General features: G+C 45.3%; 151 protein-coding genes, 1 tRNA gene and 2 pseudogenes. 82 read left to right on the top strand and 72 right to left on the bottom strand.

Going from position 1 to position 201,140, the window contains the following annotated elements; all coding sequences use genetic code 11:
* Positions 1 to 174: 174 nt before the first annotated feature.
* From B9A32_RS22135 to B9A32_RS21665, 11 genes and pseudogenes are all read right to left on the bottom strand, one after another.
* On the bottom strand, positions 175 to 663 hold the full coding sequence (locus tag B9A32_RS22135) for a hypothetical protein (RefSeq protein ID WP_232367106.1): 489 nt from the start codon (positions 661 to 663) through the stop codon (positions 175 to 177).
* A gap of 486 nt (positions 664 to 1,149) precedes the next feature.
* Positions 1,150 to 1,611, bottom strand: a pseudogene (locus tag B9A32_RS22515) (ArnT family glycosyltransferase); the annotation flags it as partial.
* 200 nt (positions 1,612 to 1,811) lie between these two features.
* Positions 1,812 to 2,558 carry a glycosyltransferase family 2 protein gene (locus B9A32_RS09425; protein WP_084068703.1) on the bottom strand — a complete coding sequence of 249 codons (747 nt, stop codon included), beginning with the start codon at positions 2,556 to 2,558 and terminating at the stop codon, positions 1,812 to 1,814.
* An 8-nt stretch (positions 2,559 to 2,566) separates the two neighbouring features.
* A complete protein-coding gene (locus B9A32_RS09420; protein ID WP_212637878.1) occupies positions 2,567 to 4,408 on the bottom strand; it encodes a tetratricopeptide repeat protein in 1,842 nt (613 codons plus the stop codon).
* 124 nt (positions 4,409 to 4,532) lie between these two features.
* Positions 4,533 to 5,309: an ABC transporter permease gene (locus B9A32_RS09415; protein WP_084068698.1), complete on the bottom strand. Its 777-nt coding sequence runs from the start codon at positions 5,307 to 5,309 to the stop codon at positions 4,533 to 4,535.
* A gap of 11 nt (positions 5,310 to 5,320) precedes the next feature.
* The gene (locus B9A32_RS09410) at positions 5,321 to 6,196 is read right to left on the bottom strand and encodes an ABC transporter ATP-binding protein (protein ID WP_084068696.1); all 876 of its coding nucleotides are present in this window, start codon (positions 6,194 to 6,196) and stop codon (positions 5,321 to 5,323) included.
* Between the two features lie 52 nt (positions 6,197 to 6,248).
* Positions 6,249 to 6,944: a tetratricopeptide repeat protein gene (locus B9A32_RS09405; protein ID WP_084068694.1), complete on the bottom strand. Its 696-nt coding sequence runs from the start codon at positions 6,942 to 6,944 to the stop codon at positions 6,249 to 6,251.
* A gap of 177 nt (positions 6,945 to 7,121) precedes the next feature.
* Entirely contained in the window at positions 7,122 to 7,523 is a 402-nt protein-coding gene (locus tag B9A32_RS22340; protein ID WP_084068692.1) for a type IV pilin protein, read from the bottom strand.
* Positions 7,524 to 8,684: 1,161 nt separating this feature from the next.
* A complete protein-coding gene (locus tag B9A32_RS22335; RefSeq protein ID WP_084068689.1) occupies positions 8,685 to 9,092 on the bottom strand; it encodes a type IV pilin protein in 408 nt (135 codons plus the stop codon).
* Positions 9,093 to 9,459: 367 nt separating this feature from the next.
* Entirely contained in the window at positions 9,460 to 9,702 is a 243-nt protein-coding gene (locus B9A32_RS09390) for a hypothetical protein (protein ID WP_084068687.1), read from the bottom strand.
* Positions 9,703 to 10,114: 412 nt separating this feature from the next.
* On the bottom strand, positions 10,115 to 10,285 hold the full coding sequence (locus tag B9A32_RS21665; protein ID WP_212637877.1) for a hypothetical protein: 171 nt from the start codon (positions 10,283 to 10,285) through the stop codon (positions 10,115 to 10,117).
* A 716-nt stretch (positions 10,286 to 11,001) separates the two neighbouring features.
* Here B9A32_RS21665 and B9A32_RS09380 point away from each other — a divergent pair.
* From B9A32_RS09380 to B9A32_RS09360, 5 genes are all read left to right on the top strand, one after another.
* Complete coding sequence (locus B9A32_RS09380) at positions 11,002 to 12,915, top strand: tetratricopeptide repeat protein (RefSeq protein ID WP_212637876.1); 1,914 nt, start codon at positions 11,002 to 11,004, stop codon at positions 12,913 to 12,915.
* Positions 12,916 to 13,137: 222 nt separating this feature from the next.
* Positions 13,138 to 14,658, top strand: a complete 1,521-nt coding sequence (locus B9A32_RS09375) for a glycosyltransferase family 39 protein (protein WP_332308503.1) — start codon at positions 13,138 to 13,140, stop codon at positions 14,656 to 14,658.
* 529 nt (positions 14,659 to 15,187) lie between these two features.
* Positions 15,188 to 16,516 (top strand): flippase, encoded by a 1,329-nt coding sequence (locus B9A32_RS09370; RefSeq protein ID WP_084068680.1) that lies wholly within the window; start codon positions 15,188 to 15,190, stop codon positions 16,514 to 16,516.
* Positions 16,507 to 17,868 carry a Coenzyme F420 hydrogenase/dehydrogenase, beta subunit C-terminal domain gene (locus B9A32_RS09365; protein ID WP_084068678.1) on the top strand — a complete coding sequence of 454 codons (1,362 nt, stop codon included), beginning with the start codon at positions 16,507 to 16,509 and terminating at the stop codon, positions 17,866 to 17,868. The genes B9A32_RS09370 and B9A32_RS09365 overlap by 10 nt, the downstream gene beginning before the upstream one ends.
* Positions 17,858 to 18,997: a polysaccharide pyruvyl transferase family protein gene (locus B9A32_RS09360; RefSeq protein WP_084068676.1), complete on the top strand. Its 1,140-nt coding sequence runs from the start codon at positions 17,858 to 17,860 to the stop codon at positions 18,995 to 18,997. Before B9A32_RS09365 ends, B9A32_RS09360 begins: the two co-directional genes overlap by 11 nt.
* 132 nt (positions 18,998 to 19,129) lie before the next feature.
* Here B9A32_RS09360 and B9A32_RS09355 read toward each other — a convergent pair whose 3' ends face one another.
* The 7 genes from B9A32_RS09355 to B9A32_RS09325 all read right to left on the bottom strand — a co-directional run bounded on the left by B9A32_RS09355 (position 19,130) and on the right by B9A32_RS09325 (position 39,046).
* Positions 19,130 to 20,227 (bottom strand): glycosyltransferase family 4 protein, encoded by a 1,098-nt coding sequence (locus B9A32_RS09355; RefSeq protein ID WP_084068674.1) that lies wholly within the window; start codon positions 20,225 to 20,227, stop codon positions 19,130 to 19,132.
* 112 nt (positions 20,228 to 20,339) lie between these two features.
* A complete protein-coding gene (locus B9A32_RS09350) occupies positions 20,340 to 21,389 on the bottom strand; it encodes a glycosyltransferase family 2 protein (RefSeq protein WP_232367105.1) in 1,050 nt (349 codons plus the stop codon).
* A complete protein-coding gene (locus B9A32_RS09345; protein ID WP_084068670.1) occupies positions 21,379 to 22,461 on the bottom strand; it encodes a glycosyltransferase in 1,083 nt (360 codons plus the stop codon). The genes B9A32_RS09350 and B9A32_RS09345 overlap by 11 nt, the downstream gene beginning before the upstream one ends.
* A gap of 68 nt (positions 22,462 to 22,529) precedes the next feature.
* Positions 22,530 to 23,447, bottom strand: coding sequence for a glycosyltransferase family 2 protein (locus B9A32_RS09340; protein WP_084068668.1), 918 nt, complete (start codon positions 23,445 to 23,447; stop codon positions 22,530 to 22,532).
* Between the two features lie 202 nt (positions 23,448 to 23,649).
* A complete protein-coding gene (gene recD2 / locus B9A32_RS22110) occupies positions 23,650 to 26,346 on the bottom strand; it encodes an SF1B family DNA helicase RecD2 (RefSeq protein WP_084068665.1) in 2,697 nt (898 codons plus the stop codon).
* The gene (locus B9A32_RS09330; protein WP_084068663.1) at positions 26,340 to 26,789 is read right to left on the bottom strand and encodes a ferritin-like domain-containing protein; all 450 of its coding nucleotides are present in this window, start codon (positions 26,787 to 26,789) and stop codon (positions 26,340 to 26,342) included. Before B9A32_RS09330 ends, recD2 begins: the two co-directional genes overlap by 7 nt.
* 551 nt (positions 26,790 to 27,340) lie before the next feature.
* The gene (locus B9A32_RS09325; RefSeq protein WP_084068660.1) at positions 27,341 to 39,046 is read right to left on the bottom strand and encodes a type I polyketide synthase; all 11,706 of its coding nucleotides are present in this window, start codon (positions 39,044 to 39,046) and stop codon (positions 27,341 to 27,343) included.
* Between the two features lie 423 nt (positions 39,047 to 39,469).
* Between B9A32_RS09325 and B9A32_RS09320 the strand changes: the two genes are divergently transcribed.
* Entirely contained in the window at positions 39,470 to 40,951 is a 1,482-nt protein-coding gene (locus B9A32_RS09320) for a sigma-54-dependent transcriptional regulator (protein ID WP_332308502.1), read from the top strand.
* On the opposite strand, the gene B9A32_RS22330 is transcribed toward B9A32_RS09320, so the two are convergent.
* Positions 40,933 to 41,064, bottom strand: coding sequence for a hypothetical protein (locus tag B9A32_RS22330; protein WP_269749009.1), 132 nt, complete (start codon positions 41,062 to 41,064; stop codon positions 40,933 to 40,935). The genes B9A32_RS09320 and B9A32_RS22330 overlap by 19 nt on opposite strands.
* Here B9A32_RS22330 and B9A32_RS09315 point away from each other — a divergent pair.
* Entirely contained in the window at positions 41,037 to 42,053 is a 1,017-nt protein-coding gene (locus tag B9A32_RS09315) for an acyltransferase (protein ID WP_332308501.1), read from the top strand. The genes B9A32_RS22330 and B9A32_RS09315 overlap by 28 nt on opposite strands.
* On the opposite strand, the gene ispH is transcribed toward B9A32_RS09315, so the two are convergent.
* The 3 genes from ispH to B9A32_RS09300 are packed head-to-tail and all read right to left on the bottom strand — an operon-like array spanning position 42,019 to position 45,367.
* Complete coding sequence (gene ispH / locus B9A32_RS09310; protein ID WP_084068654.1) at positions 42,019 to 43,728, bottom strand: 4-hydroxy-3-methylbut-2-enyl diphosphate reductase; 1,710 nt, start codon at positions 43,726 to 43,728, stop codon at positions 42,019 to 42,021. The two genes, B9A32_RS09315 and ispH, sit on opposite strands and share 35 nt — an antisense overlap.
* The gene (locus B9A32_RS09305) at positions 43,725 to 44,597 is read right to left on the bottom strand and encodes a ParB/RepB/Spo0J family partition protein (RefSeq protein ID WP_084068652.1); all 873 of its coding nucleotides are present in this window, start codon (positions 44,595 to 44,597) and stop codon (positions 43,725 to 43,727) included. Before B9A32_RS09305 ends, ispH begins: the two co-directional genes overlap by 4 nt.
* Positions 44,594 to 45,367, bottom strand: a complete 774-nt coding sequence (locus tag B9A32_RS09300) for a ParA family protein (protein ID WP_084068650.1) — start codon at positions 45,365 to 45,367, stop codon at positions 44,594 to 44,596. Before B9A32_RS09300 ends, B9A32_RS09305 begins: the two co-directional genes overlap by 4 nt.
* Before the next feature lie 212 nt (positions 45,368 to 45,579).
* Between B9A32_RS09300 and B9A32_RS09295 the strand changes: the two genes are divergently transcribed.
* From B9A32_RS09295 to gltA, 4 genes are all read left to right on the top strand, one after another.
* On the top strand, positions 45,580 to 47,541 hold the full coding sequence (locus B9A32_RS09295; RefSeq protein WP_084068648.1) for a phosphoenolpyruvate carboxykinase (GTP): 1,962 nt from the start codon (positions 45,580 to 45,582) through the stop codon (positions 47,539 to 47,541).
* A 292-nt stretch (positions 47,542 to 47,833) separates the two neighbouring features.
* Positions 47,834 to 48,331: a peptidylprolyl isomerase gene (locus B9A32_RS09290; RefSeq protein WP_084068645.1), complete on the top strand. Its 498-nt coding sequence runs from the start codon at positions 47,834 to 47,836 to the stop codon at positions 48,329 to 48,331.
* Positions 48,332 to 49,181: 850 nt separating this feature from the next.
* Positions 49,182 to 50,006 carry a sulfide/dihydroorotate dehydrogenase-like FAD/NAD-binding protein gene (locus B9A32_RS09285; RefSeq protein WP_084068644.1) on the top strand — a complete coding sequence of 275 codons (825 nt, stop codon included), beginning with the start codon at positions 49,182 to 49,184 and terminating at the stop codon, positions 50,004 to 50,006.
* Between the two features lie 179 nt (positions 50,007 to 50,185).
* The gene (gltA, locus tag B9A32_RS09280) at positions 50,186 to 51,598 is read left to right on the top strand and encodes an NADPH-dependent glutamate synthase (RefSeq protein WP_084068737.1); all 1,413 of its coding nucleotides are present in this window, start codon (positions 50,186 to 50,188) and stop codon (positions 51,596 to 51,598) included.
* 292 nt (positions 51,599 to 51,890) lie between these two features.
* Here the strand turns inward: gltA and B9A32_RS09275 are convergent, their stop codons facing one another.
* Entirely contained in the window at positions 51,891 to 52,082 is a 192-nt protein-coding gene (locus B9A32_RS09275; RefSeq protein WP_084068643.1) for a CooT family nickel-binding protein, read from the bottom strand.
* Positions 52,083 to 52,253: 171 nt separating this feature from the next.
* Positions 52,254 to 52,688, bottom strand: a complete 435-nt coding sequence (locus B9A32_RS09270) for a DUF3842 family protein (RefSeq protein WP_084068641.1) — start codon at positions 52,686 to 52,688, stop codon at positions 52,254 to 52,256.
* Positions 52,689 to 53,389: 701 nt separating this feature from the next.
* On the opposite strand from B9A32_RS09270, the gene B9A32_RS09265 reads away from it, so the two are divergent.
* Positions 53,390 to 54,220 (top strand): alpha/beta fold hydrolase, encoded by an 831-nt coding sequence (locus B9A32_RS09265; RefSeq protein ID WP_084068639.1) that lies wholly within the window; start codon positions 53,390 to 53,392, stop codon positions 54,218 to 54,220.
* Positions 54,221 to 54,391: 171 nt separating this feature from the next.
* On the top strand, positions 54,392 to 54,973 hold the full coding sequence (locus B9A32_RS22325; protein WP_084068637.1) for a TetR/AcrR family transcriptional regulator: 582 nt from the start codon (positions 54,392 to 54,394) through the stop codon (positions 54,971 to 54,973).
* A 61-nt stretch (positions 54,974 to 55,034) separates the two neighbouring features.
* Here B9A32_RS22325 and B9A32_RS09255 read toward each other — a convergent pair whose 3' ends face one another.
* Positions 55,035 to 55,448 (bottom strand): PaaI family thioesterase, encoded by a 414-nt coding sequence (locus B9A32_RS09255; RefSeq protein WP_084068634.1) that lies wholly within the window; start codon positions 55,446 to 55,448, stop codon positions 55,035 to 55,037.
* 1,044 nt (positions 55,449 to 56,492) lie between these two features.
* Here B9A32_RS09255 and B9A32_RS09250 point away from each other — a divergent pair.
* The 12 genes from B9A32_RS09250 to B9A32_RS09195 all read left to right on the top strand — a co-directional run bounded on the left by B9A32_RS09250 (position 56,493) and on the right by B9A32_RS09195 (position 74,701).
* On the top strand, positions 56,493 to 57,134 hold the full coding sequence (locus tag B9A32_RS09250; protein WP_084068632.1) for an acetate uptake transporter family protein: 642 nt from the start codon (positions 56,493 to 56,495) through the stop codon (positions 57,132 to 57,134).
* Between the two features lie 405 nt (positions 57,135 to 57,539).
* Positions 57,540 to 58,838 carry a CaiB/BaiF CoA transferase family protein gene (locus tag B9A32_RS09245; protein ID WP_332308500.1) on the top strand — a complete coding sequence of 433 codons (1,299 nt, stop codon included), beginning with the start codon at positions 57,540 to 57,542 and terminating at the stop codon, positions 58,836 to 58,838.
* A gap of 35 nt (positions 58,839 to 58,873) precedes the next feature.
* On the top strand, positions 58,874 to 60,061 hold the full coding sequence (locus B9A32_RS09240; protein WP_084068627.1) for a thiolase family protein: 1,188 nt from the start codon (positions 58,874 to 58,876) through the stop codon (positions 60,059 to 60,061).
* A 264-nt stretch (positions 60,062 to 60,325) separates the two neighbouring features.
* The gene (locus tag B9A32_RS09235; protein WP_084068625.1) at positions 60,326 to 62,350 is read left to right on the top strand and encodes a 3-hydroxyacyl-CoA dehydrogenase/enoyl-CoA hydratase family protein; all 2,025 of its coding nucleotides are present in this window, start codon (positions 60,326 to 60,328) and stop codon (positions 62,348 to 62,350) included.
* A 31-nt stretch (positions 62,351 to 62,381) separates the two neighbouring features.
* Positions 62,382 to 63,506 (top strand): 3-hydroxyacyl-CoA dehydrogenase family protein, encoded by a 1,125-nt coding sequence (locus tag B9A32_RS09230; protein WP_084068623.1) that lies wholly within the window; start codon positions 62,382 to 62,384, stop codon positions 63,504 to 63,506.
* 495 nt (positions 63,507 to 64,001) lie between these two features.
* Positions 64,002 to 65,816: an acyl-CoA dehydrogenase gene (locus B9A32_RS09225; RefSeq protein WP_084068621.1), complete on the top strand. Its 1,815-nt coding sequence runs from the start codon at positions 64,002 to 64,004 to the stop codon at positions 65,814 to 65,816.
* Between the two features lie 198 nt (positions 65,817 to 66,014).
* The gene (locus tag B9A32_RS09220) at positions 66,015 to 67,658 is read left to right on the top strand and encodes an AMP-binding protein (protein WP_084068619.1); all 1,644 of its coding nucleotides are present in this window, start codon (positions 66,015 to 66,017) and stop codon (positions 67,656 to 67,658) included.
* 82 nt (positions 67,659 to 67,740) lie between these two features.
* Complete coding sequence (locus B9A32_RS09215) at positions 67,741 to 68,370, top strand: TetR/AcrR family transcriptional regulator (RefSeq protein ID WP_084068617.1); 630 nt, start codon at positions 67,741 to 67,743, stop codon at positions 68,368 to 68,370.
* 345 nt (positions 68,371 to 68,715) lie between these two features.
* Entirely contained in the window at positions 68,716 to 70,308 is a 1,593-nt protein-coding gene (locus B9A32_RS09210; RefSeq protein ID WP_084068734.1) for a protein adenylyltransferase SelO, read from the top strand.
* Between the two features lie 157 nt (positions 70,309 to 70,465).
* Entirely contained in the window at positions 70,466 to 71,614 is a 1,149-nt protein-coding gene (locus B9A32_RS09205) for an amidohydrolase family protein (protein ID WP_084068615.1), read from the top strand.
* A 53-nt stretch (positions 71,615 to 71,667) separates the two neighbouring features.
* Positions 71,668 to 72,387: an ATP-grasp domain-containing protein gene (locus B9A32_RS09200; RefSeq protein ID WP_232367104.1), complete on the top strand. Its 720-nt coding sequence runs from the start codon at positions 71,668 to 71,670 to the stop codon at positions 72,385 to 72,387.
* Positions 72,388 to 72,517: 130 nt separating this feature from the next.
* Positions 72,518 to 74,701 (top strand): NAD(P)/FAD-dependent oxidoreductase, encoded by a 2,184-nt coding sequence (locus tag B9A32_RS09195; RefSeq protein ID WP_232367103.1) that lies wholly within the window; start codon positions 72,518 to 72,520, stop codon positions 74,699 to 74,701.
* Here B9A32_RS09195 and B9A32_RS09190 read toward each other — a convergent pair whose 3' ends face one another.
* Entirely contained in the window at positions 74,702 to 75,961 is a 1,260-nt protein-coding gene (locus B9A32_RS09190; RefSeq protein WP_084068610.1) for an oxidoreductase, read from the bottom strand. It abuts the gene before it with no gap.
* 529 nt (positions 75,962 to 76,490) lie between these two features.
* On the opposite strand from B9A32_RS09190, the gene B9A32_RS09185 reads away from it, so the two are divergent.
* On the top strand, positions 76,491 to 79,553 hold the full coding sequence (locus tag B9A32_RS09185; RefSeq protein WP_139795772.1) for an ABC transporter substrate binding protein: 3,063 nt from the start codon (positions 76,491 to 76,493) through the stop codon (positions 79,551 to 79,553).
* Here the strand turns inward: B9A32_RS09185 and B9A32_RS09180 are convergent.
* Positions 79,550 to 80,575 carry an acyl-CoA thioesterase gene (locus B9A32_RS09180; protein ID WP_084068606.1) on the bottom strand — a complete coding sequence of 342 codons (1,026 nt, stop codon included), beginning with the start codon at positions 80,573 to 80,575 and terminating at the stop codon, positions 79,550 to 79,552. The two genes, B9A32_RS09185 and B9A32_RS09180, sit on opposite strands and share 4 nt — an antisense overlap.
* 589 nt (positions 80,576 to 81,164) lie before the next feature.
* On the opposite strand from B9A32_RS09180, the gene B9A32_RS09175 reads away from it, so the two are divergent.
* The 3 genes from B9A32_RS09175 to B9A32_RS09165 all read left to right on the top strand — a co-directional run bounded on the left by B9A32_RS09175 (position 81,165) and on the right by B9A32_RS09165 (position 87,061).
* Entirely contained in the window at positions 81,165 to 84,086 is a 2,922-nt protein-coding gene (locus tag B9A32_RS09175; RefSeq protein WP_084068604.1) for a molybdopterin-dependent oxidoreductase, read from the top strand.
* A 491-nt stretch (positions 84,087 to 84,577) separates the two neighbouring features.
* Positions 84,578 to 86,863: a pyridine nucleotide-disulfide oxidoreductase/dicluster-binding protein gene (locus tag B9A32_RS09170; RefSeq protein WP_170923773.1), complete on the top strand. Its 2,286-nt coding sequence runs from the start codon at positions 84,578 to 84,580 to the stop codon at positions 86,861 to 86,863.
* Positions 86,864 to 86,866: 3 nt separating this feature from the next.
* A complete protein-coding gene (locus B9A32_RS09165; RefSeq protein ID WP_084068599.1) occupies positions 86,867 to 87,061 on the top strand; it encodes a DVU_1557 family redox protein in 195 nt (64 codons plus the stop codon).
* Positions 87,062 to 87,221: 160 nt separating this feature from the next.
* Here B9A32_RS09165 and B9A32_RS09160 read toward each other — a convergent pair whose 3' ends face one another.
* From B9A32_RS09160 to B9A32_RS09145, 4 genes are all read right to left on the bottom strand, one after another.
* Positions 87,222 to 88,136, bottom strand: a complete 915-nt coding sequence (locus tag B9A32_RS09160) for a DMT family transporter (protein WP_232367102.1) — start codon at positions 88,134 to 88,136, stop codon at positions 87,222 to 87,224.
* 113 nt (positions 88,137 to 88,249) lie between these two features.
* Positions 88,250 to 89,104: a response regulator transcription factor gene (locus B9A32_RS09155; RefSeq protein ID WP_084068596.1), complete on the bottom strand. Its 855-nt coding sequence runs from the start codon at positions 89,102 to 89,104 to the stop codon at positions 88,250 to 88,252.
* A complete protein-coding gene (locus B9A32_RS09150; protein ID WP_084068594.1) occupies positions 89,101 to 90,921 on the bottom strand; it encodes a sensor histidine kinase in 1,821 nt (606 codons plus the stop codon). The genes B9A32_RS09155 and B9A32_RS09150 overlap by 4 nt, the downstream gene beginning before the upstream one ends.
* Positions 90,922 to 90,980: 59 nt before the next feature.
* On the bottom strand, positions 90,981 to 92,348 hold the full coding sequence (locus B9A32_RS09145; protein ID WP_084068592.1) for a vWA domain-containing protein: 1,368 nt from the start codon (positions 92,346 to 92,348) through the stop codon (positions 90,981 to 90,983).
* A 419-nt stretch (positions 92,349 to 92,767) separates the two neighbouring features.
* Between B9A32_RS09145 and B9A32_RS09140 the strand changes: the two genes are divergently transcribed.
* A complete protein-coding gene (locus B9A32_RS09140; protein ID WP_232367101.1) occupies positions 92,768 to 94,036 on the top strand; it encodes a CaiB/BaiF CoA transferase family protein in 1,269 nt (422 codons plus the stop codon).
* A 9-nt stretch (positions 94,037 to 94,045) separates the two neighbouring features.
* Here the strand turns inward: B9A32_RS09140 and B9A32_RS09135 are convergent, their stop codons facing one another.
* The 3 genes from B9A32_RS09135 to B9A32_RS21660 form a co-directional block, all read right to left on the bottom strand.
* Positions 94,046 to 94,471: an acyl-CoA thioesterase gene (locus B9A32_RS09135; RefSeq protein ID WP_084068590.1), complete on the bottom strand. Its 426-nt coding sequence runs from the start codon at positions 94,469 to 94,471 to the stop codon at positions 94,046 to 94,048.
* Between the two features lie 81 nt (positions 94,472 to 94,552).
* A complete protein-coding gene (locus B9A32_RS09130) occupies positions 94,553 to 94,876 on the bottom strand; it encodes a hypothetical protein (protein WP_084068589.1) in 324 nt (107 codons plus the stop codon).
* Between the two features lie 99 nt (positions 94,877 to 94,975).
* Positions 94,976 to 95,164: a hypothetical protein gene (locus tag B9A32_RS21660; protein ID WP_212637880.1), complete on the bottom strand. Its 189-nt coding sequence runs from the start codon at positions 95,162 to 95,164 to the stop codon at positions 94,976 to 94,978.
* Here B9A32_RS21660 and B9A32_RS22510 point away from each other — a divergent pair.
* The 5 genes and pseudogenes from B9A32_RS22510 to B9A32_RS09105 all read left to right on the top strand — a co-directional run bounded on the left by B9A32_RS22510 (position 95,087) and on the right by B9A32_RS09105 (position 98,923).
* Positions 95,087 to 95,305, top strand: a complete 219-nt coding sequence (locus tag B9A32_RS22510) for a hypothetical protein (RefSeq protein ID WP_139795771.1) — start codon at positions 95,087 to 95,089, stop codon at positions 95,303 to 95,305. The genes B9A32_RS21660 and B9A32_RS22510 overlap by 78 nt on opposite strands.
* A gap of 340 nt (positions 95,306 to 95,645) precedes the next feature.
* Entirely contained in the window at positions 95,646 to 96,257 is a 612-nt protein-coding gene (locus B9A32_RS09120; protein WP_084068584.1) for an alpha/beta hydrolase, read from the top strand.
* A 250-nt stretch (positions 96,258 to 96,507) separates the two neighbouring features.
* Positions 96,508 to 96,720: pseudogene (locus tag B9A32_RS09115) on the top strand (TetR family transcriptional regulator C-terminal domain-containing protein); the annotation flags it as partial.
* A 42-nt stretch (positions 96,721 to 96,762) separates the two neighbouring features.
* Positions 96,763 to 97,890, top strand: coding sequence for an oxidoreductase (locus tag B9A32_RS09110; protein WP_084068579.1), 1,128 nt, complete (start codon positions 96,763 to 96,765; stop codon positions 97,888 to 97,890).
* Positions 97,877 to 98,923: an NADP-dependent oxidoreductase gene (locus B9A32_RS09105; RefSeq protein ID WP_084068577.1), complete on the top strand. Its 1,047-nt coding sequence runs from the start codon at positions 97,877 to 97,879 to the stop codon at positions 98,921 to 98,923. The genes B9A32_RS09110 and B9A32_RS09105 overlap by 14 nt, the downstream gene beginning before the upstream one ends.
* 135 nt (positions 98,924 to 99,058) lie before the next feature.
* Here B9A32_RS09105 and B9A32_RS09100 read toward each other — a convergent pair whose 3' ends face one another.
* Together B9A32_RS09100 and B9A32_RS21655 are read right to left on the bottom strand one after the other, a co-directional pair.
* Positions 99,059 to 99,271, bottom strand: a complete 213-nt coding sequence (locus B9A32_RS09100) for an acyl-CoA thioesterase (protein ID WP_084068575.1) — start codon at positions 99,269 to 99,271, stop codon at positions 99,059 to 99,061.
* A 386-nt stretch (positions 99,272 to 99,657) separates the two neighbouring features.
* Positions 99,658 to 99,825 (bottom strand): hypothetical protein, encoded by a 168-nt coding sequence (locus B9A32_RS21655; protein WP_212637873.1) that lies wholly within the window; start codon positions 99,823 to 99,825, stop codon positions 99,658 to 99,660.
* Between the two features lie 322 nt (positions 99,826 to 100,147).
* On the opposite strand from B9A32_RS21655, the gene B9A32_RS09090 reads away from it, so the two are divergent.
* The 3 genes from B9A32_RS09090 (at position 100,148) to B9A32_RS09080 (ending at position 103,190) form a co-directional block, all read left to right on the top strand.
* The gene (locus B9A32_RS09090; protein ID WP_084068571.1) at positions 100,148 to 101,200 is read left to right on the top strand and encodes a TRAP transporter substrate-binding protein; all 1,053 of its coding nucleotides are present in this window, start codon (positions 100,148 to 100,150) and stop codon (positions 101,198 to 101,200) included.
* A gap of 179 nt (positions 101,201 to 101,379) precedes the next feature.
* The gene (locus B9A32_RS09085) at positions 101,380 to 101,886 is read left to right on the top strand and encodes a TRAP transporter small permease subunit (RefSeq protein WP_084068569.1); all 507 of its coding nucleotides are present in this window, start codon (positions 101,380 to 101,382) and stop codon (positions 101,884 to 101,886) included.
* Complete coding sequence (locus tag B9A32_RS09080) at positions 101,883 to 103,190, top strand: TRAP transporter large permease (protein WP_084068568.1); 1,308 nt, start codon at positions 101,883 to 101,885, stop codon at positions 103,188 to 103,190. The genes B9A32_RS09085 and B9A32_RS09080 overlap by 4 nt, the downstream gene beginning before the upstream one ends.
* Before the next feature lie 150 nt (positions 103,191 to 103,340).
* Here B9A32_RS09080 and B9A32_RS09075 read toward each other — a convergent pair whose 3' ends face one another.
* Both B9A32_RS09075 and B9A32_RS09070 read right to left on the bottom strand, forming a co-directional pair.
* On the bottom strand, positions 103,341 to 104,423 hold the full coding sequence (locus B9A32_RS09075) for a flavin monoamine oxidase family protein (RefSeq protein ID WP_084068566.1): 1,083 nt from the start codon (positions 104,421 to 104,423) through the stop codon (positions 103,341 to 103,343).
* Positions 104,424 to 104,516: 93 nt separating this feature from the next.
* A complete protein-coding gene (locus tag B9A32_RS09070) occupies positions 104,517 to 108,680 on the bottom strand; it encodes a hypothetical protein (RefSeq protein WP_232367100.1) in 4,164 nt (1,387 codons plus the stop codon).
* Between the two features lie 732 nt (positions 108,681 to 109,412).
* Between B9A32_RS09070 and B9A32_RS09065 the strand changes: the two genes are divergently transcribed.
* A complete protein-coding gene (locus B9A32_RS09065) occupies positions 109,413 to 110,006 on the top strand; it encodes a hypothetical protein (RefSeq protein WP_084068563.1) in 594 nt (197 codons plus the stop codon).
* Positions 110,007 to 110,096: 90 nt separating this feature from the next.
* Here B9A32_RS09065 and B9A32_RS09060 read toward each other — a convergent pair whose 3' ends face one another.
* Positions 110,097 to 111,266 carry an MFS transporter gene (locus B9A32_RS09060; protein WP_084068561.1) on the bottom strand — a complete coding sequence of 390 codons (1,170 nt, stop codon included), beginning with the start codon at positions 111,264 to 111,266 and terminating at the stop codon, positions 110,097 to 110,099.
* 366 nt (positions 111,267 to 111,632) lie between these two features.
* On the opposite strand from B9A32_RS09060, the gene B9A32_RS09055 reads away from it, so the two are divergent.
* On the top strand, positions 111,633 to 112,796 hold the full coding sequence (locus B9A32_RS09055) for a MalY/PatB family protein (RefSeq protein ID WP_084068559.1): 1,164 nt from the start codon (positions 111,633 to 111,635) through the stop codon (positions 112,794 to 112,796).
* 1 nt (position 112,797) lies between these two features.
* The gene (gene recC, locus B9A32_RS09050) at positions 112,798 to 116,784 is read left to right on the top strand and encodes an exodeoxyribonuclease V subunit gamma (protein WP_084068557.1); all 3,987 of its coding nucleotides are present in this window, start codon (positions 112,798 to 112,800) and stop codon (positions 116,782 to 116,784) included.
* 241 nt (positions 116,785 to 117,025) lie between these two features.
* Here recC and B9A32_RS09045 read toward each other — a convergent pair whose 3' ends face one another.
* The 13 genes from B9A32_RS09045 to mfd all read right to left on the bottom strand — a co-directional run bounded on the left by B9A32_RS09045 (position 117,026) and on the right by mfd (position 135,553).
* On the bottom strand, positions 117,026 to 118,618 hold the full coding sequence (locus B9A32_RS09045; RefSeq protein ID WP_212637872.1) for an FAD-binding protein: 1,593 nt from the start codon (positions 118,616 to 118,618) through the stop codon (positions 117,026 to 117,028).
* Positions 118,619 to 118,660: 42 nt separating this feature from the next.
* Complete coding sequence (locus B9A32_RS09040; RefSeq protein WP_170923771.1) at positions 118,661 to 119,434, bottom strand: electron transfer flavoprotein subunit beta/FixA family protein; 774 nt, start codon at positions 119,432 to 119,434, stop codon at positions 118,661 to 118,663.
* 175 nt (positions 119,435 to 119,609) lie between these two features.
* Positions 119,610 to 120,749, bottom strand: a complete 1,140-nt coding sequence (locus B9A32_RS09035) for an acyl-CoA dehydrogenase family protein (protein ID WP_084068550.1) — start codon at positions 120,747 to 120,749, stop codon at positions 119,610 to 119,612.
* A 290-nt stretch (positions 120,750 to 121,039) separates the two neighbouring features.
* Complete coding sequence (gene ligA / locus B9A32_RS09030) at positions 121,040 to 123,073, bottom strand: NAD-dependent DNA ligase LigA (protein WP_084068548.1); 2,034 nt, start codon at positions 123,071 to 123,073, stop codon at positions 121,040 to 121,042.
* A 324-nt stretch (positions 123,074 to 123,397) separates the two neighbouring features.
* Positions 123,398 to 124,294 (bottom strand): nucleoside phosphorylase, encoded by an 897-nt coding sequence (locus B9A32_RS09025; protein WP_139795770.1) that lies wholly within the window; start codon positions 124,292 to 124,294, stop codon positions 123,398 to 123,400.
* Complete coding sequence (locus B9A32_RS09020) at positions 124,278 to 124,535, bottom strand: hypothetical protein (protein WP_084068543.1); 258 nt, start codon at positions 124,533 to 124,535, stop codon at positions 124,278 to 124,280. Before B9A32_RS09020 ends, B9A32_RS09025 begins: the two co-directional genes overlap by 17 nt.
* Before the next feature lie 118 nt (positions 124,536 to 124,653).
* Entirely contained in the window at positions 124,654 to 126,729 is a 2,076-nt protein-coding gene (gene glyS / locus B9A32_RS09015; RefSeq protein WP_084068541.1) for a glycine--tRNA ligase subunit beta, read from the bottom strand.
* A 2-nt stretch (positions 126,730 to 126,731) separates the two neighbouring features.
* Positions 126,732 to 127,613 (bottom strand): glycine--tRNA ligase subunit alpha, encoded by an 882-nt coding sequence (gene glyQ / locus B9A32_RS09010; RefSeq protein WP_084068539.1) that lies wholly within the window; start codon positions 127,611 to 127,613, stop codon positions 126,732 to 126,734.
* A gap of 13 nt (positions 127,614 to 127,626) precedes the next feature.
* Positions 127,627 to 128,667 carry a GHMP family kinase ATP-binding protein gene (locus B9A32_RS09005; RefSeq protein WP_084068536.1) on the bottom strand — a complete coding sequence of 347 codons (1,041 nt, stop codon included), beginning with the start codon at positions 128,665 to 128,667 and terminating at the stop codon, positions 127,627 to 127,629.
* 47 nt (positions 128,668 to 128,714) lie between these two features.
* Positions 128,715 to 129,485 (bottom strand): DNA repair protein RecO, encoded by a 771-nt coding sequence (gene recO / locus B9A32_RS09000; protein ID WP_084068534.1) that lies wholly within the window; start codon positions 129,483 to 129,485, stop codon positions 128,715 to 128,717.
* Entirely contained in the window at positions 129,486 to 130,853 is a 1,368-nt protein-coding gene (gene mgtE, locus B9A32_RS08995) for a magnesium transporter (protein ID WP_232367099.1), read from the bottom strand.
* An 86-nt stretch (positions 130,854 to 130,939) separates the two neighbouring features.
* Positions 130,940 to 131,905 carry a SurA N-terminal domain-containing protein gene (locus B9A32_RS08990; protein ID WP_170923770.1) on the bottom strand — a complete coding sequence of 322 codons (966 nt, stop codon included), beginning with the start codon at positions 131,903 to 131,905 and terminating at the stop codon, positions 130,940 to 130,942.
* A 156-nt stretch (positions 131,906 to 132,061) separates the two neighbouring features.
* Positions 132,062 to 135,553, bottom strand: a complete 3,492-nt coding sequence (gene mfd / locus B9A32_RS08985; protein ID WP_084068526.1) for a transcription-repair coupling factor — start codon at positions 135,551 to 135,553, stop codon at positions 132,062 to 132,064.
* A 53-nt stretch (positions 135,554 to 135,606) separates the two neighbouring features.
* Between mfd and B9A32_RS08980 the strand changes: the two genes are divergently transcribed.
* Positions 135,607 to 135,682, top strand: a tRNA-Thr gene (locus B9A32_RS08980).
* Positions 135,683 to 135,797: 115 nt separating this feature from the next.
* Here the strand turns inward: B9A32_RS08980 and B9A32_RS08975 are convergent.
* The 4 genes from B9A32_RS08975 to B9A32_RS08960 all read right to left on the bottom strand — a co-directional run bounded on the left by B9A32_RS08975 (position 135,798) and on the right by B9A32_RS08960 (position 140,592).
* Positions 135,798 to 137,291, bottom strand: coding sequence for an ABC transporter substrate-binding protein (locus tag B9A32_RS08975; RefSeq protein ID WP_170923769.1), 1,494 nt, complete (start codon positions 137,289 to 137,291; stop codon positions 135,798 to 135,800).
* A 799-nt stretch (positions 137,292 to 138,090) separates the two neighbouring features.
* Entirely contained in the window at positions 138,091 to 138,663 is a 573-nt protein-coding gene (locus B9A32_RS08970) for a DNA-3-methyladenine glycosylase I (protein ID WP_084068521.1), read from the bottom strand.
* A 96-nt stretch (positions 138,664 to 138,759) separates the two neighbouring features.
* Positions 138,760 to 139,572, bottom strand: a complete 813-nt coding sequence (locus B9A32_RS08965) for a DUF3786 domain-containing protein (RefSeq protein WP_084068518.1) — start codon at positions 139,570 to 139,572, stop codon at positions 138,760 to 138,762.
* 216 nt (positions 139,573 to 139,788) lie between these two features.
* Positions 139,789 to 140,592 (bottom strand): DUF3786 domain-containing protein, encoded by an 804-nt coding sequence (locus tag B9A32_RS08960; protein ID WP_170923768.1) that lies wholly within the window; start codon positions 140,590 to 140,592, stop codon positions 139,789 to 139,791.
* Positions 140,593 to 140,881: 289 nt separating this feature from the next.
* On the opposite strand from B9A32_RS08960, the gene B9A32_RS08955 reads away from it, so the two are divergent.
* Positions 140,882 to 141,487 (top strand): GatB/YqeY domain-containing protein, encoded by a 606-nt coding sequence (locus tag B9A32_RS08955; RefSeq protein WP_232367097.1) that lies wholly within the window; start codon positions 140,882 to 140,884, stop codon positions 141,485 to 141,487.
* Between the two features lie 481 nt (positions 141,488 to 141,968).
* On the opposite strand, the gene B9A32_RS08950 is transcribed toward B9A32_RS08955, so the two are convergent.
* Together B9A32_RS08950 and B9A32_RS08945 are read right to left on the bottom strand one after the other, a co-directional pair.
* Positions 141,969 to 142,637 (bottom strand): methyltransferase, encoded by a 669-nt coding sequence (locus B9A32_RS08950; RefSeq protein WP_084068513.1) that lies wholly within the window; start codon positions 142,635 to 142,637, stop codon positions 141,969 to 141,971.
* Positions 142,638 to 142,699: 62 nt separating this feature from the next.
* Positions 142,700 to 143,539 carry a DUF4405 domain-containing protein gene (locus tag B9A32_RS08945; RefSeq protein ID WP_084068718.1) on the bottom strand — a complete coding sequence of 280 codons (840 nt, stop codon included), beginning with the start codon at positions 143,537 to 143,539 and terminating at the stop codon, positions 142,700 to 142,702.
* Positions 143,540 to 143,919: 380 nt separating this feature from the next.
* Between B9A32_RS08945 and B9A32_RS08940 the strand changes: the two genes are divergently transcribed.
* Complete coding sequence (locus B9A32_RS08940; RefSeq protein ID WP_084068510.1) at positions 143,920 to 144,453, top strand: hypothetical protein; 534 nt, start codon at positions 143,920 to 143,922, stop codon at positions 144,451 to 144,453.
* Between the two features lie 212 nt (positions 144,454 to 144,665).
* On the opposite strand, the gene B9A32_RS08935 is transcribed toward B9A32_RS08940, so the two are convergent.
* Complete coding sequence (locus B9A32_RS08935) at positions 144,666 to 144,980, bottom strand: hypothetical protein (RefSeq protein ID WP_084068507.1); 315 nt, start codon at positions 144,978 to 144,980, stop codon at positions 144,666 to 144,668.
* A 341-nt stretch (positions 144,981 to 145,321) separates the two neighbouring features.
* On the opposite strand from B9A32_RS08935, the gene B9A32_RS08925 reads away from it, so the two are divergent.
* From B9A32_RS08925 to B9A32_RS08915, 3 genes are read left to right on the top strand one after another with little or no spacing between them, the layout of a single operon-like run.
* Positions 145,322 to 146,446: a thiamine ABC transporter substrate-binding protein gene (locus tag B9A32_RS08925; RefSeq protein WP_084068502.1), complete on the top strand. Its 1,125-nt coding sequence runs from the start codon at positions 145,322 to 145,324 to the stop codon at positions 146,444 to 146,446.
* Positions 146,446 to 148,083, top strand: coding sequence for an ABC transporter permease (locus B9A32_RS08920; protein ID WP_232367096.1), 1,638 nt, complete (start codon positions 146,446 to 146,448; stop codon positions 148,081 to 148,083). The genes B9A32_RS08925 and B9A32_RS08920 overlap by 1 nt, the downstream gene beginning before the upstream one ends.
* Entirely contained in the window at positions 148,070 to 149,311 is a 1,242-nt protein-coding gene (locus B9A32_RS08915; protein ID WP_084068497.1) for an ABC transporter ATP-binding protein, read from the top strand. The genes B9A32_RS08920 and B9A32_RS08915 overlap by 14 nt, the downstream gene beginning before the upstream one ends.
* A 446-nt stretch (positions 149,312 to 149,757) precedes the next feature.
* Here the strand turns inward: B9A32_RS08915 and B9A32_RS08905 are convergent, their stop codons facing one another.
* From B9A32_RS08905 to B9A32_RS08890, 4 genes are all read right to left on the bottom strand, one after another.
* Positions 149,758 to 150,363: a DUF4178 domain-containing protein gene (locus tag B9A32_RS08905; RefSeq protein ID WP_170923767.1), complete on the bottom strand. Its 606-nt coding sequence runs from the start codon at positions 150,361 to 150,363 to the stop codon at positions 149,758 to 149,760.
* Positions 150,332 to 151,036: a PspA/IM30 family protein gene (locus B9A32_RS08900; RefSeq protein WP_084068489.1), complete on the bottom strand. Its 705-nt coding sequence runs from the start codon at positions 151,034 to 151,036 to the stop codon at positions 150,332 to 150,334. Before B9A32_RS08900 ends, B9A32_RS08905 begins: the two co-directional genes overlap by 32 nt.
* Positions 151,037 to 151,362: 326 nt before the next feature.
* Positions 151,363 to 151,752 carry a YbjN domain-containing protein gene (locus tag B9A32_RS08895; RefSeq protein WP_084068486.1) on the bottom strand — a complete coding sequence of 130 codons (390 nt, stop codon included), beginning with the start codon at positions 151,750 to 151,752 and terminating at the stop codon, positions 151,363 to 151,365.
* Between the two features lie 115 nt (positions 151,753 to 151,867).
* Positions 151,868 to 152,896, bottom strand: coding sequence for a potassium channel family protein (locus tag B9A32_RS08890; RefSeq protein WP_084068483.1), 1,029 nt, complete (start codon positions 152,894 to 152,896; stop codon positions 151,868 to 151,870).
* A 131-nt stretch (positions 152,897 to 153,027) separates the two neighbouring features.
* On the opposite strand from B9A32_RS08890, the gene B9A32_RS08885 reads away from it, so the two are divergent.
* Positions 153,028 to 153,432 carry an iron-sulfur cluster assembly scaffold protein gene (locus tag B9A32_RS08885; RefSeq protein WP_084068480.1) on the top strand — a complete coding sequence of 135 codons (405 nt, stop codon included), beginning with the start codon at positions 153,028 to 153,030 and terminating at the stop codon, positions 153,430 to 153,432.
* Between the two features lie 21 nt (positions 153,433 to 153,453).
* On the opposite strand, the gene B9A32_RS08880 is transcribed toward B9A32_RS08885, so the two are convergent.
* The 5 genes from B9A32_RS08880 to B9A32_RS08860 form a co-directional block, all read right to left on the bottom strand.
* Positions 153,454 to 154,608: an energy-coupling factor ABC transporter ATP-binding protein gene (locus tag B9A32_RS08880; RefSeq protein WP_212637871.1), complete on the bottom strand. Its 1,155-nt coding sequence runs from the start codon at positions 154,606 to 154,608 to the stop codon at positions 153,454 to 153,456.
* A gap of 268 nt (positions 154,609 to 154,876) precedes the next feature.
* Positions 154,877 to 155,563: an ABC transporter permease gene (locus tag B9A32_RS08875; protein WP_084068479.1), complete on the bottom strand. Its 687-nt coding sequence runs from the start codon at positions 155,561 to 155,563 to the stop codon at positions 154,877 to 154,879.
* Positions 155,564 to 155,593: 30 nt separating this feature from the next.
* Complete coding sequence (locus B9A32_RS08870) at positions 155,594 to 156,589, bottom strand: ABC transporter substrate-binding protein (protein WP_332308499.1); 996 nt, start codon at positions 156,587 to 156,589, stop codon at positions 155,594 to 155,596.
* A gap of 222 nt (positions 156,590 to 156,811) precedes the next feature.
* Positions 156,812 to 157,339: a YfcE family phosphodiesterase gene (locus tag B9A32_RS08865; protein ID WP_084068474.1), complete on the bottom strand. Its 528-nt coding sequence runs from the start codon at positions 157,337 to 157,339 to the stop codon at positions 156,812 to 156,814.
* Positions 157,340 to 157,343: 4 nt separating this feature from the next.
* Positions 157,344 to 157,628, bottom strand: a complete 285-nt coding sequence (locus B9A32_RS08860) for a cytoplasmic protein (RefSeq protein WP_084068471.1) — start codon at positions 157,626 to 157,628, stop codon at positions 157,344 to 157,346.
* Positions 157,629 to 157,698: 70 nt separating this feature from the next.
* On the opposite strand from B9A32_RS08860, the gene B9A32_RS08855 reads away from it, so the two are divergent.
* Together B9A32_RS08855 and B9A32_RS08850 are read left to right on the top strand one after the other, a co-directional pair.
* Positions 157,699 to 158,622 (top strand): alpha/beta fold hydrolase, encoded by a 924-nt coding sequence (locus B9A32_RS08855; protein WP_084068464.1) that lies wholly within the window; start codon positions 157,699 to 157,701, stop codon positions 158,620 to 158,622.
* A 353-nt stretch (positions 158,623 to 158,975) separates the two neighbouring features.
* Positions 158,976 to 159,812, top strand: a complete 837-nt coding sequence (locus tag B9A32_RS08850) for a LysM peptidoglycan-binding domain-containing protein (protein WP_084068461.1) — start codon at positions 158,976 to 158,978, stop codon at positions 159,810 to 159,812.
* 17 nt (positions 159,813 to 159,829) lie between these two features.
* Here B9A32_RS08850 and trpCF read toward each other — a convergent pair whose 3' ends face one another.
* The 4 genes from trpCF to B9A32_RS08830 are packed head-to-tail and all read right to left on the bottom strand — an operon-like array spanning position 159,830 to position 164,415.
* Positions 159,830 to 161,287, bottom strand: a complete 1,458-nt coding sequence (gene trpCF, locus B9A32_RS08845; RefSeq protein ID WP_084068459.1) for a bifunctional indole-3-glycerol-phosphate synthase TrpC/phosphoribosylanthranilate isomerase TrpF — start codon at positions 161,285 to 161,287, stop codon at positions 159,830 to 159,832.
* A 1-nt stretch (position 161,288) separates the two neighbouring features.
* A complete protein-coding gene (gene trpD / locus B9A32_RS08840; RefSeq protein ID WP_084068456.1) occupies positions 161,289 to 162,308 on the bottom strand; it encodes an anthranilate phosphoribosyltransferase in 1,020 nt (339 codons plus the stop codon).
* Entirely contained in the window at positions 162,305 to 162,880 is a 576-nt protein-coding gene (locus B9A32_RS08835) for an anthranilate synthase component II (RefSeq protein WP_084068454.1), read from the bottom strand. The genes trpD and B9A32_RS08835 overlap by 4 nt, the downstream gene beginning before the upstream one ends.
* On the bottom strand, positions 162,874 to 164,415 hold the full coding sequence (locus B9A32_RS08830; protein WP_084068451.1) for an anthranilate synthase component I family protein: 1,542 nt from the start codon (positions 164,413 to 164,415) through the stop codon (positions 162,874 to 162,876). Before B9A32_RS08830 ends, B9A32_RS08835 begins: the two co-directional genes overlap by 7 nt.
* 778 nt (positions 164,416 to 165,193) lie before the next feature.
* Here B9A32_RS08830 and B9A32_RS08825 point away from each other — a divergent pair.
* The 32 genes from B9A32_RS08825 (at position 165,194) to B9A32_RS08665 (ending at position 200,884) form a co-directional block, all read left to right on the top strand.
* Entirely contained in the window at positions 165,194 to 167,107 is a 1,914-nt protein-coding gene (locus B9A32_RS08825; RefSeq protein WP_084068448.1) for a methyl-accepting chemotaxis protein, read from the top strand.
* A gap of 26 nt (positions 167,108 to 167,133) precedes the next feature.
* Complete coding sequence (locus B9A32_RS08820; protein WP_084068446.1) at positions 167,134 to 168,639, top strand: chemotaxis protein CheW; 1,506 nt, start codon at positions 167,134 to 167,136, stop codon at positions 168,637 to 168,639.
* A gap of 25 nt (positions 168,640 to 168,664) precedes the next feature.
* Positions 168,665 to 169,147, top strand: coding sequence for a chemotaxis protein CheD (locus B9A32_RS08815; protein WP_084068445.1), 483 nt, complete (start codon positions 168,665 to 168,667; stop codon positions 169,145 to 169,147).
* Positions 169,148 to 169,198: 51 nt separating this feature from the next.
* Positions 169,199 to 170,275: a chemotaxis-specific protein-glutamate methyltransferase CheB gene (cheB, locus tag B9A32_RS08810; RefSeq protein ID WP_084068442.1), complete on the top strand. Its 1,077-nt coding sequence runs from the start codon at positions 169,199 to 169,201 to the stop codon at positions 170,273 to 170,275.
* Positions 170,256 to 172,124, top strand: coding sequence for a HEAT repeat domain-containing protein (locus B9A32_RS08805; RefSeq protein ID WP_084068439.1), 1,869 nt, complete (start codon positions 170,256 to 170,258; stop codon positions 172,122 to 172,124). The genes cheB and B9A32_RS08805 overlap by 20 nt, the downstream gene beginning before the upstream one ends.
* Positions 172,125 to 172,128: 4 nt before the next feature.
* Positions 172,129 to 172,947 (top strand): CheR family methyltransferase, encoded by an 819-nt coding sequence (locus tag B9A32_RS08800; RefSeq protein ID WP_084068437.1) that lies wholly within the window; start codon positions 172,129 to 172,131, stop codon positions 172,945 to 172,947.
* A gap of 15 nt (positions 172,948 to 172,962) precedes the next feature.
* A complete protein-coding gene (locus tag B9A32_RS08795; protein WP_084068435.1) occupies positions 172,963 to 173,334 on the top strand; it encodes a response regulator in 372 nt (123 codons plus the stop codon).
* Positions 173,335 to 173,396: 62 nt separating this feature from the next.
* On the top strand, positions 173,397 to 175,412 hold the full coding sequence (locus tag B9A32_RS08790; protein ID WP_084068432.1) for a chemotaxis protein CheA: 2,016 nt from the start codon (positions 173,397 to 173,399) through the stop codon (positions 175,410 to 175,412).
* An 18-nt stretch (positions 175,413 to 175,430) separates the two neighbouring features.
* Complete coding sequence (locus B9A32_RS08785) at positions 175,431 to 175,796, top strand: response regulator (RefSeq protein ID WP_084068429.1); 366 nt, start codon at positions 175,431 to 175,433, stop codon at positions 175,794 to 175,796.
* 11 nt (positions 175,797 to 175,807) lie between these two features.
* Complete coding sequence (locus tag B9A32_RS08780) at positions 175,808 to 176,416, top strand: chemotaxis protein CheC (protein ID WP_084068426.1); 609 nt, start codon at positions 175,808 to 175,810, stop codon at positions 176,414 to 176,416.
* Between the two features lie 25 nt (positions 176,417 to 176,441).
* Entirely contained in the window at positions 176,442 to 179,369 is a 2,928-nt protein-coding gene (locus B9A32_RS08775) for a PAS domain S-box protein (RefSeq protein ID WP_084068424.1), read from the top strand.
* A 76-nt stretch (positions 179,370 to 179,445) separates the two neighbouring features.
* Positions 179,446 to 180,984 carry a B12-binding domain-containing radical SAM protein gene (locus tag B9A32_RS08770; protein WP_084068423.1) on the top strand — a complete coding sequence of 513 codons (1,539 nt, stop codon included), beginning with the start codon at positions 179,446 to 179,448 and terminating at the stop codon, positions 180,982 to 180,984.
* A gap of 41 nt (positions 180,985 to 181,025) precedes the next feature.
* Entirely contained in the window at positions 181,026 to 182,546 is a 1,521-nt protein-coding gene (locus tag B9A32_RS08765; protein ID WP_170923766.1) for an ATP-binding protein, read from the top strand.
* A gap of 383 nt (positions 182,547 to 182,929) precedes the next feature.
* Positions 182,930 to 183,565, top strand: a complete 636-nt coding sequence (locus B9A32_RS08760; RefSeq protein ID WP_084068421.1) for a hypothetical protein — start codon at positions 182,930 to 182,932, stop codon at positions 183,563 to 183,565.
* A gap of 87 nt (positions 183,566 to 183,652) precedes the next feature.
* Complete coding sequence (locus B9A32_RS08755) at positions 183,653 to 185,056, top strand: sigma-54-dependent transcriptional regulator (protein ID WP_084068420.1); 1,404 nt, start codon at positions 183,653 to 183,655, stop codon at positions 185,054 to 185,056.
* A gap of 2 nt (positions 185,057 to 185,058) precedes the next feature.
* On the top strand, positions 185,059 to 185,556 hold the full coding sequence (gene hsp20 / locus B9A32_RS08750; protein ID WP_084068419.1) for an archaeal heat shock protein Hsp20: 498 nt from the start codon (positions 185,059 to 185,061) through the stop codon (positions 185,554 to 185,556).
* Positions 185,557 to 185,578: 22 nt separating this feature from the next.
* Complete coding sequence (locus tag B9A32_RS08745; RefSeq protein WP_084068418.1) at positions 185,579 to 187,747, top strand: CDC48 family AAA ATPase; 2,169 nt, start codon at positions 185,579 to 185,581, stop codon at positions 187,745 to 187,747.
* A gap of 47 nt (positions 187,748 to 187,794) precedes the next feature.
* Complete coding sequence (locus B9A32_RS08740) at positions 187,795 to 188,604, top strand: GvpL/GvpF family gas vesicle protein (RefSeq protein WP_084068417.1); 810 nt, start codon at positions 187,795 to 187,797, stop codon at positions 188,602 to 188,604.
* Positions 188,601 to 189,374, top strand: a complete 774-nt coding sequence (locus B9A32_RS08735) for a GvpL/GvpF family gas vesicle protein (protein ID WP_139795768.1) — start codon at positions 188,601 to 188,603, stop codon at positions 189,372 to 189,374. Before B9A32_RS08740 ends, B9A32_RS08735 begins: the two co-directional genes overlap by 4 nt.
* A gap of 301 nt (positions 189,375 to 189,675) precedes the next feature.
* Positions 189,676 to 191,154, top strand: a complete 1,479-nt coding sequence (locus B9A32_RS08730; RefSeq protein WP_084068415.1) for a PAS domain-containing sensor histidine kinase — start codon at positions 189,676 to 189,678, stop codon at positions 191,152 to 191,154.
* 52 nt (positions 191,155 to 191,206) lie between these two features.
* Entirely contained in the window at positions 191,207 to 191,581 is a 375-nt protein-coding gene (locus B9A32_RS08725) for a response regulator (RefSeq protein ID WP_170923765.1), read from the top strand.
* A 250-nt stretch (positions 191,582 to 191,831) separates the two neighbouring features.
* Entirely contained in the window at positions 191,832 to 192,050 is a 219-nt protein-coding gene (gene gvpA / locus B9A32_RS08720; protein WP_084068413.1) for a gas vesicle structural protein GvpA, read from the top strand.
* A 184-nt stretch (positions 192,051 to 192,234) separates the two neighbouring features.
* On the top strand, positions 192,235 to 193,425 hold the full coding sequence (locus B9A32_RS08715) for a hypothetical protein (RefSeq protein WP_084068412.1): 1,191 nt from the start codon (positions 192,235 to 192,237) through the stop codon (positions 193,423 to 193,425).
* A gap of 45 nt (positions 193,426 to 193,470) precedes the next feature.
* Entirely contained in the window at positions 193,471 to 194,421 is a 951-nt protein-coding gene (gvpN, locus tag B9A32_RS08710) for a gas vesicle protein GvpN (protein WP_212637870.1), read from the top strand.
* A 55-nt stretch (positions 194,422 to 194,476) separates the two neighbouring features.
* On the top strand, positions 194,477 to 194,788 hold the full coding sequence (locus tag B9A32_RS08705) for a hypothetical protein (protein ID WP_084068411.1): 312 nt from the start codon (positions 194,477 to 194,479) through the stop codon (positions 194,786 to 194,788).
* A gap of 196 nt (positions 194,789 to 194,984) precedes the next feature.
* Complete coding sequence (locus tag B9A32_RS08700) at positions 194,985 to 195,743, top strand: GvpL/GvpF family gas vesicle protein (RefSeq protein ID WP_084068410.1); 759 nt, start codon at positions 194,985 to 194,987, stop codon at positions 195,741 to 195,743.
* A 69-nt stretch (positions 195,744 to 195,812) separates the two neighbouring features.
* Positions 195,813 to 196,142, top strand: a complete 330-nt coding sequence (locus B9A32_RS08695) for a gas vesicle protein GvpG (RefSeq protein WP_212637869.1) — start codon at positions 195,813 to 195,815, stop codon at positions 196,140 to 196,142.
* Entirely contained in the window at positions 196,139 to 198,055 is a 1,917-nt protein-coding gene (locus B9A32_RS08690) for an ArsA family ATPase (RefSeq protein ID WP_084068409.1), read from the top strand. The genes B9A32_RS08695 and B9A32_RS08690 overlap by 4 nt, the downstream gene beginning before the upstream one ends.
* Positions 198,056 to 198,080: 25 nt before the next feature.
* Positions 198,081 to 198,305, top strand: coding sequence for a gas vesicle protein (locus B9A32_RS08685; RefSeq protein WP_084068408.1), 225 nt, complete (start codon positions 198,081 to 198,083; stop codon positions 198,303 to 198,305).
* Positions 198,305 to 198,691 (top strand): gas vesicle protein K, encoded by a 387-nt coding sequence (locus tag B9A32_RS08680; RefSeq protein ID WP_212637868.1) that lies wholly within the window; start codon positions 198,305 to 198,307, stop codon positions 198,689 to 198,691. The genes B9A32_RS08685 and B9A32_RS08680 overlap by 1 nt, the downstream gene beginning before the upstream one ends.
* 194 nt (positions 198,692 to 198,885) lie before the next feature.
* Positions 198,886 to 199,203 carry a gas vesicle protein gene (locus B9A32_RS08675; protein WP_084068407.1) on the top strand — a complete coding sequence of 106 codons (318 nt, stop codon included), beginning with the start codon at positions 198,886 to 198,888 and terminating at the stop codon, positions 199,201 to 199,203.
* A 670-nt stretch (positions 199,204 to 199,873) separates the two neighbouring features.
* Positions 199,874 to 200,884 carry an ABC transporter substrate-binding protein gene (locus B9A32_RS08665; protein ID WP_084068405.1) on the top strand — a complete coding sequence of 337 codons (1,011 nt, stop codon included), beginning with the start codon at positions 199,874 to 199,876 and terminating at the stop codon, positions 200,882 to 200,884.
* Positions 200,885 to 201,140: the final 256 nt, after the last annotated feature.

The raw sequence follows: 201,140 nt of genomic DNA, 5'->3' as shown, positions 1-201,140 counted from the left end.
GGGCATCCAAAAAAGTCCGTCGGAGGTCATGAGAAGGTGTTGCGGTAAGCACGATTTTTTTTATGTTGAGGCGACAACTTGCTTGACATCTACCGTTATGACATTCAAAGTAAAATTTTTTGCCACTGATTGATATCAGTCTGTTGTCTGGCCTGACCATACAAACCCTTGTTTTTAGAAATTTTCATTGGTTTTCCGTTTTAATATTGCCGCCCAATAGGGCGAAGAGGGTGGCCATTTTATATGGGGTTGCCAACTGTAGGTTGTCTGATTTTCACCAATGTCCACAAGACCTTCCAAATTATAATTTTCATTTCTGTATGTTTCAAACCATTTAAAAATCAAATCATGGGAGTCAGGCCTGATAAGCCATGAAAGTTGATGACGTAAATATACTATATATTCCGGTGGATTGGATTCAATTTCATGGATCATCTGTTTTTGCATGTGCAATGCAAATTCATGGTTTTCCATTAAGGGATACATATAAACAAAACCCGTTGATGCAGGGCGATTTGAATAGAAGTAAATCTGGGGCTCAGACCCAATGACAGCTATTTTGTCATTTTCCCGGGTATGATCTTTAATGTATTGTGCAATTTTTAAGGACTCGGGAAATGGATTGATGGAATACATGGATCTACAGGCCTGTACCGGAGTCATTTCCAGCAAAAATTCTTTTTGATTATATATGGATATACATGAGCAAAAAAAAGCAATTACCATGGATATTGTTATTTTTTGTGTAATGTTTTTTTTGCCCCAACATTTTTTAACCAGAACGTCCATTGCAATGCCGGTGCATATGGAAGCCGCAGGAAGTAATAAAATAAAATAGTGGGGTCTGAAATAAAATCCCGGACAAATTGAAGCAAATGACAACATGGTAAATGAAATTATCAGGATTGAATTTTTTTTAGTTTTTACACTCCATATGGAAAATACCAGACCAATTGCTGAAAGAATCCAGAAAGTTGGTGCTGTCTGAACTATGGGGATGCCTCGATTTAGAAATCCTGTCCATGCGTGCTGGAGCGGTATTTGGCCGGAGTAGGCCATGGCATATTTAACTGTCCAGAACCAAAATGGCTTGAAAAGTCCAGACCCTGTATATATCAGACAGATAAACATGTATGGAAGTATTAAGCCCACGAGTAAATAAAGTCCCCATTTAAAAAATGGAGGTTTAAAAATATTATTATTTTGTTTTTCTTTAATACAAAACCAGATGATCCCCAATATGGCAAACATGATTCCATGTTGCTTCATTAATATTCCTGTGCCAAGGAATAAACCACTGAGAAATAAATATAAAATTGATTTGTATTCCATGCTTTTTAACAGGGTGTAAAGCCCGGCCATGGAAAATAGAATGACAAAATGTTCTGCATTGGCAATAATTCCCTGGACAGAAGCACCAAGGGACAGGATTGAAAATGTGGTTGCGGTAAAGAGCCCTCCCACTGGTGAGGATAGATGATGACCTAATAAAAATAATAAAATAACAGTCAGGATATTTATGAAAATCAAGGCAATGTGAATACTTTGTCGGGTTTCATTCATCAAAGCCATGAGCAATGCGTATGATGCATATACTCCCGGCAGTTTCATGTTGTACATGTGGTCATAGGGGAGTTTGCCGTCAAGAATTAATTGTCCGGCGTAGGCATATTCCCCTTCGTCTCGTTCGAGGGGTATGTCAATGAATCTGTGCCGTATAATGGCGCTTATGGTAATAATTACCAATAAGGTCAAAATGACTAATATCTTAACATGGGAAGCAAAAAAAAAATTATTGGTTGTCATTTTTTTCAAAAAAGAAATAATTTTGGAGAGATTATGTGCATTTTGGAAAGTCTGAATTGAATGGCGGTAAATATACATCCAAAACCATAACTGACACTTTTTTTAAAATTTATGGATGAGGCTTCAGGAAAATATTTTGTGGGGCAACTCACTTCCGCTATGGTATAATCAGACCACAGCACTTGTGCCAACATCTGATTGTCAAAGATAAAATCATCCGAATTTTGATTAAAAGGAATTTTTTCCAATAATTTTTTTGAAAAAGCTCTATATCCAGTATGGTACTCAGATAGCTTTGCTCCAGTGAAAAGGTTTTCCACCAGAGTCAGGAATCTATTAGCAATATATTTATAAACTGGCATGCCCCCTTTAAGTGCATATCCCCCCAGTATCCTTGAGCCCAGGACACAGTCATAGAGGCCATTGCCGATCATCGAAGACATCGCAGGAATGAGTTTTGGGGTATATTGGTAATCAGGATGAACCATGATTATAATATCTCCTTTATTTTCAAGGGCCAGTCTATAACATGATTTTTGATTGCCACCATACCCTATATTTTCTGCGTGGGTGTGAATGATGGCTTTTTTGAATTCCTTCGCAATTTTTACTGTTTCATCACTACTTTTATCATCTACGATGATCACCAGATCAACAATTTCCTGGGCCATCACTTCTTCATAGGTTTTACGTAACGTTTTTGCTGCATTGTACGCTGGCATGACAACAACGATTTTTTTCCCTTTGAACATTAAAACTCTTAATCTCCGTTAATTTTGTTGTTTTTCAGTAAACCCAGCGCTTTGTTGAGATTCTTTTCAATATCAGGATCTCCAGGAGTTATTCCCAAAGCTTTTTTAAAATGTGATACAGCCTTATTCAAATTTCCTTTTCTGGCAAATGCAACGCCAATATTATTATGTGCGTCTTTATAATCCGGGGTTATTTTTAGAGCCAAAAGGTAATGATTAATGGCTGAATCTAAGTCTCCAGTCTTAGCCAGTAGATTACCTATTTGATTGTGGGCTATTTCTTTATGGTCAAGATTGATATTCAGGACTTTGACATAATGAGACTTAGCTTTATCTAAGTCACCTGATTTCATAAGCAGATTCCCCAAATTAATATGTGCTTTTACATAATCAGGATTATAAAAAATTGCTTTTTCATAATAATCGATGGCGTTCTCTTTGTTTTCTGAATTTGAAAATACATTGCCCATATTTGTTAATATCTCTTCATTCTCAGGATCAATGGCCAAGGCTTTCAAATAAGATTTTAATGCATCATCAGTTCTTCCAAGTTTTGCAAAAGCAATTCCGATGTTACCCAGAGCCAATGAATAATCAGGTTTTATCAGCAACGCCTCTGAATAATGAAAAATGGCCTTTTTTATTTGACCATTCTTCATCATTGCATTGGCCAGGTTGTTGTGGGCAATATAATTATTGTTAGTAATATCGATTGTATGTTGGAATAGAGTTGCACTATCTTTCCAGTATCGAGACTGATGAAAAGTCAGAATGGATAGGGCCACTACTAAAATTGGAACCAGGAGACCGGATAAGGAAGACATTGTTTTTTTTGACAGTTTTTTTGTGTAAAACAAATGCTCAATGGCCCACACCACTAAAATATAGATACCTATCATGGGAGTATAGGTGTATCTGTCCGCCATGCCCTGGGCACCCACTTGGGCAATTCCAATGACCGGAAAGAGAATGCCCAGATACCAGAACCATCCGGTGAACATCCAGGGGCAACGCCTAAAAGTTAGGATTGAAAGCCCTGTCATGAGTATTAAAAAAAGAGAAGCAATTATAAGAAAGTGCAACTGAGGCATGCCGGGATGGGGATATAATATGCCAAAATCAAAGGGGTATAGCATTTTAAAAATATATCGAGTGTAGCTGATAATTGCATTGGCCACCCTGGTTTTAAGGGAATATAGCTCAAAAGAGCCCAGAGCTCCCCCTTTGTTTTGGGCATAAAAAGTAATGGCACAACTGGTGACAGAAATTAAGAAAAGGGGAATTTTCTCTAAGATTAAAATATGTAGAGGATGTTGTAATATTTTGCAATTGTGGGTTTTGACAGATGTTTTCTTCCAGCGGCCCAAGGGCCAGTGATCAAGCAGGAGTAAAACAAAAGGAAAAGTCACAGCCATTGGTTTTGCAAGCAGGGATAGAATAAAGCAAGCACAGACAGGCAGATACAGTTTTATACTGGTTTTTTTGACATAATATGTGTAGCTCCAGATCGCAAGCATCCAGAAAAAGGTGCTTAATACATCTTTTCGTTCAGAGATCCATGCCACCGATTCCACGTGCATGGGGTGAAGTGCAAAAAGAGCCATCACAATAAGGCTTTTCCAGTAAAAATCACTCATTCTTTGAAGAATAAGGAACAATAAAAATGAATTGAATAAATGAAAAATAAGGTTTGTCAGGTGGTGCCCAAAGGGATTCATGCCGAATATTTGTATATCAATCATATGGGAAAGCCAGGTTAAGGGGTGCCAGTTTTTGGCATAAACAGCGGTGAACGCCCACTGGAAATTTTTCAGTGTAATACCCTCTTTGATATGAAAATTATCAGTCACATAGATGTCATCATCAAAATTAATAAAATTATTGTGAAAAACAGGACTATATGTAATGCATGTTAAAATTATTATCAATAAGACGAATGCGTTTTTATTTGATATAAGTTTATTCATAATAAAATCAGACACCTCTGCGAGCTGAGAAAATCAGATTCGCTGCTGTAAAAAAAACAGCTGTCCAGCAAATCAAAACAAGAGCACCTTCAAGAAGTAATTGATGGGGGACTACTCGGCTGTAAAGTGCATCTCCACGGAAATTTAATGCTTCAAGATTGGGAAGAATATAATAAATGATGTTGAGGGTATTTTTAAGCAATATATCCTGTGAGTTAGAAGCAAAAATATACAGATCTTTGCTCCAATGACTTGTGAAATAAATACCGACCATAAATAAAGCCTGTAGGATTGGCGATGTAAAAGCAGCAAAAAATAAACTCATGGCCGCCAGCAAAATCCATTCACCAAATATGAAAAGCAGTGCCATTATATGCATTGCTGTTATCTGAACAGGAGCAACTTTAAATATCAAGACTGTAAAAAGAAAAAGAGAGCAAAAAATGCACATCAATACCATGACAATACCCAGAAGTTTGCCTGTTAAAAAAACAGGCCGTGTAACGGGTCTATACAAAATCAGATACACTGTGCGGCGTTGGTATTCTCGTTGAATTATATTGGCACCCAGATAGATTGTGGCAAAAAGACCCCAGGAACCAAACATCCAAAATGCGGCATTCTGCACGATTCGCTCCCGGCCCCCCACAGCCATTTCCCCCAACACCAGGGAAAAGCATAAAAACACAAGGGCTGATCCTGTTAAAATTTGTAAAGATTTATTTCTGATGGATTCACGCCAGACATTTACAGCAATAGCCCGGATTTGGAAAATAGTTTGCATGATAACTCCGTTTAGGACGCTTTTTTAACATCTGTAATTGAATAGAGCAGCATTTCCTCAATATTTTCCTGAATAGGTTTAAGTGATATCAAAGAAATTATATTTTTAGATGCGAGTTCAATGATTTTATTTTTTTTGTCAACAGGAAACGAGATCATCCATGTACCATCATGGCGAAGTTCAATCTCAGAGTTAGAAATGTTTTGTATTAACTTTTGATCATTTATTTTCGACACCACAGCTTCATAGAATTTTATTTTTCGGGACAATGCTGATATTTCCCCTTTCCAGGAGATTTGACCATTTTTGATTAGAACCAAACTGTCGCAAAGGCGCTCCACATCGGATAATATATGTGAACTGAAAAGTATGGTTCCCCCATTTTTTTTAAAATCCAGGAGGATTTGCTGAACACGAAGTCGCCAATAGGGATCGAGCCCACTCATCGGTTCGTCTAGAAGAAGGATGGCAGGAGAATGAATAAGAGCCTGGGCAAGTCCTGCTCTCTGAAGTTGTCCTTTGGAAAGTGTCTGCATTAATTGATTTTTAAGCGATCTTAATTCAACCAATTCTAAAATTTCCAAGGTTCTATAGGCTGCTTTTTTTGATTTTATTCCCGATAACTCTGCCATCATTTGGAGCCACTCTTTGAGGCGAAGATGGGGATAGGCATATTGATTTTCAGTAAGAAAGCCGGTCAATGATCTTGCTTTTTTCTGGTGTGCGGGAATGTTTCGAATCAGGACTTCACCTGATTGAGGTTTTATCAGCCCGGCTCCGAGTTTCAGGGTGGTTGTTTTTCCAGCGCCATTGGGGCCTACAAGCCCTGTGATGCGGCCTTTGGGCACAGAAAAATTTATACAGCTTACGATGGGTTTTATTTTCATGAAAAAGCCATGCCGAATGGAGAACGCAGACTTGCGCCATATTAGTTCAGAATTATTCACCTTTTATTACCTTTTGTAATTTTAACAGTATCTGGTGACGTTGTTCGGGGTCATGTATGTTTTTTAGTGCTTCTTTTAAAAAATTCACAGCAAGTTCCTTTTCTCCGGCTTCCAGTGCAAATGTTGATGCAAGACTGATAATAAAAGGGGGGGCTCCAGGAAGTAAAGATGCCTTGTGTATTGCCTTAGAGGCAGCGGCTTTATCATTTTTAAACTGCCATTGATAAAAACCTTTGAAAAACCATAAGCGCCATTCAGCAGGGTGATGGGCAATTCCTTTGTCTATTAGATAAATGCCATCTTCGACAGACCCAGTTTCAACTGGAAGAATAACTGCACCAAACAAGTAAGGATCAAGCCAAGATGGTGAAAGGTCGCTGATCAGGTCAATGAGATAGGCAAGGTAGGGGAATTGCTGGTCTGTGAGTGCGTGTTCACCAAAATAATAAGCAGTCCGTAACCATAAAAGATCTGCTAAGAAATTACAATCTGCGGGGGCAAATAGGCGAGCGAAAGAGGTATTCACAGGAATATAAGTAAGGTCCGACCCGATATCTCCATTTTCACACCAAGGGCAGTTAGGATTTTTTTCAAAAATTGTGAAACGAAGGTCAGCATAATGATTTTGAAGCAGTAGGGTAATACAAAATAAAGAAACGAATAAGAGGTTTTTGCTGAGGATAGTCATTTACTCTCCATAAAAAGTAATAAGATAAACACTATCTACCTTCCATAAAAATACAGTAAATCACTATTTATTAAAAAGCACATACTTAGTAAAAAAAGTAAAATTGTGTCATCGAAATGAGACTGGATTAATTGCTGATTGAATAATGAAATAAAAGATTGCTTAAGCATTGTTAATTTAACTGCATGCATTCGTTGTGTTGGTGAGAATGCCATTTTGATCTATTGCCCAAATATCATCGTTGCCATCGATAACACCCTTTGTATGCGCTGTAAACTCTGAGGAATTTACAGAAGTAATAAACATATACGTATATTTTGATGCACCGCTAAAAGTAAACCCAATTTTGTTTAAATCACTTCCGTAGGTATCATGTATAGCTCTGTATGCCTCTTCACAAGATCTTAATATGGATAAATTCTTTTTTGCTTCGATTTGTCTGGTTTTACAAATAAAGTTCATGAAATTAGGAACGGCAATGGATGCAAGAATGCCTATTATTGCTACGACTATCATAATTTCAATTAATGTAAATCCTTTATTCTTTTTTATTTTTAATGACTTAGATTCTGTTGACATTAGCTTTTTCTCCATATTGTTATCATTTCAATATTTATAGCAAAATTGGTAGACTATGGAAAACGCTAATTTATCAAATGACAACTGGTATAAAATTTTGTTTTTTCTTTAAGCTCAAAACACAATCTACATCTGTACTGAAGAAGCCTGTTAAAAGTTTGTAGAAGCTGCGCTCTGGATATTTCACAGTGGTGCACAGTGGAGATTGCTACCGACGTACAGAGATAGATAGTGTATATAAACTCTTCATCCGATGGGGGAAAAGAGCATTTGGACAGCCATACATCTTCATTGACAGATTCCGTTAATGCTATACGGTACACTATTGTTCGTGTATATACTTGTGAGGCAGGAATCTCCCAAGGCCACCTTGCCGAGCCAGATGAGCAGGCGTTGGGCTGCTCGAAAGGAGGTTTTACAACCAAAATACATGTCATAGTTGATGCGTTCGGTTATCCACTGAACTTTATTCTTAGAGCTGATATAATGCCGAGTTGAGAAAAAAACTTGTGGGTTGTCTGCTCCAACTCGTTGTTCAGTGCGCTGCGGCGCGCGATAACCTTAACTCGGCATTCAGTGTATCCCACAGACGCACTGTACATAAGCATATCCTTTGGTTGAAGGTGTAAGCACCACATATATACTAATTGAACAATTGAAAAGCCAGGGAAACACTCTTGTTATTCCGTCCAAATCCAACAGAAAGGTAGCTCGTAAATATGATGAGCGTATATAAAAAACATAATATTGTTTGAGTGTTATGTTGGCAAACTCAAACAATTTTGTTGAATCTTTTTTCTATCTGAAAATGGGAAAAAATATACGTGCTTTGTACATTTTGCTGCCGCTTTGATATGGCTACACTGAAATGACAACAGAACTTAGAATCTTTTTAGTGTTTGAAGTTAAAGTTCTAAATAACTGATGAACCTACACCTTGAGTCTAATTGTCGTTTGTAATAATAATTTTAGTATATCGGAGAACTTATGACTTTAAATAAAAATAAAAAGGAGCAACAGAGATTGCGACTCCCTTTTTTTGTTGAATTTGTGATTTCGCCTATATCTGTTTTTTTAAAGAGAATATTCCTTTTTTTTAGATTTTCATTAGGAATTTAATTTCATCCATAAAAAGTCAAAAAATAGGCGATAATTTGTTTGTTAACTGCAAGCATTCTGTGTGTTCGTAAGAGTACCGTCTTCAACTATTGTCCATAAATCGGTGATGCTAGAGCCTAAATTAGCAGCGGCTTTTTCTGTAGCAGTGGCATCAAATTCAGTACCGCTATTATCAATTGTTGCTGCGTAGCTATACCTAGTACTACCAGTAGTGCTAAAACCAATTGCACTCATTACTGTTCCATATGTGTCAAACTCTGCCCGATAAGCTTCCTGGTTTGTTCTTATTGTACCAAGATTTGCCTTTGCTTCACTTTGCTTCGCCTTGCACTGGTAGTTCATAAAATTGGGTATAGCAATAGCTGCAAGAATACCTATAATTGCCACAACGATCATCAACTCAATCAGGGTAAAACCTTTTTTGTTAAAAAAATTCATTTTTTTTGTCATGATGACTCCTTAAATTTAAAGATTAATGTTTGTTTCTATCTTGCTAATTGTATTTATGCATAAAGAATGCCAAGTTTTTCAAAACTCCATTGTTTTTTTAAAAAAGTAATATATATCTGATTTATTAAAAAATAATATATACACCTCTCGCAAAACCAAAATAAGTTGCCAAATAATTTCTTCTGTTTTTCTGTAATGATTGACAAAAAATGTCAGACTGTGGGGTGTGTTTTATTTTTTACAAAGACTCGTTTCCAGGCTAATGCTTGAAAAAAATGTTGCCATCATGGCTTGGTATCGGAACCGGTCGTTCCAGTCCGCCTCAAAAAGCCTGCGGTCACATTCGTGCTGGCAATTTTGGATAACCTTAACCAGGTAGCTTTTCCGAGGTGCTGTCATCAAGGTTGATATTAGCCACTGCCTGCTCGAATTTTCCGAACTCGCCTTCAATGACGGCCTTGTTTTCTGGACGATTTGGTGTTGCCCGTATCATTGTCATTTCGGGCTCAATGGCTTTTCTGAGCTGCTGATCGTTGTGGATAGGCTTGTTGTCATGAAGCAGGGCCTCCGGTTCTACGTCCCATGAGTCGGGCACTTTTTTCGCAGGCACGACGGACACCTTCTGCCGCAGTTACCACGACGGCGGTATGGCAGCAAGTAGCCGGACCCACAATACCATGCCAATTGTGCGCATTTTTCCTGGCTGGAGGTTAAATCAACCTTAATCTCCTTGCCGTCTGTGACAAGCGCCGTACCCGGTTGAAGCTTTGTGGTACTGCCTTTTTACCGGGGTGACCTGCTTTTGCGTTTACTGATCATTCCTGTGATCTCCAGGACATTGCGTATCTGGTTAGGTGAAACATTGACACGCCGGGGTTCTTGGGTTAAGAAATTTCTCAAACTCCCCTGCCATCGGGCATAGCCCTCAATGATCATACGGGCGATATCACTGATATTGGAATCAATAGACGGAATCGACCGTTTGGAGTTGGATATGTACGGTTGGACGGCATCCTTTTTTTTCAACCCTCCAATGTCGGGTAGGGTACTTCGGACAACGTGCAAAAGCATTTCAGGGAACCGATCCACCGGTCCAGGTGATTGAGAATAGTGCGTATGTACCCGGGGCTGTAGACCGTACGTCCACTTCCATATCGAACAAAGGCACCGGGGTTGTCCAGGCGATAGTTCAAAAGGGCCACCTGGAGGTGTCATTCCGCAATAGCACCGTCCGATGCGGAAACCTCTTCATGTCCATGAACTCGGTCTGCTGTATGCACTCCTTTTGAGAACTTGCGTTCAGTGTTTCAATCTTGCCGTTGACAGAGGCGTTTTTCGCCAGATAGAGTTGACTTCATACTCCTCCAGCAGAGCCTCGAACCGGGACAAGCCTTTCCATGAATGAAATGCTGAACCCCGGTCAGACATGGCTCCCTCGGGTTTGTCATAGCGGAAGGACGGCATTGTTCCAGTACGCTGTTTCGGACGGACAGCTTGATTTTGCCTTTACTTCAGTCTTCATTTCGGCTATTTCCTTTATAGTTTCTTGCAGGAAATGCCGAGATATCTGCTGTTTTGTGTCAGGCTTTTTCCTGTCTTTTTCTATGTAAACTTATAGAAGCCCAAGACAGGTAAGGATGTTCACGAATTAATCCGTATGTGGACTTTTAAATCATAAATTTGTTTTTTCGATACTATATTGGGCGAATAAATATATTGTCGCCAAGAGGTCAAGATGGCTAAAATCCACTTAAATAGGAGGATGGTATTTATATTGATATTGTTTTCAATCGGCTCGATTTATAGCAATACGTTTAATACTTCCTGGCACTTTGATGATTTCGGAAATATTGTTCAAAACCCAAAACTACACATATCAAACCTTGATCCTACTTCCCTCCTAAATTCCATGAAAGCCTCAATAAATGCTGGCTATTACAATGGGGATTCTTTTTATCGTCCTGTTGCTATGCTTTCCTTTGCGCTCAATTGGTACATCGGAAAAAGTAATGTTTGGGGATATCATTTTATAAACACGGTTATTCATATTATCTCCGCTTTATTTTTATATCTTGCCACTTTACAATTATTTAAAACAAATATTTTAAAGGGAAAATATTGGAATGACCAATTTTCCATTGCTATTTTTTCTACCCTATTATGGGCAATTCACCCCATCCAGTCCCAAGGGGTTACCTATATTGTACAGAGAATGGCTTCCATGGCCGCCATGTTTTATATTATTGCCCTTTATTGCTACTTAAAAGCCCGGCTGACATATTCAACAAAGAATCGCCTTTTGTTTTATTCTTTTTTTTTGTTGGGTGGAATTCTGGCCGTTGGATGTAAAGAAAATGCTGCACTTTTCCCATTGAGTGTTATTCTTATGGAAATTATTTTCTTTCATAAGTTAAATAAAATATCTTTGCAAAAAAAAATGTTTTTTATTTTGGGGGGTAGTCTAAGTATACTGTTTATAATGGGTGCCGCATTTTTGTTTTATAAGAATCCTTTTGGTTTTTTAAGTGGTTATGCTCATAGACCCTTCACCCTTTGGGAAAGATTGTTGACTGAATGTAGAATTTTTATTTTATATTTTAAACAGATATTTTATCCAGTGGCATCAAATTATTCTATTGTACATGATATTAAAATATCCAAATCTTTATTTTCTCCATGGACCACTTTATCGTCTCTTATTGCTGTTGGCTCCATCTTGATTGTGGGTGTGCTAAATATCAAAAAGCGGCCATTGCTCAGTTTTGCCATATTGTTTTATTTTTTAAATCACCTGGTGGAGTCCACTATTCTTCCCTTGGAATTGATTTTTGAACATAGAAATTATCTTCCTTCAATGTTTCTTTTTCTTCCTGTATCAGCGGGTTTACATACTCTGATAGATTTCTATGAAAATAAAAATCGGATTTTACTCTCTTTAATTGTAATTATTGCCGCCTGTTTTTTGTTCTTAACTGGATTTGCTACCTATATCAGAAATTTTGACTGGCAGACAGAAGAGACCTTGTGGAAGGCTGCCATCCAGACAGCACCAGGTAATCCCAGGTGTTATCAAAATCTGGCAAGTCTCTATTATCAAAGGAACGGGATGTATGATATCTCCATTGCGTTAAATGAAAAAGCCCTGACTCTGGACGATAAAAAACCCGAATATTCCAAAATGGTTTCCTATGATAACCTTCAATTTAATTATATGCAGAAAAAAGAATTTGAGAAAGCAGTTTTTTATGGACAAAAGGCTGTGGAGGCTTATCCTGACTCTAATAAGACAAGATATAACTATATTGTCAGCCTTCTTTCTACGAATCAATTAAAGGCTGCTGAAGAGCAATTGAATATTTTAATTTATGACAAAAAACGTTTGGATATTGTGTACCTTTACATGAAAGCACATCTTTTGTTAAAAATGGGCAGGTATCTTGAAGCTAAATCTTATATTTTGAAATCATTTAAGTTGTCACCATTGAATGCCAGATCACGAATGTACCTTGGATTTCATCACTTTTATCTACATGATTTTGATAAAACAAATCATTATCTTCGACTGGCCATTGCTGATATACAACCTGATGATCAGTTGTTTTTACATTTTGTACTTATTGAAAATGCCTTTAATGCAGGACGATTTGATATGGCGCATTTGTATTTAAGACGAATTTTATCTCACTTTACCCTATCGGTAATTTTTAATAAAATTAAAGAATTGGAAAAAGAACAATTCCCAATAATTAATTTTTCCTTTGATAGATTGAAGAACTCTATAATCTTTATGATAGATGAGACTGCTACAAAAATAGCAGGATAGCGGGGTTATGATTTGTCCTTTTGGGATATAAAAAAAAGAATTTGCTTTAAATTCCGGCTTGAAAATCTTTATTTGACAGGCTTGTGTCTGTTAATTTTTTCTCTTTGCATTTGTATTATCATACTTAGTCTTGTCCCCCCCATAAGCAGAGACGCCCTTGTGCATCATTTGGCAATTCCCAAACTTTATCTGGAGCATGGCGGCATTGTTCCGTTTCCCTGCATGTCTTATTCCTATTACCCCATGAACCTGGATCTATTATATATGGTATCATTGTACCTGGGTTCCGATATTGCACCTAAATTCATTCATTTTGCATTTGCTTTGATGACGGCAGTATTAATTTTCAGGTATTTGAAAAAACGGATGGATAGTATTTGGGGGCTTGGGGGCGTTTTCCTTTTTTTGTCTATTCCCATTATTATAAAACTTTCCATAACTGTTTACGTGGACTTAGGTCTTATGTTTTTTTCTACAGCTGCTTTGTTAGCCTTAGTTAAATGGATTGAAAGCAAATTTAAGCTTCAATTTTTACTTTTGGCAGGTGCCTGCTGTGGACTGGCCATGGGAACCAAATATAACGGATTGATTGTTTTTTTTCTTTTGACAATGTTTGTGACGTTTATTTTTTCTCGGTTTAATAGGCAGGTCTCTAAGGCTGGAATAAAATCCATTGCTGCTGGTTTGATTTTTGGTTTGGTGGCTCTTACTGTTTTTTCACCTTGGATGATTCGAAATTATATCTGGACTAAGAATCCTGTTTACCCTCTTTATAATAAATTTTTTAATGTTGAAATGAACCCGGCGTGCCCCATTCGTTTGAAAAATGTCGAATTAAAGGATGCTGAGAAAAAGAATATAAATATTGGTCGCTTTGCTTATCGAAAATTTATGTACAACGAAGAATGGTGGGAGACGGCATTATTGCCCATTAGAATTTTTTTTCAGGGAAAAGATAATGACTTTAAATTTTTTGATGGACGTCTTTCTGCTTTGTTGTTGATTCTTCCAGTATTTGCGTTTGTTGCATCTCATGGAAAAAATGATTTATACAGAGTTGAAAAATTTATTTTTCTGGCATTTTGCGGTCTTTTTATTTTATTTACAATGGTCAGCAGTGGGGTTAGGATAAGATATCTCTCTCCTGCTATTCCCTCTCTTGTTATTTTATCTTTGTATGGTCTTAAAAATTTAATGGATAATAAATGTTATAGCCGTCAATTGAGTTTTATCAAAAGAATGGGACCGTTCGTATTGGTGTTTGCAATGGCTCTGTATATGGTCTGGAATAATGGTGGATATCTGGTGGAACAGTTCAAATATGTTAAACCGTGTTCCTATATTTCCGGCATGGTTTCGAGGGATTCCTATATTAAAGATTTCAGGCATGAGTATGCAGCATTTCAATATATTAATGAGCACCTTCCTTTGGATTCAAAAGTGATGTTTTTTTATATTGGTAAGAGGGGGTATTTTTGTAATCGAGAGTATTTTCCTGATGAAGGTGGGAATATTGAATTTCTATATACTTTATTACGTTTCTTCACATCTCCGTTAAAAATTAAACAGGAGTTTCAAAAAAGAGGAATTACTCATTTGATGATTAATAATTTTTTATTTAAACAACGATTGTATACGGATTTTAAACAAGATAAAAAAAAATTATTTTTAGAATTTATTAACAATTTGAATGAAAACTTGTTTGATGCTAATGGCTTTTCTGTGTATAAAATAAAATTATAGTAAAATTTTTTTAAATAAATTTAAGATACTACTGGTTTTGCACTATAGTGCAGGTTACATGGCTTTATACTTCTTTTTAGGAGTTGATCATAAGCTGGGCCACTATACGTAAGATAGAATTTTATTAGGCTCAAGGTGCTGTAATTAAAGTCATTAATAGTTGCAAATAAAGTTTTATCACAAAATGGCCCGCGTTATGACCAAGCCCTTCTTTTTATAGCCATTGTTAATTGTAGTGACAATGGCTTAGTGTGCATTTGAAATTTCAAGTCATGTGATACCTGCGCTATAATTCCTCCTTTGTGCAGGATATATACATGGCAACCTGTTTGCAAATTTTAATATAGAGGTCAGTATGAAATGATTGTATCCTTTTTACATGAATGAAATATTCGAGAACTCGATATAAACATTAGCAATGTCAAATATATCAAAAAATTACAATTTCATGGTAGCTGTAAGAATTGAGATTAGCCAATGTGGGTAAGACGACATGGATCTCGAAAATATATTCTAAGGGTAATTCGTTATGAGATGTAAATTTTTCAATAAATTTAGATTATATATTAGAAATACTTCTTGGATTTTGGGTGGTTATTTTTTTCGATTGTTAACCGGTTTTTTTGTGTTAATTTTTATCGCCAGGTATTTAGGGCCAAAAAAATTTGGAATTTTGTCTTATGCTGGTTCTCTTACTGCTATTTTTGCTACTACTGCCCACATGGGGCTGAATGGTTTGGTTGTAAGAGAGTTAGTAAAAAAAATTGATGTTAGAAATGAAATTTTAGGAAGTGCTGTAGCGCTTAAATGCTGTGGGGCATTTTTTGGTTTTTTTTTGATTTGCATTGTGGCCATAAATACAGAAGATATTAATAGTCCTTCGTTTTGGGTTATAGTTATAATTGCATCATCTCTCTTATTTAAACCATCAGAAATTTTCGCCTTCTGGTTCGAAGCGCATGTTCAAGCAAAATACACTTCTATTGCAAGTGTAATTTCCCATTTTTTTACTGGAAGTTTAAATATTTTTTTGGTTGTTTTTGGAGCGAATTTATATTTTTTTGCCTTTGCCAATTTGTTTCAGGCATTCGTATTTGCATTATTATTATGGCTTTTTTATTGTAGATATAGTGATTTGCCTATTCAACGTTGGTTAGCATCTTTCAGAAAATCAAAAGAGTTATTAGGGCAAAGTTGGATTGTTTTTTTAGGGTCAATTTTTGCGAATGTGTATCTAAAAATTGATCAAGTGATGCTGAAATGGATGATTGGTGCTAAGGAAGTTGGTATTTATTCTGTTGCATCAACGCTTTCTGAAATTTGGTACTTTATGCCAGTAGCGATTATGGCATCTTTTTACCCAAGATTGATTAAATTGCATGAAAGCAAACCAGATGTTTTCAAAAAGCGATTTCAACAGCTTTTAAATTTGCTTTCTTTTTTGGCTTTAATAGTAATTCTATTGGTTACCTTGATGGCAAAACCTTTTGTTGATTTGTTTTATGGTGTTGCTTACCAGGCATCCAGTGCTATTTTGATTGTACATATATGGGCATCCATATTTGTTTTTATGCGAGCTGCTTTCAGTAAATGGATACTAATCGAAAATGTACTTATGTTTTCATTGATTACTCAGGGGTTTGGTGCAATTATAAACATTTGTTCGAATTTCCTGCTTATACCTAAGTATGGAGGATCGGGAGCTGCACTTGCAACACTTGCTTCTTATGCAATGGCGTCATATTTTTCATTGCTTTTTTATCAAAAGAGTCGCCCTATATTTTGGATGATGACACGTTCTTTGATTGCACCCGTTATATATTTTTACGCAATGATAAGGAGAGTAAAGTGGCATTAAATCCTAAAAAAAACAATGTGTCCAAAATCGTTTCAGATTATCTTTGCAATAGCTGTGGTGCTTGTTATGCTGTTTGTAAGCAAGGTGCAATAAAATATCATGAAACAATTGGTGGTTATTTATTCCCTAAAGTTGATGGGAAAAAATGTATCTTTTGTGGTCTTTGTTATGAGGTGTGTCCAGGTATTCATTTTAATAAATGTATGGTTTCTCAAATGTCTGATAATCCTTTTGTTGGAAAAATTTTATCTTGTTACGTTGGTAGAGCAAGCAATAAAGAGATCTTCAACAACTCACAGAGTGGTGGTATTGTAACAGCGTTTTTAATTTATTTGTTGAAGACCCGACAAATATCTGCCGCGATTGTCGCTACAATGCAGACAAACATTTCTCCTAGAGGACAGGTGACAATAGCTACAAGTGTAGAGGAGCTAATAAAATCTCAAAAATCCAAATATATACCTATTCCAATGCTGTCTGTCATTAATCAGGTAAAAAAATTTGAAAAACCTGTCGCATTTGTGGGGCTTCCCTGTCATATGCACGGATTAAACAATTTATTTGATTTTGACCCTGAACTTAAATCAAAAATTTTAATTAAAATTGGATTGGTTTGTGACCGAGTATTGACTAATGCAGCAGTGGACTTTTTAGGACAAAGTGCAACTAACCTGCCCATAAAGAATCTCATTTTTAGGGATAAACAATGCCCAAATTATCCTGGAAATCCAGTTATAATTGCAGAAAATGGAGATAAAATTATTTTGAATGCCTCTTTACGTATGGCAATAAAAAATTTCTTTACTCCGGTAAGATGTAGATTGTGTTTTGATAAACTTAATATTTTCTCTGATGTAACGTTGGGTGACCCACACGGATTGGAGGGTATCAATAGAAAGTTGGGTGAGTCCATGATTATGATTAGAACAAAAACTGGACATAATATTTTTGACGCTATTTTGGATGATGAGGCTATTGCTGTGAGGCAGATTGATTATCAGAATGCAATAACGGGACAACACATTAATGATAAAAAAATACAGTGGATAAGTTACATTGAGGCGTGGAAACAATTAGAAAGACAAAACCCTAACTTTTTTAAGTTATTAAAGATAAACTTTTCTCCCATTTTGAATAATAAAAAATATTTGCGAGATCTTTCTTATTCTTTAGCCTTAGATAATTTTAATTCACGTGAGGAACTTCTAAATTATGTGAGAATGGCTTTGAAACGAAAAAAAAAACTGTCTTTATTTTGTTTTCCATTACATTTAATAAAACGATTTGTTAAATTTTTTTTGACTGTTTTATGGTATCCCCAAAAAAATAGTGGGAGGGATAATGCTAATTGAAATTCGGGGAGTAAGTTTTAAAAACAAAGGATCAGAGCTAATGTTACGTTCTATTGTTACGAAGCTTAGGGAAAAGATACCGAATATAAACTTGCTAATGGTCAATCCTCTAACTGATTCTATATGTAGTAAAAGAGTTGATTTGGGATTTCATCGAAAACTATGTTTTCAAATTTATGGTTCTCAATGGGGCTTTGGGGGAGCTTTAATTCCTAAGGCGTTACGTCAAAAATATCATATGGTATTAGACTCAGAAGTCGATGTGGTTTTAGATGCATCTGGATTTGCCTATAGTGATCAGTGGGGGACGCGTGCTACTATTGCTGCATCAAAGGTTATAAGAAAATGGAAAGAGCAGAAAACTAAAGTTATTTTAATGCCCCAAGCATTTGGCCCATTTACTGGCAAGAAAATTCAAAGTGCCTTTAAAATTATAGTTGAAAATTCTGATTTGATATTTGCAAGAGATCAACATTCATACAAACATGTAACTCAACTGGTGGGAAAACGTGAACATATTAGAATTGCTCCTGACTTTACTAATTTAATAAATGGAGATTTATCCCATGATTTTGATATGGATTCTAATCGTTTTTGCATTATTCCTAATTATCGAATGATTGATAAAACTATAAATGAAGAACGGGATTTGTATATTCCGTTTTTAATAAATTGTGTCAAATACCTTTATGAAAAAGGAGCTAATCCCTTTATTCTTATTCACGAAGGGGATAAAGATCTTTGGATTGGGAAGGAAATTGAAAAAAGGATCGGACAAAAAATAAATATTATACATGAAAGCAATGCATTAAAAATAAAAGGAATTATTGGTGTCAGTGAGGGCGTTATCGGTTCTCGTTTTCATGGACTTGTCAGCGCACTTTCTCAAGGAATACCTGCTTTGGCTGCTGGTTGGAGTCATAAGTACGAAATGCTTTTTGAGGACTATGGTTTTCCAGATGGAATTCTTATGGTTAAATCCTCTTATCATGAAATACAACAGAAAATAGATATGCTTTTGTCCAATATTGAAAAACAGAAAATAAAAAAAAAACTTATAGACCAAGGCATTATTCAAAAACAGCTTTCATCTATAATGTGGGATACTATTTTCAATCAATTATTGTAACCCTGTGTGCCAATATAATTGAGGCAGAACCCCCTTGAAAACTTACTGTAGGATGAATTTCTCTATCGTTAAGATAGTTATCGCATGAACTAAAAAAATTTTATTATAAGGCTACAGGACCTAAAATAATATTCAATTTTTTTTCTGTGTTAATAAAGAAATTAAATTTTCTTGGTATTGGTGTTTGCTGAACCGCTCCAAAATTATTTTACGGGCATTATCTCCCATTTTTTGGCATTGTTTGGGATCGTTAACAAGATCAATAATTTTTTGGGAGTAGGCGGCAGTATCCTGTTTTTTTACGAGATATCCCGTTACTTCGTTCTTCACCAATTCGGGTACACCTCCTACCGCAGAGGCTATTACTGTGCGACCATAACTCATGGCTTCCGCAAGAACTCGTCCAAATGATTCATAATCCGAGGTTAGTATTAATATATCTATTTCTGTATAGAATTGATTAAGATCTGTAAGGTAGCCAGTAAAAGTGACGTCTTGATCAATTCTTAAAGACTTTGCCAGAGTGCGAAGTTCTGGAAGCATAGATCCGTTACCTGCAATTATTCCTTTGATATTGTTCCCTTTTATTTTTTTTAATTGGTGAAAAATGTATAAAAACCGTTCAGGCCTTTTTAATGCGATTAATTGGCCTGCAAAACCGATTACAACAGGTACATCATTCATAATTTTTTTAAAAGAGCCTTTAGGCTCGACTCCATTATATATTACATGACAAGATGGGGGATGTTGCTTCATAAACGCACTCATGGTAGAATATGAGTTAAAAATCACCTCAGATGCCATTAATTTAATAATAAAGCCGATCGTTTTGGTTAGGAATTTATTTTTAGGTTTTTTGACCTCTCGTATATGCCAAACACTTCGAATTCCAGCTATTTTTGCAGCAAAAGCTCCGCAAAGAGAGTTAACTGTGTTTAAATATACGATATTTATTTTATTCCTTTTCATCCATCTACTTAGCCAGAGGACATCAAAAGGAAAAAAGATGATAAATAATAATATTTCTTTTATACTTCCTTTCCCAATACCATGAATCGGCATATAAAATGTTGGAATATTTAATTTGCTCAATGCTTTTGAAAAAGCCCCTTTCGCAGGGCATAAAGATAAAATCAAATGCTTGGATTGGGCAAGACGTTCTGCTAAATCCAATAGACTTCGTTCGGCACCATAAAGATTTGGGGAGTGGCTTATAAGTAGAATTTTCATACAATACCTGTATGTCTTTGATTTTCTAAAAATACTAAATTTGATTGTAAGTATCAATAAGTTATTTAAACTTTTAAATTATTAGTGGTGTTCTTTTTTGAGGAGATAAATCTTAATCATTGTGATGCTGCACGTGAGTTCCAATGAGATTTGGAAAACCAAAGTTCAAAAGTGCATATAATTTATACGGTAAGACTTTGAAGTTCCTAAAAATTCGAGAAACAGATACTGTTTCGTCTTTGTTTATTTTAACTCGCCTTTTTAGTAATTTCTTTTTGTTTTTAAATAAATTATGAATAGTAAAAAAATAGATTTTAGTAAAGATGGATTTGTCGTTTTTGATTGCAGAAACCATCAAACCCTCAGAAAAAAGGCAAATAACATGTAATGGAAAAATAATTTGAAATAGAGGAAATGGATATCCCATGACCATCACATAACTTCTGTTTCTTTCGCTATAAGCCCTCCGCCATATAGAAGTCTCTAAACGCTTATCCACAACTTTCCCACCACCAATATTAGAGCCCACCCAATGATAAAACCCAGTTTCCTTGAGCGCTTTGACAGGATAACCGCGTAAATTGGCCATAAAACACAAATACACATCTTCCCCCAAGGTATGAAACCACTCAGGAAATCCTCCAAGTTCATGCCACATTTTACGGGGAATCCATAGACACCCCCCACTAACCATTCCAACATGCCGTCTTGCAGTATCATTATTGGGAACAGTGTTGAGGAATGGGTCAAACAAATTGCCAATATCAATGCGTTGACCTGTTGCCGCATTGTATTGTGCTGGGCCCAGGATTGCTGGTTCTTTTTGGGCTTCTTTGTGCAGCATTTTTAAAGCATCGGGAAAAAGTTCAGTATCATTATTAAGAAGTAAGACAAACTCACCCTTTGCCCTTTCCACCATACGATTATTGCTGATACAGAATCCAACATTGTCTTTGCTTTGAATTAATTGAATATCAGGGTAATTTTCCTGAATAAAAGTCACAGAATTATCCGTTGAAGCATCGTCATGGATGATAATTTCAAATGGAAATAGACAGTTTTGAGATAAAATCGATTTTAAACAAGCATCCAAATAACCGATTCCGTTGTAATTGGCAATGCATATTGAACACACAGGACTAAAGCACGTATTAGATTCCATTTGATATCTCATGATTATTCAAAAAAGTATTATCAGCATCCAGGTCAACCGAATTTTTACGAAGAAATTCATGATAAGAATTCAAAATTGTTTTTTTAAGCGCTTCATGATCTCCCATTTTAACAAAGATTATATTATTGTTGGTTTCTGAAAAAAATTCACGATTTGCATCGTTGTCCCCTAAAATTGTTTTTTTATTCATTGCTAAATAGGTAAATGCCTTACCAGGAATAACTCTTTTCGCTTTTGGAACTTCAGAGCTAAAATGCCCAGCCAGACACAAATCAGACATTGTTATCAAGTCAGCGATAATATTTTGGGGTAACCATTTAGACAGCCAAATGACATTTGAGGGCATTCTTTTATTAATTGCATACTTCAATTTATCCATTGGTCCAACAAAAGCAAAAACAATTTTTTGTTCATGAATTAAAGTGGCTGCGCAATTTAGAATCACTTCTACGCCTTGTACTGGATTCATTGCACCAAAAAAAAATACCAAAAACTTACCTTGAAAACATTGTAATTTTTTAATTTTTTTAGGATGATAAATATCTGTGTCAGCCTTTAAATATAAAATAATGATTTTAGACGCAGGAGCTGAAAGCTTATTTTTAAAATATTCACCATGGGTTTTAGTATCAACAAGGATATGGTCAGCCAGTGAAATCGTTTGTTTATCAAGCCACATTAGAAGATATGATAAGAGGCTTTGTTTGTTGACAACAGTTCTATCTTCAATCATGGTGTCATACAGTGATATAAAAAAATCAATAATAATTATTTTGTTTTTTATGAATGGGTGAATACATGGCAGCAGTATTTGGGGAAGACCTCCGATAAAGATAATATCGTAACTTTTACATAGGTAAAAAAAGGTCTTAAAATACACCAATAAAATTTTTCCAATGTTAATAGGGGTGATTTTTTGGCCTTTGTTGGCAGTAATGATAGTTGTTTCTAAGGAATATTTTTTGATTATTTCAATTTCTTGTTTGTTTCGTAAATATTCATGGTCTGAAAATGAAATAAACAAAACTTTTTTTCGTGAAATAATCTCTTCAAGCTCCATTAATGCTTCCTTGGTTTATATTTTTAACTCGCAAAAAATAGTTCAGATGTAGTTGAAATCGTAATTCATTAGTGCGTTGATGTACGGCCTTTCTCATGGAACTGTTTATTCTTGATCCTATCCTCAACCCTGAAATCCCCAGTACGCTCAAACCGCATCTGACAAATCTGCTCAGAAACAAGCCCCATCATAAAAACCACCACACTGGTGACCAGAAGTAAAGCGCTCATATTGGTAAACCGACCGGAAGTCAAATAGGTGATCATATAATGAAATATACCCAGAAGAAAAAGAGACCCACTAACCGGTAAGAAAATCCTCAAAGGAGAAAACAGCGTACAAATTTTAATGATAATCATAAAAAAACGCACCCCGTCTTTAAATAAATGAATACCACTTTTTCCTTTACGCCGTTGATTACTGGATATGGGAATATACTTTACGCTTCGCCCACTCCTTAAAACCGACAGGGTAAGAGTGGTGGGGTAAGAGTAAGTGTTTGGAAAAAGATATAAAAACCTTTTTGCCATGGCAGCATTAACAGCTCTGAACCCGGAGGTCAGATCCCTTACCTTGAAATTGGCAACATAAGAAGCAAACCGGTTATAAAAAAGATTGCCCAGATATCTGCCAAAGGAGGCCTGGCCGGAAAAGGTCCGCTGCCCCACAACCATATCATAGGTGTCCATTTCTGCCAGGAGTTTTCCAATATCCTCGGGCCGGTGTTGTCCATCCCCGTCCATGGTCACAAAAAAATCACCGGTGGCCATTCTCATGCCTGTCTTGATGGAAGCCCCATTACCAATATTGTATGGATGGGAAAGCACCGTTGCCCCGGCTTTTTTGGCAACTCCGGCAGTATTGTCAGACGAGGCATCATTAACCACAATGATTTCAAAATCAGGATATGTTGCTTTAATGTCTTTAACCACATCTCCAATGGATTCAGCCTCATTAAAAGCAGGGATGATGATGGATACCTTCATAAAACTCCCTTAAAAGTTAATTTCCTGAAGCTTTACCAGAATACATGAGTAAGTTCAACACAAACCATTATATAGGATGTTTGTCGCTATCTGGTTTTCGAGATCTAACTCTATAACATTCCGTTATTAAAGTTTTTTTGATGTAAAAGACCTTGGCTTTGTTGCTTTTTAAGACTCCAATACCGAAGTTTAAGGTTTATGCTCAATCAATATATAATTCCGCTTCTCCCTGCAAAAGAAAATCCAACGCCGTCTGCCGCTGATTCACATCCTGATTTCTCACAGCCATGGACATGGCCTTGCGCGTCCCCACAAAAACAGCCAGTTTTTTTGCCCGGGTAAGTCCTGTGTACAAGAGATTTCTGAACAGCATTTTATAATGCTGGGTGAGCACCGGAATAATCACCACCTCAAATTCACTGCCTTGGGACTTATGAATGGTAATGGCCCAGGCAAGGTCCAGTTCCATGATGTCATCCCGCTGGTAAAACACCTGGCGCCGGTCCGGATAAAAGGCAACGGTGAGGGTGGGTTCTGAGTTGTCAATGGCAACGATGGTACCGATATCACCGTTAAACACCCCAAGATCATAATTGTTCCTGCGGTGGATCACCCGATCCCCCACCCGAAAAATACGTTCCCCCACCTTGAGCTGGGGTTTGCCTTCCATAAAGGGGTTGGCAGCGTTCTGGATCACCCCGTTAAGATTGGCAGTGCCAAGGGTGCCCCGGGTCATGGGGGAGAGGATCTGTATTTCCCGGTCGGGGCCAAAGTATTTGGGAATCCATTCAAGATACAGTTTTTTCACCACATCCAGGGCCGCAAACCCATAGTGGAGGGAAGACCAGGGGTGAACTTTTTTTAATACAGCCGTAAGTTCCGCCACCCGGGTGTCTGCCTGGGTCAGGGCCGTAAGGTTCACATGCTGAAATTTGGCAGGAATGGTGATTTCTGTTTCATAGGGTCTCACGGTTTCATTGACGCGAAATTCATACAGCAAAGCATCTTTTTTGTTTTCTTTCTTATTTACAATGCCATTAGCATAGGTATCCTTGTTCCCGTTCCCGTTCCCGTTCCCGTTCCCGTTCCCGTTCCCGTTCCCACCATCCCCATCCCTACTCCCATCATCACATCCATCATCACATCCATCATTTTCCCTGGAAATCTTTAAGTGAGATTTAATATTTTCACAAGTCCCGGCAGCAGATACAGATTGTGAGCCTTCCAAGGCTCCATGACAAAGGCGTTTAACCCGCTCAATGAATCGAATTTGTTCCCCTGTGGCCTCGTCAGAATCCATGAAAAGACAATCCGATCCATCCTGCCACACCGACGGTTTTTTAAAGGGAGAGATCACCCAGGGCATTTCTCCCCGGTTGATCTGGTGGGCATACTGGATGATTTTCGAGCTCCTGGCCTGGCGAAATATCTGGGTGAGCCGAAAGCAGGGCACAGTGTCAGCAGAAATAATATCCCTTAATACATTGCCTGCCCCCACCGATGGCAGCTGGTCTGCATCCCCGATGAACAGCACCCGGCTATCCTGGGGTACGGCCTTTAAAAGAGAGGCTGTCAGGCTGATATCCAGCATGGAGCATTCATCCACAATGAGAAAATCAGTGTCCAGGGGTTGGGATTCATTTTTTTTAAATTCTCCCCCTTTCCATTCCAGAAGCCGGTGGATGGTTTTGGCCTCCTGGCCGATGACTTCACCCATGCGCTGGGCTGCCCGGCCGGTGGGGGCCGCCAGAAGTACCCTTAAGCCCATGGCCTGGGCAAGCTTCACAATGACCTGGGTGGTTGTGGTTTTACCGCAGCCGGGCCCCCCTGTTAAAATGGAAAATTTTTCACCCACCACCTGTGCCACTGCCAGGGCCTGCTCATCACTGAGATTGATCTCCCGACTTTTGCTGAACAGTTTAATCCAGCGCTGGACCCGCTCCCGGTCCACCTGGGGCGGTGGACCCATGCCTGCCAGTCGCTTGGCCACATAACGTTCGTCAAAATAGAGACTTCTCACATAATAACAGCGGATTGTGGAATTCTTTTCAGTGGGAAGTTCCCGAACCATGAGCTGCCTTTCTTTTACCATATGATCCAGCAGCGAGGATAATTGATCCTTAAGATCAAGCTCCAGCAACGCTGTGACCTTTTCATCAATCTGGGAATGGGTAAGATAACAATGGCCTTCGTTTCTGCCGGCTGCCACCACATGGCGAATACCGGCCATGATTCTCTGGGGACTTTGTCTGTCAAGACCGATGCTCAAGGCCACTTTATCTGCAGAAAAAAATCCAATGCCGTAAAAATCATTGGCCAGACGGTAGGGATCTTGGGTGACATTGGTAATGGCCTTGTCCCCATAGGTTTTGTAAATCCGCACGGCAAAAAGGGTACTGATACCATGGGTCTGCAAAAACATCATCACCTCCCGGATGGATTTGTGCCGGGTCCAGGCGTGGCGGATCATTTCAAGTTTTTTAAGGGCAATTCCCGGGACTTCGGTGAGGCGCTCCATATCGGTTTCAAATATGGTAAGCGTTTCTTTTTGGAAATGTTTAACAATTTTACGGGCGGTTTTGGGTCCCACGCCTTTGATGAGACCGGAGCCAAGATATTTTTCCAGGGCCGCCTGGGTGGCCGGTTTTTTTTCCGTGGCCACCACGGCCTGGAATTGACGTCCAAACTTAGGGTGCACGGTCCAGGCACCTTGAAAGCGCATGGTGGCACCGGCAAACACCCGGGTTTGATGGACCACCACCGTCTCCTGGCCCATGGCATTAAAAGGGGTGACCCTTAAAATGGACCACCCATTGTCTGGATTATGAAAGGTGACCCGGTCCACAATGCCTTCAAGGTGTTCCCGGATCACACCATTGTGAGAAAGGGGTGTTACCATGCCTCGGCATAGGCAGTTTCGGTGTAGGCGGATTCCATTTTAAATTTGTGACCTTTTTCCATGGTGGCAAGATCCTCAAATACCTTGCGGGCTTCTGCTGAATCGCAGTCTGCTGCCAGTTTGAGATACATGTTCATGGCTTCTTCTTCGTTTTTCATGGCAAGGGCAAAGGCATCTGCCAGGGTCATGCCTCCGGATACATCTGGTTTTTCCACGGTTTTGGATATGCCGTAGTCACTGGTGGCCTTGAAATTGGCTCCAATGGTTTTGTTTTCCAGAATATTTTTCAGTATGGTTTCGTGTTTTTTCTCTTCTTCGGCAAAGGCGGTGAACATCTCTTTAATAAAGCTTTCCGTGGCCTTTGCTGCCACATCCTTATAAAAGTTCTGGGCTTCTATTTCTTTTCCAATGGCGTAATTAATAATTTCTTCATAGGTGTTCATGGGACAGATATCCTCCTGACAAAAAAACAAGGTAATACATGTCTGGGATTTGCTGCACGGTTGTCAGTGCTGCGATGAATTGCCGTTTTTTCTATATGAAATACTCTGCAAATCAGAGGCGTATTTCACTGTTGTGGGTGGAACCGGGTTAGAATATGGTCTGCCCGTGGCAGTTTATTAGAAAATAAAACTGCCGGGCAACCTCAGCAGAGCCGCCCCCCGATGGGTAATAGGAACCGGACAATTGAGCTGTCTACAGTTCCGGTCCGGGCCCATTGCCCATCGGGGGGACGGCGGTATAATACCATTTTCAATATTCGTTGTGTCCGACAGGACATGCCCGTTATAAGAAACTTTCGACAAACCTGACGGGTTTTCATGCTTTGGTGTGGGCAGATCCAGGTCAAAATAAGGTCTGCCCATGGCCGTTATAAAAATCGGCAAGAAAACTTCTGGGGCTTTAGTCCAGTGATTGTTGACTTACTCAGTATAGCGGATTCATGCGGGTGAAACAACTTTATTTTCATATAAAACCATCATTGGAGGAGCTTTTACTTCTCTATAATTTTTTTGCTGATGGTGTGTTCCGGGGTCAGTTTGTGCAGCTTGACCATCTCAAAATCCCTGAGTTTCATCAAGAAATTGCCAGTTTCATCCACCAGATCCATGGCATAGGTGTCTGTTTCGTCATTGGATGCCGTGCGGGTGGTAAAGCACAGATAATTTGTGTTTTTTACCCCCCGGGCCATGAACTCAAGTGTGCCGATTTTGTACGGCAGCACCACACAGGAGTCAGTGAAAAACTCAAAGGCCCCGCCGGTCTGGAACATGCCGTCCAGGAGCACCACATCTGTTAAAAATTCCGGTTCACCTCCGTAATTGAAAAAAGGTGCATCACTGGTGTAGGACAAAAGACTTACCAGGGTTTTTCCGTCAAAGCTTAAAATGTCATGGATGGATCTAAACAGATCATCCATGAAAAGACGCTGGGGATGATAAATCTGGTTGGCAAGCTCCTTTGAGTTACCAACAGGGGTGAACTGAGGAATGGATCGTTTCTCCCCGGGCAGGGGCATATCCATAACCATGAACCTGGCTTTATAATGGAGTTTTGGATCTCCCATGGCCACCCCGGCGGGATTGATGAACTGCGAAGTGATGGTGCAGTTCCAGGCATGGGGATCATTGTCCACAGCCTCTGCTGACACCAGAATGGATTTGGGTCGATTCTGGAGCAGTTTGATGCCATAGGGAATGGAAAAATCACTTACACGGGTGAGGTGCCCCGGTTTTTCTCGGCTTGCCATGGCAGCTTCTGCCATGGTTTCCACCCCGGTGGCCCCCAAAAAGATGGGGGTGCCTTCCATGGCGTGGTCCAGGAGAAATCGATCCCTTTCAATGGAAAGATGTCGGGAAAATACAGTTTTAACTTCCTCTGTTTTTGTCTTTTTATCCAAAAACGGTGCCACAGTAAGAAGGCCATCCCGGTCAAAAGCTTCATCAAGCCCTGTGATCACCACTTCGGTGGTGACGGTGTCGGAAAGTTCGTCCATGAAAAAATCAATACCCTCTTCAAGGGGCAAAAATTTTAAACCCCGTTCGGTGAGCACCTTTTTAACGGTGTCCCGGGTGGCCATACCAGCCCCGCTCCAGGCGGTCCAGTCCATGATTTTACAGGTGATATTTTCCTGTTCCGTTTGAGCCTTAAACAATATTTTGGCCAGCATGTCGTTGGCTGCGGTGTAGTCTGCCTGGCCCTCGTTACCGAATTTTGCCGTCACCGAAGAAAATCCAATGTAGTATTGAACCTGTTTTCCTTCCAGGGCCGCCATGACGTTCCGGCATCCTTTCACCTTGGTGTTAAATACCCGGACAAAGGAGTCATAGGCCTTTTTTTCAAAGGGCATGCTCTCTTCAAGGCCTGCGGCATGGATAAATCCGTCCACGCGGTCAATGCCGGACAAGGCTTTTTCTACCGCGTCTCTATTTGCCACATCGCAGGCAAGATAGGTCACAGACACCCCCTGGGATCTTAAAACATCAAGATTTTCCCGGGAGGCCCGGATGGCCATGATACGGTCTGTTTCATTTTTCAATGCCACAGGTTTGGCCCCGGGCATGCTATCCCGGAGGCCTGCCATGATGGTGGCAGGGGTGGCACCCGGATCAAGGAATTTTGAATCCAGGGTGTCAATGGGGCTCCTTGCCAGGATGACAAGGTTGGTTTTACGGGTGGCAACCACCTGCTTAAGGATCTCAAAGGTGATGCCCCGGGCTCCACCGGTGACCACCACAGTGTCCCCCTCTTTGATGAGGTTTTCTTCCATGTCATTGGGGGCCTGTTCGTCCAGTTTTATAATGTGTTTTTCACCATCCCGATATCCTGTCTCCACCCGGGTATCTCCGGAGGTGATCTCCTGGAAAAACTGCCCGATGATTTCATCATGGGCCGTTGAAAAATCAGGGCAGGAAAAATCCACCATTTTCACCCGGGTATGGGGCATCTCCTTAACAAGACTTTTCATCATGCCCGATATTCCGGCAAAACAGGGCTCAATTCTTGATTTAAAGGTTTTATCATGGGGAAAGACCACTGATTCCAGGGAAAGGGCTGCAACAAATCGATCTTTTTTATTCAGCTCATTGAAAAGCGCCTTCATAAGATGAAAAAAGGCGTGTACATGGTCCACTCCGGAAAGACCGGCTCCGGCGATTTCAGGAAAACAAAGATCCAGAGGCGCCAGATGGAGAAATCCATGGATTTCTCCCCGGTTCTGAATAATTTGCGCCACGCCTTCCTTTATGGCGTTTTCTGATGACAGATCCATGGAAATGAATTCATCACAAAACCCACCGGAATTTTTATCCGCTCCCACTCCAATGATCCGGGTCTTTTTGCCCAGAAACGCTGCTGTTTTCTGGGCAAATCCTGCATTATCCAAGGTCATGACCACGGTTTTTCCGGCCATATCCATAGCTTCGGTGCCGGGGACGGGCACGGCCTTGATCACCGGCACCAGTCGCTTGATATCTGAAGTCTTCACCCCTTTGGCACCAAAGGTTCCGGTTGCAGGGTCGGTCCGGTCTGGGCCTGACGCACCTTTTGTGTCCCCTGAAGGACCACCGGAACCACCCGGGGTGGCACCGGAAGGACCGTCATCCCCTGAAGGAGGGGTGTCCGGTTCCTGGGGAGCCGCCTTGGTGTTAATGTAATCGGCCAGTTTGGCAATGGTATTAAGATCCCTTAACTTTAAATCTTCCGGCACAGGGAATCCAAAATGGCCGGCAGCCTTGGCAAAAATTTCCACCTGCTTTACGGTGTCAATGCCAAGATCTGCCTCCAGATCCAGGGTGTCTTCCAGCATGTCCGTGGTGTATCCGGTCTGCTCGGCAATGATCTCTTTTACCTTTTCCAGGGCACCTGCTGCCACAGAAGCGGTTGCTCCGCCGGTGGGAGCCGCTGCCGGAGCGACCGCTGCAGGGGAAGTTCCCCCAGCTGCACCCGGAGCATCTGTTCCTCCGGAGGGAGGCGTATCCGGTCCCTGGGGTGCGGCCTTGGTGTTGATATAATCTGCCAGTTTGGCAATGGTGTTAAGATCCCTTAGCTTTAAATCTTCCGGCACAGGGAATCCAAAATGCCCGGCAGCTTTGGCAAAAATTTCCACCTGCTTTACGGTGTCAATGCCAAGATCCGCCTCCAGATCCAGGGTGTCTTCCAGCATGTCTGTGGTGTATCCGGTCTGTTCGGCAATGATCTCTTTTACCTTTTCCAGGGCACCTGCTGCCACAGAAGCGTCTCCTCCGCCGGTGGGAGCCGCTGCCGGAGCAACCGCTGCAGGGGAAGTTCCCCCAGCTGCACCCGGAGCATTTGTTCCTCCGGAGGGAGGCGTATCCGGTCCCTGGGGAGCAGCCTTGGTGTTGATATAATCTGCCAGCTTGGCAATGGTGTTAAGATCCCTTAGCTTTAAATCTTCCGGCACAGGGAATCCAAAATGACCGGCAGCCTTGGCAAAAATCTCCACCTGTTTTACGGTGTCAATGCCAAGATCCGCCTCCAGATCCAGGGTGTCTTCCAGCATGTCTGTGGTGTATCCGGTCTGTTCGGCAATGATCTCTTTGATTTTATCCAAAGCCCCAGGCCCTGCACTTGGGGCCGGGGCCGGTGCTGCTTCAGATGGTGCGGCAGCACTCTCAGATGCCATGGAGGCTGTGGCTTTTTCCGGGATGGCAGCTGCAGGTGCCTTATCTTCACCGGAGATGTCGGATGCCGATGATGCAGCTTCTGGCATGGACATGGCTTTGGGCAGCCGGGGCTGTTCTCCGGGAGCTGACTGGGGCAGTGCCCCTCCGGGTCCCGGCACCACACAAAGGGTGTTGTCAATGACTTTGAGTTCCGGATTCACTGCACCGGACACCCTTTGGAGCCACCGGGTGTACTCTGGATTATTGTCAAAGGTATTTTCCTCAATGCGTTTAATGAGCAAAAAGGCAAAATGAGATCCAAATCCTGCAGCAAGGTGCAGGCCATATTCCGATTGAATGGCCTTTTTACTGCTGAAATTAAGGGCCTTGAAATGATCCGGAATGGAGGTCAAGTTGGCAATGGGCGGCGCCTTTCTTTTTTGAAGCGCTTTAACCATGACCACATCCTCAATGGCTGCCCCCAGTGTGTGACCGGTGAAACCCTTGGTGTTGGAGATGCAGATGTGGTTAAGATACTCCTCAAAGGCGGTTTTCAAGGCTGTCACCTCGGCATCGGCACTGCCCCCCCGGGCCGGGGTGTAGGTTTCATGGGACATGAATAACAGTTTTTTGGCATACTCGCTTTTTGTTATCCGGTGCTGTTGTTCCATGCGGTTGATAAACCGGGTCATCTCCCTTGCCATGTGGGGCACATCAATATTAAAGGTGTGGTAGGCGCTGTTGGCCATGTGGGTCCCCAGAATCTCTGCCTGCCCATTCATGCCCCTGGCTTTTACCCGGTCACTTTTTTCTATGACAAGACCCACGGCACCGGCACCCACGATGGTGCCGTTGCGGTCAGAATCAAAGGGTTTGGCAGCTTCAGACACCCGTTTTTTCACTGTGGCAGCTCCCAGAGCCAGAAAGCCCGAGCCCACCCATTGATTCTGGGCCTCGGAGGTGGCATTTTCACCGCCGATGACAATGACCCGTTTACACCGGCCCACCCGAATCCAGTCCTCTGCAACGCCGATGGCCTGGGTGGTGGACGCACAGGCGGAACTCAATAATGTGTTGGGTCCCTTGGCCCGGATGATCTGGGCCAGATGGGCAGATCCCAATGGACAGGCATTCATGAGAAAATTTCTGTCAAATTTATAAGTACCGAAATTTTCCCGTTTGCTTCCTTTTATTTTAAAGAACCAGTCGGTTATTTTTTCCTTTACCCCCATCTCCTTTACATTTTCCATGAGATAGAAGTAGATGTTTTCAAACTCCTCATAGGGTTTTAAATAGAACCGATCATAGAGGTATCGTTCCATCTCATTGAGCAAGGTTTCATTGCTGGGCCACAAAGAGGTGATGATCACACCGGTGTCATCCTGCATTTCCTGTGGCAGGGCAAAACCGTTGGGAATCATTTTCCCCTCCCCGGAGGAAGCTTCTTTGTACTGCATCACCAGGGGGATTCCGGCATCTTTTAATGCTTCAATACCTGCGGCCACGGCCAGGGCCATGGAAACGTCATATTGTGCTTTAATGCCGTACTCGTCGGTGAGGCTGAAGTATCCCAGTTGTCCGGCCAGCTGGATCACATCTTCGGTTCTTGTGATCTCCACAAACCTTGCATTGCCGTCGGGTTGTTTAAAGAGCCGGGTGATATTTTTATCGGTGATGCGCTTTTTATCTTCCATGCTCAAGGGTTCAATGAAGTTGGTGCCCTCCAGAATTCTGTCAAAGTTATCCTGAGCAAATACCCGCCTTGCCTTGCCCGGAAGTCCCACGGATACACCGGAAATAACAATGCTGTCGGTGTCAAAGTCGAACCGTTCCAGGGCATCCATGGCAGCTTCCCTTTTTTGCCGCCGGAATTCTTCATAAAGCAATTTTTCCGCCAGGGCATTGTTCCGGGATTTAAATGCAGAAAAATCATCATCCAGAGAAACCGGTACCGGAGCCGTTGCCGGAGTAGCCGTGGCCGGGGCGGATGTGGCCCCTTTGGGTAAAATCAGTTGTCTCTCATCCCGCTGCCGGGTGAAGATACTGCTGTAGGAGGCAAGGTATTTTTTACACGTCTCAAAGGAGGTGGCCTCTCCCTGGCGGCGGTCCACGGTGACCATGCTCTGGAAGTGTACAATGTTGATATTTTTTAAAAGATTGGCCAGGAGCCTGCCCGGACCGATTTCAATGTAATGGGTTCTGCCCGATTCATATACATATTCAATGGAACGGATGAATTCCACCGGAGAGGTGATCTGTTTGGCCAGAAGATCCTTTACCTCCCTTCTGTTTTCCGGATAGGGCCGGGCCGTTACATTGGAAATCACCCGACCGAAATTGGTCTCGTTAAAGGTGATGGTGGCCAGATAATCCCTGAGTTTTTCAGCGGCTTCCTGTAGCAGCGGTGTGTGAAATGCCGCAGAAAGATTCAGTTTTTTATAGATGATATTCTGTGAAGTGAGATATTCGCAAAAAGCATCAATGGCAGGATTTTTACCGGAAACCGCGGTCTGATTTTCTGAATTTTTATTGGTGATGTAAATGTCCTGGATACCGCTCTGGCGGATGAAGGTGCCGGTTTCCTTTTCGTTGCGGAACACCACCATGATGCCGCCGGGGTGTTTTTCTGCCGCCTCTTTCATCAGATCGGCCCGCTTGAGCAACAAACGCATGGCATCGTCAAAATTGAGCATGCCGCTGCAGAAAAGGGCGGTGTATTCCCCCACACTGTGACCAATGAAAAAATCAGGTTCAAATCCCCTGGCATGGAGTCGGTCAAACAGGGCCGCCGAAGACAAAAACACCGCCGGCTGGGTGTTTTCCGTGAGGTTCAGGCGATTATCCTCCCCAAACATCATTTCAAGCAGGGAATACCCCCGCTGCTCCACAAAGATCTCTTCACCCCGATCCATGGTATTGCGGATGTCAGGGTCACTGTCATAGAGTTCCTTCATCATGCCGGGGGCCTGGGCTCCCTGGCCTGAAAGCAGTGCCACCATTTTCTGATGCTTTCCATCGGTGGGAAAGGGGGCCGGGCCGGCCGCAGGTTTCATCCGGGTAGCAACGGGCGGCGGGGTGGCAGGCCTTGAAGGTGTTGTTGCCCCCGGGCCGCCGGATGCCGCAGCCGCAGGTACCGGGACCGGTGAAGACGGTGTCTCGATTTTAGATGTCTCTGCCACGGCCCGGGCTTTTTGTTGAAGCATGGAAGGCAGGGGGCTGATAATCACATGGCAGTGGTTGCCGCCAATGCCGTTGACATTAAAGGCAAACCGCATGGGTTCCCTGGGGGATACCGGAGTGATTTCTTCCACGGGGTTGAGCATGGTGCCGTTCTTAAGGGTGGTGTGTTCTTTATCCAGGAACCTGAACGGCAGCAGGGTTCTGTTTTTATTCATGAGTATCAGTTTGGCCATGGCAACAGCCGGGTTGGCAGCCTTAAAATAACCAAACTGGGTTTTCACATTGCCGCAGGACAGATCGTGGGTGAAACATTTTTCTGCCACCTGTTTTTCCACCATATCCCCCAATATATTGGAAAAAGCAAACAGATCCAGGTGTTTGAGCTCTTTTTTAAGGATTCCGCTTTCTTTGTAACATTCATTGATGGTGGAAACAAAGGTGTGCTCCGACGGTGCCAGCAAATGATCCGGGACACTGGATTTCACAGTGCAGTGATTGATCTCACCCAGGATTTCCATACCGGCTTCTTTGGCTTTTTTCCGGGTGGTGAGCACATGCACGGCGGCCCCCTCCCCCATGGAGTAGCCATCGGCCCTGTCATCAAAGAACCGGGCCGTTGTTCCCGACAGAAGTCCCAGGCGTTTAAAGGCCGTGAGCACCACGGGATAGAGATTGGCATCCACACCGCCTGCCAGGACAAAATCAAGATCTTTAAACGCCAGACTCCGGGTGGCATTGTTAATGGCCATCACCGCAGAGGCGCAGGAAGCGTCAATGACATAGTTGGCGCCGTTGAGGCCAAAATGGTTGGCAATGCGGCCGGAGATGATGTTGGACAAGAGTCCCGGGGTGGTGTCTTCGTTGTTTTCCGGAATCCTTTCTCTGATGGCATCCACCAGGGCCCGGGCAATGTTTTTGCCCTTTTCCGAGCCGGAATTTTCAATGATTTCGCCCAGAAGTTCTTTTCTCACCCGCAGAATATTTTTATTTTGCCGTTCTCCGGCAATGGTGCCAAGTATAACGCCGGTCTTGTTCCCCGGGGAAAGAAGTTTATCAAGGCCACAGGAGGAAATGGCTTCATCTGCGGCATCCAGGCCGAGTAGCTGGCCCCGTTCCAGGGATCTCACCGTTGTGGGGGGCATGCGGTATTTAATATTGTTGAATTTAAAATCCTGGATCACCCCGGCCTGTATCATGGGCAGATAGTAGTTGGATTTTTGATCCAGCTCTGCATAGGCAGCATTGTCAAAGGTGGCTTCAGGTATGGAGGACAGTTGTTTTTTCCCCTCTTTCAGGGCATCCCAGAAATGATTTACATCCGGAGCCCCGGGCAGTCGCACCCCAAGCCCTGCAATGACAATGCGGTCATCGTTGAAATCATAGGAAGGGTCAGTGAAAATATCCCGCCCAAGGGGGGTGTAGGTGTTGTTAAACTCTTCAATGACAATGTGGTAATTGATGCCTCCGAAGCCATAGGAGCTGACCCCGGCCTTACGGGTTTTATTGTCCGGTTCCACCCAGGGTTCGGAGGATTCAATGATGTATATCTCAGAATTTTTAAGATCATGGTTGGGGGAGAGACGTTCAAAATTGGCATTGGGGGGTAAAACGCCCTTTTTCACCGCCTGTACCGCTTTGACAAGACCGGCAGCACCGGCCCCGCCCAACAGATGCCCAATCTGGGATTTCACGGAACTGACACCGGTTTTTGAGGTACTGTAAACCTGTTTCAGGGTTTCAAGCTCGGCCTGGTCCCCCATGATGGTGGATGTGCCGTGGGCCTCCACAAAGGAGACATCATCCGGGGTGACCCGGGGGGCCATATTTTCAAAACATCGCTTTAAGGCCAGGAGCTGGCCGTTTACGTTGGGGGCGGCAATGGATTTTCCCCGGCCGTCGGAGCTGCTGCCAATGCCTTTGATCACCGCATGAATTGTGTCACCGTCCCGCAGGGCATCCTTCATGCGTTTTAATACAAATACAGCGGCCCCTTCACCCAGTATGAATCCATTGGCCCGCTCATCAAAGGGAAAAGAGCCATCCGCAGATAAAGCCCCCATTTTACAAAAACCAATGAATGATTCCGGAGCAAGATGGGTGTTCACCCCACCCACAATCACCTGGTCCCGATCACCGGAGAGCAATTCTCCCACACCGGCATCCAGGGCGGTAAAAGAAGAAGCACAGGCCGCATCCACAATGTAATTGGGACCGCGGATGCCAAGGTGACGGGCCACCCGGGAGGCTTCAATGTTTAAAAGAATGCCGTGCACCGGATCATATCCCGGGTTGTTTCCCTCCATGCCCACTCGAAGGTGCTCCACAAGGTCGGTTTTTTCCGTTTCGGTGAGGGCCGCAAATTCCGGTAATTTCCTGAGCATGGAAACCACTTCGGGAAAATGGTATTTCAACTGGAGTTCATTGCCAAGTTCATTACCCAGACAGGTGGCAATGATAACGGCGGTGCGCTGGGGATCTTCACAGGCAAAGGAGAGATCATCATTGAGATATCCTGCATCCTCCACAGCCTGATAGGCAGCTTCCAGCAGTATTTTCTGGCTTTTGGAGAGTTTGGCTGCTTTGTCGTCATTGTAGCCGAAACGTTCCTGATCAAACCGGTAATCTTCCACCAGACCGGCCAGCATGGTATAGGATTTATCTTCTGCGGATTTATCGGCATCATAGTACAAATCTTTTCGGATTCTGTCATCGGGCATCTCCTTGATGGCATATCGCTTGCCCATGATATTGTCCCACAACGCTTCCGGGTCATTGGCTCCGGGTAAAATACACCCCATGCCCACAATGGCGATCTCATCGTTGAGTCTGTTTTTCGGGGAAGAAAAGACTTCAAGTTTACCCAGATTGCGGTACAGGGTGTCTTTGGCATTGAAATATCGACCATGGACCTGGGGGATGGTCAGGGTTTTATTAAAATAGGCAAGGCTGTCCCCCACCAGAAAATTTCCCTTTTCCTCCTGGGCCGCGTCGTCAAATCGGGTGTAGAACTCTTCCCCCGGGCGTTTAAAATCGGGAAGATAACCCTTGGCTCCGATGAGCAGGGAACCGATGTTATTTTTTTCAAAGGCTCTTTTGCGTTCTGTCAGGGGTTTGCCCTGTTTGATCATCTCTTTTTCAAGTTCCACCGTCATCCGGGCAAATTCCGTGGGGGCTGTGCGGGAGGCAAGCCCGACACTGGTGCCGATGACAACGGTTTTATCTTGTTTGCACAAAATTTCCTGGTACCGCTTTTTCATGGCCCCGGTGCCAATGATCTCCTCTGTGAAAAGATAGGCGCTGCCCACCTGGATGCCCACTTTGGCCCCCCGGGCTGCCAGGGCCGCACCCATGCCGGAGATGAACCATGAAGCAAAACAGGTGGAGATGCCCCCGGCAAAGATCAGACTGATGCCGGACAGATCCACTTTTGTATCTTCCAGAAGGCGGGTAATGGCTGCATCCCACAACACCAGGCTGGAGAGGGAACCCACATGGCCCCCGGCCTCTTTTCCTTCAAATATGAATCGGGTACAACCGTTTTCCATGGCATTTTTCAGCATGGACACCGACGGGGTGTGCAGATAGGTTTTTGTACCGGCTTTTTCAAGCTCAATGATCTGGGAAGGGATGCCCCCGGCAAACAGGGCAAAGGGAACTTTGTATTCCTTTACCATGTCCATGTGCTTTGCAATGGCCGGATTAAAGGCCTCGATGCCCACCAGACCGGCGCCAAAATTTTTAACCTCTTTTGCACCTTTTTTGAGCATGGGTTCTGCCAGAAAATCGGGCAGACTGCCCACGGCCATAAAGGGCAGTGCCCCGGCCTTGAGCACCATGGATGCAAATTCTGCATTGTCACTGATATTGGCCATGGGGCCCTGGATCAGGGGAAGGGATGTGCCGTGCTCTTTGGCCAGGGGAGAGTCCGGTACCACCGGGTCAAATTGATCCACGCACTGGAGCTGTTTTCCGATTTCTTTGAAAAAGGTGGGGATAATCTCTTTGACGGATTTGGAAATTTTCTTAAAGCTTTTGGCAAACAGGGCGTCCTGACCCAGAAAAAACAGGGACTGTATAGCGCTTGCATCTGCGTCATCAAGGGCAGTGAGTTCCTTTTCCAGCTCCCGGTACAAAAGTTCCCGGGCATTGTCCCGGTCAGACCAGAGAATGGCCTTTTCTTTGAGCTCCCGGGCTATTTTGGTTCCCAGTTTTGCAAATACCCGGATGATAAAATCAGGGCCGGTGGTAACTTCAATGGAATCGCTCTCATCCAGATTTCCCAGAAGGGCTTTAAAATTATCTGCCACCGGAGATTCATCGGCCAACCACAGCTGGCTGTCCAGGACCACACCGCTGACACCGGCGGCAAACATACCTGATGCTGTGTTCTGTCCCACACCGCCGTGGATGAAAACAGGTCGATTACTGTTTTTCAAATACCATTGCATCAGTATAAAAGAGGAATAACTGGACACCCGCCCCCCGGCTTCATTTCCCTTGAGAATAAGGGCATGGGGGTCCAGGGTTTCAATGGTGTCATTGATGTTGATATCCTTGACTTCAAGGACCAGCTTGGTGTCACCAAAACCGGAAAAGGTGATCCCGCCGTTTTCTTTTTCCACGGGAATGATCAATATATCCAGGTAATCAAGGTGCAGCTCTCTTAGCGTATCTATAAGGGTGTCGCCGGGGGCCACCACCCTCAAGCCGAACAGAATCCCTTCTTTTTCCAGCTGTTTTGCCCCATGAATGATCTCACTTTCCGGCATGAACTCTGCGTCAAACACAGGCAATGCACCGGATCGGAAAATCTCAGTGAAAAAGGTTAAGGAAAATATTTTTGTGGGGTTATATACCATCAGGGGTAATTTTGAATTAAGTATTCGAGTGAGCATTGACTTTGTTTCTCCCATTTTTTATGTGAAATACTCCGCAGATCAGAGATGTATTTCAAGCTTTGTTGTGGGCGGGACCGGCTCAGAATACGGTCTGCCCATGACAGTTTTATGAAAAAGCAGGTATTGGGTATTAGGTGCTGGATGTTCACAGCAATTATTTTTTCATTGTTCGTTGTATCCTTTTATTTGGCGCTTCTATAAGCAAAAGCTATGCCGTTTATTTTGTGTTGCATTGGGTTTTTTGTTTTTAAATTTAGAAAAGATTTCAAACAGCTGTGATATAAGTTTTTTTTATTGTCAGTAAACTCTGTTTACCTTTTGTTGAAATTCCGTTTTTTATATGCTATGGGAGAAAAACGTACACAAGGTGAGCAGTGGATGTGCATTAAATGCACAATTTCAGAAGTGCAGGAGAAAAAGGTGGGCCCAATCAGAAAACTCAACAAAGAAGAAAGACGTTTTTTTAAAACCGTATACCACGCTGCCTTTGCCAATCCCTTTGGGGAGCTGCGGGAAAAGCTGGATAGAACCATTGCAGGGCTCTTTCCTTCTGTTTCCCGCAGGGAAAGTGTGGATCAATGCATAAACGAAATTGATATCCGGGTAAAACAGCTGGAAAAAGAGGGATGCGGCACACTGGAGGCCTTTAAAGGACAAGACCAAAACCTCATCCGCGTGGTGTTCCTTTTTGACATCTTTCATAAATTTCGGGATCATTTTGACCAGTTGATCATGGATCAGATTGCAGCGGGTGATGTGCCGGTGAAGGTTTCCTTTGCCGGGGAGGCCATGGCCATGCTCCAACAACGGGGGTTTCCCCAAAACTGCCATGATCATTATTTTGCCTTTTCTTTCCAGTTACGCCGGGCATTTTTTTTTATTTCCAACTCCCTTGTGGGCAACAGTCCCTGCATGAAGGAATTAAAGCGAAAGTTATGGAACAATGTTTTCACCGGCAGTATTGAGTGGTATGATAAATATCTGTGGAACCGTATGGAGGATTTTTCCACATTGATACTGGGGGAAACCGGCACAGGCAAGGGAACCGCAGCCATGGCCGTTGGGCGCAGCGGGTTTATCCCCTTTGACAGCCAAAGGGGGTGTTTTGACGACAGCTTCACCGGCACCTTTATTTCTTTAAATCTTTCCCAATTTCCTGAAACTCTTTTGGAATCAGAGCTGTTTGGGCACAAAAAAGGGGCCTTTACCGGGGCTGTGGAAGATTATCCCGGGGTATTTGACCGATGCAGTCCCCATGGGGCCATTTTACTGGATGAAATCGGTGAGGTGGCCAACCATGTGCAGATCAAACTTTTGCAGGTCCTCCAGGACCGGGTATTCACCCCCGTGGGCAGCCATGAAAAATCCCGGTTCCAGGGCCGGGTCATTGCAGCCACCAACCGTTCCATGGATGATATTGCAGGCGGAGCGGTTTTAAGGGATGATTTTTATTATCGCCTGAGCTCAGATGTCATTGAAATGCCACCCTTAAGAAAACGAATTCTCCAAGATCCCAGAGAGCTCACCGCCCTTTTGACATTCACCGTGGAAAGGATCATGGGTACCCCGTGCCCTGAACTGGTGAAAAAAGTGACGCGCATGATTGACAGGGAACTTGGGAAAGACTACCACTGGCCCGGAAATGTTCGAGAACTTGAGCAATGTGTCAAGCAGGTCATGCTCCGTCGGAGTTATGAAAAATTGCAGAAAAAAGACACTGACGGGGTTAAACACCGCTTGATCAAAGGATTGGACAAAGGAGATATGACCGTGGCGGAATTAACCTCCGGTTATCTCAAACTGCTTTATGAAAAACATGGAGCCTATGAAAAGGTGGCCCGGCGGGCCGGTGTGGACCGCAGGACCGTTAAAAAATATATTGATCAACAGGACATTTCCTGAATAAATACCATGGGATCACCCGGAATGGAATACCGCCACGGGCGGACCTTGTTCTGATCCGGTTTTATCCACAACAAAGAAAGAAATGCTCCCTTATTTGCGGAGTATTTCACATAAAATGCTTACAGGAACGGATATTATGCTTAATTTTCTTCCCGGCCCGCTAAAGGGCATTTTGTCATTTCTATGCTATCTTATCAATACAATGGTAATGTGTACCATGCTTTTCACGGTGGCCTTGGTAAAATTCACCGTGCCTTTGGCGTCTTGCAGGATTTTGTGTGATAAATGGCTCATTGCCGTTGCAACGGCCTGGATCAGCGTGAATATTTTTCATTCCCGGATTTTTAATCGCATTGAGTGGGATGTCCGGGGGGTGGACACATTGGAAATGCAGGAGTGGTATCTGGTATTATCCAATCACCAGTCCTGGATGGATATATTGGTGCTCCACACAGTGTTTAACCGTAAAATTCCGTTTCTGAAATTTTTTTTAAAAAAGGAGTTGATCTGGGTACCCATCCTGGGGCTTGCCTGGTGGGCACTGGATTTTCCATTTATGCGACGCTACACCCGCAAATTTTTGGAAAAACATCCCCACCTCAAAGGAAAAGATCTGGAAAGTACCCGCAACGCATGTGAGAAATTTAAAGCACTGCCCATTTCCATCATGAATTTTGTGGAAGGTACCCGGTTTACGTCGGCAAAACATGAAACCCAGAACTCACCCTATCAGCATCTGCTCAAGCCCCGGGCCGGTGGGGTGGCCTTTGTACTGGGTGCCATGGGGGAACATCTCAATGCCGTTATCGATGTCACCATTGTTTATCCCCAGGGTGCGGACAATTTCTGGGGATTCATGTCCGGTCGGGTGAAAAAAATCATTGTGGATGTGGAGGTCATGCCGGTGTCTGAAACAATGATGGGGGATTTTTTCAATGATGCAGATTTCAGGGAACAGTTCTGCTGCTGGTTAAACGGCCTGTGGCAACGCAAGGATGCCAAAATTCAAGACATCCTTGGTGAGACAGGCAATATAGGTGACCCTGTGTCGCCACAGGTTTGTTTTAAAAGAAAATGCCCAGAAAACCGGCCAGGATAAAATGAGCATCCACAAGGAATTCAAGGTTACTTCCCGGCAGCAGATATCCGTTTTCACACCGGACAATGGTATTGATCAAAAGAATGGGAAGGGTGGCCAGTAAAAAACCAATGGGGCCTGTGACGCCCAGGGCTGCAGCAAAAAGAAGCATCAGGGTCAAGGCAATTAAAACGCCTTTGATCAATGCCAGACTCCGGGTTTCTCCCAGTATCAGGGGCAGGGTTTCCTTGCCGGTGATCCTGTCTCCCTGCATTTCCAGAACATTAAAAAAAGCAGTTCTGGCAAAAACCATGCCTGTGGCAAATCCAAAGGAGATTCCCACGGAAAGGGAATTAAAATCTTCCATGGCCGGAAGAATGGACGTCACCGTTCCCCAGGCAGCGGCAATGAGGATGGTTTTTGATCCGGGGATATCCTTTAATGCTTTAAATCGACCAATACCGGGCAGCACTGAAAAAATGTCAAGATTGTAGGTGAGTCCCAGAAAACTCATAAGAATGAGGAGCATAAATGCAGTGATACTGTGGGAAAAAGACAAAAGCAGTCCTGCCCCGCCGCTTACCAGGGCCACTGCCGTCATTGTCTTTTTGTGGGTTTCGTAAAACCCGGCCCGGTCCGGATGGTTGTATCGATCCGATGAAATGGTTAAAAGATTGTTTAAAATTTGCATGGAAAGAACATAAAGCGCGGCAACGGTGGCGTGGATCAAAGTGTGATCCAGCCCCTGGAGGGAGGCGCAGGCCCAGGTAAGGCATCCGGCTCCCATGGCCAGCAATGCATTGGTTTTTAACAGCAGGTTCCGGGCCTGGAAAAAGAAGCGATTCTTTTTTTGGCTGGCGCGGATATGTTCTTCAATGGCCCGGCAGGTTTTATTAATGATCCAGTTGGGGGTGGAAGCTCCGGCGGTGATGGCCACGGAATCTGCCCGGTCCAGTAATTGATAGTCCAGCTCGGATACATCTTCAATGTGCATGGACGGCTTGCCTGTTGCCTTGGCAATCTGGGCCAGGCGCTGGGTGTTGCCACTGTGTTTCCCCCCCACCACCACCACGGCATCACTTTGCTGGGCAATCTGTCTTGTTTCCGCCTGGCGTTTTTCCGTGGAATTGCAGATGGTATCATGGATCTTGTAATGGGAATGATTTTCAGTGATCCATTGCGTGATTTCTCGGTACAAAGAGGTGTCCTGGGTGGTCTGGGCCACCACAACGGCCTTGTCAAAGGCGGGCAATGCCTTTACATCCTCCAGGGAGGAAGCGGTAAACCCCCTGTCACCGGCATACCCCAGAAGCCCCCGGACCTCCGGGTGATCGGCATCCCCTATGATGATGGCGGTGTATCCCTTCCGGTGGTGTTTACCAATGATGGTCTGGACCCGGATCACCCGGGGGCAGGTGGCATCAATCACTTTAAATCCGGCGGTTTCAAGGGCGATCTTATCCTGGGGCGGCACCCCGTGGGCCCGGACAAGAACGGTGCCCTCTCCCTTTTCAGGAATTTCTTTGATGCTGGGAATTCCCTTTTCTCTGAGCATTTCCTGGACCTGGGGATTGTGGATTAAAGGTCCGTAGGTGCAGATGGGTCCCTGGGTGCGATTGGCGGCATCCAATACCATATCCACGGCCCGGCGGACTCCCATGCAGAAGCCTGCTGTTTTTGCAATGGTTATTTTCATGATATATTGTCCAGAAGCTGGATCAGTTTTTGAAACTCCTGCTCATTTTTAAAACTGATTTCCAATTTTCCTCTGTTCCCTTTTTTCTTTATTTTTACACTGGATTGAATTTTTTGGGTTAAATTGTTGCAGATGGATTCCAGGGCCTCTGTTTCCGGGGTGACAGGCTTTTTTTCCGGAGCATCCGGTTTTTCTTTGATTTTCTTAACCAGTTGTTCCGTGGCCCGCACAGACAGATCCTTTGAAATCACCGTTTCCCAGGCTTTGATCTGAAGGGGCTGGGCACCGGCCCCCAGAAGTGCCCGGGCATGACCCATGGAAATTTGATTTTTTGACAGGCTCTGACTGATCACTTCGGGAAGTTTTCTCAATCGCAGAAAGTTGGTGATGGTGGATCTGTTTTTACCGATTTTTTGCGCCACCATTTCCTGGGTGTATTTAAATTCTGTGATGAGCCGATGATACGCTTCTGCCTCTTCCAGGGGGTTTAAATTGGCCCGCTGGATATTTTCGATGATGGAAACTTCCAGCACCTGTTCATCGGAAAGCTCCCGGATAATGGCTGGAATGCGCGTAAGATTGGCGCGTTGGGCTGCCCGATACCGACGCTCACCGGCAATGAGTTCATATTTGTCATTTTGTTGTCTCACCAGAACCGGTTGTAAAATCCCCTGCTCAATGATGGAATTTTTAAGATTTTCCAGATCCTCTTCGGAAAATATGGTTCGGGGCTGGAAGCGATTGGGGACAATATTTTCAATGTCACACATGAAAAAACTGCCCGCTTTTTCATCCATGGGTTCAATGTCGGGAATGAGGGCTGAAATGCCCCTGCCAAGGCCGGTTTTTCTTACTTTCTTTCCTGTCATCTGTTCAAGAGTTCCTTTGCAAGGGCCAGGTAACTGCTGGCACCGGGGGAGCGAAGGTCATAGGAAATCACCGGCATGCCGTAACTTGGCGCTTCTGCCAGCTTGACGTTGCGGGGGATTTTTGTCTTAAAAATCATCTCTTTAAAATATTTTTCAGCATCCTCCACAACCTGGCGTGCCAGATTGGTGCGCTTGTCAAACATGGTTAAAAGAATTCCCTCAATGCGAAGTCCGGGGTTGAGAGAAACTTTAACCCGTTTAATGGTTTCAAGTAGCTGACCCAGCCCTTCCAGGGCAAAAAATTCACTTTGCAGAGGAATGAGCACCGAATGTGCGGCAGTGAGTGCATTCAGGGTCAAAAGACTCAGGGAAGGAGGGCAATCAATGATGATATATTGAAACTGATGTGATATTTTTGACAAAAGATTGTTCAACACCCGTTCCCGTTGGGGGGCGTCCATGAGCTCCACTTCAAACCCGATGAGATCGACATTGGAAGGCAAAATTTTTAATTTCTTGGTTTCCGTGTCACAGATAAGCGACTGGGGAGTTTCGTCTCCGATGAGGCCGTGGTACAGGGATGCCCCAAGGGTTGGTTTGTCAATACCCGTGGCTGTGGTGGCATTGGCCTGGGGGTCGCAGTCCACAAGCAGGGTCTCTTTACCGGAAACAGCAAGGGCTGCAGCCAGGTTCACTGCAGTGGTGGTTTTGCCCACACCACCTTTTTGATTGGATATGCTTATTATTTGCGTTGTTTGGTATGTTGTCATAATGACGCACTGATAGCATACTCTGGGTTTCAGGGCAAAAAAAATTTAAAATATTTGTTTTTTATGAAGAACGTGTTAAAGAGTAAGAATTTGATGTGATGGATAATACAATAAAGTCACGTAAGGCTTTCAGGGCAAGGGTTTTCGGCTTTGAGGTTTTCATGAATTTTGATAATAAAAAGTGATCCAAAATGAGGTGAGAGTTAATAAAAATGCTGAAGAAAAACGTGGGGCCAGATATTGCTGAAACTCTGGGCAAAATAGATTCTACTGACAAAATGGATGAACTCTTTAAACAAAGCATGGATGACACCCAGCTTACTCGTTTAAAAACCATAAAAAATCAAAAAGTGCAAAAACGCATTGCCGATGCCATTGCCGTATGTCGACCTGCAACGGTATTTGTTAATACCGGGTCCAGTGAAGACCGCCAATTCATTCGAAATCTTGCCCTTGAAAACAAAGAAGAAGCCCCTCTGGCCATGGAGAATCATACCATTCATTATGATCTGGCAAAGGAGCAGGGACGCATTGTTGACAGAACTTTTTATATTACAGACCCACATGAAGAGATCAGTACCCTTGCCAACCGCATGGAGCGGGATCAGGCCCTTGTGGACATAGAGACCCACATGGGGGGAATCATGGAAAATAAAACCATGATTGTGGGGTTTTACATGCGTGGTCCAGTGGGGGCGCCTGCCTCCAATCCGGCTTTGGAAATAACCAGTTCTGCCTATGTCTCCCACAGCGCAGAAATACTCTATAGAAATGCCTTTCACGGCTTTGATCGGGAAGTGGAAAAATTAGGTCATTTTTTCACCAATATCCACAGTGAAGGGCAGAATCGCACCGAAGATCTTCCCAATGCCCGGGTTTTCATGGATAGAAGCTACCGCACCACCTACAGCTTTAACTGCACCTATGCTGGCAACACCCTTTTATTGAAAAAGGGGAATCATCGCTTTGCCGTGGATAAGGCTGTATATGAAAATCGTGGAAAAGAGCTGTCTGAACATATGTTCATCACCGGCATCAAAGGACCGCAGGGTCGGGTCACCTGGTGTGCAGGGGCCGCCCCCAGCGGATGCGGTAAGACCACCACGGCCATGGCCGGGGATTGTTTTGTGGGGGATGATCTTGCCCAGATGTGGATTGCCGGGGACGGGTCTGTTCGCTCCATCAATCCAGAATGCGGCATCTTTGGCATTCTCCAGGATGTCAACTGGGAAGGTGATCCCCAGCTCATGGAAAATTTGCGCAAACCCGGCACCGAAGTGATATGGACCAATGTGCTGGTGGATGAAAACAAAAAACCCCATTGGGTGGGCAACGGTGAAGCCGCCCCGGAAAAGGGATTTAATTTCCAGGGAGAATGGCACCTGGGAATGACTGACAGCGATGGAAAGACTGTGCCCATATCCCACCCCAATGCCAGATGCACCCTTGCTGCCACAGCACTGGATAATTATTCTCCAGAGTCGGAAAATCCTGATGGTGTGGAAACCCGCATGATCACTTACAGTGGTCGGGACAGTGACACCATGCCTCCGGTGTGGGTGGCCAAAAATGACGAACATGGTGTGGCCCTGGGGGCCTGTATTGTTTCAGCTGCCACAGCAACGGAGCTGGGTGTCACAGGGGTCCGACGGGCACCCTGGGCCAATGCTGCCTTTATCCCCGGAGCATTGGGGGATTATATGGATGCCCAGTTTAAATTTTTCAGCAACCCTGCCATTGCACCGGATAAAAAGCCGGTCATGGCCGGACTTAACTATTTTTTGACCCATGAGGCAAGGGGCGGGGATTCCAAAAAGTTACTGGGAGAAAAAAGAGATGTAAAGGTATGGCTCTCCTGGCTGGAAAGATACGCCCATCGTGAAGTTAAAAGAATTGAAACCCCCATTGGACACATTCCTTTATATGAAGATCTGAAACTTCTCTTTATGGAGGTTATTGGAAAAGAATACCCCCGTGAACTATATGTTAAACAATTTTCCCTGCACATTGATAACATCATCAAGCGCCTGGATTTTCAGATTGATGCCTACTCCAATGAAACAAATATTCCAGATACCTTGTTTAAGGTTCTCCATGCCCAGAAGAAAGAACTTGTGTTATTAAAAGAAAAACAAGGTGCCGTTGTTTCCCCTGAAACAATGGCAGCCGATTGATGGGAGAGCCCAGAATCTGATTTGACATCTTATGCCCGGCGGTGATAGAAGTAGCTTTTTGATGTTAAATCTTGATGGACCTGTAAAAAGTCGGCCCATGATTTTTACCATACCATAATAAGGGGCTAAACCTTACTTGTCCGCAATGTGTTGCGGTTAATAGATAGACTTTGGACTTTTTACGAGATCATCAAATTTTGAGCTGATAAAATATAATGTGGGGATGAAACACCGATATATGGGGTTCATCCCCATCTCTTTTAACTTTATTATATGAAATAGGTGAACGCAAATGGTAAAATTCGAGACAAGCATGGGTGACATCGTTGTGGAACTGAACGCTGAAAAAGCACCCAAGAGTGTGGAAAATTTTTTATCCTATGTAAAATCAGGTCACTATGACGGTACGATTTTCCATCGGGTGATTGATGGATTTATGGTTCAAGGGGGGGGGATGACCGAAGATATGAAAGAAAAAACCACCGAATCCCCCATTGAAAATGAAGCTGATAACGGCCTTTCCAATGATGCTTACACCCTTGCCATGGCCCGAACCATGGACCCCCACAGCGCAACCGCACAATTTTTTATCAATGTGAAGAAAAATGACTTTTTAAACCATACAGCCAAAACTCCCCAGGGATGGGGATACGCGGTTTTTGGTAAAGTTGTCAAAGGGCATGGCGTCATAAACAAGATGAAAGGTGTGGCCACAGGTAACAGGGGCGGCCACCAGGATGTTCCCACAGAACCCATTACCATCATCAAAGCCGAGGTGGTGGACGCATAAAAATTTGTATTTATGTGCGGTTTACACCATTACCATGACCGCACATTTTTCCCCTTCTGCCATACATTTTCCTACATCGCCCACAATGTTTCCAGATAACTATCATGGATATATTTTATTTTACCCCTTCTGCCTTTTCAGCTCTTTTCAAAAAAACAAGACCATACATTTTCTGACATTTTTTCACCTATCCAGTAATTGAGCCCTTTTTAATGAATGACATTCAAATACAATATTTTTCTTTCTTGTTTTCTGTTAAAAAATTTGCTACATGCACCCCTTAGTGTTTTGTAAAATGTGATATTTCAACACCAATAACTCTAACCGGAAAGGCCGTTGCGTTAACACCATTTTTGATATTTTTCAAAAAAATTCACACTTTTTTGAACGGATACAACGAATATTAGAAATGCATGGCTCACACACCAGCCAGGGAATGGACCGGGACAGAGGATATGTGGCTTCGATGGATAATGGGCGCTGGCCGGGACCGTATTTGGAGCCAATCTGGCCAAACACTTAGGTGGGAAAGCTGAATAGGTGGCATCAATCATCATGGACCCGCAACTTTTTTTTGCATCATGAAGATACGCTGTTTTTTTGCCCTTTATCACATAATAGTGCGCTAAATGTTTTTAAATTTAGGTTATGATAAAAAAAAAGATCGATAATTGAGGATTTGTTGTTTTTTGCAAAAAAACGGATGATAATAAATTTTTACCTTGATTTTATCGCTCTTATCTGATTATGATCATCTACTAAAAATGTATTGAGTATATGATTAAAACGTGGGGCGCAACACTGTGCTTCGGTTAACATACTGAGAAAGTTTTGATTGCAGGAGGTGAAAATGTTTAAAATTGTCCAACGGGAAGAAATGGCCCAGGGCACCATTGTGTTAAATGAGATTGAAGCGCCCCGCATTGCCGCAAAGGCAAAACCCGGTCAATTTGTAATACTCCAGGCCAATGAAACCGGAGAACGGATACCATTGACCATGGCCGATGTGGATACTGAAAAAGGTACCATTACGATTATTTATATGATCGTTGGAAAATCCACATCCCTTTTTGGAAGCATGGCTGTGGGGCAGGAATATTACGCAGTCATTGGTCCCCTTGGAAAAGCCACCCATCTTGAGAAAAAAGGAAAGGTGGTGTGTGTGGGCGGAGGCACCGGCATTGCCGTACTGCATCCCATCACCCGGGGCCTTAAAGAGGTGGGTAATGAAGTAATCACCATCCTGGGCTCCCGGAACAAAGACCTGTTGATCATGGAAGAAAAAATGGCAAAGGTGTCTGACACCCTTCACATCTGCACGGATGACGGTTCCCAGGGACATCATGGGTTTGTCACTGATGTTTTAAAGGATGTGTTGGAAAAGGAAGATATCGGTCTGGTGGTGGCCATTGGTCCGGTTCCCATGATGAAATTTGTCTCCATGATTACCAAGGAAAAAAATGTTGAAACCCTTGTGAGCCTGAACCCCATCATGGTGGATGGCACCGGCATGTGTGGCGGTTGCCGTGTGTCTGTGGGGGGAGAGACCAAATTTGCATGTGTTGACGGCCCTGAATTTGATGGTCATAACGTTGATTATGATGAACTGTCCAAACGTCTCCAGGCATATCAGACCGAAGAAAAAATCAGCATGGACGCATGTCAGTGTAAATAGTTTTTTATTGTCATGGGATTTTTGTTTTTTATCATGACAAATGACTTTGGCATGATGCTGGATACCGGGTGTCACACCTTGGGGATGATGATATGCCCAGGCAATGTCAAGGATACCCGTTCGTTGTCAAATTTATGATTACGTGCCCACCGGGCATGGGTTTTTATCTGGAGGATATAATGGCAGAAAAAAAAGTCAAAAAAGAAAAAACACCACGGGTTAAAATGCCTGAACAGGCACCCGATGTACGAAATAGAAATTTTGAAGAAGTTCCCCTGGGACTGACGCCGGAAATGGCACAGATGGAAGCGGCCCGCTGCCTGCAATGCAAAAAACCGGCCTGTGTGGAAGGATGTCCGGTGTCTGTTAATATTCCCGGCTTTATCCGAAAAATTGTGGATGGCGATTTTGCCGGAGCCACAGCCACTCTGTGGGAAAAAAATGCCCTGCCGGCTGTGTGTGGCCGGGTGTGTCCCCAGGAAATTCAATGCGAGGGCCGATGCATTGTGGGCAAAAAAGGAGAGCCCGTTGCCATTGGTTATCTTGAGCGGTTTGCAGCGGATTATGCAAGAAAAAGCGGAAATGTTGCCCTTCCCGCCGTGGCAGAAAAAACCGGTAAAAAAGTTGCTGTGGTGGGCTCCGGTCCTTCCGGCCTCACTGTGGCAGGGGACCTTATTCTTAAAGGTCATGATGTTACCATATTTGAAGCATTTCATAAAACCGGCGGGGTGCTGGTATATGGTATTCCGGAATTTCGTCTTCCCAAAGATATTGTGGGGTCAGAAGTGGCCACCCTGGAACAGCTTGGTGTAAAAATTGAGACCAATAATGTTGTGGGCACCACTGTAACCGTTGACGAATTGTTAGAAGAAGGGTATGATGCTGTTTATGTCGGTGTGGGGGCAGGACTTCCCCGTTTCATGAACCTGCCCGGGGAAAACCTCATTGGTGTTTTTTCCGCCAACGAGTATCTTACCCGGACCAATCTCATGAAAGCCTATCTTTTTCCCAAGTATGACACCCCTGTTGCCAAGGGCAAGAATGTTGTGATTCTGGGGGCTGGAAATGTTGCCATGGATTCGGCAAGAACCGCAATGAGGTTGGGTGCAGAGTCTGTGAAAGTGGTTTATCGACGCTCCAGAGAAGAAATGCCTGCCAGGGCCGAAGAACTCCATCACGCAGAGGAAGAGGGAATTGAGTTTGTGCTGTTAACTAATCCTGTCCAGTTTTTTGGAGATGAAAGCGGGCGTCTCACCGGCATGGAATGTCTGAAAATGGAGCTGGGTGAACCCGATGCTTCAGGACGTCGGCGCCCGTTACCCATTGAAGGCTCAGAATATAAAATGGATTGCGACCTTGTGGTGGTCTCCGTGGGAGCTAAAGCCAACCCGCTTTTGACCAACGCCACACCGGAAATCGGGCTCAATCAGTGGGGCAATATCATTGCTGACCCTGCAACGGGTAAAACCACCAAAAAAGGAGTATGGGCCGGTGGTGACATCGTCACCGGTATGGCAACGGTTATTCTTGCCATGGGAGCGGGCCGGGAAGCTGCTGACTCCATCCATAATTACCTCACATTGGGCTGGTAATTTTTGTCGGAATTGTGCTATATAAAAATCTGAATTTTAGATTTTTTTGAAAGGGAATTAAGAGCCGCAAATAGACCCTATTTGTAAGACTTGCCGTCTGGCTCTTTTCCCTTTCTGTTTTTTAAAAGAGATAATTATAAACAATGTTATTGTTGACCGTCAATTGGGTAAGCCTCTGGGCTCAAAATATTTTTCATTATACGGATTCATGAGTTTGTTTCGACAAAAGGTTCTAAAGAAAAATAATTTGGGCCATATACTTGATGCCCTTAAAAAATAAAAAGAGTTAATATTATCCGTGTAACTTGATGAATACTTTATGGTTCACCAGTGACAATGAGTAAATATATCCTTTAATAAATTTTTGGTCTCCAAAAATACTCACCAGACGAATCCCTCCATCTTCCGGGATAACGGTATCTACTGCCTCCATGAGCAGCTCTTCACTTTTTTCTTTCATTAGATATGCTGTTGCTTCGCACATATTATTATAGACTCCTTCAGATTATACGATTTTTTCCAGAGAAACTATCGGCTGTTTTTTTCTTCGTTTTTTTAATGTGTAGCGCACCAGATCCATACATCTTAGGAAAACGCTCTTTAAAGAGCAATTAAGGTTTTTTTGATTTAGATATGTCCTAATTGAAAAATTGACTTAGTTTGGTTGAAACTCATTCTCGTATATGTCAATGAGTTCATCAACAAGCTGGGGTAAAGGGGTAGAGGCCAATCCCACAATAGCCAGGTTTTCCTGGGTCAGGGGCAGCAGTATTTTTTTTGCCGGAGATTGGGCGATGGCTTCGGCCATATCCAGTGTTAATTCTCCCATCATGGCATGTGGCATAATTATTCCCACCGTTCCAATTATAAAGTCTGCTCTTTTTACTGTTTGCACTATGGCATTGATGCCCGAGGCTCCCCTGTTGGCACGGGATTTGAGCATTTGCGCTGTGGCAATTGCATTGGTTCCCAGAGCCAGCACTTCAATCTGCTCTCCAAATCTATCCTTGAGCTTACGGATAATGGTGGAGCCGATTCCCCCACCTTGGCCGTCAATTACACATATTTTAACTATTTTGTCTGATTTCATAGTCTCTTTTATAGTCGTTGTTCATGCTTAATGTCAAGGGTATGCTGCTTGATCACCGCACTATTTGCGCAATGGCTTCATTTGCTTTTTTTCTGGGCCTACTATCTGTAATAATTATCGATATAACCCACATGTCCTGGCGGACAAACCAAATATAGAAAATGGTATTATACCGCTGCCCTCCCCGAGGGGCAATGGTCCCGGACCGGAACTGTAGACAGCTCAATTGTTCGGTTCCTATTGCCCATCGGGGGGGGGCGGCTTTGCCTTATGCCTTGGATGCTGCATTGTATATAACTGCCACGGGCAGACCGTATTCTGATCCGGTTTTGCCCACAATAAAGCTTGGAATACACCCCTCATTTGCGGAGTATTTCATATAGAACGATATAAACAAATCAAGCAGATGCATCTAATCTGGTGATTTGATTTTTTTAAAAAAACAGGTTAGTGTGGCCGTTAATATGTTAAGGCGTTTCTGGGCTATTATATTAATAAAAGTCGTTACCCCTAACAAGTCATACCCAAAACAATTTTTTGAGTCTTTTACTTTACATTTTCATGGGGTGATTGCCTATTTTTCGGTGTTCGTCTTTAAAAAGTGTAAAGTATTTTTGAAGACATCTTAAGGATGCCGAAATTTGTTATCAATAAAATTCATGGATCACACGACCTTTAAGAAATAAGAGGTGTGGATATATATGGTTGATAATGCAATTAATATAGATTCTTTTTATATTTATCTAAATGAAAATCGTTTGTTTGTGAGACGATTTTACCATGAAATAGATGAAAATGAAAAAAAATTAATATTGCGGCCCGTTGTGGTAATGCTTCATGAAGCCCTTGGCTGTGTTTCTATGTTACGGGATATCCCTGAAACAATTGCCAAATTAACAGGTTGTGATGTTCTGGCATATGATCGCCTTGGCCATGGTAAATCAGATTGTTTGCCCAACTCTCATGTCCATGAACAATATATGTTTGATGAGGCCTGGAAGTTTCTTCCTAATGTACTCGATATTTGTGGTATACAGAAAGCCTTGTTGTGGGGGCACAGTGACGGTGGTACCATGGCCCTTTTATTTGCGGGGCGTTTTACTGAACGTGTAACAGGAGTAATAACTGAAGCTGCCCATGTTTTTGTGGATTTGTTGACCATTAAAGGGATTGAAACGACAATTGATGCCTGGAAAGAAACCGATTTGAAAAAAAAATTGGAAAAATACCATGGCGCAAATATTAATAAAATTTTTAATCGTTGGACAAAAGTCTGGCTTTCAGAGTCATTTTTTTCATGGAATATTGAAATGTATCTTGCAGATATCAAAGTACCTGTTTTGGTGATTCAAGGTGCGGTTGATCAATACGGTCTTCCTGAGCAGATGTATTCCATAGCAGAAAAAGTAACGGGTGATTCAAAAATGGTGTTAATTCCCCATTGTGGTCATGCCCCTCACATTCAGGCACGTAAAGTTGTTTTACAAGAGATACTTGATTTTACAAATAAATATTACCCTTTCTATTTGTAATTTAAATATTCATAGTTCGTGATTGGATTAGTGATGCAAATTTGAATTGTCACTGGGTTGAGCATATGTTAATATGTTTTTTTGAGAAAAGTTTTAAATGCATCTAATGGTGTATCTATAAACAAAGATGTCAATAACAGATAAGATAAATAATACAGAGCAGGATGAGGAATGCCAAAGCTAACAAAACGTAAACTTCAAGCCATTGAAACTAAAAATAGAATTTATGAAACCGGTGTAGAATTAATGGAATTAAAAGGTTTTGAAAATATTACCATTGATGAGATAAGTAAGAAGGCGGGAGTGTCCGTGGGTGCTTTTTATCATCATTTTAAATCCAAGGAAGACATTCTGTATAAATTATTTGAAAGTGCTGACGAGTTTATGGAAACGAAATCCATTGATACACTTGAGGGAACCACGGCAAGCATCAAAATACTCTTTTTCTTTGAATATTTGGCCAAACTTTATATCTATTACGGTATAGATATTATTAAGGCTCTATACAAAACCCAAACAAAACTTTTTCTTTGCACAACTTCAGTTCGGTTTGTCATGTTACACAATATTGTCAGTCAGGGTATTGAACAGGGAGAGATAGATCCTTCCTTTTCCGCTGAGGAAACCACTAAATTTCTTTTTACTGGAGCCAGGGGCATTGCCTTTAACTGGTGCTTGGATAACGGTAAATTTGACCTGGTTAAAGCAATGAACGAATATATACAGCGTCTGCTGACGACAATTGTTACCTAAATCAACACCCCTTGAACTCAAGACTCAGGGGGATGTCGATTTTATGAAGTTGGAAGCAAGTTTAAAAACCATCTAAAATCATCATTCTTGTTTTACATACCGCAATAAGTTTTCCATCGGGATTATGCGCCTTTCCTTCCAGTATTAATTGCGTCTTTGTATTTGAAATCAAAAAGACCTCCACAATTAATTCTTTGTCATTTGTGTCCGTGGGTCTGATGAAGGATGTGTTCAGCTCCAGAGTTGTGCAGGCTTTTTTTAGCATTTCATAAGAAAATGTTCCAAAAGTATTGTCAAAGGCTGCAGCAATCATACCCCCGAACATTTTCCTTGCCGGATTATTATATTTTTCCATTATGGGAAAAGATATTTTCATGGATTTGTTTTCACAGTATTCGATTTTTTTTCCCTGCATCTCCTTAAAGATTTCAGGGGGAATTTCAAAATTACTTTTTTTAAAACGCATCTTTTCCATTCATTTTCTCCAGTTGTTTTTTTGTTCTGCCCACCCGCATTGGGGTGCAATGTATTCATCATTTATGATTTGAAAAGCTGTTTTAAAGCTCTATCCTTCCATTATGTGATGGAGTTCAAAGGCCATTTATTTTTGATGAGATAAATAATTTGTCATTAATTGCAACGTATTGATCAATGGATTATGGATAGATAAATTATCTTTAAAATATCCTCTGGGACAGGAATAATTATTACGCAGAGTAATTACTGCGCTTCTATCAATTAAACTTTTGGACGTGTCGCCCTCCCATGCAGTTAAATTCCTGGTTGAGATCACATTTAATGGTGGCATCTCAATTCTTTGTTCAACATGGGTTAGATCTATCTGGATTTTTTAATTCGCTGATCATCTTTGTAGAGTAAGATTTAACTTGTCCAGACGAATTTGCAGTTAAATTGATTTGTTTTGATTCAGCTATAGTCTGTTTGAAAATTAGGGGATCGAAGGTGAAAAATCATGGACGTGAGGCGCAATTTTCCAAATTTTTAATGTTAAAAGTCAGAGTATGGGCTAAAAATTGAGAAAATTGGAGCTGTTGGCATGAGATTGCAGCCGATCCATCTGTTTTTAAACAGGCTCTTAACATGAAACATGATAGAAAAGAAAGCAAAATCGTCAATATCAGTATCGATTCTTAACGAATACCCGCTATAGTTTTCTTGTATCGCCCCTGCCCTGTGGTTTAAAGTGATTTTAAATTAAAGGTTTAAAATTTATTGAATCGGCGTTGTTTTTTTTCTTGACATTTAAAAAACCATAAAGTATGAATACATTCACTGAATATGTTCAGTGAATCAATTATCTATTTTCTCCAGGGTTTCATTTAACACCTGAAAATTTTTTAAGAGCAACAAAACATCAGAAATAAAAGTTCATAGAATCGGTATAAAAGTTGTCACATCATCTGTTTCGCATCGCAAAGAATAGATTGTTTGAAATATCAATTTTTTATAAAGCTTAGGGTCGAAAATTACTACTTTTAACTTTAAAAAGGAGAAAATTATGTCAACAACACAACCATCTTTTGCAAATCCACTTCCCGCCGGGCTTGGTTCCTTGGCTGTCGCATGTTTCGCTTTTGGCGCTGTGTATTTAGGAAAAGTGACCTTGGCCGGATATCCGCTGCTGGCAGCGTGGTTGATCGGAGGAGGAATTGTCCAGGTCATTACGGCCGGCATTGAATTAAAGAATAAAAATATCACGGCAGGCAATGTTTTTTTGTTTTTTTCAGCATTTTTTATGTTTAGTGCTTCTTTGAGCGTTCTTGCAAAATTCGCAATGATTCTTTTCGTAAAAAATGGCACGGTGCCTGCTGAGCTTTTTGATTTTTCAACATATAAGATTATAGAAGGATATTGTTGGATTGGTGGTGCGTCTTTTATAACGATTATTATTCCATCCTATCTGAAATCAGCACCAAGACCCCTTACATTAATGGTTGTTCTGCTTACGATTTGTTTGTGGATAATTGCTGCTCTGGATTTGCAATTGATATCAGATGCCGATAAATTCTGGCACCATTGCGTGGGGTATCTCGCCATAATTTCGGGATTTCTCGCGATATATATTGTGGGGGCGGTGTGCAATAACACTGTGTTTGAAAGGGAAGTCATGCCCCTGTTTGTTCCAGTTGTGAAAAGTTGATTTGATATAACCGCCACTGGCAGATCATAATTGTGGCTGTAATTATCAGCCACAACTAAAAACGAAACTCCCAATAATTCCAGTTGTTTGTAGTTCTATGAAAAAGAGATGGCTGGCTTGAAAGCAGCGCCATATGGAATAAATTTCGGTACTTAACATAGCGTATTCGCCGAATAAAGTAGTGTGGGGGCTTTTGAAACAATTTTGCTGCTAAATTTTTTACCTCGAAAACCACAGGAGGTTAGAGCCGGTCATGAATCCAATGAATACTTCCCTGCGATTTATCTATTTCGTAATCCGGTATTCAGAGGATCCTTTGTCAATTACTTCGCACTCAACAAATATGGCTTAGTGTTTATTACGGTAGCCTGCGGGGCAGACCATAAATAACTCAGTGAAAGGAGAATGAAAATGAATCGGTGGGAAAAATTATCCCGAATACCTGCACCACATTTTGCGCCAAAGTTTGGTCCTCTTACAGGAATGAGAGTCCTTTTGAGCGGGACAGTGGTGGCAGCACCCTTTGCAGCTCAACTACTTGCTGATTTTGGTGCCGAATTGATCCAGATCGAATTCCCAAAAATCGGTGATGCCTATCGGTATCAATCTCCACAGCTTTTCAAGGAAGACGGCGAGGGCCAAACCAGTGCGGCCTGGGCCCAGGGCGCCAGAAACCGCATGAGTTTCACATTGAATACCAATATGAGTATCCCAGAAGCCAAAGAGATCTTTTTCTGCCTGATCAAGCAGGTGGATGTCTGGCTGGAAAATATGGTGTGGTTAAAAAAACTTGGAATTGAGTTGAAAGATCTATGGGAAGTCAATCCCAAGTTGATCATCGGTCATTCAAGCGGGTTCGGCAGACCGCAGTTCGGTGGAAATGAGGAAACCTGTGACCGTCCTTCCTATGACCCCATCGGGCAGGCCGAGAGCGGTTTCATGTCCATTAACGGAGATCCGGAACCGGAGCCGCCGCGATATGCCGCTTCCTTTGTTAACGACTATCTGACCGCAACATTTCTGTTTGGAGGTATTTGCGCGGCATATATCAATGTACTGAACGGCGGCATGGGACAGGAAGTGGATATGGCGCAGGTGGAAGCCTTTGCCCGGGTGCTGGACGATCAATGGATCAGCCACATTGAAGCCGGTGTTTTGAAAAAAAGGGCTGGAAACCGGGTGCCTATTTTCCAACCGGCGTCCTTGCATCAAGCTGGCGACGGCCGTTGGTGCTTTATCGGCGCTTTTGGTAAATCGGTTTACTATCGCGCCATAGAAGGCCTGGGGTTGGATCCTGAGTATTTTAAATGGGAAGAGGCAGGAAATTCCTTTGAAGCGGTCTGGTCCGATAAAGGTAAGGAATTATACGAGGAAACAAACAAATGGTTTGCAGCGCGTCCGGCCCAGGAGGCCCAGGAGCATATGAACAAATATAAAATTCCAGTGGGGATTGTCAGAAATATAAAGGAAATCTACGAAGACCCCCATTGGCATGACAGAAAGAATTTTGTGAAATACCACGATCAAACCCTGGATCGGGAAGTTGAAGCTTTTGGATTCGTCCCCAAATTTTCCCAGACCCCGGGAAATGCATGGCGCGGAGCACCCCGCCTGGGACAGGATACATCAACAATCATGAAAGAATTACTGGGTTATAGTGAGGAAGAAGTCAATTCTCTTAAAGGAAAAAACATCATTGACTGAGTAAATTTCAGTTTAATTTGAAAAAGGAGCACATCATGTTTAAAAATGTTTTTGTACCATACAAAGGATACTGGAGTTCACCGTTTTCAAAATGGCAGGGATCTTTTCAAAATGAAAATGCTGTGGATCTGGCCGCAGCCACAACAAAGAAGTTTTTTGAATTAAGAGGATATAAAGCTGAACATTTTGATGGCATTGTTTTTGGTTCCACCATTCCCCAGCGAGAGTGGTTTTACGATGCTCCTAATTTTGCAACCCAGATTGGAAATCCTGACATCAGTGGTCCAAGAATTGCCCAGGCCTGTGCAACGTCCACCGTTTCCATGAACTATGCCGCAGGCTGCATTGAACTTGGCAGCCATAAAAATCTTCTTGTGGCCACCACAGACCGCACATCCAATTGCGCCAATCTCATATGGCCAAATCCCCAGGGCCCCGGAGGACGGCCATACTTTGAGAGCTGGATGCTTGACAGTTTTGCATGGGATCCCTGTGCCGATACCAGTCCGGTTCAGACGGCGGAAAACGTGGCCAAAGAGCATGGATTTACCCGTGAACAATCAGATGCTCTGGCAGTGAATCGCTATAATAAATATCTTGACGCCCTTGCCGATGATCGGGCATTTCAGAAAAGATATATGATTCCTGTGGAAATAAAAATTTCAAAAAAGAAAAGTATACTGGTTGAAGGCGATGAAGGCATTATGCCAAGCACCCCGGAAGGGCTTGCCCGCCTTAAAACCCAACCGGATTGTATCCTTACCTTTGGTGCCCAGACCCATCCTGCTGACGGTAATGCGGGTATGGTTGTAACCTCCAGGGAAAGAGCAAGGGATTTTTCAGCTGATAATGCTGTTGAAATTCAGATCCTTTCCTATGGCTATGCACGTACCAAAAAAGCCCACATGCCTGCGGCCCCCACCCCTGCGGCCAAAATGGCAATGGAAAATGCAGGTATCAAGGTAAGCGATCTTGCTGCCGTAAAAACCCATAACCCCTTCAGCGTCAACGATTTGGCAATGTCCAAACTGCTTGGAGTTGACGACAAGATTTTTAATAATTACGGCAGTTCCATGATTTTCGGTCATCCCCAGGGCTCCACAACCATGCGTCTTCTGGTGGAACTTATTGAGGAACTGGTGATACTCGGTGGTGGATATGGCCTGCTTGCCGGATGTGCCGCCGGTGATACCGGTGCGGCTCTTATTGTTAAAGTGAACTGATCTTTTTTGCTGCCACTTGTTATTATTCAATGACAGATTCATCCTGGATTATCGGGGCAATGGTGAATATTGTTCGGTAATTCAGGATGAAATCGTAAATATTACCTCCTGTTTAGCTAAGAACTCCCTTGAAGTTTTTTGGAAAGAGATAACTTAGGGCGTCATATTTTCCAAGTATTGTCTTGGTTAAATGGTAATCAAAAACTGCCGAGTTCCTTAAATATTTCCTTGTTTCATAGGGACTCCATAGTGAGGGAAAAATTCATGTCGGAAACCAGAAAACTTTACGATTCATATCACAACCCTTTTCTAATTGAATCCAGCAGACCCATGCCCGAAGAAATGGCAGTTATTGGCGCTGGAAATATTGGACCGGATATTGCCTATTATCTTAGAACTGCTTTGCCCCATAAAAAACTCTTTCTGGTGGATGTTGCGGAAGAGCAGCTTAAAAAAGCTGAAAAAAGATTTCAAGGGTATGCTCAAAAAGGTGTTGATCGAAGGCTTATGACCAGGGAAAAAGCAGATGTGATCCTTGGTAATATTGTTTATACAAATGATTATGAAAAACTTTCCAATTGCCAATTGATCATAGAAGCTGCCACGGAAAACCTTGATCTTAAAAAAAAGATTTTTGATACCCTTGAGGGAATTGTCTCCCCAGAAACCATCCTGACCTCCAATACAAGCTCCATACCCGCAGACCAGATATTCAAAACTCTTAAACATCCGGAAAGAAGCACAGTCACCCATTTTTTTTCTCCGGCATGGCGAAGCATGGCTGTGGAAGTTATTAACTGGGAGGGGGCAGATCGCGATGTCCTTGATCATCTGCTCTGGTTTTTTGCCGGCACAGGTAAGGTTCCGGTTGTCACAGACAATGTTTTCTCCTTTATGCTGAATCGTATATTTGAAAATTGGAGCAGTGAAGCCACTTATCTTCTGGACCGTGCCACCAGTTTTCAGGTGGATTCGGTGACAGAGGAATTTGTGGGAGCCGGTCCTTTTTTTGTATTGAACATGACAGGGGGCAATCCCCTGACCTACGAATCCCAGGTGCGAAGAACCGCTGAACGCGCAGCCTATGTCCCATCGCCCCTCCTGCGTTCTGTGGGACAGTGGAATACGGCAAAACCCGGTACAAAAACAGATGTCCCGTCGGATCTTAAATCCTGGATTCGTGACCGGATGATGGGCATGGTTTTTTCCCAGTGCTTTGACATCGCCGATAGAAATATCGGAACAAAATCAGACCTCAATCTGGGCAGTCTCATGGCCCTTGGTTTTAAAAGAGGGGTTTTTGATATCATGGCAGATATGGGTGAAAAAGAGGTGGCACGCATTGCCGATGCCTTTGAAAAAGAACGTCCCGGGTTTCCCCGGCCAAAAACCGACATTGCCCAATATCTGGATTTTTACCGTGATATCCTGGTTGACGATAAAGATGGTGTGAGAATCATCACAATCAGAAGACCCCAGGCGGTCAATGCTCTGGGAATCGGCACATGTGACGAAATTTTAAAAGAACTTAAAAAAGGAACGGATGATCCTTCAGTAAAAGGATTCATCATCACCGGTTACGGTAACAAAGCCTTTTGTGCCGGTGCTGATATTGGCGGCTTCATCGCTACATTTGATAATAAAGATGCGGGCGTGGCCCTTGCCAGGGGCAATTCCAAGGTGCTTCATTTCATGGATAAAATGGAAAAACCGGTGGTGGCGGCCATAAACGGCCTTGCCATGGGTGGCGGTGTGGAACTTGCCATTCGCTGCCACAGCCTGGTGGCGGACAAGAAAGCCTTTTTTCAGTTACCGGAAATCACCCTGGGAATTCTGCCCGGTATGGGTGGCGCCGTGATTCCCTATAGAAAATGGCCCCATGCCGCAGAAAAATTTAATGCCATGATCGGTCAGGCCAGGAGATTGAGCGTTGATGAAGCAAAAGCAATAGGAATGGTGCAGCAGATCACCAGTGGCTACTCTGAAACCATAGCAGCTGCCATTGCCGAAGTAAATCGTCTCCAGGGGGCAATTCCCCGTATCAGCGATGCCCCTGTTTCCATTCCTGAATTTATTGTTTCGGAAAAACCCATGGCCGGAAAATTGCTTTTAAGCAAACAAGCGCTGGGCATTGTGGCCGGAGTTATTAATGAGGCATCGGCTTGTGACAGTTTGGAAGCTGCCCTGGAAATTAATTACCAGGGTTCCGGGGATATGTCATGCATTGACGCATCCAAAGAAGGGGTAAATGCTTTTTTGCAAAAAAGAAAGCCTGAATTTGTCAAATAAAAAATAAATATTTTTTTAAGGAGAATTTGAAATGACGGAAATTAAAACGATAGGTGTTGTGGGATTTGGTGTAATGGGCGCAGCCATTGGTCTTAATGCAGCATCTTCAGGTTATAAGGTTATTTATAAGGAACTCAACGATGAACTGGTAAAATCCATGTACGATCAATGGGTCCTTAAATCCTTAAATAAAAGGGTTGCAAAGGGTAAAATGACCCAGGAAGATATGGATGCCGTTACCCAGAATATTTCAGGCACAAGTAATTACAACGATCTTGCACCATGTGACCTTGTCATTGAAGCTGCAGTGGAAAGTATGGATCTTAAAAAGCAGATTTTCAAAGATCTGGATGCAGCCTGCCGAAAAGACACCATTTTGGTGAGCAACACCTCCACATTTTTAATTGAAAAATTAATGGAAGGCATTTCCAATCCCGGCAGAACCGCAGGCCTGCATTATTTTTTTCCTGCCAATATCAACAAGCTTGTGGAGGTTATCAGGCAAAAAGCAACCAGTGACGATACCTATAACGCCCTCATGGCATTTGCGGAAAAGAATCGAAAGGTGCCCATTACCGTGAAAGATTTTCCCGGTTTTGCCATCAATCCGGTATTCATATCAAGTTACATGATTCTTGATGCCTTCCAGGGAGATCAATACAATTGCGCAACCCTGGAAGATATTTCTCAAAAAGCCCTTGGATTACGATTTGGCATCATGTGGGTTCAAAATGGATCAGGACTTGGCACCTGTTACCATGCAGCAGGTTCCATGGTTGAGTATCTTGGTGATTCTGACACCGGTTATCCCGCCCTGCCTGCATCCCTGGCCACACAGTTCAACAGCAAGCAGCCCTGGAATCTGGAAGATGGTCCCGTTCTGGAAGATCCGGAAAAAAGACAAGCAGTACAGGATCGTCTGCTGGGCGGTATTTTTGCCATTTCCACTCATCTTGTTGAAAAAGATGTGGTTTCTGTAAAGGATTTTGAACTGGGAATTCGTACCTCCCTTGCCTGGCCCAAAGGACCCTTTACCCTGATGAATGAGTTGGGCATGGAAGAGACCAAACGTCTTGTGAACATTGCCGTTGCCTCTGGGGATTTCAAGGTGCCTGAGAAATTTAATTCAGATAAAATCTCTTCTTGGGAGATCTGATAAATTTTTTATAACTGCCATGGGCAGATCATATTGGGGTTTGGCCTGCCACAACGAAAAATAAAACTCTAATTATTACAATCCTTTGGCTGGATTTTCAGTAAGTTCTCAATAACCCGGGGTTATACAACCTGTTTAGCCTTTAAAACACTGGGTGATATTCAAAGCAGATCTCTAAATACCCGAACTTTTTGAGAACTTACGATTTTCATATAAACGGGCATGTCCTGGTGGACACAACGAATATTGAAAATGGTATTATACCGCCCCCCCGACGGGTAATGGTCCCGGCCCGGAACTGTAGACAGCTCGATTGGCCGGTTCCTATTACCCCTCGGGGGGGCTCTGCTGAGGGTAGTTGGAGTTCCCCCTTTTTATATAAAAAAATTGTCACGGGCAAAGCTTCACCACAGATACCTGCTCCCCGGTTCAAGTGATTTAAGTCAAAACCAAACTTGTATTTTAAAAAGATACTGAGCATAGGAAGGAATATTTATGGCACAGTTAATAGCAGATAGAAGGGATATTGAATTTGTTCTTCATGAACAATTGCAATTGGATTATTTGAGTAAATATGAAGAATTCGAAGAATTTGACAAAAAAACAATTAACCTGATCCTGTCCGAGGCGCGCAATCTTGCCATTAAAGAGATGCTGCCCACGTTGAAAGTCAGTGATGAAGAGGGTTGCAGGCTTGAAAAAGGTGAGGTCAAGGTTCCGGAATGTTTTCATAAAGTTTATAAGCTTTTCAGGGAAGGGGAGTGGATCGCCATGTATGACGATCCTGAGTGGGGCGGCCAGGGCATGCCCATGACATTGTCCCTTGCTGTGAATAGTTATTTTTATGGTGCAAACTTCCCCTTTATGATGGCCATCATTCTTGTTCACGGTGCAGCCAAACTCATTGAACATTACGGTACAGATGCCCAGAAAAATCTTTTTCTGGAAAAGATGTATAGCGGCCAATGGGGAGGCTCCATGCTTCTGACTGAGTCTGAAGCCGGATCAGATGTTGGGGCACTTACCACCAAAGCGGTTAAAAATGATGATGGTACCTATTCCATCACCGGAAATAAAATTTTTATTTCAAGTGGTGACAGTGACTTGACGGAAAACATTATTCATCCGGTTCTGGCCCGCATTGAAGGTGCACCCGAAGGCACCGCCGGTATATCTTTATTCATTGTTCCCAAGATCTGGGTAAATGAAGATGGAACCCTTGGGGAACCCAATGACATTGTATGCACCGGTCTTGAAGAAAAAATGGGGCTTCATGGAAGTCCCACCTGCTCCATGGCCCTTGGAAGTAAAGGCATGTGCAAAGGGGTTTTGCTGGGTCAGGAAAACAAAGGAATGCGTGCCATGTTCGTGATGATGAATGAGGCACGTCTGGATGTGGGTTTACAGGGGCTTGGCTGTGCATCCACCTCATTTATGAATGCATTGAACTATGCAAAAGAACGTGTTCAGGGAAAACCTCTTCTTGCCTCGGCAAAAGATGCACCTGCGGTTCCCATTATTCAACATCCTGATGTTAAACGCATGCTGCTGACCATGAAATCCTATACAGAAGGAATGCGGAGTCTTTTATATTTTATTGCTTTTTGCGAAGACCGTATTCATCTGAGCAATGATGCCGATGAGAAATCAATGTATCAGGGATACATTGATCTTTTGATCCCCGTTGCAAAGGGATATGTAACGGACAGAGCCTTTGAAATGTGTGCCCATGGGGTGCAGATATATGGCGGATATGGGTATACAAAAGAGTATCTCCAGGAACAACTCCTGCGAGACTCAAAAATTACCCAGATATATGAAGGAACAAACGGAATTCAGGCCATGGATCTTCTTGGAAGAAAATTGCACCTGGGTAAAGGAGAAGTATTTAAGGGGCTTATAAGTAAAATAAAGGAAATTATTGAAACGGCTAAGGCTCATAAAGTGCTTAATGATTTATCCCAGGAAATGCAAAAGACCATTCTGAAGTTGGAAAAGACCATTGGGCACATTGGTGCCATGAGCAGATCCGATAAAGCACTTACAGCCTTTGCACATGCTTATTCCTTTCTGGATGTTACAGGTGATGTCGTGATGGCCTGGATGCTGTTGTGGCGGGCAAACATTGCCGTTGAAAAGTTGGAAAACGGTACAAAACGAAAAGATACAGATTTTTATACCGGACAAATACGCAGTGCCCAGTTTTTTATTAATTCCGTACTTCCGGTGTCCCGGGGAAAAATGGACGTCATTCTCTCAAGCGATGATGCAGCCATACAAATTTCTGAAAATTCCTTTGGAGGTCTTTAACTCTTCTGTGTTTATTAAAAAACGAAGAGCATATGGATGAGGAGAAATGAACGAGGCAAAAAGTATCTCCTTGTGTGTTTGACGATGCCCCGGGCAAAACGACAGAAATTTCAATGACCCGAGTTTGACCTGTCAAAGTGCTGTCAATACCGAAATTTGATTTAAATAAAATATATTCATGCAAAAGGATATTACTCCATGCAGCTACCCCGGTATGATAAAAATAGCGTCAATATTGGGCAATTGCTTGATATTGTTGCGGATCAATTTGGCGACAGACCCTTTTTGAATTATCAAGAATCAAATGTAAATCAGACTTATGGACAAGTTCAAAAAATATCCAATGATGCTGCAAAGGGATTCATGTCATTGGGAATTAAAAAAGGCGATCATGTTGCCGTGTGGGCCAACAATATTCCTGAATGGATATATGCCAAATTCGCCATTGCCAAAGCAGGAGGCGTTGTTGTAACCGTTAACACGAGCCTTAGATGTTTTGAAATGGAGTATCTCGTAAGGCAATCGGATGCAACAACCCTTGTCATGGTTGGTGGGGTAAGGGAGGATGATGAATATCTTAAAATCATAGAAAATCTCTGTCCGGAGTTAAAAACAAGTTCACCCGGCAAATTAAATTCTCGTCTTTTTCCCAGGTTAAAAAATATTGTTCTTTTGGATAATGAAGATTACCCTGGAATGGTTACGTGGAAAAAGCTGATCCGGCAGGGTGGGCAGATAAAGGATGAAGCGTTAAAAATACGTCAAGATTCAGTTTTCCCGGAAGATGTTGTAAACATCCTTTATACATCCGGGACCACAGGATCACCCAAAGGGGTTATGCTGTCGCACAAAAATATTATTGGCAATGCCCACAGCCTTGCCGATAACCTGGAGTTATCAAACAGTGACAGGGTGTGTGTGCCGGTTCCGTTTTTTCATTGTTTCGGATGTGTGGCCGGTATTCTAACCAGTTTGGTATCTGGATCAACCTTGTGTCCCATTCCCTCTTTTTCTCCCCGGGAGGTTCTGGAAACGGTACAAGAACTGCAATGCACTGTCCTGCATGGCGTTTCAACCATGTTTCTTGCAGAAATAGAGGCCATGACAACGAAAAAGTATGACACAAGCAGTCTTAGAACCGGCATTATTGCAGGTGCCACAGTTACTCCGAATTTAATGCAGCAGATTGAGACGCTGATGGGTATTCCTGAGCTAAGTATCGCCTATGGCCAGACAGAGAGTTCACCTGCAATTACCGCCACAAATCGGAAGGATTCCATTGAAAAACGTTTTGAAACTGTGGGGCGTCCCCTGCCCGGTGTGGAAGTCAAGGTTGTAAAGCCATCTGGTGGCGAAGTTCCAAGTGGTTCACAGGGAGAATTGTGTGTGCGGGGGGATAATGTAATGAAGGGATATTATAAAAAGCCCGAAGCCACCCGAACAGCAATTGACGATTCAGGGTGGCTGCATACCGGAGATCTGGGCCGATTGGATGAACAGGGGTATTGTATCATCACCGGCAGAGTAAAAGAGGTTATTATAAGAGGAGGGGAGAATATATATCCGGTTGAGATTGAAACCTTTCTTTTGACCCATCCTGATATCATGGATGTCCATGTTGTGGGTGTTCCTGATGAAAAATATGGAGAACAAGTGCATGCATTTGTTAAACTGCCCCCACATAAATTTATTTCGGAAAAAGAGTTAAAAGCTTATTGCAAAAATAAAATAGCTTTCCATAAAATTCCAACCCGCTTTGTTTTTACCAGGGAGTACCCGACAACCGCCAGTGGTAAAGTACAAAAATTTAAACTGGTTGAACAGATTTTAGGGGAAATGTAATAAAATTAATTTAAGGGAGAGCTTCCCACCGCTGTTTCCCAAGTAGATTTTGGGAGCATCCTTAAAATAGAAAGAGCTATTCATGGGTATAACTGAACGTAAACATCAGGGAAAACGAAACAGCAGACAAGCGATAATTAAAGCGGCACGAAAAGTGTTTTCGCAAAAAGGGTTTAACCGCGCGACGGTGGAGGAGATCACTTCCCAGGCAAAGTTGAGTCCAGGCACGCTTTATTTGCATTTTAAAAACAAGGAAGAGCTTTATACCTTTTTGTCCATTGCCGTTTTGAAACGATTTTCATCAAAGATTAAAGATATTGTAGGTTGTGCAATTCCGGTGGAGGAAAAAACAGAGCGTTATTTTGATCTCTTTATGGATGTTTATGATCATGATCCCAATATCCTGATTAATCTTTTCCATCTCCAATCAGGAGAGGCCCTGCATCATCTTTCCGATGAAGTCATGCAACAGCTGAAAAAATATTCAGCGTTGGCCTATGGTTCAGTTGTCTCTACTATTAAGGAGGGGATTGAGGCCGGGGTGTATATAAATGAATGCCCCATGGCCCTGGCGGATATTGTTTGGGGATCCTATGCCGGAGTGGTGCTTTGGGTGAACTCCAAACACTTGTTAAATGATCAAAAGGATTTTGTAAAATCAACATTAAAGATTGCGTTTAGAATTATTTTACAGGGAATGAAAAGAAAATAAATCGCAATGTAACAGTCCAGATTCTAATTCAGTATTAGAATTGTTATCCGTATTAAGGCACAGTCAAAAAGATCAAATTTTTAAAAAACTTGCCACGATGTAAAAGAGGCCTATAATAGATGTATATATCTATTATAGGCCTTAATCATTTAGTTGCATAGGCGATGACACACCAAGCAACTTAAAAAGTCATGCCTGATTTTAATGGGATTTGGAGAGGAAATCATATAACCGCCACGGGCGGACCTTATTTTGACCCGGTTCCGCCCACAACAAAACTTGAAATATACCCCCGGTTTGCGGATTATTTCATATAAAAAAAATGGGAAAAGAGGCCGCGAAGATATGAATACCTTGACCTTTGATAACAGTTTTGTCCGGGAATTACCGGGAGATGCGCTCACCCACCGTCAGCCACGCCGGGTAACCGGTGCCTGCTATTCCCGGGTACCCCCCGTATCTGTGTCTGTCCCCGGCCTTGTGGTCCACTCCCGGGAGGCGGCTGCCCTTATTGGTCTGTCCGAATCTGATTGCCTTACGCCTCAATTTACCCGGGTGTTTTCCGGTAATGAACAACTTTTGGGTATGGACCCCTTTGCCATGTGTTATGGGGGACATCAGTTTGGCAACTGGGTAGGGCAGTTGGGGGATGGCCGGGCCATTAATCTGGGGGAGGTGATCAACCGGCAGGGCCATAGATGGGTGTTGCAGCTTAAAGGGGCCGGGCTGACCCCTTATTCGCGCACCGCCGATGGACTGGCTGTGCTTCGATCCTCCATCCGGGAATTTTTGTGCAGTGAGGCCATGTTTCATCTGGGGGTTCCCACCACCCGGGCATTGAGTCTTGTCACCACCGGGGAGCAGGTGGTGCGGGATATGTTTTATGACGGACATCCCAAAGAGGAACCAGGGGCTGTGGTGTGCCGCATGGCGCCATCCTTTATCCGATTTGGTAATTTTCAGATTTTGGCGGTGCGTAATGAATTGGCGTTACTGCAACAACTGGTGGATTACACCATTAAAACAGATTTTCCCCATTTGGGTATCCCCTCAAAGGAGACCTATCTTCAATGGATACGGCAGGTGTGCCGCACCACCGCAGAAATGGTGATTCACTGGATGCGGGTGGGATTTGTCCATGGGGTGATGAACACCGATAACATGTCCATCCTGGGGTTGACCATTGATTATGGGCCCTATGGCTGGCTGGAAAACTATGATCCTGCCTGGACCCCCAACACAACTGATGCTTCGGGACGGCGCTATTGTTTTGGTAATCAGTCCGGCATTGCCCATTGGAATCTGGTTCAACTTGCCAATGCCATCTATCCCCTTATCGGGGAGGTTGAACCGCTCCAGGAATCCATGGATGTTTATGTAGATGTTTACACCCACGGCTGGCAGCAGATGATGGCCCGGAAGCTTGGCTTTGAAAAATATGAAAAAGAGACGGATGAAGATTTGATCTCTGATCTTCTGGATCTTTTGCCCCTGGTGGAGACGGATATGACCCTTTTTTTCCGGAACCTTGCAGTGGTGAATATACCTGATGGGGCAGAATTTTCCGGCAGGGATGATACTTCCATGGCACCGCTTATGGAGGCGTATTATACTCCGGAAGAACTCACCCCGGCCTACAAAGAGAAAATGATTGCCTGGTTGAAGCGTTATGGTGTAAGGCTTACAAAGGACGGTATCCCTTCTGATAAAAGGCGGGAAGCCATGAACCGGGTCAATCCCAAATATGTTCTTCGCAATTATCTTGCCCAATTGGCCATTGATAAGGCCGAGGCCGGGGAGCATGGCATGGTAAAGGAGCTTTTGGAGGTGATGCGTCATCCCTATGATGAACAGCCGGAAAAAGAACACTTTGCTGAAAAAAGACCGGAGTGGGCCCGGAACAGAGCGGGGTGTTCCATGCTTTCCTGTAGCTCGTAAGTCAACCGCCTCTCCTGAATCAGAGATTCAGAATGGGCTTGTAAAGGCCCAAGTTGACTATCCTAAGTCTTAACTGACTAATGTGGATACCTTTATGTAATCGCCAGTCCAAAGCTCTATCGTGGTTCTGTAAAAGCTCTGTGAGGTAGGAAATGATATGACAAAAATTGAATATATTCGTTGCAAACAAATTATCACCGGTAATCCATGCCAAGAGCCCATTGATAATGGATGTATTGTCCATGACGGCCATGTCATCCATGGGGTGGGAACCTATTCTCAATTTAAAAATGCCTGTTCCGGAGAGGTGACAGACCTGGGAAGCGTGACCATTGTGCCAGGGCTTGTCAATGCCCATTGTCATCTGGAGTTATCAAAACTTAAAGGTAAAACCGTATCCGGTGAGGGTTTTATTCCCTGGCTTTTGAGTATGATGGCCCATAACTACAGGGAAATTGATTTTATTGCCGTTGAACAGGCTGTAATTGCGGCAAGGGACCAAGGGGTTTGCTGTTACGGCGATATAGTAACACCCCAGAATGGAAAAATAATTGATATTTTGACAAACCTGGGAATTTATCATACCTGTTTTTTTGAAGCCTTTGGTTTTTTACCTGCCGTTTCCCAGGCTGGAATCTTTCCCCATGGGAAAACAGATCTGGGGGCCGTTGCAGGGGCCGGGCATGCCCTTCACACCACCCATCCGGCCATGCTCAAAGAGATCAAACGCAAGGACAGTAAAATGGGGCTTCCATTTTCCATACATATGGCTGAGCATGAAGATGAAATCGGCATGCTCATGGGAGAAAAAAACAGCTTTTATAAATTGCTGGAACAAAACAATTTGCTGGGACAATATGTTCCACCCATGAAGACCCCCATTGAGCATGGACGGGACCTTGGATTGCTGGACAGCACCACCCTGGCAGTGCATTGTGTCAAGGTGTCGGACAAAGACATTGAAACACTTGCAAACACTGCTACCAATGTATGCCTGTGCCCCCGGAGCAATGAGTTCATTGGGGTGGGCCGGGCCCCCTGGGAAAAATTTCTGGATGCCGGTATCCGGGTCTGTCTGGGCACAGACAGCATTGCATCCAACCATGATCTCAATTTATGGAATGAATTATCTTACTTTCTTAAACGAATTGAGCAGTCTGTTTCCATTTCAGAGGCCATCTCGCTGATTACTCTTAATCCTGCCCGGGCGCTTTTGATGGATCATAAACTGGGCTCCCTTGAAAAGGGGAAAATTTTTTCTTATGCTGTTATGCCCGAATCCATAATAAAAGGGGAAAAATTATAAAATTTTCAATTGCCATAGGTGTCAGATTATCCCATTGCCCCCAGGTTCGAACGGTGGGTTTTAAGCCGAATTTTTCCGATTACTCTCCCCTGGATCAAGATGTCATTTTAAAAGCACCTCGGATCTATTATCCCACCTCGTTTTATGCTGATCTGTTTCACACCATGGGTAAAGAGACTTTTCCAAACTTTCACACCTATAAATTTGCCCAGGATAAAATTCGACAAACAGTCATCTTTCAGATGATGGGGCTTCCCCATCCCCGGACTTACATATTTTTTGGAAAACAGCAGAAAAAACAGATTTTAGATTTTTTCCAATACCCTTTTGTGGCAAAAAAAGCCCGGGGATCTTCCCGGGGCCGCCACGTTTACCTCATCCGGAACCGTGACGATTTGACAAAATACCTTTTCCGGGGCGGACCTGCTTATATACAAAATTATATTCCCATTGACAGGGATATAAGGGTGGTCATCATTGGAAAGCAGGTTGTGCTTTCTTATTGGCGGGTGCTGGGAGTTGATCCTTTTCGCACCAATGTGTTCCAGGGCGGTCATATCTCCTTTAACCCGGTGCCCCAAGAGGCCCTGGAGCTGGCGCTGAAAACCGCCTCTCTATGTGGATGGGACGATGTGGGGATCGACATCGTAGAAAAGGATGGGCAATTTTATGTGCTGGAAGCCAATATGAAATATGGGATCAAAGGATTTGCAAAGGCTGGGATAAATTATAAAAAATTGCTGTGTGATCTTCTCAATGCCGGTAAAATATAAGATAGCTCAAATGCTGCTTAGGCCTTGTTTTATATAAAAAAATCGTGCAAGCCACTGGTTTTTCAAACTTTGTTTTGGGGGGAACGATATCAGAATACGGTCTGCCCGTGGGAGTTATGGGAGAAATAAAATGATAAATAAACAGCTTGAGAAACCTTTGCAACTTAAAGATGGAGCCAGAATTTTTATCCTGGGCGGCGGTCCTGCCGGAGCTTTTTTGGGGATACATTTACTCAAGGAGGCAAAAAAAAACAATCTGGATATCTATGTTACCATAGTTGATAAAAATCTGGTCCTTGACCAGGATGGCACTGTCCGAAAGTTCAATGGGTGTAATTTTTGTGCCGGAGTCCTGTCCCCCCGATTACTGGAAGAGCTGACACAATGCGGCATCATTCTGCCCCGGGAAATGGTGGCAGAAAGTTTTTCCCACATTTGGATACATGGTTTTTGGAAAAATTTCCCTTTAAAAGTGCCTGTGGGCCAACGTCTTGTGTCAGTATTCAGGGGAAATTTACCCCCCGGACGACAAAAACTGCACCCCAATTTTCCCCGGGGATTTGACGCATTTCTATTACAAAGGGCCGTTGATGAAGGGGCAACACTTATTGCCGGAGAAGTTCTGAATATTAAATATTTCTATCCTTCTCTTTATAGACCACAAAATTTTCCTGTAAACAAAGAGATGGTAACCCCCTGTCTGAGCATAAAACCGCATGTGGGGAATAGTTTTTCAGTTGAATCTGATTTTGTTGGTATCTGCCCCGGCGTTAACCACAATCAAAACCACAAAGAAAATTTGTTTTGGAAATCATATCAGCGGCTCAATCCCCTGTTCACACCACCGGTGACAAAACGTGCACTTGTTTTTGAATTAAAACCGGGTAAAAATTATTTAAAAAAATATATGCACAGGGAAATCTATATCATCATATCAGGTGGTGGAGAGTTGAAACTTGATCACGTTGCCCTGGTACCTAAGGGTGACTACCTTACTGTTGCCCTCACCGGAAAGAGTGTTGATAAAACCTTATCTTCTGAGGATATCAATGGGATTATCCATGGATTTCTTTCCTTACCCCATGTTCAAACGATTTTACCCGGTCTTGATACAATCCATAAAATTTCGAAATGTGGGGATACAACGCAATGTCAAAACGCTTTCTCCATTGACAATGCTGTTGTCAATGAAAGTACACTCGCTTACGCTGCCCGGAAATTTCCTGTGACCTGTAGATGTGCGCCACGCATGGCCGTAACACCTGCCAAAGAAGCATTTTGTGATAAAATCGCCATGGCTGGAGATTCCCTGGGAGCACGCCTTTACAGAGATGGTCTCTTTTCTGCCTTTATAAGCGCCCGGTCACTTGCTCAGACAGTTATTCATAAAGGTGTGGATAAAAAAAGTCTTGCCCAGGGATGTGGGTGGGTTTTAAAGTGGCTTGAAAAGGACAATCACCATGGTAAACGGGTGATGGGGGTGACCCAGATGGCTCTCTCTTCCACTCTTTTGAGTCGAATTTTATATCAAACCTTTGCCACAGAGATGAAATTCAAAGAAAAAACTAAATGGCCCCTGGGAGCGGTTTTATGGAAGGTGGGCAGTGGTGCTGCAGATTATGGGGAGGTTTGCAGGAATATTGTTTCCCCTGCTGTTTTTTCTTCAATTTTGAGGGGAATATATAAAACATGTCGAAATATTTTAACGGAAATTTTTTTTGATTTGAATTGGGATGATCAGGGTCGATATCCAACGGTGATTATTAAGGAAAAACGTGATTATTTTAAAAAATCCATTGCCGGGCATTTAGGGATAGACCTGGACCCACACCCTGAAATGGAACGAATGTATGCTATTAAAATCAGGGCCGATGCCAGCGCAATTTTTCAGGAGCTTGGCAAATTTGGAACCATCCAGAGCAAGTTTCTCAAACTTCGATTTGTGGATGTGAAAAATGTGTCTGGCACACCCCTTCGGGAAGGCGCGGTTGTTCAATATCGTTTAAAAGGGTTACCCATTTCCATGGATATCCAACTGATTAAAGTTCTTCCGGAAAGGGTGTTGTTCTATGAGCCAGCAGAGCTTTTTACAAAACAGGGAAAATTAATTTTTGATATCACCCCGACAAGGGATGGAAACAATCGACTGGTAATCTATACTGCCTTTGATTTTCAAAAGGGTAGGACCTGGCCGGGTAGAATTTTCTGGACACTGTTTAAACATTTGTTTCCAGATTATGCCCATGATGTGGTATGGAATCATGCCATCTGCACCATAAAAGGGGAAGCAGAAAAATGCGTAAACAACCTCTGATTATTTCCTGTTCCGGGTCAGCATCTTGTGTTCAAGTACTGTTTTTTCCTGGTATGATTTAGGCCATAGTCGACAATTAAACCCCTTTTCCAGGATGACCCTTTTTAAACACTGGTTGCAATTGGTGCACCGGATGATTTTTTCGCAGGACGTTTTCGCCTTTACCACCCATTCAGGGTCTGTGCGAAGAGAACGTCCCAGACCGATGAGATCGGACGTTCCCTGGCGGATAAGTGCCTCGGCCTGGGAGGGAGTGGTTATTCTTCCAGAAATGATGGTTGGAATGTTAACCTTGGCCGTTAGCTTTTTTACATCGGCATCAAGATATATTGGCTTATCCATCTTTTTTAAAATTTCAGGCGAGAGGATAGAGTTGTAAGTACCCACCGAGGCAGAAAGATAGGCAACACCCTCATTTTCCAAAAGGCTTGCAAAAGCCAACGCTTCTGGCAAATTAATGCCATCCGGCACCCATTCCCGGAGGATGAGCCGGAATCCCACTGGAAAATTTTCAGGCAACCTTTTTTTAACGCTTTTAACCACCTCCAGGGGAAATGCCACTCGACCTTGAAAATTGCCCCCAAAGCCTGAGTCAGATTTTAGTTTGTTGGTAAACAATGAAAGATACTGGCATAAAAGATATCCATTTGCCCCATGAAGTTCCACCATGTCAAATCCGGCTTCATAGGCTCTTACGGCAGCATTGGCAAAATCGTTCATTACCCTTTCCCTGTCTTCGGCGGTCATGGCATGTCTCCAGTTTGCTATTTGACGAATAAAGGCGCGTGTGAGTTTAAAGCGTTTTTCAAAGGGGAAGAAATGCAGGAAATATTTTAAAGATTCCATGTTAAAAAAAAGGTTTGTACTGATGATGGGGGAGGGGAGCAGAGGACGTTTTGTCTTTGCAAATCGACCGGCATGGTTTAATTGAAGACAGGCAATGGCACCATTTTGTTTGATTTTTTCGGCCAGTCGGGTCAATCCTGGGAGCAATTCATCCCGATCCGCCATTAGATTGAATCTGGAGACCGCGCCATCATGGGAAACTGCGGCATTGGCAACAACCACCATGCCAACTCCTGATGCTGCCAATCGGGAATATAACGCTTCCATCCATGGGCTGGGATTCCCATTGGTTTGGGCAAACCCTGTATGCACCGGCAGAGCCACCAGGCGATTTGCCATGTGGTATCCCCCCACTGTTATCGGGCTGAAAAGATAGGGATAGCTAAATTTATTTTTTTTGTTGTTTTGTTTCATGTATGAGTTTCCCAGCTTCTTTCTTTCTCTTCCTTAAAAATCAGTTGGGACGATGTTTGCTTACCGCATGGGTCAGCCTGGGTGATTCGAATTCAGGGTATTGTCATTGTTAAACCAATAATACCATAAGGCTGATATCTTTCACAAGTAGACGATGGTGGGATTGGGATTGGCAGTGGTTTTAATTTTGTAATAGCCATGATAAAAGGATGACTTATCTACTCAACTTTCGGGCTTCATTTCAAAGCTGGCATTTTTAAATGTACCGATGGGCTCAGTGTACCGACGGGGTCAGGCTTTTGTTATTGATGTTATCGACCAAGGCCTTTGCCAACGAAAAAAGCCTCGATAATGTCAATAACGAACGCCTGACCCCACCACGAAATGCGAACACCGAAAGTTGAGTTATCTATATGCACTAATTGGCGGTCTAATTTTGACAACCCATCTGTACGGTTGATTGATTGTTGTCCATAAGGAATATTTAAAATTGGATCAAGGGACTGATCTTCATATATGGGAGAGGGATGTGGATAAAATTTTTAAATGTTCATGGATTATTTGGGGGCTTTTTGTTGCGGTGTTCATATCTGTTCAATGGCCTGTTCCCTCAACTGGAACACCGAATTTTGATTTGAACAGGCGGGTTCTATTCATAAGCGCTTATCATCCGGCATTTCCCACATTTTTTCAACAGGTGGATGGCTTGAGCGCTTCCTTTGAAGGGAAAAATATTTTTCTTGACATTGAATTTATGGATTCCAAGCGATTTTCAGATCAATTGAATATCATTCTTTTTAAACAAGGACTTGCCAGAAAGCTGGAACAACTGCCTCCCTATGATGTCATTGTCACCGGGGATGATAATGCTCTGATATTTGCCCTTGAACATCAACAAGCTTTGTTTAATGAAATCCCCATTGTTTTTATGGGGGTAAATAATGTTGAACTTGCCAGTGCACAAAATGACAACCCCTTTGTCACAGGAGTGATTGAGGCCGTTTCCATGGCTGAAACCATTGAGCTGATGCTTAAACTCCAACCGGAAGCATCCCGGGTGATGGCCATTGCAGATAGTCTGCCAAGCGGGCAGGCTGATCTTGCCACTTTTTACCGGCTGGCTCCGCAATTTCGTGAAACAAAATTTTCTCACATTCCTCTGGGGGAAATGACCTGGAAAGAGCTGGGTGAGCAACTGAGCTCCATGGGAAGAGAAACAGCAGTGCTGTTATTTTCGGCATATACAGATAAAACCGGCAAGACACTCCAATTTCATGAATCCCTGTCCACCATCAAAAGAGATTTAAAGATACCCTTATTTCATCTTTGGTATCATGGGATTGGGCAAGGCATTCTGGGGGGAAAGGTAATCAGTCATTTTGATCAGGCAAAGACAGCGGGTGATATGGTTTTTCAGATTATTTCCGGTGTTTCACCAGATCAGATTGATGTTATCACAGACAGTCCCAATCGATATGTATTTGACCATGAACAGCTTAAAGCCCATGATATTTCCAGGGCAGACCTTCCTGCTGGCAGTTTGATATTCAATGAGCCCCGTTCTTTTTATAAAGCTCATAAAGTCATTGTCTGGGTCACCGTATCTATCTTTTTTGCTCTTTTGATGTTGATCTTTTTTTTAATCGTCAATATTTTTGGGCGCAGAAAATTGGAAAAATTCCTGCGCAAGAGCGAAGAAAAATATCGCTCTCTTTTTGAGGCATCCAATGATGCCGTTATTTTACATGACTCCTCTGGAATTATTATCGATGCCAATGCAAAGGCTGAGTCGATGTTGGGTTACAAAGTGGATGAGCTTAAACATTTATCTGTTCAGAATCTTCATTTTGAAAATGATCGCTCTTTGTCATTAAATGCCTTGGAAAAGACACAGCAACGTGGATATATAATTTTTGAGTCCCGCTTTAAAAGAAAAGACGGTTCTGTCATTGATGTGGATATCAGCAGCAGCATTGTGGATAAAAAAAATATTATAATTCAAGGTATTGTAAGGGATATCACGGCAAAAAAACAGGTTGAAAAAAGGCTTTGGGAAACAACAGATCGGTTTTATAAAATATATAACAGCCATTTGGATGCAATTTTCCTTTTAAATTCCGATGTTCCTCCAGAAATCATTGAATGTAACAAAGCTGTTGAATCAATTTTTAAATTCAATAAAAAAGATCTCATGGGAAAAACAACGCAGGTTCTCCATGTGGATTCATCTCATTTAAATCGATTTCAAGGGCATTTGCACCGGGCCATGGAAAAAGACGGTTATTTAAATGATTTTGAGTTTATCATGAAAAAAAAAGATGGCACCACATTTCCCTCAAGTCATATTGTGCTGCCGTTGACAAATGATTCCGGTGTGCGGACCGGATGGGTTTCTGTGGTCCGTGACCTTACGGAACGAAAACGAATGAAAGCCCATCTTCAGCAGGCCCAGAAGCTGGAGTCCATAGGGAGCCTTGCCGGAGGAATTGCCCATGATTTTAACAATATTTTGTTTCCAATACTTGGATTTTCTGAACTGCTTTTGGAAAATTTTCCGGAAGGAAGTGTGGAGCATTCCAATATAAAGGCCATTGTTAAAGCAGGAAAACGGGGACGGGATCTTGTGAAACAGATTCTTATTTTTAGTCGCCAGACACAGTCTGAAATGCTTCCTGTAAAAGTTCAAATGATTTTAAAAGAGGCTTTAAAATTGATCAGAGCAACCATCCCCACAAATATTGAAATTGTAAATCAAATTCAAGATGAATGCGGCATGATTCTGGGCGATACCATACAAATCCACCAAATTGCCATGAATCTGATTACCAATGCCTACCATGCCGTGGGGGAACATGGAAAAATTATTGTTAAACTTGACGAGGTGGAGGAAGTGGTTCTGGGGATGGAAAATGAGTCTCCTGAAATTTCTTTAATAAAACCGAAAAGGTATATAAAATTAACCGTTATGGATGATGGCTGTGGAATTGATACTGCCGTGATAGATAAAATATTTGATCCCTATTTTACAACAAAGGAACAGGGCAAGGGAACCGGACTTGGGCTTGCCGTTGTGTTTGGCATTGTAAAAGCCCACAATGGTGAAATAAAGGTTGCCAGTGAGTCTGGAAAAGGGACAACCTTTAATGTTTATTTTCCCATGATTAAAAATAGAGTTAATCCCCATGCAGTGAACAAAAATGCAGCTTCGCTGCCCATGGGAAATGAGTGCATTCTCCTGGTGGATGATGATGAAGCCGTTATGACAATGGAAACAATGATGCTGGAACGATTGGGATATCGTGTGACTCCCTGTAACCACAGTAAAGAGGCATTGAACAAATTCACCACAACCCCCCACTCCTATGATTTGGTGATGTCTGATATGACCATGCCGGATATGACCGGAGAACAGCTTGCCCGGGAATTACTTTTGTTGAAACCTGATGTGAACATCATCATTTGCACGGGATTCAGTGAATCTTTCAGCAAAAAAGATGCTGACAAAATGGGTATAAGGGGGTTTCTCATGAAACCTGTGGTTCTTTGCGACATGGCAAAGATGGTACGGGATGTTCTGGATAATAAGCGTTAACCGTTCCAGGTGACTTGACGTCCCGTTCGTTTTTCGTACTTGACCAACTCATTGAGATAGTGCCGGCGGGTTTCAAGATCACATCGGGTCATGTCAAGGCCGTTGGCAATTGCTTTTTTTCTTCCGGACCGATCGTAATTCAGCACAGTAAAAAAACCGTTATTGGTGACATAAGAATCTTCTGTGTCATACAATGGAACTGCTTTCACCGTTATTTCCACCACCAATGTGGTGTTGGCAACAAAAATCACATGGGCGCACATTTCAAAGATATTTTCCAGCTGAAGCGGTTTAAGAAAAAAAACATCCTCCATGGCAATGGTCACCATACGGTGGTTACCGGTGAACTGCCGGGCCGTGGCCAGTGCCAGTTCTGCCATCATTTCCACCGTATCACCACCAAAGATATTGCCAAGCACGTTGGTATTCCGGGGTAAAAAACGTCTTCGGGTGACAAGTTCTGTGGCTTTGGGGGTAAAATGAGCCTTGCGATGATAGTAATCCCTCAACCATTCATCCGGGATTTTCTCCAGACTGAAAACAGATCGCTTCATTTTTTGGCGACCGGTTAAAAAACGTTGCCTCATTTCCGCCAATTTTTTCAATTCAAGGTCTTTGGGGGTTCGATATTCCAGTTTGGGAATATTTTTATTGGGTTTTCTGTGCTCATCAATGGCCACCATGGTAATGATGTGGCTGTGGCCCGGCACCGGTTCCAGCTCGCCCGGGGGTTTATAGGATCCATCTACTTTGATCACCATGGAAGAACGTCCCACTTCAATCACATAGGCATCATAACGGACGTAATCCCTGTGACAGATGGGATCAAGCAGTTCAATGCGATCAAAAGAAAGGGTCACAAGGGAGGATTCCGAATGCCTGGCCCCTGCACTGGCTGCGGCAATATCCATCATTTGAAACAGCTTTCCTGCGGACATGCGTTGTCCGATAAGACTTTCTTCTCCGATAATTTCTGCAATAAAACATTCTGAATCCGCCGGGGTTTTTATTTGTCGGGTCATTTGTTTCCTTTCTTTTACGGCAACAGATCTCAGGTATGGGTTTGGTTATGTAAATATTTTGGCAGAGCCTCATATTTGCCTGTTTGGGACCGTCGTGTCGCATACCAATGTCTGGTGAGTCCATCAAAACAGGTGAAGATGGGGGGCTGCCAAATATTTACTCATTCAATGGGGCATTCTATCATTATCTGCATGTTTATGTTCAAGTTTTTATTTTTTCATGTGCTGTTTGTTGGGATTAAAGCTTGACAATGATGCAGCTTATGTATGTCAAAATAGAGTTGTTTGAAGTTCGTTTGGGTCGGTTTTGGGTTTAAATCGTCATATTTTAGAAGGTTTTTATGGTATTTATGCCAAAAAATATATTAATATTGACAACTTATATCCTCTGCGTTAAACAATCCGAAAATTGAATTGTTCATATTTTATAAACTTAATTCCAGGCCTCCTTACATTTTAATCTTTGCAGTTTTTAGAACATATTAGTTTTTCCGGGAATATTTTTTAACAAAGTGCAAACATCTCCTTTGGGATTATATATAAGGATGCCCAATTTAATGATTAAAAAAATCCGGAGGAAATTTATTTTATGAAACCAAGAAAAATGTGGTTAAATATCAATGGTGCTGATCGCATGCTTATTTGTGATCCGGAAAAAGACTCCCTGGCCTTGGTGCTACGCCGCATCGGGCTCACAAGTGTTAAAGTCGGTTGTGATACAGGGGTTTGCGGATCATGCTCGGTGATACTAAATGGAAAGCTGATTCGCTCTTGTACCAAAAAGGTGAGAACCATTGAAGAGTACAGTAAGATTACAACCCTTGAAGGCATTGGAACTCCCGATAATCTGCATCCTTTGCAAGTGGCCTGGATGAATCATGGGGCCGTTCAGTGCGGATTCTGTTCCCCCGGTTTTATTGTCTCTTCGTATGCCCTGCTTTTACAGAATGATAATCCCACCCGTCAGGAAGTTCGGGACTGGTTTCAAAAACATCGTAATGTGTGCCGCTGTACCGGATACAAACAACTTGTGGATGCAGTGATGGCTGCGGCAAAGGTTGTCCGGGGGGAGGCCACCATTGAGGATATCACTTACAAGGTACCTGAAGATAATGAATGTTATGGAAAGCCATTGGTAAGGCCGGCAGCCCTTGCCAAGGTCACCGGACTTGCCGATTACGGTGAAGACATGGCCCTGAAAATGCCGAGGGAAACCCTTCATGTGGCAGTGGTACAGCCAAGGGTGGCACACCATGCAAAAATTCTGAACATTGATACTGCCGAAGCTGCAAAAATGCCCGGTGTTGTTAAAATCATCACCCATGAAGAGATAAAGGCAAACGGTGGCACCAACCAGATGGCCGAGGCCAATCTCCACGAACGCAGCACTGTTACACTGCCCAGCCGAAAGATTCTTTGCGATGATAAAATATTTCGTTATGGGGATGTGGTGGCCCTGGCCGTTGCCAACACCCTTGACCAGGCCCGGGCCGCAGCTGCCAAAGTAAAGGTGGATTTTGAACCGCTTCCAGAGTACCTTAACTTTCTGGATGCGGTGATGCCCGATGCCATCCGTGTCCATGATGATACTCCAAATCTTTTTTGCGTTCAGCCGGTTTTAAAGGGAGATGCCCTGGAAGATGCAGAAAAGGTGCCGGAAATTCTTGATAATTCTGCCTGTAGTGTGGAAGGCAGTTTTTATTCCACCCGGGAACCCCATCTTTCCATTGAAGGGTGCACAGTGCAGGCATACTTTGACGAAGATGATTCTTTAACATTTCAATGCAAGTCCCAGGGGCTTTACACATCCATCAGCCGTATTGGTGTCTCCCTTGGCGTGCCCCGGGAAAAGCTTCGCATTGTGGATAATTTTAACGGTGCAAGTTTCGGCTGGTCCACCAATGCCGGAGATCTTTGCCTGGCCGGTGCTGCAGCTGTTGCTGTAAATGGACCTGTGGCCCTTTCTTTAACCTATGAAGAGCACCAGCACTTCAGTGGCAAACGCTGCCCTTCCTTTTCCAATGGACGGGTGGCCTGTGATGAAGAAGGCAAGATAACCGGTGCGGAATTTGATGTGGGACTGGACCACGGCGCATACTCCTGGGGAGGGGATCATGTAATGGAAAAACCGGTGCGTTTTTCTTTTTTCCCTTACAAAGTACCCCATGTGGCAGGGCTGTGCCGGGTGGCCAATACCAACCATACCTTTGGAACGGCATATCGAAGTTATGGGTCTCCCCAGGCATACACCATGTCCGAGGCATTGATGGATATGCTGGCTGAAAAAATGAATATTGACCCCTTTGAGTTCCGGTGGAAAAATATTGCAAGACCCGGGGACACAAACATAAACAGCCATGTGTTTAAAGATTATCCCATGGAAGAGATGATGGAAAAACTGCGCCCCCATTATGATAACGCCGTTGCCCGGGCCAAAGCTGAGGATACACCGGAAAAAAGAAGGGGCGTGGGCATTGCCTGGGGTGGATTTAATGTCACCGAGGGTGGTACAGATCAAGCCACCATTGTGCTGGAACTGGATGCAGATAACATGATTCTTAAGTATGATACATGGCAGGATCTGGGCCAGGGAGGTGATGTGGGCTCTTTGATGGTCACCCTTGAAGCCTTAAAACCCATGGGCGTTACACCGGACAGGGTCAGACTGTGCCAGAACGACACCAAAATCTGTCCCGACAGCGGCATGTCCGCTGCCAGCCGTTCCCACTATATGAATGGCCATGCCACAAAACTTGCCGCAGAAAAACTCATGGCAGCCATGCGCAAAGAGGACGGAACCTACAGAACCTACGAGGAGATGAAACAAGAGGGAATTGAGACCCGGTATGAAGAAACATATACCTGCATGACAGATACTTCCATCACCCGACTTGATCCCAATACCGGAATTGGAGATCCCACCCCGGCATTTACCTATGTGCTGAATATGGCAGAGGTGGAGGTGGATACTGCCACCGGCAAGACCACTGTGTTGCGATTTGTCTGTGTCTATGATGTTGGCAAAATCGGTAATATTGATGCGGTGAACGGTCAGGCCTATGGCGGAATTTCCCACAGCATCGGTTTTGCCTTGAGCGAAGATTACAGTGATGTAAAAAAACACACCAATATTGCCAGAAGCGGTGTGCCTTATATCAAGGATATCCCCGATGAAATTATTCTCATTCCTTGTGAAAATCCCCGGGAAGATGGGCCCTTTGGCTCTTCCGGAGCCTCTGAGGCATTCCAGTCTTCCGGTCATGTGGCAGTTATCAATGCCATTTATAATGCCTGTGGTGTGCGGATATTTGATTTGCCTGCAAAACCCGAAAAGATAAAAGCCGGTTTGGAAACACTGGCAGCAGGTAAAAAAATTAAGCCTCCGAAGAAGTATTTTCTGGGTTCGGATCTCTATGATGAGCTGGAAAATATCAAGGCAAATCCCGTTAAATTCCGGGGTCATGATATGTTTGAGTCCTTGGGTGAAAGTGATGGTTCCAAGTTTTACTAAGAGGGGGGGGGAGTTGCACATGGTCTAATCTTGGTCAACCCACAACAAAGCTTGAAAATCCTTTCTGGATTTTACCTGTAAATTCGGGACATTTTTATCTTTGTTGTGGCTAAAACAAGGTGCAATATGAGGTGTGTCCGTGGTGGCAATATATAATATGGATTGTCTGCCCTTACGGACATTATGAATCCACAGTAAGATCTCAATAAATCAGGGCATTCAGGAAATCATTTCAAATGCCAATCAGCGTTTAAGGTTGAAGCGGGTTCATCACCCCAGGTTATTGAGATCTTACAATCCACAAAGTTAAATATTGGGTTTGCTTGTGTAAATGTAAGGAGAACTTGGTTTTACCTTTGCCCCGTGGGTACGCACAAAACTTTCAAAAAACTAATATCATTACAAATTTCAGCCATTTAATTATTGACAACTGATATGTGTTGCCAAAAGTGGCGAACTTAAAATCAAGCCCTGTAAGGAGGTTTATCCGGGTGAAATCAGGCTATTGGAATATCAACCTGAAAGGTGTTGAAAATTGTTTGCAAAATGAACAGGCGTTTTGTACTGCTGTCTGTCCTTTTCATCTGGATGTGACCGGATTCATGGACAAGATGCAGCGGGGCGGGTTCAATGTTGCGTTCAGGGCCTATCATAATGCAGTGGGATTCCCCTCTATTGTTTCCAGGCTGTGTGATGAACCGTGTAAAAAGGTGTGCATCAGAAAGGAAAAAGACAGTGCCGTTTCCATGAAGCTTCTGGAAAAAGCCGCCATGGATTATGCCACAAGAACCGCCCCCAACAGTTACAACATGCCGCTGAAAAATAAGCGGGTGGCCATTATAGGGGCCGGGATAAGCGGTCTTGCCTGCGCCCTTCGCCTTTGTGAAAAAAAATATGATGTCACTGTTTATGAAAAATCCCGGCGCATTGGCGGACATTTGTGGGATCTATTGCCCCCGGATCTGTTTTTGGATGATATTGAACGGCAATTTATTCACGAGACATATACGCTTTTACACCGGGAAATTGCAAGCATTGATGAACTGCAACCGGCGTTTGATGCCATCTACGTAGCCACAGGAAAGGGCGGAGATGATTTTGGTCTGATAAGAGATAAGAATGGGGCCTTTGCCACCAGACGGCCCGGTGTTTTCATGGGGGGCTCCCTGACAGGCTGTGACAGTTGTAAGGCCTTGGCAGATGGCCTTAAGGTGGTGCATGCCATGGAGAGATATATCAAGGTGGGCACCATGAATGCCCCGGAACAGCCCCGGGGAACCCGTCTCAGGATGGATAGAGACCAAATTATAACCGCCCCTCCGGTGGTTCCGGCCAATGGGACTTTCTATACCCGGGATGAAGCTTTAAAAGAGGCAAAAAGGTGTATGAAATGTTCCTGTGACGCCTGTGTCCGTTATTGTGATCTCATGGGGCATTCCAATAAATATCCCCAAAACATTGCAGATGATGTGGAGGCCACCATTAACCCCGGCACCCTGGCTGGGGACGGTACCATTGCCACAAGATTTATCTCCACCTGCAACCATTGCGGGCTTTGTAAAACAGTGTGTCCCCAGAATATAGATGTGGGTGAATTTTTGCTGCAAAGCCATGCTGCCATGACGCAAAAAGGGGCCATGCCATGGGCATATCATGATTTCTGGTTACAGGATATGGCATTTGCCAACGGTGATCAGGCCCAATTAACCAGAATTCCTGACAAATACAATGGCAGTGAATATATGTTTTTTCCAGGGTGTCAGCTGGGGGCTTCCGATGTGCGCTATGTCATTGAAAGTTATAGCAAAATTCTGGCTGAAAAGCCGGATACAGCCTTGATGCTTAATTGTTGCGGAGCACCTGCCCAGTGGGCCGGGGAGGTTAAACTTCATAAAAATGTTATTGATAACATTCGCAGTCAATGGTTTTCTTTGGGAAAACCCGGGGCCATTTTTGCCTGCCCCACATGTAAACAGATGTTTAAGCAGTATCTGCCGGAAATTGAGGGCGTATTTTTATATGATTTTTTGCTGGAATGGAATTGTTCTGTTGCCGGGGTCGGTGCAGGAAAAACAGTGTCGGTTTTTGATCCCTGTGCCAGTCGGCAAGAACCTCAGCTACAGCAGTGTATCCGCCAATTGGTTGCAAAATCAGGCTTCACCATGGAGCCCCTTGCCATGGAAGGTGCTCTTGCCCAATGTTGCAGCTGGGGAGGGCATATATCCATTGCAAACCCCAATTATACCCATGAGATGATCAAATCAAGGGTTAATCAGAATGATCACCCCTATATTACCTATTGCGTCAATTGCCGGGATATTTTTGCCTCTTCCGGAAAACCTGTTTTTCATATTCTGGATATTCTTTTTAGCCTTCACCATTCACATCGGCCCCCTCCCACCTATACAGCTCGACGACATAACCGGGTTCAGCTGAAGCAAAAAATGTTGATGAATTTTTGGGGGAAGACATTTAAAGTAGGACAAAAAGTAAATGAAGAAGGGAAAAAAAATGAAGATGAAAAAGGTTTTTATTTGAAAATTTCTTCCCGGGTTAAGAAAAAATTGAACAGCAAAATGATACTTGAAATGGATATGGAAGCTGTTATAAAGCATTGTGAAGACAGTGGAAAAAAGATTTTTGATCCAAAGACAGGTCATTTTACAGGCCATTTAAAAATTAATAATATGACCTTCTGGGCCGAATATCTGCCCAGGGAAAATGGGTTTGAACTTATCAATGGATATGGTCATCGCATGACCATTGTGGAGATTTGATCAATGTCGGAAGATGGTGTGAAAATCTGTCATCGCTGCCAAATAGAGTTGGAGCCCACAAAGACAGATTTTAAATATCTGGGCCACAGTTTTTTTACAGATATTTTAAGATGCCCGGTGTGTGGTGAAGTCTATATCCCCGAGCAACTTGTGGAAACAAGAATGTCTGAAGTGGAAAAGATGCTTGAGGATAAGTAAATGGAAATTTCAGTATCCTTCATATGACCCAAAAAACAGCTTACACTTTGTTGAAAACTTATCATCAAAATGGAGACATTGCTCTGGAAAGTGTAAAGCAGAAATGAAACATGTAGAAAACTTTTCAAAAAGATGCCGGCTGATTCATGCGGCACCCGAATTATCTCACGGCGTGGATGAGCCTTGCCATGCGGCTTTTAATTGTCTGGGATGCATTGGTGGTGTAAACGCCTGAAATCACAAATACCCCACCTGAAAAAAGAGACGGGGTAATGGCCTCATCAAGTATAAAGCAGGACAAAATAATGGCGCTGACCGGCACCACATTGATGAAGACGCCGGCTTTCATGGCACCAATCCTGTTAATACCTTCATAATACCAGAAAAAACCAAGCACTGTGCCGAAGAATCCTAAGTAAAAAAGGTTTCCCCAATCCAATATTGTGTAATTAATTATTTCATGGAACTGACCATTGAATAAAAAGGGAATTGCCAGGAGTGCTGTACCTGCCACGGAAGAATAACAAACGGAAACCAGAGGAGATAATGAGCTCATCACAGCTTTTCCCACCAGGGAATAGCTCACCCAACTGACAACACATCCAAAAATGAGCAATTCTCCTTTACCAATGTGATACCCCATGATGTCTGTCAAGTGACCGTTGGAAATTACCACAAGGGCACCGGTAACCGACAGAATGATGCCAAAACCTTTGATGAAATTGAGTTTTTCCCTGAACAGAATGGCAGAGAAAATGCTGATCATAATGGGGTTTAAGGCAATGATCAATGCGGCCCTTCCGGCATGGATATAGCGAAGCCCTTCAAAAAAGAGAATATTATACAAAAAAACGCCGGAGGCCCCTGATAATAATATGGGAAGGATCTGTTTCCGGGAAATTGCCGGAAACTTACCTTCAATGTTTTTTGTAAAAATGATCAGAAAAAATGATGCAATGGCAAAACGTAAAAAAGCGGCATTCACCGGTGAAACATCCGATGCAATGAATCTTCCGGCCACAAAAGTGCCGCCCCAGAAAATAGCTGTCAGCGTCAGTTTAATATAAGTGATCATGTGGTATATTTATCCTTGTTTTTCGATCTGCCCGTGGCAGCTATCATTAATTTGGGTGAAAATACCCCATTGGTACATCCATGGCAATGTTTTTTCAAGATTGCCTGCCACGGCTATTGGACATAGCGATATCCCACGCCGTGGACAGTGGTGATAATGCCGGGGCAGGATGGATTGGATTCAATTTTTTTTCTAAGCTTTGCAATGTGTTGATCCAGGGTCCGGGTGGTGCCAAGGTAGTTTATTCCCCAGATTTCATTTAACAGGGTATCCCGGCTTAATACTTCTCCGGGATGCCGGTGGAAAAATTGAATAAGTCTCAGTTCCCTTTCTGTGATATCAATGCCGACAATCTCTTTCTGGGATTTCTCCCCTCCCACTTCCTTGGCTTTATTCGTGTTCTCTTTGCTTTTTACCGGTTTATTTTTTTGATTCGATATGTGTGACTGTGGGGATGGTAAAATTTTTTTTGCCCGGGGATGTGGTGTCAGTTTAAATGTTTTGGGATTGACCAGATAGTTACCAAAGGAAAAAACATCCCCGGTGGACGCATCGTCACAGCTTTTTTTGCCAGCGTTTGCGTTTTTTTTTCCAGAGAGCCCGGAACGCCTCAGCACAGCGGTGATTCGAGCCAGTAATTCATGAATACCAAAGGGTTTGGTGATGTAATCATCGGCTCCGGAATGCAGACCTATTACCTTGTCCATCTCTTCTCCCTTGGCCGTGAGCATGATGATGGGAACCTGCGGGTCTATGGCACGGATGTCACGGCACACATCATATCCGCTTTTTTCCGGCATCATGATATCAAGAAGAATCAAATCAAACCTGTTCTCTTTGAATCGTTCCATGGCCTTTTTTCCATGGGCTGCCTGGGTGACCCTGTAGGATTCGCTTTCCAGAATATCCACAAGTCCTATTCGAATATGGTCATCATCTTCAGCCACAAGTATATGGATATGCGTCATGTTGTTTTAATCCTTGCTGTAAAGCAACACCCTTTGCCATTGGGTCCCGGTTCAAGTTCCAGGTCTCCCCCAAGATCCCGCAGTATTTTCCTGGAAATGCTCAAACCCAGGCCGGAGCCGGGATGTGTTGCCGTTAATGAGTTGTCCACCCTGTGAAATTTTTCAAATATCTCATGGCAATGTTCCGGGGGAATGCCCGGCCCGTCATCGCACACCTTTAATAAAATCAACTGTTTTTTTGTTTCATCAGTTTCCATGTTTACGATAAATTCAATAAAATTTCCATCGCCAGCGTATTTTAATGCATTGTCCACAAGGTTGATAATGACTTGTTCAAGGGCATCGGCATCGGAATTTATGGTAAAATTATTGTTCTCATGGGTGGCAGGTGTGAAGAGTATTTTCAGTCCTTGGTTGTGAATGCGGATACCATGGGCGTCAATGATCTGATTGAGCAGTTGTAAAAGGTCAAAAGAGGTGATGTGATATTTTTTTTTGCCCTGCTCCAGTCTGCCAAAATCCAGCACATTGTTGATAAGTCGGGTGAGACGATGGGTTTCTGTAACCATCACTGAAAGATAATGTTGGGTCTTTTCTGGGTCAGTGACACGTTGGGATTGCAAAAGCTCTGCATACATGCGAATGCTGGTCAGGGGGGTCTTCAGTTCATGGGACACCGAGGAAACAAAGGAGGTTTTCTGGTGGGCGTTCTTTATATTATGCAGAGTCATACGGGTTAAAAGAGCACCCCCGGAAATGATACAAGCCAAAAAGATACCAAGAAGGAGCCGGGAAATATATAAAAACCCCCTGGTGGATACAAGCCCTTTTGTTTGGATATACACACCAATTGACCAATGGGGCAGCAGGGGAGATATGGCAATGGATGTACGGGGTTTTATGCCCCGGGTTATCTCAAGTTTACCTGCCTGGTGCATTGGATGGGCATTGCCATCCATAAGCACCAGTGCGATATTGTCATCATCCAGCTGGGGAAAATCCACCACCAGGCGTGAGAGCAAGGTCATTAATTCAAGTTCCACCCCATAAACAGGCCCTTTTTTATGCTGTTGGCCCCACACCAGTATGAACAGGCGGTTTTCACTGAACCAGGGAATCCACCCGCTTTTTTCTGACATTATTTTTTCAGGGCTCATAGAGAGAGTTTGCCCCGGCCCTGGGAAATTTTTTTGTTGGGGCATGGCCTGTTGAGGAGATCTTGACAGGGCCAGTAGAGTGTTTTTTGCCCCAGGTACCGGCTGGGTTCTTTTATCTTCCAATCCGTCGGGTGTTGTTATTTTTTCTGACGGTACAGTATTAAAACCTAACTCATTAAAATTGTTTAAATCTTTTTTTTCCGATGCCATGGCAGCGGTGGCATTTGTTTCATTTTTTGACATCATCTCATTGAAATCAAAGGAAAGCCTGTGGGAAAACAGGGCCTCATATCGGGCCGTGAACCGTCTTTCTTCAGGGGTGGAACCCATGCCCGGTACAGGATACGTCAATGGTTTGTTTTGATATTTAATGAAAATATTGCGGATCAAGGGGTTGGACAGTTCCCAGGATTTAAGGGCTTCCAATCGGGTTGTGGGGGGCAGTTGCAACAAAGATCTTGCCATGTTGTCCTGGACGGCCTGCATTGTCACATGGATGGTATCAGCCACGGCCTGGGCCCGTTGGGACAATGAGAGCAGGGCCGAACGGCTCAGGCGCTCCTGCTCATGTGCAAGAAGCCTTAAGGCCAGTAGCGCCACAATGAGACTGGGCACCAGAAACAGTGCCCAGAACAAAAAAATGGATCGTTTACTTGTCATGTGAATTCATTACTACCTGAAAATTACATTGTCTGGCCGGACTTGCATCGTTTCAGGTATTATTCCTTTAATATCTGCTGGTTTTTCATTTGAAATGATTTGGTTCTCAGCACCTTACGACTCTTTTTACTCATTCCTTCGGCCTCAATACGCCGGGCCTGGCTTTCAATGGCATCAGCCTCTTCAAGGAGAATTTCATCCTGATATCTGCCCCCCAGCTCTTTGAGTTTAACTGCGGATTTTTTCAATTCTGCCACTGCTTTTTTCTTTTGCCCCTTATCTGATAATTCAATGGCTTTTTCCTGGGCCAGGGCATTAAGGTTGAGTTGATATTCCCGCACCACATCAACATTTGTGGATGCAGCCACCGTGGCAGGATTACTGCTGAATTCAATGTGAGAAACCCCTGATGATTGTGCCTGTTGCCGGGTGAACGGATTTTCGTAATATACATTGGCCCGGGCAATTTTTTTATGTGAGCCTGGTGGGGATGCAGGCAGTTTTACCTCCACCAGGGCATATTTTTCCTGGCCCCCATAGAGCTGGTTCATGGAAAAGGAGATGCGATTACCGTTAATTCTGCCTTCCCTTCCAATAATCCCCACCGGGATGATATCATCTGCCAGGGTAATAATGACTTTTACTTTTTTGGCCACCACATTGAGGACATCCCCCAGTTCTGCTGTGAAGATGGAGGGCAGATCATATCCGGATTCAACAAAATAGGTATTGCCGTCACTTTTCTGGGAAAGCCTTGCCATGAGATCTTCATTGTAATCCACCCCCACCCCCACTGTGGTGACGGAGATATTTTCTTTGATCAATGCCGCTCCCAGGCGGCCCAGGTCCTCAGGGGTGCTGGGCCCTACATTGGCAAGGCCGTCGGACAAAAGAACAATGCGGTGGACATAGTCTTTTTCAATGTTTTTTCTAATCTCAGCTGCTCCCTGGCTGACACCACCAAAAAGGGCAGTATTACCGCTGGCATGGATCTGTCGGATGGTGTCGGTGATTTGCCTTCTGTTTTTTGGATGCTGGGCAGGTACAATGGTCCTGATGGTGTTGTTATAGGTAACCAGGGAAAAAACATCCTTTAATCCCAATCTGTTCACTGCCTCTTTTGCTGCTGCCTTTGCCTGGTCTATTTTTATGCCGTTCATGGACCCGGATTGGTCCAGCACCAGGGAAATGTTCACGGCGGGGCGCTGGATGTCTGCCGGAGGCAGTGGGGCATCCAGGCTGATTTTTAAAACGATATTCTGGGATTTTCCTGCCGGAAAAATATCTTTGTCCGTTTTAAGGCGGCACATCACCCCGGTGTCCTGCCGGGAGCTGGCCATGGCCGGGGTCATCATGGATACAAAAAAGATTGCCATGGTAGTAAAACCAATAACAAGTCCTGGATAAATACGCATGCTTTGTTTCATGGGGGGCTCCTTTTATGGATGGTAAATATTCGGCTTGGTCTGTAAATGTTTGGGCAGTGCCCCATATTCGCTTAGTTGGGACTGCGTAGCATACTTTTGCTAAGGGTGAGCAGGCCCAAATGAGTGAATATGGGGTGCTGGCCGAATATTTACTATGGATGAATTCTTTACTCTATGATCAAAGATTGTTACTACTTGATCGTCGAATTAAACTCATCATACCTCCATTGAATAAACCATGTGTCATGGAGTTGTAAACAAGTTGTAAAAAAAATGTAAATGGATCTTGTTCTCAAGTTTTGAAATAATTCCCTTGATATTAAGAGGACCCGTCATATTTTTTATACGTTATGAAAACAAAAATAAAAAAAATAGAAGTCAAAACAAAGGAAAAAAAGTGCGGCAAAAGGAAGGTAATCATGTCTCAAAATAAGGAAGAGCCAATGGAAGTCAGGTATCATGACAAAGACAGCCGGGATGACGCTCCTTTGCCCTTGGAAGGGATAAAAGTCGTTGAGTACGGCGTGTTTCATGCGGGTCCGGGGTGCGGGGCCATACTGGGCGATCTGGGGGCAGAGGTAATCAAAGTGGAAGACCCGGTGGGGGACGGTATCCGGTACTGGACCAAAGTCGGGGCCGTAGACATGGCCGCTTCTGACGGACGGAGCGTGACCTTTGAAGTGTCTAACCGGAACAAAAAGAATATTTGCCTTGACATCAATACAGACCGGGGCCGGGAGATTTTCAATCGCCTGATCCGGGATGCGGATGTGTTCATGATCAACCTGCGCAAAAGCACCACCCAAAAGATGAATCTTGATTATGCGTCCATCAGTGCCGTTAATTCCAGGATTATCCATGCCAGTGTTTCCGGTTACGGCCAGGAGGGCCCTCTACAGGATATTGGCGCTTTTGACCCTTTGGGACAGGCCTGCTCCGGCATGATGTTTACCACGGGCGGGGAATTACCGGCTATGCTGCATATTGGGCTGCTTGACCAGGCCACGGCCATCACTCTTTCCCATGCCGTACTCGCAGCCCTGCTGGCCAGGGAGCGCCAGGGTGTTTCCCAGGAAGTCCATGTCTCATTGTACAGTTCGTCATTATGGCTACAACATATCAACCTGATGCTGGCCAACACCTTGAAAATTGATCCCTGTGTGCCTTCGGAGCGGTCCCATCATTCTCCTTTGCGAAATGTGTTCTGCTGCGGGGACGGTCAATGGGTGATGTGCACCCATCATCCCGAGGAGAAGTACTGGGAACCCTTTTGCCGGGTCATGGGTGCCCCGGAAATTGCCCGTGATCCCAGATTCACCAATGAAAAAGGGGGCCCCATAACCTCCGATGAACTGATTTCCCTTCTTGATGAACTTTTTACCACCCGATCCCGGGATGAGTGGATGGTAGATTTCATGGCAGCCAAGCTGATGTTCGCCCCCATCCAGAAGGTGATGGATGTGGAAAATGATATCCAGGCAAAGGCCAACGGCTATGTTCGACCGGCTCAATATCCCGGTTTGGGTGAGATAAATGTACCGGGCTATCCGGCCCGTTTCGGGAAATGTCGTCCCGGTACCCGCACCCGGGGGGCGGACAAAGGTGCCCATAGTGATGACATCCTCCGGGGGCTGGGTTATGATCCCCAAGATATTGCTGCATTGAAAGGGAAAGGCATCGTCCGGTAAAATGGAAATTTAAAGGTTTTGCACTGTGCCCACGGCTGTCTTAAAGGCTTTTGGAATTTCAACAGGTATTTCAGTGGCCTTGTCCACCACAACGGAAACAATATGTCCGGTGGCGGCAAGACGACCACTTTTTGCATCTCTGCCTTCAAAGTCAATGGTAAAACTGGTTCTGCCAAATTTTGAAATATTAACAGAAACAACAATTTTATCACCATAGGTCAGCGCGGATTTAAACTGTGAGGTGGCTTCCACATAATAAAAATTGATATTTTGATCAATGAACCATTTAAAACTGCAACCGATGTGATCCAGATATTTTAAAAAAGCCGTGTCAAAAAAAGTCTGGTAATTGGCAAAAAAAACATGGCCGTTGGCATCGGTGTCTGCAAAACGAATGTCAATGGTCATGCTGAACGGTCCTTTCTTTGTGGTCATGTGATCTCCTTGGCTCAAATATTTTTATTAATGGCGGTGTTATAATTTGCAATCCAGTGTTCTGCATTCGGTTTGATTCATTCACCCCCCACCGTTGTAGGTATCAACACTGTCACGAAAACCTCTTTTATATCCCCATTTGAATCCTTTAATATAAGCGTCGGAGACAGGACCTTCCTTCTCTTTTAAATATTTGCCGATATTTTTTCTAATGGCAGTTGTATCGGATATTTTGTAAAATTGGCCGTGGTTGTGAAGAACATCTTCATGGGCTGCATTTTCTCCGGCATATGAGCCTGCATGGTAATCACCGCTGGCACCATGGGGAGTTATGTTTTGGCAAGATACTGTAAAAAAAAGCAGCAATAAAATGAGAAGTAAGAGGGCTTTCTTGGAATTTTTCATGTTGTCCTCCTTAAATTATGACATATATAAAAATAACCAGCACGTGAGGTAAGTCAAATTGATTATGACGGGATAAATTGAGAAAAGTAAACATTCGGTTTAGTAATGCAAATGTTTGGGACTGCGTAGCATACTATTGCTAAGGGTGAGCAGGCCAAAACAGGTGAAGATTCTGCCCAGACCGTCACCGGTTACGGCGGACTTTTGTTCATGATTTACAGTGCCGTTTTCATCGGTGGTATTCTTGTCCTCCAGGCCGGGCCGGTTTATACTATTTTGTTCACCCATTTCAAGGACGGACATTTGTCAGGCATCACACTTTTCTGGATTGGTTTCTCCTTTACAACTTCTATTATAATCTGCATTATGATGGTGATATTTCCCCTTCGATTTGGTGAAAAACGACTTTTGCAAAAATTGTTTTATTAATAAATACAGATTTTTTTCAATGGATTGGCTGGGATGCAAGTTGCGGGGAGTGCGGAATAAGCGCCACGGGGGACCGTACTTCCGAGCATCTTCAGCAGAGCCCCCCGATGGGCAATAGGAACCGGCCAATTGAGCTGTCTACAGTTCCGGGCCGGGATCATTGCCCCTCGGGGGGCGGTATGATACTATTTTCAATATTCGTTGTGTCTGACAGGACATGCCCGTTGATATGAAACTCCATCCAAAGTCCTGTAATAATCAGAGTTCCATTTATCGTTGTGGGCAGGCAAACCCCAATATGATCTGCCCATGGCAGTGATAAAAAAGTAAAGGAAAACAAATGAAAGAAAAAGTTGACATTGCCTTTGAAAATGGGCAGTTGGAAGGGGTTTTTCAAGGGGCTGGAAACCAGAGCGGCGTCATTTTAACCCATCCCCATCCCGAGTATGGTGGAAACATGGACAATGTGGTTGTCAGAACCATGGAACAGGCCTATCTTGATAATGGCTATGCAACCCTGCGGTTTAACTTCAGGGGTACGGGAAAAAGCACAGGAGATTATAACACTTTTTTTGATTTATGTGCCGATGTCACCGCCGCAACCTCTTTTTTGAAAGCTCAAGGCATTTCCAATCTTGCCGTTGCCGGATATTCCTTTGGCTCCTGGGTGAATGCCCACACTGTTTTTAAGAAAACAGCGCCGCTGCATCAATTGCTGGTTTCCCCCCCGGTGAGTTTCATGGATTTTACCGATGTTTCGGGATTTTCACATCCATGTTTTGTGATCTGTGGTGACAGAGATGAATACGCACATGCATCAGAACTCAAAGGGCATTTGAAACGCTGGAATATCCGTGCATTTAAAGAGATCAGCGGATGCGATCATTTTTATTCCGGCATGGATAAGTTTTTGTATGCAAGCGTTGTTCAATGCATTGATCATCATGGGTAAAGTTCAGGTTTTATTCATAATATGGGCCATGCAAGGGGGGCGAGGTCAGAATGCAGTCTGTCCATGGCAGCTACGACTCGCAGTCTGGGCCGTCTCATAGCCTTTTATGGGGGGGCGAGGTCAGAATGCAGTCTGTCCATGGCAGCTATCATTAATTTTGGTGACACCCTTTGGCACATCCATGGCAATATTTTTACAAATTTTAAAATAGGTCTCTTGATATCAAGACGACCGGTCATCTACCCATACATGGAAAGCCCGGGTGGCAGGTTATATCCAGCAAGGTCAAGATACGGGAATTATTAGAAATGATATACCAGCGGGGAGTTTAACTGATTTTATATGGAATGCCTGGGAAGGGGCATTGCTAAATATGAAAATAACCAATTCCACAACCCCGGTGAAAGAGTGTATAAGGCTTTTGTTTGATTACTTTCTCAAACCGTCAGAAAATTATATTTAAAATTTTTTCAGTGAAGATCTGATTATAAAAAAAGGAAAAAGAATGTCCACATTATTTGAACAAACAACCATCAATGGAATGAAGGTAAAAAATCGATTTGTCAGATCTGCCACCTACGAAGCCATGGCAGATTTAGATGGAAAGGTCACAGACCAGCTGCTGGAATACATGGCACAACTTGCCCGGGGACAGGTGGGGCTTATCATCACTGGCCATGCCCATGTGACAAGGGAAGGCCAGGCAGGCCCCCGGCAGATGGGTATCTATTCCGATGACATGATGGACAGCTTAAAAAAGGTTGCTTCGGTGATCCACGACAATGGCGGTGTTGTTGCCGTGCAATTGGCCCATGCCGGAAAAAATGGCATCGGAAAAGAGGCCCATGCTCCCCTGGCTCCCTCTGATGTTTTTAAAAAAAAGGTCAAAAAAGCCTCTGCCATGACCATGGATGATATTAACAGAACCATTAACGCCTTTGGAGATGCTGCCCACAGAGCTGTGAGAGCAGGTTTTGATGCCGTTGAAATCCATGCAGCCCATGGTTATATGCTCAGCCAGTTTTTATCACCCCATTATAATAAAAGAAAAGATGATTATGGTGGCATCCTTGAAAACAGGGCTCGTTTGCTCATTGAGGTGTACGAAGAGATCAGGCAACGGGTGGGTGCCTCCTTTCCCATCATGGTGAAAATCAATTGCCAGGATTTCCTTGAAGACGGGATGACACTGGAGGAGATGATAACGGTTTGTAAAATGGTTGAACAACGAGGCATGGATGCCATTGAGATGAGCGGCGGCACCTTTGAATCCGGAAAATACATTCCCTCCAGAGTGGGGATTTCAAAATCCCAGGATCGGGAGGCATATTATAAAGATGCGGCCCGGAGATTTAAAAAAGAACTGAATATTCCCCTTATTCTGGTGGGGGGAATTTTGTCTTATAATATTGCAGAAGATGCTGTGGATTCAGGTGTTACAGACTATATCGCCATTTCAAGACCCCTTATCAGGGAACCCCATCTGATAGAAAGATGGGAATCAGGGGATATTGAAAAGGCCAAGTGTATTTCATGCAATAAATGTTTTACAACCCTTTTCGCCAAAGAGGCCCTGCATTGTCCTGTGGAAAAGAAAGAGCAGGAAAAGGAAGATGCTCATGTCTCAAAATAAAGAACAGAATCGTCGCATCGTATTGGCCCGTCGTCCCCAGGGGGCTCCGGTTTCCGGGGATTTTCGCCTGGAGACCACGCCCGTGCCGGAACCATTAGACGGCCAGGTGCTGTTACGCACGGAATATCTCTCCCTTGATCCGTATATGCGGGGAAGAATGAGCGATGCTCCTTCCTATGCTGACCCAGTTGAGGTGGACGGGGTCATGGTGGGGGGAACCGTGTGCCGGGTTGAATCTTCCCGACATCCTGATTACAAGGCAGATCAATGGGTCCTTGGCTATAGTGGGTGGCAGGATTATGCCCTTTCCGATGGCGCTGACCTGATGCCATTGGGATACAATCCTAAGAATCCCTCCCATGCATTGGGAATATTGGGGATGCCTGGCTTCACCGCCTATATGGGGTTGTTGGATATCGGGCAGCCCAAACCCGGGGAAACCCTTGTGGTGGCTGCGGCCACAGGACCTGTGGGGGCAACCGTGGGGCAGATAGGCAAATTAAAGGGCTGCCATGTCATAGGTGTTGCCGGTGGGCCTGAAAAGTGTAAATATGCAAAAGAAATTCTTGGATTTGATGAATGTCTGGATCACCGTGCTGTGGATTTTCACCGCCAGCTTAAAAATGTTTGCACCAAGGGCATTGATATCTATTTTGAAAGTGTCGGGGGCAAGGTGTTTGATGCGGTGTTGCCGCGCCTGAACACAAAGGCCAGAATTCCGGTGTGCGGACTTATTTCCCAGTACAATGCCACGCAGCTTCCAAATGGACCGGATCGCCTGTCCCGATTGATGGGTACCATTCTGGTCAAACGCTTAACGGTTCAGGGGTTCATTATTTTTGATGATTATGGTCATCGTTACGATGAATTTGCAAAGGATATGTCCCAGTGGGTGGCCAAAGGAGAGATAAAATACCGCGAGCATCTGGTGGATGATCTGGAAAACGCGCCAGAGGCTTTTATTGGTATGTTAAAGGGTGACAATTTTGGAAAATTAGTAATCCGTGTGAATGATAGAACCATTGCCGGATAAAATATACCAAGATGTGAAGGGTTTTTTCTTCATATTTATATCGGGCTTTCCCTTGCTTCGTATAGCGTTTTTACGGGAAAGCCTTTTTTTTTCAGCCGGGTATTTTAAAAAATATGTTGAAATTCAATGTTCTCGTCACTTCAAATCCAATTTAAAATTATCCAGATCATAGTAAATTGGTGTTTGAAGTAGAGCAAACAAAACATTGCAACCAATGTGGTCCAGAAATTTTAAGAATGCCGTGTCAAAAAAAGTTTGGTAGTTGGTAAAAAACACATGACCGTTGGCATCGGTGTCGCTAAAGCGAATGTCTATGAGCTGGATGAATGGACAGCGCTGTAATTTCATGTTCTCTCCTTGGCTCAATTTTATTTATGACGCATATTATGATTTGAGTTTGCCTGCCTGCCTACCTATCAACTTGTAATTCATTTTCACATCATCATAATTAAATTTTCGTTTTTTTCTCCAACGATTTAATTTGTTCTGATTTTTTCCCTCTTCTTTGATCCGGGGAATGAAATATGCGGATTAATTATCCCTGTCATGTCAGTTTCAACATGCTGTAAACATTAAATAGATGATTACTAATATTTCTATAGAGATATTAATCTTGACATTAAATTTTACTATAAGTATGTTAGTGGTAAACAATTCAGATTTCATTCAATACAAGGGCATTGTATGGCGATATTATTTCATTATCAGATTCGAGAATATGCTGTGGGGAGAATTCATTGGTGTTTTAAATGCATTTTATCTGTGTATTTCTGGAATAGTAATTTTGACCCATGCATGGTTTCTGGCATGGGTTCGGCTTTTCCAAATAACAGACCGTATTCTGGCCTCGGCCTGCCCACAACAAAGCATGAAATAGATTCCTGATTTTCGGAGTATTTCATATAAACCGCCACGGGCGGACCGTATTCTGATCCGGTTCCACCCACAACAAAGCTTGAAATACTTCTCTGATTTACGGAGTATTTTATATAAAAACAATCCGTTATTCAGAATAATTTGATGATGATTTTAGGTAAGTATTTAAAGTAACATGTTTTATGATTGGTTTTGGGTTTTGTTGATTCCATATTTTGGGGTCCTTATAATGTATGATTACGGAGATAACTTTAAAAATATAAATAAAAACAAGGAGGTGTGAATATCCTGTAAATTTAACAATGTAAGCATTCTTTTACACAAAAACATTTTTGCAAGGAGACTGAAATGAAAGTTCGAATTAGATTCACCCGGGGTATGATTGTCGCATTAATGGGCGCTTTTTTGATTGTTGCTTCTTCCATGCCAGCTTTTTCTAAAACTTACAGATGGCAACCTTCCTCCTGGTTACCTTCCGGCATCAGCTGGGATTCCATCGCCTATATGTCAGATTATGTAAAGCGCATGTCAAATGGACGCATTCTCATGAAGCCCAGTGCTCCTGGAGCCATCGTTCCTGTTGCTGAGCAACTGGATGCAGTAGGTATGGGTGTTATGCAGGCCACCTTTATCTGGCCTGGATATTTTCCCGGACAGCTTCCCATCGCCTTTACCCATGGTGACTGTATGGCCGCACCTAAAACCATCGCCGAGATGCGTCAACTCTATGAACAATATGAAGGCGGACGAATCATGGAACTCATGCGTCAGGAATATGCCAAACACGGCGTTCACCTTGTGGGGAATGTCTATTGGACTCTGGACAACCTGATGATTTCCAAAAAGCCCATCAATGGCATTGATGATATTAAAGGGTTGAAATTCAGATCTTCTGAGCTCATTGCTTTGCAGTTGGCTAAATTAGGTGCCGGTACCATCTGGACCCCCGGTGATGAAATTTATACCATGCTTTCCACCGGCGGTGTGGATGCCATCACCTTTTCCCATGCTGCAGACATGGTTGACATGGGGTTCCATGAAGTTACCAAATACTGGGTGAAATATCCCACAGCGGTTGGTCCTGCTGCTGATGCATTCATCGTAAATCTGGAAACTTGGAATTCCCTTCCCGATGATTTGAAAGCCATTCTTGAGGCTGCCTGCGAAATCGGATCTGCAAGAAATAAGTTTGAAGCTGAATTAACCATTCAAAAAGCTTGGGATTTTGTGGAGAAGAAGGGTATTGAAATTGTTGAGTGGTCTGAAGAGGACGCTAATAAGCTGTCTGCTCTTGCCAGTGAAGTTGTACCTGAAAAATACTTTAAAGATGCAGCTTTTAAAGAGATTTTTGATATAACAAAAAAATGGGCCGTGGAAAAAGGATATTGGCAAGCCAAATAATTCTTTCCCTGCGTAATTGCCACGGGCGGACTGTGTTTTAATTCTGGTTCGCCACAGCAACCATAGGAACTCCACTCAGTTTTACGAAGAGTTGCTTATAAAAATAGAGAAACCGTCCATATCCCTGGACGGTTTCTTTTCAAGTAATTAAATTCAGAAATATTGAAAAGGGAAATACAATGAGACGTGTCTTGGCCATTATAGATTCAATCAGCGAGTGGAGTGGAAGGTTGATCAGCTCTTTTGTCTTCCTGCTTGCCTTTTTCCTGCTCTATGATGTGATATTGAGATTTGCATTCAACGCTCCAACCATCTGGTGCCACGAGCTGGCATTGCATGTTTTTGGTGCCTATGCTGTCCTTGCCGGACCCTATGTGCTCTTGCATGATGAGCATGTTAAAATAGATATTGTTTACAATTTGTTTTCAAAGCGGGGACGAGCCATCATTGATTGTTTTACTTATCCTCTTTTTTTCATGTTTATTGGTTTACTATTCTGGCATGGATTGCACATCGGAATGCGTGCCTTTGAGTTAAAACAAGCTGTTTCACCTTCACCGTGGGCCTCTCCTTTATGGCCGGTGAAGCTGACCATCCCATTGGCAGCGTTTTTGATGCTTCTCCAGGGTCTTGCCCAATATATTCGAACTCTTAATCTTGCTTTTACCGGGAAGGAATTATCATGACGGAATTACTACCTGTTTTGACACTTGTGGGCGGCTTGCTCTTTGGGTTAATTACTGGATTTCCCATGGCCTTTACCCTGTCCAGCAGCGCCATTGTCACTGCATTTTTCTTTTTCGGATCACAGACACTTCCCTTTATTGCCACCAATGTTTTCGGGATGATGTCCAGCATGGTTCTCATTGCCATGCCCCTTTTCATTCTCATGGCCTGTCTGCTGGAAAAATCCGGTGTGGCAGAAGATCTTTACGCCTTCATGTACCAGGCTCTGGGACCGGTGCGTGGTGGATTATCCATGGGTACAGTATTGATTTGTGCTATTATTGCCGCCATGTCAGGTGTCAGTACCACGGCTGTGGTCACCATGGGTATCATTGCGTTACCCATTATGCTCAAACAGGGTTACCATAAAAGTATCGCCATTGGGCCCATCCTGGCTGGCGGAGCCCTGGGGCTTCTCATCCCCCCCAGTATTTCCCTCATCGTTTATGGCATGGTGGCCAGAGTATCCATTGGTAAACTTTTTGCTGGCGGTGTTGTTCCTGGTTGTCTTCTTGTGTTTTCATTTTTAGCCTACATTGCCATACGAAGCTTTTTACAACCCGAGTATGCCCCGGCCCTACCCAAAGAAGAGAGGGTTTCTTTTAAGGAGTTAATTGTCCTTGCCAAGGGCTTGATTCTTCCCATTGGCGTGGTGGGTGCGGTTCTTGGAACCATTTTTGCCGGGGTTGCCTCTCCCACGGAAGCGGCGGCTGTTGGTGTTGCCGGTGCTTTGATCAGCGCTCTTATCAACCGTCGACTTAACTGGGCCATGCTCAGCGAGGCTGCGGTTCGATCCATGGGGATCACCGGTATGATTATGTGGATCCTTTTTGGAGCGGCCTGCTTCACCAGTATTTTTTTTCGCACCGGGGGCCAGGATCTCATCTCAGAACTTTTATTTGGTTTTAAAAATCCGGCTTTGATTTTTGGTTTTATTCTTGTGGTGCTCATAGTACTTGGTTTTTTTCTGGACGAAATCACCCAGGTGATGATAACGGTCCCCGTGTTTTTACCCATTATTGTTGAATTGGGATATGATCCGGTGTGGTTCGGTGTTTTATTCATGACCCAGGTACAGATGGATTATCTCACCCCACCCTTTGGATTTACCCTATTTTATATGAAGGGCGTTGCTCCTCCAGAGGTTTCCATGGGAGATATTTACCGTTCGATACTTCCATTTGTTTTGATACAGCTGGCTGTGGTTATCTTTATTTTGCTTTATCCAGAGATAGTCATGTGGCTTCCCAATCTTCTTTTTTGATATGCCATTATAACTGTCATGGGTGGACCTCAAATTTAATCTTGGGCCGCCCATGGCATTTTTGGGGGGGAATTGTTTTCTCTTTTACAATTTCTACTCTATTATTCTCTTATAATGGTAATATTATCCCTTCATTTTTTTGGGTCAAATTCATGAAACGATGGCTGAAACAGCCCGTTCAGCGCTGGACAATGCACCCTCAAGGTAGCCACCTAAATGGTCAGCGGTTTCTGTCCCGGCAAAATGAAAGGTGTCATCCCAGATGCTTGTTTTTCCGCCCGGGGGCTCATATTCAGGGTGATTGTGCACCGCCCGCTGGTCATATTCCGTGGCGGTAAACTCTTCTTTTGCCCAGTCCTGATAGTACAGGTTCATGGGATGTCCAGCCCCATGGCCATAAAGGCGGCTAAGCTGGGTGATAATAGCCTGTTCCATGCCATCGCCATTTTTACGACGCAATGCAGGAATACTTATAAACCCAGTCAAACCAGTGGGAACGCTTGTTTCACTGGACCCATCATGAATTTCCCCCAGGGGACCACACAGACTGAAGCCCTGGCCGGAAAGGCCCATCTTTCGCCAATCTGCCTTATCATACAGGGCAAAAAATTTTGCATGTCCCGCCATCCAGGTGCTTGTTTTCAACATGGCCTGGGTAAGATCATAAGATAAATCCGGGGTAAATAAAATGGATCCGGCAGCAAGCCGGGGGGGTAAGGCAAGAATGAGGCTGGAGGCATTGAGCAAGCATTGGGGCTTGTGATCATGACGTCCCACAACAACGCCAATTCCATTGTCCTGACGATGAATTTCGCATACTGGATGGTTGAGGCGAATGACATTTTCAGGAATTTTGCAACAAAGTCCCTTGATAAGAGAAATCATACCACCGTTAAGACGCCATCCCGGAGGTTCCATGGGGTATCCTGCAATGGTTTCCGCATGGCCATCCCTGGCCTGGAATCGGGCCAGACCCGTTTCAAACTGGGGATACCCTTTCAGGCCCAGTGTTTTTACCAGCGCATTTACTTTGGGGTTAATCATGGGCCAATACCAGGATGGTCCCAGGTCTGCAAAAAAGCCTTGATGCTCAGGACTTAAAATTCTTCCCCCCACACGGGATCGAGCCTCAAGCAACACCACTGATTTTTGTTTTTCAGCCAACAAAAAGGCAGCATAAATTCCGCTGAGTCCCCCTCCAATGATGATGGTATCAATTTTTTCGGTATGCATAATTTACTCTGGATCCTTGCTTTTTAAAAATATCTCTCAAGCCATCAGGCTGTCTTCAAAAGCGTTATGCGCCTGTGAAGTTTAAAAATTAATTCACTTCTCTTTTTCATTTTTGTCGGGTTTGTTTTTTTTCAATCGAAACGGTTTTCTGGGCACATCATACCAGAGAACAGGGATTGTAAAGGCTTGCCATGCCCATTTAACCACACCGATAAGTCCAAATGAAATCCACAGGGCCCAGGCCAGCATGGCCAGACGATAGTAAAGCATGGGGATAGAGATAACCCAGGCCACAGGCAAGGTGTTTGCACTGACATCATGGTACCATCGAAGCACCCCGGCACTTGAGCCGTTCCCCGTGATATTCATGTCCGGGTGACCTAAAAGTCCCTGGGATACAGCAAACAAAAGTGATCCTGCGGCAACAACGGTTAAGGCCACAAGCCCCAGTTGAATCAAGTTGAACTGTTTTTGCTTTGCTGTTTCTGTGGCAGGCGTTGCCATGGATTGTTGCCGTCGTTTCATGGCCACAAGCCATGCACCCACAAAAAAACACGCTTCAAGGCTGCTCATGGACATGCCAAGCCCCAGCAGAAAAAGAGAATAGAATCCCAGGGGCGTCGCACCGGAAAAAGCCATTCCGGCACTGATGATCACCACCACAAAAAGCACGGACCAGAAGAGCACTGCCGGACCGGTGAGGTGTTCTCCTCCCATAAATAAAGGCCAACGATTTCCGGGAAGATGCAAATCCACACCGGCATTGACACTGGCATGCCCAAGGTTCACATGGGAGGTGGGATAAAATATTTCCATGCCCCGGGGCTCCCGCCATTTTAACATTGCCGTGTGGGTTCCCGGCGACACCGGCAGGGGAACAGAGCGTCCCTCCTGGCGAATCAACTGAACCTTGCCGTCAATGCGGATCTCCTCCAAACGGGCATTTTCCGGCAGTTGAATGGTGTGCTGTCCCCCCTGGGTGCTTTTCATTTCAAGGGAAAGCCGAGCCTGGGTGCTACGTTGACCGGGCCTGAGCACCAGATGACTTTTTTCCAGGGTTAAGGTATTGCCCTTGATGGCTGTGGGCCGTGATATGGTAAGGGTAACTTTTTCTCCGGGCCATGGGTGCCACGTGGGCATCCATCGCCGGGAAACCTGGTGTAAAATTACGGGTATGCCGTGGGTTTCCACATGGAATCGTGGGGCCACATCCAATGTCCACACCTCTGTCCAATTCCGGGTTTGTTCATGGAAAAGCTCCAGGGTATCAACAGGCTCCAGAAAAGAGTCCCATTTAAACAAGGTCCGATCTGCTTTCATATTCACTTGGACCTTATTCTCTTTAACATTCACCCCCCGGGTGATCACAGATTCACCGGGCAGCAAAGGAAGATGCAATGCCATGGCACTGTCAGCCGGTGTCACTCTATGCACTGTGGTTTTCACCCGCCACTCCTTTCCCAGCACAATGTGGCGTTCCACCCGGGCAAAGGCAGGCAACACACCGGTTTCCAGCATTTCCCCCCGGGGTTCTTTTTCCGTTGAGATGCGGGTGAAGTGAAGCGATTCCTCCAGGGTGCTGTCCGGGTTATACCCCTGCACTGTCCATCCCCGGGCCGTCACCAAAGCAGTATGGGGGTTAAGGGAGAAAAAGAGTTGAAAGGTGTTCCTTTTTTGCAGCTTTCCCTGGAGAATAACTTCATGGGAACCTTTTGGGATCATCATCCACAAAATTTCATTTTCCCGGAAAATAGCCTGGGATTCAAACCCATCCAGTAAAACCTTACCCGGCAACCAGTGCCGGGCATGGCCGGGTAGTGGCACCATGGTATCCAGCTGGGCATTTATGGAAAGTTTTACAAAAAGCTCCTGGGAATCTATACGAATATCGGCACGCCCCATGTCTGCACAATGGGGAAAACAGTCCTTTTGTTCAAGAAGTCTGTTTTGAAGGGTTTGCAGCATTTCAGAAGAGGGAATCTCGGTGGCATGACCGGGGATTGGATTTCCCATGAAATGGATCATAATAAGCCAAAACAGCGCTGTGGTACCATATTGGAAAAATTTTTTTTCTCTGTTCCAGGTGATTCCCAGAAGCCCTGTAGCCAGAACCACCATGAGTCCCACCCGTAAAAAGGCAAGAAAGCGATTCATACCAGGGCCAATGAGGGTAAAGGAGATTGACTCTCCGGGTGCCACCGGGCCGGACCAGCTGAATGGCACAGTGGTAAAGGCTTGCCACCGGGGAAGGCCGGGCCCGGTCTGGGTCATGGCATCGGGTTCCACCGGCATTTTCATGGAATGGGGAGCCGGTAAAGCAGGTGCTCTTTCCCGGGACAATAAGGGTGCTGCCATCTTCCGGGCCTTTTTAAGACTTCCCACGCGGTAGGGTTCGCTGTCCTGGGCTGACATGGATTCCTGGAATCCGTCATTTTGAGTATGCCGGGCCGATGGGTAAGGCGCTTGATCCGTGTTCATGGAAATCCATGGTTTTTCCAGCTGGGGATAAATACCCACCCGAAGGGTGTGCACGGCATAGGGAACGGCTGTGAATAAAAGACTCAGCACAACCATGCCATGGCAAAATTTAATTGTTTTTTTAAATTTCCCCGGAGGCAGATGCCTTAACAAGGCAATGCCCACCAGAAGAACCGGCCACACATAGCGGGGGGCAAGGGGGTCATGGGAAATTAATACCAGTGTGGTAAAACCCACCAGGGAAAGGGGGATGGAAAAAAGTTTTGCCGTGGCAATGGTAAAAATAAGCACCACAAAAAAATCGAGTAAGGTCCATTTCTGAAGCCAGGTACCGGGGATTTTATCAATACCTCCGGCATGGAGAAGCTGCCATCCCGGCGGCAGGTTTAATCGTCCTGTCACCTGGTTGAAATCATGGTCCCATCCAGTGGCGGGGAGCTGGTAAATACCCTTGTCAAAGGTGCTTTCCGCTGTCAGGTCCAATATACCTTTTCTTAATTCAAGGCCGGGTTTGTCAGTATTTGCTTTTTTTGTGATTAACTGCTCCATGCCGTCCACCGTGACTTTGCCGGGAACCATGTTCAGATCCATTTCCAATCGCCAGTCACTGTTTTTTCGGCCGGTTATTTTATCCTTAACAGTATACCCGGATCCGTCAAATCGAAGCCAGAGAGTTCTGTCCAGCGTGAGCCTGTCCGGGGCCGGCATGGGATCTCCACGCTTTATTTCTTTAAAAATCATGGTTTCCCGGGGCATTATGCGGTATGCGGGATAATTATACCAGTTTTTGGGAAGGGATGTCTGGCGGGGGTCCACCGGGGGTACTCCGGAAATTTCCATGATGCGCAATTGAGGTCGACGCACAATGGACCATATTTCATACGTTGGCTGAAATCGGGGCTCCTCTCCTTTAAATGTCAACTGTGACAAAACGCCCATATATCGTAACTTTAAAGTGAAATCATATCTGCCGGGTCTCACCTGGATACGAAGGGTGCCATCCCGGGAGAGACGGGAAGGAAGATCACTTTCCAGGGAAAGGGGGATGAATAAGCCAGGATCGTATAAAGGCCCCAGAGTGATTTCCCGGGCCTTGCCTGCAACTTCCAGGGTGGTGTACAGGGTGATCATTGGGGGAATATCATCTTCAATTTTTCGAAATCGCTCCACCTTAAGGCGATCTTCTTCTTTTTTAACCTTTTGGGTGGTTTTCAACCAGAGTCGTCCAGTTTTATCCAGATGGGGAAAGGGAACAGGCTGATTTTTTATCCACACAGATAACAATCCTGTTTTTTCGGGGACCTTAAGGTATTCAGGTGGTGTCTGCCATTGAAACTGTCCAGAGATGTGATACTGTCCAGGGAGCAGATGGATGGCAGGGGTATTGTCATGCATCATTAATAAGGCAGGGGCGTCATTCACCTTCACATTAAACGGCCACTGACCGGCATGCCCGGGAAGGGAGATCCAGGTATCGTGGAGAATATCCCAGATCTGGTTAAATTCTCCGCCTTTATCACCAAGAGTAATATTCAATCTGCCCGGCCAGCTGCATGTCAGTTGGCGGGCATCATTATAACGGGGGGTACATGATATCTCTTTTTTTTTGCCGTGGAGCACCCATTGTACCCAGGGTTGCAACACTCCGGGAAGATCAGATGGGTTCATTTCTGCCCGGCAGGGCTGGTGCAACAGGCCGATGACAATACCCATGATCACCATTAAATTTGCAATCCTTTGTCCCTTTGCCGGGCCGTTTTTTTTACCGCAAAAAATCATGATCTTCCCCCCCCCTTGAATATAAATAATTTCAGCCGTTTGTCGCACCTGCGGACTTAATACTACAGCGGCATTTGGATGTCTAATTTTTTAACATACAGTGACTCCGGTTTCACACATGGAATTGAAAGAAGAAGTATTGTAAATTTTTGATTTCATATCTGTTTTTTGATATTCTTTCTTGAAGAAATTGATGTATTCTAACATGTTGATATTACGAATAAAGAAGTTGTTGATGAATATCAATAGTACATAATCACTTTCATTGCAAAAACAATTTGATTATAAAGACTTGGATTTTGCAATAAATCAAGCATTATGTGAATTACTCAACTTTCGGTGTTCGCATTTCGTGGTGGGGTCAGACTTTCGTTATTGACATTATCGAGGCTTTTTTCAGTTCTAATTTCTTATACCACATGGGATGTGTTCAATTTCAAGGAATCACATTATGTGGCTTCAAACTGGAGAACTTACGACTGACCAGTACAATAATAGCATATAGAGTATTGATATTGTTGGATGCTTATTGTTGGGATATTGTTTTTAACAAATGGCTACATTGCAGAAAGCATCTGGTTCATTTCTAAAAAATGCGGTTTTGACAATTTAACCGATGGACAAGATTAAACAAACATGATTTCTTGATCTTGGATCAGTAATGAGTTGAGACTGGGAAAATGGTCGTGTCGTCGGGCCGACATGATATCCTATAATAAAGGAAAAAGACAGATGAATTATCTTTCAGGATTCAGTGAATACAGACGGGAAAATCAAAACAATTCAATATTTAAAACAGCCATGTCATCGGAGGCGGACTGGTGCATTCATCTGTACGGGAAATCGCCTGTTACAGGCCGCATTGTTGGAAATGATGTGTATGAGGTGACCATTGACTGCAAAGAAACCGGTGAGTTCACCATAAAAAAACTTTTTGTAAAATTTTTATATCCGGTGGAGCAAAATGAAATAATTACAAAGCTCATCAAAAAAATTGATAAAAAAGTTAAAAAACTCAATCTTGAGCCAACGGAAAATTTCCGGGAGCGGTATTTTATAAAAAATAAAACTCTTTATCCCTTGATGAAAGAACGTGAGGTGGTTTTCTTTACCCTGCTGGAGGGAGATATCATTCGGGGATTGATTCAGGATTTCAGCATGTTCGATATCACTGTGGGATTGAAGGGAGGGGTGCCTTTGACATTTTTAAGACACGGCATCTATGATGCAAAAAACAAGGCCGGTCGTTGCTTTTTGAAATCCTTTCAACAAGAGGCCCAGGATTGGAAAAAAAGTGATTTATATATTTTGAAGAATCAGGAATAATGGCTAAGAATACAAGTCAGGCCCGGATACAAAATATTATGTTCGGGCCTGACCGTTTCAATCAATCTTGTTTTCCGAACTCATTTGGCTTTATGAATTGTTTCTGTTTTCAGGTCGATTAATACTCAGTTGCCCGGTAATTTGCTGCACCAATAAAAGAGAGACAAGACTCAGAGCTGCCCCTGCCAGAAAGGGAATTCGATAATCCACCAGCCATAAAAGTCCTCCGATTACGGGCAATACCACGGCGGCAATGTGATTAATGGTGAATCCCACGGCCATGCTGGGGGCAATATCTTCCGGGGAAGCAATTTTTTGGAAAAATGTTCTAATGGCAATGGCAAAGTTAAAAAAGATATGATCTGCAATGTAAAGCAGGCCCACCATGATTTTAGAATCCACCACAGCATAGGCAACAAAAATAAAAATCAGGCTGAAGTATTCCAGTGAAAGCACCTTTCTTTCTCCGTACTTTACAATGCATTTTCCAATGAACGGGCTCAAGAAATAATTGATGATATTATTGAGCATGAATAATATGACAATTTCCCGGATGGAAAATCCAAATTTTTTCACCAGAAGAAATACGGCAAAGGAAATGAAAATCTGGCGTCTGGCCCCGGCCATAAACGTCAGGATATAAAAAAGCCAATATCGTTTTTTTACAATCATATCCTTTCGCTGGGGGGGCAGGAATTTATCCGTGGGATTCCGGGTGAGGGTATAAAGGCCAATGGCAAGCATTCCGCCACCGGCCAGAAGGTAAAGCCCGGTGTAGGAAACATATGGCGCTGCCAGGAAAATCAGTACTCCTGCCACAATGTTACTTAGAGCGGCAAGGCTTCGAAGTTTACCAAACACAATGGGGGCGGTGTGGGTATCAAAATACTGTAGTGTCAACGATTGATTGGTGGTTTCAAAATAGTGAAAGCCAAAGCTCATTAGAAGGGTGGTGAACATTAATCCGTAAAAGGTGGGAAACAGACCCGTGGCCCCCACTCCCAGGCCCATGATAATTACAGAAAGGGCAGACAGGCGGTGTTCCTTGATGATTAAAAGAAGATATACCACCAATAGGGATAGAAATCCTGGAAATTCCCGCACCGATTGAAGGGCTCCCACATGTCCTCCATCCAGATGAATAATATTCACGGCAAAATTGTCAAAAAGGCTGCGCCATACATGAAGGCCCGCTGTGGAGGCAATGACCAGGAGCATTAAATAAATATACATGGGATTTTTAAGCAGTGGGTTTTTCATGGAAACCTCATTTGGATTGTTTATTCATCCTGTTGTACAGGGGGGTGTTTATCGTCTTTTGTAACGGTTTTTCCGAGCATTCTCAGCCAGACCACGGGGGCAGTGGGAAGCGACCCATTGGGCCATCTATGGTCCCGGGCCGATCTCCATTTTCCGTCGAGGGCGGCATCATACCATTTCACTATTCGTTGTGGACCCATCCGTATCAAAATTCAGATCAAAATACGGTCAGCCCGTGGCAGTTATTCCATTGCGGAAAAGATGCTGAATGTGCTACATCCCTGGAGAAAATCGTTGGTGATGTGAAAATAGTTTAAATCTCAAATTCCCAATGAATATGCAAGAAAAAACAAAGGAGCCGTTTGAATGTTTGATTTTGACAAGGTAATAGACCGCAGGGGAACCGGCGGTGAAAAATGGGATAAATACCAGGGGCAAGATGTCATTCCCATGTGGGTGGCGGACATGGATTTCCAAGTACCTCCAGCGGTGACAAAGGCTCTTCAAGAACGGGTGCATCATGGTATTTACGGGTATCCCGGACGGGATTATGCCCTGGAAGCCGTGGTGGTTAAGCGCTTGAAACGCTGTTTTGGGTGGGAGATCAATCCAGATTGGATTGTATGGCTGCCGGGCCTTGTCAGCGGTATCAATGCCATGTGTCATGCATTCAGTGACCCGGGTGATGATATCATGACCACCATTCCTGTGTATCCTCCGTTTCTGGCAGCACCGGGCAATGCCGGTAAAAACTGCATTAAGGTTCCCATGGTGTTGGAAAATGACAGATATGTGCTTGATTTTAAGGGTATAAAGGAGGCCATCACCCATAAAACCAGGATTTTCATTTTATGCAGTCCCTACAATCCCTGTGGAACGATTTTCACAAAAGAGGAGCTGGGACGTCTTGTGAGCATTTGCCATGCCCATAATATATTGCTGCTTTCCGATGAAATCCATGCCGATTTTATCCTGGATGATGATGCCGCCCATTGTCCCACATGGATGTGTGATCCCAAGGCTCCTGATAACACCATTACCCTCATGGCCCCGAGCAAGACCTTTAACATTCCGGGGTTGAGCTGTTCCTTTGGTGTGATTTCCAATGGTGCCCTGCGGCAAAAATTTCAGACATTCAGCCGGGGACTTTTACCCCATGTGAACTGCATGGGGCTTCTGGCTGCCCGGGCTGCATTTGAATCGGGGGACCAATGGCTGGCGGCCTTGATTCAATATTTGAAAACAAACCGGGATTATGTGTACCAACGCATAAACAACATGCCGGGATTATCCATGAAAGCCGTTTCTTCCACCTATCTTGCCTGGATTGATGCAAAAAACCTTAAGGTTGAAAACCCGGCCCGCTATTTTGAATCCATGGGTGTTGGTCTCAATGATGGTGCCACCTTTGGTGCAAAAGGGTATGTGCGGCTCAATTTTGGATGCCCCATGGCCACCCTTAAACAGGGACTGGATCGCATGGAAAAAGCCGTTGATATGCTCTTTCATTCTTCTGTAAAAGATAGTTGATATGACACAGCCACTTGAACCGGGTCTTTCCATCATCCATGGCAATCATATGGAGGATCTGCGTGATGTGCTTGTGGAGTGGGTGGGTCGATATCCTGTGGCCCCCCTGGAAAAGGAGTGCTTCATTGTCCAGAGCAACGGCATGGCCCAGTGGCTCAAGCTTTCCCTGGCATCGGATGATGGCTGCGGCATTGGTGCAGGTCTTGAGTTTTTACTCCCCGGTCGATTCATGTGGCAGGCCTACCGAGCCGTGCTGGGAGATGTGCCTCCGGCTTCTCCCTTTGACCGGGAACGATTGATCTGGCGGCTCATGCGTTTGTTAACCCAGCTGGGGGATGATCCTGTTTTTTCGGTGCTCACACGGTTTTTTTCCGATGATGAAGATTCCCGGAAACGATACCAGCTGGCGGTACACCTGGCAGCGCTTTTTGATCAATATCAGGTGTACCGGGCTGACTGGCTCACCGCCTGGCAGGATGGCCGGGATGGACTTATCACCGGCACAGGTGCATGGGTGGATTTACCCCGGGAACAGGCCTGGCAGGCGGCGTTGTGGCGGCGGGTTCATGAAGATATTGTCCCGGAATTGAGGGGAACCGGCCGGGCCGGTCTCCATGGCCGGTTTTTAGACGCCGCTGGACATTCCCAAAGGCCTTTTACCGGGTTGCCCCGGCGGGTGATTGTGTTTGGTATCTGTTCCCTGCCAGCCCAGATATTGGAAGCTTTGGATGTATTGTCGGCCCATTGCCAGATACTTTTATTTGTCCACAACCCCTGCCGCCACTACTGGTCAGATATCGTTGAAGACCGGGAGCTTTTTAAAATTGAACAGGTCCGCCACGGCAACACCATACCCGGGGATTTGGACCCCGATGCGCTGCACCAGCATGTGAACCCCTTACTTGCCACCTGGGGAAAGCAGGGCAGGGACTATATAGGGCTGCTGTACCGGTATGATCAGCCGGAAACCTACCAGGATCGGTTCTCCCAGATTGATCTGTTTCGAGATATTATCTCCCCCGGTGATCAGGATCATGGGTATCATTTTAATGGGGAGCGTCTGGACAATCAAAAAAAATTGGAAAACGGCCTCTCCCATGCCCGGGCAACCCTGCTCATGCAGGTACAGCAGAATGTCCTGGATCTCATTGCCCTGCCTGCCTGTCCCGATGACAGGCAGCTTCTTTTGTCCGGGGATCGCTCCATTCAATTTCACCTGGCCCATAGCCGCCAGCGTGAGGTGGAGATTCTCCAGGATCAGCTTTTGAATTTTTTTGAAGAAATGCCGGATCTTTGTCCCAGGGATGTCATTGTCATGACCCCGGATATTGATACCTATGCCTGCCACATTCAGGCGGTGTTTGGTAATATAGCCATTACAGATGAGCGATTCATCCCCTTTTCCATTGCCGACGGTCCGGACAATGCCTTCCGTCCATTGTTAAACGCCCTGGAAACATTGTTGAACTTGCCCCGGATTCGCATGACAACGGCAGATATCATGGCCCTGATGGAGGTGCCCGCCCTGGGACGTCGCTTTGGTATCAAACCCCTGGATTTACCCTTATTAAAACTGTGGATGGAGGGGGCCGGTATTTGCTGGGGGCTTAACAGTGAGCATCGAAAGGCCTTTGATCTGCCACCGGATCTGGCGCATAACACCTGGGATTTTGGCCTTCGTCGGATGATGCTTGGCTATGCCGTGGGAAATGGATTTGCCTGGAACGGCATTGAGCCCTATGATGAGATTGGCGGACTCAGTGCAGCCCTGGCCGGGGGGCTGACAGATCTCATGAACGCCTTGGAAAATCTGTGGCAAACCATTATTATTCCCGCATCTCCAGAAATCTGGTGCCAGCGCATCCGTAAAATGCTCATCGATTTTTTTATGCCCGGAGACAGTGGTGAGCATCTGTTTTTATCCCATGTAAACGATGTCTTGGTGGCTTGGGAAACGGCCTGCGATACCGGTGATTTCTATTTAGATCTGGAACTTCCCGTGGTGCGGGACCATGTCATGTCGGCCATGACCGAATCCAGTACCTCCCAGCGTTTTCTGGCCGGAAAGGTCAATTTTTGCACCATGATGCCCATGCGGGCCATTCCCTTTAAGGTGGTATGCCTTTTGGGCATGAACGACGGAGAATACCCCCGCAGCCGGGTGGCCCTGGATTTTGATCTCATGGCCCAGAAAGGGCTTTACCGGCCCGGGGATCGTTCCCGACGGGAGGATGATCGCTACCTTTTTCTGGAGGCTCTGCTGTCGGCCCGCAATTGCTTTTATATCAGCTACATCGGCCATGATGTGGTTGATAACAGTCTAAAAGCTCCGTCTGTGCTGGTGGCCCAGCTTCGGGATTATGTGTCTGCAGGGTGGCGGTTGAATTTAGAGGAATGTACCTGCCGTACCTTGGGTGACATAAATAGTGGTTCACAGGACGTCCATGTCCCGGCAGACCATGGCAGGGAATTCAATGACATGGATATTAATATCACAAATGATCATGGCATGGATAATGATCGCCCGGGCATTCAGGTCACAGATGCGGATGATGGCTCACACCATGGGCCGGATGTGATAGAGATCCTCACCGTGACGCATCCGTTACAGCCCTTTAGCAAACACTATTTTGCCAATAAAGACAACAACGCGCTTTTTACCTATGCCCGGGAATGGCGGGAAATTTTTGAAAAACAGGAACAATCAATCCACAGGGGAACCGGTTTGTTTGACCTTTCTTCCATTGATCCTACTTCCATTGCCTGGGATGAAACGTTGTCCGGGGATCAAGCCCCCCTTTTACCCCTTCCGGTGCCCCGGGATAACCTGGATTTAAGGCCTTTGATTCAGTTCATGAAAAGTCCTCTGAACTTTTTCTTCCACCAGCGTCTTTCCATTTATTTTGATGCCATGGATGAAGCCCGCACCGGGGATGAGCCCTTTGTTCTGGAGGGAATCACTCCCTATATCCTTAAACAGCAATTGCTGGATGCCGGGCTTGCAGCTTTTCCGGAAGGGACCGGGCAGGACGTCAAGGCTATCACCACGGCGGCCCAGCGCCTTTTGAATACAGGGGAGCTGCCCATGAAGGGGTTTGGTCAGATTGCCGTGACGTCCCTTACAGAACCTGTGGAAGAGATGGTGGCCCACAACAACCGCCTTTGTGAAACCTGGCCCCATGAAATTTCCGGTCAAGATTTATCCTTTCATATAAACAAGGGTCCCCTTAAAGGTAAAATTCTTGAAGGATTTTTAGATGGGCTTCACAGTGCAGATCCACAAGATGCATTAAATACTCAAGACTCCCTGGTTTCCCGGGGGGATCACGGTTTCTCCGATGCTTCATCAGAGTCTGCTGAAAAAAAAATGGCAGATTTCCCCCCGGTCAAGCCATCCTCTGCCGTGAAATCCTTTGCAAGGTGGGAATTTTATTCCCATAACATCATGGATGCCAAGGGGAAACCAAGCCGTTTAACGCCCTTTACAGAAATTTGGGTAAAGCATGTGCTGGCCTGTGCCGTGGGCCTGCCTTTAACAAGCTGTCTTGTGGCACCGGATGGCATTGTAAACCTGAAGCCTTTGGAAAAGAACAGTGCCTGTGCCCTGGTGTATGACATGGTTGACCTGTGGTGGCAGGGGCTTTGCATTCCATTGCCCATTACCCCCCGCACGGCCATGGCCTGGCTTTTAAAAGCGCCGGAGTCCGGGGGGCAGGGAAATTTCCATGATGACCAGAATTCATTGGCTGGGGATACCGGTGGGAAAAATACATCACAAGCTGCCACGGCTAAAAACGATGTCTGTAAGGTGTACCAGGGCGATGGATTTCGTTCCGGAGAAATAGGGTATACCCCCTGTGCTTTAAGGGCCTATCCTGATTTTGATTCCCTGTGGCAGGCCCATAACAATGCCTTTCCCAGCCTGGTCTGGCGCCTTTATGGTCCTCTTTTCCATGCCCTTTTCAGAGATGAATCAAAGAAGAGGTAACACAATTTTTTTGGTTCAGCTTATTTTGTAATGGCCCTGTTAAATAGATATTTTTTTTCCCTTGGATTATTCCTGGCTGAAAATTGGTCTGCCGAATCGCATTTGTACGCGATCCGTATGTCAGGTGGTTTTGAAGGGCTCCTCAATGATGGGGAACCCTATAAGGAAATTGGCAGGTGAGCCACAGGCGGGTTTCATTTTGATTTTGGTTCGTGGCCCGTGGTATTTTCTTAACTTTTTTTTAGGGTGTATAGAGGGTTACCAGACACCGGGTCTTCTCATCACTGAGGCTTTTCAGTTGATGGGGTGTCTGGGAATTATACTTCATGTACTCCCCTTTCATCAGGGTATAAAGTTTACCGTCCAGGGTCAATCCCAACTGTCCGTCCATGACATAGACAAACTCCTCTCCTTCATGGCGATAGTCAACGGGTTTGTGCTTTTGTCGGGACTCAATGGTGATCATGAACACCCGCAGATGTTCATTTTCTGCCCCCGGGGTGAGGCTCTGGTAATGGTAGTTGGCTGTTCTACGGGTGTAGGCCTGGGCCCTTTCTCCGGCAAGTTTTGATTGCTCTTCAGCATTTAAAAAAGTACCGGCATCAATGTCAAACACCTCGGCCAGGGTGATCAAAAGGCCCACTGAAGCCGTGGTTTGATTGTTTTCCAGCTCTTTAATAAATTCCGGGGTGCGTCCCACGGATTGTGCCAATACCTCCCGGGTTAAACCGTGGGCTCTTCTGATTCGGATGAGCCTTGAACCAAAATCATCCCCCCGGGCAGACGGGCCGTCAGTGTCCAGGGCATCGGCCAGGGATCTCAGGGAGATTTGTTTGATTTTTTCCGTGAACACCGGCAAAAAAAGATTTACATCCCCAACAATACCCATGTCAGCGAACTGAAAAATAGGGGCATTGGGATCTTTGTTCACAGCCACCACGGTTTTTGCACCGGTGATGCCTGCGGTGTATTGCACGGCACCGGAGGTGCCAAGGGAGATCAACAATTCTGGCGAAACGGTTTTACCGGTTTGGCCGATGAGGCGTTCTTCATCAATCCAATGCCACAACACCGGCGGTCGGGTGGCTCCGGTTTCAGCCCCCAGGGCCGCAGAAAGTTTTCGAAGGGTGGTGAAGTTCTCTATGTTGCCGAGCCCGGCACCCCCCACAACGATTTTCCTTGCAGTTTCCAGGTTTTTTTCGCTTCTTGACTCTTTGTCGCAGGAAAGAAAAGAGATCTCATCGCACGGGGCAAGGGAGGTGACGGTGAGAGTCTCCAACTCCCCCTGGGCCGAGGTTGTCTCCTTTCTGACAAAAGCATTGGGTTGTACAGTGATAAATCCTGTGATGGTGGCATCGGAAAATCCCAGCTGGGCCATAACCTCCCCACCATGGGAGGGACACACGGCAATGATTTCTCCGGCATCATATTTAAAATCCATGCAGTCTGCAATCATGCCCCCATGGCAAAGGGTTGCCACCCGGGAACAAATCTCCCGGGGGATCACATGTAAAGGAAACAGGCATACGCAAGGGTTTTGCTGCTGCACCACCCCGGCAATGATCCGGGCTTCCTGTTCCGGCAGAAGATATCCCCCGGCAGAAGGTTTAAGGGTTAACACCCTGTCCACCCCATGTTTCACTGCCTGGTCTGCGGCGTTTTGTTCTTCCACAGCATCTGGATTATGTTTATTGTCCCGGCTGATTATCATAAAAACGGTTTTTCCGCCGGTGAGGCTTGCCAGTTTTTGGGCCCCTGCCAGTACATTAAGGCTGTTATTGAACAGTGCAGAGGATCTCACATCGCCATATACCCAGATCTCTTTTTCAGCCATATCCGGGTTGTTTGTTTGTGTATTGATATTATTTGTCATTTTTTAGTCCACCAATCCTGCCTGTGACAGGGTCTGGGCCAGGGTTTCTGCAGCCTGGGCCACATCTCCGGTAATGAACCGGCACTGTTTTTTGGATTTGTGGGGATTTAACGCCACAATTTTTGTGGGAGACCCCGGAAGTCCGATTTCATGGGGCTCAAGACCGAGATCACTGTGATCCCAGCGCTGGATGGATTTACCGTCAAAGGTGTTTTCAATTTCATAAAGACCGGTGTAACCATATTCGGTGCCGTCATGGACCACCCCCATGGCTCCGGGGCCGGTGATCTGAAACCGCTCCACAAATCCATCGGCCCGTCTTTCCACCGTGGCTTTATCCATGCCGAGATCCACCATTTCATGTACATTGGATATGTACGGTATGGAAAGCATCTGGGAAGTCTGTGGGCCCACATGTCCGGTGTCACTGTCCGAAGATCTGGTTCCAAAGAAAAGCAGATCAAAGGGGGCTAATTTTTTTATGGCTGCACTTAATACCTTTGCCGTGGCATAGGTGTCTGATTCTCTGAACAGGGGATCTGATAACAACACAGCCTTTTGGGGTCCCATGGACATGGCTTCATAAAGGGCAGAACACGCCGATTCAGGGCCCATGGAGACCAGGGTCACGGTGCCGTCATATTTTTTTGTTAATTCCATGGCCATTTCAATGGCCGGACGGTCAAATAAATTCAGGGTGAAATTTTTATCGGTGTTTTTTGCACCCCAGGTCCCTTCCGCCACTGCTTTTATACATACAATTATATTCAGTCCCATATCTTTTCCATATTTATTCTTTTGTACATGGAGTAAAATTTCTTCCGGTTCTAACATTGAAAATGGCCTCAGAGGCAAGCCGATCCAAAGTAGAATAAATAGAACAAAATGGTGTCCAAGTACTTATCATCTTAAAACCGCCTTAACCACAAAAAACTATGCATTCATCACCCCATCAATCAAGGATATTGCGGGCAATCACCATGCGGTGAACTTCACTGGTTCCTTCATAAATTCTTGTGATCCGGGCATCCCGATAGTATCGCTCCACCCCATATGCCTTGGAATATCCGTATCCGCCATGGATCTGTACAGCCATGTCCGCCACCCGGCTTGCGGTTTCACTGGCCATGAGTTTGGCCATGGCCGCTTCCTTGGAAAACGGTTTTTTTTGATCTTTTAGCAGGGCTGCCCGATACACCATGAGCCGGGCCGATTCCACCTGGGTGGCCATGTCGGCAATCATATTCTGTATGGACTGGTGTCTGGCAATGGGTACTTTGAATTGAATGCGTTCCTTTGCATATTTGATGCCATCCAAAAGGGCAGCCTGGGCAATGCCCACTGCCTGGGATGCAATGCCGATACGCCCGGTATCAAGGGCCGCCAGACCGATTTTTAAGCCCATGCCTTCTTTGGCAAGGAGATTCTCAGCAGGAATTTTGCAGTCGCTGAGCCGGATGGAGCAAACAGGGTTGGCCCGCATGCCCGACAAATTTTCCTTTTCTCCCACCACAAAGCCCGGGGTTCCCTTTTCTGCCACAATGACACTGATTCCCCGGGGACCGGCAGCGGGATCGGTGCGCACAAACATTACGCAGATATCAGCCACGCCGCCATTGGTGACAAACACCTTATTGGCATTGACAATATAATGATCCCCGTCTTTAATGGCTGTGGCTTCAATGGCCGAGGCATCGGAACCGGCATTGGGTTCTGTGAGACAAAATGCCCCGATTTTTTTTCCCTTGGCCAGGTCCGGTACAAATTTATCGTGTTGAAGGGCATTGCCAAATGCAAGGATGGGATAAAGGGCCACGCTGTTGTGCACCGAGGCGCATAAGCCAATGGCTGCCGCGGCCCGGGAGATCTCCTCAATGATGATAATATAGCTCACTGCATCCATGCCAGCCCCCCCCAGTTCCCGGGGGGCCTGGATGCCGAGATACCCAAGTTTTCCCATTTTTTCAATGACTTCCCAGGGAAAGCGCCGATCTTCATCTATTTCCCTTGAAATGGGCATGATCTCCCGCTGGGCAAAGGCCCTGACAGAACTTCTCACAATGCGATGTTTTTCTGTTAAGAATGTATCCATATAATTACATAAAACTCCGACAATTAATTGAACAGGATTGATTTAATATGAACAGGGGAACTCCAACTGTCCTCAGCAGAGCCCCCAAAGGGTCAATGGGAATCGGCCAATTGGCCCGTTTATGGTCCCGATCCGGTCTCCATTGCCCCGGGAGGCGGCATAATACCATTTTCAATAGCCGTTGTGTCCGGCAGGAGATGCCCGATATATGAAATACGTCTCAAGTCTGGAGCGTGTTTCAAGCATTATTGTGGGCAGGACCGAATCAAAATAAGATCTGTCTGTGGCAGTTATATCTTGAGCATTTCCTTGAACTGCACCTCATCTAAAATAGTAATACCCAGGGCCTTGGCCCTGGTAAGCTTACTTCCTGCCGATGCTCCTGCCACAAGGAAATCGGTCTTGGTGCTGATGCTGGAGGTCACCTTGGCTCCCAATGATTGCAGCTTTTTTTTTGCATCACTCCGGGTCATCATTTCAAGATTGCCGGTGAGCACAACGGTTTTGCCAAGGAATGGACCCGGATCTTCAAGGGTTGCTCCCGGCTGTGGTGCCTTCATGGAAAAATCTGAAATGCGTACCCCGTTGGCCAGCAGGCGTTCAATGACCTGACGGTTATCAGGATTGGCAAAAAAATCGTGCACTGCGGCAGCGGTTTTGGGTCCCACGCCGTCAATGGCTTCCAGGGCCTGTTTTGATGCAGCCGTAATGCCCTCCAGGGTTTGAAACTGTCTGGCCAGGACAAGGGCGGCATTTTCTCCGGTGTGATCAATGCCCAGGGCAAAAATAAACTTGGGAAGGGTAATTTTAGATGCCTTTTTCAGCGCCCTGACAATGTTATCTGCTGATTTGTCCCCCATGCGATCCATGGCAGACAGCTCAGCTTTTTGCAGGGTAAAAAGATCTGCAAAGGAAGAAATCACCTTTCTTTCCACCAGTTGTTCCACCAGTTTTTTACCCATGCCGTCCACATCAAAGGCGCCTTTGGAGACAAAATGTTTGATACGCTCTTTTACCTGGGCACTACAGGATACATTGATGCATTTAACGGCGGACTCCTCGGGCAGGCGCAACACAGGGCTTTGGCACACCGGACAGGTATCCGGCATGATAAAGGGCGTTTCATCTCCTATGCGACGGTCCGTTATCACCTTTACCACCTTGGGGATAACATCCCCGGCACGGATCACCACCACCTGGTCTCCCACCCTGACATCCTTGCGGCTGACTTCATCGGCATTGTGCAGTGTGGCCCGGGATACGGTGACCCCGGCAATGGATACAGGTTCAAGCAATGCCACAGGGGTAAGGGTGCCGGTGCGGCCCACCTGAACAATGATATCATTGACAACAGTGGCGGCTTCCTGGGCAGGGAATTTATAGGCAATGGCCCATCGGGGACTTCGGGTTTTAACCCCCAGTGTTTCCTGGGATTTAATGCTATCCACCTTCATCACCATGCCGTCAATTTCATAGGCAAGGGTATGGCGCATGGTTTCAAGTTCCCGGTAATATGCAAGCACCTGTTTGATGGAAAGATTTTGTTTTACAAGGGGATTCACCGGAAATCCCATGGATTGAAGGGTGGCAAGCATCCTTCCATGGGAGTCAAATTCAATGCCTTGGCAAAGGCCGGTGCCGTAGACGTAAATGGAAAGGGGCCGGGACGCGGTGATTCTGGAGTCCAGTTGTCGAAGGGAGCCTGCCGCAGCATTGCGGGGGTTGGCAAAAAGGGAAAGATCTTTTTCAAGTCGTCGACGGTTTAATGTCTTGAAATCATCTGAAGTGATAATCACTTCCCCTCTCACCTCCAGCAGGTCAGGCAGGGAAATCCCGGGCAGGGGTATCAGGCCCAGGGGGATGGTCCGGATGGTGCGGACATTATCGGTGATCACTTCTCCCACAACACCGTCCCCCCGGGTGGTGGCCCGGGTGAGGATGCCTTTCTCGTAGCGCAGTTCAACAGCCACTCCATCCATTTTGGGCTCCACCGTGTAGGACAGGGGAGTATCCTTTAACAGGCGAAGGACCCGTTTATGAAATTCCGTTATATCTTCATCTGAAAATGCATTATCCAGGCTCAACATGGGGATGGAGTGGGGGGCACTTTCAAAGGCCTCCAAAAGCGCTCCCCCCACCCGGCGGGTGGGGGAGTCCGGGGCAGAAAGTTCGGGAAATTTTTTTTCAATTTCCAGGAGACGGGCCATCATCCGATCATATTGGGCATCGGAAATTTCCGGATCATCCTTTGTATGGTAAAGAAAATTGTGGCGGTTCAATTCCCGCTGGAGGGTCAGGGCCTCCTGTTTTATCTCGTTATCCATGGATTCCTTAATCAATGAATCTTATTTTTTATATAACTGCCACGGGCAGACCGTATTCTGATCCGGTTCTGCCCACAACAAAGCTTGAAATACACCTTAGATTTTTGGAGTATTTCATATAAACGGGCATGTCCTCACGGACACAACGAATATAGGGTCGTAGACGCGGAGCCGCCGCCCCCCTCCCGATGGGCAATGGGCCCGGACCGGAACTGTAGACAGCTCAATTGTCCGGTTCCTATTGCCCATCGGGGGGGCAGCTCTGCTGAGGTTGCCCGGAAGTTTTATTTTCTAATAAAAAAATCCACCACGGGCAGACTAAAATCAGGATAAGGTCCGGCAGTGGCGGTTACAAAAATCAATGACGGCATTGGACACCTGTTTTCGGGCAGCACCGAACACCTTGGATTTAAAGGCCGGTTTCCATTGGGTTTTTGACAGCTCATCAGACACCACCAGCAGAGGAACCAGCTCCACCTTGCGGTGGGCGGCCACGGCAAAAAGGGCAGAGCATTCCATTTCCACTGCCAGCGCCCCCCTGGCCCTGAAAAAAGAGACCTTTTCCGCTGTTTCCCGGTAAATGGCATCTGTGGTCCAGATGGTTCCGGTTTTAAAGGGTATGTGGTTTTCATCAAGATATTCGGTTAATTTTTCAGTAAGACCGGTGGCATTGGACGGGGAAGCGGGGAGCGGTATCTCAGGGCAGCGTTCTGTGCATGCCATGTAGTTTTGGGAGGTCCCCTCGTGGGCAATGGCGGCATGGGGCATGAGAATGTCCCCGATTTGTATGTCCGATGAAATGGAACCGCACCAGCCAATAACAATGATCTGTTTTGCCCCCCGGGCAATGAGGGATTCCAGAAGCATCACCGCATAGGGAGCGCCTATGTAAGGGCCTGCAAATACGGCTGCCTGCTTATCCACGGCATTTGCTTTAATTTTATTTTTCAGTGTACCCTTTTCATTGATTTCCATGGAAGGGCTTTTTCCTGTATCGGGCGTTTCCTTGTGCTTTTCCTGCCCTGGATATGCCTTGGTATCGGCTGCCCGGATCGGGAACAGCTCACCCATGAAAAAAGATCTGGACCGTGGCCGGCCCAGATTTTTTTTGATATACCTGACATCCGGTTCTGTGCTGATCATCACCGCCAGAGGACCGATGTCAGGGGCACTCCTTGCTCCCAAAGGGGGAACCAGGGAGGGGCTATTCAGGTCCGACAAGGTCGGCAAGCTCATCCTTAACCTCATCAATTATATCATAGATCCACATCACATCTTCCATGGATAGACGACCTGCCTTGGAGGGTGCCCGGTCTGTACCGTCTTTTTTCTTTAAAACTCTGGGCCCGATTTGAAGTTTTGCTTCCCCTCCGGCGTATTGATGTATGGAGAGCATTAAACCGGTCTCTTCACACTTCCATTCCATTAATGTTTTATCTTTTTCAGGATCATAACCTGCCATATGTTAAACTCCTTTAAATATTTTTTTTATATGAAACTCCGTCCAATGATCTGGAATCATGAGGGTTTCATTATTCGTTGTGGGCAGACCGGATCACAGCAGATCTGCCCGGGATGATTTAAATCAGGGTAAAATCGGCAATGTTCTGGAACAGAGCCGCCACAGAGGAGAGCAGTCCCATGCGGTTTTGCTTTACAGCTTCATCATCCACCATGACCATGACCTCATCAAAAAAAGTGTCCACAAAGGGGCGCAGGGTGGCAATTTCCTTTAAGGCTTTTTCATAGTCTCCGTTGGCTGTGTATGATTTCACACTTTCTTTGACTTGCCTGCAGGCCGTATTAAGCGCTTTTTCCGAAGCATCTTCAAACAGGGCCTCATCCACGGGCACGGGGCCGTGAATATTGGCTTTTTTCAGGATATTCACCACCCGTTTAAAGGCAATGGAAAGGGGTTCAAAATCGGGCTCCCGGCGCATGGCATCCAGGGCTTTTATTCTCAAAAGAGTGTCTGGAACATTGTCAAAGGAGACGGCAAGGGCTGAATTCACAGATTCTCTGGAATAGCCTTGATCCGCAAGCATATTGCCCATTCTGCCCTTGATAAAGGCCAGAACCTGTTCTGTGACGGCGTTTTTCTTGTCTTCATCTGTGACATATAAAGAGACACCTTTTTCCACAAGTTCCCCGAGGGAAAAGGTAAATTGTGCTGCCAGCATGATCTGGACAATACCGATGCTCTGGCGGCGTAACGCATAGGGATCAGAGGCCCCTGTGGGTACCAGATCAATGGAAAAACAGCCGCAGATGGTATCTATTTTGTCTGCCAGGGCCAAAAGTTTTCCTGTTATGGATTCCGGCAGTTCTGCACCAGCATGCACCGGACGGTAATGTTGCTCAACGGCCCCTGAAACTTCGGCGTTTTCTCCGGCCCGTTCTGCATAGACCCGGCCGATAACCCCCTGGAGTTTTGTGAATTCAATGACCATCTGGCTCACCAGGTCTGCCTTGCAGATCTGGGCGGCCCGGATGACATCTGTTTTAAGGGTTTCATTGCCATCTGGATATGCAAGGGTTGTGAGATATGCCCCCAATGTCTCCAGGCGCTCTCGTTTCTCGTACATGGAGCCCAGGCTTGCCTGGAAAGTCACTTTTTTCAATTTATCCGCAAATTCATCCAAAGTGGATTCACAATCCACCTTGTAAAAGAATTTGGCATCGGCCAGGCGGGCCCGGATGACCTTTCCGTGGCCTGCTGCCACCACGTCCATATCCGTTGCCATGGTGTTGTTAACGGCAATGAAGCACGATTTCAAGGCACCTTTTTCATCGGTGAGGGCAAAATATTTCTGGTGCTCCCGCATGGCTGTGATCAATGCCTCGTCAGGTACCTCCAGAAAATCTCCGTCAAATCGTCCCAGCACAGGATAGGGGTATTCCACCAGGTTGGTGACAATGTCCACAAGTTCAGCATCTTCTAAAATGCAGCAGTCATGGGTCTTTGCCACCTTTTCAATCTCCTTTACCAGAAGGGCTTTTCGCTCTTCAATGTCAACAATAACTCCCCTGGATCGAAGTACCTCCCGGTAATCCTTTGGGGATGGCACTGTCACTTTGCCCGGATGCAGGAAAAAATGGCCAAACACCTCATTGGATGAGGTGATGTTACCCACGGTAAAGGGAATCACCGTTTCCCCCAAAAGGGCGGTCAAAGAGATGATGGGCCGGGCAAAGCTGATGGAAAGGCTGCCCCAGCGCATGCGCTTGGGAAAGGGGATGTGCAAAATAAGATCCGGAAGTACATCGGCCAGGATGTCAACGGCAGGCAGACATGCTTCTTCTTTAACGGCTGTGAGGTATTCTCCTTTGTCCGTCTGGGTGACGGTGACCTCGGAAAGGGCAACCCCGGCTTTTTCGGCAAATTTTTCTGCAGCAATGGTGGGTTTGCCGTCCTTGTCATATCCCACCCTGGCAGGCGGCCCCATGACTGTGGAGGTTTTTGCACTCTGGGTATCTGCCACATTGTCAACTATGACGGCAAGGCGCCGGGGGGTGCCGTAGATCCTTGCAGCCCCATGGTTGATCCGTGCTTTCACCATGGACGATAAAAGGCTTTCCCGGAATGCCGTAAGGGCGGGAACAATGTATCCGGCGGGGATCTCCTCCGCTCCGATTTCAATTAAAAGGTCACTCATGATTACACCTGTTTATCCTGTTTTAAAAGGGGATGTCCAAGGGCTTCTCTCTGGTCCACATAGGCCTTGGCACACTCCCTTGCAATGTTTCTGATTCTTCCAATGTATCCGGTCCGTTCGGTGACGCTGATCACCCCCCTTGCATCCAGAAGATTAAAGGTGTGTGAACACTTTAGACAGAATTCATAGGCGGGCAGCACCAATCCTTGTTTAACAATGCGAAGGGCTTCGGTCTCATATTTGGAAAAAAGATCAAACAAAACATCGGTGTCAGCCACCTCAAAGTTGTAGGTGGACTGTTCCACTTCCTGCTGGTGGTAAACATCTCCATAGGTGATGGTGTCGTTCCACATGAGATCATATACGCTGTCCACTCCCTGGAGATACATGCAAAGCCGTTCCAGACCATAGGTGAGTTCCACGGAAATGGGACTCAGTTCCAGGCTTCCTGCCACCTGAAAATAGGTAAACTGGGTCACCTCCATACCGTCCAGCCACACTTCCCAGCCAAGGCCCGAGGCCCCCAGAGTGGGGGATTCCCAGTCATCTTCCACAAAGCGGATATCATGTTCCAAAGGATCAATGCCAATGCATTTCAAGCTGTCAAGGTAGAGCTGCTGCACATCAGCGGGAGACGGTTTGAGCAGCACCTGAAATTGATAGTAGTGCTGGAGTCTGTTGGGATTCTCTCCATACCGACCGTCGGTGGGACGACGGGAAGGTTGAACATAGGCCACTTTCCATGGCTCCGGTCCCAGTGATTTCAAAGTGGTGGCGTGGTGAAAGGTGCCGGCCCCGACTTCCTGGTCATAGGGTTGAATGATGACACAGCCCTGATCTGCCCAGAACTTTTGCAGATTTAAAATTACTTCTTGAAAATTCATAGTGTTATCGCCTTTAAATTATCATTATACCTTTGGGATCAACCGCTGCTTTTAACAGATGTGCCTGATCCTTGTTTCTCAGTATATGTTGCCATTGCGGTTTTAATTTATCCATGTCTGAAGCCGAACCAATGGCCCAGAGACATCCGCCGCCGCCAGCCCCGGTGAACCGGGCACCGCAGCCCATGGCCTCTGCTGCTTTGAACAGCTCCTGACCAGTGTCATCCAGCACATCCGGTGTCATGTCAAGGCGGATGTGGGTTTCCCGGTTCATCAACAGCGCTGCCCGATGAAAATCCTGCATTTTAACCGCATGGGAAAAGTCAGCGGTGATTTTTACAATTTGCTCCCATTTATCACGATTTTGCCCGGAAAGAAACTGATTTACCCACCTTTTGTTGATATCACTGGATACATGGGGAATGCCGCAATAGGCCATGGTAATATGTTTATTAAGGTTTGAAAGGGCTGGGTCATGGGGAAAAAGAGGTTCGCGGACAAAGGCAGGCGCTCCTTTTGCAACGGTCCAGTGCCATTGATTAACGCCACCAAAGGCGGCGGCCAGCTGATCCTGCTGACCACAGGGAACCCCTGCCACACTGGATTCTATGTGGTGGGCAACCGCTGCGGTGGAACCGGGTGCCACAGTGCGTTCCAGGGCGTGGGTAAAGGCTGCCACCATGGCAACTGCGGCGGCGGAGGAGCCCCCCAGGGCACTTCGCGGCGGAGATGATGAGTTAATGTGCACATGCACGCCATGGCCGTTGAAAAATCGAACCACGGCAAACATCAGTCCCATGGGATGATTAAAAGGCGCCTTTTCTGCCTCAAATTCCGCAGTGTCAAACCCCCGGGAGGATATTTTAATGTGACCGGTTTTCCAGGGGAAAAGGGTCACGGTGGTTCTAAGATCCAGGGCAATATTAAAGGTGCCGGGATTTAGATGGGTCAGGGGAAGAAAAAAGGTGCTGATATCCAGAGTGCCGCCAAGATCAATGCGGCAGGGTACGGAAACGGCGCTTTCTTTTTTTTCAAGTATGGGTTTAAAATTCATTTGACTCTCGTATTAGGGTTCCGGGTATCAGATCCGGTACTGGATGTTCAGTGTCTGAGCCGCCGGAGGACGACCAGACTCTTCATGTCCCGCCCGATGTGGCAGGGAATGAAGGCCTCCAGTAACCGCTGGCCTTCCACAATGGCCTCAGGAGAAAATTTAAGCCGTTCTGCCCGTCCAATATCACTGCCGTTGATCCAGAATAATTGTTTCAATGTTCCCTTGGACACGGTGATGCCGTGGCGGATGGAACCGGCACCGCAGGTATTGCAGATCAGTTGACCTTCTGCAAAATCAAAGGTGATGCGTCCCTGGGAAATGTTGTCTATGGGCGTTTCACAAATGCCGCAGCAGGAAAGGGTGGGATTGAAGCCCGAGATACTCATGAATCGTATCTGGAAAAGAAGACTCAGGGCCTGTACATCCATTTTCCCGCCATTTAATCCATCAAGAACATGTAACAGCAGGTCATAAAGTTCATGGTCTTGTTTTCCCTCCTCCATCCATGCATTTACCATCTCCAGCCAGTAACTGGCATACCCGGTATTTACGGCATTGGTGCGTATTCTGGCAAAGGCGGTTTTTATGTCCACATTGTTTAAAATGGGCAGCCGGTTTTTGCGCTTGGGCCAGGTGCAGTGAATTTTCATTACACTGAAGGGGTCCAGGGCACCGGCAAAACGTTTAACACTGAGTTTGGCGTTTTTGGCCATCACTGACAAACGCCCCATTCGTCGGGTAAAATAGGTGATGATGAGATCATGATCACCATATTCAGTACGCCGGATCAAAATGGCATCTGTGGAAAAAGGATCCATTTAAATCCCCAGCAAAATCGTTGCTATCATAAAGTAGCAGTAAACGCTGACAATATCCACCGATGTGGTGACAAAGGGGCCTGTGGCAACGGCGGGATCAATATTGGCTTTTTCAAAGAGCATGGGAACAAGGGAGCCCACCAGCGCCGCCACGGACATGGAGGAGATCACGGCAAGGCCCACGGAAAAGGCAAGCTGCAGGGAAAGGGGTTCATGATTAAAACGCACTTTGGCCACAATCCCGATGAAAAGCCCATAAACAATTCCCAGAATTACACCAATGGCAAGCTCTTTTCCCACCACGGAAAAAAGGTCTCCGGTGTCAATCTTTCCTGTGGCAATTCCCCGCACCACAATGGTGGAGGACTGGGTGCCGATGTTACCTCCCATGCCCATTATCACCGGGATAAAGGCGGCAAGATAGGCATACTGCTGAAGGCTTGCCTCAAAGTTGCCGATGATGAAAAAAGCGGCAAGCCCCCCCAGAAAGCTTGTAAAAAGCCATGGCAGTCGAATCCGGGTTCCCCTGAGCACTGTCTGGGTTTCAATGTAATCTTCACCCACACCGGCCATCTTCAAAATGTCACCGGTGGCTTCCTCACTTATGATATCAATGACGTCATCCACGGTGACAATACCCACAAGGCAGTTATCATCATCCACAACCGGGACGGCCAGGTAATCGTACCGGGCCACTAACTGTGCCACCTCTTCCCGATCGGTGTATGTTTTGACGGATACAATATCCCGGGTCATAAACTCCTTGAGGGGTTTTTCCGGGTGAACCACCACCAGCTGTCTCAGGGAACTTACCCCCACAAGTTTGCCATAAGTATCTATGACATAAACATAAAAGGGCATTTCCACATCAAGAAATTCATTTTGCAAGGCTTCAATGACATCCCGGGCCCCCATGTCTTCTTTCAGGGCAATGAAGTCCGGTACCATGATGCTTCCGGCGGTGTCTTCGCCGTAGCTCATGAGGTGTTCCACTTCCTGGGAATCTTCTTTGTTCATTTTCTCCAGGATGATATCAGCCGTGTCTTCATCCAGGTAACCCAGAAGTTCCGCAGCATCATCTGCGGCCATGTTTTCAAACACATCCACCACCTCTTCAACGGCCATGTGTTCCATGATTTCCAGAAAAACCGTTTCTTCCAGCTCGGAAAACAGAACCCCTTTTTGTTCAGGGTCTTTCATGAGGTTAAGCATTTGGATGCGATTATCACTGGAAAGATCTCGAAAAACCAGGGAAAGATCCGCAGCATGGGTTTTTTTGATTATATTTTGAAGGGATTTTGTTGCACCACGTCTTAACAGTCGCTTAACGCTTTCTGCAAGTATTTTGTGTCGCTCTTTTTGCATCATTAACCTCTTGTAAAACCGACTGTATTGTCAACTTCAGGGCCTTGATCATAGCAGGCTATTCGTCATAAATCGAAAAAATGCTCAGATTAGAGCATATTTTTAACGTATGATTTTTCCCTTAACTCTTTGAGCCAGGTTTTGAATTTTTTTTCCACAATATCATTGTATAGTTTTTTTGAAATTTCATCGGAAACTGATTCAATAGAACGGGGATTTCCATCTTCAACTTTTTCCACAAAAAACATCTGATATCCCAGATCGGTCTGGATAAATTCTGTGTGTTCACCGGCGGAAAGTCCTCTGACAGCATCTGCAATTTCTTTGGACAGTGCATCCAGACTGAGAAAGCCGATCTCCCCGCCATCTTGGGCATTGGGTGCCTGGGAATATTGCCGGGCCACTTGGCCAAAGGTCCGGCCCGATAGCAGGGCTGTGTTCACTTCATTAAATTTTTCCTGGACAAGGGCATCCACGGCCAGGGCTCCCTGGGAAATTAATATATTTCTAAGATATATTTTCTGGGTACCTGCATATATTTCAGGATGGGCGTCATAGTACGCTTTAATGTCTTCATCTGTGATGATCACCTTGGATTTAACACTGAAGTTTATCAATTTGGGGCGTAAAATCTCTTCCCGGATTTTTTTCCGATAGGCTTTAAATGTCAGGCCTTCCTGCTGCAGGGCTTTTTCAAGGTCCTCCTGGGTCATCATGCGGGATTTTTTGAGCTGGGCAACTGCATTGTCCACCTCTTTTTCGGAAACGGTGATTCCCAGTTTTTTCGCCTCCTGATCGGTGATTTTACGATCCACCAGATTATTGAGCATCTCCTGCCTCATGTTATACCGCATGGCATTCATTTGTTCCCGGGAATAACCGGAGGACGCCAGTTTTTCTTCATAGGGTTTAATGGCCTTGTTCAGGTCGGAAAGGGTAATAATATCATCGTTCACAACCGCAGCAACACGATCCACAATCTCGGCAGAGACCATGGATGAAGTCATACAAATAAAAAACAAACAATAATACACCAAAAGGTATCTCTTTATCATACGAGTTATAAACTCCATTTTACATGTGGATTGTGGATCTCAAACCGGGTATTTTAGTTTTGCCTGGAAAAAAAATGATTCTCGGATGGAAAACCATAAACAATATGTGTTAACACGGGCAACCGTCTGTTTCAAGATTTTTTTATGCGAGGAGCCTTAATTTACCCGGGCCGCAATGAGCTTTAAGATTTTTCGTGCCTCCACCAGGGCTTTGGTAATTTTTTTAATCCGGGTTCCCACAGTAATTTTCAACACATTTTCCGATGTGAATTTATGGGGCAGAGAAATCTGTGATACAGCCCCGGCCAGGCCTGAAGACTTCTTCTGGTGAAGATCTGAAAATACCATGGAGATGCCGGTGTTGGTGATATCCATTTTTTTAACCCCCGCCTTAATGCTGAGCACCCGTAACATGATTTTAAAGAGCATGTTCACCCCCTCTTCGGGCAACTTACCAAACCGGTCAATGAGTTCTTTTTGCATGGCCAGTACCTGGGCAGGCTCGGTCATCTGGGAGAGACGTCGATAAACGGTGAGGCGCTGCTCAATGGACTTGACATACTCATCTGAAATATGGGCAGACATGGCAATGTTGATTTCCGGTTCCAGGGATTCCACCACAGGGGTTCCCTTGAGGTCAGACACGGCCTCATCCAGAAGTTTTAAAAACATGTCATATCCCACCGCAGCAATGTGACCGGACTGTGCCCCCCCCAGGGCGGAGCCGGAGCCCCGGATCTGGAGGTCTTTCATGGCAATCTGAAAACCAGACCCAAGATCCCGATGTTCCATGAGGGCGGCCAGGCGTTTTTTTGCATCCCGGGTGAGGCGATTTTCGTCGGGGATAAACATGTATGCATAGGCCTGCTCATCCCCCCGGCCAATGCGGCCCCTGAGCTGATAGATCTGGGCCAGACCAAAGCGATCCGCCTTGTTTATAATCATGGTGTTGGCCGACGGGATGTCCAATCCAGATTCCACAATGGTGGTGCACACCAGAAGATCTATCTCTTTATTAATAAACTGGAGCATCACTTTTTCCAGATTGCTTTCCGAAAGCCTGCCGTGGGCCACGCCAAGTCTGAGCTGGGGAATTAATTTTTCCAGGTTTTCTGCAATTTTAAAAATGGTTTTAATCTCATTGTGTATGAAAAAAATTTGCCCTCCCCGGGCAATCTCCCGCTTGACAGCATCGGCAACAATGGAATCATCATATTCTGAAATGTAGGAAACAATGGGCTGGCGATCCTCAGGCGGCGTTGAGATCACGCTGATGTCCCGCATGCCGGTGAGTGACATGTGAAGGGTTCTTGGGATGGGGGTGGCTGTGAGGGCCAGCACATCAATGGTGGTTCTTCTTTTTTTCAGGGCCTCTTTATGTTTTACGCCAAAACGCTGCTCTTCATCAATGACCAAAAGTCCCATGGCCTTAAAGTGGACATCCTTCTGGAGCAGGCGATGGGTTCCAATGACCACATCGGTGCGGCCCTGTGCAAGGTTTGTCAGTATTTTGCGCTGTTCTGCTGCGGTGCGGAATCGAGACAGGGCTTCCACAGTCACCGGGTAGGCGGCAAATCGTTCCCTGAAAGTGTGAAGATGCTGCTCCGCCAGAATGGTGGTGGGCACCACCACGGCCACCTGTTTTCCGTCATTGACGGCTTTAAAGGTAGCCCTTATGGCCACTTCTGTTTTTCCATATCCCACATCTCCGCACACTAAACGGTCCATGGGAGTTTCATTTTCCATGTCTGTGAGAACATCATCAATGGCTTTGAGTTGATCCGGGGTTTCATCATAGGGAAAGGCGGCTTCAAAGTCATTGTAATAGGTATCAGAAGGGCTGAAGGCATGCCCTTTGTTTACGCGTCTTTCAGCATATATTTTTAAAAGCTCCCCGGCCATTTTTTCCACTTCTTTTTTGGCCTTGGCCCGGGCTTTTCCCCATGTCTTACCGCCGATTTTATCCAGGATTGGAGCGTAGCCCTCCACCCCCACATATTTTTCCACCATCTCCATGCGATCCACAGGTAGATACAGGCGGTCTTCATCCCGGTAGGAAATGAGGATGAAATCTCCGGAAATCCCTTCCATGGCAATGGTTCGCAAGCCTTCATACCGGCCCAGACCGTGCTCCACATGGACCACAATATCGCCTTCTTTAAGCTCTTCCGGGGTGATAAAATGGGTTTTTGCCCGGCGGGTACCGGGTTTTCTGATTCTTTTCTTGGCCCCGAAAATTTCTTGATCCGTGATAAGTGCCAAGCCTTCTTTGCTATGCACAAATCCGGAAGAAATATTGCCCACCACACAAAAGATACCGGGAGCCGGGCGGCGTTCATGGGGAAATTGCTCCAGGCGGGACGGAATAATGCCATAGGGCTGTAAAAGTGACACAATGCGGGTGGCCTGGACATCGCTTGTGCACACCATCATGGCTGCCATACCAAGATCTTGTTTTTCCTGGAGCCATTTTGCCAGGGGCAATAAAATATTTTCGTGGCGGTCTTCTCTTTTCAGCTCCGAGGACAGCATGGCATTGTTTTGGAATCCGGGATGCATCACCTGGACCCGGGGGGCTTTTGGGGAATTTTTTTGGATATCAAGGGCCTTAAGGGCCATGGTTTTTTTGTCGGAAATATGGGTTGTCACATCTTCCCAGGTCATATAGATGCTTTCCGGTGCCACACAGAGCCTGTTTTCATTCCGGGCCGTGTCAAAGTTATCTTGGGCGCTTTTTTCAAATTTATGGGCTGCCTGCTCAAGCACATCCGGTTCATCCATGACAAATAAGGCATCATTGCCGGCATAATCAAAAAAAGAATCCAATTGGGGATACACAATGGAGAGCATGCTTTCCATGCCGGGAAAGCGTCCTTCTTCCTTGGTGCGTTCCACATATTCTCTCATTTTAGCGGTGCCAATGTCCGATTCCGAGGCGGCCTGGCGCAATCGTCCCAGAACATGGGTAAGCTCTGTTCTCGCCACCACAGCTTCGTTGGCCGGGATGATGATGGCTTCTGTGAGTTCCCTGGTGCCCCTCTGGGAAATGGGGGAAAAAAAACGCAGGGATTCCACCATATCCCCCATGAGATCCAGGCGCAGGGGAAACTCATAGTTTGGGGAAAAAATATCCATGATTCCCCCACGCACAGAATAATCCCCGGGTTCTTCCACAAGAGAAGTGCGTTGATATCCTCCGGCATTGAGTCTTGCAATTAAAAGATCCCGGTCAATGTCTTCACCGTTGAGAATAAGCTCCTGGGCGTTGGCAATAATTGTTTTGGGGATCAATTTTTGCATGAGGGTATCCACACTGGTGATCACCAGGTGATGGGCCCGGCCTGAAATCAGATGAGTTAAAACTGCCAGACGTCTGGCAGCTGTGCCGCCATGGTAGGAGAGGGATTTAAAGGGCAGGATATGATACCCCGGAAAATAGAGAAGATCTGATGCCTTTTCCGGCACAAAAAAGGAAAGGTCTTCCATGAAACGCACAGCTTTTTTATGGTCAGGTAAAATTACCACAATATTTCTATCCATTTCTTGACACAGCTGTGACACCACAAAGCCCTTTTCAGACCCATTCATTCCTGTGAGTTCCAGGTTGACTTTTGAGTTTTTTATATTTTTAAAGATGGTATTTTTCATTTTTTTCTTGATTTTAGACGTCATAAGCATTAAAGGTACTCACACATTCAAATGCCGATGTAACTCAGTTGGTAGAGTAGCTGATTCGTAATCAGCAAGCCAGCAGTTCGACTCTGCTCATCGGCTCCAAAGATTTCAAGGGGTTACAGTGATTATGCTGTAACCCCTTTTTTTATTTTTAACCAAGTTTTTCCCATATCACCGCCATTGCCTGCCGGAATTCATGTTGTATCTTTTTGGGTTATTATTTCAAGAAACAGGTTTTTTCTGTGAACTGGGGATACAATGCCATGCTCGATTCAATGGGATGACCATAATCAAGCCAGGGTTTTCTGGCGTAGATTTGGAGCGTATACATCAGTGGCAGGGCTGCCATATCGTTTAGAATCTTTATTTGAGCCTGGCTCCAGAGATGAGATTGTCGTTCCAAATCAATTTCACATCGGGCATCTTCGATGAGTTTATCTATTTTGTTATAATAGGAAAAATTAGTACCTGTTTTTTCCCCCGCAGCGGGGATGAAGTGTGAATGGAAAAACTGGGACAGATATGCATCTGCATTGGGCCGCCATGCTACATAGAAAACAATGCCTTTGGGGTTTTTCTTATCTCTGATGCTTTTGTGCATATCCCGATGGGAGACGACTTTAACATGACAATTAATGCCAATCTGCGACAATTGCTGCTTTAAAATCATATAGTTGGTTTGAAAAAGGCGCTTTTCAGATGTCACCAGGTCCAGGGTGAATCCCTGGGAGTATCCTGCCTGGTCAAGCAGCTGTTTTGCCTTTTCCAAGTTTTGGACATAGTCCAGGCCCAATTCACGGACATTTGATTCCGAGAGCCCACCTGGCAAAAATACGGTGGGGACGGGAGAAAAAACAGGCCCTGAAATCAGTTTCGACGTTGCCTGGAGAAATATTTTCCGGTTCAGGGCATATGCAATGGCCTTGCGGACCCGGATGTCATCCATGGGTTTTACCTGGGTGTTTAAAAAAACGATTCCCATCTCCCCCACGCCGTGGGTGTCAATTTCTATTTCTTTTGAATTGTTTTTTATTGACTCAACCCACCCTTTTTTCCCGGAACCTGTGATAATGTCCAGTTCGCCGTTGCATAGAGCTGCTTCACGATCCTTTAATTCGGGCATGAGGTGAAAAGTGATTCCGTGAAGTTTCGGCGTCCCTCTGAAATAATCTTTATGGGCTGTCAGTTCCACTTTTTTGCCGGGCAGATATCTTTTGAAAGCAAAGGGACCAGTGCCCACCGGATGTTTTTTAAATTGATTATACCCCATGGTTGTTATTATTTTTTTGCTGACAATGAATCCGCCTCCGTAGTCTGTGAGTTTGGGAAGGAATAGAAGCGTGGATAAAGGAGGCTCAATGATAATTTTAATGGCGTATCGTCCGGTTTTTTTCACAGTCATGCCTGCATAATTGCTGGCATAGGCAGATTTTTTTATGTCTGCGGATTTATTCAGAGAGTAAACCACATCGTCGGCGGTCAGCTCATGGGAGGGGATATTGGGGGCGGCATGGAACATGACGCCTTTTTTGAGTAAAATCCGGCACACATATTTTCCATTGACCATGTGGAACGTCGGCATTTCCTTTGCCAGATCCGGTTCAATTTTTGGAACCTGTCCCGGTACATACCTTAAAAGGCCGTTAAATATGAGGTCTGCCATAATTCGGTCTTGGGAGGCTGTGGCCAGATGGGGATCAAAATTTCCCATTTGACTGATATGGTATCCGAAACGTAATATATTATCCGAAGGATTGGCGTTAATTCCAGGCGGTGATACACAAAAATATATGAAAAATAAGATAATTGTAACGCATAAGTGTTTGATCATGGATGCCATTCTTTGCATTTTCATTATGTGGTTAAAGCTTGAGATAGTGGTTGGAGTTTTTCCCAAAAGGTTAAATTAGTTAATTCGATTTGAGTTAATTATCCGCCAGTCATAAGTTCTTTCACTTGACACCATATAATGTGTTCTTTTTAAATTAAAAAATTTTCCATGTGGTATGAAAATGATAACTTCGGACTTATGGGTTAATTATAGTTGAGTATATTTTGATGCTAATCATATTTTTTTAGAAGTTAGAATTTGCTGTTCAATTCGGATTCAAGGTCCTTGCTTTGTGGAAAACATGCCTTTTGCGTATCAATTTAAAAGGCATATCAACATTAAAAATGATTGTAAACTCATTTTTAATAAACTCAACTTTCGGTATTCGCATTTCGTGGTGGGGTCTGGCTTTCGTTATTGACATTATCGAGGCTTTTTTCGTTGGCAAAAGCCTTGATCGATAACATCAATAACAAAAGCCTGATCCCGTCGGCACACTGAGCCCATCGGTGCATTTAAAAATGCCGGCTTTGAAATGAAGCCCGAAAGTTAAGTAATAAATATAGCAGACACTTTAATAAAACAGCACAGCGATATGGACGTTGGCATACATTCCCGCGTGAATAAAATTTGTAAATTTCATTTTCGTTATTTCAACTATTTTTTTATTCGATGTTATTCAAGCTTTGAAGTAGAGTTCTTTGTGTCTAAAACAATCCGTTGTGTGGTCGTTAACCATTCCAGTTGCCTGCATAAATGCATAACATATCGTTGGACCCACAAAATTGAATCCGCGTGTCTTTAAATCCTTACTCATCATTTCAGATGTTTTTGTTTTTACGGGAACTTCTGAAATAGACATCCATTGATTTTGTTTGGGAATGCCTTCAACATAGCGCCAAAGGTATGCGTCCAATGAGCCTGCTTCCTCCTGGATTTTAAGGACACCCCGTGCGTTCTTGATGGTTGACTCAATTTTTAATCTATTTCGTACAATCCCTGAATCAGCTAAAAGACGCTCTATGTTATTTTGAGAATAGTTGGCTATGGTCTCGAGATCAAAGTAATTAAACGCTTTTCTGTAATTTTCTCGTTTTTTTAAGATTGTTAACCAGTTCAGGCCAGCCTGTGCTCCTTCTAAAGTTAAAAATTCAAATAACAAACGGTCATCGTGAACAGGAACACCCCAATCATGATCATGATAAGCCATATATAGTGGGTCTCTACCACACCATGTACATCTTTTTTTCATTCTTAGTATTTCTCTGAAATTTTCAAAAAATTTTATTGCAAATGATGGTTTGATTTTTTACAAACAAGATACTTGTTGGGTTTGTAAAAAAAATTCTCACTGATTCTGAGCACCATGATGCAGGGCAATTTTTTCAAACATTAAAGCAATGCCTTCGTTAAGGGTGTAGTTGGACTCAATGTCAAGATTATCATCAGATGAGGCATCAAAATAGATGTGAAGGGCAGATTCAAGCCCTTCTTCTGGCTTCCAATAACAAATCATTATGGGAAAAAGCGGCAGAGGATGCAAAATAATTGAAATATCAGAATCAATATTACTGACAATTTTTTTCCCATCAAAAATTTCCAGCATATCTTTAAAAAGATCGGTGTATGTATCAGCCAGACGTTTCAGGGGCTTTTCACACCGTTGTTGAAAATGAGCATACCGGGAAGGCCCACCCTTTAACTCTCTGAATGTGATCCAGTTTCCCTGGGGAGATTTCCCTGATCCGTTCAAGATGTAATTCAATGCCGGTACCACCATATATGCATTGATGTGAACTTCAGATGACAGGTTGCCCCTGGTGTCAATACTGAATTTTTTACCAAAAATTTTTATGGTCAGCCTGTTGTCAGAAAATCGTGCACCCAGTCGTTGGGCTGCTTTGGAAAGATCAATCAAAGATATCTTTCTTTTTAGCATTTCAATGGCTTCTGCTTTATATTCATCAACGGTATTGGGCTTTTCAACAACCCCGCCATACTGCTCAAGCACTTTTTTATCCAGATGAGGACATGCATGTATCGGTTTTTTTTCCTTAAACACAGCCACGGCAAATGCCAGGCAGGTCTGTTCATTGCACTCTTTGCAGTTGGAACCATTGAGTAATTTATAAATTTCCATGGGATTGTTGATGTGTGACATTGAAGCGTGTTCCTTGTGTTAGATCTCACTTGATTGAATATTTTTTTTATATGAAATACTCCGTTAACCAGGGGAGTATTTCAAGCTTTGTTGTGGGCGGAGCGAGGTCAGAATGCGGTCCGCCCGTGGCGGTTATATGAAATACTCCACAAACAAAGGGGGGATTTCAAGTTTTTTTGTGGCAGAGCCGGATCAAAATAAGGACTGGCGTGGCGATTATGCATGGGTGATTGCCAGCTTTTCAAGCATATTTGCCAGCCCTGTGCTGAGGGTGTAAATGTTGGCACTTGGCAGATTTTTGTCAGCAGTACTGTCGAAAAAAAGGTTTAAATCCGACTCCATTTCTTCTTCGGGATTGTTGTAACAGATGAGCATGGGCAACAGCGGCAGCGGTTTGATGATCAGGGCAATGTCTGCTTCATAATGATTTTCAACGGGTTTGCCGTTGAAAATTTCAATGATATTTTCAAAAAAAGATGAGCTTGAATCTGCTATTTTTTTAAACCGCTTAACGCATTGGTGTTCAAAAAAATGGGCCCAATCCTTGGATGTTTCAAGCTCCCGAAAGGGCACCCATTTTTCGGTTAATGCAAGGCCCTTGCTTGACAAAATATAATTTAGCACAGGCGGAGCAATCCATCGGTTGACATGGATATCCGTGGAAATTTCACCCTTTATATCAACAGAGAAATCTTTTCCCAGAATTTTGATGGTTAACCGGTTATTGGAAAATTTTCCCCCCAGTATTTTTGCTCTGGATTTAAGATCCGTCTGTTTAATATTTTCTTTTAAACGGGCCATCACTTTTGCATAATCCCGGTCAGGGCCGGATTTTTTTTTATCATTTTTATTCCCATAGGCCTTAAGGATATCTTTACCAATGAAAGGACATTCACTTAAAGATCTCTGTCCTTGAAAGACTGCTGCTGCAAAGGCAAGACATGTGGGTTTGTTGCATTTGCGGCAATTGGTTTTTTCCAATAATTTGAAAACATCCATGGTATTATTAAATTTTGTCATATCAATGGATTCCTTTCTTTTGTTTGGATGTGTGCGTTTTTGGTAATAAAATAAAGGATTTATGGGTCTTGCCTGGGAGCGAATCATGCTCATTTTTGTCTATTTTTGAAAAAATGACAGGACCATTAAACGCTTCATTGGACATGATGTCAATAACAGGCTTATTTTGCCGTTTTATTAATACAACATTATGGCAGACTTTTTTTTACTGTGCTATGTTCTTTCAAATTTTTGAAGGTTTGTTGTGGGCGGATCGAAATCTAAATCGGGTATGCCCGTGGCAGTTTATATGAAATACTCCGTGAATCAGGGGTATTTTTCAAGCTTTGTTGTGGGTGGAACCGGATCGGAATACGGTCCCGCCCGTGGCGGTTATAAAAAAGGAAAAATAGAGCCAATGTCAGATATTATACCAGCCTATGGATGGAATGCTTCAATGGAAATATCCCTGTACGATAAAATCCGTCAGGATATGAAGCAGGCCATGATTCATAAAGACACCGATGTTCGGGACACCATGCGCCTTATCATAGGTGCTTACCCCAATCTTACCGTTTCCATGACCCTGGAAAGCGGGAAAAAAACCACCCGGGTGAAGACCCCTGATGAGATAACCGACGATGATATTTTGGATATTATCCGTAAATTTGCCAAATCTGAGAAAACAGTGCTTGAAATTAAAAAACAGAGTACGTCGGATTACCTGGAGCTTTTAAACACCTATCTTCCCCAGATGGCCACCCCTGCTGAAATTAAGCAGTGGATACAGGATAATGTCGATTTTTCCAAGTTCAAAAGCCCCATGCAGGCCATGGGGGCTGTCATGAAACATTTTGGGAAACAGGCTGACGGAAATTTGGTCAAAAAAGTTTTAAAGGATATCGGTAATTCCTGATCATAGCCTTAAGCTGTAAATGAGGAATGCTTTTCCTGTTTTTTTGAACTCACCATAGTCTGTTTTCTATTCAGAATGGCAAATGTTCATGGTCAATCACACATTGTGAGGTCTTTTAAAACCTTTGTTTTTTTATAAGAAATACTCTGTGAGTCAGGGGTGTATTTCAATTTTTGTTGTGGGTGGAACCGGATCAGAATACGGTCCGCCCGTGGCGATTATATGAAATAATCCGGAAATAAGGGAGCGTGTCTCGAACTTTGTTGTGGGCAGATCCAGATCAAAATACGGTCTGCCCATGGCTGTTATTTGGAAGAGATTATCGGATTGGAGTTGATACGTTTGGGATGATCATAAGCTGGGCCACCATACGTGAGACCAAACTTTATCAACCGAAAAATACTGTAATTAGAGATGTTAATTAGTTATACTGAAGGTTTCATTACAAAATGGCCCACGTTATGACCAAGCCCATACTATTTTATTCGTCACGGGATCGCGGATGCCCCATGAGCAGTCGATTTTTAGGGGTTATGGTATCGGGGATTTTAGCGGTGAAAATGTCATAGCCCCGGGACTGGAGTTTCATGGCCCGCACTGCATCCACAGCCAAAGTAGGTTCCATCCATGGGGTGAGATTGCCCGTGGGGCAGGTTTTAAGATTATGGCAGCAGGGCAACACCGCCAACCGGGCATTGCCCATAATCGCCTTGTCAATGATCACATCGGTCAGGCTGCCGCAGGCATGGGCCGACACCACCACATCATGGGAATAAATTGTTATGTCCTCAATGTCCATCTCCTTAAAATGGATTTTTCCCACCAGCCGGGGCCAGTCTGTCAGCAAGGTCTGGGAGAGTTTCCGTGCATTGTCCGGCAGTTTTCTGTCAATGCACAGGGCATGATCCGATGTGTTATCAAGGATAAGCATGATATGCCCCAGCAGGCCATGGCCGCAGGCAAGATCCACCACTCTTCCTCCTTTGTACCTTCGTCGCACCCGTCTGGCGGTTTCCCAGGCCTCATATAACTCTTTACGGGGCAGGGTACCTGCCCGGCATACGCTCCTTGCGATTTTGTCAAACAGGGTTTCTTTGGTAAATAATGCCTGGTGCCGGGGCATCAGTCGGTTTTTGCTGGAATGCTTCATCTATTTGATTTGCCTTGATCTGCTTTGGAGAGAATCTCTTTTACCCGGCCCACCACACCTTGCTACTTTTTCATAAAAAGTCCATTAAGGGCTTCAAAAACAGTCATGGGTTCCATGCCATTGTTTTTAGCAATTTCTTTGACGGTGTGCTCTGCTGTTGCATGGATGCTTTTTTTTTTCAATTCCCGGATAACGGTGGGAATTGCCAGGTGATACCGGCTGCATACAGCCGCAAGGGTCATGTTTCCGAATCCCGGGGGTGGGGAATCAGGAAAGGCGGGGTTGACATCTGTTCTTTCTTGCTTCAGAGCCGGCTTAATAACGTCATACACCTGCATGGGGGTGATGTTATTGGCTCTGGCAATGGCGGCAAGGGTTTCTTCTGGACCTGTAACGGACAAACCGGCATCCGTGAGCAGTTGCAGACTTTTATTCAGATCCAGATCCTGTTTTTTGGAAAACAGTTTTAAAGAGGATAACTCTGCATGGCCATAGGGGGGCTCACCATACTTCACGGCTCCCTTGTCCTTGATGGCTTCACCCACATAAATAATGACGCTCATGGGCGGAATTTCATAATAGGTGCCAATGGCGGTGAACAGGGTGACGGCCAGGGCCACGTTAAATGAAGGGGTAAACACCTTCATCTGTTTTGCTTTGTTTTTAAGATAGGCTGTGACGGGTTTCCAATTGTAGTAAATGTGGAGCAAACCGGCCATGAGCATGAGAACACCCAGGTTAATGTGCAAATTTCCCCACTGGGTCTTGGACAGGCCCAAAAGATGCCAGTCAGCCCAGTAGGCCACTCTTCCTTGGGGAACAATATACAAAATAACAGAAGTAACGATCAGCAGCACAAAGCTGATGAGCAGGGTTAATGATGTGATTTTTCTGATGTTCATATGGCCTCCCAGATCGGTTAACGAATGTAAATACATTTAGCAAAATCCCTTGATTTGAGCAAAGTCTTTTTTTATATGAAACACGTCGCAAATCAAGGATGTATGTAAACTTCGTTGTGGGTGGAACCGGGTCAGAATAAAGTCCGCCCGTGGCGGTTTATATGAAATACTCCGCAAATCAGGGGTGTATTTCAAGCTTTGTTGTGGGCGGAGCCGGATCAGAATACGGTCTGCCCGTGGCGGTTATATGAATAACAATGGGATTAATTCCATCCTTGACAGGATCCCGCTGCTTATCTACAGTTGAACGCTGTTATAGCTTTTGGATATAGATCTTATTCTGTGTTCCTGATTTGTAACGGAAGGATGCTTAATTTATCATGACCAGTCAAACAACATGCATTCCCTGGCACAATGAGAAAGAGTGGCAGGAGATAACGCTTTTTTTTGATACCGTCAAAAGGGTTCACGCCACAGCCCTTGATCCGGTTGTTCAACATGCAAGGCAGATTTCAGAACTATTTGAAAGTCTGTCCCGGCCCATGGATGATCTGTGCACTGTCACCTGCATCAATTGTGAGGATATTTGCTGTCAAAAAGCCACCATCTGGTATGATTTCAAGGATCTTTTATACCTTTATTTTGCCTTTGGCAGATTGCCCGCAGGACAGATTGCCAAGCACAAAGATCCCACCGGGCACCTTCAATGTCATAAGCTTTTACCCACCGGGTGTCTTCTGTCCCGGCTGGAGCGGCCTTTTGTATGTACCTGGTATCTTTGTCCGGCCCAAAAACAGATTTTCATGTCGGGGAATGGTGTAAACGGGAAGCATTTCATGGAAAAATTAAATCAGATAAAACGATTGAGAAATGAGATGGAATCTAAATTTTGCCGTCTGTCGGCAGGGGTATAATGTTTTTTATAGAGTCGGATTAGAATACGGTCTGCCCGTGGCAGTTATGTGAAAAGGTCGCCTTCAAGTTTGCCTCGGAAGAGCCTCCCCCCCGAGGGGTAATAGGAACCGGCCAATCAAGCTGTCTACAGTTCCGGTCCGGAACCATTACCCCTCGGGGGGGCGGCATAATACCATTTTCTATATTCGTTGTGTCTGCCAGGACATGCCCGTTATTTGGAAATAATGTCTGATTCCAGTTTCCCGGCAATGTCAAGGGCATTGTTTAACGCATCATTGATATTGAACAACTGAATTTTTAAGGTTTTCAAAGAAGCCGGGGTGGTTGCAATGGTGGTTGCACTGGACAGAACCTTGGACAGTTCCTTTGATTTTTCAGAAAAGCCAATGAGTTTTTCACTGAATTCGTCGATCTCAGCTGCCCATTTCTGCCGCTCGTCCTGGGAAAATTCCATGGGAGCGTTTCCGGTGCCGTTGATCAGGTCATCTATTTGATAATCTTCTGGGTTGGCTATGATTTCGTACATGGTGTTCTCCTTGCCCGGGGGCATTTATAGTACATGGCTGTTAACAACTCCACTCAATAACGTTTCGATTTTATTCGTTTATATGGGTTAAGTCAAGAGCAAATACCTGCTATGTAAATTCTCATTTTGGAATTGTCGTATCAAAATAACAATGGGGTTATAATGTTTGAAAATGGGGAATATCCCTTGACTTGCCACGGGTTTGGTTTTAGTTTGAATACCAAATGCCTGCCTGATCTGGAGAATGCCGGTGTAGGGATAAGGCGTAATGACGATCCATTGAATTTGTTCCCGCCTGTTCCGGAACGGTCAATGGTTTTTTTTTGCAAAGGAGATAAAAAATGAAAATACGTTTTGGCGTTTTTTTCTTAGTGTTAAGTGTGTGTGTCATGTGCGGCTGTTCCCGGGACAGTGAAAAAAAAGAAACCACATCATCCCCGTCACCATCTGCTGCGTCAGCGCAATCAGAAACAGAGGTAAAGACACCGGAACCCCGGGAGATAAAAGAGATCACCCTCATGACACATGACAGTTTCAGTGTCAGCGCTGAGGTCATTGCCCTTTTTGAAAAAGAACACAATGCCAAGGTGATATTCTTAAAGGCAGGAGATGCAGGAGAGGCTCTGAACAAGGCTATTTTATCCAGAAACAACCCACTTGCCGATGTTTTTTACGGCATTGACAATACCTTTTTAAGCCGGGCCCTGGCTGCGGACATGTTCATGCCCCACCCATCGGTTCATCTTTCCCATGTGGATGACGCCCTTAAGCTTGACCCCTCACAAGGGCTTTTGCCCGTTGATTTCGGAGATGTGTGTATCAATTACGACAGGCAGTGGTTTCAAAACCATGACATGCTGCCCCCCACCATGCTGGAAGATTTGATAAAACCCCGGTACAAGGGATTGCTGGTCATTGAAAATCCGGCCACCTCATCCCCGGGCCTTGCCTTTCTTTTGGCCACCGTCAGCCGTTTTGGAGAAGATGGATATCTTGAATTCTGGAAACAGCTTAAGGCAAATGATGTGTTGATCACCAGCGGCTGGAAAGAGGCCTATTGGGGAAAATTTTCCGCAGCTTCCGACGGTGACCGTCCCCTGGTGGTGAGTTACGCTTCAAGCCCTGCGGCAGAAGTGTTTTATGCCAAGGAAAAACCGGCCCAGAGCCCCACAGGCGTGGTCATTGGCCATGGATCTGCCTTTCGTCAGATTGAATTTGCCGGTATCCTCAAGGGCACAAAGCAGGAATCCCTTGCCCGGGCCTTGCTGGATTTTCTGCTTTCCCCGTCGTTTCAGGCAGATATTCCTTTGCAGATGTTTGTATTTCCTGCCAATAAAAAAGCATCTTTACCCCAGGTTTTTCAGGAACACGCCGCCATTACAAAGGAACCTGCCACCCTTTCACCCGGACGCATTCAATCCCATAGAGATCTTTGGCTCAGCCAATGGACGGAGTTGATGCTGTAATGAAAAAAGGCGTTATCCTTTCCCCCGGGGTGTTGGCCGGGGTGATTCCTTTGGTGTTTTTATCTTTGTTCTATTTTTACCCCTTGGCCGGCATTTTTTTTAAGAGTTTTTTCAGCCAGGGGGGATTATCGTTGTCAAGTTCCGGATATGTGGTTCAATCAAAACGCATGGCAGGCATTGTGTGGTTCACCCTGTGGCAGGCAGGGGTTTCCACGGCATTGACGCTTGTCATTGCGCTTCCCTGCGCCTATGTCATGGCCACTTTTCATTTCAGGTGGAAAAAAGTGTTCATGACCCTTGCCACCATCCCCTTTGTTTTGCCCACCATTGTTGTGGCTGCCGCCTTCCAGGCCCTGGCCGGAGAGAAAGGGATTCTGGGAAACATGGCCCCGGACCAGTGCCTTGTCATGATTTTTGTGGCTCACATGTTTTATAATTTTTCCGTGGTGTTGCGTATCACTGTGGGATTCTGGTCCGCCATTGGTCCCCAGATGAAGGAGGCCGGTGCCATGCTGGGGGCAAGGCCTGTGCAGATTTTTTTCAAAATAACACTGCCTCTTTTAAAACCGGCAATTTTTGCCGCCTCGTTTCTGGTTTTCATCTTCTGTTTTTCCAGTTTTGGGGTGATCCTTATTCTGGGGGGACCGGGATTTTCCACCATTGAAGTGGAGATTTACCGCCAGGCCGCCCACCTGTTTAACCTGCCCGTGGCTGCAATGCTCTCTTTGCTTCAGATTGTGATCACCTTTGCCCTGATGTGGATTTATACGAGCCTGCAAAAACGCCTTGTTCAATTTTCTCCGGAAACCGAGACGTTGTCTGCCCGTCCTCCGTGGGGTTTGATGGAAAAAAGCATGGTGGCGGGATGTGTGGGATTTATTATCTGTTTTTGTCTGTGTCCCATGCTGGCCCTGGTTATCAAATCTTTGTGGTATGAGGGGAGCCTCTCCTTTATTTTTTATCGCTCCCTTTTTTATAATGTGTCCGGCTCCATATTTTATGTGCCGCCTGTGAGAGCCATGGGAAACTCTTTGATGTTTGCCACGGCCACCCTGGCCATGGCCCTGGCGGTGGGGGGATGTGCAGCCATGGTGATCCATGGGGCCAGGGGGCGTTTTGCCCGTTTTCTTGACCCGTTGTTCATGCTGCCCCTGTCCACCTCTGCTGTGACGCTGGGATTTGGGATGATTATTACCCTGGACACCCCGCCGTTGAACCTTCGGACATCTCCTTTCCTGGTGCCGGTGGTGCATACCCTGGTGGCCTTTCCCTTTGTGGTGAGATCGGTATTGCCGGCCCTGCGATCCATCCCCCATGCCCTGAGGGAAGCGGCAGGCATGCTGGGGGCCTCACCCGGAAAGGTCTGGGTCCATGTGGATCTGCCCATCATTGCACGGGCCCTCACCGTGGGGGCTGTATTTGCCTTTACCGTCAGTCTTGGCGAATTTGGTGCCACCCTGTTCACGGCCCGGCCCGAGTATGCCACCATTCCTGTGGCCATTTACCGTTTTCTGGGCCAGCCCGGAGCCACCAATTATGGTCAGGCCATGGCGGTGTCTTCCCTTTTAATGCTGGTTACAGCCACAGGTTTCATGGTCATTGAAAAACTCAGACCCCGGGGTCATGAAGGGTTTTAAAAAATTGAGAGTTGAAATGAAAGAATTGTCGTTACAAAATATTTCAAGCTGCATGGGGGGCGAGACCATCCTCCATTCGGTGACCCTGTCCATGGACCGGGGGGAACGCCTTTGCCTTTTAGGTCCTTCGGGATGTGGCAAGACAACGCTGTTGCGCATTGTGGCAGGCCTTGACGCCTCCCATGGGGGTAAGGTGCTGTTCCGGGGCAGGAACATCAAGCCGCTTCCTTCCCATGAACGCAATTTTGGCATGATGTTCCAGGATTTCGCCTTGTTTCCCCATAGAAATGTATTTCAAAACATTGCCTTTGGACTGGAAATGAAAAAGAAAACAAAGGGGGAAATTGAACATCGAGTGGCGGAAATGCTGGAGCTGGTGGGATTGCCCATGCATGGAAAACGGCGCATCTCAGAGCTGTCCGGCGGTGAACGCCAGCGGGTGGCCCTGGCCAGAACCCTGGCTCCGGCACCTGAGTTGATCATGCTGGATGAACCTTTGGCCGCCCTTGACAGGCTGCTCCGGGAGCGTCTGTTGTCTGATCTTTGCACCATATTGGATAAAACCCGCATAACCACCATTCTTGTTACCCATGATCAACAAGAGGCGTTTGCCGTTGCCCATCGCATCTGCGTCATGGATCGGGGCCGGGTGGAGCAGGTGGATTCTCCGGTGGCACTTTACAACCATCCTGCCGGCCGGACAGTGGCTGATTTTCTTGGTTTTCAAAACATTGTTAACAAGGGTATCTCCTTTACGGACAAAGGGGAGGTGTGCATTGACCATGAACAAGGCAGATCCTTTTTTTCCATGCCTGCCATGGAAAGGGCGGGCCATAAAGATAATGCATCTCTTTTATTTTTGCCCGATGGAGGCACCCTTGTTCCATTCAATGGCCATGATCAATCACAGGAAAAATTTTTAAATAACAGCAATCATAGACCCCGGGGGGGGGTAATATCTGCAAAGCAACGCTCTACGGATACATGCACCAATGAAAATGGTCAAAATAAGATAAAAAAAAATGTTGAAGCTGAGAAGATAAAAAACAGAATTTTCGGAACTCTTGAAGATGTTTTTTTTCAGGGAAGTGTGGTGAAAATTCGAATTAAGACACTGTTTGGGCGTTGGTTTTCCTTTGATGTTCCGGCCCGGGGCAGGCTTCCTGAAAGGGGAGAAACGGTGGAGCTCGCCATAGATCCTGAAAGCATCCGGGTGATAAGAGGGTAGTTAAGGTGATTTTTTTATATGAAAACGCCGGTACTGGGTACTGGGTGCCGGGCATTAGGGAGTCAGCAGTTTTAAGTTTACCGTTTATCCAATGTGTCACCCACAAAATATGGTGGTCTGAATTTTGTAAATGGTAAATCAATAAGATCTGCCTCCCTTAGGTGCTGGATGTTCACAGCCAACCTCAGCAGAGCCGCCCCTCCGATGGGTAATAGGAACCGGACAATTGTGCTGTCTACAGTTCCGGTCCGGGGGGCCCATTGCCCATCCGGGGGGCGGCGGTATAATACCATTTGGCTCCGCGTCTACGCCCCACTATTCGTTGTGTCCTCCAGGACATGCACGTTTATATAAAACACTCCATTAACCAGGGGAGTATTTCTAACTTTGTTGTGGGCGGAACGAGGTCAGAATGCGCTCCGCCCGTGGCGGTTATAAGGAAAAATTTATATCTCAGATTGCCCCGACGGAAGAATATCAGAAAATTGATACTCCTCCACCTTTTTACCCAGATACAACTCAAATTCGGTCTCCCCCCATTGTTCAATGGTGAGATACCGTGTTCCTGAATCATCTTCGTAGCACCACTGGATCATCTCCCGACCCTGGGTTGTTCCATTGGCATAAAAATGTCCCCCGGCCGTCTCTTCCAGGTAGAACACCTCCCCTTCAAAGGGAAGGGTCTCCGGTGGATCTCCTCCATTTTTAAGGGTTGTGATGATGCGCTGATCCAGTTTCCGCAGCGCCACCTTGCGGCTGATGGACCAGAACATCTCATCATCATTTTCCATTTCCAGGAAAAGGGTATCATCGTGGCATTGCAGCTGCCACTCATAGGTGATGTCCCGGTTACCCCAGTCATAGGTATTGGCTGCCATCACCTCCCAGGTCTTCATGTCATAATCCAGGTAATAACCTTTTTTCAGGGTATCCAGAGTAAGACCCGACAAGGGATCGGGTCCCTTATCCTCTTTTTTTTTTTTTAAAAAATCCATTAAGCCCATGGTTGAGTTCCAGAGATCAGGAGATCCCCATCCTTTTTTTGAGTTCAAGAAGACTTTCCGAGGCATCAGCACTTTCTGCACCACCCAGGGCCGCATCAATCTCCGAATCAATGGAGCCGCCGGAGTTTGCCACTTCACCATATGCCTGGGCCAGGGACTCATCTTCTTCCACCCGGGCTTTCATTTTTTCCAGCATGCCAATGGTGGATGAAGAATCAATGTTGGCCAGCTGGGCATTGATTTTTTTGGTGGAAGAGGCGGTTCTTGCCCGGGCCTTTAAGGTAATAAGATCATTTTCATAGGAGGTGATGGTGGATTTGAGTTTATTGACCTTGGATTGAAGATCATTGGCCCTTGTTTCATGGGCCGTTGCTTCTTTATCAAGGCGCTGGGCATCTGTGGCATTTTCTTCTTTTCGGTTCAATGCTTCTGTTGCCAGACGCTCTGCCTCGTCAGCCGGCATTTCATTGCTCTGCATTTTTTTAAGCAGCAGCATGGCCTTTCTTTCATAGTCCGAGGCCAGATGTTTTTTCTTGTCTGCTTCTTTTCGGGTGCGAATGGCAATGCCTTTTACTTCGGCAAGGCCCTGCATGGCAGCGGTGAGATCTTTTTTAAGATCCCGGATACCCTGCTCCGTCATTTTGATGGGGTCTTCCATTTTGTCCACAATTGCATGGGCGTTGGACTCTCCTACTTTAAACAATCTTTTGAAAAATGACATGGTATATCTCCTTACCTCTTAATTGATTATGTTTTGATATTCCGGGGTTTGGGGATAATGGGAGGAAACCGGAATCCCTTATCCGTCAATATAACCGCCACGGCGGACCGTATTATGATCCGGCTTTGCCCACAACGAAGCTTGAAATACGCCTCTGATTTGAGGAGTATTTCATATAACGGCCATGATGCGCTGCATCACAACAAATAATGAAAGTCTATTATAAAAATATCCCAAGGGTTCTATCATTCTGTATGTGTCTGAAATTATGATACTTAAAATTACTTTCTTATAAAAAAAAGACGGTTGATCACTTATTTTATTGATTAAACATATTCAAGAAGTTCTGCACCATATTCAGACAGTGCCAGGGTCAAAGCATGGATGGAACCTTCAAGTTCGTTTCTATCAAGGTTTTCCAGTTGAAGGGTGTCCCGGAAAATGACGAATTGCTCATCTGAGTCCAACACAAAGGCACCATGGACCAGTTCTCGGTTGAGCTGCAGCAGTCTTTTGTAAAATTGTTCTGTCTTTCCAGGTACCTTCATGATGACCTGCTCCAGGACCACAATGGGGGCCTCGCAGTCAATGACCATGTTTTTAATACCGTTTTCTTCGTCTTCCACCACCACAAGCTCTTCTGCCGGGTCTTCTTTGATGATTGAGATGGACATTTCCTGCAAAAATTCTTTAATAAGGCTGAATTTGTCTTCCATTGCATTCTCCTTGTTTGATTAATCATGGGGTCCAGGTCGGTATCTTGGTTGTATTGTTAAATTTTATGCTTTTCGGTAAAATAACAAATACCAAAGAGTTGAATGGACCCATGGTTTAGCTTATTTCCGGTCTGTCCCATGAAATGACCATTAAGAAATCATTTTCATTGAGAATATGGTCATTATCAGGGTTGGCGGTCAATGTTGTACCCGACGCATCTTCAATGCCGATGCAGATGATATTGTGCTTTTCCTTGAGGTCACACATCACCCGGAAAAAAGATTTGCCCACAAGATAAGGCGGGCATTTAAGTTTGTAAAGGTCGTGGCCGTATCTATTGCTCACCAGTTCACTGACCAGGCGGGTGATGCCGTGGTCCAGGGCCGCCTGGACCAGAAGGTTTGTGGACAGTTCTCCCACAACAATGATTTCATCGGCCCTGGCCATCCGGCAATGCTCCATGTTGGAAGGGTCCATGAGTTCCACGCAGGTATAAAGGTCTGGATGATGATTTTTAATGGTCATGGTGGAAAGAATGGCTTTGGCATCCCGGGCATAGGTCTCCAGGGCATCGTCGGATAATACAATGGCGGCAGAAGCGGCATGTGCATTGGCTTTTTCAAGGCTTTCACGGTCCACCAGACCTTTAATGAAAATCAGATGCTCCCCCTGTTCCGGAAGCTCATCCACATCGGCAATGACCACAATGGGTATCTTCCGGCATTTGGGGTCAACCTTCATTTCTGAAATAATGGTTTTACCCCTGAAGTTCCAACCACAGATAATAAAATGATCCACGATGTGGGTCTGCTTCATTCCTCGTTTCTCCAATAATCTGTTTTCAATAACAATTCCGGCAATGGTGGCAGTCACAAGACCCAAGAGACCAATGCCGCTGAGCATGACAATGGTGGCAACAATTCTGCCGCCCAGGGTTGCAGGAGAAATATCTCCATACCCCACTGTGGTCATGGTGACAATGGACCACCACATGGCATCAAAAAAGGTAAGATTTTTTTCAAGATAGCATAAAAGAGCACTTCCTCCCACAATGACAATCAGAACAAAGATGAGTGCCCGATGCATATTATGGTGTCTCAGCAACCGAAAAAATTTCTTCATCGCCATGATAAAATGCAACATGGATGGTAATTCTCCTTGAAAAGCAATGTACCCGGTGATAATATTCTATGTTTGTGTTAGTAATGTTTTTATCCCCCAGGGGATACATAAGCCTACCATGGCTTTAAATATTTTAAAATGAGTGAGTAGAGATGGAACAGAAAAAAATTGATTTCTGGCAGGATCATTCCCTGGAATATCTTGAGATGGCATTAAAACATGATTACCAGGAGCGGGTGACCCATGCCGACGGTTATGGCAAACGCACCGGAGAGTGCGGGGATACTGTGGAGTTTTTTATCATGGCAACAGATAAAAAGATCACCTCCATCTCCTATGATATTGACGGATGTGTCAACACCAATGCCTGTGCCAATGCCGTTATTGAACTGACAAAGGATAAATCCATGGAAACGTTGTGGAGCATCACCCACGAAGATGTGTCTGCTTTTTTAAAAACCCTTCCCGCCCATGAAGAGCATTGCGCCCAGCTGGCAGTGGGTGCTTTTTACCTTGCCCTGAGGGATCTGGAGTCGGTGGAACAAAAAAAACGGTGAATTCATGGGATGCAATGTCCCTTAGATCCATTCAATATCACTCAGACAATAGGTTAACATCACCCGGGCCCCGGGAAGCAATTTACATTGAATCACCGTTTCCGGGGCCATCTGGATGGTAAAGTTCATTTCATTGACCTTAATGACCATTGTAATATGTCCCCGCTTTTTATCCCCCATGAGACGCAGAACCTTGCCTTCAATTGTGTGAAATTTATTTTCTTTTAAAATCTTGTTCGATTTCTGTATGGATGGTGCAGTGGCTATGTCAGGGGCTTTCTTCAGCTTTTTTTTTGTTGAAAGGGAAGGCTCCCGGACGGTTATGTTGATATCCTGGGTTTTCAAGAGGGCCGAGGCTTTGTCATGGGGCGGGGTTGTCAGTCGGAGGGTTTGTCCACTGCCGTTGGCAGATAACGGACGATAAAATCCTTTATCATCCCGGACAAAGGGGCCGGGAATGATGTTTTTTGAACCTGCCTGGAATATTTTGCCATGGTACAATTGAAGAAGACGGTCACAGGCTCCCTGGAGCCACTCATGGTCGTGGCTGGCAATGATGATGGTGGTTCCCCAGGTTTTTCTGGCATAAAGGGCTGCCCGACGGATCAGTGCGGCACTGTTCACATCCACACTGGCTGTGGGTTCATCCAGCAGCAGCACCCGGGGTTTTAAAATAAGACGGGCTGCCATGGCCACCCGTTGTGCCTCGCCGCCGGAAAGTTCATAATCCATGCGGTGGGCAAATTCATCATGGGAAAGCCCCACCCGGGCCATGACGTTTCTGACCTGTCTGCACACTGTAGGATCTTTTCGACCATGGGCCTTTCCCCTGATTTTCAATCCATGGGTGATATTGTCATGCACCGATCGTTTGAGCAGGTACGGGGTCTGGGTTAATAGGGTAATATCAAACCGCACCTTTGGGGAAAAGGGCACTTCCTCTTTGCCGTTAAAAAAAAGCGTGCCTTTTACCGGTGATGATACAAAGGCAAGCAGTTTCAGCAGGGTGCTTTTACCACTGCCGTTGGGTCCCATGAGTCCGGTGATGGAACCGGGAGCAATGCTCAGATTGGGAATGTCCAAGGCTGTTTTTCCCTTGTATGCCTGAACGATATTTTTAAGGAGATATATGGAAGAGGTGGCCATTTTTACCTGTAATTTTAAAACTGTGGTCATCTTTTATAACGACTTTACACCTTCTAAAGACTCCCTTTTCTGGAACTTTTTTAAAAAAGTGTAAACTATTTTTGCAGTGATATGAGGCATGTTTCATTTCTGCTTTACACTTTTCAGAGCAATGTCTCCATTTTGAGGGTAAGCTTCCAACAGAGTGTAAACTATTTTTTGGGTCATGTGAAGGATACCGCATATGAAGTGTGCCAGAATATGTAAATATCCGGGTTGATAATGTAAATGTTTGACCAATGTCCCATATTCACTTAATTTATCGTTTTCTGAGAAAGAACAAAGATATGTTAACCCCAAAAGCAATGGTCACCAGCACAAGGCCCAGTGCAATGCCGTTGGCAAACATTCCTTTGCCGGTCTCCAGTGCAATGGCCGTGGTGATGGTTCTGGTGTGCCACTTGATATTCCCCCCCACCATCATGGAAATACCCACCTCGGTCATCACCCTGCCATAGGCCGTAACCAGGGCCGCCACAATGCCGTAACGCACCTCCCACATGCAGGTGAGCATGATGTCTTTTTTACCGGCACCCAGTGAAATTAAAGTCAATTTTAACTGGGCATCAATGGTTTCAACGGCGGAAGCCGTAAGGGCCGTGATAATGGGAAAGGCCAGAATGGACTGCCCCATGGCAATGCCCCCCAGGGTAAACAAAAGATGAAAATCCCCCAGGGGGCCCCGGCTGGATATCAGAGCATAGATCATCAGACCAATGAACACCGTGGGCAACGCCAGCATGGTATCAAGAAGGGTTCTGATCCCCCGCTTTCCTTTAAAATCAAAGTATCCCAGGAAAAAACCACAGGGAAGACCTGCCATGACACTGAACAGCATGGAAAGGGAAGAGACCTTCAAGGTTGCAGACACCGCAGACCAGGTGGAGCTGTCTCCGGCGGTGAGCAGATGAATCGCTTGAAAAAAACCTTGAATGATAAAATCCATTGACCGATGAAATCCTCAGATTTGATTTTGTTATTTGGCGTTGGGAATAAATAATTTTTTGTCCAGCAGCCGGAAATTCTTGATAAAGGTCTGGGCACTTTTTCCGGCCATCCAGTCGGAAAAGGCCATGGCAAGATCATATTTTGCATTGGGGCAGTTCCCCGGGTTCAGTGTCAAAACACTGTACTGATTGAGCAAAATGTCATCCCCTTCCACCAAAACCACCAGGGGAGCATCTCCGCCTTTCTGGGACTGATATTTGATATAGGTACCACGGTCGGTCATGGTGTAGGCCTTTCGTTCCTCACACACATTAATGGTGGCCAGCATGCCCTGCCCGGTCTGAATATACCAGGTTTCTTTTTCAGGAAGGGCTTTACCGGTCTGTTTCCAGAGAATTTTCTCTTTTTTGTTGGTTCCGGAATCATCCCCCCGGCTGGCAAAGGCAGCATTGGCATCACGGATGGTATCCAGGGCCCGGGCCACGCTTTTGCCCTTAACACCTGCCGGGTCATCCTTGGGGCCGATGATGACAAAATCGTTGTACATGATCTCTTTTCGGTCTTTTCCAAAACCTTGATCAATGAATTTTTTTTCAGCACCCGGGGCATGAACCAGGAGCACATCCACATCGCATTTAGAACCCAGTTTCAAGGCTTTTCCCGTACCTGTGGCAGTCCATTTTATTTCAATACCGGTTTCTTTGGTAAAATGCGGCATAAGATAGTCCAGAAGGCCGGTGTTGTCTGTGCTGGTGGTGGTGGCCATTGTCAGTGATTTTTCTGCAGCCTGGGTGCTGATACCGGTGAGTACCAGCATGGAAACAATGATGGCCAGGGTGGTGGATAAGAATTTTTTCATTTTTGTGACTCCTTTTTCATCCGGTAATCCCATGGATTCACCGGGATGTTCTGAAAAACATGAAATGTTTTGGGTTGGTATAACCGCCACGGGCGGACCGTACTTTGATCCGGCTCTTCCCACAGCGAAGCTTGAAATACGCCTTTGACTTGCGGAGTATTTCATATAACCGCCACGGGCGGACCGTACTTTGATCCGGCTCTACCCACAACGAAGTTTGAAATACACCTTTGATTTGTGGCGTATTTCATATAAAAAAACAGGATAGAATTTATGACTGACGAGATTCAAAAGAATTTTTAAAATATTTATAATTGAGCTGAAAGTCAAGGATATTGGCTGATTTGTCGCGGAAAATAGAAAAATATAACTTTTTATTACCAAAGATTACGAATAAGGATGGATTGGAAATGATATTAATTCAGTGTTTGTTTTTATATTCATGAGTTGAATCTTGTCGGTGTCCACAATGCCATAGGTATAAAGTCCATTGCGGGGAGAGGTGAGAGAGCCGGGGTTGATAAACAATGTATCCTGTTTTTTTTCCAGGGAGGGCAAATGGGTATGCCCCTGGATAATGAGATCTATCCTGGATAAATGCTCCTTAAGGTAGGCATGGCCATGGTGGAGAAAGATATGAAGCCCCATGTATTCAAATGTCAAATTATGGACGTGTCCGGGATAATAGGAGGGATCATCACAGTTGCCATATACATAATACAGCTTGTTTTTCATATCTTTGAGACTCTCGCGGATATGATCGGGCTGAAAATCCGGAGAGCCCCATCTACCATACCGGGTATCAAAGAGATCTCCTGCAACCACCAGTATATCATCCGGCTTAAGAAGTGATTTTAAGGTCATCCATGTGGCATAGCTGCCATGGACATCGGCGCTGATGAGAAGTCTGGACATGGTTTTACCTATCCTTTAAAAAGAGAGCGTGGTATTGGTATTCGGAGATGTGCCGCTTTAACAACCGGTGGATGAGGGTGTAAATTTCATCCAGCTCCTCATCGTCAAGAAGCGGTATCAGATGCGCCATAAAAGAATCTTCGGAAAATTTTTGAAGATAAAACATGATGGTTTCTTCATCGGTTTTTCGGTTCATTCCAAAGGCTCCCAGGCCCTTATAACGGTGTATGAACCGGTGGGTATCTTTTTTTTGTTCTTTTAAGGATGTATTTAAATCAGATTGCTTCATTGGGGGCTAATTCCTGTTTTTTTAAAATGGTTTTTGATCGTATATAGCATAAAAAAGGGGTGACATAGAAATGGAATTTAATTATTTCAGGGCAGGGGATGGTCAGTTAATGCGTTATGGCGTGGCAAAGATAGCCCATGGCAATCCCAAAGGATGTATTTTATTATTAAATGGACGATCGGAATTCATGGAAAAATATCAAGCAGTGGTGGAAAAGCTTGTTGAAAGAAATTTTCATGTGATCAGTCTGGACTGGCGGGGGCAGGGACTGTCTGTCAGGGAGCTTGAAAATAGAGATAAAGGCCATATCAAGTCCTTTCAATGCTACCTGGATGATCTGTTTTTTTTTTACACCACAGTGGTGGCTCCCCTGGGGCTTCCTGTAACTGTCCTGGCCCATTCCATGGGGGGACACATTGCTCTGAGATTTCTGGCATGCCGGGGAACACAGATAAAAAAGGCCGTACTGGTATCCCCCATGGTGGATATCGTCACGGCCCCCATTCCGCGCCCCCTGGCCGGGATTCTGGCAAGACAGATGGTGCGCTGGGGCATGGAAACGTGTTATGTCCCGGGAAACACAGACTATAATAGAGATGCTGTTAAGTTTTCCGGGAATCCCCTTACCCATGATCCCCGGGGGTTTTGGCAGGAACATCTTTGCATTGAAAAAAATCGAGACCTTGTCCTGGGAGGGGTCACCTGGGGGTGGCTCAAGGCGGCTTTTGATTCCATTGACACTTTGAAAGTCAAAGGCGTGGCCCAACAGATAAGCGCCCCTGTGCTGCTTTTATCTGCTGCCCAGGATCGGGTGGTTTCCTGCCGGGCCCAGGAAAAATTATGCCGGAATCTGTCCAATGGGATCTTTCTTTCCGTTCCCGGGGCCCGGCATGAAATTCTTAATGAATCAGAATCGATTTTGTCTTTTTTCTGGCAGGCGTTTGATGCATTCACCGATTTAATGGAAGACGCCCGTTTTTTTATGAAAAAGTAATCAAGTTCATTTTTTACCAGTGTTGATTGATTTTTAAATGTCCCCCTTTAAAAGAGATAACGGCATGGGGCCATTGAATTATGAGAATGGAGAAATCGTTTAAACTTCTTGATGAAACCTGCTTGAAATTTAATAGTGTAGTCTTTGCAAGAAATCAAATTTTGTTTTTACATAGTTGACAAGTCTGGCCTGAGCTGGCAATAAAAGTATAGATGCACTTAATGTTCAAGGATGTCTCTATTTTTCTTATACCCCACATGTCCTGGGAGACACAACGAATATAGGGTCGTAGACGCGGAGCCAAATGGCATTATGCTGTCCATAACAAAAATCTAATATACGGGAGATTTGAAGTGAACGAAGAAAATTCCTCCATTGATGAACGGTTTCGCATAGACCAACACGGTATGGATGATACCCCCCGCCCTCCCAATGCACGGTACTCCCGGCGAAAGAATAATGGGAACACCAGTATGAAAATTGTGGTGGTGGCGGGGGTGGTCATTGTTTTTCTGGTGGTTGGGCTGTTTTTTTTGTTTGCATCAGATGACCCGGGCAGCCCTTTGGAAAACAGTGAAGCGCCCCCTGTGGAGGATGGGATGACAAAGATTTCACTTCTGGAAAAACGACTGGACAAGCTTGAAATTTCCCTGGCTGAAATTTCACAAAAATTTTCCACGATCCAGAGCCCCCCGGCAGCTTCGGGAACAGATCTGGCTGTTTTTACGGGACGACTGGATCGGGTGGAAAACTCCATGTCCACCAAGTTCAACATCTCCACGGAGAATATCGATAAACTGGACCTTCAAGTGGCCGGGTTGCTGGACCGCATGAAAAATCTGGAACTTAAAAAGGGGAAAAGCATCTCCGGCGCACAGGTGTCAAAGACACAGACCTCGTATGATAATATGGTTCAAAAAGCAACGGACAAGGCCCCGGTGTCATCTGTTACCCCCACTGCTCAAACACCCACGGTTAAAACCGGCATGAAAAAAATGACTTTTAAAAAAACAGCCCCCAAAGTTATCAAAAAAGCAACGCCTTCGCGGGTGTATCACGTGGTTAAAAAAGGGGAAACCCTTTACAGCATCAGTAAAAAATATGGAACCACCGTGGCCAATATCCATAAACTGAACCATTTTTCCAAACAGCCCACCATCTATCCCGGAGATAAACTGATTGTAAAATAAAATTAACCGGACCGCGCCTATCTGCCGGAAGGGCTGGTTTTCACCGCCTGTATCAATCCCTTCACCCGATCAAGGTCCTTGCACCCCGGTGCGCTTTCCACCCCGGAGCTCACATCCACGGCCCAGGGGGATGTGGCACTAATGACACCGGTGACATTTTCCGGGGTGATACCCCCGGCAATGATCAGTTTGTGGCCATTGCCTGACTGTTTGGCAGTGCCCCAGTCCCAGGTTTCAGCATTTCCCCCGGGAAGGGGACCCTTGCCGTATTCCACCAGAATGGCCGATGCCGCTTTATATTGATTTGCCTTATCAATGTGGGGCTCTTTTCCTGCAAACAGCGCCTTGAACACCGTTAAGCCCTGACTTTTAAGTTGAAGCACCGTTTCCGGTGACTCATTGCCGTGGAGTTGCACGGCCTTGAGGTTACAGGCCTTTACCTTTGCCATGATGAACTCAAAGGTGGCATCCACAAATACACCGGTGGTGATAATATCCCCGGGCAGTGCCCGGCAAATTTCTGCTGCCTGGGCCGTGGTGACATGGCGGGGGCTCTTGGGATAAAATACAAGACCAACGGCATGGGCCCCAAGGTCTGCACATGCCACAGCCTCATGGGGCCGGGTAAGTCCACACACCTTGATTCGGGGTGTCTCAAGGCGTTGGGACGTGCCGGTGTTCCCCGTTGAAATCAAATCGTGTATAAATTTTTCCGTGTCATTGGCCCGGACAATGCTTTCCCCCACCAGAAAATTAAAAAGTCCTGCATCCATTCCCTTTTGAATATCATCCGGGCCGGATACACCGCTTGCCGACACCGGAATTTGATCCTTGGTTAAAAAGGGCACCACCCGGGCCGCCACGGTGGTGTCTGTTTTAAGGGTTTCCAGATTTCGATTGTTAATCCCGATGATTTTTGCATTGGCATAAAGGGCATTTTCAAGCTCCCACTCCGAATGAATCTCCACAAGGGGTTCCATGCCAATCTCCCGGGTGAGTGCCACATATTCCTGTAGCTGCTGTCTGGAAAGAATGGAAACTATGAGCAAAACGGCATCGGCCCCGGCAGCCCCCGCCTCATATATCTGATACTCGGAAATGGTGAAATCTTTTCGCAATATGGGAAGATCCGTGACCCTGCGCACCGCCGTAAGATCGTGGAGACTGCCCTTGAAAAAATGCTCTTCTGTGAGGATGGAAATGGCACAGGCCCCGGCCCGGGTATATTTTTTGGCATAGCGGGCCGGGTCCAGGTCCAACCGGATGTCTCCTTTGGAAGGGGAGGCTTTTTTTATTTCAGCAATGATACCGGCCCGGCCGGGACCGCTTTTTTCCATGGCCGACAAAAAGCTTGCCCCGGGCTTTCTTGCCTCGGCGTCACGTCTCTGGCGATTCAAGGAACAGTGGCCCATGGCCCGGGCAATGTCTTTCTTTTTTTCTGCAATGACGGTTTTTAAAAATCCCTTGGGTGCCATGCTATGCGTTCTCCTGTGTAAATTGCGCCAGGGCTTCCAGTTTTTCCAGGGCCTTGCCTGAATCCAGGGCCTGCCGGGCCTTTTCAATTCCCTGTTTTAAATTATCCACCTCATTGGCTGCCAGCAGGGCCGCTGCCGAGTTGATGAGCACAATATTGCGTTTGGGTCCCTTTTCTCCCTTAAGGACGGAAAGGGTGATGGCGGCATTGGTCTCCACATCTCCGCCCTTGATTTTTGCTGCATCGGCATAGTCATCAAAAAAATCCAGGGGATCAATGTCATAGGTGCGCACCATGCCGTCATTGAGTTCCGATACCCGGGTGGGGGCACACACGGTGATTTCATCCATGCCGTCATGGCCGTGCACCACCAGCGCTCTTTTGGCACCCAATAATTTCAGGGCCTGGGCAAACATCTCTGTGAGCTGGGGGGAAAATACCCCCAGAAGCTGATGCCGGGTGGCGGCCGGATTGGTCAGAGGACCCAGCATGTTAAAGATGCTTTTAATGCCTACTTCCTGTCTTGCCTGGGCTGCATGGCGCATGGCGCTGTGAAACTTCGGGGCAAAGAGAAACCCGATGCCAATGTCGTTCACTGCCTCTTCCACCACTTCAGGGTCGGTGCCAAGGTTTACACCCAGGGCTTCGAGCACATCGGCACTGCCGCATTTGCTGGAGATACTGCGGTTGCCGTGTTTGGCCACGCACACCCCGCACCCTGCCACCACAAAGGCGGTGGTGGTGGAAACATTAAAGGTCCCCGAGGCATCCCCTCCGGTGCCGCAGGTGTCCACCACCCGTTGGGTCATGGTCTGGATGCGGGTGGCCTTGCGGCGCATGGCCCGGGCTGCTCCTGCCAGCTCTTCAAAGGTTTCCCCCTTGGTGGCAAGGGCAGCCATGAATGCACCGATCTGGGCACCGGTAATGTCTCCGGAAAAAATATCCCCCATCATGGCGGTCATTTGTTCATGGCTTAAATCTTCGCCCCGGATAATGGTATTGAGATGGTCGGTGAAAGTCATTTTTCTACTCCTTTTACAAAATTTCTGATTAAACGTTTGCCCACAACAGTCATGATGGATTCCGGATGAAACTGCACCCCGCAGGTGGGGTGTTCAACATGGCAAAGTCCCATGATCTCCCCATCATTGGTGCGGGCCGTAACCCTGAGACATTGGGGCAAAGAAGCCTCTTCCACGGCCAGAGAGTGGTACCGCATGGCAGCAAAGGGTTTTTTCAACCCCTTGAAAATACCTTTATCATCACCGGTGACCATGGAGGTTTTGCCGTGCATGATGCGTTTGGCATGGACAATGCGCCCCCCAAAACAGGCGGCAATGGCCTGGTGTCCAAGGCACACCCCCAATATGGGCAGTTTCCCGGTGAAGGCCTTGATAACTGCCATGGAGATACCCGCATCCTGGGGCCGTCCGGGTCCCGGGGAGATGACAACGGCATCGGGATTCAATGCTGTGATATCTTCCAGGGTGGCTTTGTCGTTTCTGAACACATGCACTGTGGCACCGCATTGTCGAATATAATGCACCAGATTAAAGGTAAATGAGTCGTAGTTGTCAATCACGGCAATCAGCATGATTCACCTCCATTGTCACGGCCCAGGGCCAGCACCAGGGCACGCTCCACGCTTTTGGCTTTATTGATACATTCCTGATACTCTTTTTCAGGATCAGAATCTGCCACAATACCGGCCCCGGCCTGCACCGTCATTTTTCCTTCCCGGACGGTTGCCGTGCGAATGGTGATGGCAAGGTCCATGTTGCCGGAAAAGGAGATGTATCCCGCAGCGCCGCCATAAATGCCCCGGGGACGCTGTTCCAGCGCTGAGATGATCTCCATGGCCCTTATTTTCGGGGCACCGGACAGGGTGCCTGCAGGAAAGGTGGCCCGGAGGAGATCCCAGGCATCTTTTTTACCTTCCAGTTCACAGGTGATGTTGGATACCAGGTGCATGACATGGGAGTAACGCTCCACAAACATCATGTCCGTCACCTGCACCGTGCCGGTTTCCCCCACCCGGCCCAGATCATTGCGGCCAAGATCCACCAGCATGAGATGTTCAGCCCGTTCTTTGTCATCGTTTAACAGTTCATCGGCAAGACGTCGGTCCTCCTGCTCTGTTTTGCCCCTGGGGCGGGTGCCTGCAATGGGACGCAGGGTGGCGGTGCGGTTTTCCAGGCGTACCATGGTTTCCGGAGAAGAGCCTGCAATGGCGGTGTCCCCCATATTCATGAAAAACATGTAGGGAGACGGGTTGATATAGCGCTGGGCCCTGTACAGCATCACAGGGTCCACAGGGGCCGTTGAGGTAAAGGGCTGGGAATACACCGCCTGGATGATATCCCCCTCAACAATGTGTTCCTTGATGGTTTCAACCCCTTTTACATAGGTGTCATGGTCGGTGGCTGACTTCAGGGAAAAAGCAGATGGGTCTGGAGGCGACGGCATGGCCCCATGCACGGGTGAAGACGAAGATGAAGCGGATGGCACTGCCGCCGGGGTGGGACCCTGGATGGTGGCGATCATCTTTTCCAGGCCTGTAATGCCCTCATCATAGCAGGTGTCTTTATTCTTATCATCGGTATAACAGATGCTCAGGCATGTCAATGTGTGCTTCATATTGTCAAAAATGATCATGGCATCCGGGATGATGAAATGGGCATAGGCAGATCCCTGGGGCAGATGGGTTTGGATATTTTCAAAAAAAGAGACCATTTCATAGGTCATGTACCCGGTGAGTCCACTCCAGAACCGGGGAAGCCCTTTGATGTCTGCCGGTTGATATTTTTCGGTGAGCTTTTTTAATACAGCCAGGGGATCGCCGTGGTGGGGAATTTTTTCCCGGTGATCTTCAGATGTGATTTCAATGTCATTTTCCAGGACAACGATTTGGCTTTTTGCCGAGATTCCCATGAAGCTGTATCTTGCCCAGTGTTCGCCGCCCTCCACACTTTCCAGCAAAAATAGCGGTTGGTCTTTTTTGTAAAATTTTTGGAGAATGGACACCGGGGTTTCCGTATCTGCCAGCAGTTCTGCGCAAAGCGGTATGACATTACCAGTGCGGCACAGCGAATCATAGGTTTCTCTGGTGGGGTAGCGATTGAGTATCATTTTATTTTCCAGTTCATGTTTTTAATTTTTTTATATGAAACACTCCGTGGATCAAGGGGGTATTTCAATCTTTGTTGTGGGCAGGCCGAGGCCAGAATACTGCCTGCCCATGGCAGTTATAAAAAAAAAGACCGGGCAGTACAGGCAGCCACGGTCTTTGTTTAATGTCCAGGAATAAATTTACCATTGTGGCATGCCGGAATACAAAAGAGAACACCACCAGTGCCACCATTGGAATTGTTTTGTTGTATAGGTCATGTTGTTCATTTTTTTAAGGTGTTCCTTTTGATTTTTAAAGTTTACTTATTGTCTTTACTAATTTAAATACAGGCGGGGAAAAGAAATGTCAAGCAACTTGTTTCTTTTTAAAGAAACAAGCCTTCGTTAATATATGAAAATCAATTTGCCTGTAATATTGAATATATGTATAATGTATTAATTAATTTTGTAGATATCGATTTGTAGCAAGTTTTTGAAATAATTATTTATTTGTAATCTCGTGTATGCGTGTCCGGATTGGTTGTTTAAATATTGGGATCGCTGCTACCGGAAATACTTTACATTTTTTTAAAGACAATCATTGAAAATGGGTATTCCTCCCGTGAAAATGTAAAGTAGAAATAAAAAATATCAAACCATTAACTTCATGAGTCCGAAGTTCTCATTTCCCATACCACATGGGATATTTCCAATTTCAAAAAACACATTATGTGGCGTCAGACCGGAAAACTTATGATTGACGCGTGTTGACGTAAAAGTATCAAAAAAGGAGAGAGCAATGGAAAAGAAACTCCCCCCCCAGCCGGGTAAGGAGACGCCCGGTCTGAAGGGAATAATTGCAGACCAGCGCAAGGAAGCCCGGGCAAGGGCAGAGAAAAGACGAGCTGCCAGGGTTGCTGAAAAAAAACAGGTCGTGGTGGAAAATCTCTCCCAGGCCATTTCAGAGATGACCTCCATGTCCCAGGAGCTTGCATCATCGGTGCAGGAACTGCAACAGACCATGAATGATATCAGCACCAGGGCCATGGATGCCGCAGATAGCACAGATAAAAGTGTTGCCGCCGCAGCCCAGGTGGGTGATGTGGCAAAAAAAGTGGGCCAAAACGCCTTGGTGTCTTCTGAAAAAATGACCCTGATCCAGGATATGATCACCACTTCCTTGAATCAGATTTCCGGGCTGGTGGACGGGGTTAATGCCTCCCTTGAGAGCAATAAGGACATGGATGCCGTCATCCAAACCCTTACCACAAAGTCAGCGGAGGTGGAAAACGCAGCTTCTGATATCATCAGTTCCGCGGAACAGATCAATCTTTTTTCTTTGAATGCCGGTATTGAGGCCTCCCGGGCCGGAGAGCACGGAGAAGGATTTTCCGTGGTGGCTGATGAAATTCGCAAAATGGCTGAACGTTCTGAAAAAAATGTCCGGGAAATCGTTTCAGCCACAGCACGCCTGGGGGATGCTGCAACGGAAGTAAAAACTGATCTGGATGAAACCCTTGCCCAATCCCGCATGGATGCAGACAGGGCCAATGAAATCATTAATACGTTAAAAGATGTTTCAAAGGATGTTGAAGCCCTGAAACAAGACGGGTTTGTCATGAAAAATTACAGTGAGACCCAGTCGGTTCAGGTCCAGAAGGTCATGGACAACAGCCGTGAAATTGCCACAGGGGCGGACCAGGCCATGGCTGCCACCCAGCAATCCAACACTGTGCTGGTCCAGCAACTCAAGGTCATGGAAACCATCACCAAAAATGCCGAAGATATTGAAGACCAGGCAGATCAACTCATGGGAGAGGCCTTTTCCATCCAGGTGGGCGAAGAGCTGGCCACCAGTGCAGAAGAGCTCAGCGCCACCATACAGCAGGTCACGGCATCGGCCCAGATGATCGGCACCTCCATTGATCAGATTGCCCAGGCATCCATACAGCAAGCCAATGCCGCCGGAGAAAATGCCCGTCTCATTGAATCGGTGGAACAGGCCGGGCAGGGAATTCTCACCCTGGCCCGGACCAATCAGGAAAAGGCCGGAGACCTTCAAAAATTATTGAAAAAAATTGATGCCGATACCGCTGCCATCATCCGGGGCATTGGCGATCAGGTGGAGAAAAATCTGCTGTCTGCCGGTAAAATGAGGGTGCTGGAGGAGGAGATCTTTGCCCTTGAAAATATCATTGACCGTCTTTACAGCATCAATGACCAGATCACCATCCTGGCTGTCATCGGCCGGGTGGAATCGGTGCGGGCCGGGACCCACGGTTCGGGATTTGCCGAAGTGTCCGATGATATTAGAAATATCGTGGATGTCACAGCGGATCAGATTCCGGAAATCGGGAATCGAATCCGTTCCATTAAAGAGACGGTTTTGACCGTGTCCGGCAGCATAGAAGAGGCAGGGGCCAAGGTGCGCCGGGAATTGGATAATACCGCAGATATCACCCGCAGATTGGCCACCATTGAAGGCGATATGGCAACGGTGCTTTCAGGCACCAATGAAATTGAAAGCATGTCCCGGGAGTCCTTTACCGGTATAGAGGGGATGCAACAGGGAATAGACCTCATTTCCGCAGCTTCCGAAGAAATTTCAGCGGCCTGCCAGCAGGCCGCGGCAGTGTCGGATCAGCAGACCCGGGCCACAAGAAACCTTGCGGCAACTGCCGAAGAAATTGCCTCCCAGGCCGATGAAATTTAAGCAAGGATTTAAGCGAGGAAAAGATCATGAAAAAAAATCCGGAAATGCCTCACATTCCTGAAGGTAAATATACCCGGGTGATGATCCGGGGGGAGGCCTATGCGGTTCAGGCATCCCGGGTCAAGGCCGTGGTAAAAAAACCGGAAGTGAGACGGGTACCCGGGGCACCTGCCTTTATTGAGGGTGTTGCTGCCATTGACGGTAGAATTGTACCGGTGTTGAACCCCGTGAAACGACTGGATCTTGAAAAGCAAGACCCGGAATCATCACATTCCTTGACATCCGGCTCCATGTCCCTTGTTATGGTGGAAGTGGGCAATGTCCTTTATGGATTATCCGTGGAGCATGTGGCAGATATCATGGATATTTCCGCCGCTGTCATGGAGCCTGTCAATCCGGTGATGACGGATGATCAATTTCCCTTTATTGCAGCCATGGCCAAGATGGATGATCAGCTTGTCTATGTTCTCAACATTGACGGATTGGTGTTGTCAGGCCTTCACATCAAACAAAAGGCCCGGGATCAATATGATCATTTTGCCGGGGGCCTGACACAAAAACTTGCAGCACCGCCTGACCGGGATGAGACAAAATATTTAATTTTTTCCGCAGGCCGGGAATTGTTCTGCATGGAGTCTTTTTTACTGAAATCCGTTGTGCCGGCCGGTCTGGTGGAAAAAAGTCCAGACACCCCCCCCGGCATGGCAGGGCTTTTACCCACCCTTGACGGCATGCTGCCGGTGGTGGATCTTTCCGTAAAACTCGGCATTGACCCGTCATTGGATTCAGGGGATGGGCGGGTGGTGGTGGTGGATACAGAAAAATGTCAATACGGTGTTCAGGTGGACGGTGTCAGTGAATTCCTTCGCCTCTCCCCCGGGGAGATTAAACCTGTGCCCCCCGGTATTGCCGCAGCCGGGGTGGAACACATCAAAGGCATTGCCATGCCCGAAGGGGAAAACCGCATGTTTACCCTGCTGGATGCCTTTAAACTGATGACTACCCGGGAAATGGATAGTTTTTCCCGGAGGGATGATATAAATATGAAATCCTCTGACAAAGAATCTGTTGAATCCCCCAAAGAGGCCTTGGTGCCCCTTTTAATGGTGGCAACGGCAGATATGACCTTTGCGCTTCCCATAGCTGAAGTTTTTGAAGTAATCCGTGTTGGAGCGGTTAAACATGTCCCCGGAACCCCGGCCCATATTTTAGGACTTATCACCGTGCGGGGGGAGCCGCTGCCTTTGATGAATCTTCATTGCCGGCTGGATCTTGTGCCGGCCTCCGATTCTTCCATGGAAAAGACATCTTCCCGGCGGGCCGTGGTGATCCATTGGAATCAACAACCCTTTGCCATTGAAGTGGACAGCGTTTCCGGCATTGTAAAGGTTGCTTCCGAAAAAATTGCGGCCCCGCCGGAGATCATTAAAAATGTAGATACCCGGTTTTTATCGGGTCTGGTGCTGTCGGAGGAAAGCAATACCTCTGCCATGCTGCTGGATTTAAAGGCATTGATTAATCAGGAGCTTTGATATTAAAACCCGAAGATGCATTACATTGAGAACCAATGGGCTGCGGGTGGCAGCGGCCCCCCATGTGCTGCATACCAGGGGCATAGGGTCCTGTGTGGCCGTTGCCGTGTATGCCCGTGGCCATAAAATGGGGGGGATGGCCCACATCTCCCGGGGTGAAAAAGAAGATGACCTGCCCGATGAAAATCTTCATCAATATGCCGATCATGCCGTGGCGGCCCTGGTTCGTATTCTTTGTGCCCGAATCATGGGGCAAACCGCGACAGGCCGTGACTTTACGGCCTGCATTGCCGGGGGCGGTGACATGTTTGAGGGTCTTCTTTCAGCATACCCCGATGTGGGTGGCGCAAATGTCAAGGCGGTTAAATCTGCCCTGGATGCCCATCATATTACCCTGGTGGGGGAGGATATACTGGGGGGGCTGGGAAGAAGCATGTGGTTTGATCTTTCCACCGGAAATGTCCGGGTTTCCTGTGCCGGGCAACCGGATATTTTATTGGGGCAATGATCCCATTATGAATGCCGGTATTTTAAACATGCTCAAAAGGATGTTTGTTTTATGCAGCAAGTCGTTAAAGTACTTATCATAGACGATTCCGCCCTTATGCGGCGGGAATTGACCCGGATCATCAATGCCCATGACGATCTTGTGGTGGTGGGAGCCGCCATGGATGCCGAGGACGGGCTTTCCATGATTTCCCGGCTTGATCCCGATGTGGTCACCATTGATGTGAATCTGCCGGGCATGGACGGTATTGCCTGTCTCCAGCATATCATGATCACCGCTCCCCGGCCCTGTGTCATGATCAGCGGGTATACCCGGAAGGATTCCCTGGAAGCCTTTGAGGCCCTGGAACTGGGGGCGGTGGATTTTCTGGAAAAGCCTTCAGGGGAAATTTCCCGGAACATCATGGAGGCAAAGGATAAAATTACCCGTACCGTTTGTCGGGCCGCATCTGCCAATGTGCTGGCCCTGAGCCGCACCACACCGGTGCGGACAATACCCGGGGTATGTGCAACACCTATTTTACAAAAATCTGTCCGACCCTTGGAACGCATTGTTGTCATTGGTGTTTCCACCGGTGGGCCCAGAACCCTCATGGCCGTCATCCCCCATCTTTCCCGGGATCTTGCCGCCCCGGTGCTGGTGATTCAACACATGCCGGCCCGCTTCACCGGTGGATTTGCAAAGCGCATGAACAGCTACAGCAAATTACCCGTAAAAGAAGCCCGCCACGGCGATGAACTGCAAAACGGTGTGGTGTATGTGTGCCCCGGAGAGCGCAATTTATTGCTTCGCTCCCACCGGGGAGGGGTAATGCTTGAGATTGTATTGCCTGAAAAAGAAGATATGTTTGTCCCTTCTGTGGAAAAAACACTGAATACTGCCATTGATATTTTTAAACACCGCACCGTGGGGGTGATCCTCACCGGCATGGGGGATGACGGGGTCCATGCCATGGCCCGACTCCATGCCATGGGAGGGCTTACCGTTGCAGAATCAAAAGAGAGTGCCGTGATTTACGGCATGCCCCGGGCCGTCATTGACCGGGGGGTTGCCACAACCGTTGTGCCCGCCCGGGAGGTGGCAAACGTCATTGAAGGAGCTTTAAGTCATGATGCCCACACAGCCTGATAATAAACAGGAACCAGAACATCAAAACGATCTTTCCACCCTTGTGGAACATCTGTCTGCACCGGATCCGGATCTGGTGCAAAAGGCGGTAATCGAGCTAAAGGCCCGGAAGGGGGCGGACATGGTTGCCGCCCTTATTCCAAGGCTTTCCTCCCCTGACCCCCCAAAACAGATACAGGCCATGGATATTCTTGTGGCATCAGGTCCCGGCATTCTTGTGCATCTGGGCAGGGCCATGGCGGGTGCAGACAGTGATCTTCGTAAAATGCTGCTTGATATTATCCGCATGGTGGGCACCCCGGAGGCCCAGGAGTATCTCATTCGGTTTCTTTTTGATGAAGATGTAAACGTGGGGGTGGCTGCTGCCGAGGCCCTGGGATCATCCGGCATAAAAGACGCTGTACCCCATTTGATTCAATGCCTGGATAAAGAACCCTGGCTCCAGTGTGCGGCCCTGAAAAGTCTGGGAAGAATCGGCAATGGGACTGTTCTTCCACACATCATTGCCCTTGGCCACGGTAAAGAATCTCTGGTGCGTTTTTGTGCGGTGCAGGCAGTGGGAGCCATTGCCCATGTGGACGGGGTGGATTTTTTGGTTTCGGTTGTGGAGAGCAGAGAAGAGATTTTGATTCCCCATGCCGTCCGGGGGCTTGTGCGGATTTTGGAGAAAAATCCCGAAAAAACCCGTCAGGTACTTGATGTGCTAAGGGAAAAAATAAATCCTGATGCATTGATTGCCTGCCTTGGCACCGCCAATCGTACCACAGTGGCAAGTGCGGTGGCGCTTCTGGGGCAGCTGGGGGTTCCCATGGCCCTTGATCCGTTGATTGCCCTTTATAAACCGGCCAATGCCGCCTTGTTTGATGATTTGTGCCGCGCCGTTGTCCGCCTGAACCCAAAGGACCTTACCCTCTTTAACGGCATCATGCAAGATTCCGCGAGCACCGATGCCGTGAAAATGGCCGTTATTTCTGTCATGGAAAAATTAAACACCCCGGCGGCAGCGAAATTTTTAATGTCATATTATCACCATGCCCACCCGGATCTTAAGCCTGAAATTCTCATGGCCATGGGGGGGCGGACCCACTCCCAGATGCCCGCACTGCGGGATTTTCTCCATGAACAGCTGCCCGGAGACAGTGATGATATTTGTCTGGGCATTCTTGATGCCCTTGGTGCCCGCCCCCACAAAGATAGCATTCCCTTTTTTTTAAATTTGTCAACAGCCCAATCAGATACGGTGCGAAACCGGGCTGCAGATCTTTTGTCCCGGATGGATATGGAGCAGCATCAAGGCGAAATCACCCGGAGACTCATATCTCCGGATGACAAAGATGTGCTCTTTGCCCTGACCATGATGCCCCGGGCCCTTGGCCCTGTGTTTGAAAATCATCTGGTGAAACTGTGCCGCCACAACACCCCTGATATTCGGAAAAAAGCCGTTGCCCGTCTGGGGGTTCAGGGCAATGTCCGGGTTTTGGCAGCGGTGACATCCTGCATGAATGATCCCCATGATCTGGTGCGCCGGGCCGCTGTCCGGGCCTTGCAGGAATTTGCACCGGAAACGGTGTCCTCCCTTCTTCTTACGGTGGTGGAAAATGATCCTGACCACTGGAATCGATATGAGGCAATGATGGGGATCAAGGCCCTTTCCATTGTGGATGTGATACCGGATCTCTTAAAAGGGCTGTCCCGATATCCCGACCTTGTCAAGGCGGCTGTGCTGGATTTTCTGGGAGAACAGAAAAAGCTTGATTTACATGAACAGATTAAAGTTTTTTTGCAGTCTCCTGCGGCGGGCGTAAGGGAAGCGGCCCGGGAGGCATTAACAAAGATCGGGAGTCAATAACCCCATGCACCTATCCACCCATGAATTTGAAAAATTTGCGACACTGATCTATTCAGAAACAGGTATTTATATCAATAAAAACAAGGTTGATTTCCTGGCCAGACGTCTGTCAAGCCGCATGAAAGAATTGGATATTTTAACGGTGAAGGATTACCTTCGTTATTTGACCTTTGATGTCACCAAAAGGGAGATGGAGCAGTTAATTTTACTCATTGTCAATCATGAAACCTATTTTTTCCGGGAATACCCCCAGCTGGAATTTCTGGTGGAAAAGGTGCTGCCTGTCATTGAGAAACAAAAAAAAGGCAATAAAAGGCTTTCCATTCTTTCCGCCGGCTGTTCCTCCGGAGATGAAGCCTATACCCTTGCCATTATCATGCGGGAAATGCTGGATGATTTTTCCACCTGGTCCTTAACCGTTGACGGGGCAGATATCAGCCGTCGGGTGCTTGCCAAAGCCCGGGCTGCCCGGTATTTCACAAGATCTCTCCGGGATACCCCCGGGGTGTACAGGGATCGTTATTTTAAGGAAGACAGGGATTTTTGTACGGTGAGCGCCACTATCCGGGACATGGTTAACTTTCATTGTGTCAATCTTTATGATCCTGATTCCGTGGCCCTTCTGGGAAATTATGATCTGGTTTTTTTAAGAAATGTGCTCATCTATTTTAATCAAACCTCCGGGCGGAAGGTGCTTGAAAACATCCATGGACGTATGAATCCCGGTGCATTTTTGTTTCTGGGCCAGGTGGAATCTGTGGCCCGGTTCACCAAATTGTTTAATATGACCCGTCTGGGGTCTATGTTTGTTTATCAAAAGTAAAAGGGGAAAAGGCAGATGTCAAAGTCGGTACTCATTGTGGATGATTCACAATTAACCCTGGAAATTATCTCTTTTACGGTACTTTCCGCAGGATACCGGGTGATCCGGGCCCAGGGGGGGCTGGAGGCCCTGGAAATATTGAATCACACCCCGGTGGATCTCATGGTGGTGGATATTGTCATGCCGGATATGGACGGATATACCCTGATTCGAAAAATAAGGGAAAATGATGCGTTCCGGGCCACCCCCATCATTGTGGTGACCACCCAGTCCGAGGCCAAATATAAGCAAAAGGGATTTGAAGCCGGAGCCAACCTGTACATGGTTAAACCGGTGCATCCCCGGGAACTGGTTTCACAGATTCAACTTCTGGTGGGTGACAGTTGATAAAAATGCACAAACCCTTTGACGGTTTTCACCGTTGACAACAGAGCTGACAGGAATATCCCATGGCCTATGAAATTGAAATTACCCGGGAAATGAAAGAGCGCTTCCAGAGTGAGGCGGTGTCTTTGTTGAACCGTTTTGAAAAGATGCTGCTGACCCTGGAAAAGGATAAAACAGATACCGATGCCGTCCATGCGGCTTTTCGGGCAGTGCACAGTATTAAGGGTAATAGCGACTATCTGGGCATTGCAGATATCAATACCCTGGCCCATGAGCTTGAGGATCTCATGGATTCTTTGAGAAACGGCAGCCTGCCCGTGTTAAAACCGGTGCTGAATGTTCTTTTCACAGGGCTGGATCTGTTGCGGGCAATGAATATGCGGGTTACGGATACAGTGTATGTTTCCCATGATCTTACAGATATTAATCATCAGATAAACAAGATAAAATCCCTTTCAAGGGAGGGGGGGCCGCCGGAGAAGAGCCGTTTTGATGCCCCCCTTGACACCATGCAGGTCTTTGTTCGATCCGGCACCCAGCACATTGCCCAGTTGCGGGAACTCATCGGTACAATTGTGGGAAACAGCGCCTCAAAAGAGGTTCATGGGGCCATATCAAGGATTGTAACCACCTTTTTAACTGCAGCCAATTATTTAAAACAGTCCCATTTGTCAATGCTGCTGGAAAAAATGGTCCGGGACGTGGACATGGGCAACGACAATGTGCTTGATTCCTCTTGTGCTGAATCTTTGCTTGATGAGATTGATGCCCTGGAACAGGCCCTTGCCCGGTGTCAATCTCCCTGTTCATCCGGGGAAAAAGCCGTGGAAGAGACAGCCCTGACAAAGGCACCGGTGCCCGGGACCGGTGCCCGGGAAGAGGTGTTTGCCGATCTTCTCAGCCGGGAGATGAAAATCAGCCTGGACCATGTGGACCGCTTTATGAACCAGGTGAGCCGGCTGGCCATGGTGAAAACCCGGCTCACCGGCATTGTACAATCAATTCCTTTGGAGCAGCACAACACGCCATGGATAAAAGAGCTGTCTGCTGCCGCCGCTGCCATGGAAAAAATATCCCATAAGCTGCAGACCGGTGTCATGGATTTGCGGCTTTTAAAAATGGACACCCTGTTTGAGCGTTTACAGCGTATTACCCGGAACCTTGCCCAGGCCGGGGACAAGGAGATCAACCTTGTTCTTTCCGGGGGAGAGGTGGAGGTGGATCGAAAGGTCATTGAACAGCTCATTGATCCGTTAATCCACCTGCTTCGAAATGCTTCCGATCATGGGATTGAGTCCCGGGAAAAACGTATGGCATCCCATAAAGATCCCGTGGGCACCATTGATGTATCTGCGGTTCAGGAGGGCAGTCATGTCACTGTGACTGTGACAGATGACGGCCCGGGCCTGGATGAAAATGAGATTCTCCGGGTGGCCCTGGAAAAAGAATTAATTACAGAAAAGGAGATGGAATCCCTTTCCCGGGATGCTGTTTTAAATTTGATATTTCAGCCGGGATTCACCACCGTTAAAACCGTCACACCGGTATCCGGGCGCGGGGTGGGCCTGGATGCCGTGGCCCATGACATTAAACAGATCGGCGGCAACACTGCTTTTTTAAGCCGTCCCGGCAAAGGCAGTACAGTGAAACTCACTGTGCCGGTGTCTTTGTCCGTTACAGAGATGCTGTTGTGTGAAGCAGCAGGGGAGGTGTATGCCTTTCCCGTTGCTGCGGTGATGGAAACGGTTCAGGTAAAAAAAGATCTTGTGCGCAGTGTGAACAATTGCCCGGTGATTCCCTGGCGGGGGGATGTTATTCCGGTGACCCCCCTTGCCGATGCTCTGGATGCCCGGGCGGATACCTGGCAGGGTGGAACAAAGATTCCCGGGGTATTTACCCTGGTGATTACGGTTTTCGGGCACCGGGCCAAAGGCATTGCCGTGGATCGGATCATGGGCAAGGAAGGTGTTTTAATAAAACCTTTGGCCCATCATTTGGCAGATATTGCCCAGTTTTCCAGTGCGGCATTACTGGGGGACGGCAGCATTGCCCTGACCCTTGATCCGTCAGGACTTTAAATTAAAAAGGAGAGATAAATGAAAAAAATATTGATAGTGGATGATTCTGCCTTTACCCGGGCCATCCATAAAAATATCCTTACAGCCCACGATTTTTCAGTCATTGAGGCCGGAGGAGGGGGGGAGGCCCTGGAAATTCTTAAATCAGATTCCCCCCATGCCGTGGTGCTGGATCTTTTAATGGAAGATATGGACGGCATGGATGTGGCCCGGAAAATGTTGGCCCTGGACCCGGATCTGGTGGTGGTGATCTGCTCCACGGACAAACAAAAATACAGACAGGCAGATGCCGTGGACATCGGGTGCCGGGCCTTTTTGCCCAAACCCCTGAATCCGGAGCAGCTGGTGGAAACCCTGAATCAACACCTGACAGAGCCCACATAAACGGAGGCCCCATGACACAGTCTGAAATATTACTGGATATCATGAAAGAGGTGATCAATGTGGGGCTGGGAGAGGCTGCCGATGCCCTTTCCAACCTGGTTAACACACGGGTCATGATCAAGGTACCGGATATGCACATCATGGATATTGATGAGGTGCGGCCCTATATTCGCAAAGAAATGACCTCCCTGGGGGTGTACATTTCCCAGGATTTTAAAGGGGGAATTAAAGGCAAAACCATTTTATGTTATTCCCGGGAGTGCGGGGTTTCTTTGTTAAACACCATTTACGGTGATACCCTGCAGGTGAGCACCATCACCGAAAGCGGCATCTCCACCCTTAATGAGATCGGTAACATCATCATGGTTTCTTATATGTCTGCCGTCAGTAACTTTATTGATGATAAAATTCGCTTTGAACTGCCCGAGGTGACCCAGGAAATATCAGAAACCTATTTTGAAAATCTGCTCACAGAACTTAAACCCTTTGATAAAGCCATTGTGGTGAAAAACAGGATGTATATTAAGGAAGAAAATCTGGAAGGATATCTGTTTGTCATGCTCAGTTTCAAGGATTTTACCACTGTTGTGGAAACCCTCCAGACACGAATGATGGGATGATGAAAACCAAGGAGATCGCGGTGTTATGAAAGATATTGTGAACAATATATTTACCCAGCACCTTTCCCTTGGGGTGGTGTGTGTGGATACTTCCTGTAGGATCACCTTTTTCAATAAATGGTTGGAAAAACATACGGGATGGAAAGAAAAAGAGGTGTTGGGAAGGGCGTTTTTGGAGTTGTTCCCTGAAATCTGTCATCGGAAAAAAGATAATTACCTTATAGACTGCCTGGAAAAAAGCCGCAGCGCCATCCTTTCCCCCCTGGTGCATCATCATTTTTTGGACCTGAACCTTGTCAAGGGAACGCGCCGGGTGCAGATGATCCAGGAAACAAAACTGTTTCCCCTGTGGGAAAAGGAGCAGTTTCTGGGGGCCATTATCATTATCCGGGATTTCACCGAACAAATTGAACATGAGGCAGGCCTCATGGAGAAAACCCGGGCCTTTAATGCCCTTCGTAACATCAACCGCATGATGGTTCGGGCGGATACCCGGGAAGCGGTTTTTTCCCGGTCAGTGGAAATCTTGGCCCGGGACATGGGAGCGCCCCTGGTGTGGTTTGCCCATGTTGACAAGGGGTTTGACCATGTGAGCGTAGGGGCCTATGGCGGCATGGCAAAGGAGCGATTTGAATCGTTTGTATCCAGATACACCAATGACCCCACCGCTTTGGTGAGTGCTCTGGAGCTCACCCGACAGGCTGTGAAAACCGGTAAAATGCAGGTAACCCATCGCAGGGATCACCCGCCGGAGATGGGCCGGTGGTGGGATTTTTTTAAGGCAGGTAAGTGTCATTGTGCCGTTGCTGTTCCCCTGTGCGTTGAGGGCCGGGTCATTGCCGTACTTCATATACACATTGTGGAAGACCGATCCATTCCCCGGGAGATACTGGCCCTGTTCCAGGAGTTGTCCGATGACATTGCCCTGACCTTGAAACATTTCCACGATGTGGCCCTGCGCCATAAAGCCGAGCAGAAACTCCAGGCGGAAAAAGAACGCCTGCTGGTAACCCTCAAGGGCATTGGGGATGCCGTAATGGTGTGTGACAGCCACGCCAGGGTGATTTTAATGAATCCCGTGGCTGAAACCCTCACCGGTTGGCGGGAAGAAGAGGCTGTGGGCCAACCGGCGGCAACAGTATTTTCCATTGTCAGCGAAATTACCCGGAAACCGTGCCCCGATCCTGCTAACCAGGTCATTGCCACCGGCAAAGTCATCGGTCTTGCCAATCACACCTTGCTCATTTCCAGAAGCGGTGCTGAATATCCCATTGCCGACAGTGCGGCACCTGTGCGAAACAGTAATGGTGTTCTCATGGGGGTGGTGCTTATTTTCAGGGATGTGACCCGGCGCAGAACAGCTGAAAAAGCGTTGAAACTTTCGGAAAAACGGTTCCGGGACATCACCATGACCATGGGGGATCTGGTGTGGGAATTTGATAATGACGGCATCTTTACCTACATGGGCAGTTCGGTGGAAAAAGTGCTGGGGTATGACCGCCGTGAATTGCTGGGCCGATCTTTCTGGGAGTTTATCCCCCCGGAGCAGATCAGTGAAAATCAGGGTGTGGAGCTTAAAACCGCTTTTTTGACATATCAGAGGGAAAAGCGCTCTTTTTTTAATGTGGAAACCCGGGCCAGGGATAAAGTCGGGCAGTGGCATTTACTTTCCATCAACGGTATTCCTGTTCTGGACGATGATGAAAATATCATGGGATACCGGGGGGTTGCCAAGGACATCACCGAACAAAAAATCCTGGAAAAGGAAAAATATGCAGCAGAATATCATTTTCGCCAGGCCCAGCGCATGGAATCCATCGGCACCCTGGCAGGGGGCATTGCCCATGATTTTAACAATATTCTGTCAGCCATCATCGGTTACACCGAGCTTTCCCTGGATGATCTCCGGGAGGGGAGCGTGACCCATGAAAATCTCATGGAGGTGATCAAGGCGGGCAACCGGGCCCGGGAGCTGGTCAAACAGATCCTCACCTTTGCCCGGAAAAGCGATGAGACTCGAAAACCGCTGCAACCGTCCATCATTGCCAAGGAGGTGCTTAAGTTCATTCGTTCTTCCATTCCCACCACAATAGAGATTCGTCAAAATATTCAAAGTGAATCCCTGATCATGGGCAGTGCCACCCATATGCACCAGGTGCTCATGAACCTTTGTACCAATGCGGCCCAGGCCATGGAGGCAACGGGCGGTATCCTTGAAATGACCATGAGCGATGTGGTGCTGGAAAAAGAGACGGCCCTCAAGGGCACCGAACTTTCCCGGGAACCCTGTCTTGAGATCATGGTTTGTGACACCGGCACAGGCATTTCCCCGGATATCCTGGAATCCATTTTTGAACCCTACTTTACCACCCGGGGGGATGGTCATGGCAGTGGAACCGGCATGGGGCTTGCTCTGGTTCACAGTATTGTTAAAAGCTATGGGGGACATGTGGGTGTTGAAAGTACCCCGGGAAAGGGGACTGCGTTCACCATTCATCTGCCGGTGATCAAGAAAAAAACATCATTGCCGCCACTCCCCCGGAATGCAGAGGGGTTGCCGGGGGGCAGTGAGCGGATTTTATTTGTGGATGATGAAGCACCTCTCATTAAAATAGGAGAGCGCCATCTCACCGCCCTGGGATATCAGGTGACCACCAGCATCATCAGCAGCAGGGCCCTGGAGATGTTCCGGGCTGCCCCGGATGACTTTGATCTGGTCATCACGGACATGACCATGCCGGAGATGACCGGTGAAGCCATGGCCCTGGAGATGATGAAGATTTCTCCACAACTGCCTGTGATAATCTGCACCGGCTACAGCAGCCGCATCAACCGGGAAAAAGCCAAAAAAGCGGGTATCAGAGGGTTTGCCGATAAGCCCATTGTGCGAAGAAAGCTTGCAAAAATCGTTCGTGGGGTGCTTGACGGACACGAGATTATTGACAATGATTAAGGTCCATGCATTGCACTTCTTTTGCCATGATATGTTGACCATGATGTGACGGCAAACCGTTTACAAGAGGAAAAAAATGATTTTGATATTCCCTCCCCTGGGAAAACCCTGTGAACCCCCGGCCGGTGTGGCCCTGCTTGCCGGTGCCCTGAAACAAAACGGATGTGCCTGCACTGCCATTGATGCCAATATTGATGGGCTGCTGTGGCTTGCCCGCCATGGGCGGCAGAGGCCCGGGGATTCCTGGACCCGCCGGGCCCTGTCCCATTTTGATGATAACATCAAAGATCTCAAAAACCCGGACCTTTATGCCAATAACGGCCGTTACCGTCAACGGGTCATGGATGTAAACCGGGTGATCAGTGTGAGTTGCTCCCCCAGGTTCCGACTGTCGCTGTCAGATTATGTTGATTCAGAACTGTCTCCGGTGAAAAGTGAGGACCTGCTGGCATCGGCCCGGAATTTTAAGGACAATCCCTTTTATGGTTATTTTAAGTCTGCCCTGGCACCGGAAATTGAAAAAAGCAGCAGCGTCCATGTGGGGATATCCATCTGCTATTTGAACCAGGCCCTTGTGGGGTTTGCACTGGCCGGGTGGATCAAGGCCACATTTCCGGGAAAAAAAATTATTCTGGGGGGAGGATTGATTTCCTCGTGGATGAGTGCTCCCGGATGGAAAAATCCCTTTTTTCCCCTCATTGATACCATGATCCGGGGCAGGGGAGAGGATGCGGTGGTGGCCATGGCCCAGGGGAAATCGTGGGATGAAAAACCCCACCCCTGCCATCGGGTGGTGCCTGACTTTGAATTTTGCAACTGGGAACGGTACCTGGCCCCGGGGGCTGTGATTCCCTATCGCACGGCCATTGGCTGTTATTGGCGGAAATGTCGGTTTTGTCCTGAAACCGTGGAAGGGGCGTTGTATCAGCCCCAGAAAAACAAAGACCTTGTGGATGATTTAACCCGGTTAAAACAACAGGTGAATGGGTCCCATGTTCATTTTCTGGACGATGCGGTGAGTCCCTCTTTTTTAAGAACCCTTGCCGGCCGCTCCATGCCTTTTACCTGGTACGGATTTGTGCGGTTCACCCGGGATCTTGCCGACCCGGCGTTTTGCCGGGCATTGTATCAATCCGGTTGCCGCATGCTGAAGCTGGGCCTGGAATCGGGAGATCCCCATGTCCTTGAACAGATGAACAAGGGAACAGACCTTGCCATGGCCGCCCGGGTGCTCTCCTGTTTAAAAAAAGCCGGTATTGCCACCTATGTGTATCTGCTGTTCGGCACAGCCTTTGAAGATGAGGCCGCAGCCCATCGGACATTGCGCTATGTGGTTGATAACAGTGATAATATCAGTTTTTTGAATCTGGCCATTTTTAATCTTCCCCGGTTCAGCAGTGAGGTACCCCTCCTTGAAACCCATGATTTTTACGCGGGAGATCTTTCTTTGTACCTGGGATTTAATCATCCTCTGGGATGGAATCGACGTCAAATTCGTATTTTTCTGGATAAAAAATTTAAAAAACATCCTGCCATTGCCCCTATTTTAAGGAATGATCCTCCGTTTTTTACCTCCAACCATGCCATGTTTATAAAGCCCCCAAAATCAGAATAAGGCCTGCCATGGCAGTTATATTAAAGGTTGAAAAAGATAAAATGTTACAAACAAATAAAAATACTCTTAAATGGCATGAATCCGGCTACCGCAGTATTATTGAAGCCATTAAAGACCCGGTATATGTCTGTTCACCGGAGCAGCGTATTTTATACATGAACCCGGCAATGGAAGCACATCTGGGAAGAAATGCCACCGGAGAAATTTGTTATCAGGCTTTTTATGGCGAAAAAAAGCGCTGTACCCATTGTGTGTTTGATCAGGTAATCCAGGGGCAGGCGGTGGAATATGAGCTGAATGATCCCGTCAGCCGAAAACACTTTATTGTATTAAATACGCCCATTGTGAATATTGATAATTCCATATCAAAGCTAACCGTTCTTCGTGACATTACTCTTTTTAAGGAGCTACAGACCCAGAATGCACAATCCCAGCGCATGGAAACGTTGGGCACCCTGGCCGGGGGAATTGCCCATGATTTTAACAATATTCTTACCATTATCAACGGCAATACCGCGATGCTTATGAGGAGTGGGGCAAATCCGGGTACCGAGATCCATGAACAGTTATTAGAGATTGAACGGGCGGGAAAAAGAGCCGCCGATCTGGTACGCCAATTGTTAACCTTCAGTCGTAAACAAACAGTGTACCCCCAGATTTTGAACTTGGATCATGCCCTTGAGGAGATCCAGACAATGCTCATGCGTCTCATTTGTGAGGGGATTGAGGTGAAAATGATCTCCTGTCCAGATGGACCGCCCATGGTTGAAATTGATCCCGGGCAGATTGAACAGGTAATGATGAATCTTGCTGTTAATGCCATGCACGCCATGCCCCAGGGAGGCGCACTCACTTTTAAGACCGCTCGTGTGGAGCTGGATATGCGGTATTTTGAAAGCCATGATGTGGAAGCCAAAATCGGCAGCTATATTTGCCTGCTGGTGTCAGATACCGGTGTCGGCATGGACAAAGAAACTTCCAAACGAATTTTTGAACCCTTTTTCACAACCAAAGACGTCGGCCAAGGCACAGGTCTGGGCCTCTCTTCTGTTTACGGCATAATGAAACAAAACAATGGATTCATATGGGTTTACAGTGAGCCGGGGCTGGGAACGACCTTTAAACTTTATTTTCCGGAAAGTAAAAACAAAGCATCCTTGATTACAAAACCTGTTATGCTCCAAGATACTTGCCTGGAGGGCAGTGAAACCATTCTTCTGGTGGAGGATGATGCCCCCATTCGAAACCTGTGTCTTAAAATGCTTCGGGAGTTTGGTTATAACGTGCTGGAAGCCAGCAGTGGAAAGGTCGCATTGGAGATTCTCCAGGAAAATTTCCAACGGGTGGATCTGATGATTACCGATGTGATCATGTCCGGCATGGGGGGGGAAGAACTGGTTTTAAAGGTTCGTGAATTCTACCCCCATATAAAAATTCTTTACATATCCGGTCACATCGACAATGTCATTAGACACTGTGATCTTTTTAAAAAAAGAGAAGTTTTTTTGGAAAAGCCTTTCACCCCCCAGGAACTTGCTAAAAAAATTCGAGAGTTATTGTAGTTCCCTTCGGCATCCTTTAGATGTCTTCAAAAATACTTTCATTCTGATCCGGCTTTGCCCACAACAAAGCCGGATTAGAATGGTGGTACTCTTTTTAAACCGGGCTCATTCAACGACTCAACAACGCTCCCGGCCAAATTTAGACCAATTCCATACATTACAAAATCATAATATGGCACATTTTTTGTATGTACATGTTGATACTGTGTTTACAGATTCATTGACCATGGAACATGTAGGTTTTAAAATGGGAATGTTATTCCGTGCTCAATCCTAAATGAATTGTGAGCCTTAGTATGGGCATGGTAATAAAACTATAATACTATGTATTTGCCACCATGGAATAAATTCCATACTTTTATCAAAAAAAGAGAAAATAGATAATGAGTAAAGAAAAAAATAAAATGACATCTGAAATAAAACAGAGAAAATTAATTTATTATCCCATTATCCATTCCCTGGAAGATTTTGGACAATTGAAGGAGGTGGTTCAAAGGGAGACCATCAGACAGTCCGGTGTGGCATCTGTGGAACGGAAAGCCGTTGTTATAAAACAGATGTGGCGGGATATTGAACAATCCCTCTTGGATATGTCCCTTTCATATAAAAAGGTTCGTCTGTATCAGGATGCCCTTGCCGTGTGCGGCAAAGAAAAAGAGATTGTAACAGATATGATGGCGCAGGGAAGTCCCAATCATCAATTGCTTTTGAAACTCATGGAAAAAGGTGCAACCATTATGGGGACTGAATCTCCTGCCCTTCTGCTACAAGAGTATGAAGCAATTAAGCGTCAAATGACACCCCATGACAATGTGTCAGAGTCATTTTTAAGTCAACAACTGTTAGAGCAAAGGGATCGGTACATGGCAGGTAGAATCGAACAAACACTTAACAGCGGCGAAACAGGAATTATCTTTCTGGGGATATTGCATAATCTTGAAAATTATCTCAGTTCGGATATTGAAATTGTTTATCCCATTTACCGTCCTGCAGGAAAGATCAGTTCCACACAAATATAAAAATTTCACACGAATCCGCCATGGGCCAGAAGTTTCAGATGGTGGAGAATAATCGCATGGAATAAAACTGGAGAGCGAATACCCAGAATGGATTTAAAAACTGCCAAAATTTTAATTGTGGATGACGAACCGGACATATGTCGTCTGTTATGTCGGTTGGTGGAATCTGAAGGCTATACCACCATAACGGCCCATGATGGCAAAGAAGCCCTGGAAAAGATCCGTCAATATACGCCGGATGTGGTTTTATCTGATTTAAAAATGCCCCATATGAACGGATTGGAAGTTCTTAATAAATCCAAAGGAATTGATCCGGATTTGCCGGTGATCCTCATCACAGCGTTTGCAGATGTTCATGGGGCTGTGGAAGCCATGAGGCTGGGTGCCCATGATTATCTTTCAAAGCCCTTTGATCACAATGAGGTGGTCAGGGTATTGCAACGGGCATGCCAGGAACGGAGACTTAAGAACAAAATCAAGCAATTGTCATTACAACTGGATCAGCGGGTTCATCTGCGTAAACTCATGGGGCACAGCGAACAGGTCGGGGATCTGCTCATGCAGATCAACCGGGTGGCCAAATCTGATTTTTCCGTTATTATCCAAGGGGAAACCGGTTCAGGCAAAGAATTGGTGTCCACAGCCATTTACCAGGCCAGCAACCGAAGCCATGGCCCCTTTATTGCCCTGGACTGCGGTGCCATCACGGAAACGCTTTTGGAGAGTGAACTTTTTGGTCATGAAAAAGGCTCTTTCACCGGTGCCATGCAGCAAAAGATGGGGAAATTTGAAGCCGCCAATGACGGTACGCTTTTTTTGGATGAAATATTTAATATGTCCATGGGGTCCCAGGCAAAATTATTGCGGGCCCTCCAGGAAAGAAGAATTTACCGTGTGGGGGGCACAACGCCCATTCCTGTGAACGTGAGAATTCTGGCTGCCACCAATCGAGATTTGGAAACATGTTCCCCGGACGTCTTTAGAAAAGATCTTTTTTTTCGATTAAATGATTTTATCATCCGCATACCCCCCTTAAGGGAACGACCCGACGATATACCCTACCTGAGTAAACGTTTTCTCGATTCCACCAACGTCATGCTGCAAAAAAATATAAAAGGATTCAGTTCCGATGCCATGAATCGGTTAATAACATATCAATGGCCGGGGAATGTACGTCAACTGAAATCCACCGTTAGAAGAGCCGTTCTCATGGCAGATGAGGAGATCACGGAAAAACACCTTGATTTGAACGATATGCCCCAACAGGAAATGGCCGGTATAATGCCTGAACAAGATCTTCCATCATGGGAAGGAAGACCCCTGAAGGAGATTATAAAACAGAATACCTCCATTCTTGAAAAGAAGATATTAACAAAGATACTTCAACAGGTGGGAGGAAATAAGGCAAAGGCGGCAAGGCGGTTAAAGATAGATTATAAAACCATTCATACCAAATTGAAAAATTACGGTATCTCAATTAATGGAGATTAAAAATGACAAGGCCTGAAAAGGAAAAAAAACAAAGTAAGTCCCCCTTTGACGGGGTTTTGACGTTTCTGGAAAAACTGGGAGAGCTGGCAGAAAAAGGAGAACAGTTGTCCAAAACCATATCTTTTGAAGGTAAAGATAATAATATCAAGGGGGTATATGGTTTTTCCATGAAAATGGGACTGGGCTCGGATAAACCTGAGGTGCAGCCCTTTGGAAATATCAGAAAAGATGAGAAGTCAGGAGAGTCCTTTGTTCATGAAGTCCGTGAGCCCCTTGTGGATATATTTGAAGAAAAGGATCATATTCTTGTGGTGGCAGAAATGCCGGGCACCAGCCTTGAAGATATCAAGGTAAATGTCCATGAGGATCTGCTGGAAATTGATGCCTCAAAGGGGGATAAAAAATATAAAAAAGAGGTGCTGCTGCCCCGTTCATTTTCCCGGGAAAAAATGAAAATTTCTTGTAACAACGGTATTCTTGAGATCAAATGCATGCCATAACGTAAAATTAAAGGAACGCCTAATGTCATCTGCTGCATCATTAAAACTTAAGGTCTCCGAGGCATTGAAAAAAGATGTGGGACGTGCCTTTGCCAGGATGGACCCCGAAGATATGAAACGTATGGGAGTATCCCTCGGCGACATTGTTGAAATAACAGGAAAAAGGGTCACCGTTGCCAAGGTTATGCCGGCATATAAGGACGTCCGTGGACAGGCCCGGGTACAGCTGGACGGAATCAGTCGTGAAAATGCAGGATGCGGACTGGACGAAACCGTTGAAGTGAGGGATATCCCATGGAGTGCGGCCCAGCGCGTGGTGCTTGTTCCGGTGAATATTTCTCCGGACAAACGGGATCTGGATTACATTGGAAGTCTTTTGGACGGTCTTCCCATACAGGCCGGAGATGCCATTCGGGCCACTTTGTTTGGAAGCCGTACCGCCAATTTTAAAATTGAGTCCACCGTTCCCCGGGGCCCGGTGATGATCAACCCCACCACCCAGCTAATCATCGGTAAATCAAAATCCCGCAAGGGTGCGGAAAAAGATGCCGGTATCTCATACGAAGATATTGGCGGACTGGGTTCCCAGGTGCAGCGCATCAGGGAGATGATTGAACTGCCCTTGCGCTTTCCGGAAGTGTTTGAACGTCTGGGCATCGGCGCCCCCAGAGGGGTGCTTTTGTATGGCCCCCCCGGGTGCGGAAAAACCCTGATTGCCAGAGCCATTGCCCATGAAACCGAAGCCAATTTTTTTTCGGTGAGCGGTCCTGAAGTCATTCACAAATTTTATGGTGAAAGTGAAGCGCACCTGCGCAAAATTTTTGAAGAGGCCGCAGCCAAGGGCCCGAGCATCGTTTTTCTGGATGAAATTGATGCCATTGCCCCCCAGCGGGAAAAAGTGGTGGGAGATGTTGAGAAACGGGTGGTTGCACAGCTTCTGGCCCTCATGGACGGCTTGAACCGGCGGCAGAATCTCATTGTCATTGCCGCCACCAATATTCCCAATGCCCTGGATCCTGCCCTGCGACGACCTGGACGGTTTGACAGGGAAATCACCATTCCCATACCCGATAAAAACGGTCGCATGGAAATTTTGGACATTCACAGCCGGGGAATGCCCCTGGCAAAGAATGTGGACATGTCCCGCCTGGCAGAGATAACCCACGGCTATGTGGGGGCGGATCTGGAGGCCCTGTGCCGGGAATCGGCCATGATCTGCCTGAGACGTCTGCTTCCTGACATTGATTTTAACATGACCCAAATACCCTATGAGCAGCTTAAAAATCTGGAAATCGGCATGGATGATTTCATGTTTGCCCTGCGGGAGGTGGAACCTTCGGCCATTAGAGAGGTTTTCATTGAAGTGCCCAATGTAAAATGGGATGACATCGGGGGAAATCGGACCATTAAAAAACGTCTGGTGGAGGCAGTGGAATGGCCTTTAAAATATCCGGAGATTTTTCAAAAGGCCGGTACCCGTCCCCCCAAAGGTATTTTGGTATCAGGGAAACCGGGTTGCGGAAAAACCCTTCTTGCAAAGGCCATTGCCAATGAGAGCCATGTCAACTTCATCTCCGTCAAAGGGCCGGAATTGATATCAAAATATGTGGGAGAGTCGGAAAAAGGCGTTCGGGAAATTTTTAAAAAAGCCAGACAGGCCTCTCCGTGTATTATTTTTTTTGATGAAATTGATGCCTTGGTGCCCACCCGGAACGCAGGGACCGGCGATTCCAATGTGGGGGAACGGGTGCTGAGTCAATTTCTGGCAGAATTTGACGGCATTGATGAATTAAAAGGGGTACTGGTACTGGGTGCCACAAATCGCGTGGACATGCTGGATGCAGCGGTGCTAAGGCCCGGGCGGTTTGATGAAATCGTTGAAATTCCCCTGCCGGATGAAAATGATAGAAAAGAAATTTTTCAAATTCATCTTCAACATAAGCCCTTTGAACTTAAAGATCACCTGGGGGATCTTGCCCGGGATTCCGAGGGGTTCAGCGGTGCTGAAATTGCGGCAACGTGTAACCGGGGGGCACTCATGGCCATCCGGAAAAAAGTGGCTGACATGGAAAAAAATACCCGGGACCATGCCGTTAAAGAAGATGACGATGATGCGGTTCACATTACACCGGCGCAATTGCAAACGGCAATGGATGAAGTGCGGAGTTCACGTACTGTCACAGACAATTAGATCACGACCGGGAACTACTGAATCATTACGGCATAGGTGTTAAAAAAATGGAAAAAAAAAAGGCAGTTTATCTCTATTGTGTCACGCGGGCGAATAAATTCAATGCCCCGGGCATCACGGGCATTGATGCAAACACCCCCGTTTGCTTTGAACATCTGGAGAATTTTGTGGCGGTTTACAATATAATCCCTCTAAACACATTTGTGGGGACATCTGCTGAAGAAAACATGAAAAATATTGACTGGATAGGGCCCCGGGCCATGCGGCACGAAAATGTAATTGAGCGCATGATGCAGGAATCATCCGTGTATCCGGCGCGTTTTGCCACCCTTTTTTCGTCCATGGAAAATCTCAGGGAAACCCTGCACCTTAAATCCGGATTGATCTCCAGGTTTCTGAATCAAACCCAACATAAATGCGAATACAGTTTAAAAGGATTTATTAATCGAAAACAACTCCTTGAATTTTTGATTAAAACAAAGTTCAAACAAGAAAAAAAACAGCTTGACGGTTTATCCCCCGGAAAGAAATACTTTGCTCAGCATCAATTTAACAAAAAGGTTGAAACCGGGATAAATCAATGGATCAAGAGGCGCTGCGGAATATTTCTGGATCATCTCACAAAAAGAAATCCGGAAGTTTCACCCAGAGAGCTTTTCACAGAAAAAACAGAAAAAAATAATCTGGAGATGATGTTTAATCTTGCATTTTTAATTCATAATGACAGCAAATCTGCCTTTTTGCAGGAGATTTCCCAGGCAGAAAAAGAATTTTCACAAACCGGGATTTCCCTGGTTGTTTCCGGGCCCTGGGCCCCTTATAGTTTTTGCAAAACAACCCGGGGAGAAGGACTTTGACTCTGCATTTGCTCTATTGCGTTTTCTCTTCCGGGGAGATGGAAAAAACAAGAAAACTTGTCCCCCCGGGCATTGACGGCGAGCCGGTGCATGAAATTTGTTCCAATAAGATTTCAGGGGTCGTATCCACACTGGGCAAACCGCCTGACACCCATGTAAAGTCCCTGCTGGCCTATCACGGGGTCATTGATTCATATCATCAGAATCGAACGGTTATACCCATGCGGTTTGCGGCTGTTTTCAGGACGTACGCACATATGATTACCGCCTTGAACAACAATGAAAAGTCATATCTCCTGCAATTAAAACGCCTCCATGACTGCACGGAAATGTGCGTACGTTTTATCTCCAACTCTCCTTGCTGTGTTAAAAAAAAAGAACCGGCAATATCCCCAAAAAAAATATCCGGCACAACATTTCTTCAACAAAGAAAAGCGATGTATGAACAGCAAAATCGCCTTCCGCCTGAAATTCATGAAAAAACAAGGGATATTCTCCAGCACTTCAGGGGACTTTATATGGAATTTAAACAGGAGTCTCAGCCCTTGGAAAAGGACTGCCCCTCCCTTTCTTTACAAGGAGCTGAGAAAACCGATGGCAACGCATTGTTGATATCTTTGTTCTTTTTGATTTCAAAAAAAAACATATCCCTGTTTCGCTCCCGATTTCAGAATATTTGCGGGTCTTCATCCGGCAGACATATGATGAACGGGCCATGGCCGCCTTTTAATTTTATCAACACTGAATCCAACTTGACTGACCCGTCATAAGGGAATCAGTCGTTATCAATATGCCATTTTTGTGACCCTATTCCTTGTCGAGCAGGTTTTCCAGCCTGAGGCTTAGCGGTAAATCACAATATTCTCTGACTCCCTAAGCTTTCCAATTTACCGGCACATAGTGTGTTTTCCATATGAAATGTGGGGCTTGTTCATAACGTGGAGCAGCTTATGATCAACCCTGAAATGTGCCGCAAACCAAGGGCGTATCTCAAGCTTTTTTGTGGGCAGGACCGGGTCAAAATAAGGTCCGTTTCTTACGTTTAAAAAAACTTTGGAGCCGTTATGAATTATGAAAACTTTTGTATCTGAAAACAACCTTTCTTCGGAAGTTCAACGTCATAGAAAACTGTACACCATGCTTCTGGACGCCATTCCCAGTTCCGTCTTGATGCTGGATCGTGACATGAAAGTCATTTCAGCCAACCACAATTTTCTTAAAAAAAGTCGTAGAAGCACCCAGAACACCATCGGTTTTCCCCTGGTTGACATTTTTCCCACCATTATTTTAAATACCATGAATATTCCGCAACAGATTCGCGGGGTTTTTAAAAGCGGTAATGCCACCGGAGGAAATCGAATGTCCTACCGTTCACCCGGCCTTCCCATGAATATTTACTACTACAGAATTTTTCCGTTCACCTGGAAGGGAGTGGTGGAGAACGTCATGTTGCTCATGGATGACGTGACAGAGCAAATTCGCCTCAGTGAAGAGGTTCAGAGGGTTGAAAGACATCTGGCCAGCATCATTGACAGTGCCACTGATATTATTATTTCCACCGATACCGGGGGGAGAATCCTTTCCTGGAATCCGGCTGTGGAAAAAATTTCCGGATATACATTTCCCGAAATGAAGGGACGTTCGTTCATTGAATATCTTCCCATTGAGAAACAAAAAGACATGCACGAGGTTTTTACCCAGATGAAAAACGGTAGACAATCCCGGCAGGCGGAATGGGAACTGATTACAAAGGATGGAACAACCATCCGTGTGTCCTGGGTTTTCTCCCCCATGAAGGATGAACACGGCAATACGGCTGCCATTGTGGGGGTGGGGCGGGATTTGACCGAACGTCTGAAACTGGAAGCGGAATTATTAAAATCACAAAAATTTGCCGCCCTGGGGGTGATGGCCGGGGGCATTGCCCATGAAATCAGAAACCCCCTTGCCATCTGTTCTTCCGCAGCACAATTTTTGCAAAATGACGATATCAGTACAGAATTTCGAAAAGAATGTGGTGAAAAAATTTACACCGGTATCCAGAGAGCCTCCATTATCATTGAAAATTTATTACGATTTGCCCGCCCGTCCACTAATTCACACATGGAGAGAATTTGTCTAAACTCCCTTGTGGAGGATACCATCCCTCTGGTCCATAATCAGGCTAAAATTCAGCAGATCAAAATAAAAATCACTATTTACAGAAAAAATATTTTTATTTCAGCCAATGCCAGTATGCTGCAACAGGTGCTGATAAATCTTTTTTTAAATGCCATTCAATCCATGCCCGATGGGGGCAAAATTGAGCTTTCCATTACCAGATCCGGCGGGGATGTTCTGATTCGGATCATGGATACGGGAACCGGTATTTTAAAGCAGGATATCGATAAAATATTTGATCCGTTTTACACGACATCTCCTGTGGGGCGGGGAACCGGTCTGGGACTTTCCATTTCCTATGCCATTGTCAAGCAGCACATGGGAACCATTGAGGTGGAAAGCAACAAAGATTCCGGCTGTACCTTTACCGTACGATTGCCCCTGTTGTAATCACGCAACAGATACCCCATTAACCTTTTTTATAGGGGAGATAACACCTGCCATGAATGATCACAAAGATATCTATCTGATTGTGGACGATGAACCTGATATGTGCTGGGCATTTCAAAACCTTCTGGCACAAAACAATATTTTATCCAAAAATGCTTTAAATGGCCGGCAGGCCCTTCACTTGATCCGGAAAGAATCGTTTAAAGCTGTTTTTGTGGATGCAAAACTACCTGATATCGACGGGCTGGATCTGGCAAAAAAAATTCGGGAAGTATCCCGGGGCCTGAGACTTATAATGGTTTCCGGATATTTTTACAGAGATGATCCTGCAATCAGAAAAGCCCTTGAAGAGGGATTGATTTCAGATTTTATTTCAAAACCGTTTCAAAACCAGGAAATTCTGTCTGTCTTGAAAAATATCCACTGATCCCACAAGAACCGTGGACAACTTTCCCCTAATATATGGAAACGTTTCCATTGATAACATTTCCATATATAATATCCATATAAATAGAGAACGAGTTGTCTCTTTTAAGTGTTTGAATTCTTAATGAAAATTATTTTTTTATTTTTTCACAGCTCCTTGGCACGCAAATTGAATATTAGTATATTAAGTTTAAAGCAGAAGGGTATAAGACCTTCGGTTTTTTTTAACACAATTAACAAGGAGATGTATTATGGCTAAGGTTCAAAAAACTACAGATTCTTCAAGTCTGGCAGAAGTTGTTGATCGTATTCTGGATAAAGGTATTGTTGTTGATGCATGGGCAAAGATTTCCCTTGTTGGAATCGAACTGATTTCCATTGAAGCAAGAGTTGTTATTGCATCTGTTGAGACCTACCTGAAATACGCTGAAGCCATTGGCCTCACAGCTGCAGCCGCAGCACCTGCATGATCTATGACATAAAAAAGGCTTTTTCATTTTAGTTTGATCTATTCATGGAGAGGCCTTTTTTATTGTTAAAAAGTCGGGAAAATGGGGTCAGGTTTGTGCTGTCAATCTGCCCCCTGTCCCATAATGGTCGTATTGTGATAACTCACAATTTTCAGTAATCTCAATAGAATTAAGGAGAACTGCCATGGGCCGATTTACCGAAGATATGACCCGTTTAAGGGAAGATGTTGATAGACTGTCCAGTGACAGGAGATCATTCATCAACAATCTGGGTAGAGATGTTGCCGAATTGAAATCAGACACAGCTGAAATGCAGGCGCGTTTTCGAAACGATCATCAGAAAATGGCTGAAACGGAAAAAGCAAAAAGAGATACGTTCTTAAATGAACTGAGCACAGGCGTTTCTGATATGCAAGCCGATTTTAGCCGGGAGCGCAAAGAAAATGCCGAAAAGAGTGTTAAAGAGCTTAATGCCTTTATGTCGGATATCAGAGCTTTTGTTTCTGATCTTGGCCAGACCGTTTCGCAGACCCGGGAAGTTTTTCGGGAAGATTTTTTTAAATCTTCAAAGGAAAATAAGGAAAAACGCACTGCTTTTTTGGCAAATTTAAAAAATGATGTTGAAACATTAAAACAAACCTTTAATGAGGAACGTTTTACCGCAACAGAAAAAATGAAGTCTGATTTTGCACGTACTGGCAAGGAACTGAAACAATTTGTCTCGGATCTTGGCTTAAAAGTATATCAAATGCAAAACGAGTTTCGTGAATCCCATGAAGAAATTAGCAAGATAAGTCAAAAAGAACGCCGGGAATTCATTGCCCAGGTGGTCCAGTCAGTGGCGGATCTCCAGGAGCAGGTGGCACTATTCCGTAAAGACTTTTCAGATGATCTTGCCGGGGCAAGGGCTATCTGGTCATTTAAAAAAAAAATAGTTGACAATGTTCCTGAAACACCTGTCCCATCTTCACCTGAAAAATTTAAGGAAGCCTCTGCTTTATCATTGCAGTCTAAGAAGAAATCAGACAGTGTGCCGGCCGTTGATGTGGAAGAAAAAAAAGAGATGAAAACTGTCAAGAAAGAAATCGATATCAATGTAAAAAAGGAAGAGGAAACTAAGAAAGAAACGGAGATTAACGCAAAAAAAGAAGATGAGTCTAAGAAAGAAACTGATGTTAAGGTAAAAAAAAAAGATGATTTAACCTATATTACAGGTATCGGTCCAGGACGTCTGAAACAGCTGAATGCTTCCGGTATATTTACATTTAAGCAATTGGGAGAGTTGACTCCGGAAGCGCTTCGTGAATTATTGGGAGAAACTTCTCGGCTGGTGGATGTTAAGAGTTGGATTGAACAGGCAATAGATTTTTCATAGCAATGTAAATGCCTATGCTTTTCAATGCCCGATCAGGAGAATAAAATGAGTGCAAGCATGAGCAGTATGAAAGAAACCAGGCAGCGGATGTCTGCGCCTGAGCAAGACAATGTCGTACCGGAGGCCGGCAGCGATTTTGTGGAAACCCCTTATGTTAAGGATATAACCGATCGTGCCCTGGCATACCTCCATGTGGGATATCCTGTTCATTTTTCAGGGCCTGCCGGTACCGGTAAAACCACTTTGGCATTTCACGTTGCCGCAAAACTGAAACGAACCGTCATGCTGATACACGGTGATGATGAATTTGGCAGCTCAGATCTCATCGGAAAAGATTCCGGATATCGAAAAGCAAAGGTCGTAGATAACTATATCCATTCAGTGGTCAAAACTGAAGAAAGCATGAATACTGTCTGGGCAGACAATCGTTTAACCATTGCCTGCCAGCAGGGATGCACCTTGGTATATGATGAGTTTACCCGGTCCAGACCCGAAGCCAATAATGCATTTTTAAGTGTTCTGGAAGAAAAAATACTCAACATTCCCAGTCTGCGTGATATTGATCAAGGGTATTTACAGGTACATCCCGAGTTCAGGGCTATCTTTACTTCCAACCCCGAAGAATACGCCGGTGTCCATAAAACCCAGGATGCCATGATGGATAGATTGATTACCATTACGCTGGATCATTTTGATCGTGATACTGAAGTACAGGTGACCATGAGTAAATCTGATTTACCGCAAAAAGATGCTGAAAAAATAGTAGATATTGTCAGGAAACTTCGCAAAACCGGTGTAAACAACCATCGGCCCACCATTCGGGCCTGCATCGCCATTGGAAAAATATTAAAACATATGGGCGGGGGAGCGTCAAAAGACAATTTTGTTTTTAAACAGATTTGCCGTGATGTCTTAAATGTGGATACCACCAAGGTGACGCGCGATGGAGAGCCTTTATTGCCGAGAAAAATTGATGAATTGATAAACAGCCTGTGATTTTTCAACCGCTTTAATGCCTTGCATCATAATAAAATCAAAAGGATATACAGCTATGCTGAAAAATCGAAACAGATCAATTAAAGGTGTGCAAAATATCAAAACCCATGCAGGCAAGGTTGATCACGTATCCCATCCCCACATGGCATATATGCGTATCAGCTGCCTTGAAATGGAAAAAGCGAGAAAAAATAAAGAGAAATCCGGTGCTCAAAAACGAATTGACATGATTAACCAACGCCTCATGGAAATTGAAAAAGAGAAGGCTCACATTCAGCGCATACTGGGAGACACATCAATCGCTTTGGAAAGCAGCAATGTGGACCATGACTCTGAGATTAAAGGCGGTTTTAAAATCAAATATTAAAGGCCTGCCTCCAAATATATTGTATAAGAAAATCCCGCTGAACCGGATAGGTTTTCATGCTTTCTTGCGGGTAGAACTGATAAAATAAGGTCTGACTGTGGCAGTTATAAAGACCTATTTCCGGCGCAAGTACATTCAGACAAAAGTTTGTTTCAGCTTGCGGCTGAATCCTGTGCTAAAAAAAGGATAATGCTATATGTCAAAAAAAAATTTAAAGCGCAACGGACGGTATCTTTACGCCATCATTGAAGCGTCGGAGGAAAAGACTTTTGGTTCCATTGGTATGGATGGGTCCGATGTTTATTTAATTGTTGAAGACAAAACCGCTGCTGTGGTGAGCGATGTACCCAATAAAAAAATCAGACCCCAGCGGAAAAACATTGCGGCCCACCACGCTGTTTTGAATAAAATAATGGAAGAGATTACCCCTCTTCCCATGGCGTTTGGTATCATTGCCGATGGAGAACAGGCCATCAGAAAAATACTTGCAGACAACCGTGATGTTTTCCGGGAACAGTTTGCCACGGTTTCCGGAAAGGTGGAAATGGGCATGCGTATTTCCTATGATGTACCCAATATATTTGAGTATTTCATTTCCACTGATTCGGAAATAAGGGCTGCAAGGGATCAATATTTTGGTGGAAACAGAGAGCCCAGTCAGGAGGCTAAACTTGAATTGGGGCGCATGTTTAACCGGCAGCTCAATGCCAATCGTGAAGAATACACCAATCAGGTGATTGAGATTCTGGACGACTATTGTGACGACATTAAAGAAAATAAATGCCGAAACGAACAGGAAGTAACGAGTCTGGCCTGTCTGATCAACCGAAGCGATCAAAAACGCTTTGAAGAAGGTGTTTTTGAATCTGCCAGACATTTTGATAATAATTTTTCCTTTGAATACAATGGTCCTTGGTCACCCCATAATTTTGTCAATATCCTGATTGAACTGTAAGTTGAAACCGGGAGTCGTCTCAATGTAGATGTGGAAAATTGCCCGGATAATATTGTTGGTGATCCGTTTATGGATTTTAATGATCCCACTTGGAAAGGGCCGTTTCCAAAGACCGGATCATCCAGTGAAAAATCATGCTCCAGAAAAATAACAGGGAGGTGTGCCATGTTCCTTGTGGATGATATTCTTTTTTTTCCGGCAAAAAGTCTGGTATGGGTTTTTCGGGAGCTTCATAATGCCGTGCAGCAGGAAAAAACCAACGAATCTGACGCATTGACCACAGAGTTGAGCGAATTGTATATGATGCTTGAAACCGGTAAAATCACGGAAGAAGAATTTGATGAAAGAGAAGAACAGATTCTTGATCGCCTTGATGAAATACAGGAAAGAGACCAATGACTTCAAATCATTTCTTAAATGGAGAAATGTTCAAACTGGTTTTTTTTGGCGGAAAAGGAGGGGTGGGAAAAACCACCTGCGCCGTGTCCCATGCATTGAACCTGGCCGTGTCCCGTCCAGAGGATTCATTTCTCCTGGTATCCACAGATCCTGCCCATTCTGTTAATGACAGCATCAGCACCTTTCATATCCCTTCCAATCTTGAAATCCGTGAACTGGATGCGGCAAAGGCCCTTGATACCTTTAAACTCAATCACCGGGAAAAACTGCGGATGATTGCTTCCAGGGGCACTTTTTTTGATGAGCCGGACATTGATCAGGTGCTGGAACTCTCCCTTCCCGGCCTTGATGAACTCATGGCTTTTCTGGAAATATCCCAATGGATTAATTCAGAACAATATGAAAGCGTTATTGTGGATACGGCTCCCACCGGACATACCCTTCGTCTCCTGGAAATGCCGAAACTCATCAATGGATGGCTCAATGCCCTTGATATTTTACTTGCAAAACATCGTTATATGAAAAAAATATTCCAGGGGAGCTATAAGAAAGATGATATTGACGTTTTTCTGCTGGATCTTGCAAATTCAGTAAAAACCATGGAGAAACGATTCTCTGACAAAAAAAAATGCAGGTTTGTTCCGGTTTTTTTGGCAGAACCCTTAAGTTTGTCCGAGACGCAAACCCTGTTGTCCCGACTGAAAAAAGGGAAATTTCCTGTCACTGATCTCATTGTCAATCGAATTTACCCCCTCACCGACTGCCCGGTGTGCGCTGGGGAGCACCACGGGCAAATACAGCGCCTGGGGCAATTCTTTCACACAATTCCGGATCTTAACATATGGGCAGTTCCCCTTTATCCCAAGGAGATTCTGGGAGATGTGCTCACGGATACTTTTTGGCAGGGAATTTATTCCGTGACTCCGTCCCTGCAGTCTGCAAATGCTGTTTCCGCTGAAACCCGCAGCCAAATTGATGTTGAAAATTGTGCCCCATGGCCTGTGGATGATTTAAATCTGCTCATTTTTGCCGGCAAGGGCGGCGTGGGTAAAACCACCATGGCCTGTGCCACGGCATGCGGAGTTGCCGAGAATAATAAAAACAGACAGGTGCTGATTTTTTCCACCGATCCTGCCCATTCTCTATCCCAATGTTTTGACACACCCATTGGTCCGGTCCCGGTGAAACTAACTCCCCGTCTGAGCGCCGTTGAAATTGATGCGTCAAAGGATTTTAACGCCTTAAAAAAAGCCTATGAAGATGAACTTCAAAATTTTCTCACAGATTTTTCATCAAGTCTTGATCTGACCTTTGATCAACAGGTAATGGAACAACTCATGGAGCTGGCCCCTCCGGGACTGGATGAGGTAATGGCGTTGAACATGGCCATGGATTTCATCTCCGCAGGCAGTTGTGATCTATTGATTTTGGATTCAGCCCCCACCGGCCATTTGATTCGACTTTTGCAGACCCCGGAGTTAATGGATCAATGGTTGAAGGTTATTTTTAATCTGTTGTTGAAATATAAAAATTTTTTCCGGTTACCAAAACTTTCGGTAAAATTGATTAAAATGTCAAAGTCCCTTAAGATGCTCAGGCGGATATTAACAGATCCTGAAAAGTCAGCCCTTTATGCCGTTTCAATTTTAAATCATATGGCCCTTGAAGAAACCCGGGATCTTTTGTCTGCATGCCATGACATGAATATCAATGTTCCTGTTGTTTTTTTAAACATGGCAACCCATGCCGACAATTGCCCGTTGTGCACCGCTGTGTCTCAACGTGAAAGCAAAATCAAAAAACAATTTGCCGCAGACTATCCAGACTTGATTCAACCGGTTATATATCGAAATCCAATGGAATTACAGGGGATTGAAATCCTTAAAGAACTTGCAGCTAATATGTATGAATAAACCCAGGGGAGCCTTTTGACCTGATATGGCCTATATTGACATAGATAATGATGCATCAAAACAGATTTCCATTTGCGAGGCACTGGATCGTGTGCTTAACAAAGGGGCCGTTATCACCGGGGAACTGACCATTTCCGTGGCAGACATAGACCTTATTTATCTTTCTCTCCAGGCGGTTTTGACATCTGTGGAGACGGCAAGGCATATGTTTGATTCTCAGATCAATGATGCTGTGAAAGAGGTAAAATAATGATCAAAGATCCGGAAGCCAAAGATTTTAAAATAGAATCTGACAGCATTGATGCGTTTGCAAGGGTAATGCACGCCGATACTTCCTCCTGTAGTTCATCCTCAGTTACTGCAGGTCAAAGGCAGCAGCGATTAAAAATAGACGAAGAAAATATCAAAAACGGTCTGGCCCAACTGGTAATGACATTGATTAAATTGTTGCATGAACTGCTGGAGCGCCAAGCCATCCGCCGCATTGAATCCGGCTCCCTGGATGATGATCAGATTGAACGCCTGGGATTGACCCTGATGCAGCAGTGCGAAGAAATTGACAGACTGCGGAAACTCTTTGATCTTGAAGAAGAAGATTTAAATCTGGACCTGGGACCTCTTGGTAAACTTTTATAACTGCCACGGGCAGACCTTATTCTGGCCTCGGCCTGCCCACAACAAAACTTGCAATACACCCCTGGTTTGCGGAGTATTTCATATAAACCGCCACGTGCAGACCGTATTCTGACTCCTACCCCCCCGGGGAGGTGATGGCTTTTTAAATGTAGAGATAATTTTTCCCATTCTCAATTCATCATAAAGGAAAAAAAATGCCCATTCAACGAACAGCACAACATTCAATAGAAAGCACAAATATTGCCGATCTTTTGGAGCGGGTACTTGATAAAGGTATCGTCATTGCCGGAGATATAAAAATCAGTCTGGTGGATATTGAATTGTTATCCATACAGCTCAGGTTGGTTATATGTTCCGTTGACAAGGCCAAGGAGATGGGAATGGACTGGTGGGTGAACAATCCTGTCTTTATGCCAAATAAAGGAACGCAAAATGATGAGATTGCCGACACATTGACAAAAATAAACTCAAGGCTTGAACACCTTGAAAAGGCCACCATAAGTGGCAGTTGAAACCAATATAACCGCCACGGGCAGACCTTGTTCTGGCCTCGGCCTGCCCACAACAAAATTTGAAATACACGCTTGGTTTGCGGAGTATTTCTTATAAAAGAATAAACGCCTGGCTCCATTCACCTTGTGAGTTTACAATAAATCCAGATAGTTATCTAATCCTTTTAAATAGCGCCCAGCATTTAAAAATTAAATAGACTTTCCTGCTCCGAGTTATCAAGAACTTATTTTACCTTGACAAAAGGGCCAAGCCATAACAGGAGGAATTTATCATGGCATCTAATACCATTTTTGTGGAAATTAAATGTTCATTTTGTAATGGCACTGGAAAAGACCCCTACGGTATCATGTCATATTTATCTACATGCTGTGTATGCAATGGCAAAGGAACCATACGCGTTAATGCAGATCATACCCCTTGCGTTCATTGCAGGGGTACTGGGGCAATAAAGACCTTGACTTGTACCGTTTGCGGTGGAAAAGGGGTGATTCCTTCCATTGCAGGTCCCACAGAAGTGTGTGTCAAGTGTAAAGGGACGGGTGATGATGCCTCAAATTGGGCATTGGATTGTTTGGAATGCCGGGGAAAAGGAAGAGTTCCTAAAACTTGAAAGGAAGCAGGTTTGCCTGAGTATTAAAAATAAGGGCGATGGTATAAGGAGAGGCAATTATGGAAAAAACAATTATTGTCGTAAATGTATTGCTTCTGATTTGTATTAATGCCGGCTGTGCTGATAAAATAGAAGAAATCAAAAAAAACGCTTCAATACGCATTGTTCTTAATCCGTGGCCAGGCTATGCGCATCTATTCATCGCTAAGGAAAAGGGATACTTCAAGGAGAACAACGTTGATATTGAGCTTGTTTTCAAAGAAGACGCCACAATCTCTCGAGAAACATATAAAAACGGCGAGGTGGATGGTATCTGTATGCTTCTTCCTGATGTAATCATGTTAAATGTTCAGAATATTCCTACAAAAATTGTTTATGTAGCGGATTATTCCAACACTGGGGATGTAATTATAGGAAGGGATAACTATAATTCTTTAACGGATTTAAAAGGCAAAACAGTAAGCTTTGAAGGTATTAACACCTTTTCACACATGTTTGTCTTGAAAGCATTGGAAAACGTTGGATTGAGCGAAATTGATGTCCGATTTAAAAATGTAATTGCAGGGGATGTTTTGAAAGCCTTAAAGGAAGGTCGGATAGACGCAGGACACACCTGGAGTCCGACTAAAGTTAAGGCTTTGAACGCGGGTTATAAAATACTTGGAACAGCTGGTGATACACCGGGTGTGATAACAGACGTATTGGCGTTTAGCTCCAAGGTAATAAAAAAAAGGCCCGCCAAGATACTGGCAGTAGTCAAGTCAATCCTACAGGCAAGAGCCTTTGTGCATACGAACAAACAAGAGGCCATTGCCATAATGGCAAAAGCTGAAAGCATGTCTGAAGCAGAAATGCTGGACGGTATTGATGGCGTTTATCAGCCAGATCTACAAGGAAATGTAGAAGCTATGAAAAAAAAAGAGAATATGACGTCTATATACTACAGTGGCGAGCATGTCGTTCGATTTTTTCTAAACAGAGGACAATTGTCGCACGAGCCGAATCTTGACGAAATGATTGAGCCTGGCTTCATCAACGAATTGGCCGGAAATCAAATAATTAAAAAATGACAACACCTTCGCTAAATTTAAAATCAGAGCCCAAAATGCTATATAGTGTGTTTTTAATCTCTTTAGACCTAAAATAAGCGTGTTTTAAATAAAAATATTAAAAAAAAACTCGAAATGCCTTTAATTACAGTATATATTTAATTCGTAATAAAAAAATCTACACATAAAAAAGGACATTTCGAGTGAAGAGAATTATCGATAAAAAAATAAATAAACGCAAGCAAAAAATTCGTAAAAGGACCAAAAAACGAAATTG

It is taken from the genome of Desulfocicer vacuolatum DSM 3385, from assembly GCF_900176365.1.
In the GTDB taxonomy this organism is placed as follows: Bacteria; Desulfobacterota; Desulfobacteria; order Desulfobacterales; family Desulfobacteraceae; genus Desulfocicer; species Desulfocicer vacuolatum.
The sequence above is the reverse complement of the archived record's forward strand: the minus strand, read 5'-3'. Positions and strand labels throughout refer to the sequence as shown.

Bases quoted from the DNA above. Each gene is read 5' to 3' on its own strand.
- B9A32_RS09405 (WP_084068694.1), bottom strand. From the start codon at position 6,944: ATGACTATCCTCAGCAAAAACCTCTTATTCGTTTCTTTATTTTGTATT.
- B9A32_RS09055 (WP_084068559.1), top strand. From the start codon at position 111,633: ATGTTTGATTTTGACAAGGTAATAGACCGCAGGGGAACCGGCGGTGAA.
- B9A32_RS21660 (WP_212637880.1), bottom strand. From the start codon at position 95,164: ATGGGTGAACAAAATAGTATAAACCGGCCCGGCCTGGAGGACAAGAAT.
- B9A32_RS08925 (WP_084068502.1), top strand. From the start codon at position 145,322: ATGAAAATACGTTTTGGCGTTTTTTTCTTAGTGTTAAGTGTGTGTGTC.
- B9A32_RS08780 (WP_084068426.1), top strand. From the start codon at position 175,808: ATGACACAGTCTGAAATATTACTGGATATCATGAAAGAGGTGATCAAT.
- B9A32_RS08920 (WP_232367096.1), top strand. From the start codon at position 146,446: ATGAAAAAAGGCGTTATCCTTTCCCCCGGGGTGTTGGCCGGGGTGATT.
- B9A32_RS08775 (WP_084068424.1), top strand. From the start codon at position 176,442: ATGAAAGATATTGTGAACAATATATTTACCCAGCACCTTTCCCTTGGG.
- B9A32_RS08875 (WP_084068479.1), bottom strand. From the start codon at position 155,563: ATGGATTTTATCATTCAAGGTTTTTTTCAAGCGATTCATCTGCTCACC.
- B9A32_RS08900 (WP_084068489.1), bottom strand. From the start codon at position 151,036: ATGTCATTTTTCAAAAGATTGTTTAAAGTAGGAGAGTCCAACGCCCAT.
- B9A32_RS09090 (WP_084068571.1), top strand. From the start codon at position 100,148: ATGAAAGTTCGAATTAGATTCACCCGGGGTATGATTGTCGCATTAATG.
- B9A32_RS08740 (WP_084068417.1), top strand. From the start codon at position 187,795: ATGGAAAAAAAAAAGGCAGTTTATCTCTATTGTGTCACGCGGGCGAAT.
- B9A32_RS08805 (WP_084068439.1), top strand. From the start codon at position 170,256: ATGATGCCCACACAGCCTGATAATAAACAGGAACCAGAACATCAAAAC.
- B9A32_RS09140 (WP_232367101.1), top strand. From the start codon at position 92,768: ATGTCTCAAAATAAGGAAGAGCCAATGGAAGTCAGGTATCATGACAAA.
- B9A32_RS09220 (WP_084068619.1), top strand. From the start codon at position 66,015: ATGCAGCTACCCCGGTATGATAAAAATAGCGTCAATATTGGGCAATTG.
- B9A32_RS08965 (WP_084068518.1), bottom strand. From the start codon at position 139,572: ATGTCACACATCAACAATCCCATGGAAATTTATAAATTACTCAATGGT.
- ligA (WP_084068548.1), bottom strand. From the start codon at position 123,073: ATGGATAACGAGATAAAACAGGAGGCCCTGACCCTCCAGCGGGAATTG.
- B9A32_RS08695 (WP_212637869.1), top strand. From the start codon at position 195,813: ATGGATTTTAATGATCCCACTTGGAAAGGGCCGTTTCCAAAGACCGGA.
- B9A32_RS08770 (WP_084068423.1), top strand. From the start codon at position 179,446: ATGATTTTGATATTCCCTCCCCTGGGAAAACCCTGTGAACCCCCGGCC.
- B9A32_RS09135 (WP_084068590.1), bottom strand. From the start codon at position 94,471: ATGACCACAAAGAAAGGACCGTTCAGCATGACCATTGACATTCGTTTT.
- B9A32_RS09160 (WP_232367102.1), bottom strand. From the start codon at position 88,136: ATGATCACTTATATTAAACTGACGCTGACAGCTATTTTCTGGGGCGGC.
- B9A32_RS22510 (WP_139795771.1), top strand. From the start codon at position 95,087: ATGATTTACAGTGCCGTTTTCATCGGTGGTATTCTTGTCCTCCAGGCC.
- B9A32_RS09045 (WP_212637872.1), bottom strand. From the start codon at position 118,618: ATGGCTGAAAAAGAGATCTGGGTATATGGCGATGTGAGATCCTCTGCA.
- B9A32_RS08915 (WP_084068497.1), top strand. From the start codon at position 148,070: ATGAAGGGTTTTAAAAAATTGAGAGTTGAAATGAAAGAATTGTCGTTA.
- B9A32_RS09245 (WP_332308500.1), top strand. From the start codon at position 57,540: ATGAAAATGAATCGGTGGGAAAAATTATCCCGAATACCTGCACCACAT.
- cheB (WP_084068442.1), top strand. From the start codon at position 169,199: ATGCAGCAAGTCGTTAAAGTACTTATCATAGACGATTCCGCCCTTATG.
- B9A32_RS09325 (WP_084068660.1), bottom strand. From the start codon at position 39,046: ATGCTCACTCGAATACTTAATTCAAAATTACCCCTGATGGTATATAAC.
- B9A32_RS09110 (WP_084068579.1), top strand. From the start codon at position 96,763: ATGTCCACATTATTTGAACAAACAACCATCAATGGAATGAAGGTAAAA.
- B9A32_RS08955 (WP_232367097.1), top strand. From the start codon at position 140,882: ATGAAATACTCCGTGAATCAGGGGTATTTTTCAAGCTTTGTTGTGGGT.
- B9A32_RS08935 (WP_084068507.1), bottom strand. From the start codon at position 144,980: ATGTACGAAATCATAGCCAACCCAGAAGATTATCAAATAGATGACCTG.
- B9A32_RS08825 (WP_084068448.1), top strand. From the start codon at position 165,194: ATGGAAAAGAAACTCCCCCCCCAGCCGGGTAAGGAGACGCCCGGTCTG.
- B9A32_RS08890 (WP_084068483.1), bottom strand. From the start codon at position 152,896: ATGTTGCATTTTATCATGGCGATGAAGAAATTTTTTCGGTTGCTGAGA.
- B9A32_RS09215 (WP_084068617.1), top strand. From the start codon at position 67,741: ATGGGTATAACTGAACGTAAACATCAGGGAAAACGAAACAGCAGACAA.
- B9A32_RS08800 (WP_084068437.1), top strand. From the start codon at position 172,129: ATGCACCTATCCACCCATGAATTTGAAAAATTTGCGACACTGATCTAT.
- B9A32_RS08745 (WP_084068418.1), top strand. From the start codon at position 185,579: ATGTCATCTGCTGCATCATTAAAACTTAAGGTCTCCGAGGCATTGAAA.
- gvpA (WP_084068413.1), top strand. From the start codon at position 191,832: ATGGCTAAGGTTCAAAAAACTACAGATTCTTCAAGTCTGGCAGAAGTT.
- B9A32_RS08970 (WP_084068521.1), bottom strand. From the start codon at position 138,663: ATGAAAAAAAGATGTACATGGTGTGGTAGAGACCCACTATATATGGCT.
- B9A32_RS09065 (WP_084068563.1), top strand. From the start codon at position 109,413: ATGAATTATCTTTCAGGATTCAGTGAATACAGACGGGAAAATCAAAAC.
- B9A32_RS09195 (WP_232367103.1), top strand. From the start codon at position 72,518: ATGATAAATAAACAGCTTGAGAAACCTTTGCAACTTAAAGATGGAGCC.
- B9A32_RS09020 (WP_084068543.1), bottom strand. From the start codon at position 124,535: ATGGCAGGTTATGATCCTGAAAAAGATAAAACATTAATGGAATGGAAG.
- B9A32_RS09270 (WP_084068641.1), bottom strand. From the start codon at position 52,688: ATGAAATCAGACAAAATAGTTAAAATATGTGTAATTGACGGCCAAGGT.
- B9A32_RS09345 (WP_084068670.1), bottom strand. From the start codon at position 22,461: ATGGAGCTTGAAGAGATTATTTCACGAAAAAAAGTTTTGTTTATTTCA.
- recC (WP_084068557.1), top strand. From the start codon at position 112,798: ATGACACAGCCACTTGAACCGGGTCTTTCCATCATCCATGGCAATCAT.
- B9A32_RS09165 (WP_084068599.1), top strand. From the start codon at position 86,867: ATGTCGGAAGATGGTGTGAAAATCTGTCATCGCTGCCAAATAGAGTTG.
- recO (WP_084068534.1), bottom strand. From the start codon at position 129,485: ATGGATCCTTTTTCCACAGATGCCATTTTGATCCGGCGTACTGAATAT.
- B9A32_RS08870 (WP_332308499.1), bottom strand. From the start codon at position 156,589: ATGAAATACTCCGCAAGTCAAAGGCGTATTTCAAGCTTCGCTGTGGGA.
- B9A32_RS09080 (WP_084068568.1), top strand. From the start codon at position 101,883: ATGACGGAATTACTACCTGTTTTGACACTTGTGGGCGGCTTGCTCTTT.
- B9A32_RS08700 (WP_084068410.1), top strand. From the start codon at position 194,985: ATGTCAAAAAAAAATTTAAAGCGCAACGGACGGTATCTTTACGCCATC.
- B9A32_RS09355 (WP_084068674.1), bottom strand. From the start codon at position 20,227: ATGAAAATTCTACTTATAAGCCACTCCCCAAATCTTTATGGTGCCGAA.
- B9A32_RS09265 (WP_084068639.1), top strand. From the start codon at position 53,390: ATGGTTGATAATGCAATTAATATAGATTCTTTTTATATTTATCTAAAT.
- B9A32_RS09120 (WP_084068584.1), top strand. From the start codon at position 95,646: ATGAAAGAAAAAGTTGACATTGCCTTTGAAAATGGGCAGTTGGAAGGG.
- B9A32_RS09235 (WP_084068625.1), top strand. From the start codon at position 60,326: ATGTCGGAAACCAGAAAACTTTACGATTCATATCACAACCCTTTTCTA.
- B9A32_RS09085 (WP_084068569.1), top strand. From the start codon at position 101,380: ATGAGACGTGTCTTGGCCATTATAGATTCAATCAGCGAGTGGAGTGGA.
- B9A32_RS08715 (WP_084068412.1), top strand. From the start codon at position 192,235: ATGGGCCGATTTACCGAAGATATGACCCGTTTAAGGGAAGATGTTGAT.
- B9A32_RS08950 (WP_084068513.1), bottom strand. From the start codon at position 142,637: ATGAAGCATTCCAGCAAAAACCGACTGATGCCCCGGCACCAGGCATTA.
- B9A32_RS09340 (WP_084068668.1), bottom strand. From the start codon at position 23,447: ATGAAGGTATCCATCATCATCCCTGCTTTTAATGAGGCTGAATCCATT.
- B9A32_RS08960 (WP_170923768.1), bottom strand. From the start codon at position 140,592: ATGACAAAATTTAATAATACCATGGATGTTTTCAAATTATTGGAAAAA.
- B9A32_RS08990 (WP_170923770.1), bottom strand. From the start codon at position 131,905: ATGATAAAGAGATACCTTTTGGTGTATTATTGTTTGTTTTTTATTTGT.
- B9A32_RS08835 (WP_084068454.1), bottom strand. From the start codon at position 162,880: ATGCTGATTGCCGTGATTGACAACTACGACTCATTTACCTTTAATCTG.
- B9A32_RS09380 (WP_212637876.1), top strand. From the start codon at position 11,002: ATGAAAGCCTCAATAAATGCTGGCTATTACAATGGGGATTCTTTTTAT.
- B9A32_RS09290 (WP_084068645.1), top strand. From the start codon at position 47,834: ATGGTAAAATTCGAGACAAGCATGGGTGACATCGTTGTGGAACTGAAC.
- B9A32_RS08790 (WP_084068432.1), top strand. From the start codon at position 173,397: ATGGCCTATGAAATTGAAATTACCCGGGAAATGAAAGAGCGCTTCCAG.
- B9A32_RS09330 (WP_084068663.1), bottom strand. From the start codon at position 26,789: ATGAACACCTATGAAGAAATTATTAATTACGCCATTGGAAAAGAAATA.
- B9A32_RS08830 (WP_084068451.1), bottom strand. From the start codon at position 164,415: ATGATACTCAATCGCTACCCCACCAGAGAAACCTATGATTCGCTGTGC.
- B9A32_RS09145 (WP_084068592.1), bottom strand. From the start codon at position 92,348: ATGAAACAAAGCATGCGTATTTATCCAGGACTTGTTATTGGTTTTACT.
- B9A32_RS08855 (WP_084068464.1), top strand. From the start codon at position 157,699: ATGGAATTTAATTATTTCAGGGCAGGGGATGGTCAGTTAATGCGTTAT.
- B9A32_RS09005 (WP_084068536.1), bottom strand. From the start codon at position 128,667: ATGAATTTTAAACCCATACTTGAAAAAAAAGAAAGCGCCGTTTCCGTA.
- trpD (WP_084068456.1), bottom strand. From the start codon at position 162,308: ATGACTTTCACCGACCATCTCAATACCATTATCCGGGGCGAAGATTTA.
- B9A32_RS09275 (WP_084068643.1), bottom strand. From the start codon at position 52,082: ATGTGCGAAGCAACAGCATATCTAATGAAAGAAAAAAGTGAAGAGCTG.
- B9A32_RS08705 (WP_084068411.1), top strand. From the start codon at position 194,477: ATGCTGAAAAATCGAAACAGATCAATTAAAGGTGTGCAAAATATCAAA.
- B9A32_RS08680 (WP_212637868.1), top strand. From the start codon at position 198,305: ATGATCAAAGATCCGGAAGCCAAAGATTTTAAAATAGAATCTGACAGC.
- hsp20 (WP_084068419.1), top strand. From the start codon at position 185,059: ATGACAAGGCCTGAAAAGGAAAAAAAACAAAGTAAGTCCCCCTTTGAC.
- B9A32_RS08760 (WP_084068421.1), top strand. From the start codon at position 182,930: ATGAGTAAAGAAAAAAATAAAATGACATCTGAAATAAAACAGAGAAAA.
- B9A32_RS09285 (WP_084068644.1), top strand. From the start codon at position 49,182: ATGTTTAAAATTGTCCAACGGGAAGAAATGGCCCAGGGCACCATTGTG.
- B9A32_RS08755 (WP_084068420.1), top strand. From the start codon at position 183,653: ATGGATTTAAAAACTGCCAAAATTTTAATTGTGGATGACGAACCGGAC.
- B9A32_RS22335 (WP_084068689.1), bottom strand. From the start codon at position 9,092: ATGACAAAAAAAATGAATTTTTTTAACAAAAAAGGTTTTACCCTGATT.
- B9A32_RS09415 (WP_084068698.1), bottom strand. From the start codon at position 5,309: ATGCAAACTATTTTCCAAATCCGGGCTATTGCTGTAAATGTCTGGCGT.
- B9A32_RS08860 (WP_084068471.1), bottom strand. From the start codon at position 157,628: ATGAAGCAATCTGATTTAAATACATCCTTAAAAGAACAAAAAAAAGAT.
- B9A32_RS21655 (WP_212637873.1), bottom strand. From the start codon at position 99,825: ATGAAATACTCCGAAAATCAGGAATCTATTTCATGCTTTGTTGTGGGC.
- mfd (WP_084068526.1), bottom strand. From the start codon at position 135,553: ATGAAAAATACCATCTTTAAAAATATAAAAAACTCAAAAGTCAACCTG.
- B9A32_RS09155 (WP_084068596.1), bottom strand. From the start codon at position 89,104: ATGACGCATATCCATATACTTGTGGCTGAAGATGATGACCATATTCGA.
- B9A32_RS09305 (WP_084068652.1), bottom strand. From the start codon at position 44,597: ATGACAGGAAAGAAAGTAAGAAAAACCGGCCTTGGCAGGGGCATTTCA.
- recD2 (WP_084068665.1), bottom strand. From the start codon at position 26,346: ATGGTAACACCCCTTTCTCACAATGGTGTGATCCGGGAACACCTTGAA.
- B9A32_RS09130 (WP_084068589.1), bottom strand. From the start codon at position 94,876: ATGAAAAATTCCAAGAAAGCCCTCTTACTTCTCATTTTATTGCTGCTT.
- B9A32_RS09300 (WP_084068650.1), bottom strand. From the start codon at position 45,367: ATGACAACATACCAAACAACGCAAATAATAAGCATATCCAATCAAAAA.
- ispH (WP_084068654.1), bottom strand. From the start codon at position 43,728: ATGAAAATAACCATTGCAAAAACAGCAGGCTTCTGCATGGGAGTCCGC.
- B9A32_RS09040 (WP_170923771.1), bottom strand. From the start codon at position 119,434: ATGGGACTGAATATAATTGTATGTATAAAAGCAGTGGCGGAAGGGACC.
- B9A32_RS08940 (WP_084068510.1), top strand. From the start codon at position 143,920: ATGACCAGTCAAACAACATGCATTCCCTGGCACAATGAGAAAGAGTGG.
- B9A32_RS09370 (WP_084068680.1), top strand. From the start codon at position 15,188: ATGAGATGTAAATTTTTCAATAAATTTAGATTATATATTAGAAATACT.
- B9A32_RS08895 (WP_084068486.1), bottom strand. From the start codon at position 151,752: ATGGAAGACAAATTCAGCCTTATTAAAGAATTTTTGCAGGAAATGTCC.
- B9A32_RS22325 (WP_084068637.1), top strand. From the start codon at position 54,392: ATGCCAAAGCTAACAAAACGTAAACTTCAAGCCATTGAAACTAAAAAT.
- B9A32_RS09295 (WP_084068648.1), top strand. From the start codon at position 45,580: ATGCTGAAGAAAAACGTGGGGCCAGATATTGCTGAAACTCTGGGCAAA.
- B9A32_RS08795 (WP_084068435.1), top strand. From the start codon at position 172,963: ATGTCAAAGTCGGTACTCATTGTGGATGATTCACAATTAACCCTGGAA.
- trpCF (WP_084068459.1), bottom strand. From the start codon at position 161,287: ATGGCACCCAAGGGATTTTTAAAAACCGTCATTGCAGAAAAAAAGAAA.
- B9A32_RS22135 (WP_232367106.1), bottom strand. From the start codon at position 663: ATGACTCCGGTACAGGCCTGTAGATCCATGTATTCCATCAATCCATTT.
- B9A32_RS09360 (WP_084068676.1), top strand. From the start codon at position 17,858: ATGCTAATTGAAATTCGGGGAGTAAGTTTTAAAAACAAAGGATCAGAG.
- B9A32_RS09315 (WP_332308501.1), top strand. From the start codon at position 41,037: ATGCTCCCTTATTTGCGGAGTATTTCACATAAAATGCTTACAGGAACG.
- B9A32_RS08945 (WP_084068718.1), bottom strand. From the start codon at position 143,539: ATGAACATCAGAAAAATCACATCATTAACCCTGCTCATCAGCTTTGTG.
- gvpN (WP_212637870.1), top strand. From the start codon at position 193,471: ATGAGTGCAAGCATGAGCAGTATGAAAGAAACCAGGCAGCGGATGTCT.
- B9A32_RS09205 (WP_084068615.1), top strand. From the start codon at position 70,466: ATGACAAAAATTGAATATATTCGTTGCAAACAAATTATCACCGGTAAT.
- B9A32_RS09180 (WP_084068606.1), bottom strand. From the start codon at position 80,575: ATGACCCGACAAATAAAAACCCCGGCGGATTCAGAATGTTTTATTGCA.
- B9A32_RS09210 (WP_084068734.1), top strand. From the start codon at position 68,716: ATGAATACCTTGACCTTTGATAACAGTTTTGTCCGGGAATTACCGGGA.
- B9A32_RS08865 (WP_084068474.1), bottom strand. From the start codon at position 157,339: ATGTCCAGACTTCTCATCAGCGCCGATGTCCATGGCAGCTATGCCACA.
- B9A32_RS09230 (WP_084068623.1), top strand. From the start codon at position 62,382: ATGACGGAAATTAAAACGATAGGTGTTGTGGGATTTGGTGTAATGGGC.
- B9A32_RS09190 (WP_084068610.1), bottom strand. From the start codon at position 75,961: ATGAAACAAAACAACAAAAAAAATAAATTTAGCTATCCCTATCTTTTC.
- B9A32_RS09410 (WP_084068696.1), bottom strand. From the start codon at position 6,196: ATGAAAATAAAACCCATCGTAAGCTGTATAAATTTTTCTGTGCCCAAA.
- glyS (WP_084068541.1), bottom strand. From the start codon at position 126,729: ATGAGTGACCTTTTAATTGAAATCGGAGCGGAGGAGATCCCCGCCGGA.
- B9A32_RS08730 (WP_084068415.1), top strand. From the start codon at position 189,676: ATGAAAACTTTTGTATCTGAAAACAACCTTTCTTCGGAAGTTCAACGT.
- B9A32_RS08885 (WP_084068480.1), top strand. From the start codon at position 153,028: ATGGAACAGAAAAAAATTGATTTCTGGCAGGATCATTCCCTGGAATAT.
- B9A32_RS09350 (WP_232367105.1), bottom strand. From the start codon at position 21,389: ATGGAATCTAATACGTGCTTTAGTCCTGTGTGTTCAATATGCATTGCC.
- B9A32_RS08975 (WP_170923769.1), bottom strand. From the start codon at position 137,291: ATGGGAAATTTTGATCCCCATCTGGCCACAGCCTCCCAAGACCGAATT.
- B9A32_RS09150 (WP_084068594.1), bottom strand. From the start codon at position 90,921: ATGACAAGTAAACGATCCATTTTTTTGTTCTGGGCACTGTTTCTGGTG.
- B9A32_RS09070 (WP_232367100.1), bottom strand. From the start codon at position 108,680: ATGATTTTTTGCGGTAAAAAAAACGGCCCGGCAAAGGGACAAAGGATT.
- B9A32_RS09240 (WP_084068627.1), top strand. From the start codon at position 58,874: ATGTTTAAAAATGTTTTTGTACCATACAAAGGATACTGGAGTTCACCG.
- mgtE (WP_232367099.1), bottom strand. From the start codon at position 130,853: ATGATGCAAAAAGAGCGACACAAAATACTTGCAGAAAGCGTTAAGCGA.
- B9A32_RS09175 (WP_084068604.1), top strand. From the start codon at position 81,165: ATGAAACCAAGAAAAATGTGGTTAAATATCAATGGTGCTGATCGCATG.
- B9A32_RS08880 (WP_212637871.1), bottom strand. From the start codon at position 154,608: ATGACCACAGTTTTAAAATTACAGGTAAAAATGGCCACCTCTTCCATA.
- B9A32_RS09255 (WP_084068634.1), bottom strand. From the start codon at position 55,448: ATGGAAAAGATGCGTTTTAAAAAAAGTAATTTTGAAATTCCCCCTGAA.
- gltA (WP_084068737.1), top strand. From the start codon at position 50,186: ATGGCAGAAAAAAAAGTCAAAAAAGAAAAAACACCACGGGTTAAAATG.
- B9A32_RS09105 (WP_084068577.1), top strand. From the start codon at position 97,877: ATGTCTCAAAATAAAGAACAGAATCGTCGCATCGTATTGGCCCGTCGT.
- B9A32_RS08765 (WP_170923766.1), top strand. From the start codon at position 181,026: ATGTTACAAACAAATAAAAATACTCTTAAATGGCATGAATCCGGCTAC.
- B9A32_RS08675 (WP_084068407.1), top strand. From the start codon at position 198,886: ATGCCCATTCAACGAACAGCACAACATTCAATAGAAAGCACAAATATT.
- B9A32_RS09225 (WP_084068621.1), top strand. From the start codon at position 64,002: ATGGCACAGTTAATAGCAGATAGAAGGGATATTGAATTTGTTCTTCAT.
- B9A32_RS09035 (WP_084068550.1), bottom strand. From the start codon at position 120,749: ATGGATACATTCTTAACAGAAAAACATCGCATTGTGAGAAGTTCTGTC.
- B9A32_RS08685 (WP_084068408.1), top strand. From the start codon at position 198,081: ATGGCCTATATTGACATAGATAATGATGCATCAAAACAGATTTCCATT.
- B9A32_RS09425 (WP_084068703.1), bottom strand. From the start codon at position 2,558: ATGTTCAAAGGGAAAAAAATCGTTGTTGTCATGCCAGCGTACAATGCA.
- B9A32_RS09060 (WP_084068561.1), bottom strand. From the start codon at position 111,266: ATGAAAAACCCACTGCTTAAAAATCCCATGTATATTTATTTAATGCTC.
- B9A32_RS08690 (WP_084068409.1), top strand. From the start codon at position 196,139: ATGACTTCAAATCATTTCTTAAATGGAGAAATGTTCAAACTGGTTTTT.
- B9A32_RS08725 (WP_170923765.1), top strand. From the start codon at position 191,207: ATGAATGATCACAAAGATATCTATCTGATTGTGGACGATGAACCTGAT.
- B9A32_RS08785 (WP_084068429.1), top strand. From the start codon at position 175,431: ATGAAAAAAATATTGATAGTGGATGATTCTGCCTTTACCCGGGCCATC.
- B9A32_RS09250 (WP_084068632.1), top strand. From the start codon at position 56,493: ATGTCAACAACACAACCATCTTTTGCAAATCCACTTCCCGCCGGGCTT.
- B9A32_RS09100 (WP_084068575.1), bottom strand. From the start codon at position 99,271: ATGAAATTACAGCGCTGTCCATTCATCCAGCTCATAGACATTCGCTTT.
- B9A32_RS08820 (WP_084068446.1), top strand. From the start codon at position 167,134: ATGAAAAAAAATCCGGAAATGCCTCACATTCCTGAAGGTAAATATACC.
- B9A32_RS08665 (WP_084068405.1), top strand. From the start codon at position 199,874: ATGGAAAAAACAATTATTGTCGTAAATGTATTGCTTCTGATTTGTATT.
- glyQ (WP_084068539.1), bottom strand. From the start codon at position 127,613: ATGAATTTTCAAGAAGTAATTTTAAATCTGCAAAAGTTCTGGGCAGAT.
- B9A32_RS09375 (WP_332308503.1), top strand. From the start codon at position 13,138: ATGTCTTATTCCTATTACCCCATGAACCTGGATCTATTATATATGGTA.
- B9A32_RS09075 (WP_084068566.1), bottom strand. From the start codon at position 104,423: ATGCATACCGAAAAAATTGATACCATCATCATTGGAGGGGGACTCAGC.
- B9A32_RS22340 (WP_084068692.1), bottom strand. From the start codon at position 7,523: ATGTCAACAGAATCTAAGTCATTAAAAATAAAAAAGAATAAAGGATTT.